The 230,686-nt window shown below is 34.6% G+C and carries 204 protein-coding genes, 5 tRNA genes, 1 pseudogene and 1 riboswitch (2 of these 211 running past the window's edge); of the genes and pseudogenes, 76 read left to right on the top strand and 134 right to left on the bottom strand.

The features are described from left to right. Positions 1-1,676, bottom strand: the 5' portion of a protein-coding gene (ycaO, locus tag A9G13_RS06605) for a 30S ribosomal protein S12 methylthiotransferase accessory factor YcaO (RefSeq protein WP_065556797.1). The gene continues 88 nt to the left of window position 1, outside the view; only the first 1,676 of its 1,764 coding nucleotides appear in the window; the start codon lies at positions 1,674-1,676; its stop codon lies off the left edge, out of view. Positions 1,677-1,801: 125 nt separating this feature from the next. Here ycaO and A9G13_RS06600 point away from each other — a divergent pair, with 125 nt between their 5' ends. Continuing rightward, positions 1,802-2,152, top strand: coding sequence for a DUF4282 domain-containing protein (locus A9G13_RS06600; protein WP_065556796.1), 351 nt, complete (start codon positions 1,802-1,804; stop codon positions 2,150-2,152). Positions 2,153-2,249: 97 nt separating this feature from the next. Here the strand turns inward: A9G13_RS06600 and tsaD are convergent, their stop codons facing one another. Genes tsaD through coaE form a run of 4 tightly spaced genes read right to left on the bottom strand, consistent with a single transcriptional unit; the run spans position 2,250 to position 4,874 of the window. Continuing rightward, positions 2,250-3,275 carry a tRNA (adenosine(37)-N6)-threonylcarbamoyltransferase complex transferase subunit TsaD gene (tsaD, locus tag A9G13_RS06595; RefSeq protein ID WP_065556795.1) on the bottom strand — a complete coding sequence of 342 codons (1,026 nt, stop codon included), beginning with the start codon at positions 3,273-3,275 and terminating at the stop codon, positions 2,250-2,252. After that, entirely contained in the window at positions 3,275-3,472 is a 198-nt protein-coding gene (gene yacG / locus A9G13_RS06590; protein ID WP_335340070.1) for a DNA gyrase inhibitor YacG, read from the bottom strand. Before yacG ends, tsaD begins: the two co-directional genes overlap by 1 nt. Before the next feature lie 50 nt (positions 3,473-3,522). After that, positions 3,523-4,260, bottom strand: coding sequence for a cell division protein ZapD (zapD, locus tag A9G13_RS06585; protein ID WP_065556793.1), 738 nt, complete (start codon positions 4,258-4,260; stop codon positions 3,523-3,525). Further along, positions 4,257-4,874 (bottom strand): dephospho-CoA kinase, encoded by a 618-nt coding sequence (coaE, locus tag A9G13_RS06580; RefSeq protein ID WP_065556792.1) that lies wholly within the window; start codon positions 4,872-4,874, stop codon positions 4,257-4,259. The genes zapD and coaE overlap by 4 nt, the downstream gene beginning before the upstream one ends. A gap of 395 nt (positions 4,875-5,269) precedes the next feature. Here coaE and lexA point away from each other — a divergent pair, with 395 nt between their 5' ends. Both lexA and A9G13_RS06570 read left to right on the top strand, forming a co-directional pair. Further along, a complete protein-coding gene (gene lexA, locus A9G13_RS06575) occupies positions 5,270-5,896 on the top strand; it encodes a transcriptional repressor LexA (protein WP_065556791.1) in 627 nt (208 codons plus the stop codon). A 51-nt stretch (positions 5,897-5,947) separates the two neighbouring features. After that, positions 5,948-6,322 carry a hypothetical protein gene (locus tag A9G13_RS06570; protein WP_065556790.1) on the top strand — a complete coding sequence of 125 codons (375 nt, stop codon included), beginning with the start codon at positions 5,948-5,950 and terminating at the stop codon, positions 6,320-6,322. Between the two features lie 79 nt (positions 6,323-6,401). On the opposite strand, the gene A9G13_RS06565 is transcribed toward A9G13_RS06570, so the two are convergent. The 13 genes from A9G13_RS06565 to rluD all read right to left on the bottom strand — a co-directional run bounded on the left by A9G13_RS06565 (position 6,402) and on the right by rluD (position 25,732). Continuing rightward, entirely contained in the window at positions 6,402-7,127 is a 726-nt protein-coding gene (locus A9G13_RS06565; protein ID WP_065556789.1) for an ABC transporter permease, read from the bottom strand. 14 nt (positions 7,128-7,141) lie between these two features. Next, the gene (locus A9G13_RS06560) at positions 7,142-7,825 is read right to left on the bottom strand and encodes an ABC transporter permease (protein WP_065556788.1); all 684 of its coding nucleotides are present in this window, start codon (positions 7,823-7,825) and stop codon (positions 7,142-7,144) included. 3 nt (positions 7,826-7,828) lie between these two features. Continuing rightward, entirely contained in the window at positions 7,829-8,617 is a 789-nt protein-coding gene (locus tag A9G13_RS06555; protein ID WP_065556787.1) for an ABC transporter substrate-binding protein, read from the bottom strand. Positions 8,618-8,782: 165 nt separating this feature from the next. Continuing rightward, the gene (glgP, locus tag A9G13_RS06550; RefSeq protein WP_065556786.1) at positions 8,783-11,233 is read right to left on the bottom strand and encodes a glycogen/starch/alpha-glucan family phosphorylase; all 2,451 of its coding nucleotides are present in this window, start codon (positions 11,231-11,233) and stop codon (positions 8,783-8,785) included. A gap of 24 nt (positions 11,234-11,257) precedes the next feature. Beyond that, positions 11,258-12,700, bottom strand: coding sequence for a glycogen synthase GlgA (gene glgA, locus A9G13_RS06545; protein WP_065556785.1), 1,443 nt, complete (start codon positions 12,698-12,700; stop codon positions 11,258-11,260). Positions 12,701-12,710: 10 nt separating this feature from the next. Then, complete coding sequence (gene glgC / locus A9G13_RS06540) at positions 12,711-14,000, bottom strand: glucose-1-phosphate adenylyltransferase (RefSeq protein WP_065556784.1); 1,290 nt, start codon at positions 13,998-14,000, stop codon at positions 12,711-12,713. A gap of 9 nt (positions 14,001-14,009) precedes the next feature. Then, a complete protein-coding gene (gene glgX / locus A9G13_RS06535) occupies positions 14,010-15,911 on the bottom strand; it encodes a glycogen debranching protein GlgX (protein WP_065556783.1) in 1,902 nt (633 codons plus the stop codon). Position 15,912: 1 nt separating this feature from the next. After that, positions 15,913-18,090 (bottom strand): 1,4-alpha-glucan branching protein GlgB, encoded by a 2,178-nt coding sequence (glgB, locus tag A9G13_RS06530; protein WP_065556782.1) that lies wholly within the window; start codon positions 18,088-18,090, stop codon positions 15,913-15,915. Between the two features lie 324 nt (positions 18,091-18,414). Continuing rightward, the gene (gene clpB, locus A9G13_RS06525) at positions 18,415-20,985 is read right to left on the bottom strand and encodes an ATP-dependent chaperone ClpB (protein ID WP_065556781.1); all 2,571 of its coding nucleotides are present in this window, start codon (positions 20,983-20,985) and stop codon (positions 18,415-18,417) included. 167 nt (positions 20,986-21,152) lie between these two features. Continuing rightward, on the bottom strand, positions 21,153-23,138 hold the full coding sequence (locus tag A9G13_RS06520; RefSeq protein WP_065556780.1) for a TonB-dependent copper receptor: 1,986 nt from the start codon (positions 23,136-23,138) through the stop codon (positions 21,153-21,155). Between the two features lie 211 nt (positions 23,139-23,349). After that, positions 23,350-23,736 carry a DUF2946 domain-containing protein gene (locus tag A9G13_RS06515; protein WP_065556779.1) on the bottom strand — a complete coding sequence of 129 codons (387 nt, stop codon included), beginning with the start codon at positions 23,734-23,736 and terminating at the stop codon, positions 23,350-23,352. A gap of 245 nt (positions 23,737-23,981) precedes the next feature. Further along, complete coding sequence (pgeF, locus tag A9G13_RS06510) at positions 23,982-24,749, bottom strand: peptidoglycan editing factor PgeF (protein ID WP_141670899.1); 768 nt, start codon at positions 24,747-24,749, stop codon at positions 23,982-23,984. An 8-nt stretch (positions 24,750-24,757) separates the two neighbouring features. After that, positions 24,758-25,732 (bottom strand): 23S rRNA pseudouridine(1911/1915/1917) synthase RluD, encoded by a 975-nt coding sequence (gene rluD, locus A9G13_RS06505; protein WP_065556777.1) that lies wholly within the window; start codon positions 25,730-25,732, stop codon positions 24,758-24,760. A gap of 93 nt (positions 25,733-25,825) precedes the next feature. Here rluD and bamD point away from each other — a divergent pair. The 6 genes and pseudogenes from bamD to infA form a co-directional block, all read left to right on the top strand. Beyond that, positions 25,826-26,548, top strand: a pseudogene (gene bamD, locus A9G13_RS06500) (outer membrane protein assembly factor BamD); the annotation flags it as partial. 291 nt (positions 26,549-26,839) lie between these two features. Then, entirely contained in the window at positions 26,840-29,422 is a 2,583-nt protein-coding gene (gene leuS, locus A9G13_RS06495) for a leucine--tRNA ligase (RefSeq protein ID WP_065556775.1), read from the top strand. Between the two features lie 36 nt (positions 29,423-29,458). Then, the gene (lptE, locus tag A9G13_RS06490; RefSeq protein WP_065556774.1) at positions 29,459-29,953 is read left to right on the top strand and encodes an LPS assembly lipoprotein LptE; all 495 of its coding nucleotides are present in this window, start codon (positions 29,459-29,461) and stop codon (positions 29,951-29,953) included. A 7-nt stretch (positions 29,954-29,960) separates the two neighbouring features. Next, positions 29,961-30,965: a DNA polymerase III subunit delta gene (gene holA, locus A9G13_RS06485; protein WP_065556773.1), complete on the top strand. Its 1,005-nt coding sequence runs from the start codon at positions 29,961-29,963 to the stop codon at positions 30,963-30,965. Further along, complete coding sequence (gene nadD / locus A9G13_RS06480) at positions 30,959-31,618, top strand: nicotinate-nucleotide adenylyltransferase (RefSeq protein WP_065556772.1); 660 nt, start codon at positions 30,959-30,961, stop codon at positions 31,616-31,618. The genes holA and nadD overlap by 7 nt, the downstream gene beginning before the upstream one ends. Before the next feature lie 267 nt (positions 31,619-31,885). Then, positions 31,886-32,104 (top strand): translation initiation factor IF-1, encoded by a 219-nt coding sequence (gene infA / locus A9G13_RS06475; protein WP_025315083.1) that lies wholly within the window; start codon positions 31,886-31,888, stop codon positions 32,102-32,104. Positions 32,105-32,235: 131 nt separating this feature from the next. Here the strand turns inward: infA and A9G13_RS06470 are convergent, their stop codons facing one another. Further along, the gene (locus A9G13_RS06470; protein WP_255307348.1) at positions 32,236-33,702 is read right to left on the bottom strand and encodes an amino acid permease; all 1,467 of its coding nucleotides are present in this window, start codon (positions 33,700-33,702) and stop codon (positions 32,236-32,238) included. Positions 33,703-33,892: 190 nt separating this feature from the next. Beyond that, a complete protein-coding gene (locus tag A9G13_RS06465) occupies positions 33,893-34,159 on the bottom strand; it encodes a YkgJ family cysteine cluster protein (protein ID WP_065556770.1) in 267 nt (88 codons plus the stop codon). Between the two features lie 116 nt (positions 34,160-34,275). On the opposite strand from A9G13_RS06465, the gene yeiP reads away from it, so the two are divergent. Together yeiP and ttcA are read left to right on the top strand one after the other, a co-directional pair. After that, positions 34,276-34,848, top strand: a complete 573-nt coding sequence (gene yeiP / locus A9G13_RS06460; RefSeq protein ID WP_065556769.1) for an elongation factor P-like protein YeiP — start codon at positions 34,276-34,278, stop codon at positions 34,846-34,848. A 13-nt stretch (positions 34,849-34,861) separates the two neighbouring features. Further along, positions 34,862-35,758, top strand: coding sequence for a tRNA 2-thiocytidine(32) synthetase TtcA (gene ttcA, locus A9G13_RS06455; RefSeq protein WP_065556768.1), 897 nt, complete (start codon positions 34,862-34,864; stop codon positions 35,756-35,758). Between the two features lie 197 nt (positions 35,759-35,955). Here the strand turns inward: ttcA and glnE are convergent, their stop codons facing one another. The 8 genes from glnE to rplM all read right to left on the bottom strand — a co-directional run bounded on the left by glnE (position 35,956) and on the right by rplM (position 46,080). Further along, positions 35,956-38,799, bottom strand: a complete 2,844-nt coding sequence (glnE, locus tag A9G13_RS06450; RefSeq protein WP_065556767.1) for a bifunctional [glutamate--ammonia ligase]-adenylyl-L-tyrosine phosphorylase/[glutamate--ammonia-ligase] adenylyltransferase — start codon at positions 38,797-38,799, stop codon at positions 35,956-35,958. A 131-nt stretch (positions 38,800-38,930) separates the two neighbouring features. After that, on the bottom strand, positions 38,931-39,869 hold the full coding sequence (locus tag A9G13_RS06445; RefSeq protein ID WP_065556766.1) for a CYTH domain-containing protein: 939 nt from the start codon (positions 39,867-39,869) through the stop codon (positions 38,931-38,933). A gap of 64 nt (positions 39,870-39,933) precedes the next feature. After that, positions 39,934-41,667 carry an ABC transporter ATP-binding protein gene (locus tag A9G13_RS06440; protein ID WP_065556765.1) on the bottom strand — a complete coding sequence of 578 codons (1,734 nt, stop codon included), beginning with the start codon at positions 41,665-41,667 and terminating at the stop codon, positions 39,934-39,936. Further along, complete coding sequence (locus A9G13_RS06435) at positions 41,660-43,573, bottom strand: ABC transporter ATP-binding protein (RefSeq protein WP_065556764.1); 1,914 nt, start codon at positions 43,571-43,573, stop codon at positions 41,660-41,662. Before A9G13_RS06435 ends, A9G13_RS06440 begins: the two co-directional genes overlap by 8 nt. Positions 43,574-43,798: 225 nt before the next feature. Beyond that, positions 43,799-44,209: a ClpXP protease specificity-enhancing factor gene (locus A9G13_RS06430; protein ID WP_065556763.1), complete on the bottom strand. Its 411-nt coding sequence runs from the start codon at positions 44,207-44,209 to the stop codon at positions 43,799-43,801. Between the two features lie 47 nt (positions 44,210-44,256). Then, the gene (locus tag A9G13_RS06425) at positions 44,257-44,889 is read right to left on the bottom strand and encodes a glutathione S-transferase N-terminal domain-containing protein (RefSeq protein ID WP_065556762.1); all 633 of its coding nucleotides are present in this window, start codon (positions 44,887-44,889) and stop codon (positions 44,257-44,259) included. A 358-nt stretch (positions 44,890-45,247) separates the two neighbouring features. Further along, on the bottom strand, positions 45,248-45,640 hold the full coding sequence (gene rpsI / locus A9G13_RS06420; RefSeq protein WP_034915459.1) for a 30S ribosomal protein S9: 393 nt from the start codon (positions 45,638-45,640) through the stop codon (positions 45,248-45,250). Between the two features lie 11 nt (positions 45,641-45,651). After that, complete coding sequence (rplM, locus tag A9G13_RS06415) at positions 45,652-46,080, bottom strand: 50S ribosomal protein L13 (RefSeq protein ID WP_034901369.1); 429 nt, start codon at positions 46,078-46,080, stop codon at positions 45,652-45,654. Between the two features lie 276 nt (positions 46,081-46,356). Between rplM and A9G13_RS06410 the strand changes: the two genes are divergently transcribed. After that, on the top strand, positions 46,357-46,977 hold the full coding sequence (locus A9G13_RS06410) for a YrbL family protein (protein WP_065556761.1): 621 nt from the start codon (positions 46,357-46,359) through the stop codon (positions 46,975-46,977). Here A9G13_RS06410 and pmrB read toward each other — a convergent pair. From pmrB to A9G13_RS06385, 5 genes are all read right to left on the bottom strand, one after another. Further along, positions 46,958-48,049, bottom strand: coding sequence for a two-component system sensor histidine kinase PmrB (gene pmrB / locus A9G13_RS06405; RefSeq protein ID WP_065556760.1), 1,092 nt, complete (start codon positions 48,047-48,049; stop codon positions 46,958-46,960). The two genes, A9G13_RS06410 and pmrB, sit on opposite strands and share 20 nt — an antisense overlap. A gap of 31 nt (positions 48,050-48,080) precedes the next feature. Then, positions 48,081-48,743 carry a two-component system response regulator PmrA gene (pmrA, locus tag A9G13_RS06400; protein ID WP_065556759.1) on the bottom strand — a complete coding sequence of 221 codons (663 nt, stop codon included), beginning with the start codon at positions 48,741-48,743 and terminating at the stop codon, positions 48,081-48,083. 15 nt (positions 48,744-48,758) lie between these two features. Continuing rightward, positions 48,759-50,414: a phosphoethanolamine transferase EptA gene (gene eptA / locus A9G13_RS06395; protein ID WP_065556758.1), complete on the bottom strand. Its 1,656-nt coding sequence runs from the start codon at positions 50,412-50,414 to the stop codon at positions 48,759-48,761. A gap of 115 nt (positions 50,415-50,529) precedes the next feature. Next, on the bottom strand, positions 50,530-51,069 hold the full coding sequence (locus tag A9G13_RS06390; RefSeq protein WP_176701955.1) for a phosphatase PAP2 family protein: 540 nt from the start codon (positions 51,067-51,069) through the stop codon (positions 50,530-50,532). A gap of 367 nt (positions 51,070-51,436) precedes the next feature. Then, complete coding sequence (locus A9G13_RS06385) at positions 51,437-52,789, bottom strand: hypothetical protein (protein WP_065556756.1); 1,353 nt, start codon at positions 52,787-52,789, stop codon at positions 51,437-51,439. 356 nt (positions 52,790-53,145) lie between these two features. On the opposite strand from A9G13_RS06385, the gene A9G13_RS11020 reads away from it, so the two are divergent. Beyond that, complete coding sequence (locus tag A9G13_RS11020) at positions 53,146-53,454, top strand: DeoR/GlpR family DNA-binding transcription regulator (RefSeq protein ID WP_081301179.1); 309 nt, start codon at positions 53,146-53,148, stop codon at positions 53,452-53,454. A gap of 17 nt (positions 53,455-53,471) precedes the next feature. Here A9G13_RS11020 and ndk read toward each other — a convergent pair whose 3' ends face one another. The 8 genes from ndk to coaA all read right to left on the bottom strand — a co-directional run bounded on the left by ndk (position 53,472) and on the right by coaA (position 65,224). Further along, positions 53,472-53,894 (bottom strand): nucleoside-diphosphate kinase, encoded by a 423-nt coding sequence (gene ndk / locus A9G13_RS06375; RefSeq protein ID WP_065556754.1) that lies wholly within the window; start codon positions 53,892-53,894, stop codon positions 53,472-53,474. A gap of 14 nt (positions 53,895-53,908) precedes the next feature. After that, on the bottom strand, positions 53,909-56,206 hold the full coding sequence (gene pbpC / locus A9G13_RS06370; protein ID WP_065557111.1) for a penicillin-binding protein 1C: 2,298 nt from the start codon (positions 56,204-56,206) through the stop codon (positions 53,909-53,911). A 122-nt stretch (positions 56,207-56,328) separates the two neighbouring features. Next, a complete protein-coding gene (locus tag A9G13_RS06365; RefSeq protein ID WP_065556753.1) occupies positions 56,329-61,440 on the bottom strand; it encodes an alpha-2-macroglobulin family protein in 5,112 nt (1,703 codons plus the stop codon). 260 nt (positions 61,441-61,700) lie between these two features. Next, positions 61,701-62,405, bottom strand: coding sequence for a 7-cyano-7-deazaguanine/7-aminomethyl-7-deazaguanine transporter (locus A9G13_RS06360; protein ID WP_065556752.1), 705 nt, complete (start codon positions 62,403-62,405; stop codon positions 61,701-61,703). Positions 62,406-62,461: 56 nt separating this feature from the next. Continuing rightward, a complete protein-coding gene (gene queC, locus A9G13_RS06355; RefSeq protein ID WP_065556751.1) occupies positions 62,462-63,118 on the bottom strand; it encodes a 7-cyano-7-deazaguanine synthase QueC in 657 nt (218 codons plus the stop codon). 26 nt (positions 63,119-63,144) lie between these two features. Then, complete coding sequence (gene queF, locus A9G13_RS06350; RefSeq protein WP_065556750.1) at positions 63,145-63,618, bottom strand: preQ(1) synthase; 474 nt, start codon at positions 63,616-63,618, stop codon at positions 63,145-63,147. Between the two features lie 4 nt (positions 63,619-63,622). Further along, positions 63,623-63,667: riboswitch (PreQ1 riboswitch) on the bottom strand. Positions 63,668-63,831: 164 nt separating this feature from the next. Further along, the gene (locus A9G13_RS06345) at positions 63,832-64,266 is read right to left on the bottom strand and encodes a DUF1090 domain-containing protein (protein ID WP_065556749.1); all 435 of its coding nucleotides are present in this window, start codon (positions 64,264-64,266) and stop codon (positions 63,832-63,834) included. A gap of 22 nt (positions 64,267-64,288) precedes the next feature. After that, positions 64,289-65,224 (bottom strand): type I pantothenate kinase, encoded by a 936-nt coding sequence (coaA, locus tag A9G13_RS06340; RefSeq protein WP_065556748.1) that lies wholly within the window; start codon positions 65,222-65,224, stop codon positions 64,289-64,291. 172 nt (positions 65,225-65,396) lie between these two features. On the opposite strand from coaA, the gene yihI reads away from it, so the two are divergent. Next, positions 65,397-65,888 carry a Der GTPase-activating protein YihI gene (gene yihI, locus A9G13_RS06335; protein WP_065556747.1) on the top strand — a complete coding sequence of 164 codons (492 nt, stop codon included), beginning with the start codon at positions 65,397-65,399 and terminating at the stop codon, positions 65,886-65,888. A 191-nt stretch (positions 65,889-66,079) separates the two neighbouring features. Then, positions 66,080-67,483 carry an oxygen-independent coproporphyrinogen III oxidase gene (hemN, locus tag A9G13_RS06330; RefSeq protein WP_065556746.1) on the top strand — a complete coding sequence of 468 codons (1,404 nt, stop codon included), beginning with the start codon at positions 66,080-66,082 and terminating at the stop codon, positions 67,481-67,483. A gap of 126 nt (positions 67,484-67,609) precedes the next feature. Here hemN and rsmC read toward each other — a convergent pair whose 3' ends face one another. Beyond that, the gene (gene rsmC, locus A9G13_RS06325) at positions 67,610-68,644 is read right to left on the bottom strand and encodes a 16S rRNA (guanine(1207)-N(2))-methyltransferase RsmC (RefSeq protein WP_065556745.1); all 1,035 of its coding nucleotides are present in this window, start codon (positions 68,642-68,644) and stop codon (positions 67,610-67,612) included. A gap of 87 nt (positions 68,645-68,731) precedes the next feature. Between rsmC and A9G13_RS06320 the strand changes: the two genes are divergently transcribed. The 6 genes from A9G13_RS06320 (at position 68,732) to cyaY (ending at position 72,016) form a co-directional block, all read left to right on the top strand. After that, complete coding sequence (locus A9G13_RS06320; protein WP_065556744.1) at positions 68,732-69,139, top strand: DNA polymerase III subunit psi; 408 nt, start codon at positions 68,732-68,734, stop codon at positions 69,137-69,139. Continuing rightward, positions 69,108-69,560 (top strand): ribosomal protein S18-alanine N-acetyltransferase, encoded by a 453-nt coding sequence (rimI, locus tag A9G13_RS06315; RefSeq protein WP_065556743.1) that lies wholly within the window; start codon positions 69,108-69,110, stop codon positions 69,558-69,560. The genes A9G13_RS06320 and rimI overlap by 32 nt, the downstream gene beginning before the upstream one ends. Before the next feature lie 13 nt (positions 69,561-69,573). Continuing rightward, entirely contained in the window at positions 69,574-70,200 is a 627-nt protein-coding gene (locus A9G13_RS06310) for a thiamine diphosphokinase (RefSeq protein WP_065556742.1), read from the top strand. 89 nt (positions 70,201-70,289) lie between these two features. Further along, a complete protein-coding gene (locus A9G13_RS06305; RefSeq protein ID WP_065556741.1) occupies positions 70,290-71,090 on the top strand; it encodes a hypothetical protein in 801 nt (266 codons plus the stop codon). Further along, a complete protein-coding gene (locus tag A9G13_RS06300; RefSeq protein ID WP_065556740.1) occupies positions 71,087-71,614 on the top strand; it encodes a surface-adhesin E family protein in 528 nt (175 codons plus the stop codon). The genes A9G13_RS06305 and A9G13_RS06300 overlap by 4 nt, the downstream gene beginning before the upstream one ends. A gap of 90 nt (positions 71,615-71,704) precedes the next feature. Then, positions 71,705-72,016: an iron donor protein CyaY gene (cyaY, locus tag A9G13_RS06295; RefSeq protein WP_065556739.1), complete on the top strand. Its 312-nt coding sequence runs from the start codon at positions 71,705-71,707 to the stop codon at positions 72,014-72,016. A 71-nt stretch (positions 72,017-72,087) separates the two neighbouring features. On the opposite strand, the gene uvrD is transcribed toward cyaY, so the two are convergent. From uvrD to A9G13_RS06240, 12 genes are all read right to left on the bottom strand, one after another. Further along, entirely contained in the window at positions 72,088-74,298 is a 2,211-nt protein-coding gene (uvrD, locus tag A9G13_RS06290) for a DNA helicase II (protein WP_218059173.1), read from the bottom strand. Positions 74,299-74,496: 198 nt separating this feature from the next. Further along, entirely contained in the window at positions 74,497-75,210 is a 714-nt protein-coding gene (gene yigB, locus A9G13_RS06285; RefSeq protein ID WP_065556737.1) for a 5-amino-6-(5-phospho-D-ribitylamino)uracil phosphatase YigB, read from the bottom strand. Positions 75,211-75,212: 2 nt separating this feature from the next. Then, entirely contained in the window at positions 75,213-76,133 is a 921-nt protein-coding gene (gene xerC / locus A9G13_RS06280; RefSeq protein WP_065556736.1) for a tyrosine recombinase XerC, read from the bottom strand. Beyond that, positions 76,133-76,879, bottom strand: a complete 747-nt coding sequence (locus tag A9G13_RS06275; RefSeq protein ID WP_065556735.1) for a DUF484 family protein — start codon at positions 76,877-76,879, stop codon at positions 76,133-76,135. The genes xerC and A9G13_RS06275 overlap by 1 nt, the downstream gene beginning before the upstream one ends. Before the next feature lie 126 nt (positions 76,880-77,005). Beyond that, complete coding sequence (dapF, locus tag A9G13_RS06270) at positions 77,006-77,830, bottom strand: diaminopimelate epimerase (RefSeq protein WP_065556734.1); 825 nt, start codon at positions 77,828-77,830, stop codon at positions 77,006-77,008. Positions 77,831-77,874: 44 nt separating this feature from the next. After that, positions 77,875-79,128, bottom strand: coding sequence for a diaminopimelate decarboxylase (gene lysA, locus A9G13_RS06265; RefSeq protein WP_065556733.1), 1,254 nt, complete (start codon positions 79,126-79,128; stop codon positions 77,875-77,877). Between the two features lie 11 nt (positions 79,129-79,139). After that, positions 79,140-79,280 carry an LPS translocon maturation chaperone LptM gene (lptM, locus tag A9G13_RS11090; RefSeq protein WP_141670879.1) on the bottom strand — a complete coding sequence of 47 codons (141 nt, stop codon included), beginning with the start codon at positions 79,278-79,280 and terminating at the stop codon, positions 79,140-79,142. A 256-nt stretch (positions 79,281-79,536) separates the two neighbouring features. Continuing rightward, entirely contained in the window at positions 79,537-80,424 is an 888-nt protein-coding gene (locus A9G13_RS06260) for an L-ribulose-5-phosphate 3-epimerase (protein ID WP_065557110.1), read from the bottom strand. A gap of 98 nt (positions 80,425-80,522) precedes the next feature. Then, positions 80,523-81,167 carry a 3-keto-L-gulonate-6-phosphate decarboxylase UlaD gene (locus A9G13_RS06255; RefSeq protein ID WP_065556732.1) on the bottom strand — a complete coding sequence of 215 codons (645 nt, stop codon included), beginning with the start codon at positions 81,165-81,167 and terminating at the stop codon, positions 80,523-80,525. Between the two features lie 19 nt (positions 81,168-81,186). After that, entirely contained in the window at positions 81,187-81,879 is a 693-nt protein-coding gene (locus tag A9G13_RS06250; RefSeq protein ID WP_065556731.1) for an L-ribulose-5-phosphate 4-epimerase, read from the bottom strand. Between the two features lie 3 nt (positions 81,880-81,882). Next, complete coding sequence (locus A9G13_RS06245; protein WP_065556730.1) at positions 81,883-82,356, bottom strand: PTS sugar transporter subunit IIA; 474 nt, start codon at positions 82,354-82,356, stop codon at positions 81,883-81,885. 25 nt (positions 82,357-82,381) lie between these two features. After that, entirely contained in the window at positions 82,382-84,103 is a 1,722-nt protein-coding gene (locus tag A9G13_RS06240) for a PTS ascorbate-specific subunit IIBC (protein ID WP_442902799.1), read from the bottom strand. A 434-nt stretch (positions 84,104-84,537) separates the two neighbouring features. On the opposite strand from A9G13_RS06240, the gene ulaR reads away from it, so the two are divergent. Together ulaR and ulaG are read left to right on the top strand one after the other, a co-directional pair. Beyond that, positions 84,538-85,299, top strand: coding sequence for an HTH-type transcriptional regulator UlaR (gene ulaR / locus A9G13_RS06235; protein WP_065556728.1), 762 nt, complete (start codon positions 84,538-84,540; stop codon positions 85,297-85,299). Positions 85,300-85,324: 25 nt separating this feature from the next. Next, entirely contained in the window at positions 85,325-86,392 is a 1,068-nt protein-coding gene (ulaG, locus tag A9G13_RS06230; protein ID WP_065556727.1) for an L-ascorbate 6-phosphate lactonase, read from the top strand. A 151-nt stretch (positions 86,393-86,543) separates the two neighbouring features. Here the strand turns inward: ulaG and recG are convergent, their stop codons facing one another. From recG to pmbA, 6 genes are all read right to left on the bottom strand, one after another. Continuing rightward, a complete protein-coding gene (gene recG / locus A9G13_RS06225) occupies positions 86,544-88,637 on the bottom strand; it encodes an ATP-dependent DNA helicase RecG (RefSeq protein WP_065556726.1) in 2,094 nt (697 codons plus the stop codon). Positions 88,638-88,642: 5 nt separating this feature from the next. Next, positions 88,643-90,751, bottom strand: a complete 2,109-nt coding sequence (gene spoT / locus A9G13_RS06220) for a bifunctional GTP diphosphokinase/guanosine-3',5'-bis pyrophosphate 3'-pyrophosphohydrolase (protein WP_065556725.1) — start codon at positions 90,749-90,751, stop codon at positions 88,643-88,645. A gap of 18 nt (positions 90,752-90,769) precedes the next feature. Continuing rightward, a complete protein-coding gene (gene rpoZ / locus A9G13_RS06215; RefSeq protein ID WP_065556724.1) occupies positions 90,770-91,060 on the bottom strand; it encodes a DNA-directed RNA polymerase subunit omega in 291 nt (96 codons plus the stop codon). A gap of 156 nt (positions 91,061-91,216) precedes the next feature. After that, positions 91,217-92,437 (bottom strand): CinA family nicotinamide mononucleotide deamidase-related protein, encoded by a 1,221-nt coding sequence (locus A9G13_RS06210; RefSeq protein ID WP_065556723.1) that lies wholly within the window; start codon positions 92,435-92,437, stop codon positions 91,217-91,219. Positions 92,438-92,474: 37 nt separating this feature from the next. After that, a complete protein-coding gene (locus tag A9G13_RS06205; RefSeq protein ID WP_218059171.1) occupies positions 92,475-94,214 on the bottom strand; it encodes a SulP family inorganic anion transporter in 1,740 nt (579 codons plus the stop codon). Positions 94,215-94,222: 8 nt separating this feature from the next. Then, complete coding sequence (gene pmbA, locus A9G13_RS06200; protein WP_065556722.1) at positions 94,223-95,575, bottom strand: metalloprotease PmbA; 1,353 nt, start codon at positions 95,573-95,575, stop codon at positions 94,223-94,225. A 77-nt stretch (positions 95,576-95,652) separates the two neighbouring features. On the opposite strand from pmbA, the gene yjgA reads away from it, so the two are divergent. The 3 genes from yjgA (at position 95,653) to cspE (ending at position 97,409) form a co-directional block, all read left to right on the top strand. After that, positions 95,653-96,189 (top strand): ribosome biogenesis factor YjgA, encoded by a 537-nt coding sequence (gene yjgA / locus A9G13_RS06195; RefSeq protein ID WP_065556721.1) that lies wholly within the window; start codon positions 95,653-95,655, stop codon positions 96,187-96,189. Positions 96,190-96,261: 72 nt separating this feature from the next. After that, positions 96,262-96,792, top strand: coding sequence for an inorganic diphosphatase (gene ppa, locus A9G13_RS06190; protein ID WP_065556720.1), 531 nt, complete (start codon positions 96,262-96,264; stop codon positions 96,790-96,792). A gap of 407 nt (positions 96,793-97,199) precedes the next feature. After that, positions 97,200-97,409, top strand: a complete 210-nt coding sequence (cspE, locus tag A9G13_RS06185; protein WP_065556719.1) for a transcription antiterminator/RNA stability regulator CspE — start codon at positions 97,200-97,202, stop codon at positions 97,407-97,409. A gap of 118 nt (positions 97,410-97,527) precedes the next feature. Here the strand turns inward: cspE and gapA are convergent, their stop codons facing one another. Next, positions 97,528-98,526 carry a glyceraldehyde-3-phosphate dehydrogenase gene (gene gapA, locus A9G13_RS06180; protein ID WP_065556718.1) on the bottom strand — a complete coding sequence of 333 codons (999 nt, stop codon included), beginning with the start codon at positions 98,524-98,526 and terminating at the stop codon, positions 97,528-97,530. Positions 98,527-98,941: 415 nt separating this feature from the next. Between gapA and A9G13_RS06175 the strand changes: the two genes are divergently transcribed. Further along, positions 98,942-99,679: a cyclase family protein gene (locus tag A9G13_RS06175; RefSeq protein ID WP_065556717.1), complete on the top strand. Its 738-nt coding sequence runs from the start codon at positions 98,942-98,944 to the stop codon at positions 99,677-99,679. Positions 99,680-99,931: 252 nt separating this feature from the next. Further along, complete coding sequence (gene mutS, locus A9G13_RS06170; RefSeq protein ID WP_065556716.1) at positions 99,932-102,490, top strand: DNA mismatch repair protein MutS; 2,559 nt, start codon at positions 99,932-99,934, stop codon at positions 102,488-102,490. 194 nt (positions 102,491-102,684) lie between these two features. Here the strand turns inward: mutS and dld are convergent, their stop codons facing one another. Beyond that, positions 102,685-104,382, bottom strand: a complete 1,698-nt coding sequence (dld, locus tag A9G13_RS06165; RefSeq protein WP_065556715.1) for a D-lactate dehydrogenase — start codon at positions 104,380-104,382, stop codon at positions 102,685-102,687. 275 nt (positions 104,383-104,657) lie between these two features. Continuing rightward, positions 104,658-105,620, bottom strand: coding sequence for a 23S rRNA (adenine(1618)-N(6))-methyltransferase RlmF (gene rlmF, locus A9G13_RS06160; RefSeq protein ID WP_065556714.1), 963 nt, complete (start codon positions 105,618-105,620; stop codon positions 104,658-104,660). Positions 105,621-105,825: 205 nt separating this feature from the next. Here rlmF and A9G13_RS06155 point away from each other — a divergent pair, with 205 nt between their 5' ends. The 3 genes from A9G13_RS06155 (at position 105,826) to A9G13_RS06145 (ending at position 109,170) form a co-directional block, all read left to right on the top strand. Continuing rightward, positions 105,826-107,253 carry a sodium:proton antiporter gene (locus A9G13_RS06155; protein ID WP_065556713.1) on the top strand — a complete coding sequence of 476 codons (1,428 nt, stop codon included), beginning with the start codon at positions 105,826-105,828 and terminating at the stop codon, positions 107,251-107,253. Between the two features lie 211 nt (positions 107,254-107,464). Beyond that, positions 107,465-108,289: an HTH-type transcriptional activator RhaS gene (rhaS, locus tag A9G13_RS06150; RefSeq protein WP_081301178.1), complete on the top strand. Its 825-nt coding sequence runs from the start codon at positions 107,465-107,467 to the stop codon at positions 108,287-108,289. Positions 108,290-108,318: 29 nt separating this feature from the next. Continuing rightward, positions 108,319-109,170 (top strand): helix-turn-helix domain-containing protein, encoded by an 852-nt coding sequence (locus A9G13_RS06145; RefSeq protein WP_065556712.1) that lies wholly within the window; start codon positions 108,319-108,321, stop codon positions 109,168-109,170. 38 nt (positions 109,171-109,208) lie between these two features. Here the strand turns inward: A9G13_RS06145 and rhaM are convergent, their stop codons facing one another. From rhaM to rhaB, 6 genes are all read right to left on the bottom strand, one after another. After that, a complete protein-coding gene (rhaM, locus tag A9G13_RS06140) occupies positions 109,209-109,523 on the bottom strand; it encodes an L-rhamnose mutarotase (protein ID WP_065556711.1) in 315 nt (104 codons plus the stop codon). Between the two features lie 98 nt (positions 109,524-109,621). Then, positions 109,622-110,773, bottom strand: a complete 1,152-nt coding sequence (fucO, locus tag A9G13_RS06135) for a lactaldehyde reductase (RefSeq protein ID WP_065556710.1) — start codon at positions 110,771-110,773, stop codon at positions 109,622-109,624. Positions 110,774-110,789: 16 nt separating this feature from the next. Then, positions 110,790-111,824 carry an L-rhamnose/proton symporter RhaT gene (gene rhaT, locus A9G13_RS06130; protein ID WP_065556709.1) on the bottom strand — a complete coding sequence of 345 codons (1,035 nt, stop codon included), beginning with the start codon at positions 111,822-111,824 and terminating at the stop codon, positions 110,790-110,792. Positions 111,825-111,880: 56 nt separating this feature from the next. Continuing rightward, positions 111,881-112,705: a rhamnulose-1-phosphate aldolase gene (gene rhaD / locus A9G13_RS06125; protein ID WP_065556708.1), complete on the bottom strand. Its 825-nt coding sequence runs from the start codon at positions 112,703-112,705 to the stop codon at positions 111,881-111,883. 13 nt (positions 112,706-112,718) lie between these two features. Then, a complete protein-coding gene (locus tag A9G13_RS06120) occupies positions 112,719-113,969 on the bottom strand; it encodes an L-rhamnose isomerase (protein WP_065556707.1) in 1,251 nt (416 codons plus the stop codon). A gap of 32 nt (positions 113,970-114,001) precedes the next feature. Continuing rightward, positions 114,002-115,435, bottom strand: a complete 1,434-nt coding sequence (gene rhaB, locus A9G13_RS06115) for a rhamnulokinase (RefSeq protein WP_065556706.1) — start codon at positions 115,433-115,435, stop codon at positions 114,002-114,004. Positions 115,436-115,647: 212 nt separating this feature from the next. Between rhaB and asd the strand changes: the two genes are divergently transcribed. Continuing rightward, entirely contained in the window at positions 115,648-116,496 is an 849-nt protein-coding gene (asd, locus tag A9G13_RS06110; RefSeq protein WP_065556705.1) for an archaetidylserine decarboxylase, read from the top strand. Positions 116,497-116,500: 4 nt separating this feature from the next. Continuing rightward, complete coding sequence (gene mscM, locus A9G13_RS06105; RefSeq protein WP_065556704.1) at positions 116,501-119,119, top strand: miniconductance mechanosensitive channel MscM; 2,619 nt, start codon at positions 116,501-116,503, stop codon at positions 119,117-119,119. Here mscM and A9G13_RS06100 read toward each other — a convergent pair. After that, positions 119,116-119,646, bottom strand: coding sequence for a DedA family protein (locus tag A9G13_RS06100; RefSeq protein WP_065556703.1), 531 nt, complete (start codon positions 119,644-119,646; stop codon positions 119,116-119,118). The genes mscM and A9G13_RS06100 overlap by 4 nt on opposite strands. Positions 119,647-119,858: 212 nt before the next feature. Here A9G13_RS06100 and fdhD point away from each other — a divergent pair, with 212 nt between their 5' ends. The 5 genes from fdhD (at position 119,859) to A9G13_RS06075 (ending at position 125,017) form a co-directional block, all read left to right on the top strand. Continuing rightward, on the top strand, positions 119,859-120,665 hold the full coding sequence (gene fdhD, locus A9G13_RS06095) for a formate dehydrogenase accessory sulfurtransferase FdhD (protein WP_065556702.1): 807 nt from the start codon (positions 119,859-119,861) through the stop codon (positions 120,663-120,665). Between the two features lie 211 nt (positions 120,666-120,876). Further along, entirely contained in the window at positions 120,877-121,695 is an 819-nt protein-coding gene (locus A9G13_RS06090) for a purine-nucleoside phosphorylase (protein ID WP_065556701.1), read from the top strand. Between the two features lie 63 nt (positions 121,696-121,758). Beyond that, complete coding sequence (locus tag A9G13_RS06085; protein WP_065556700.1) at positions 121,759-123,000, top strand: nucleoside permease; 1,242 nt, start codon at positions 121,759-121,761, stop codon at positions 122,998-123,000. Positions 123,001-123,121: 121 nt separating this feature from the next. Next, on the top strand, positions 123,122-124,036 hold the full coding sequence (locus tag A9G13_RS06080) for an EamA family transporter (protein ID WP_065556699.1): 915 nt from the start codon (positions 123,122-123,124) through the stop codon (positions 124,034-124,036). Between the two features lie 504 nt (positions 124,037-124,540). After that, positions 124,541-125,017 (top strand): hypothetical protein, encoded by a 477-nt coding sequence (locus tag A9G13_RS06075; protein WP_065556698.1) that lies wholly within the window; start codon positions 124,541-124,543, stop codon positions 125,015-125,017. Positions 125,018-125,124: 107 nt separating this feature from the next. Here A9G13_RS06075 and amtB read toward each other — a convergent pair whose 3' ends face one another. From amtB to A9G13_RS06030, 9 genes are all read right to left on the bottom strand, one after another. After that, on the bottom strand, positions 125,125-126,405 hold the full coding sequence (amtB, locus tag A9G13_RS06070) for an ammonium transporter AmtB (RefSeq protein ID WP_065556697.1): 1,281 nt from the start codon (positions 126,403-126,405) through the stop codon (positions 125,125-125,127). A 20-nt stretch (positions 126,406-126,425) separates the two neighbouring features. Then, positions 126,426-126,764 (bottom strand): P-II family nitrogen regulator, encoded by a 339-nt coding sequence (glnK, locus tag A9G13_RS06065; protein ID WP_065556696.1) that lies wholly within the window; start codon positions 126,762-126,764, stop codon positions 126,426-126,428. A 357-nt stretch (positions 126,765-127,121) separates the two neighbouring features. Then, a complete protein-coding gene (gene dgt, locus A9G13_RS06060; protein ID WP_065556695.1) occupies positions 127,122-128,609 on the bottom strand; it encodes a dGTPase in 1,488 nt (495 codons plus the stop codon). A gap of 42 nt (positions 128,610-128,651) precedes the next feature. After that, on the bottom strand, positions 128,652-129,722 hold the full coding sequence (purK, locus tag A9G13_RS06055; RefSeq protein WP_065556694.1) for a 5-(carboxyamino)imidazole ribonucleotide synthase: 1,071 nt from the start codon (positions 129,720-129,722) through the stop codon (positions 128,652-128,654). A 1-nt stretch (position 129,723) separates the two neighbouring features. Beyond that, entirely contained in the window at positions 129,724-130,224 is a 501-nt protein-coding gene (purE, locus tag A9G13_RS06050; RefSeq protein ID WP_065557107.1) for a 5-(carboxyamino)imidazole ribonucleotide mutase, read from the bottom strand. Positions 130,225-130,415: 191 nt separating this feature from the next. Next, the gene (locus A9G13_RS06045) at positions 130,416-130,766 is read right to left on the bottom strand and encodes a RidA family protein (protein ID WP_065556693.1); all 351 of its coding nucleotides are present in this window, start codon (positions 130,764-130,766) and stop codon (positions 130,416-130,418) included. A gap of 11 nt (positions 130,767-130,777) precedes the next feature. Then, on the bottom strand, positions 130,778-132,781 hold the full coding sequence (uvrB, locus tag A9G13_RS06040; protein WP_065556692.1) for an excinuclease ABC subunit UvrB: 2,004 nt from the start codon (positions 132,779-132,781) through the stop codon (positions 130,778-130,780). A gap of 405 nt (positions 132,782-133,186) precedes the next feature. Then, positions 133,187-134,653 (bottom strand): molybdate ABC transporter ATP-binding protein ModF, encoded by a 1,467-nt coding sequence (gene modF / locus A9G13_RS06035; RefSeq protein ID WP_442902798.1) that lies wholly within the window; start codon positions 134,651-134,653, stop codon positions 133,187-133,189. Between the two features lie 10 nt (positions 134,654-134,663). Beyond that, entirely contained in the window at positions 134,664-135,440 is a 777-nt protein-coding gene (locus A9G13_RS06030) for a TOBE domain-containing protein (RefSeq protein ID WP_065556690.1), read from the bottom strand. Positions 135,441-135,702: 262 nt separating this feature from the next. On the opposite strand from A9G13_RS06030, the gene modA reads away from it, so the two are divergent. The 3 genes from modA to modC are packed head-to-tail and all read left to right on the top strand — an operon-like array spanning position 135,703 to position 137,856. Beyond that, positions 135,703-136,467: a molybdate ABC transporter substrate-binding protein gene (modA, locus tag A9G13_RS06025; protein WP_442902794.1), complete on the top strand. Its 765-nt coding sequence runs from the start codon at positions 135,703-135,705 to the stop codon at positions 136,465-136,467. A 13-nt stretch (positions 136,468-136,480) separates the two neighbouring features. Then, positions 136,481-137,170, top strand: coding sequence for a molybdate ABC transporter permease subunit (gene modB, locus A9G13_RS06020; protein ID WP_065556688.1), 690 nt, complete (start codon positions 136,481-136,483; stop codon positions 137,168-137,170). Positions 137,171-137,175: 5 nt separating this feature from the next. Further along, positions 137,176-137,856: a molybdenum ABC transporter ATP-binding protein gene (gene modC / locus A9G13_RS06015; protein WP_065556687.1), complete on the top strand. Its 681-nt coding sequence runs from the start codon at positions 137,176-137,178 to the stop codon at positions 137,854-137,856. Here modC and A9G13_RS06010 read toward each other — a convergent pair. The 4 genes from A9G13_RS06010 to A9G13_RS05995 form a co-directional block, all read right to left on the bottom strand. Further along, positions 137,835-138,572: a UDP-2,3-diacylglucosamine diphosphatase gene (locus tag A9G13_RS06010; protein WP_218059170.1), complete on the bottom strand. Its 738-nt coding sequence runs from the start codon at positions 138,570-138,572 to the stop codon at positions 137,835-137,837. The two genes, modC and A9G13_RS06010, sit on opposite strands and share 22 nt — an antisense overlap. Continuing rightward, positions 138,565-139,056: a peptidylprolyl isomerase B gene (gene ppiB / locus A9G13_RS06005; protein WP_065556686.1), complete on the bottom strand. Its 492-nt coding sequence runs from the start codon at positions 139,054-139,056 to the stop codon at positions 138,565-138,567. The genes A9G13_RS06010 and ppiB overlap by 8 nt, the downstream gene beginning before the upstream one ends. 75 nt (positions 139,057-139,131) lie before the next feature. Then, complete coding sequence (folD, locus tag A9G13_RS06000) at positions 139,132-139,983, bottom strand: bifunctional methylenetetrahydrofolate dehydrogenase/methenyltetrahydrofolate cyclohydrolase FolD (RefSeq protein WP_065556685.1); 852 nt, start codon at positions 139,981-139,983, stop codon at positions 139,132-139,134. Between the two features lie 77 nt (positions 139,984-140,060). Beyond that, complete coding sequence (locus tag A9G13_RS05995) at positions 140,061-140,735, bottom strand: DUF2884 family protein (RefSeq protein ID WP_065556684.1); 675 nt, start codon at positions 140,733-140,735, stop codon at positions 140,061-140,063. 469 nt (positions 140,736-141,204) lie between these two features. Between A9G13_RS05995 and A9G13_RS05990 the strand changes: the two genes are divergently transcribed. Beyond that, positions 141,205-141,471 carry a GrxA family glutaredoxin gene (locus tag A9G13_RS05990; protein WP_065556683.1) on the top strand — a complete coding sequence of 89 codons (267 nt, stop codon included), beginning with the start codon at positions 141,205-141,207 and terminating at the stop codon, positions 141,469-141,471. A gap of 77 nt (positions 141,472-141,548) precedes the next feature. Here the strand turns inward: A9G13_RS05990 and tsaB are convergent, their stop codons facing one another. From tsaB to A9G13_RS05970, 4 genes are all read right to left on the bottom strand, one after another. Next, positions 141,549-142,229: a tRNA (adenosine(37)-N6)-threonylcarbamoyltransferase complex dimerization subunit type 1 TsaB gene (gene tsaB, locus A9G13_RS05985; RefSeq protein WP_065556682.1), complete on the bottom strand. Its 681-nt coding sequence runs from the start codon at positions 142,227-142,229 to the stop codon at positions 141,549-141,551. A 30-nt stretch (positions 142,230-142,259) separates the two neighbouring features. Further along, positions 142,260-144,164: an ATP-dependent DNA helicase gene (locus A9G13_RS05980; protein ID WP_065556681.1), complete on the bottom strand. Its 1,905-nt coding sequence runs from the start codon at positions 144,162-144,164 to the stop codon at positions 142,260-142,262. Between the two features lie 264 nt (positions 144,165-144,428). Beyond that, positions 144,429-145,403 carry a glycosyltransferase family 8 protein gene (locus A9G13_RS05975; RefSeq protein ID WP_065556680.1) on the bottom strand — a complete coding sequence of 325 codons (975 nt, stop codon included), beginning with the start codon at positions 145,401-145,403 and terminating at the stop codon, positions 144,429-144,431. 19 nt (positions 145,404-145,422) lie between these two features. Next, on the bottom strand, positions 145,423-146,391 hold the full coding sequence (locus A9G13_RS05970; protein WP_065556679.1) for a glycosyltransferase family 8 protein: 969 nt from the start codon (positions 146,389-146,391) through the stop codon (positions 145,423-145,425). Positions 146,392-146,530: 139 nt separating this feature from the next. On the opposite strand from A9G13_RS05970, the gene A9G13_RS05965 reads away from it, so the two are divergent. Then, complete coding sequence (locus A9G13_RS05965; RefSeq protein ID WP_141670878.1) at positions 146,531-147,499, top strand: glycosyltransferase family 8 protein; 969 nt, start codon at positions 146,531-146,533, stop codon at positions 147,497-147,499. Here A9G13_RS05965 and A9G13_RS05960 read toward each other — a convergent pair. From A9G13_RS05960 to msbA (A9G13_RS05945), 4 genes are all read right to left on the bottom strand, one after another. Continuing rightward, a complete protein-coding gene (locus A9G13_RS05960; RefSeq protein ID WP_065556677.1) occupies positions 147,492-148,745 on the bottom strand; it encodes a glycosyltransferase family 9 protein in 1,254 nt (417 codons plus the stop codon). The two genes, A9G13_RS05965 and A9G13_RS05960, sit on opposite strands and share 8 nt — an antisense overlap. 51 nt (positions 148,746-148,796) lie before the next feature. Next, positions 148,797-149,930, bottom strand: a complete 1,134-nt coding sequence (locus A9G13_RS05955) for a glycosyltransferase family 9 protein (RefSeq protein ID WP_065556676.1) — start codon at positions 149,928-149,930, stop codon at positions 148,797-148,799. A gap of 67 nt (positions 149,931-149,997) precedes the next feature. Further along, positions 149,998-151,770, bottom strand: coding sequence for a lipid A ABC transporter ATP-binding protein/permease MsbA (gene msbA, locus A9G13_RS05950; protein ID WP_065556675.1), 1,773 nt, complete (start codon positions 151,768-151,770; stop codon positions 149,998-150,000). A gap of 12 nt (positions 151,771-151,782) precedes the next feature. Then, on the bottom strand, positions 151,783-153,519 hold the full coding sequence (gene msbA / locus A9G13_RS05945; protein ID WP_065556674.1) for a lipid A export permease/ATP-binding protein MsbA: 1,737 nt from the start codon (positions 153,517-153,519) through the stop codon (positions 151,783-151,785). Positions 153,520-153,760: 241 nt separating this feature from the next. Between msbA (A9G13_RS05945) and A9G13_RS05940 the strand changes: the two genes are divergently transcribed. Further along, complete coding sequence (locus A9G13_RS05940; protein ID WP_065556673.1) at positions 153,761-154,816, top strand: glycosyltransferase; 1,056 nt, start codon at positions 153,761-153,763, stop codon at positions 154,814-154,816. Here the strand turns inward: A9G13_RS05940 and A9G13_RS05935 are convergent. Further along, positions 154,780-155,781 (bottom strand): glycosyltransferase family 2 protein, encoded by a 1,002-nt coding sequence (locus A9G13_RS05935; RefSeq protein ID WP_065556672.1) that lies wholly within the window; start codon positions 155,779-155,781, stop codon positions 154,780-154,782. The two genes, A9G13_RS05940 and A9G13_RS05935, sit on opposite strands and share 37 nt — an antisense overlap. Before the next feature lie 148 nt (positions 155,782-155,929). On the opposite strand from A9G13_RS05935, the gene glf reads away from it, so the two are divergent. Beyond that, positions 155,930-157,027: a UDP-galactopyranose mutase gene (gene glf, locus A9G13_RS05930; protein WP_065556671.1), complete on the top strand. Its 1,098-nt coding sequence runs from the start codon at positions 155,930-155,932 to the stop codon at positions 157,025-157,027. Positions 157,028-157,092: 65 nt separating this feature from the next. On the opposite strand, the gene A9G13_RS05925 is transcribed toward glf, so the two are convergent. The 10 genes from A9G13_RS05925 to hinT all read right to left on the bottom strand — a co-directional run bounded on the left by A9G13_RS05925 (position 157,093) and on the right by hinT (position 169,565). After that, positions 157,093-158,832 (bottom strand): glycosyltransferase, encoded by a 1,740-nt coding sequence (locus A9G13_RS05925; RefSeq protein WP_065556670.1) that lies wholly within the window; start codon positions 158,830-158,832, stop codon positions 157,093-157,095. A 424-nt stretch (positions 158,833-159,256) separates the two neighbouring features. Continuing rightward, positions 159,257-161,029, bottom strand: coding sequence for a hypothetical protein (locus tag A9G13_RS05920; protein ID WP_081301177.1), 1,773 nt, complete (start codon positions 161,027-161,029; stop codon positions 159,257-159,259). Positions 161,030-161,770: 741 nt separating this feature from the next. Continuing rightward, the gene (locus A9G13_RS05915) at positions 161,771-162,844 is read right to left on the bottom strand and encodes an acyltransferase family protein (protein WP_141670877.1); all 1,074 of its coding nucleotides are present in this window, start codon (positions 162,842-162,844) and stop codon (positions 161,771-161,773) included. 253 nt (positions 162,845-163,097) lie between these two features. Next, positions 163,098-164,171 carry an acyltransferase family protein gene (locus tag A9G13_RS05910; protein WP_141670876.1) on the bottom strand — a complete coding sequence of 358 codons (1,074 nt, stop codon included), beginning with the start codon at positions 164,169-164,171 and terminating at the stop codon, positions 163,098-163,100. A gap of 149 nt (positions 164,172-164,320) precedes the next feature. Continuing rightward, positions 164,321-165,280, bottom strand: coding sequence for a glycosyltransferase (locus A9G13_RS05905; RefSeq protein ID WP_065556667.1), 960 nt, complete (start codon positions 165,278-165,280; stop codon positions 164,321-164,323). 5 nt (positions 165,281-165,285) lie between these two features. Next, positions 165,286-166,302: a dTDP-glucose 4,6-dehydratase gene (gene rfbB / locus A9G13_RS05900; protein ID WP_065557104.1), complete on the bottom strand. Its 1,017-nt coding sequence runs from the start codon at positions 166,300-166,302 to the stop codon at positions 165,286-165,288. Between the two features lie 17 nt (positions 166,303-166,319). Next, a complete protein-coding gene (locus tag A9G13_RS05895) occupies positions 166,320-167,561 on the bottom strand; it encodes a sigma 54-interacting transcriptional regulator (RefSeq protein ID WP_065556666.1) in 1,242 nt (413 codons plus the stop codon). Then, a complete protein-coding gene (gene nagZ, locus A9G13_RS05890; RefSeq protein WP_065556665.1) occupies positions 167,542-168,585 on the bottom strand; it encodes a beta-N-acetylhexosaminidase in 1,044 nt (347 codons plus the stop codon). Before nagZ ends, A9G13_RS05895 begins: the two co-directional genes overlap by 20 nt. Beyond that, positions 168,585-169,211: a penicillin-binding protein activator LpoB gene (locus tag A9G13_RS05885; protein WP_065556664.1), complete on the bottom strand. Its 627-nt coding sequence runs from the start codon at positions 169,209-169,211 to the stop codon at positions 168,585-168,587. The genes nagZ and A9G13_RS05885 overlap by 1 nt, the downstream gene beginning before the upstream one ends. Positions 169,212-169,217: 6 nt before the next feature. Beyond that, positions 169,218-169,565: a purine nucleoside phosphoramidase gene (gene hinT / locus A9G13_RS05880; RefSeq protein ID WP_065556663.1), complete on the bottom strand. Its 348-nt coding sequence runs from the start codon at positions 169,563-169,565 to the stop codon at positions 169,218-169,220. Positions 169,566-169,890: 325 nt separating this feature from the next. Between hinT and rpsF the strand changes: the two genes are divergently transcribed. Genes rpsF through rplI form a run of 4 tightly spaced genes read left to right on the top strand, consistent with a single transcriptional unit; the run spans position 169,891 to position 171,273 of the window. Beyond that, complete coding sequence (gene rpsF, locus A9G13_RS05875; RefSeq protein ID WP_065556662.1) at positions 169,891-170,274, top strand: 30S ribosomal protein S6; 384 nt, start codon at positions 169,891-169,893, stop codon at positions 170,272-170,274. Continuing rightward, positions 170,258-170,569 (top strand): primosomal replication protein N, encoded by a 312-nt coding sequence (gene priB / locus A9G13_RS05870; RefSeq protein WP_065556661.1) that lies wholly within the window; start codon positions 170,258-170,260, stop codon positions 170,567-170,569. The genes rpsF and priB overlap by 17 nt, the downstream gene beginning before the upstream one ends. A 4-nt stretch (positions 170,570-170,573) precedes the next feature. Then, positions 170,574-170,801 (top strand): 30S ribosomal protein S18, encoded by a 228-nt coding sequence (rpsR, locus tag A9G13_RS05865; RefSeq protein WP_065556660.1) that lies wholly within the window; start codon positions 170,574-170,576, stop codon positions 170,799-170,801. Between the two features lie 22 nt (positions 170,802-170,823). After that, positions 170,824-171,273, top strand: a complete 450-nt coding sequence (gene rplI / locus A9G13_RS05860) for a 50S ribosomal protein L9 (protein ID WP_065556659.1) — start codon at positions 170,824-170,826, stop codon at positions 171,271-171,273. A 168-nt stretch (positions 171,274-171,441) separates the two neighbouring features. Here the strand turns inward: rplI and A9G13_RS05855 are convergent, their stop codons facing one another. Next, the gene (locus A9G13_RS05855) at positions 171,442-171,669 is read right to left on the bottom strand and encodes a ChaB family protein (protein ID WP_065556658.1); all 228 of its coding nucleotides are present in this window, start codon (positions 171,667-171,669) and stop codon (positions 171,442-171,444) included. 365 nt (positions 171,670-172,034) lie between these two features. On the opposite strand from A9G13_RS05855, the gene A9G13_RS05850 reads away from it, so the two are divergent. Continuing rightward, positions 172,035-173,099: a DUF3829 domain-containing protein gene (locus A9G13_RS05850; RefSeq protein ID WP_065556657.1), complete on the top strand. Its 1,065-nt coding sequence runs from the start codon at positions 172,035-172,037 to the stop codon at positions 173,097-173,099. 73 nt (positions 173,100-173,172) lie between these two features. On the opposite strand, the gene acuI is transcribed toward A9G13_RS05850, so the two are convergent. Both acuI and acuR read right to left on the bottom strand, forming a co-directional pair. Beyond that, entirely contained in the window at positions 173,173-174,168 is a 996-nt protein-coding gene (acuI, locus tag A9G13_RS05845) for an acrylyl-CoA reductase (NADPH) (RefSeq protein ID WP_065556656.1), read from the bottom strand. A gap of 194 nt (positions 174,169-174,362) precedes the next feature. Next, positions 174,363-174,986 carry an acrylate utilization transcriptional regulator AcuR gene (gene acuR, locus A9G13_RS05840; protein WP_065556655.1) on the bottom strand — a complete coding sequence of 208 codons (624 nt, stop codon included), beginning with the start codon at positions 174,984-174,986 and terminating at the stop codon, positions 174,363-174,365. A gap of 518 nt (positions 174,987-175,504) precedes the next feature. Between acuR and A9G13_RS05835 the strand changes: the two genes are divergently transcribed. After that, entirely contained in the window at positions 175,505-177,835 is a 2,331-nt protein-coding gene (locus tag A9G13_RS05835) for a membrane-bound PQQ-dependent dehydrogenase, glucose/quinate/shikimate family (protein WP_065556654.1), read from the top strand. A gap of 264 nt (positions 177,836-178,099) precedes the next feature. Here A9G13_RS05835 and A9G13_RS05830 read toward each other — a convergent pair. From A9G13_RS05830 to A9G13_RS05815, 4 genes are all read right to left on the bottom strand, one after another. Beyond that, a tRNA-Gly gene (locus tag A9G13_RS05830) sits at positions 178,100-178,175 on the bottom strand. A gap of 71 nt (positions 178,176-178,246) precedes the next feature. Next, entirely contained in the window at positions 178,247-178,504 is a 258-nt protein-coding gene (locus A9G13_RS05825) for a DUF1145 domain-containing protein (protein WP_065556653.1), read from the bottom strand. Further along, positions 178,504-179,067 carry a 16S rRNA (guanine(966)-N(2))-methyltransferase RsmD gene (rsmD, locus tag A9G13_RS05820; protein ID WP_065556652.1) on the bottom strand — a complete coding sequence of 188 codons (564 nt, stop codon included), beginning with the start codon at positions 179,065-179,067 and terminating at the stop codon, positions 178,504-178,506. Before rsmD ends, A9G13_RS05825 begins: the two co-directional genes overlap by 1 nt. A gap of 13 nt (positions 179,068-179,080) precedes the next feature. After that, positions 179,081-181,615: a PBP1A family penicillin-binding protein gene (locus tag A9G13_RS05815; protein WP_065557103.1), complete on the bottom strand. Its 2,535-nt coding sequence runs from the start codon at positions 181,613-181,615 to the stop codon at positions 179,081-179,083. 265 nt (positions 181,616-181,880) lie between these two features. On the opposite strand from A9G13_RS05815, the gene A9G13_RS05810 reads away from it, so the two are divergent. Further along, complete coding sequence (locus A9G13_RS05810; RefSeq protein ID WP_065556651.1) at positions 181,881-182,285, top strand: protein YgfX; 405 nt, start codon at positions 181,881-181,883, stop codon at positions 182,283-182,285. A 46-nt stretch (positions 182,286-182,331) separates the two neighbouring features. Here the strand turns inward: A9G13_RS05810 and tusA are convergent, their stop codons facing one another. The 6 genes from tusA to A9G13_RS05780 form a co-directional block, all read right to left on the bottom strand. Continuing rightward, positions 182,332-182,568 (bottom strand): sulfurtransferase TusA, encoded by a 237-nt coding sequence (gene tusA, locus A9G13_RS05805; RefSeq protein ID WP_065556650.1) that lies wholly within the window; start codon positions 182,566-182,568, stop codon positions 182,332-182,334. An 11-nt stretch (positions 182,569-182,579) separates the two neighbouring features. After that, positions 182,580-183,392 carry a Cof-type HAD-IIB family hydrolase gene (locus tag A9G13_RS05800; RefSeq protein ID WP_065556649.1) on the bottom strand — a complete coding sequence of 271 codons (813 nt, stop codon included), beginning with the start codon at positions 183,390-183,392 and terminating at the stop codon, positions 182,580-182,582. Positions 183,393-183,509: 117 nt separating this feature from the next. After that, entirely contained in the window at positions 183,510-184,814 is a 1,305-nt protein-coding gene (gene pilQ, locus A9G13_RS05795; protein WP_218059169.1) for a type IV pilus secretin PilQ, read from the bottom strand. A 24-nt stretch (positions 184,815-184,838) separates the two neighbouring features. Then, positions 184,839-185,207, bottom strand: a complete 369-nt coding sequence (locus A9G13_RS05790; protein ID WP_065556648.1) for a hypothetical protein — start codon at positions 185,205-185,207, stop codon at positions 184,839-184,841. After that, the gene (locus A9G13_RS05785) at positions 185,208-185,678 is read right to left on the bottom strand and encodes a hypothetical protein (protein WP_065556647.1); all 471 of its coding nucleotides are present in this window, start codon (positions 185,676-185,678) and stop codon (positions 185,208-185,210) included. After that, the gene (locus A9G13_RS05780; RefSeq protein ID WP_176701954.1) at positions 185,668-186,609 is read right to left on the bottom strand and encodes a PilN domain-containing protein; all 942 of its coding nucleotides are present in this window, start codon (positions 186,607-186,609) and stop codon (positions 185,668-185,670) included. Before A9G13_RS05780 ends, A9G13_RS05785 begins: the two co-directional genes overlap by 11 nt. A gap of 209 nt (positions 186,610-186,818) precedes the next feature. Between A9G13_RS05780 and A9G13_RS05775 the strand changes: the two genes are divergently transcribed. From A9G13_RS05775 to A9G13_RS05760, 4 genes are all read left to right on the top strand, one after another. After that, a tRNA-Val gene (locus tag A9G13_RS05775) sits at positions 186,819-186,894 on the top strand. A gap of 36 nt (positions 186,895-186,930) precedes the next feature. After that, positions 186,931-187,006 (top strand) — tRNA-Val (locus A9G13_RS05770). Positions 187,007-187,026: 20 nt separating this feature from the next. Continuing rightward, positions 187,027-187,102 (top strand) — tRNA-Lys (locus A9G13_RS05765). Between the two features lie 395 nt (positions 187,103-187,497). Next, positions 187,498-188,412, top strand: coding sequence for a tetratricopeptide repeat protein (locus A9G13_RS05760; protein ID WP_065556645.1), 915 nt, complete (start codon positions 187,498-187,500; stop codon positions 188,410-188,412). A 36-nt stretch (positions 188,413-188,448) separates the two neighbouring features. Here the strand turns inward: A9G13_RS05760 and A9G13_RS05755 are convergent, their stop codons facing one another. Further along, on the bottom strand, positions 188,449-189,075 hold the full coding sequence (locus A9G13_RS05755) for a LysE/ArgO family amino acid transporter (protein WP_065556644.1): 627 nt from the start codon (positions 189,073-189,075) through the stop codon (positions 188,449-188,451). A 227-nt stretch (positions 189,076-189,302) separates the two neighbouring features. Here A9G13_RS05755 and A9G13_RS05750 point away from each other — a divergent pair, with 227 nt between their 5' ends. Continuing rightward, entirely contained in the window at positions 189,303-190,094 is a 792-nt protein-coding gene (locus tag A9G13_RS05750; protein WP_176701953.1) for a sulfite exporter TauE/SafE family protein, read from the top strand. A gap of 121 nt (positions 190,095-190,215) precedes the next feature. Here A9G13_RS05750 and mltB read toward each other — a convergent pair whose 3' ends face one another. Further along, positions 190,216-191,289 carry a lytic murein transglycosylase B gene (gene mltB, locus A9G13_RS05745; RefSeq protein ID WP_065556642.1) on the bottom strand — a complete coding sequence of 358 codons (1,074 nt, stop codon included), beginning with the start codon at positions 191,287-191,289 and terminating at the stop codon, positions 190,216-190,218. Between the two features lie 57 nt (positions 191,290-191,346). Beyond that, positions 191,347-192,336, bottom strand: coding sequence for a 2-hydroxyacid dehydrogenase (locus A9G13_RS05740; protein ID WP_065557101.1), 990 nt, complete (start codon positions 192,334-192,336; stop codon positions 191,347-191,349). Between the two features lie 281 nt (positions 192,337-192,617). Between A9G13_RS05740 and A9G13_RS05735 the strand changes: the two genes are divergently transcribed. Together A9G13_RS05735 and A9G13_RS05730 are read left to right on the top strand one after the other, a co-directional pair. Then, positions 192,618-193,832: an AmpG family muropeptide MFS transporter gene (locus A9G13_RS05735; RefSeq protein ID WP_442902797.1), complete on the top strand. Its 1,215-nt coding sequence runs from the start codon at positions 192,618-192,620 to the stop codon at positions 193,830-193,832. Positions 193,833-193,840: 8 nt separating this feature from the next. Beyond that, positions 193,841-194,503 (top strand): NAD(P)H-dependent oxidoreductase, encoded by a 663-nt coding sequence (locus A9G13_RS05730; RefSeq protein ID WP_065556640.1) that lies wholly within the window; start codon positions 193,841-193,843, stop codon positions 194,501-194,503. Positions 194,504-194,561: 58 nt separating this feature from the next. Here A9G13_RS05730 and A9G13_RS05725 read toward each other — a convergent pair whose 3' ends face one another. Beyond that, positions 194,562-194,747 carry a hypothetical protein gene (locus A9G13_RS05725; RefSeq protein ID WP_065556639.1) on the bottom strand — a complete coding sequence of 62 codons (186 nt, stop codon included), beginning with the start codon at positions 194,745-194,747 and terminating at the stop codon, positions 194,562-194,564. 433 nt (positions 194,748-195,180) lie between these two features. On the opposite strand from A9G13_RS05725, the gene trxB reads away from it, so the two are divergent. From trxB to A9G13_RS05665, 12 genes are all read left to right on the top strand, one after another. Continuing rightward, complete coding sequence (trxB, locus tag A9G13_RS05720) at positions 195,181-196,134, top strand: thioredoxin-disulfide reductase (RefSeq protein ID WP_065556638.1); 954 nt, start codon at positions 195,181-195,183, stop codon at positions 196,132-196,134. A gap of 15 nt (positions 196,135-196,149) precedes the next feature. Continuing rightward, complete coding sequence (cydD, locus tag A9G13_RS05715) at positions 196,150-197,865, top strand: heme ABC transporter permease/ATP-binding protein CydD (RefSeq protein WP_065556637.1); 1,716 nt, start codon at positions 196,150-196,152, stop codon at positions 197,863-197,865. Then, on the top strand, positions 197,859-199,490 hold the full coding sequence (cydC, locus tag A9G13_RS05710; RefSeq protein WP_141670871.1) for a heme ABC transporter ATP-binding protein/permease CydC: 1,632 nt from the start codon (positions 197,859-197,861) through the stop codon (positions 199,488-199,490). Before cydD ends, cydC begins: the two co-directional genes overlap by 7 nt. A 138-nt stretch (positions 199,491-199,628) precedes the next feature. Further along, complete coding sequence (gene rsfS, locus A9G13_RS05705) at positions 199,629-199,943, top strand: ribosome silencing factor (protein WP_335340069.1); 315 nt, start codon at positions 199,629-199,631, stop codon at positions 199,941-199,943. A 4-nt stretch (positions 199,944-199,947) separates the two neighbouring features. Beyond that, positions 199,948-200,418, top strand: coding sequence for a 23S rRNA (pseudouridine(1915)-N(3))-methyltransferase RlmH (rlmH, locus tag A9G13_RS05700; protein WP_065556635.1), 471 nt, complete (start codon positions 199,948-199,950; stop codon positions 200,416-200,418). 17 nt (positions 200,419-200,435) lie between these two features. Continuing rightward, complete coding sequence (gene ybeY / locus A9G13_RS05695; protein ID WP_065556634.1) at positions 200,436-200,900, top strand: rRNA maturation RNase YbeY; 465 nt, start codon at positions 200,436-200,438, stop codon at positions 200,898-200,900. A 110-nt stretch (positions 200,901-201,010) separates the two neighbouring features. Beyond that, positions 201,011-201,883, top strand: coding sequence for a CNNM family magnesium/cobalt transport protein CorC (corC, locus tag A9G13_RS05690; protein ID WP_065556633.1), 873 nt, complete (start codon positions 201,011-201,013; stop codon positions 201,881-201,883). Then, a complete protein-coding gene (lnt, locus tag A9G13_RS05685; RefSeq protein ID WP_065556632.1) occupies positions 201,876-203,417 on the top strand; it encodes an apolipoprotein N-acyltransferase in 1,542 nt (513 codons plus the stop codon). Before corC ends, lnt begins: the two co-directional genes overlap by 8 nt. A gap of 227 nt (positions 203,418-203,644) precedes the next feature. Continuing rightward, on the top strand, positions 203,645-204,553 hold the full coding sequence (locus tag A9G13_RS05680) for a glutamate/aspartate ABC transporter substrate-binding protein (RefSeq protein ID WP_065556631.1): 909 nt from the start codon (positions 203,645-203,647) through the stop codon (positions 204,551-204,553). 85 nt (positions 204,554-204,638) lie between these two features. Continuing rightward, the gene (locus A9G13_RS05675; RefSeq protein WP_065556630.1) at positions 204,639-205,373 is read left to right on the top strand and encodes an amino acid ABC transporter permease; all 735 of its coding nucleotides are present in this window, start codon (positions 204,639-204,641) and stop codon (positions 205,371-205,373) included. A 1-nt stretch (position 205,374) separates the two neighbouring features. Further along, positions 205,375-206,076 carry an ABC transporter permease subunit gene (locus A9G13_RS05670; protein ID WP_065556629.1) on the top strand — a complete coding sequence of 234 codons (702 nt, stop codon included), beginning with the start codon at positions 205,375-205,377 and terminating at the stop codon, positions 206,074-206,076. Beyond that, the gene (locus tag A9G13_RS05665; protein WP_065556628.1) at positions 206,073-206,798 is read left to right on the top strand and encodes an amino acid ABC transporter ATP-binding protein; all 726 of its coding nucleotides are present in this window, start codon (positions 206,073-206,075) and stop codon (positions 206,796-206,798) included. The genes A9G13_RS05670 and A9G13_RS05665 overlap by 4 nt, the downstream gene beginning before the upstream one ends. A 106-nt stretch (positions 206,799-206,904) precedes the next feature. Here the strand turns inward: A9G13_RS05665 and recD are convergent, their stop codons facing one another. The 3 genes from recD to A9G13_RS05650 form a co-directional block, all read right to left on the bottom strand. After that, a complete protein-coding gene (recD, locus tag A9G13_RS05660; protein ID WP_065556627.1) occupies positions 206,905-208,752 on the bottom strand; it encodes an exodeoxyribonuclease V subunit alpha in 1,848 nt (615 codons plus the stop codon). A 25-nt stretch (positions 208,753-208,777) separates the two neighbouring features. After that, the gene (locus tag A9G13_RS05655) at positions 208,778-210,385 is read right to left on the bottom strand and encodes a DUF4139 domain-containing protein (RefSeq protein ID WP_065556626.1); all 1,608 of its coding nucleotides are present in this window, start codon (positions 210,383-210,385) and stop codon (positions 208,778-208,780) included. A gap of 369 nt (positions 210,386-210,754) precedes the next feature. Continuing rightward, positions 210,755-212,329, bottom strand: a complete 1,575-nt coding sequence (locus A9G13_RS05650) for a DUF4139 domain-containing protein (RefSeq protein WP_065556625.1) — start codon at positions 212,327-212,329, stop codon at positions 210,755-210,757. A gap of 239 nt (positions 212,330-212,568) precedes the next feature. Between A9G13_RS05650 and nadR the strand changes: the two genes are divergently transcribed. Beyond that, complete coding sequence (nadR, locus tag A9G13_RS05645) at positions 212,569-213,801, top strand: multifunctional transcriptional regulator/nicotinamide-nucleotide adenylyltransferase/ribosylnicotinamide kinase NadR (RefSeq protein WP_065556624.1); 1,233 nt, start codon at positions 212,569-212,571, stop codon at positions 213,799-213,801. 5 nt (positions 213,802-213,806) lie between these two features. Beyond that, positions 213,807-214,496, top strand: a complete 690-nt coding sequence (pnuC, locus tag A9G13_RS05640; protein ID WP_065556623.1) for a nicotinamide riboside transporter PnuC — start codon at positions 213,807-213,809, stop codon at positions 214,494-214,496. 156 nt (positions 214,497-214,652) lie between these two features. Here pnuC and A9G13_RS05635 read toward each other — a convergent pair whose 3' ends face one another. From A9G13_RS05635 to A9G13_RS05610, 6 genes are read right to left on the bottom strand one after another with little or no spacing between them, the layout of a single operon-like run. Further along, on the bottom strand, positions 214,653-215,279 hold the full coding sequence (locus tag A9G13_RS05635) for a protein-L-isoaspartate(D-aspartate) O-methyltransferase (RefSeq protein ID WP_065556622.1): 627 nt from the start codon (positions 215,277-215,279) through the stop codon (positions 214,653-214,655). 5 nt (positions 215,280-215,284) lie between these two features. Next, positions 215,285-216,307, bottom strand: a complete 1,023-nt coding sequence (gene truD, locus A9G13_RS05630; protein WP_065556621.1) for a tRNA pseudouridine(13) synthase TruD — start codon at positions 216,305-216,307, stop codon at positions 215,285-215,287. Between the two features lie 44 nt (positions 216,308-216,351). Then, positions 216,352-216,828, bottom strand: a complete 477-nt coding sequence (ispF, locus tag A9G13_RS05625; protein WP_065556620.1) for a 2-C-methyl-D-erythritol 2,4-cyclodiphosphate synthase — start codon at positions 216,826-216,828, stop codon at positions 216,352-216,354. A gap of 6 nt (positions 216,829-216,834) precedes the next feature. Beyond that, positions 216,835-217,539: a 2-C-methyl-D-erythritol 4-phosphate cytidylyltransferase gene (gene ispD, locus A9G13_RS05620; protein WP_255307340.1), complete on the bottom strand. Its 705-nt coding sequence runs from the start codon at positions 217,537-217,539 to the stop codon at positions 216,835-216,837. 8 nt (positions 217,540-217,547) lie between these two features. After that, positions 217,548-217,844, bottom strand: a complete 297-nt coding sequence (ftsB, locus tag A9G13_RS05615) for a cell division protein FtsB (protein WP_065556619.1) — start codon at positions 217,842-217,844, stop codon at positions 217,548-217,550. A 19-nt stretch (positions 217,845-217,863) separates the two neighbouring features. Next, on the bottom strand, positions 217,864-218,181 hold the full coding sequence (locus A9G13_RS05610; RefSeq protein ID WP_065556618.1) for a TusE/DsrC/DsvC family sulfur relay protein: 318 nt from the start codon (positions 218,179-218,181) through the stop codon (positions 217,864-217,866). 194 nt (positions 218,182-218,375) lie between these two features. Between A9G13_RS05610 and A9G13_RS05605 the strand changes: the two genes are divergently transcribed. Continuing rightward, a tRNA-Ser gene (locus A9G13_RS05605) sits at positions 218,376-218,463 on the top strand. An 857-nt stretch (positions 218,464-219,320) separates the two neighbouring features. On the opposite strand, the gene A9G13_RS05600 is transcribed toward A9G13_RS05605, so the two are convergent. The 3 genes from A9G13_RS05600 to A9G13_RS05585 form a co-directional block, all read right to left on the bottom strand. Next, on the bottom strand, positions 219,321-220,517 hold the full coding sequence (locus tag A9G13_RS05600) for an McrC family protein (protein ID WP_218059167.1): 1,197 nt from the start codon (positions 220,515-220,517) through the stop codon (positions 219,321-219,323). Between the two features lie 89 nt (positions 220,518-220,606). Further along, the gene (locus A9G13_RS05595) at positions 220,607-223,234 is read right to left on the bottom strand and encodes an AAA family ATPase (protein ID WP_065556617.1); all 2,628 of its coding nucleotides are present in this window, start codon (positions 223,232-223,234) and stop codon (positions 220,607-220,609) included. A gap of 780 nt (positions 223,235-224,014) precedes the next feature. After that, entirely contained in the window at positions 224,015-225,358 is a 1,344-nt protein-coding gene (locus tag A9G13_RS05585) for a hypothetical protein (protein ID WP_065556615.1), read from the bottom strand. Between the two features lie 59 nt (positions 225,359-225,417). On the opposite strand from A9G13_RS05585, the gene A9G13_RS11170 reads away from it, so the two are divergent. After that, positions 225,418-225,579 carry a hypothetical protein gene (locus tag A9G13_RS11170; RefSeq protein WP_176701952.1) on the top strand — a complete coding sequence of 54 codons (162 nt, stop codon included), beginning with the start codon at positions 225,418-225,420 and terminating at the stop codon, positions 225,577-225,579. A gap of 735 nt (positions 225,580-226,314) precedes the next feature. Beyond that, complete coding sequence (locus A9G13_RS05580) at positions 226,315-228,264, top strand: TonB-dependent receptor plug domain-containing protein (RefSeq protein WP_065556614.1); 1,950 nt, start codon at positions 226,315-226,317, stop codon at positions 228,262-228,264. Positions 228,265-228,374: 110 nt separating this feature from the next. Here the strand turns inward: A9G13_RS05580 and A9G13_RS05575 are convergent, their stop codons facing one another. The 3 genes in view from A9G13_RS05575 to A9G13_RS05565 are tightly spaced (at most 40 nt apart) and all read right to left on the bottom strand, a layout consistent with a single transcriptional unit that may run on beyond the window. After that, positions 228,375-229,205: a class I SAM-dependent methyltransferase gene (locus tag A9G13_RS05575; RefSeq protein ID WP_065556613.1), complete on the bottom strand. Its 831-nt coding sequence runs from the start codon at positions 229,203-229,205 to the stop codon at positions 228,375-228,377. A gap of 40 nt (positions 229,206-229,245) precedes the next feature. After that, positions 229,246-230,004, bottom strand: a complete 759-nt coding sequence (locus A9G13_RS05570) for an ABC transporter ATP-binding protein (protein ID WP_065556612.1) — start codon at positions 230,002-230,004, stop codon at positions 229,246-229,248. Beyond that, positions 230,001-230,686, bottom strand: the 3' portion of a protein-coding gene (locus A9G13_RS05565; protein WP_141670897.1) for an iron ABC transporter permease. Its footprint extends 268 nt past the window's final position; only the last 686 of its 954 coding nucleotides appear in the window; its start codon lies off the right edge, out of view — the gene reads right to left on this strand; its stop codon occupies positions 230,001-230,003. The genes A9G13_RS05570 and A9G13_RS05565 overlap by 4 nt, the downstream gene beginning before the upstream one ends.

The raw sequence follows: 230,686 nt of genomic DNA, 5'->3' as shown, positions 1-230,686 counted from the left end.
TTAGTTGTAAAATTTGATAAACCAAAAAATTTTTTTTGTGCTATCGCATATTGCCACATTTCGTCAACACAAGCAGCACCATACATTTTATTAAAAGCAGCTTGGTAATGAACCAATTGTTTACTCCCTCGTACAATAATAAAATTGACTAAAGTTTGTAAGCAACGATAAGCATGATTACGTTCAGGTGTGAATATAGATTCATTCATTTCAACTGTCCAATCAATCCATAATTTCGCTTGTTTTAAGTCTTTACCAGCAAGTGCTAACATGGCTTTTAATTCACCGATACGTAAAGTTAGCCAAGCATTATCTTTACCTGTTGCTATGCCCAACAATTCACGCACCCGAGCAAAGTCATCCAACCCATCATCATCTAATTGTTCAATTATGCTTAGATATTGTTTAGCTGAACGTTTTTTATGTGGCAAAGATAATATAAGTTCACGTAAGTGTATTGCCATGTTGTTATTAGCGATTAACAGATCTTCTGGAGGATAGATTTCCGACATACCTACAGCTAAAATTCGGCAAGCATAAACACCTAAGTGTTCATAATCCATAATTAATACTTCAGTGTTGTTGTGGGCTAATATCGCCATTAAGTTGGCAAATTCTTGTTCCGTTGTACCCGAAAAATCCCAATCAACAAAGTCATAATCATGTTGTTCGTTAAATAAATCCCACGAAATTAAACCACTTGAATCAATAAAATGTGTTTCTAAATTACTGAGATCAGCCACTTCATCATTAGCAAAACTTGGTGGTGAAAATACATCGAGATCTTTTAAACTGCGGCCTTGTAATAATTCAGTAACAGTTCGTTCAAGTGCTACACCCAAATTAGGATGTGCGCCGAATGATGCATAGCTTGTACCATTTTGTGGATTAAATAAAACCACACAAATAACCGGAAATTGCCCCCCCAAAGAAGCATCAAAACAATAAATTGGGAACCCTTCGCTTTCAAGTGCTTGAATAGCAGTTAACACTCCAGGGTAGCGATTAAGCACAGGGGTAGGAATGGTTGGCAAACTTATGGCTTCTGCAATAATTTTATTTTTTGCATAACGTTCAAAAATTTCTGACAATGCTTGTACCCGAGCCTCATTACGAGTATTACCCGCGGACATACCATTAGAAGCATAAAGATTAGCAATTAGATTAACCGGCACATAAACAGTTTTTTGATCAGATTGTTGAATAAAAGGTAAAGCACAAATCCCTCGTTCAATATTACTTGATTGCAAATCAATTAAATCACTGGCACCTAACTCTTTGTTTGGATCATAAAATTTAAGTAGTTTTTTAGACAGTAAACCTTGAGGTATGGAGTTATCTTTTGGAATTGCAAACCATTTTTCTGTAGGATAATGAACAAACTTAGCATTAGCTGCATCTTTACCTAAATAAAAATCGGCAAAGAAGTAATTGGTAGATAATCGTTCAAAATATTCACCTAAAGCTGATGCTAAAGCGGCCTTTTTACTTGCACCTTTACCATTAGCAAAACAAAGTGGACAGGTAGTATTTTGAATATGTACCGACCAGACATTGGGAACGGGATTTAGCCATGATGCTTCTTTTACATCTAATTTAAATTTGGCTAACTGGGACTGAAAGTAATTAATTGAATCTTCAAGGGCAGCATCTTTGCCAAGAATATAAGTTTTCATATCAAGTCTCAAAAAAATTGTATAATATATAGCGCCTTTAATTCATAAAGCTATTCATTTTTAATGAATATACTAACTTTAAAAAATAATTAAATAATCACAAAATTTATCAATAGGAATAAAAAATGAAAAACAATGTTAAATTTAAAGATCTTTCATTTAAGGACTTTTTCTTTTTCAACAAATTATTAACACCAGTATTTATCACTATTATTTATTGGGTTGTTATCGCTTTAGTTATCATTAGTGGTTTATCTATTATTTTAGGTAGTTTTGCGTTGTTCCACTATAGCTTTTCTATGGGTATGATTGCCTTTTTTAGCGGCATTTTCACCATTATTGGCGGACTAGTCTCCACCCGTATTGTATTTGAAATAATTTGCATCTTATTTAATATTAATCGCAATATTGAAAAAATAGCATCTGCATCAACAGATACGAAAGAAGTAAGCAATAATAACACTAATAATCAATAATTATTAATTGTTTAATTAATGTTGATAATTAAAATAATTAAGTGGGAATAAATCCCACTTTTAAAATCATTTAGCATTTTTTATTTTTGATTTTAGTTCATTGCTTAACTAATTCATTTAACGACCATCTTGGCTTAACATTTATAGTTAATTCGGTCAATGGAAGTTCTTTTAAATGGATCATCCCCGCATAAGCGATCATGGCACCATTATCAGTACAAAACTCTAATCTTGGGTAATAAATCTGCCCTTTTCGTTGTTTCATTAATTCAGCTAATTGGTTACGCAATGTTGTATTGGCACTAACACCACCAGCAATAACTAGTCGTTTAAATCCTGTATGTTCGAGTGCTCGGCGAGATTTAATCACTAAAGTATCAACGAGCGCATCTTCAAAGGCTCTAGCTATGTCGGCTTTAGTTTGCGCATCTATACCATTATTTGATGTATTTTGATGGATTATGTTAGCCGCTGCGGTTTTAAGCCCGGAAAAACTAAAATCTAATCCTGGACGATCAGTCATCGGTCGAGGGAAATGAAATCGAGATGCATCACCTTGCTCTGCTAATCTTGACAGTTTTGCACCACCCGGATAATCAAGCCCAAGTAATTTAGCGGTTTTATCAAAAGCTTCACCAGCGGCATCGTCAATTGATTCACCCATTAATTGGTATTGACCAATCCCTGTAACACTAATTAGCTGTGTATGACCACCAGAAACAAGTAAAGCAACAAAAGGAAATTCAGGCGGATTATCTTCGAGCATTGGGGCAAGTAAGTGCCCTTCCATATGGTGTACAGCTATTGCCGGCACATTCCAAGCATAAGCAAGTGAACGTCCCACCGAAGCGCCGACCATTAATGCTCCAATTAGTCCCGGACCTGCTGTATAAGCTACGCCGTTAATATCTGCAGAGGTTAAATGAGCTTCTGTTAACGCAGCTTGAATTAATGGCACTGTTTTACGAATATGATCGCGCGAAGCTAATTCGGGGACTACACCACCATAATCAGCATGTAATTTAATTTGTGAATATAGTTGATTAGCTATTAAGCCATTTTGGTCATCATATATAGCAACACCAGTTTCATCACATGATGTTTCAATACCTAATACTTTCATTAATGTCTACCTACGAAGTCTATAAGCTCATCTTCACTCCAAAGATCTTGTACGCTTATATCTTTGTCTGGTATACGGTGTTCTTCACTGGCCCAATCACCTAAATCAATAAGTTGACAGCGTTTACTACAAAATGGACGATATGGGCTTTTTTCTGACCATTCAATTTCAGTTTGACAAGTTGGACATTTTACCATTGTAACAATATGTTTATTCATGTTTACTCTTTTGTATTACTCCTACTTTATTAACAACATGCTAATTCAAATTCAATAGAATCAAGATTTATATTATCACTGGCTTCAAGCGGTAAAAAACGGATGCTGTAACGAGACATATGCCCAGATACTTGTGGGTATACGTTTTTGTCTAATGGTACCCGGATACGGATAAGATTAACGTCACCATTAGTTTCTTGAAAAAAATTATTTGTATAAATAAAAACCTTAAATTCACCTAATTGCCTAATTAATTGCAGACATGATGACAATGATTCATCAAGCAACGATAAATGTTGTAACCAATTTTGTACTTGTTGATCTCTTTTTTCTTGTGATTGTTTTAACCATAAATGAAATGAAGGTAAATCAAAACTACAACACCCTCCTGGAATCATCAACCGTTGTCGAATTGCAGTAATAAAACGATCATCTTTTAAACATTGGCCGAGCCTTAAGGTAGAATTATATTTTGTTATAAATGAATCAAGTCCGTTCACTAAATCATTTAATAACTCTTGATCTACCCCATCAATATTCATCCATGATAATAGTTTTTGTTTTTGTGATTCAAGTTCTTTGACTAAATCACCTTTAACATCATTACGTTCAATAATTTCTAATAATTCAGACAGTGCATGAAAAAATAATAAAGCATTATTTTGATTAAAGTGACAATGCATTTTGAGCTGCTTCAATAAAAATTCAATACGTAACCACGTACGTGTCTTTTCATTTAGAGGGTGTTCAAAAACAATCTTATTCATATTAATCCATTCTTATGTTTGTTGTTATTGATATACTGGTGATGTAATTTATTTACTTGTTCTGTTAATGATTGCAAATCACCATTATTCTTAATAATATCATCAGCATATAAAAGTCGCTTTAAAGAAGACACTTGCGACTGTATCATCTTTTGCGCTAATGCTTCATCAATATCGTCCCTTTGAATTAGACGTTCTAACTGTAACTCTACCGGTGAATCAATCACTAATACACGATCTACAAGACGATGTAAATTATTTTCAATCAATAAAGGCACAACCCAAATTACATAACTAGCATCCTGCTGCATTGCTATCTGATGTTGTGCTTCTTGTTGAATAATCGGGTGCAATAAGCTATTTAACCATAACCTTTCATGATCATTATTAAAAATGATATCGCGTAATTGTGAACGATCAAGTTCACCATTTGGTAATAAAATTTCTTGACTAAAATGTTTAACAATTAGATTAAACGCAGGTGTACCTGATTGTACTACTTGACGGGCAATAATATCGGCATCGATAATTGGCACACCTAACTTCGCAAAAAGGTTCGCGATAGTACTTTTACCACTGGCGATTCCACCGCTAAGTGCGACAACATAAGGCATGAGACAAATTCCAATCAGATCTAACTTCTTTAGCAGTATACCATACAATTAAGTATGATTATATATATTGAAATTAGCTTAATAGAAGTGCATAAAATCTCATTATGTCATTTTAATAATATACATTAACACCACTTAATCAACATGATAATTAGACTCTTAACTGTTTAGTAGAAATAAATCATAATGTTTTATTTATCATAAAAAAACCATTAAAAAATCATCAGCCAAAAATGATAATTTTAATATTTTATTATTTGAATAATATTAAACAAATGACCCTCATCTATGCTTATTGCGACTAAACTTTGAAAATAAATCAACAAAACAGTTGGTTTTATAAAATTAGCTGTATATAATCACATATATCTGTATATAAACACAGGACAGCCATTATGAGACCTTTAACTGAACGCCAACAACAGATTTATGATCTGATAAAAGATAACATTCAAACTACAGGAATGCCGCCTACTCGAGCTGAAATAGCTAAGAAATTAGGATTCCGCTCTGCTAATGCGGCTGAAGAACATTTAAAAGCATTAGCTAAAAAAGGCGCAATTGAAATGATTGCCGGTTCTTCAAGAGGGATTCGCCTATTACTTGAAAGTGCTAATGACCAAAATGACTATGAAGGTATTCCACTTATTGGTCAAGTTGCTGCAGGTTCCCCTATTATGGCTCAAGAACATATTGAAAGCTATTATCAAGTAGATCCATCACTGTTTAAACCCCATGCAGACTTTTTATTAAGAGTTCATGGAATGTCAATGAAAGATATTGGAATTTTAGATGGGGATTTACTGGCTGTACATAAAACTCAAGACGTTAAAAATGGGCAAGTTGTAGTGGCTCGTATTGATGATGAAGTTACTGTGAAAAGATTATCGCAAAAAGGTAAACATGTACATTTATTAGCTGAGAATGAAGAATTTGCCCCGATTAAAGTTGATCTTGAACAACAAAATTTTGCTATTGAAGGTATAGCCGTCGGTATTATTCGTAATGGGGCATGGATGTAATCAAAAAGTTGGTATAAAATAATCACTAATTATTAACTAGGGGAAAATAATATGTGGTTATTCTGGTTATTTGAATTTTTGGGTTTTATCGCAGTCCTATTACTCATTTTTGCTTATTGTCGTTTTCGTGGAGAAGGCTTTTGGTCTTTTATCTGGAAATATTTAAAATGGGTTACTTTAGCTATCGTTATTGTATGGATATTGATTGCCGTTCTTTGTCGTAACCATTTATATAATGCTACTCATTGTTATTTCCGTGGGGTAAGTATGCATTCTAATACTAAATATTCCATTTATTTAAGTGAATGCCAAATTGAAACTCGCAGCGGTAGTTATGTACCAATTGATAGAGCGAGAGCATTACCTGGTTCCAAAGATGGTGACTCAGATGACCACAACGATAATAACGATATCTTGCCGGAATAATTAACTAATATTTTAGATCAGGTAGTGAATGATTTTAGTTGCCTGATCTATTTTCTCTGTTGTTCTAAATTATCTTTCTTTACTGGTTGTTCTTCACATTTGCAACGCTAACATAAGCTAAGAAATAATTTTCTAATTTTTTGAAACCGAAAATCAATACAAAGCTTACACACAAATAAATGACAGCAGCAATACCAAAAGCATGAAATGGTTGGTAAGTTTCAGCATAAATATCTTGCGCAATTTTCATTAAGTCAGGGACGGTGGCTGTAAAAGCTAATGCGGTTGAATGTAACATAAAAATAACTTCATTACTGTAGGCCGGCAAGGCTATACGAAAAGCTCTTGGTAAAATAATATGCCGATATAATTGAAAACGATTAAAACCTAAAGCAGTTGCGGCTTCAATTTCACCATTTGGTACATTACGAATTGCACCAGCAAAAAATTCTGTAGTATAAGCGCAGGTATTTAAGGTGAAAGCTAATATAGTGCAATTTAATCCGTTCCGGAAAAATTCATCAAGAATATAATTCTCTTTTACTATACTTAAAGTATAAATACCAGTATAGATAATTAGCAACTGTACATATAAGGGCGTACCGCGAAAGACATAAGTAAACAGCCAAATTGGGAATTTAATAAATCTATTTTGTGAATTACGCCCAACTGCCAATATCAAAGATAACACCCCACCGATCGTTACACATAATATTAAAATCCAAAGTGTAATAGCTAAACCGGTAGTATTATAACCGTCAGTCCACAGCAAAGCTTTCCAATATTCTTGAAGTATTTCTATCATTGCAATAATCTTTCTTATAATTTTGCTTTGGTAATACCGATAGAATAATGTTTTTCAAACCATAATAAAACAATATTCGAAATCGTAGTAAAAAACAGATAGAACGCACCAGCAATTAATGCGAAAAAAAGTGGAGCATAGGTTGCTTCCCCAACTATTTTGGTAGCTCTAACCAAATCTGATAAACCTAATAACGATACTAAAGCAGTAGCTTTTAATACTACTAACCAATTATTAGTAATGCCAGGAAGGGCAAATCGCATCATCAATGGGAACATAACATAACGGAAAACTTGTGCTTCACTTAAACCGAGAGCAAAAGCGGCCTCTAATGTTGTTTTGGGTACTGCCAAATATGCGCCACGAAAAGTTTCAGTAAAATATGCACCGTAAATAAAACCTAAAGTAATAATTCCCGCTATTAATGGATTGATTTCGATAAAACCAATACTAAAAAAATCAGTAATACTATTAAGCAGGAATTGTAAGCCATAAAAAATTAATAGCATTAACACTAAGTCAGGCACACCACGAATTAGCGATGTATAAGCCTGGCAAAGTAACGCTGTAGGTTTAAAATTAGATAATTTGCCAATAGCACAAATTATACCTAGTATCATTGCCAATATTAATGAGGCAACCGCTAAGCTGATAGTAATTAATGCACCATGACAAATTAATGGAATATAACCTTGCATTGATTATTCATTACTATTATAGATATTAAATTCAAAATATTTGTCGTTGATCTTTTTGTAAGTGCCATCGGCTAATATTTCTGCTAACGCTTTATTAAAGGCTTCACGAAGTTCATTGTCACCTTTACGGAATCCTAGCCCAGTACCAACACCAAAATATTTTTTATCAGTCAAAGCTGCACCAGCAAAGGCAAAATCTTTACCTTGTGGTTGTTTTAGAAAAGACTCACTAGCTGTTACTTCATCTTGTAAAACCGCATCTAAACGCCCAGCAATTAAATCAGAAAAAACTTGTAATTGATTTTGATAAGGTACAATAATAACGCCATTTGGACGCCAAACTTCATTAACAAAATATTCTTGGGTAGTACCTTGTTCAACACCAACACGTTTTCCTTTCAATGATTCCACTGTCGGCAATAAATTGGCATTATTTTTAGCTACTAATCGAGAATTTACCGCAAAAGTAGGATCAGAAAATGCAATTTGTTTTTCACGTTTTTCAGTAATAGAAAATGATGAAGAAATCATATCAATTTTACGTGATAGCAGGGATGGGACTAAGGCATTAAAATCAGTTGTAGCAAAATTACATTTAATATTAATTTTGTCACAAAGCGCCTGAGTTAGCTCAATATTAAAGCCAGTAATTTGACCATTAGCATCAATATAATCAAATGGGGCATAAGAAGTATCGGAACCTATCTTTATCGATTCAGGTAATTGAGCTTGTCCAACGAAAGGCAACCATAATAAATTAATAACAAATAATGATTTTAATAGTTTTTTCATAATTAAGTCTCTAAGTAGATTGGATGTATAATATACGCTGTTCTGAATAAATTTGATAATAAAAAATAATTATGAAAATATAGAATATTATAAGAATTGCAGAATTAAATCTGCAATTCTAAATTAACTTTAACTACAAACAACTAATAAAATCGATATTTAACTTTAGAGTTTGATTGGCTTTATACCCCAAATGTCTTCAGCATACTCTTGAATGGTTCTATCAGATGAAAACTTACCCATATTAGCAATATTAAATGCAGTTTTTCGGAACCATTGATTAGGATCTCGGTACACTTCATCAACCTTTTTTTGTACTTGATAATAAGATTCAAAATCTGCCAAATTTTGATAACGGTCACCAAAATTGGCTATTGCATCAAATAATCCGCGATAGCGTTCCGGATTTAAAGGACTAAAATAACCAGTGGCTATTTGCGTCAATGCTTGATTAATACGCTGATCATGTTCATAGTAATCGCGAGGGTTATATGTTGAACGCAGTTCTTCAACTTCTTTAGCATTATGACCAAAGATAAAAATATTATCATCACCAACACTTTCTTTAATTTCAACATTAGCACCATCAAGTGTTCCTATAATTAATGAACCATTAAGTGCAAATTTCATATTACTGGTTCCGGAAGCTTCAAAACCAGCCAATGAAATTTGTTCAGATAGATCAGCCGCTGGGATCATAATTTCTGCAAGGCTAACACTATAATTGGGTACAAATATGACTTTGAGTTTACCATTAATTCGTTTATCGTTATTAATAAAGGTTGCCACTTCATTAATTAATTGGATAGTCTGTTTAGCCAGTTTGTAAGCACTTGCCGCTTTACCCGCGAAAAATACCACTCTTGGTACCCAGTCCGCCTCAGGATTCGCCAAAATTTCATTATAACGAACAATAGTATGTAATAAATTTAAACTCTGGCGTTTATACTCGTGGATACGCTTTATTTGCATATCAAATAATGCTTCTGGATGAATAACAATATCAAGTTTATCAGCAATAAATTTAGTTAATCTTTCTTTATTAGCTTTTTTAACATCTTGTAATTCTTTTAAAAACATAGGGTAATCAGTTTTATCATTTAATTCACTAAGTAAGTTCAGATTAGTGCGCCAATGTTTACTCAAGTATTTATCTAATAAATTAGCTAGGCCAGGATTAGCTACACCAACCCAACGTCGAGGAGAAATACCATTGGTTTTATTGCAGAATTTTTCTGGATATAACTTGGCAAAATCAGCAAATAATGATTTGACCATTAAATCAGAATGCAATTGCGACACCCCATTAACTTTATGACTAGCTATAACCGCCAACCACGCCATTCGCACCCGTCGCCCATTACCTTCATCGATAATTGATACTCGAGACAATAACTCATTATCATTAGGTTGCAATTTTTTGACTTCTTCCAAAAATGCATAGTTAATTTTAAAAATAATTTGTAAATGATATGGTAACACCTTACTCATCATATCAACAGTCCAAGTTTCCAGAGCTTCAGACATAAGTGTGTGATTAGTATAAGAAAATATTTTCTGAGCCATTTTCCAAGCTTTGTCGAAAGAGTAATCATAATGATCTGTTAATATTCGAATAAACTCAGGTATAGCTAATACCGGGTGAGTATCATTTAAATGAATGGCTACTTTTTCAACTAAATTATCTACAGTACCATTTACTCGATAATGTCTAGAAATAATATCTTGGATTGTTGCTGAGACTAAAAAATATTCTTGCGATAAACGTAGTGCCTTACCGTGCATAGTTGAGTCATCTGGATAAAGTACCAGTGATACATTTTCAGAAAGAGATTTATCCTGAACCGCTGCAAAATAATCACCTTGATTAAACTTGGTAAGGTCAAGTTCATCGATAGCTTTAGCTGACCATAATCGCAAAGTGTTAGTTACATCATTGTCATAACCTGGAATAATTTGATCATAAGCATAAGCCAACACTTTTTCAGTATCTAACCAGCGAGTAATATCACCTTCTTGTTGAACTCGACCACCAAATTCAACTTTATATTCAATACTATGGCGATAAAACTCCCACGCATCACCATGTTTTAACCAATTATCCGGAACTTCGACCTGTTGATTATCTACAATAGTTTGTTTAAACATTCCATATTCATAACGTAACCCATAACCCCATCCCGGGTAACTTAATGTTGCTAATGAATCTAAAAAACATGCGGCTAAACGACCTAACCCACCATTTCCCAAACCCGGATCATCTTCAAAGGAACAAAGATCTTCTAAATCAAGACCTAATTGATTTAGTGCATCTTTAACTTCAGAATAAATACCATTGGAAATCATAGAATTAGATAACGTACGCCCAATAAGAAACTCCATTGAAAGGTAATAAACTTGCTTACTATCTTGTGATAACTGTGCTCTTACTGTGCGTAACCAGTCTTCTACCATCCTATCTCTAACTGTTAAAATAACCGCATTTAACCAATCATGTTTATCAGCTATAGCTGGGTCCCGACCAATAGAAAAAAGTAGTTTATAAATTATTGACTGTTTAATTTTTTCAACTGTTACAACAGGTGAATCATAATCTAAATTAGAAACTAATGTCATTGAATATCCTCCAAATAATTCGTGCTATACAGCGTTATAAAGCTGTTGATATTGCTTAGCTGATTCTTGCCAACTAAAGCTTTGGCTCATTGCTCTTTGCTGCAAAATTCTCCAAGTTTGCTGTGATTGCCATAATTCAAAAGCACGATTAATGGCATAACGCAGTCCTTCTTGATTACTATCTATATAGGCAAAACCTGTTGCAGTTTTGTTATCTAAATTTTCATTAGTACTATCAATCACTGTATCAGATAGCCCACCAGTGCGATGAACTAAAGGTAATGTGCCATATTTAAGCGCATATAATTGTGTTAACCCACATGGTTCAAAACGGCTTGGCACCATAAGAATATCTGCACCAGCAATAATTCGATGTGAAAGTTCTTCGTTATAACCATAATAAATAGCAATATTATTTTGGTACTGAGGATTATTTGCTAGTTTAGAAAAAGCTTGATACAAATCATCGTCGCCACTACCTAATAAAATAAACTGCCCCCGTCTTGCAAGAATTTCTGGTAATAAAGACAAAACTAAATCCAAACCTTTTTGTTTCGTCAATCGGCTAATAATACAAAATAAAGGTTGTTTATTATTAGTATCTAAACCAAATTCATTTTGTAAAAAATACTTGTCAGTGTGTTTATTTCTTAAATTACGTTTATTATATCTTGATACTATTAAGGTATCTTTAGTTGAATTCCAAACATCATCATCAATACCATTTAAAATACCGGTTAATCGTTGTTGTTCGGCTCGAGTTCGCAATAGTCCATCAAAACCATTACCAAATTCAGTTGTGGTGATTTCTTTGGCATAAGTTGGGCTAACAGTTGTAATATGATCTGAATAATACAAACCTGCTTTTAGATAAGAAATTTGTCCATAATATTCAAGACCATTAACATTAAAATAAGACTGTGGAATTTGGATTTCCTGTAAATGGTAACGCTCAAAATTACCATAATAGGCTAAATTATGAATAGTGAAGATACTCTTAGCATGATGATAAGGTTGTTTTAAATTTAAATAAACACAACTTAAACCCGCATGCCAATCATGAGAATGAACAATGTCCGGCTGCCAATAATAGTCTAAACCACATGCTAGTTCACTAGCAATCCACCCTAGTAATGCAAAACGAAGATAATTATCAGCATAAGCATTTTGGTACATATCATGATATGGGCTACCTTCTCTAGCATATAAATGTGGCGCATCAATAATATAAATGCCGATATCATTACAATAACCAAATAGAATCGTTGCTTGTCCGGCAAAAGTATTTATTGTTTTCACTACTTGTGCATTACTAACTCCTGATTTGATAGCAGGATAACCTGGAATTAAAATACGACACTGTTCACCTAATTTATTTAATACCTTAGGTAAAGCACCGGTTACATCTGCTAATCCCCCCGTTTTTATTAAAGGATAGAATTCAGCGCACACATGTAATATTTTCATACTTATTTCCTTATGGTTGGGCTATACCTAATTTACGCAGCATTTCACGTGTCACCAGTGTGATCCCTGATTCGCTACGATAAAATCGTTTTGCATCTTCCTCGGGATTTTCACCAATAATCATGCCTTCAGGAATATAACAAGCTCGATCGATAATACATCTACGTAATCGACAACGTAGCTTAATAATACAGTCAGGTGAAATAATAGAAGAATCTATAGTGCAAAATGAATCTATACGAACTTTAGAAAAGATAATTGAATTAACGATCATCGAACCAGAAATAATTGAACCGGCACCTATCAACGAGTTCATTGTCATCCCTTGACCACCATCAAGGTTTTGCACAAATTTTGCGGGCGGTAATGGATCAACATAAGTACGAATCGGCCAATACGGGTCATAGATATCCAGTTCTGGCATGACTGAAGCTAAATCCAAATTTGCCCGCCAATATGCATCAACTGTTCCGACATCACGCCAATATGGAGGTGCGGAATGATCAGAAGTCACACACGAACGATTGAATGGATGAGCATACACCACTCCTTGTTTTACCCCTTTAGGAATAATATCATGACCAAAATCATGGGTAGAATTTGGATCCTCATGATCCTCTTCTAGCATTTTAACTAAATAATCAGTATTAAAAATATAAATTCCCATACTAGCTAAACAATGGTTAGGATCATCAGGTAATGAAGTTGGATTTTCAGGTTTTTCATTAAATTCAATTATTTTTTCAGATTGATCAATAGTCATCACACCTAAACCTTTGGCATTTTTTAATGGCACTTTAATACAACCGACTGAACATTTAGCCGCCTTTTTGACATGATCAAGTAACATTTTGGAATAATCCATTTTATAAATATGATCACCGGCTAAAATAACAATAAAATTAGCCCGATAACGAAGAATGATATCTAAATTTTGATAAACCGCATCACCAGTACTAACATACCAATTACTATTTTCAACTTGTTGTTGTGCTGGTAACAAATCAATAAATTCATTCATCTCTTCATTAAAGAATGACCAACCGCGTTGAATGTGCTGGATGAGTGAATGGGATTGATATTGCGTTAACACCCCAATGCGACGAATACCCGAATTAATACAATTGGATAAAGGAAAATCAATGATTCTAAATTTGCCGCCAAAATGCACCGCTGGTTTCGCTCGTTTGGAAGTAAGATCTTTTAATCGTGAACCTCGTCCGCCGGCTAAGATAAGGGCGATCGATTGAGTTGGTAACTCTTTTGCTAACATTAGGTCCTGATCTAATTTATTATCCATATGTACCTCCTATTCCGGCAAAATTAAAATTGAAAAGGTGTGGGCATTGATTTTCCAGTTATTAGGACCCTGCTGTTGTTCAACTTTCCCTAAAATACTTGTTTTAATTTTGTTTGGGGTGCAGAAATTTTGTTGTACATCTGTAGGATTAATAACGATAAGCCAATTATTTGATAGTTGTATTTGTAATAGTTTGGGTATATTTTCCTGCCAATCAGCAACAGACATTAAATTACCTTGCTGATTTAACCAACGTACATCATTTTTAGTTTCACATTGAATATTATCTTGCCACCAATGACTATGATTTAGAGCAGGAATTTGTTTCCTAATTTGGATTACACTTTTAACATAATTAAGTAGTTCTTGGTTATTATCTTTTAGTTCTGACCAATTTAACCATGTCAATTCATTATCTTGGCAATAACCATTATTATTGCCTTGTTGGCTATTACCCCATTCATCACCTGCTAGCAACATTGGCGTTCCTTGAGATAAAAGTAGTGTGGCTAATAAACTTTTTTGCACAGCTAATCGTTGCTCTGTAACTGCAACATTAGTTGTATCACCTTCTACTCCGAAGTTATTACTCCAATTATGATTATTACCATCATGGTTATTTTCACCATTTGCTAGATTGTGTTTTTGATTAAAACTAACTAAGTCTTTCAACGTAAAACCGTCATGACAAGTAATATAATTAATAGAACTGGTTGGAGTACGCCCTTGCTTATTAAACAACCAACTTGATGCAGCAAAGCGTTGGGCAAAATCACCTAAACATATATCCTGATGGAGCCAAAAACGACGCACTGTATCTCGATACTGATCATTCCATTCAGCAAATGGATAAGGGAAATTACCCAGTTGATAGCCATCATTACCAACGTCCCAAGGTTCTGCAATTAATTTTATCTTTTGTAGAACAGGATCTTGTTGAATAGCAATTAATAAGGGCGAGTTAGCATTAAATTCAGGTGTACGCCCTAGGATTGTGCCCAAATCAAATCTAAACCCGTCAATATGGCAAGTTGTGACCCAATAACGAAGACAGTCCATTACCCATTGGATCACTTTAGGATGCATTAATTTTAATGAGTTCCCACATCCGGTCCAATTAATTAAATTCCCTTGTTGATAGTGCCAATAGTAGTTTTGTGGATCGATACCTTTAAGATTGAATACTGGCCCTGATGCATCAAGTTCAGCAGTATGATTAAAAACCACATCTAAAATGACTTCAATGCCAACTTTATGAAGAGCCTTAACCATATCTTGAAACTCGGATAATGGTGTGGTATTAGGTCTTTTGGACCAATATTTTGATTCAATAGCAAAAGGTGCAATGACATTGTATCCCCAATAATTGTGAAGTTTTAATTGCTGTAGTCTTGGTTCATCTAGATGAAATTGCACTGGCATTAATTCAATACTGGTGATCCCTAATTGAGTTAAATAATCAATCATCACTGGATGGGATAACCCAGCATAAGTACCACGTAATTGCTGCGGAATATTTGGATGTAATTTAGTTAATCCTTTAACATGTGCTTCATAAATTAGCGTTTTTGGCCAAGGAATATTGGGGGTAAGATCGTCATGCCAATCATAAACATCTTCAATGACAACACCCCATAATTGGCCATTAATAACTTCTACTGCTTTAGCATAAGGATCCAGTAATAACAGTGCATTCCCATCAATTCGATAACAATAAAGAGTCCCAGCTGCGATTATATTAGTAATAGATATAAACCATACATCGCCAATTTTTTCATTAACAGGAATAACATTGATGGTACCATTTACCAATAAACAAAGTTCTACTTTGGTTGCCGATGCGGAAAACAAGGTAAAACTAACACTATTAGTTTTAGCCTGATAGTTACTACCCATTGGTAAATAATCCATATTAGGCCCTCACTAAATACAAAGTAGCTAATGGTGGCACAGTTACAATAAGTGAATATGGTTTACCGTGACTGGCAACTTTTTGGGTGACAATAGAACCTAAATTACCTACATTACTACCACCATAATAGATTGAATCAGTATTTAAAATTTCTTGATATTTACCACTCTCAGATACTCCAAATTGATAGTTATAATGAACAACAGGAGTATAATTACTAAGGACAATTATTCTGTTACCTTGATTGTCTATTCGTTCAAACACAAAGATTGAATTTTGGTTATCATCAACCACCAACCAATTAAATCCAGCTGCTTGGTAATCAAGCTCGTATAACGCAGGATTTTGTCGATAAATGTTATTTAAATCTGTTATTAGTTGCGAAACACCTTGATGTAAATTATTTTTGCCTTCAGTTACTAAATACCAATCCAACTGGCTATCATGATTCCATTCATTCCATTGACCAAATTCACTACCCATAAACAGCAATTTTTTGCCTGGATAAGCCCACATGAAAGCATAATAGGCCCGCAAATTAGCAAACTTTTGCCAAGTGTCTCCGGACATTTTATTCAAAATAGAACATTTACCATATACCACTTCATCATGCGATAGCGGTAAAATAAAATTCTCGCTATAAGCATAAGTTAGGCCAAAAGTAATTAAATTATGATGATACTTACGATAAATAGGATCGAGTTTTAAATAATTCAAAGTGTCATGCATCCAGCCCATATTCCATTTATAGTGGAAACCCAAGCCATTATTTTCTGGAGGTTTAGTGACACAAGGATAATCTGTGGATTCTTCAGCAATAGTAATACAACCCGGATAATATTGACCAATATCATGATTAACTTCTTGTAAAAACGAAATTGCTTCCAAGTTTTCCCGACCACCAAATTTATTAGGGATCCAATCACCACTTTTACGACTATAATCACGATAAATCATTGATGCAACCGCATCAAACCGGAAACCATCTACCCCATAAACATCCAACCAATACAAGGCATTGCTAATTAAATAGTTCCTTACTTCAAAGCGGCTATAGTTATAAACTAGCGTATTCCAATCTAAATGCATACCTTCTTTTGGGTTTGGATACTCATACAATGTGGTACCATCAAACTGACGTAAACCATGTTCATCTTCCGGAAAATGCCCTGGCACCCAATCCAATATAATATGGATACCTTGATCGCGAGCAGTTTGTAAAAAATAGGCAAAATCATCAGGGGAACCAAAACGACTTGTTGGTGAAAACAAACCTATTGGTTGATACCCCCAAGAACCATCAAATGGATGCTCCATAATCGGTAATAATTCAAGATGAGTAAAGCCCATATCTTTTACGTAAGGTAATAACTCATCAGCAAGTTCACGGTAGGACAACCACGAATTATCCTGATGGCGTTTCCATGAACCTAAATGCACTTCATAAATCGAGATAGGCTTATTAAAATTATTAGCAATTTTAAAAGTAGTATCACTCATTGGGGGCTTAGGGAAGGCTTCAACTCTTGAAGCCGTATTAGGGCGGATTTCGGTACCAAATGCATATGGATCGGCTTTTAAAACAGTTTTATTCTGACTAGTAATAAGTTCATATTTATAAAGTTGTTTAACTTTAACTTGTGGAATGAACAGTTCCCAAACTCCGGTTTCTTGGCGTAATCGCATTGGGTGTTGCCTACCATCCCAAAAATTAAAATCGCCTACTACGGAAACCCTTTTTGCGTTTGGTGCCCAAACTGCAAAAATCACTCCTTCAGTATCACCAATTTTAAACGGATGAGCGCCTAACTTTTCATAAGCACGTAAATGTTTACCTTGTTTTAATAACCAAACATCCAACTCTTGTAACCAAAACCAAAAGCTATAAGGATCATCACGAACTTCATGATAATTTTCCCAATAAATATCTAATTGATAGGCAAATTTTTCTTTTATACCTGATAATACGCCAATAAAAAAACCATTATTAGTAGTTGGTGATAATTCTAGAATAGGTTTGGAAGGATATTTACTTAGTAAAATAATACGTTGTGCATTAGGAATAAAGACTCTAACTTCTAGCCCTAAACTGCACTCATGCATACCTAAAATGGAAAATGGATCGCGACATTGACCATTGATAAGATTTCTGATTTCTTGAGTGAATGAGTATTGCATATAAATTCCTTATTATATTGAAATAAAGCAAACTTCACTGGCAAGATTTTTTATTCTATTTATGAATGCAAGTTACTATTCTAAAAATTAGAAATACAACTAATTTTTTTAAAAAATAACACGTGAATTGATTAATTAATAAACAAAAAGTGCGGGCTATTAGTTAATCTGTATACATAAAGTGCTAATAGAAAATGATAAATATTAAAAATTAAAATAAAACAGTTAACTATGTATAAAAAAAGCCTGAAAACATAACATTTTCAGGCTTTCCTATTCTTTAATAAGTTTAGTTATTTATCGGTTGCGAAACCAATATTAATCTTACTGTTTAGCAACAATTTGATTATCTTGTAACTCTAGCTCAATTGGTTTACCTGGGATTAATGCACCAGATAAAATTTGTTGTGCTAAAGGATTTTCGACTTCATGTTGTATTGCTCTTTTTAGAGGTCTTGCTCCATAAATTGGATCAAAGCCAACTTCCGCAAGATGCCCAAGGGCAGCATCAGAAATCGATACAGTATAACCATGTTCAGCTAGTCGTTTTTCAACTCGTTGTAACTGAATTTTAGCAATCGCTTTAATATTGTCGCGACCTAATGGATGGAATACCACAGTTTCATCTATTCGGTTGATAAATTCAGGTCTAAAGTGTTGAGTAACCACAGTCATAACTAATGATTTCATTTCATTATAAGTTAAATCAACTTTACCTTGAATTAAGTCTGAACCCAAGTTTGAAGTCATAATAATAACTGTATTTCTGAAATCAACAGTGCGACCTTGACCATCAGTTAAACGACCGTCATCAAGCACTTGTAACAGTATATTAAATACATCCGGATGCGCTTTTTCAACTTCATCAAGTAATACCACAGAATATGGACGGCGTCTTACTGCCTCAGTTAAATAACCACCTTCCTCATAACCAACGTATCCAGGAGGCGCACCAATTAAACGAGCCACTGAATGTTTTTCCATAAATTCTGACATATCAATACGAATCATGGCATCTTCACTATCAAACATAAAATTAGCTAGTGATTTACATAGTTCAGTTTTACCCACCCCTGTTGGACCTAAAAATAAGAACGAACCAATTGGTTTGTTCGGATCTGAAAGCCCAGCTCGACTACGACGAATCGCATTTGCCACTGCAACCACGGCTTCATCTTGTCCAATAACTCGTTGATGTAATGATTCTTCCATATGCAATAACTTGTCTTTTTCCCCTTCTAGCATTTTCGAAACAGGAATACCTGTTGCTTTAGAAAGGACTTCGGCAATCTCTTCATCAGTTACCTTATTACGCAGTAACTTCATGGTTTTACCTTCCAGCTGAGTAGCTTGCGCTAACTGTTTTTCCAGTTCTGGGATGCGACCATACTGCAATTCAGACATCTTATTCAAATCACCGGCACGGCGAGCTTGTTCAATTTCAATGCGCGCTTTATCTAAATCCGCTTTAATATGCTGAGTTCCTGACACTGCTGCTTTTTCAGACTTCCATTCTTCATTTAAGGAAGCAAATTCTTTTTCTTTTTCGTCTAGTTCATTATTTAGCATTTCCAAACGTTTTTTACTGGCATCATCAGACTCTTTCTTCAACGCTTGTTGTTCCAATTTTAACTGGATAATACGGCGTTCTAAGCGATCTAAAGATTCTGGTTTGGAATCCATCTGCATACGAATACTTGACGCAGCTTCATCAATCAAATCGATCGCTTTATCTGGTAACATACGATCGGAAATGTAACGATGCGATAATGTTGCAGCAGCAACTATTGCCGGGTCAGTAATCTGCACATGATGGTGGATTTCATAACGTTCTTTAAGTCCACGTAAAATCGCAATAGTGTCTTCAACTGTTGGTTCCGCAACATAGACTTTTTGGAATCGGCGTTCTAAGGCCGCGTCTTTTTCAATATATTGACGGTATTCATCAAGGGTAGTTGCCCCAACGCAGTGTAATTCACCACGAGCTAATGCTGGTTTTAACATATTACCGGCATCCATGGCGCCATCGCTTTTACCGGCACCAACCATAGTGTGAATTTCATCAATAAATAGAATGATTCGACCTTCTTCTTTAGCCAAATCTTTCAAAACTGCTTTTAAACGTTCTTCAAATTCACCACGATATTTTGCCCCAGCAATTAAGGCTCCCATATCTAATGACAAAACACGTTTATTACGTAATCCTTCCGGCACTTCACCATTGACTATACGTTGAGCTAAACCTTCGACTATCGCTGTTTTACCCACGCCTGGTTCACCAATAAGTACTGGATTGTTTTTAGTACGGCGTTGTAATACTTGTACAGTACGGCGGATTTCTTCATCACGACCAATAACAGGATCTAATTTACCCTGTTCGGCACGTTCAGTTAAATCAATGGTATATTTTTTTAATGCATCTCGTTGATCTTCTGCATTGGCATCATTCACGTTATCACTCCCCCTAACTTGATTAACAGCTTGGGTAAAACGCGCTGAAGTTACCCCCGCTTTTTTCAATAGTTCACTAAGTGCGCCTTTTTCTTCAAGGGCGGCTAAAATAAATAACTCAGACGAAATATAACTATCATTATTTTTCTGTGCTAGTTTGTCGCACAAATTCATAATACGAACAAATTGTTGTGAAGGAATAACTTCACCACCAATTCCTTGTACTTGTGGTATTTTGTTAATTGCCTGTGTTAATTCTTGTTGTAATAAAGGCAGATTAGCTCCAGAACTAGTAAGTAGCGGTTTAATGCTACTAGCATCTTGCGCTAACATAGCTGCAAGCACATGTTCAGGTTCTATATATTGATTATCTTTGCCAAGAGCCATGGACTGTGCATCAGCCAAAGCTTGTTGAAATTTATTTGTTAGTCGGTCTAACCGCATATTAATATCTCCTTAGCAATAAATTTGGCTATAATGCTTAAAACACTTAAGCCATTTGCATGGTTACTAAATGAGTGTGATTGAATAAATTTCAAGAGCTTGTCAACAAATTTTTTTGAGGCATAAAATTCCGTTGGCAATGCCAACGGATCCAAGTTAGTTTTCAGTTAAAAATCATAATGTAATTTTGCCCAAACGACTCGTCCGGGTTCCGCTATTTGCTGATTTGCTGTATAACCAAAAGTTGCTACACCACCTCGGTTCAAGTGTTCAACATAGTATTTATTGAATAAATTATCAACACCAGCTGATAACCGAAATTGTTTAGTAATACTATATTCGCCATTAAGTGAAAAAATGCCAAATCCCTTACTACTAGCAAAATCTTTACCAATAACATTACCTTGATCTTTAGCAATACGATGTTGGGAATTAACCAAACGCCACAAGCCACCCATAGACCAATTATCAGCGTGATAGTGCAAGCCCAATTTCAATTCTAACGGTGGAATTTGTGGTAATGGTTTATGATTATCACGATTTTTAGCCCATGAATAATTAAGCGCCATATCCGTCATAACATTGGATGTGATGTGATAATTAACATTCAATTCACTACCCAATGTTCTGGCATCAACATTATTTACATTGTTGAATTTGCCTAGAGTAGTATAAAGAATATAGTCATTCACCCAACCCACATAACTCGACAACTGCACATTTAATGTGTCAGTTTTATAAATTATTCCAGCATCGAGTTGCATTGTTTTTTCTGGGTTAAGTTTTTTAAACATCTGTACTTTATTACTAGCACTAAATAATTCCCAATAATCTGGGAAGCGACTAGTATAACCAAGCCCTGTATATACCGTTGCCGCATAATCAGTAAGATCATGCTCATAACGCATAAAACCACCCGGTAACACTTTATGCCGACTCTGATTTAATTGCGTAGCATCGGCACTATAACGGTCAACTCGCATACCTGAAATAATGGTGTCTATATCAGATAAATAAAGGTTTAACTCACTAAATAGCCCATAATTAGTGATCTTAGAATCTTTCTGCCAATTATGGGTGGTTAACATATTTCGTCGAGCCTTACTTTTGTGGGTATCTTGACGGCCATCTACTCCTAATTGTAATTTGAAGATATCACTTGATTGCCAAGTGGTATTAATCCGGCCGCCAACTGTTTTTCTCGAAGGATTCGATTCCATTTTATGCATGCTAACAGGGCGTAAATGGTAATTATCCATCATATGATCGATATAATTATAGTAAAGTTGCCCTTCAAGCTTGGTTAACAGTTCAGTAATATTTGCTTGTTCAAAGCGCATACCTAAAGATTCACGCAAAAAGCGCGAACCATCCATCCCCCGATCTGCGTAACTGGCTTTACCGTTACCTTTACCTGCAGTAACTTCTAACGCAGTGTCTTTATTGGGAGTAAAACCTAATGCAATATCACTATTCCAACGACTCCATTTTGAATGCACTCGATCATTGTTACCATCATGATAATCGTTGGCTTTAGCATGGTTACCAATCAATCTAATGTAGCCATCTTCATTACCGAATGCGCCATCAAAACTCTGATCAAAGCGACTATCAGTGCCAGCTAATAAATCGCCACGCATAAAACCATCAACTTTTGAAAAGCGCAAAATATCACGTTCAAATAAGATGGTAGCGGCCGATCCCATTGGCCCCCATACAACTGTTTCCGGGCCTTTTATTACCGTTATTCTGTCATAAGTTTCAGGTGAAATATATGAGGTTGGCGTATCCATTCTGCCGCCACAACCGCCTAAGATTGTGCCACCATTGGTCAAAATATTAAGCCTTGAACCAAACATGCCTCGGAACACCGGATCGCCATTAGAACCCCCTTTACGTACAAGGGAAAATCCTGAAATCGTCTTTAAATAATCAGCCCCATCACTCGCTGGCACGGGTTGTCTTGGTTTTTTAGGATCTGTGATTACGGTCAGTGGTGCGGATTGTTCCACCATGGTGACAATCATCGTATCTTGTGAAGTTCCATCTATTTTAGGATTTACTTCAATATCTGCATAGGCTAAATCACTTAAAATTAATGCAATTAACCCACTCAAATAGATGAATTTACTATTTTTTATGTCAGTAGTCATACCGACTCCTATTGTTTTTACATTCAATTAGTCTGAATTTACTAACAGTAAATGACCATTACATAAACTCGATGGTTATAAATTACACATAGCATTACAACCAACTTGTTTTATTGGTATTTATTTACTGTTATTAAGATTTTTAACCGTAATTTCACAACTTAGGCATTAGCCTATTTATTGAGTAATTACTGGTAAATTAGTAAAAAATTTAAACCAAAGGAGGGGCACGAATAAGGTGACTATTGTAATGATAAACTGCAACAAACTCAGGTATATAATTTTTAATTACCGAGATTGTTACAAAGACTTTTACAATTGGTACATTAACATTAATTAATACCGGCACATCCATAAACAGTTCACAGTAATCACACATACTGGTCCAACTATCTGGATTAGTGGTATGTTTTACTTGTGGTGTTGCCTGGTGTGTTAAATGTGGATCTGTTGGAGTAACTGAAGTTGTTTGGTGGCAATGTGATGAGGACGACTGTTGAGAAATTGCAGGTGCAGTGATTCTGGAGACAAACGGAATCAGCGTTAGTAACAAAATACTAACTATACCAAGATAACCAATGCCATTTTTACATTTCATCAGATTACTACATCAATTCGATAACCAGATATTGCCATAGTAACGTAAAAGCAAACTAATTGAAATGATAATCATTATCAATTTAATTTGATTATGATGTGTAGATATAAAAATTTAGGAATGAATACGCTCAAAAAATTAGATAAAATAATAGGTTTATTAATAATTGGCTTTACACTTAAATATTAAATTCAGGGCTTATTTTTATACTGAAACGTACCCTTCTCAGGAAACATCTTTACAATTTACTCAAACCAAATCATGGACGCCATTCTGCCGGTTTTGTGTTCGCGACGATAAGAGTAAAACTTATCTTGTTCAGTATGAGTGCAATAATCACCACCAAAAATTTGCGTGACGCCCAGCGCGGTTAAACGTTGCCGAGCAATTAAATACAAATCAGCCAAATACTTGTGTTCTTTTTCATTAATTAATGTAAATGCACTGCTAGCTTGTTTGGTAACTGCTTCAAATTGTTTTTTGACTTCAATGCCTACTTCAAACTTTTTGGCACTAATTGCTGGCCCCATCCAGGCTATGATCTCAGAGGGTAAACAACTAAATTTACTTACCGTATTTTCCAAAATACCATTACATAAACCGCGCCAACCAGCATGCGCGGCCGCGACTTCATCACCTTTAAGCGAACAAAATAATACTGGCATGCAATCTGCAGTTAATACCACACTAACTTGTTTGGCTTGGCGAGTATAGGAAGCATCGGCCTCTATAATTGTTTTTTTATTTATTTTACCAATAGGTGCATGGGGTTCGATTGATGAAATATCGAGAACAATAGTACTATGAATTTGATTAAGCCAATATGGTTCACTAGGAATTTGTTCAGCTTCAATTAAGCGCCGCCGATTTTCAGCAACATTAACACCACCATCACCCGTTTTGCTACCTAAATTTAAACTATCAAATGGTGTATTACTTACACCGCCAGCTCTGGTTGTGGTAAAAGCACGAATATTTTTAGGTGCTGACCAATAAGGATAAATGGATTTAATCATTGTGGTTACCAATCTAAGTCATCTTTATGTAACTCAGTATCTTGTTGCAGTGCTTGAATTAGCTTTTGCATATCGTCAGGAATCGGTGCATGCCATTCCATTTGTTCACCAGTTACAGGATGGAATAAGCGTAACATGGTTGCATGTAACGCTTGTCTATCAAAATCACGCAAAGTTTGCATAAAGGCTTCACTGGCACCTTTGGGTGGTTTTGGACGCCCACCATATAATGGATCACCGACTAAAGGGTGAGCAATGTGAGCCATATGCACTCGAATTTGATGTGTTCTTCCGGTTTCTAGGCGTAAGCGTAAGCGAGTATGGAGCCGATATTTTTCCATTACTCGGTAATGCGTTACCGCTGGTTTTCCGGTTGGAAACACAGCCATATGGGTGCGTTTGGTTGGGTGCCGAGTTATTGGTTGATCTACTGTGCCACCAGCAGTAATAATTCCCATAGCCACAGCCTCATATTCACGCGTAATTTCTCTTAATTGTAGCGATTCTACTAAATGGGTTTGGGCGGTAATGGTTTTGGCAACCACCATTAAACCTGTGGTATCTTTATCTAATCGGTGCACAATTCCGGCACGGGGTACATGCGCAATTTCGGGATAATAATGTAACAAGGCATTTAATACGGTACCATTTGGATTACCAGCCCCTGGGTGTACAACTAAATCACGAGGTTTATTAATCACTAATATATCATCATCTTCATAGACAATATTAAGTTTAATATCTTCAGGTTGATGATAAGTTTCTTCTTCAATTTCAGTATTAATGGTTACTTTTTCACCACCTAATACTTTTTCTTTAGGTTTGTTGATAATAACGCCGTTAACCATTACTTTATCGTTAATAATCCACTCTTTAATTCGTGATCGAGAATAATCCGGGAAAAGTTCCGATAATGCTTGATCTAATCGCATTCCTAGCTGGTTTTGTTCAATTTCAGTTGCTAACTTTAACTCGAGCATATGTAATTTATCTATTTTAAGCTGTTATGTTTTAGAGTATTATATACTAATCATGGCTTTTAATGTTTATTTAAATTTTGGATTAAAAACTGAATGAAATTACGTTTACACTATTTATTAGCTATTGCTTTAAGTGGCGCGCTAATTGGCTGTACTTCCTCAAAACCTGATGTTGAACATGTATCAGAATTGGAACTTCATACCAAAGCCCAACAAGAGCTTGAAAGTGGTAATTTAAAATCCAGTATTACTGTTTTAGAGGCGATGGATAAAAATTATCCATTCGGTCCTTATTCGCAACAAGTACAACTTGATTTAATTTATGCTTATTACAAATCTGGTGATTTACCTTTAGCAATTGCGTCAATTGACCGTTTTTTAAAGTTAAATCCAACTCATCCTAATATTGATTGGGTCATTTATATGCGTGGTTTAACTAATATGGCGCAAGACAATAATATGATCCAAGGTTGGTTTAACGTTGACCGTTCCGATCGCGATACCGACTATGCAATGGCGGCTTTCAAAGATTTTACCTATCTAGTATCAAGTTTCCCTAGCAGTAATTATGCAGCCGATGCAGAAAAACGTTTAGTTTTCCTAAAAAATAGACTCGCCCGTTATCAGTTAAAAGTAGTACAGTACTATACTGAGCGAGGTGCTTATGTCGCCGTGATTAATAGAGTTACTCAAATGTTAACTTTATTCCCTGACACCGACTCAACCAAAGAAGCATTATTATTAATGCGTAATGCCTATAATGAACTAGGTTTAGTCGACGAAACCCAAAAAGTCGATCAACTTATTCAGGCTAATCTTGAAAATATGCCTAAAGAAGAACAAAGATCCTTCTTATCACGGGTTACCAGTGTGTTTAATGGCAATTAACTATTTAATATAGCGGGGGAACTGTCCCGCTATTAATTTTTTTCTTCCATATTTCCCCTTTCTTATACCTTTCTATTTAATAAATTTCTACTTTTAAATAAAATGGTGTTACTGATAAATCCAAACATCCATTCACATAACGTTTGTAAAAAGAATCAATAACCAATACAATTAGCAGATTATTTTTATTAGCAATAATAGATAGGACATTAATTCATCATGCAAGAACAATATCGCCCCGATGAAATCGAAGCCAAAGTGCAAAAAAGTTGGCTTGAAAATAAAACATTTCATGTTACCGAAGATCCTGCCAAACCCAAATATTACTGTTTATCCATGCTACCTTATCCTTCTGGTCGCTTACATCTTGGGCATGTTCGTAACTATACCATCGGCGATACCATTTCGCGTTATCAACGCTTAAATGGCAAAAACGTATTGCAACCGATTGGTTGGGATGCTTTTGGATTACCGGCTGAAGGCGCTGCGGTAAAAAATAATACCGCACCGGCTAAATGGACCTATGAAAATATTGCTTATATGAAAAAGCAATTGCAACTTTTGGGTTTCGGTTATGATTGGGATCGAGAAATTACCACTTGCCGCCCGGAATATTATAAATGGGAACAATGGTTCTTTACTAAGTTGTATGAAAAAGGCTTAGTGTATAAAAAAACCTCTGCCGTCAACTGGTGCCCTAATGATCAAACTGTACTTGCCAACGAACAAGTGGTGGAAGGTTGTTGTTGGCGCTGTAATACACCAGTTGAGCGTAAAGAAATCCCTCAATGGTTTATAAAAATCACTGAGTATGCGGAAGAGTTACTTAACGATTTAGATACCCTTGAAAGTTGGCCAGAACAAGTTAAAACCATGCAACGTAATTGGATTGGTCGTTCAGAAGGTGTCGAATTTGATTTTACTGTTGAAAACTATACCGATAAATTACGAGTTTATACTACTCGTCCTGACACCTTAATGGGCGTGAGCTTTGTTTCTGTTGCTGCCGAACACCCGTTAGCACAATTAGCGGCTAAAACTAACCCTAAAATAGCTGAATTCATAGCTGAATGTAAAAACACCAAAACAGCCGAAGCCGATATGGCAACCATGGAAAAGAAAGGTATTGCTACCGGATTTTATGCGATTCATCCACTTAATGGCAGTAAAGTGCCGGTTTGGATCGCCAATTTCGTTTTAATCGAATATGGTACCGGTGCTGTAATGGCTGTGCCTGGCCATGATGAACGTGATTATGAATTTGCCAGCAAATATAATCTACCAATTAAACCGGTTATCTTAACTCAACAAGGTGAAGCACCAGATTTAAGCGAGCAAGCTTATACTGAGCATGGTAAATTGTTCAATTCTGGTGAATTTGATGGACTTAACTTTGAGCAAGCTTTCAATGCTATTGCCAATAAATTAATTGCTCTTGGCATTGGTCAGCGCAAAGTTAATTATCGCTTACGCGATTGGGGTGTATCTCGCCAACGTTATTGGGGTGCACCAATTCCAATGGTGACATTAGAAGATGGCACTACCATCCCAACACCAGAAGATCAAATTCCAGTAATTTTACCAGAAAATGTGGAAATGAATGGCATTACCAGTCCGATTAAGGCGGACCCTAATTGGGCTAAAACCACAGTTAACGGACAACCTGCACTACGTGAGACCGATACCTTTGATACCTTCATGGAATCGTCTTGGTATTATGCTCGTTATACTTGTCCACACTATGATAAAGGCATGTTGGACGAGAAAGCCGCTAATTATTGGTTGCCGGTCGATCAGTATGTAGGTGGTATTGAACATGCGATTATGCATTTACTTTATTTTAGATTTTTCCATAAGTTAATGCGCGATTTTGGTTTAGTGAGTTCTGACGAGCCCGCCAAACGCTTATTGTGCCAAGGCATGGTATTAGCTGATGCATTTTATTATACCAGTCCGACTAACGAGCGTATTTGGGTGTCACCTACCGAAGTTACTATTGAGCGTGATGACAAAGGCCGTATTGCTAAAGCGGTTGATAGTAAAGGCAATGAGTTAGTTCATGCCGGAATGACTAAAATGTCCAAATCCAAAAATAACGGTATTGACCCCCAAGAAATGGTTGAAAAATATGGTGCCGATACCGTACGATTGTTTATGATGTTTGCTTCACCAGCTGATATGACACTTGAATGGCAAGAGTCAGGGGTTGAGGGTGCTAATCGCTTTATTAAACGCGTTTGGCGTTTAGTCTATGAACATACCCAAAAAGGCAAAGTTAAAGCGTTGGATCTATCGCAATTAGACAGTGAACAAAAATCACTGCGCCGAGAATTACATAAAACCATTGCTAAAGTTAGCGATGATATTGGCCGCCGCCAAACCTTTAATACAGCTATTGCCGCCGTAATGGAATTTATGAATCGCTTACAAAAAGCACCACAAGAAAGCGAGCAAGATCGTGCCTTGATGGATGAAGCGTTAAATGCGATTGTACGATTGCTTTACCCAATGATGCCGCATGCTTGTTTTGTCATGTGGCAAGCTTTAGGTCATAGTGAGTCGATTGATAACACCACTTGGCCAATAGCCGACGAATCAGCAATGGTTGAAGATGAAAAACTGATTGTAGTACAAATTAATGGTAAAGTGCGGGGTAAATTTACCGTACCCGCTAATGCAGATCAGGATTTTGTAGTGAACCAGGCCAAACAAGAAAATAATATCCAAAAATACCTGAGTGACGTAACCATTCGCAAAGTCATTTATGTACCAGGTAAATTATTGAATTTGGTTGTTGGCTAATATTGTTGGATAACTAAAAATTAGGTGATTATGCTCATGAAAAAATATTTAGCACTACTTATGTTATTGGCAATATCATTAACTGGCTGTGGTTTTCATCTACAACATGAACCAGAAGTACCGGCACAATTTATGACAATGTCTTATGTAAGTTCAGACCCTTATGGCCGCTTGTCGCGCAATATCAAAGAATTATTAATCGATAATAAAGTGATATTAGTTGATAATGGTACTTCAGATAAATACCCATCATTAAGGATAGCAAGTGAAGGGCTTTCTCGTGATACCATCTCTCTTTATCAAGATGGTAAAGCAGCAGAATATCAAATAGTGTTAACGGTTCAAGCCCAAATGGTGCTTCCTGATCAGCAAATTTATCCAATTAATGTGCGTATATTCCGTAGCTTTTTCGATAATCCATCAGCTGCTTTAGCAAAAACAGCAGAAGAAAAGTTAATTGAGGATGAAATGTATAAACAAGCAGCTAAACAAATAATCCGTAAATTAAAATCTATTGATGCAGTAAAATAAAGTTGTCATGATTAAGATCAATGCCGATCAAATAAGCAATCAATTAGGATTACCTTACTATTTAATATTAGGCAGTGATCCTTATCTGCAATACTATACCCAAATCCAGTTGCAAAATGCATTTCAGCAAGCTGGATTTAATGATCAATTTAATTTTACGGTTGATAATCAAACTGACTGGATAGCTATATATGATTGCTGCCAATCCATGAATCTTTTTTCAAACAAAACCCTTATCTTCCTTGAGTTTGGTGAAGGTAGCTTAAATACTGCCATCACCAGCAAACTTAATAGCTTAAGTGAAATGTTGACCGCCGATGTGGCGTTAATTATTCACCTAAATAAAATCACTAAAGCCCAAGAAAATGCCGTTTGGTACCAAAAATTAACTGAAAAATTGGTCGTTGTTAATTGTAATACTCCTGACATTCAACAATTACCTTTATGGATCAAAAATTACTTACAACAAAAAAAAATTACTATTGAACCGCAAGCAATCGAATTACTTTGTTATTATTATGAAGGTAACCTACTAGCCTTAACACAAATTATCGAGCAATTAAATTTGCTCTATCCCAAGCATAAAATCACTTATGATCGAGTAGAAAGTAATATCAATGATTCCGCTGTATTCACACCTTATCATTGGATTGATGCCATGGTGGCTCACAAAACTAAACGGTCAATACACATTTTACAACAACTAAAAATTAATGAATTTGAACCATTAATTTTATTACGTATTGTGCAACGCGAACTAATTTTATTAATTAATTTAAAAAAAGGGTCACAACAAAAATCATTAAAACAAATTTTTGATGAATATAAAGTTTGGCAAAACAAACGAACTATTTATACTAGTTACCTTAACCGCTTCGCGATTAAAGATTTGTATAATACGCTAGCCAAACTAACAGATATAGAAATTCGTTTAAAACATGATAGCCAATTACGTGTTTGGGAAGCGCTATCATCCCTAACTATGCAATTTATGGGATTAAATCAATGTTAACAGCGTTATTTGGTGGTACTTTCGACCCTATACATTATGGTCACCTGCTTCCTGCTATTGCGTTAACAAAAGAAGTCGGGCTAAACCAAATTAGTTTATTACCTAATCACATTCCGCCCCATAAACCACAACCTGAAGCCACGACTACACAACGTTTAGCTATGTTAAAATTAGCTATTGAGGATATGCCGCCAGTATTTTCTATTGATACTCGCGAAATTTTATCCACTAAGTCAATGCGCCCTTCATACACCATTAATACTTTACAACAATGGCGCATTGAAAATGGAACTACGGCAGGACTGGCGTTTATTATGGGGCAAGACTCATTACTTAGCTTACCCACTTGGAATCACTGGCAAACACTTTTAGATTATTGTCATCTACTAATTTGCCGGCGACCTGGTTATGCTGAGAAAACCGATAACCCTGAACTACAATCATGGATTAATAAGCATCAAACTACCAATATTCAAGATTTACATAACGTACCTAATGGGTATATTTATTTCGCTCATACGCCTTTAGAAGACATTTCGGCAACTGAAATTAGAGAAAATATCAATAATCAACAAAGTTGTGCAAATTTATTACCCCCTAAAGTTTGGCAGTATATTCATGAGCAAGGACTCTATAGTGCAAAGAAAATGTAGAAAGGACTTTACATCTGCGACTTTTTTCGGCATTATTTCGCCGCTGTAGTTAGATAATACTGCTAGATAACGCCGTTAGCGGTTCTAGCTAGTTTTACTAAGTTCAGTGGTTTTGTGTTTATACTCATTATCTATAAATCAAATGGTAAAACGCTAAAATGGTTATTTACCAAAGTTGTTTAAATTTAAATTCTCATAGATATAACATCGAGAATAACATTGATAATTTGAGTATAATTAATTTGTATTTATTATTAAGAGGCCCCAATGGCAAAAGAAGATAACATTGAAATGCAAGGTACAATACTTGATACACTTCCTAACACGATGTTTCGTGTAGAACTTGAAAATGGTCATGTTGTTACAGCACATATTTCTGGCAAGATGCGTAAAAACTATATTCGTATTCTAACTGGCGATAAAGTCACTGTAGAAATGACACCTTATGATCTATCTAAAGCTCGTATCATCTTCCGTAGTCGCTAACAATATCGTTATCAAACTTAATGGTTTTTATAATGACTAACCATCTAAGTGTTTAATTCTCTCTTGCTTAATAAAACACCGTCGATATTGATCGACGGTGAAAGTGAGAATAATAATAGAATTTAACCGTATTATTTGGTTCTAGAAAAATCCATTTGCTCGTACTTAACCCATTTTGTCTTTTTCACTATTTTATACACAAAATAAATTGTTAAAAATAATGGTAGACCAATATAGGTTGCTATTACACCATTCCAATCAATAGTATCTTGTAAAAATGCTTCATAATTTTGCCCTAGGGTGATGGTTAAACATAACACAAAGGCAAAAATAGGTCCAAATGGGAAACAACTTGAACGATATGGTAACTGGCTAAGATCATGGCCTTGCGCAATATAGCCTTTTCTGAAACGATAGTGGCTGATGGCAATGCCTAGCCAAGCAATAAACCCTGTCATACCTGACATATTGAGTAACCATAAATATACTTGCTGATCTTTAAACATTGAAGTTAAAAAGCAAAGCATCGCCACAAAAGTGGTAGCAAAAAGCGCAACTCTAGGTACACCTGAAGAAGACAACTTCGCAAAAACTTGCGGCGCTTTACCTTCTTTAGCTAACGCATATAACATACGAGTAGACGCGTATAATCCTGAGTTTCCTGCTGATAGAACCGAAGTCAAAATAACTGCATTCATAATTGCTGCTGCTGATAACAGTCCGGCATGTTGAAAGACTAAAGTAAATGGACTAACACTAATATCACTCTCTTCATTACGTAATAGATTCGGATCAGTATAAGGAATAATCAAACTGATGACTAAAATAGCGAAAATATAGAACAACAAAATCCGCCAAAACACTTGGCGCATCGCTTTGGGTATATTCTTTTCCGGATCTCTGGATTCACCAGCGGCAATACCAATTAACTCCGTGCCTTGAAAAGAAAAACCAACCACCATGGCGACACCAATCATTGAAGCAAACCCACCAACAAATGGCGCTTCACCAATTTGCCAATTTTGCCAACCGGCACTCTCACCACCCCGCAAAATGCCAATTATCATTAACAAGCCAACCACAATAAAAATAACCACAGTCACAACTTTAATCAATGAAAACCAGAATTCTGCTTCACCAAAACCTTTAACAGAAATATAGTTTAACCCAAAGATAATAGTTAAGAATAACAAGCTCCATAACCAACTATAATTGCCGGCATCAAACCAATAAGAGATCACCAATTGGGCGGCTACCAGATCCACTGCTACGGTAATCGCCCAGTTGTACCAATAGTTCCAACCGATTGCAAACCCGAAAGCCTCATCAACATAACGGGCACCATAAGTGGCAAAAGTACCCGAAACCGGCAAATAAGCCGCCAGTTCACCTAAGCTGGTCATTAAAAAGTAGACCATGATACCAATAATGGCATATGAAAGTAATGCACCACCAGGGCCAGCCTGAGCAACCGTTGCCCCTGATGCCACAAATAGCCCGGTACCAATTGAACCACCAATAGCTATCATGGTTAAATGGCGTGCTTTTAAATCGCGTTTTAATTTATTCTTCATAACTATATTCTTCTTTTGTAACAGAGTAAGTTAAATGGAGTACCTAACAGTCACCTACTCCACATTTTGTCATAACAATAAATGACGAAAATTACCTTTATTATTATTGATATTTATCATTACATAATGAAATGGCTTGAAGTGTATCAAAAAAAAAACTGTGCGAGATAAATAATTTTAATAATACAGTGAGTTTGTTAAATATAAGCAATACTTAAGCGCTAGTTAACTGTTCTAATTGAGTTAAATAATCTAAAGCCTGCTGGCGATCATCTCCACACATTTCATGGCAAGGCTGTAATCGCCCACACACTAATGGCCTGGATGAATGCCCAAATAGTTGGCATTGGCAATTGGAATTTAAATGTACACAAGCAATCCCGGCTGGCTTACCGTTAGGCATATTAGGGATCGGTGATGAAATTGAAGGAGCAATACAGCAGGCACCACAATTGGCTCGGCATGGAAACGGTTCTGCCATATATTTTCCTCAAATTTTAATTGTTATCGATAAATTAGTGGTGACAATAGCAAGTTAGCGGTAAAATAGCGAGCTAATTTTTAACTCTACATTAATAATCGCGAAGAAAAAATATTATGGCTAAAGCAAATGAAATCAAACGTGGCGATGCCGTCACCTATAATGGCAAATTACTGCTAGTTAAAGATATTGATGTCCAAAGCCCAAGTGCTCGTGGCGCCAGTACCCTTTATAAAATGCGTTTTACTGACGTTAAAACCGGTGGTAAAGTTGAAGAACGCTTTAAAGGTGACGATATTATCGAAACCATCGAACTGTTCCGTCGCCCGGTCAGCTTTTCCTACATTGATGGTGATGAATATGTATTTATGGATAATGAAGATTACACACCTTTCATCTTCAAAAAAGAACAAATTGCCGATGAACTACTATTTATTCCTGAAGGGGGAATGGATGGCATTCAAGTTTTAATGGCTGATGGTGAAGTTATTGCTTTAGAGCTTCCACAAACGGTTGATCTTGAAATTGTGGAAACGTCACCAAGTATTAAAGGTGCTTCTGCCAGTGCTCGGACTAAACCAGCAACATTATCAACTGGCTTGGTGATTCAAGTCCCTGAATACATTGATAACCACGAAAAAGTCAAAATTCACATTGCTGAACGCCGTTTCATGAGCCGTGCTGAGTAACCAATAATTACTAATGAATAGTTATAATCAAAATAAATTACATAAACGTTTGCGTCGCCTAACTGGCGAAGCAATCGCTGATTTCAATATGATTGAAGACGGCGATCGCATAATGGTGTGCTTGTCAGGTGGTAAAGACAGCTATACCCTGCTGGATATTCTGATGAACTTAAAAATGAGCGCACCAATTAATTTTGAGCTCATTGCGGTTAATTTAGATCAAAAACAACCTGGCTTCCCGGAGCATGTGTTACCAGAGTATTTAAATTCGCTAGGTATTGAATATAAAATTGTGCAAGAAAATACTTACGGTATCGTTAAAGAGAAGATCCCCGAAGGTAAAACCACTTGTTCACTTTGTTCGCGCTTACGTCGAGGGATCTTATACCGCACTGCGACTGAGCTAGGTGCCACAAAAATTGCGCTAGGGCATCACCGTGATGACATTTTAGAAACCTTATTCTTAAATATGTTCTATGGTGGCAAACTCAAAGCCATGCCGCCTAAACTGGTGAATGACTCCGGCGAGCATATCATTATCCGCCCACTCGCATATTGCAAAGAAAAAGACATTACTAAATATGCCGAATTTAAACAGTTCCCCATCATCCCTTGCAACTTGTGCGGTTCACAACCTAACTTACAACGGCAAGTGATTAAAGAAATGCTAACTAGTTGGGACAAAAAATTCCCCGGACGTATTGAAACGATGTTTCGAGCAACACAAAACATCACTTTGTCACACCTTTGTGATACCAATCTATATGATTTTAAAGGTATCAAAAAAGGCGATTTGGATGCCGATGGTGGGGATACTGCATTTGATTATGAACAATTTGCACCAATGGCTGGCTTTGATGCCTCAGAATTAGAAGACCAAAATATGATCCTCTGGAAAGAAGCTAAATAACTCATGGTTCTAAATGAAACGCACTTAAATACTTCCGCCGCATCAATCGGCGGAAATTATCTGTCTAGCTAACTAAGTTATAATAACTTAATCTCAAAACTAATTTTACAAAACGTTGTTGTCAAGATGTTTCCTGAGAAGGGTACGTTTCAGTATAAAAATGAACTCATTTTATTGTAATTTTGTTATTAGTTAGCTTATTTTAGCCATTTAGACCAGCTTTGATTAACAATCAGCTTTTCTTGAGCAAACTTGCTATCATCAATAGTGCTGGGTAATAATTGCAAGGACAAACGGTGAATTTCATTGCGCATATCGATATAGGCTTTAGTTAACTGTTCTGCTTCTAAAGATGGCATAATGGCATAGTTGGCGGCTAACTCTAAAATCCGGACATTATCACTCCAAGTAGTTAATTTTGGGTGTTTATATGCATAATTAAGGACTAAATATTGCGATAAAAATTCAATATCACCTATGCCACCGGCATCAATTTTTAGATTAAATAAGCTAGCTTCGGTAGTACCTAAATGCGCTCTCATTTTTTCACGCATTTCCCGTACTTCCGATTTTAAAGTATTTTCATCCCGTACCTTACAAAGCACATTATGGCGGATTTGATTAAAGCGTTTGATTAATTCTGCTTCACCATAAATTGCCCTTGCCCGAACTAAGGCTTGATGCTCCCAAGTCCACGCTTCATTCATTTGATAATCATCAAAGGCATCTAAGCTACAAGCTAGTAATCCCGCATCCCCTTGTGGGCGTAATCTTAAGTCGATTTCATAAAGCACACCAAAACTAGTGCGCACATTAAATAGATGGGTAATACGCTGCACTAAGCGCAAATAAAATTGACGACTATCGATCTGCTTATTACCGTTAGTTACACTATTGGCTGGACAATCATGTAAGAACACTAAATCTAAATCCGAACCATAACCTAGTTCCCAGCCACCTAATTTGCCATAAGCGACCACGACTAAGCCTTTGTGCCCGTCAGCTAAATGTTCTGGGCAGCCATAACGCTCTACCATTTGATTCCAAGCCATTTGCACCACAAAATCCAACAGAGTTTCAGCCACAAAAGTAAGATGATCACTAACCTTCATAGTGGTGAGCACATGTTCAACATCGGCTGCGGCTATATGCAATAATTGCATTTGTTTAAACTGACGTAAGGCTTCCAGCTGTTGTTCTTCATCATCAATTTGGATACGCAATAAATACTGGTAAAGTTCACTTTTATAGGCATCTGGTGGGACTGTTTGATATAGCGAATTAATATCAATTAACTCATCAAGCAAAATAGGATAATGGGTCAGCTGATCACTAATCATCGGTGAAGCACTACACAAGCGGATCAATTGCTTCAATGCCGTTGGATATTCAAGTAATAACTCTAAATAGGTAGTCCGACTAACAATATTGACAATTAGAGGTAAGATCCGTGAAAGTACGGTTAATGCTGATTGTTCTTCGCTAATGACTGCTAATAATCTTGGCATTAATTGATCGAGGATTTCCCGCCCGCGGACTCCTATGGTGCGTTTACTAATATCATTACGGAACTGGACTAACATTTGCCATAACTGCTCGGCGTCGGCATCGGAATAAGTCGTTAATACAGTTTTAACATCACTAGGTTGCAAATCTGGCACCCAAAGATCAGCAAATTTGTCGTCATATTGACTTTGATTGGTTGATGAATCTGATTCATCTTCACCAATAAGTTCATTAAATATCAGACGGTTCACTTGCATTCGTGGTAATAATTGGTTTTCAAAATCAAACCAATTATCAAAACCCATACCTTTAGCTAAACGAAGCTGATCTAACTCGTTTTCGGGTAAAGTTTGTGTTTGTTGATCATCAATAGCTTGTAGTAAATTTTCACAACGTCGTAAAAAGAGATAGTTGTCACGTAATGAATGTACTTCATGAGAATTTAGTAGAGATTCTTGTTCGATAACATTTAAAGCCGATAGTAATGAACGTGTTTGTAAACCAACTACTCGCCCACCACGAATAAGCTGAAAAACCTGTACAATAAATTCAATTTCACGAATACCACCGGCACCAAGTTTTATATTGTTTTTTAATCCACGGCGACGCACTTCACGTTCAATCATGCTTTTCATATTTCGCAATGATTGCAACACACTAAAATCAATATAGCGGCGATAAATAAATGGTTTCAATAAATGATAAAGCTCTTGCGTGTATTCATTTTGCTGACCACCAAGCACTTTAGCTTTAACCATCGCATACCGTTCCCAATCGCGCCCTTGCTCTTGGTAGTAATCTTCCATTGCCGAAAAACTTAGCACCAAAGGCCCTCCGTCACCCAGAGGGCGCAGGCGCATATCAACGCGGTAAACAAAACCATCTTCGGTGATCTGATCCAGAGCTTTGATTATTCGTTGCCCCAAACGAGTAAAAAATACTGCATTATCGAGTTCCCGCCTACCACCTTGGGTTTGCCCATGTTCAGGATAAGCAAAAATTAAATCAATATCTGACGAGAAATTAAGCTCACCACCACCTAATTTACCCATACCTAAAATCAATAACGGTTGCGCTTTGCCGTGAGCATTACAAGGAGTGCCCCATTCTTGGCAACTCAAGTTATATAGCCAATCGCGAGTGGTGACAATAATCACTTCAGCCAGTTCGCTCAGTTGCAGTAATATTTGCTCATCAGTACTAGTTCGCATTAGTTGTGACCATTCTATACGCGCAAGCACCCAACGCCGAAATTGCCTTAATATTTTCATTAAAGTAAGTTCATCAGTAACAGAAGTGAGTTGTTGATTTAACCAAGTTTGATAATCGTGGCGTTCATCTGCTTGTGGCGGATTTTGAGCTATGTCAGAAAGCCATGTAGGAAAGCGATAGAATGCATCCACCAAAAAATCACTTTGAACTAAAATATCTAGGTGCGTTTGCACATGTGTTACATCACATTGAGATAATTGCACTATTACTTTTTGTTTTTGCTGTTCCAGCTGATGATTAACGGATTGTTGGGACTCTGGCATACACAAACTCACTTAGAAATCATTTTCATTAAATAAAAATCATCAAATATTAATATTCATTATAAATGACATTTGTTTTTCATAGATAGTTTTTAAAATCTAATTGCTGCTCAATAATAATGAGATTATTTTTATGCCAATTGTGAAATCAGCATTAACTTTAATCTAGTATTAATTTCACTATAAGCAAAATCTACTACTGAGTTAATTGATAATAAAGCTGATTGCCATTGGCTAAGTTCGGGTTCTAATGCAATATGTTTAGCATATAAAACTCGATTCACTTGGTTTAATACCTGCTGATAAAAAACTAAGTCATTGGTTGCTAATGCATATTCTTCGTTTTGTTGCCAAAACTGTAATAATCGGGATGAATCTTGTTCAACTATAGAATCAAAATCGCATATTGTTAAAGGCCGATTTTGTAATAGGCGATAACCCCTTGAGGCTTTACTTTGTGAAAATAGATGTAAATGAAAACGGCTTAATTCAATAGCAAAATTTAGCAAATCTTGTTTATTACCTTGTTTAATTTCTAACTCAACTTCTAAAATAGGTTGGGATTGATGATTTGATTTGATTTCGCCCTGATCTAATGCTACTTCAATTTCACTATTAGCAAACGCCACTAACCAAGCCTGACGTTTAAAATTGGTGGTAAATAATGGTTTTAGAGCTTGTTGTAACTGCTCAATGTCAGAATTTGCTGGCAAGGCTTGGTAAGGTAAAACCGTTAAATCTGGCTTAGAATTCACTAAAGCCACATTAAATTCAGCCCGTTCATGCAAACCAGCGATGGCTTTACCATCACTCTTCAGAGTCAACTCGAAATGTGAACCACGATTATCTTCACTACCTCTTACACGTAAACCATAACCATTATTACGTAGAAAATAATCAGGAGTATCATAGTATGTGTTGGTGAGTTTTAATTGGTTACAACCGCGTTTTTGGGTGGACAGCGTTGAAAATTCAATTTCATCGCAACTAGTCCATTGATTTAAAAAAAGTTGCAACTCACCAATATCTTGTGGTTTGATTTCAAACTTTAATTCGATTTCGTTACTCATTAATCTGTTTTCTATTTGTTATTTTGCTATATCTTATACTTATTAATAGCAGAAATACACTTAATCAATGAGTAACTGAAAAACTCTGTTTTTGTAGCGTATAAAGCTTGGCAAACAAACCATTATTAGCCATTAATTGCTGATAATTACCTTGTTCAACAATAGTTCCATTATCTAATACTATAATCTGATCTGCCGCAATAATCGTTTTTAATCGGTGCGCAATCACGATAACAGTTCGATCTTTGACTAATTCAGCTATTGCTTGTTGAATATATACTTCATTTTCAGGATCAAGTGAAGCAGTCGCTTCATCCAACAGAACGATTGGTGCATTTTTTAATAAAGCCCGAGCAATAGAAATTCGTTGCCTTTCACCGCCAGATAGTTTACTGCCATTTTCACCAATTAAAGTATTCCAGCCATCTGGCAAGCGTGCGATCAATTCATCACAACGTGCGGTTTGTGCGGCTTGTTTAACCTCTTCATCAGTAGCATCATAGCGACCAATACGAATATTATTGAGAATCGTATCATCAAACAATACTACTTTTTGGAAAACAAATGCCATGGAACGCATTAAGGTTTCAGGGTCAATTTGTTTAATATCATTGCCACCAATGCTTATCTTGCCAGAATTAACATCCCAAAAACGTGCAATCAATTGCAGTAAGGTACTTTTACCACTACCGGACGGTCCAACTAATGCTGTCATTTTATCCGGCGGGATAACACAACTTAAATCGGTAATTACCGGAGTTTGATTGTAAGAAAAACTAATATGATCGATATTTATTGTTAGATCATCAAAAACAATATCATCACGCCCTTCCATGATAGATTCAGTTTTTAGATTTTTCATCCGCTGTATAGATACTAGCATATAAAATAATTCAGGTAATAATGTTAATACTGAAATCAGCGGACCATATATACGTGAGCTAACAATTACAAAGGCTAAAAACACAATTGGGTCTAAACTTCCTGCTATCATTAATTTAGCACCAACTAATACCACTATACCTAAACCAACTTGTAAAACCATTACAGAAAGTGTGACAAATATGCCCCCGATTCCTTCAAACTTAATGGCTGCCCACATCATATTTTTTAATGATTTATCAAGGGCTTTGAATTTTTCACCACTAAGCCCGAATGCTTTAACAATTTTAATGCCATCCAAATACTCTTGAACTTGATCGGAAACGGCTAATTTAGCTTGCACATGTTTTTCAGCCCAATGTTTCTCTATCTGTTTACCAATAATGACAATCAGCAACGCTAAAGGTAAAGTACAAAAAATAGCACAAGCCATTCGCCAATCAAATATTGCCATTAATGCACAAGTAATTATGCTACTACAAGAATAACCGATTATTTGTGGTACTACATGACTCATCATGTTTTCAATGGTGGTACAATCACCCATGATATTCGCAGTCAATTCAGATAAATCTTTGCGATTAAAAAAACTTAGCGGTAATTTACGGATACGCTCAGCAACATCAATTCGAATATTAGCCGCTTCACTATAAGCACTTTCATATGTTTTTTTGTATTCTCTTTTATAACAAATTAAGAAGATCCAAGCAGCTAGCAATCCCAATCCTGCCATTGCCCATAAATAACCTTGATTTAAGGCTAAATTACTGGTTAATGGCGTAATAAGTATGACAATAACTTGTATTAAAATCACAAAAGGCAACATTAATGTAAGATTAGAAATAATGCAGGCAATAATTGCCTGATTAAGATTTTTACTGCCAGTTTCGGAAAGCATAAGTAAACGTTTAAACATGAGACACCTCGCCTTGATGAGTATTATCATTAGCTTCAGTTGTCGGAGCAATATTAGATTGATTCATTTGCCAATCTAATGTTTGCTGATAATATTGCCACATTCGATAATAATATCCGTTATTGTTAAGAAGTTGTTGGTGCTCACCTTTTTCAACAATCAATCCTTTATCCAACACAATAATTTGGTCAGCATCTTTTATGGTTGATAACCTATGAGCAATCATAATCACGGTTTTATCTTTGATTAAGGCTTTTAATGCCAGTTGGATTTGATATTCATTTTCCGGATCGGCAAATGAAGTTGCCTCATCGAGTACTAATATTGGCGAATTTTTCAATATCGCACGGGCAATGGCTAAACGTTGCATTTCACCACCGGATAAGTGTAAACCTTGTGAACCAATAATAGAATTATAGCCATTAGGTAATGCTTCAATAAAATCATGACATTGTGCTGCTTTAGCGGCGGCAATTACCTCATCAAGTGTAGCATCAGCTTTACCAATTTTTATATTATCTAAAATAGTTTGTTTAAACATAAATACATCTTGAAAAACAAAGCTAACTAAGGATAGCAAATAATCACTATTCATTTGCCTTATATCCACGCCACCAATAGTAATTTGTCCGTGGTTAGGATCAAAAAAGCGCGGGATAAGTAGCGACACAGTACTTTTACCGCTACCGGATAAACCAACTAATGCCGTAATAGTGTTTTGTTTAGCTGTAAATGAAATATGGCTAATGGCATTTTTTGCTTGACCGTTATTACTACCTGCATCGTCTTGATTATTCTGATTAATTGGTTCGGCGGTTGCTATTGATGTTTGCTGATAAGAAAAACTGACATCATCAAAGCAAATATCATAATTATCGGTCATTAAACCGGTTTCAGGCTCCACTAGACATGGGGTATTTAACACTTTATCCATATTTTTAACACTTTCAGCGGTTTGTTGGAGCCCCCTAGTTACATACATCAATTTCAAAAAAGGAACCGGCAAAGCCACAGAAAAAATAAGATAAAAAATTGCAGCTAACACAAAGTTGGCATAATTATCAACATTACCTGATAGTAAAATAATTACCGGAACAATAAATAGATAAATATTGTTTAAAATCAATAAAAAACAGGCCATATGATTTTTAAAACAATAAGTAAACTTTAGGCAATATACCTGATAGGCTTTAATGGCATCATAAAAACGTTTAAATGAGAAAAAAGTTTGATTAAAAGCTTTTACTACAGTAATACCACGAATATATTCGACCGAAGCATTACTCATATCCACTAATCGTTTTTGATATTCTTGCATATTGGTTTTTATTTCTTTACGGCGGTAACCACTGATTAAGACTACGTAAGCCAAAATCACTGGAATTAATGTTGCTAAACCTAATCGCCAATCAAAAACCGCTAAAATAACAAAAATAGTTATAGGTGCTACAAATGATCCAACAATATCGGGTAGCTGGTGAGCAATAAATTTTTCTATTTTTTCAATATCATCATCAACAATCTTACGTAATTCCCCTGTTGCATGATTGTTATGAAAGCCAAGTGGTAAATGCGAGACATAACGTACAAAATTATATTTAAGGCGATAAAGAGTTCTAAATGCCGCAATATGGGAAAAACATAAAGCTATAAAATCAAATAATATAGCCGAAGCCGCAGCGATAAAAGCTAACCAACCATAATTAATCACTAATTCAACATTCAATGGTACATTATTACTAATGCTTATAATCAATTCATACACAATAAAATAAACTGCAATGAAAGGTAAAAAAGTCGTGATAGCACTTATAATGGCAAAGAAACAAGCGCAGATTATTAATACTTTATGGGTAAAGGCCAATTCCCACAAACGGGAAACTGCTGTTTTATTATGTGACTTCATAAGATGACCACTAATAAATAGGAATGATTATCATTATTGATAATGTAAACTAAAATAACAATGTTTTTTACACTCAACTTGATAATTTTTAACTATTGCTGTTATGGTCAATTTTAATAATTTTAGAATTTCTTCTTGTTCATTTTACAATTAACAAAAATACTCGTTATAGCGTAGCACAAGAGTAATTAGTAGAATAAATTACTCTTTATTGTAATGGTATGATTATTTTACCACACGGAAAGGATTGCCGGATTTTGATTCAGTTTTTGTTGATTTTGATTCTATTGGTTCGCTGGCAGTTCTATATTGCGGTTCATCTTCAAAACCAATACCCATATTATTTTCACGGGCATAAATTGCTTCAATTGCGGCCATTGGTACTACTATATGTTGCGGTACGCCTGAAAATCTAGCATTAAATTCGATTTGTTGATTACTGGCAGAATATTGCCCTACTGACTGTGGTGCAATATTTAATATAATCTGATTATTTTGCACAAACTCTGGTGGAACCAATACGCCATAAATCGTAGTATTAACCACAATGTAAGGCGTTAAGTCATTATCTAAAATCCAGTCATAAAAAGCCCTAAATAAATAAGGGCGTCGTGGCGTCATTTGGTTAGGATCCATATATAGCCTTGCTTAATTAATATTATAAATTTGATAAAGTAAGAGATTTAAACTCTTATCTTTTTCTCATCTTCCGTCAGCGAACTAATAAATGCCGGACGTTCAAAAATACGTGCCATATATCCAAGATAATTTTTTTCTGCTACTTTTGGCAAATAAATATCAAGCTGAGGTAAACGCCAAAGCAAAGGAGCAAAATAACAATCACATAATGTAAAATCATCACTCATAAAATAATCTTTTTCTTTAAACATGATTGAAATAGATACTAAATCATCAAGCAGATTTTTACGCGCTTCTTTAGCTACATTACTGTCTGGATCCGCTATAATCGTTTCATAAGCACTGTACCATTCTTTCTTCATGCGATACATCGTTAAACGAGAATTAGCTCTAACAATTGGATAAACAGGCATTAATGGTGGGTGAGGGAAACGTTCATCAAGGTATTCTAACGCAATGTGTGGTTCATATAATGTCAGGTCACGATCGATTAAGGTAGGGATCGAACCATAAGGATTAAGATCTAATAATTCCTGCGGTAAATTATCTGCCGTTACAAACTCAATTTCAGCAGTTACCCCTTTCTCTGCCAACACAAAACGAATCTGATGGCCGTAAATATCTGTTGTATCACAAAATAATGTCATTACAGAACGTTTATTAACAGCAACAACCATGTTCACTCCAAATAAGCAAAATTAAAAAATAAGTTTATAGATTTTCTATTCTAACAAATTGGATAACAAAATTGTTAAAAAAAATTATTTTTCTTAATATCTTTATGTTATCAACAGCGTTTAAACAAGATATTTCAGGAGAAACCTACATTTCAGTAAAAATTAATAGGTTAAATTTTATACATCATTCATTTAACACATTAAAAGTACTATCAATTAGATTAAAAAAATATGGATACCCTATTAGTTGAAGAACCATTTACTTATATTGCTTGGTTGTTAGCAAAAAAAACCCAGCCAATGCTGGGTTTGAAACAATTTTGTAATTTTTTGGTAACGTTGTTGTAACGTTGTGCAATTAACGTTTGCTGAATTGTGGACGACGACGTGCTTTGCGTAGACCCACTTTTTTACGTTCAACTTGACGCGCATCACGAGTAACAAAGCCCGCTTGACGTAAGGCTGAACGTAAAGTTTCATCATATTCCATTAACGCACGAGTAATACCGTGACGAATTGCACCCGCTTGACCTGAAATACCACCACCTTTTACTGTGATGTAAAGATCAAGTTTGTCAGTCATTTCAACTAACTCTAATGGTTGCATTACAACCATACGAGCGGTATCACGACCAAAATATTGCTCTAACGAACGTTTGTTAATAACGATATTGCCACTACCTGGTTTGATAAAAACACGAGCAGCAGAACTTTTGCGGCGACCTGTACCGTAATATTGATTATCAGCCATCTTCTATCCCCTTAAATATCTAATACTTGCGGTTGTTGTGCCGCATGATTGTGCTCACTACCAGCATAAACTTTTAGTTTACGGTACATTGCACGACCAAGAGGACCTTTCGGTAACATGCCTTTTACAGCAATTTCAATGACTTGTTCAGGATGACGTTCAATCATTTCTTTAAAAGTCGCTTCTTTAAGTCCACCGATGTAACCAGTATGACGATAATAGATCTTATCAGTGCGTTTTTTGCCTGTTACAGCAACTTTTTCTGCATTGATAACAATAATATAGTCACCTGTATCAACATGTGGTGTATATTCTGCTTTGTGTTTACCACGCAAACGGCTTGCGATTTCAGTAGCTAAACGACCTAACGTTTTACCTGCTGCATCTACAACATACCAGTCGCGTTTAACTGTTTCTGGTTTAGCTGAAAAAGTACTCATTCGTAATTATCCAAAATTTAATTAATCTCACGTTAATAAATCATTTGATTTATTTACACTTTTTGATTGCTAATATTAAAATAACTCACCCCTTCGAGTGATTAAATTAATCCAGACAATCGAAAACAGCGTTGGGAAAAACACTGTTGTAACGTGGGTTGCAATATTATACAGAAATATAATAAAAGTGCTACAAGTTAAAATAAAAAATCATGGCGAGATAAAACACTTGCTGATAAACTCTTAAGTTAAATTTCAATTACTAATAAATTTTATATGAATAATATAATCCAACTTACAGATAAAGATTATATCAGCAAAGGCTTACACCGAAAATGTTATCATCACCCGGACGATGCCAATAAATGTATTAAAGTTAATTATAATCATGGTGCCGAAGAAGAAACCAATCGTGAAGTTGCTTATTATAAGCATCTAATCAAACGTAATATCAGCTGGAATGTACTAGCTAGGTATTATGGTCCGGTAATGACTAATTATGGTGAAGGTCAAGTTTTTGAGTTAATTCGTGATTATGACGGTAACACTTCTACTTCACTTGAAAAATACTTAGCCGATCAACAACTAACTGAGCAATACTATGTGGCATTAGTCGTTTCTCTAAAACAATTAAAAGCTTCATTATTAGAAGATCGTCTCATTACCATGACGATTAAAAGTAAAAATATTTTGTTCCAACATCTAACGCCAGAACAGAACCGCTTGATCATCATCGATAATATTGGTAATTCAACATTCATACCGGTTGCTAATTATGTTAGATTTTTTGCTACTGCCAAAATTGCACGTACTTGGCAACGCTTTTTAAAATCACTGATTCGAGAAAATCAACATAACTCGTTGATAAGCCGTTTAGTTAACGAGGTGAATCAGTAAGTCTTAATTGTGCAATTGCTCCTTTAACATTATCTTGCCTATTTTTTAGGGTAAATAATCCATGATGTAATTTAGCAATACGATTGACAATACTTAAACCCAGTCCTATACCATTATGTTTACGATCCATACGGAAAAAGGCTTGGGTTAATTTGTCACTCTTTGATTCATCAATGCCATCACCTTCATCTTCAATCGCAATAATGGTATCTTCATTATCCTTATAACAACTAATCATAATCGTCGTCCCTTCAGGACTATAACGATAGGCATTTTCAACCAAATTACGCACTAACAATCTAATTAAGGTTTGATCACCGTTGAAAACGATGTCTTCTTTAGCCAGATTCCATTCAATTAGCTGATTTTTTTGTGATGTTAATTCGGTTAATTCATCAACTAAAGGGATCATAATATCTTGATAGAAATTAATTTTCTGATATTGTCCCACAGTAAATTTTTGGCTTGCTCGCGCTAACATTAATAATTGTTCAACGGTATTAACTAACCGATCGATACGATCAATTAATTCTTTACAATCAATATTATTTTTAGTTTCTAATAATTCTAAATGTAAACGAATACCTGCTAGTGGTGTTCTCATTTCATGTGCTACATCCGCAGTAAACAAACGTTCTTGAGATAAAGTACTACTTAACCTTACAAATAAATTATTTAACACATTAGTAATAGATGTTATTTCACGCATATCACTGATTGGTTGGATGGGTTTTAAATTATCTTCAGTACGTTTATTCAAGTCTTGTTCAAGAACTTCAAGTGGTTTAGTAATTCGCTTAATAGCTTGATAGGCTAGAAATAATGTAGCTGCCATCATCGTAAAAGCTGAGCAAAATAAAGCAAAAATAGCTTCCAGTTCTTCTTCTTCAACTACTTCTTCAATCTTATGTTGACTTAAAGTAAGATTAACTAAAGCATCTATTTGCTCCTTACTTTCATGCCATAACCAAAGTACAGTAATAATCTGGCAGATAAGCATAATAGAACCTAAAGTAAAAAATAGATTCCAACGAATACTTTGGCGAATTTTTTTTAATGGAATTGCAATCATAACTTAATCATCTAATTTAGGTTTTATTACATCAACTATTTACATTAAGCTGATACCCGTAGCCACGTACTGTACGAATCAAATTTTTGCCCAATTTATTACGTAGCCCATGGATATAAACTTCAAGCACATTGGAACTTGGATCACTTTGCCAATCATATAAATCATTTTGCAATAAATCCCGATGGACTTTTTCACCAGCTTTTAACATTAAGCGAGTTAACACAATAAATTCTTTCGGCGTTAATATGACTTCATGATTATTGAGAGTTACTTTTTGTTGTTTAATATCAATAGTAATAGGACCACTACTAACCACATTATCAGCAGTCCCCTGATTACGACGGATTAATGCTCGGATTCTGGCTAACAATTCTGATAAAGCAAATGGTTTAATTAAATAATCATCGGCACCAAGATCTAAACCTTCAACTCTATCTTCAATCGTATCACGCGCTGTCAGGATTAAGACGGGAGTTTCAACATGACTTTTTCGCCAACGCGACAGTAGTTCTAAACCATCACAATCAGGTAAACCTAAATCTAAAATAATTAAACTAAACTGCCCAAATTGTAGATATTGTTCAGCTTGTTTACCATTTGCTGCCACTTCACAAACATAACCATTTGCGGTTACGCCATCATGAAGTCCTTTTTGTAATAGACTGTCATCTTCAACAATTAATATTTTCATGATCTTTCCATCCTCTCAGGGAGTGATTTTACAATCATTTAAGATATCCAATGAGCTATTATACTCTTTAGTTTGAACATCAAAAATGCTTAATAGTGTATGAAACAAGTTATCATGTGAGATAAAATCTTGTTTTGAATGCTTCTTAACACATTGAATATTTATATTACTTAATTTTATATATGAATTTGAAATCCAGATAATAAATGGAACCCGCGTTTGTTGCTCTGGAGCTATTGAATAGGGGAAGCTATGTAAATAAAGACCATTTTCCCCTAAAGACTCACCATGATCAGATAAATAAATAACCATGGAATTGAATTGTTGTTTTTGTAAAAGTTCAATAGCCTGATTAACGATAAAATCAGTGTAAACAATAGTATTATCATAAGTATTAACTAAACTTTCTAAATCGCAATTATTGATCTGATTTGTATCACATGTTGGAGTAAATTTTTTAAATTTAGCCGGGTAACGCTGATAGTAATTTGGACCATGACTGCCAAGAGGATGCAATATAATCAAAGAATCTTTATCAATATGATTTAATTTATCCGCCAACTCATTAATTAGTACTTCATCGTAACAGGTTCCATCTTGACACAATTGACTGTTACTGGCTAAATATTTTTTAGTTATGTTGTCATTTTGAACTCGTTCACAAACACCTTTACAACCAGTATTGTTATCTAACCAATCGACATCAATTTTTACTTTATTTAAAATATCGAGAACATTTTCTTGGCGCAGAGCTAAACTTTCATCATAATTTTTTCGTGTCATATTAGAAAACATACATGGGATAGAATAAGCCGTATAAGTTCCACATGATGAGGTGTTTTGGAAAGAAATAATATCATTACGCTTGGTTAAATAAGGAGTCGTGTCTTTAGAGTAACCATTTAGGGCAAAATTTTGACTACGAGCTGTTTCACCCACAATTAGCACTACTACGGTTTTATTGCTAGCATTATGAAGGTTAGTTTTTGGTCGATAAGCATCATTACCAATGGTTAAAAATGGTTGATTTTTATATTTTTCGAATTGATATTGACTGTATATGGCACTGATATAATTAGAAGGTAATAAGTATTTAATTATTTTATTATTATTCCGCATAAAACTAGCATAGCTTTCATAAAATACCAGAGCAATAAGTCCTACAAGTAAAAAAGTAATTAAAATAATAATGACTTGTTTGAATATAAAATATAAGTCAATTTTTACAGTTTTTATTTTAACAAAAATAATTAATATCGTTGGTAAAATACCTAAAAACAATATGTAATTAATTAACTCAAATGTAATCAATGAGGAAGATTCAGCAATATTAGTTTCAATGGTATTTTGTAACATGCTCCTATCAATTATTATGCCAAACTTAAGCATATAATAGGAAACAACAGAGCTAATTAAAACTAACGTGCTTGCCACTATCTTAACTAACCATTTATTTATAAATACACATAATAGGATAAAGACCACACAAAAAACAACCACAGGCATTGATAAAAAGAAACTAATATTAGCGAAAGAATCAAGCGGTAATTTAGCTAATACTTGCTTATAAAAGCTCAAGTTTAAAATAGTGGCTTGATAAAAAGCCACCAATATAATCAGCAAATTGATCGATATTGGACAGGTAGTTATTTTTTGAATTATTTTTTTCATAAAAAATGCATATTTCCAACTTATAACCATAACTAAAATAAGTTATATAATATGAAATTACAGTTATTTAAAAAAACTAATAACATATTGATATTATTTAATAATATAATTCCTATTATGGAACAAAAATGCTAATCAGAAATTTATGAATAGTTGGCCAAAGCTTTTGGGTCAAGAATGCCGACATGATGCTAACAATAAAACCGCCAATAATATCTAATGGCCAATGAATACCGAGATATACTCTGCTCCAACTGACTAAAATCGCTACAACTAGAAACAATAACAAAAATTTTTTTAATCTGTCGACATAATTTAAACCAATAACACAACAAATTGTCCACAAAAACACGGCATGCTGACTGGGAAATGAGCTAGTTTTATCATGAAATAAATAATTAGTACCAACATTTACCGCAAAAGGACGAGGGGAATAAAATAAATGACGAATAGCAAAAGTTACTAGCAATGCCATTCCCAATGCAATCAGCATTTTAATGATTAATAAGCGATAAGTTGGTTTATAAAACCAATATATGCCTATGATTATTACAGGTAGATAAGCTAAATAATTAGCACAAAAAATTGCAAAATAAATAAAAAGTCTTGAAGCTTGTTCTGAAGCATTAATTAGTAAAAACAGTTGAGTGTTCATATTGTGCCACATACAACAACTACCTAAAATTAACTATATGATTAGTCAATTTAGCTAATTAACCTTAAGAGAACCTTAATAGAAATAGTTTAATTAAATTATATGGTTATATAAAAACAATGATTAATAGTAGATAATTGAATTAATAATCATAAAAATTCAATTAATTAGCTAGCATCAAGTGTAGAAGAATTAGGAAATGCAAACTTTATCCTTGCGAAAATTTACCTATTGACCGCGTAACGCGTACATCTTTATTATTTGAATTAATAAATACTAAAACCTTAAACAATTCCATTTAATTTAGCGCTATTTTTAATAACGCTAAACCATATTAAGTAAGTTACTATATTTCTCACAATACCTTTTATTTTGCCATTATTTTGCAGACTTGATAATATTTATGTTTAGGCTTTCTATCAGAAATTTGCGCCCCATTATCAATAAATACTTCTGTCCAATCTGAAGTCCAATAATACCCTTTATCCTTTTTACCCGGTCCAAATAACCAAGCGCTATTTTCATACGCAGGTAATCTTCCCCATTCACCCTGTAAAGTACCATCTAAAGCTCGAGTAAAACGTGCGTTTGGACCTATATTATAATCTGAATTAGTCAACTCGGCAGCACTAAATAAACTACCATGCACTATGTCACAATTGCCTTTAACTTCATCAAATGTCCATAAGCCATAAACTCCATCAGGTTTCGCCCATTTCTCTATTTCAAAACTATATTCATAAACCTCATTAGTATCTTTATTTTTAGCCTCAATTGTATATTGATATGGCGGTTTAACATTATAATAGGGATCATAATCCTCCCATAGATTTGGACGAAATATAAACTCATTACCATTCCTCACCTGAAGTACATCTCCTCCTTTGGTTACAGTAAAAGTATAATGATCATTAGTTTTATCCAAATCTCGTGTTAATAACAAAAAAACCGCGCCACCAAATGCAGTTGTTGGCCATATTCGCCCCTGACTGGCTATTGTTGAGGTTTTAAAGCCAGCGTCTGGCAAAAAATCTGCTGTATGACCGCCATCGGTAACATTTTTATCATTCGTATCCATATTTAAAGGTTTAACATAACATATTGGTGTATGATACTGTACATCTATTGCAAATGTTTTAGATAATCCAGGATTTTCGTACGTTTTTGATATTGGTATTCCATACTTGGTTGTTAATTGCAAGTTTTCAGCAATAATTTCCAATTTATATGGTGCTCTACATGGGTCTAATAACTCATCACTTTTAACTTCTCGGTCAAATTTATCTTTCCAACTATAGGTATAACCAGTTATTAAAGCAACTTCATCGCCGTCATCATCTCTAAAACCATCCCCATCCATTATTTTAAAATCACTTATCTTCATGTTTTCTGGAAATCCAGTAGTTAGTGTCCCTTCCGGTAGGACAGAATTGCCGTAATATATTTTCTTATTACCTTTATCATCTATAATATAGAAATTTAATACATCATTTAAATCTGCGGGAATAACGCCATTTTCACCAACTAAATATGGTTCGGTACCATGTATCTTTTCAGCTGTAGTTTGTGTTAATGCTAATGTAGTAACTGATGGAAAAAATGATAATATTGAAACAACCGATAAAAAAACAATAATCTTATTTAACTTATCTAAGATATTACAATATTGGTAATTTTTAAGAACCAACCGAGCTATTTTAATATAATTTTTTTTTAACATTAACAAATTCTCCTTCCACTATAACTAATTTTTTAGTACTCCATATAATTAGTTAATAGTTTTTTTAAATCTAAATAAAAGCTTCGAAAATTATGTTCAGATAACTATAAATATATGGTTACAATACACTATTATCTTGATTATAATTTATTGTTTAATAATCAAAAAAATAAGTTGGTTAAATTTTTTATTTATAACCAAATGAATGATTTGAGTATAACCGTTTAAGAGTAAGTTAGAAATCAACTTCAATGTATTTTTTGTTAAGAAATGTATTAATAACAATAAGTTATATTAACTTTTATTAAGAAGTGTTAATTATAAAAACAAATTAACTTGTCGAGAGTAGCTTTTAAATTGGTGAACATGGACGTTCGCTGTTACAACAAATTAATCCGGATATTGCTTTCATTAGTTGTAATTCATGGAGCCTTAATAAAGGAGTCACAGCACCAACAGAAGATAAAGCCTTGATTAAGGCGAGTTTTGCTCAAAAAGCAGATAGAATTATTTTGGTTGCGGATAGCAGTAAATATAATTGCTATTCTTTATTTACCGCTATCCCATTAAATCGTTTTACAGATATTATTACTGACAACCATTTGGATACTGAGAATTTACAATTACTACAAGCACAGCTATTTGCTTTACACATAGCAAATTAATCATTAATCAATTACTGTTAACCAATAATTTCACTATCAACAAAAAAGTAGTCAATTTCCCGTGCTGCTGATTCCGGAGAATCCGAACCATGTACTGAATTTTCTTTTACACTATCGGCAAAATCAGCTCGCAATGTACCTGTTAAGGCTTTTGCAGGATCGGTTGCCCCCATTAATTCACGATAACGACTAATGGCATTTTCAGCTTGTAACACCTGAACAACAATTGGACCAGACATCATAAACTTAACTAAATTATCAAAAAATGGTTTACCTTGATGTTCGGCGTAAAAACCTTCAGCTTGAATTTTGCTCAGCTTTAACATTTTTAAGGCGACTATTTCAAATTTTGCCTGAATTATACGAGTTTCAATTGCACCAATTAAATGTTTCTTAACTGCATTAGGTTTAATGATGGACAGTGTACGTTCAATAGCCATATATGTTATCCTTATTAGTCTAATGTAAATTTCATTCGGAAAATTTGACCACTTTCATCTAATAATAATAAATGTTGTAGTCCCTTTTTTACAATCGTTACAACAACTTTATCATTATCCTTAGATTGTGCAATAAGTTCACCATCTAAAAACCACCATTTTTGCCCTATTCCCCCTTGTGGAATTAAATCAATGGTTACGGTCTGTTGACCGGGTAAGCGCTTAATTAATTGATTATCCAGCAATCCCGTAATTACCAACGGTGAAAATACATCTTTACCCAAAACCGGGCAATTTTTATCAATAGGAGGTAATAGCGATTGACGACGCTCTTTAGGTAATAACCAATTTTCTAAAGCCATCGGCCAAAGAGCAATGGTCTTTTTTTGAGCATTTTTACAATCAGCCGCCACTCTTTCACCTTGTTGGTTAACCCAAATATTTATCCACCCCGACCGATAGATATTATTATTGAGTACATTTAAAGTATCGAGTGTTGATGGGATGATATTATTAAATATCCACGCGTTTTTTTGACGATGGCAATTTGGATCATTGGTAGCTAACACTTGTCCTGATGGCCAACAAATTTTTGCTATTGTGACAGAATCTGGTTGATTCATAATTGGTAATGGTCGATTTAAGCGATGCTCTTTATTCAATAATAAAGCATTTACTTGTTGCAATATTGGTACCGCAGTCACGGCTCCATATTGACCTACCACTGGTGTTGCATCTGGGCGCCCTACCCAAATTCCAATTAAATACCGCGGATTAATTCCTATAGCCCAGGCATCACGATACCCATAACTAGTGCCTGTTTTATAAGCTAATTGATTATTATTAACTAACATTTGTTTAGTGATCCATGCACTACCATCAGCAATTAGTGGTTTTTCAATTAAAGGATCAGTTGGTGTAAAGCGTAGGGGGCTAACCTGACCATGGCGAGCAAAAGCACTATAACCACTGACTAAATTGTCCATTCGCAGTGATGCACCACCTAAAATATAAGAAATATTAGGATCATTACCAACTGATATCAATGGTAAACCAACACTCGCTAATTTACTGGCAAACCGTCTAGGTCCATATAATTCAATTAATTGTACCGCAGGTAAATTTAATGAATTTCTTAATGCTTCAGTAGCACTAACCGGACCATAATAGTCATCATCAAAATTAGTTGGACGGTAATCCGAATTAATTCTAGGCACATCCTGTAATAAAGATTCAGAATGAATCATACCTTCATCAATAGCCATAGCATATATAAATGGTTTTAACGTAGAGCCAGGTGAACGTAATGCACTAATCATGTCCACTTGCCCAAAGCGATCGCTGTCATTAAAATCAGCTGATCCCACATACGCTTTCACTGACATATCGGTATGATCAACTACTAATATTGCTAATGATGTTTTGGGTGGCAATTGTTTTTTACGATTAATTGCCAGATCTTCAAGTGTGCTTTGCAAAGAGAAATCAATAGTTGTATGAATAATATCCTTATCAGGATATTGATGACTTAACCTCAGTGCTAACAACGGCGCTAGTTGAGGAGCTCTACGCGGATAAACCCACACTTCATCTTGGCGAACTTGATTGATGATCTCAGGCGTCCAGACATGACTGTCAGCTAAACGATCTAATACTTTATCTCGCGCCTGTTTGGCTCGATTAGGGTACCTGTCAGGTCGCAAACGGCTAGGTGCTTGTGGTAAAACTGCCAATAAAACAGCTTCACTACGAGTCAACGCTTTAGGTTGCTTACCAAAATATGACCAACTGGCCGCACCAATACCTTCAATGGTACCTCCATAAGGAGCATGATTAATATATAAAGTTAAGATTTCTTGTTTACTATAATGCCATTCTAATTGTAAGGTTCGGAATATTTGCTTCAATTTTCCCATCATAGATCGGTCATGAGGATCGAGCAATCTAGCGACTTGCATCGAAATTGTACTACCACCAGACACAATTCGATTATTGGCGAAATTTTGCCAAGCAGCACGCAGCAAGGATAACGGATTAATCCCCATATGTTCGTAAAAGTGACGATCCTCATAATTAAGCAACACATCCAGATAGTAATCCGGAACTTCATCTAAACTCACCGAATAACGCCAAATGCCACTATTATCAGCAAAACGCCACAGCGGGGTTTCATCTTGAGCAAGTATAGTTTGCGTGGTTTTATTTTGATAAATTGTTAGTGGGTATAAATAATCAGCCACTAAGAAACTAACCAAGAGAGCGACTATGGAAACCAATAAACAAATGAGTATTTTAACAAAGCGCTGTTTAATTTTTGTCAAGGCGTTTCAGATCCACATAACGTTTAAGTGTTATATTACCGCCGACTTCGGTCGGCGGAGAAATACACCGGTGATAAATTTAACCCAATAAATCGCTTATACTCTGATTTAAGTTACTGTTGAGAAGCATTACGTTCAACAATTGACATTAAATCAAGCGATTTACCTATTGCGAATCGTTCTGGACGGTACATCGACTCAACATAAGGATAAGGAATCATATAATTACCAGCAGTAACCGCTCGCACTAAATACGCCACCCGTTTACGATATTTATTAGTGTCAACATAATCACGAATATCTACTGCGGCAACATACCTATCATCACGATATTCTTGATATTTAACATCATTACTATCTTCATCTTTGAGTAAATTTGCTAACTCAGGAATCGCTAATAAATTAACACTACTATTCATTAGATTTTGATTTTCAAGCTCTAATCCAGCCGGTAAAAAATCGACAATCAAAGCATCATGAATACTTTCACGCGCAGTTACATCTAATACAATCACCAGCAAATCACCTACTTTCAATTGGTCAGGTTTAATTGCATTGCCTTGTAAATCATAATAATTACGATTAATAGTCAAAATATTATCATTAGCGGTAGGTGCCGGTGCATTTTTACTATAACCTGAAAGTGTAAATTTAATATATAGAGGTTCAGCATTATTCTCGTTAGCAACCGTTAATCCTTTGGTCAACTCAGCAAAATCTAATGAGCGCGACAAGCTTTTAGTTACATCTTTCACTTGATGATTAATTTTAACTTTAAATTCTTGCGCATTTTTATGTTGCTCTAAAGACCAACCAGCCATAAATAAAGCATTGAGTTCTTGAGTAGAAAAATAGCGTTTATCATTTAATAAATCGGATAAATTAAACAAATAACTTGCTTGTTTATCAGCACTTAAATCATTATCAATTAATAGTGATAAAACTAAGGCTTTATCACGGACTTCACTGCCATAATCACCTAACCAAGCATTTTGATTACGGTAATTTGTGGTTAAAGCTTTAGCCATTAAATTGTTATAAATATTCTCAAAACCGGTAATCTTAGCTGATAAAGCCAACTGAACAATAGGCAATGGAGATAAAGCTAATGCATTATTATTATCTAATTGCTGCGACATACGATTAATTTCATTACGCATCGCTGGGGTAATTTTATTTTGCTGCGCCAATACCATTAATGCATAAGCTTTAGTAGCAAATTGAACATAGTCACTCGCCACCGAATCATCATAATAGTTTGGTAAACTATTAAAAGCATTAATATCATAAGTATATTGGCCTATGCGATTCATAGCAGCATTGAGTGCAGCATCGTTAACATGATAACCACGCTCTTTTGCTTGCAGTAAAAAATTGGTAGCATGCACTGAAAGCCAATGGTCTTCATCGCCCTCACTACTCCATAAACCAAAACCACCATTATTGCGTTGCATAGATAAAATACGTGAAATACCTATTTGTACTTTTTCACGACGTTTATCGTCTGATTCAGTTTTGATTCCTAAGGCGGTAAGTTGTTCTTGATTAACATATAAAGATGGATACAGTCCACTGATAGTTTGTTCTAAACAACCATAAGGATAAGCAAACAAACTTTTAATATATTGTGCAATATTAAGTGGTGGCTGATTAGATACGACTAATTTACCATCAATCGTATTATCTATTAAATTAACCATATCAGAAGCTGGAAACGTCCAACTTTGACCATCATTAATAGCTACTGCATAATTTTTAGTTGTGCCTGTATAGGCTGGCCTAACTCCTACTTGCCATGAACGTTTAATTTGATAATCAGAACCATCTTCCAATACGATATCTTTGATATTAACGGTTAATGTTCCTTCTCCATAACCATAATCAGCAGTAATAGGAACAGATATAATTTGGCGTTGCTTACTATCAATTGTAATGGTATTTAGTTTGGATATTGTTTGTTGAATCAAACCTGTAGTAGCAACATCAATTTGTAAAGTTTGCGCTTTTTCTGTCAAATTATTTAGATCTAATGCCAATACCGCCTTATCACCACCTGATAAAAACCTTGGTATTGATAACTCCGCTACTACTGGAGCAGCTACGACCATTTTTTGTTCAGTTTTACCAAAGCGGTTATCATCCCATGCCTGAGCCATCAAGCGTAATTCACCATTAAAATTAGGTAGTGTTAGATCAACAATACCTTCACCATCTTCATTTAATTGAATGGTTTTGAGTTGCTGTGCAACAATATTAACTTGAGTTAATGGTTTTTTACCACCAGCAGCGTTTTGACTAAGTAACGCGTCCCCTCCGAAACTCATATTGACATTGCGTCCGGAACCTTCGATTAATTTGCCATACACATCGTATAAATCGACATCATAGCGTTTACGTCCAAGAAATGCACTGTAAGGATCGGGAGTAACAAAATCTGTTATATTTAATACTCCTGAATCAACTGCCGATAACAATACAGTTACCTGCTGATCTTTCTGGATTAATTGTTTATCCATTTTTACTTTTATAGGAATAGTTTTTTCTGGTTCAGTTTTTAGTGGTGCTTCAATGGCAATATTTAATTGTCGGGACGAAGTATCAAGAGGTAAATAAAGCAAACCAATTGCTCGTTTGATTGTTTGCACTGAAGCATTGGTTGATGGTCGAATAATCATGGCACTAATATAAATATCATGACGACCCCAATCTTGAATCGGAATCTCGACATCTAATCCATTTTCATCAACTCTAATATCTTGTTTCCATAACATGCCATCATTAGTTTCAAGCGAAATATAACCTGAGCCAGCAACCGGAGCTTGTACATGCACTTTAGCGGTATCACCTACTGCATATAACGCTTTATCAATACTTAATTTAACCTGATCAGGGCGCACGGCATTAGTACCATTGGTATTATCGGACCAATTATAACCACTCCAAAAACGCATACTACTGATAATGTTATTTTTAGTATCCACTACTTCAAGCCGATACGAACCATAATTATCCGGATGATAACTTACTTTAGCACTACCATTTTCCGGAATTGATAATTTTTCTTCATAAAGGGTAAATTCACTTGCATTATAATTTTGTTTCCAACCTTCATCATCAGACCAAGTCCAATAATAATCACGACGTTCACAAATAATGCGCGCTTTCAAATTATTAGTCGCTAATTTTTGCCCATCAGTATTAATATAAGCCACTTCAAAATCGGCGACGGCATTTTTATCGACTGTTGGACGCTTTTCATAACGATCCGTTGACCAATCATAATACGCTTGTTCGGAAAATAATGCTCGTACAGCAGGCATTTGGTTAGCTGGCCAAATGGTTTGACTGGCATAACGAGTAATTGGTCGCCCACCAGAATCGAGTAAACTAGCTTGCATCACTAGTTTTACTGGCGAACGGAAATCCGTCCAATTATCACTATCAACATTAACTTGAGCAATGCCATTATTATCGAGCAACTGATCAATACCATCAAGCTGTCGATCGAAACCGCTATCAGTAATTGCGCCAATTTTGTAGTCAGGCAATTCCGGAAGCGAATCAACTTTTTTTAGATAAAGATTACCCGTTAAATCATTGCCAGAAGCTGGGGCCCCATATAAATACCAACCTTTAATATTAAAATCAATGGCTTGATCTGTTACTAATGGTTTAGCTGAGGGTACATTTATTTCCATCGCTAAACGTTCAGGCAAAAATTCTTCAACTTGAAAATAAGCATAACGGTAATCATCATCACCTAAATTAAAACGAAAGCTCCATTTACCAGTAGCTGCATCACTTGGTATAACAAAGTGCCATTGATATAAGCCTTTAGTATCCTGTTGTGTTTTAAGCGTAAAATTATCTACAACTCGCCCATCTGGCGAAATAACATCAACAACAATAGGCTGTTCTGGTAATGGTTTACCGTCAGCGTCACGTAATAGCGCATTATATTCAATGGTTTCTTGGGGACGATATAAATCGCGCGGACCAAATGCAAATAATTGTTTTTGATAGAAAGCACTGCCAGTCAAGTTAAATTCACTCAAATCAAGAGCATTGCGATCCAAATTTACCAACGAATTTTGTTGCCCATCACTAGCAGTAAGCACTGTATAATCTTTTCCAGAAGGCAGTGTAATCTCGGCGTAACCTTGCTTATCGGTTTGGGTATTAATATTGGTACAGTTTTTATTACTATCTTGTATATTTTTGCCACATTGCACCGTTAAATTAATATTGGCAAGCGGTTGCCCATTATCTAATGCATGGGTAATAACGGCTAATTTACCTTTGCCATAAGCATGAACGGAAATCCCAATATTACTAATTGAAAACATGGTAGCCGGATTAGAATAGTTATAACTGCCAGCTTGATTCATCACGGCAATATATACACCCGTAGGTTGAAGTTCCGTAATGGTAGATAAATTAATTAACACTGTTTCTTGAGCATTGCGTTTAGGGTTGAGATCGAAACGAGAAGAAAACACCAAATCAGCATAATTATTTAACTTTTTAGAGTTCCAAGTAGTGAAGCGATTAATTAACCCATAATCAGCCATAAAATCGGATAATTTTTCTGGTTTAATTTTGAAAAAATTGACATCTACTTTATCTACATTAAGAGTAGTAACCGGTAATCCGGTCATAGATTTACTTGGGAGTAAAAAACCGTTGCTTGCAAAGCCCACCATCGGTTTACGATCTTGAGTAGTAATTTCGACTTGGTAGACTTCTTTTAAGTGACTGTTATTTATTGCAGCTAACATTTTATCAATAGTTAATGTTAATTTACGATTTGGTTCCAAATAACGATGCCTTAATTCCAAACCATTATCTGAAAGTTCCCAAGCACCATCAACATTGCCTTTATCATGGTCAATTAAACGAAGTAAATTTGAAAAATTCAGTTTAGGATTAATAGGCACTGAAAATGTAATCACTAATGTACTTGAGCCATCAAGAATAACTTCTGAACTATCAATAACCGTGAGTTGTTTATTATGATATTCTTCAATCAATTCAGGTGTCGGTGTGAAGGTATTTTGTGGTTGGATAGTTGGATTAGTCTTCTCAATATTATTGCTACTATCTACAAGTTCAGATGTTGGCTGCGTTTTAGTCGGTGCGGATACCGAATCTTTTTTATCTTTATTATCACAACCGAGTAATACTAACAGCATACTCAATACAGCTAACTGCTTAACCAACCTCATTATTTCACCCTATTCCTATTAAACAACATTTTGATTTTATTATCAAAATAGATTCTCACTATAATGATATCAAGCGTTGATATATTATGCACTTAGGAATCAAGTTTGGCAAAAATGTTTATGCAAATTTTCACTCTGACTGGATTAACGAATACTAATATTTCAGCTAGCTAAAATTATTTAAATTTAATATGTATCTTCCAATAAAATTAAAGCCCATTTATCCATGATACATGAGCTTTATTTGCTTTGTGATGAAATTATTCAGTCACCGATTGGCTTTGATTGGTGTATTGTGGTAGTGCAACTAATTTTTTTAGTAATAGATTTAAAATCACCCCATAAAGTGGCAAGAAGAATAATCCACAAATTAAAATTTTGAAACTATAGTCTATAAGTGCTATTTCAGGCCAATTAATTGCCATAAACTCGTCACTACTATGATAAAAAGCGATAGCAAAAAATACAATAGTATCAATACCATTACCAAATACCGCTGATGCTGATGGTGCCACCCACCATTTTTTATTTTGTCTTAAATAGTTAAATACCGTAATATCCATTAATTGCCCAACTAAATAAGCCGAGAAACTGGCTAAGGCAATACGAAATACAAAGCTATTAAATTCGGTCAGCGCAGCAAAACCGAGCCAATGGGTTTCGAAAAACAACACCGAAATTGCATACGAAAATAGCAATGCCGGCATCATCACCACAAAAATGATCTTTCTTGCTAAACTCGCACCAAACACTCGAATAGTTAAATCAGTGGTTAAAAAGATGAATGGAAAAGTAAAAGCCCCCCAAGTGGTATGGAACCCCAAAATATCAAAAGGGATTTGCACTAAATAATTGCTCGAAGCAATCACTAAAATATGGAAAAAAGCTAACCAATAAAGAGCCTTGTGCCGTTGTTCACGGGTAAATTTATGTGGGATTGACCCAGCATGATCATTAACGTACATGTAATTTCCTTTTTTAATGGGGTGAGAGAACCCAGTTTGAATAAAATTAACAGAATTTATTTAATCGAATCTAAATATTCTTGCAAGCCCTTATCACGCAATAGACAACTTGGGCAAGTGCCACAACCACCTTCTACGCCGTAATAACAGGTATGGGTATGAGTTTGCACATAATCAAGGTAACCTAATTCATCGGCTAATGCCCAAGTTTGTGCTTTAGTCAAATACATTAATGGCGTGATGATATTAAAAGCATAATCCATAGCCAAATTCATGGTGACATTCATCGATTTAACAAACACATCCCGACAATCCGGATAACCACTAAAATCGGTTTCACAAACGCCGATAATAATATCCGCAATCCCTTGTTGCTTGGCATAACATCCAGCTAAAAGTAGAAATAGCATGTTACGCCCATCAACAAAGGTATTCGGATAATTGCCGTCTTGGGCAGGCTGAATCTGTTGCGAACTATCAATCAAGGCATTATTGGTGGTTTGTTTGATCACTGAAGTATCAATGATAGTTTGCTTGACACCTAGATCAGTCGCCATCCATTTAGCTTTTTCAAGTTCAATAGCATGTCGTTGACCATAATGAAAACTAATGGTTTCGACATTTTCCCGTCCATAATCAGCAATCGCTTGCAGTAAACAAGTGGTTGAGTCTTGACCACCTGAGAAGATCACTAGTGCTTTGCGCTGTTGCATTTTATTGTTCCAATAAAATTAATAGATTAACGATTATCCACTTTTTCTGGGTAAAGATCGTGATTAGCTAAACGATTAACCGCAATTTGCTCCCAACGAGTACCAACCTTGCCATAATTAGCATAAGGATCGATAGAGATTCCACCGCGCGGCGTAAATTTACCCCAGACTTCGATATATTTAGGATCCATTAATTTAATCAGATCTTGCATAATAATATTGATGCAATCTTCGTGATAATCACCATGATTACGGAAGCTGAACAGATAGAGTTTTAGGGATTTGCTTTCCACCATTTTGATATTCGGCACATATGCTATATAAATGGTGGCAAAGTCAGGTTGCCCGGTAATAGGACAAAGACTCGTAAATTCAGGGCAATTGAATTTAACAAAATAATCGTTGTCAGGATGTTTATTAGCAAAAGTCTCAAGTATTTCGGGTGCATACGTCGACGGATAGCGAACGGACTGATCGCCTAATAAGGTGATGTTGCTCATTATTAATTCCTTAGTTTTTTAGCGTGGGAGGTTCACGAACCACGTAACAAGGCGCACACCATACTCTTTTTGAGTAAAAAAGTCTAGTATGAGAAGCCTTTTCAAGCGCAATAGCTAATTTTAGTCTGTATAACCCTACCATTAATACTTACTATTAATAGTAGGGTTTGTAAAGATGTTTCCTGAGAGGTATACGTTTCAGTATAAAATTTATTATTGAACGGTAATTTGTTGATAAAATTTGGCCAATTTAGCGTTAGCTGCTGCCAATTCTGATTCAGCATCCTTTAGTTTTGCTTGTTTATCAGCAATTTTTTGTTGTTTACCTTCGACTTTGGCTTTGGCTAGTTCTTGTTGTCTTTCTGTTACTTTAGCTGTTTTTTCACTGACTTCTTTTTTATACTTATTCTCTAACTCAGCATCGGTACAATGAGTATTAACTTCATTTAAAGCGGTCTCTAGCCCTTGTACACGGTGAATATTGTTATTTTTCTTAGCAAAATTGATTTGCTCTTCAATGGCTTGTTTTTTGCCACTACAGGTTAACTGTTGATCTTCATCTTGATTGGCTGCATAGCTAGCCAATGAAAATAGGCTCACTAATGCCAATATTGATAATTTACCGATTAATTTAGTTGTAGTTTTCATAGCAATTCCTGTTAAGTTAAATTTATTTTCTTAATTGAATACTATCTACTCTGTGATCTTGACCTTTGGTTAAAATTAAACTTGCTCTTTCCCGAGTTGGCAAAATATTTTCGATTAAGTTCAATTCATTAATTTCACGCCACAAGCGGTTAGCAATCTTGATGACTTCTTCTTCTGGCAATTGTGAATAGTGATTAAAATAAGAGTTAGGGTCACTAAAAGCCCCGGCTCTAAATTTTAAGAAACGATTAACATACCAGTCATGCAATAATGGCAAATCAGCATCGACATAAATCGAAAAATCGACATAATCAGACACAAATACGCGATTATTTGCCTGCGGATAATTAAATGTTCCTTGTAACACATTTAAGCCTTCTAAAATCAGAATATCCGGGCAATCAATAGTAATTTCCTCATCTTCAACAATATCATAAACTAAATGAGAATAAACTGGTGCTTTTACTTCGGCTTGACCTGATTTAACATCGGCAACAAAGTTAATTAATTTCTTAATATCATAAGACTGTGGGAAACCTTTTTTGTTCATAATGCCACGTTCTTCAAGGCATTTATTAGGATACAAAAAACCATCGGTAGTCACTAATGCTACTTTACGGTGTTCCGGCCAGCGTGTTAATAATGCTTGTAGTACACGAGCTGTAGTACTTTTACCCACTGCCACACTACCAGCAATCCCAATCACATAAGGTATTTTTTGGCTTTTTCCTAAAAATTTCGATAACACTACCTGCCTAGTTAAACTATTACTAATATAATAATTAAGCAATCGCGACAAAGGTAAATAAATCTGACTAACTTCATCCATGGATAAATCTTCGTTAATCCCTTGTAATGAAGTTAACTCTCCAGGGGTTAAAGTCATTGGTACCGCATTACGCAAACCCGCCCATTCTTGGCGGTTAAATTGCATATACGGACTCAAATGATTTTTCATAATATATTTTTCTTTAATTACTAATTGGTTGAATTTATGTGGGTCAGATTATACATAAATTTGCTTTTTTACAATCATAAATTAGTGGCTAGTGTTATTCATAGCTATCTTAATGACTTACTGCTAAAATACTCACCATTAATTTGCCATTCAAATATTGAAATAAGTTTATATGTTAAAAACGAAATCTAACCCAAAAACTAAAAAAAGCCGTCAAGAGATCAACGAAGAATCTCGAGAACTTAAAAAAAAGCGTAAGCACAAAGGCCTACCTAGTGGTTCACGTTTTAATAATACTGATGATCAACTCAATAAAAAATCAAACAAAGCAGAAAGAGATCCTCGCTTAGGCAGTAAAAAGCCGATTGCTTTAGTAAGCAAAGATGCCGTTAATATTACCAAAGTGGCAGCAACAACCAAGGTTAGCAAACCTGCTTTATCGCCAGAGCAAGAACTAGAGCAACTAGAAAATGATCCCCAATTAGAGCAATTGCTGGATCTTGTTGAACAAAATAGTAAGCTAACGAAGGAGCAACAAACTTATCTAGATACTAAACTAAATCGTATTGATGAACTGATGCAAACGCTTGGTTATACTGATGCCGATTTTGATGAATTAGATGAAAAACCAGAAGATATAATTAGTTTATTAAAACGTAACTAATAAAGGTTTTACTCAGTAAGTTATTCTCCATAAAAAGAGAGCATAGCCAATGCCGATATTTATCATGATAGGTTTGTATTTTGGGTTATTTATTTGCACTTTGTTAATTTTAAAAAAAACTAACCGTATCAAAATGAAAACGCAAACGAGATTATCAAGAAAAAACATTTCAAAAAGTTATGGGAAACGCAATGTCAAACAAAGGGTTGAACCTAAATAAAAATCAAACAAAACCGATATTTTGGGATCAGGCATTAATCGAAAAATATAATTATTCCGGCCCTAGGTATACCTCATACCCAACAGCACTGGAATTTAACCAAGATTTTCATGAGCAGGACTTTTTAGCAGCCACTCAGCGTTACCCTGAACGCCCATTAGCTCTTTATATTCATATTCCTTTTTGCCATAAGCTTTGTTACTTTTGTGGCTGCAACAAATTGGTTACTCGTCAAACGCATAAAGTAACCAAATATCTGGATATTCTTGACATTGAAATTACACAGCGAGCCAAATTATTTAAAAACCGTACAGTTACCCAGATGCATTGGGGGGGGGGCACACCTACATTTTTAACAGATGACGAGATTACTCGCCTTATTACCTCGCTTAAACAGCATTTTAATTTTGCTGATAATGCAGAATTATCCATAGAAATAGATCCTCGGGAAATCACTCCCAAAACTATTGATCATTTAGCCGAAGTAGGTTTTAATCGTTTAAGTATGGGGATCCAAGACTTTAATCATGAGATTCAAAATTTAATTAATCGTGAGCAGGATGAAAATCTTATTCGTTCACTCATCAAACAGGCGCGCCAAAATAATTTTCAATCAATCAGTCTCGATTTAATTTATGGTTTACCTAAACAAACTGTAACAAGTTTTAGCGAAACCCTAAAAAAGGTAATTGATATTTCACCCGATCGTTTAAGTGTATTTAATTATGCTCATTTACCTAACCGTTTTGCTGCACAACGTAAAATCAAAGATAATGATTTACCTAATGCCAATCAAAAATTACAAATTTTACAAACCAGTATTGAGATATTAACTCAATCCGGTTATCAATTTATTGGTATGGATCATTTTGCCAAACCTACTGATGAATTAGCCATTGCTCAACAACAAAACAAACTGCATCGTAATTTTCAAGGTTATACCACTCATGGTGATGCTGATTTACTCGGGCTTGGCGTGTCAGCTATTAGTATGTTAGGTGACAGTTATGCCCAAAATCAGAAAGATCTAAATAGCTATCAAACTCAAGTCGAAAAAATTGGTAATGGTTTATGGAAAGGATTTAATTTGAATCGTGACGATATGATCCGTCGCAGTGTCATAAAACAACTAATCTGTCACTTTTATTTAGATAAAAAACAGATTGAACAGCAATATAATATTCAATTTGATGATTATTTTAGTGAAGATCTAAAACTATTGGAACCTTTGCAACAAGACGGTTTAGTCGTAGTTACTGCCCATACTATTGAAGTACCACCGAAAGGTCATTTATTGATTCGTAATATTTGTATGTGTTTTGATATCTATATGCGCAGAATAGCCCGCCAACAACAATTTTCGCGAGTGATTTAAGACAATAGTTTTTGGATTAACCTACCAAATTAAGAAATTAATTATTTATGTGTAATTCCTTTTAAGTTACGACCAATGCCGTAACTTAATGATCAAAAGTTATTCATTGTGGTATTATAATTTGACTCAGTGACTAGCTAAATAGACTTTAAACTTGGTCGTTTGCGCGATCACTTCTACCTTATTAAAAGTTTCATCCAATAGGGTTTGATAAGGTAAAAATGAATTTGCCACAATACATAAATAACCATTAAGTTTTAAGTGTTTTTTAGCTTCTTTAATCAATGAATTAACTGCAATATAACTAGTTTCTTTGCCATCATGAAATGGTGGATTAGAGACGATTAATTGATATTTATCTTGCAAATGTGAAAAAACATCACTAGCCGCAACTTGCCCTTCAACCTGATTACAAGCTAAAGTTGCCTTACTCGATTCAATGGCGACGCTACTCACATCAGATAAAGTCAATTTAATATCGGGATATAATTTGCCAATTACTGTTGCCAATATACCGGAACCGCAGCCAACATCTAAAACCGAACCTTTAATAATATCTGTATGTTCTAGCAATGCGTTTAATAGCAAGTCACTACCAGCATCTAATCCTTTTTGACTAAATACTCCAGGTAAGCTTTTAATTACAATTTTTTGCTTTTCGATGGTTAATTGATAACTTAACCACCACTCGGATAAAGCAAACGCTAAACGGCTATCAGCATGAAAATGGTATAATCCACAACGCCTGGCACTATCTATTTTTTGAATGTTACCAAAATCCGTTAATAACGCTTCAACACTTTTAACACCAGTGCGGTTTTCACCAACAATAAAAATATCACTATCTTTAGGCATATTATGCAATAAATAGGATAATTGAAATTGTGCTTCACTCTTGGTTTTTGGCCAATAGTAAATTAAGGTATTCATACCTGTATAAAATTCGGCATTAGGTTGAAATGAAAAAATAGTTTCTCGGGAACTATTATGCAAACGTAAATAAGTGTGAAATTGACTACAGTGAATTTTTACATGTTTTGCTGGAATAACTGCCGGATAACTATCTTGAATATCACCTGCAATAATTACATTTTTATCACAAAAAAAATCTTGGTGACGTTCAAGTACTTGACTTGCGGGAGTATAAGCGTATGCTGCCATATTGCCTCAATCAAAAAAACTTTATAAATTTAGCCCATAATTATACAATTAAGCCAACTTAATCCCTAATAAAAAAGCTATCCAATAATGAACGCACAAGATTGGTATTTAAAACAGTGTAATATTACTCAATATGTTTTACGCAACCCAGCAGTGTTAAAAGGTGAAATTGCAACACAGATAGGCGATGATATCCGTTTAATTGTTGTGGCCAAGCAACCGCCTACACAAAAAATCTATTATGATATTTTAAAAGCTATCCAATTGAGCGCAGATCAAGTAATTATATTAACGCCATCACAACTCATTATGCCAACAAACGAGATCCAAACTGTTATTTGGTTTATTGATGTTAAACCAACTGACTCATGGCTGCATCAACTTACTATTCAGACTATTAGCTTAGAACAGCTGGCTAGTAGACCACAACTAAAACGCCAACTTTGGCAACAGTTATGTCAATATGAAAACTATTTCCACCCTGAACGGACATGATTTAGCTGAGGCTTACCAGTTAGAACTGCTCTGCCATGTAATACCATGGTCAAAACAGATCTTTTATTCAAACCAAGGTGAGAGTTATTTAAATCTCAAAATATGCATTGATCAGCAAATAGTCGGTTTTTGTATTTGCCAGACAGTAGCTGATGAAGCCAACCTATTTAATATAGCCATTCACCCTCAATTCAGGCAGCAAGGGCTGGCAAAGGATCTGCTTAATGAATTAATTTCTAGATTAATGGCAAGCAATTCTCCCTCTACTATTTGGTTAGAAGTGCGCGAATCGAATCAAGCTGCAATTAAGTTGTATCATTCTTTGGGTTTTAATGAAATTACTATTCGCAAAAATTATTATCCAACCGCGACTGGTGACTACGAAAATGCCATTATCATGGCTTTTACTCTAAGATTATAATAAGGAAGCCATAATGACTAATAAAGCCCTGCTTTTTGTAAATGGTGAACCACCACAATATTATCCAACTAATTTAGACAGCTACACCTACATTGCATGTACGGATGGTGCTTATCATAATTATTTAGCTCATACTTCCATTATACCGAATTTTATTATTGGTGATTTAGACAGTTGGGATAAAACTAAAGCCATTGCCGAACAAATTCAGATTATTCACACCCCTGATCAAAGTAAAACAGATTTTGAAAAAGCACTGTTATTCTTATCATCTAAAGGGATAACTGAATTTTCCGTTTATGGTGCATCAGGTCATGCGAGTGATCATTTTTTGGGTAACCTTTCAGTAGCAAAGCATTATTACCGCCAATATAAAATCATTTTTCATGATAACTATTGCCACTTTTTTTACGCCAATCACCATGAAATAATAAACCATGTAAAACATTGTATTATTTCGCTGCTACCAATGCCAAAAGTAACGGGATTAACCATTACTGGTTTTGAATATCCTTTAACCGATAAAACACTAATATTTGGGGGATTAACTAGCTTGCGTAATAAAGCAATCATAGATCAAATAGAAATTAATTTTAAGACGGGAGATTTATTAGTTTTCGTAGAAGATTTACATAGTTAAGATTGACATTATTATTTACATTCCTTTACACTACAGCATATAAAATAATCTATAAAACTAATAAAATTAATGGAATTTAGGAATATATTATGCTTCTAAAAAAACTGCCGTTGCTTATTTATTCGTTAGTTACACCATGCATGGCTTTAGCTCAAAATAATTCTGTTGAGACTGCTACTGATAAACTTATCGACTCTTTTCTTACCTGTGATGCTCAGTTTTTTCAACAATTAGCAAAAAACCAAACCACATTTAAACAATTTTTTGATTTAGCTACTATTGATAATGTTGCCTATATTCCTGTAGAAAATGTACAAAAAAAGGATAAAAACAGTGTAGTATTTAAAGAACCAATTCATTACAAGGGATTAACTATTACAGGCTATCAAAATATTTTTATTGAGACTCCTTTTTATGGTCAATACTATTATTGGGGTTTTACTCTAAACGATAATTTAGATAAAACTAAACAAACATTTAATAAACTCAATTGGATGCCTTACACTTCCAAAACTTATGTAGCTAATACGCAAATTTATGATCGCACTAATAAAACTAATGATTGGCAAGCTAATCCTTATGCAATTGATGGGGTAATTCCAAGGCAAGGTACAGTAGAAAAATCACTTTATTTAGAACCGATAACCAATAATCAAACTCGTATCGTTTGTTCTATTCAAGGGGATATAACTAAAGAAATCTTGTATACTAACAGACCTGATATGAAACCTATATACGAAAATATAGAAGCTAAAAGACAAGAAAAGATTAACGCTTTAAAATTAAAAAAACAAAAAGAAGTTGAACAACAACAAAATCAACCATCTCAACCCAACACTGATAATAAAATAAACGAAAATGACAAAATAATGGAGAGAAAATCTAAATGAAAAAATTATGCTTATTATTGATTCTCTTTTCTTTTACCGCGTCAAGTAATAATACAGATACGAGTAATACAACTAACAATGATCTAATTACTACTAATACTAATGAAATTCTAAATGATTCTAGAGTTGGTAAACAATATATCCCCATTAAAAAAACTAAAGAAGATAATGTTTTTAGCTATTCATTCATTGATAAAAATTCAGTAGCTTTACATCCTTACAATAAAAAAATTCGCGTTTTCGCGGAAATAATTAATTTTGCACCTGAGCAAGTATCTAAAGATAATAATAGTCCCAAACAAACTTATAGATCGTTAAAAGTTATGCAATATGCTAATTGTGATCGAAAAGAAATAGCCAAAGGTACTATTCAAATATTTGAAAAATATTTTGCAGATGGTAAATTAATTGATAGTAGTGATACTCCTCACCGTTGGGTAGATGCAAAACCCAAAAATGAAGATCATCAATTTATCATTATTGCTTGTTCTTTACCACTCGCTGACCAACAAAAAACTGATTAATTCCCCGATTTATTCTGCCACCAAGCTGTGGCAGAATATAACGCTTTATGCTACTATTCTGATATTGTTTTCATTAGATAGATTATATATATGAATATCACTGAATTCCATTCAATTACTGATCAACTCTTTAATAATATTGAATTATTTTTAGATAATTATGCTGATGAACATGATTGTGATATTGACTATGAAACACATGGTAATGTGATTACTGTTACCTTCCCTAATAACAGCAAAATTATTGTTAATACTCAAGAACCTCTTTTACAAATTTGGCTGGCAACCCGTAAACAAGGGTATCATTTTGATTATGTAAATAATCAATGGCTTTGTAATCGTACCGGCTTATCATTCGATAAAATTTTTGCGGAAGCTGTGACCGAACAAGCTATATCTTAATCGTTATAACCAAGAATTTTAAAGGGAAGCCGTTTGAAACGTTACTTCCCAAGAAATAGAACTGCATATTATTAAAGTAAAGTTAGATTAGCTAGTTTTATCACTAGCCATTTTACACCTTCATCAACAAAAGCAATTTGCACACGACGATGTTCTCCTTCACCTTCTAAGTTAACAATCGTTCCTTCACCAAAGCGAAGATGTTTAACCTTACGTCCCAATTTATAACCATCATTCGGGCTTGTTTTTTTCTTATAAGTTTTTTTGCGTTCGTTTTCATTTTTTTGCCCATATTGGTATTCTAAATTAATTCCGTAGTTACTAATTTCATTTAGATTTTCGATAGGTAACTCATCTAAAAAACGAGAAGGTAAATGACGTTCCTCACGTCCATATAGTCGCCTAGATTCGCATAACGTTAGCGTAAGGTATTTACGAGCACGAGTAATACCAACATAGGCTAAACGTCTTTCTTCTTCCATTTTGTCCAATTCTTGTGCTGAACGTTGCGTCGGAAAAATACCTTCTTCTAGCCCAACTATAAAAACATTATCAAACTCTAATCCTTTAGCTGAATGTAATGTCATTAACTGCACCGAGTCTTGATCTTTAATCACATCACGACTTTCTAACGAAGTATGAGCTAAAAAAGATTCCAATAAGGTAAGAGTCTCACCGGTTTCACTAGTTTGCTCTGTTTCAATCAAGGTTGCCGAGTTAGTACTATAAAATTGTTCAGCAGCAGATACTAATTCCTCAAGATTTTCTAGCTTTGCTTGCCCTTTTATTCCCGGCTCTTGTTCATACATGTGTTGCACACCAGATAATTTAATAATTGCTCCGAGTTGTTTATAAAAAGGTAATAACTCGACTTCATTATAAATCGATTCCATTAATTCTAAGAAGCGACTAATACCTGAACACTGCCTTTCATTTAATCCATTAGTCTGAATAAGAATTAAACAAGCATCCCATAATGAAATGTTATTTTGTTTAGCTGTAAGCTTAATTTTATCTAGAGTTATGTCACCAATACCCCGTGTTGGAGTATTAATAGTAGCTTCAAAAGCCATATCATTATTATGATCATGTAGTAAACGTAAATAAGATAATGCTAATTTAACTTCTTGCCGCTCATAAAAACGAATAGAACCATAAATCTGATAAGGTAATCCTGCTTGCAACAATGTATCTTCAAAAATACGCGATTGCGAATTATTACGATACAAAATGGCACAATTGGAATAGAGGTCACCTTCAGCATGCCGTTTTATAATTTGCCCTATAACAAAGCGAGCCTCATCTATGTCATTAAAGGCAACATAAAGTGATATTTTTTCACCTATCCCAATATCAGTCCACAAATTTTTCCCTAACCGTTTTTTATTATTGGCAATTAATTTATTGGCGGCATCTAAAATAGTACTAGTCGAGCGGTAGTTTTGCTCTAGTCGAACAATTTCAGTATCGGGATAATCTTTTATAAATAATTGTAAGTTATCTGCATTGGCACCACGCCAACTATAAATGGACTGATCATCATCACCAACAATCATGACATTAGCTGTGGTACCAGCTAATTTTTTAACCAAACGATACTGGATTAAATTGGTATCTTGAAATTCATCAATTAAAATATTAGCAAACCGTCGCCGACAATAATGTAAAACTTCCTCATTACTACATAAAAGTTCATAAGTACGGAGTATTAATTCGGAAAAATCCACGTAACCAACACGGTCACAAATAACTTGATAATCGCGATAAATATTTTGCCACATCGCTTGTTTAGGATCTTCGGCAACAAAATCATCCGGCCGTAAACCTTTTTCTTTCTGAGTTGAAATAAAAGCCACACATTCTTTAGGCGAATTTTGCTTTTCATCTATTTGTAATTCACGAAAAATTCGCTTTATCAAACGATTTTGATCTTCGTTATCAATAAGTTGAAAATTTGCTGGCAAGTTAGCTTGTTCAGGAAACATACGTAACAAACGATTGGTTAAACCATGAAATGTACCAACCCACATACCAGTAGAGTACCCTTCTCCAACTAATGATTTGATGCGGCCTTGCATTTCCATTGCTGCTTTATTGGTGAAGGTCACCGCAAAAATAGAATGTGGAGAGTAATTTTTTTCAAGACATAACCAAGCAATCCGGTGAACCAAGACTCGTGTTTTACCACTACCGGCACCAGCAAGTACAATGGTATATTGACTATCCGTTACCACGGCTTGTTGTTGTTCAGTATTCAGATCTGTTAATAATAATTTATTCATTTCCATTTTGTCTTAAGCTATTTAGATAAGAATAACCATTAATCGGTTTTGTTTTTTTTGTTATTATCAATATACTCATTATCTTTCACTATGCTGCTTAGTTGATTAGCATTCAATGGGACATAAAGATAGGTAGTTAACTCAATGCAATATAAGTAAGTATATTAATTGACTGTCTATTTATACATGAGCGCTAGATTATAACAGATTATCTAATTCTGGCAATTGACTTATTTCAATATGAGGCAAACATCTAGCTTCCGAGAGGTGCAAAATATCCTGATCGAAAATATTTAACCAACAGGTTAATAAGCCAGTGTTAATTGCACCATTAACATCCGTAAAAAGATTATCACCTACATGTAATATTTGTTGACCGGGTATTGCTAATTTTTGTGCAGCTAATGCAAAGATTTCTGGAAAAGGCTTTGAACGTCCATTTACACCACCCCTTAATGAAAATTGAAAATAGTCATCTAAACCAATTTTTGCTATCTCTACATTACCATTAGTAATAACTGCTAAAGGATATTTAGCAGCTAATTTGGTTAATAAAGTATGAGTAGCTTGCGGAACTTGCATTTGATGCCGCCAAAAATTAAAAGTTGCTAGAGATTCGTCAATAATATTAGGAATTTGTATAGTTGGAATTTTAGCCTTAATTAATAGGGATTTTATTGTTTCTGTTCGCCAAACAATAACATCATGGTAAATTTCGGGATTACTGTCCAATAATGATTTTTTTTCAGCATGAAAGCTTGCTAATGTCAGGTCTTGTAATTGAGCATTTTGTTGCAGTTGTTTTATGAGCTTATCTTCGGCACGTTCAACGATCATACTATTGTTGTATAAAGTATCGTCAAGATCAAAAGTGATGGCTTTAATACTGTCAATTGCCCGATAAAAATGCATTACTATTTTCCTCTTTTAGCTCTTGGATGAGCAGAATCATAAACTTCAGATAAATGTGAAAAATCTAAGTGAGTATAAACTTGGGTGGTGGATAAGTCTGCATGACCTAATAATTCTTGTACCGCCCTTAAATCACCACTTGATTCTAGCATATGGGTTGCAAAAGAATGGCGTAATTTATGTGGATGCACGTGTACACTCAAGCCTTGTTTTACTCCCCATTGAGCAAATCTTTTTTCTACATTACGTGGCGATATTCGTTTACCTAATTTGGAAATAAACAATGCATCATCTTGAGGCACCAAAAAGTCTCGCATTGATAACCAATGATTAATCCATTTAATCGCTTCTCGCCCCAATGGTAACTTGCGTTCTTTATTACCTTTTCCCATTACGCGAATTTCACCATCAATCAAGTTTAACTCTCGACAATTAAGATTAACTAATTCAGAAAGACGGAGCCCCGATCCATACATAACTTCAAGCATAGTTCTATCGCGTACAGATAATGGATCATTATATTCTATATTAAGTAATTGATTAATCTGATCAACATCGATATTTTTAGGTAGGTGCTGCCCTTGTTTAGGATTTAATACGCCACGCGCAGGATTAGCGGAAAGTTGCTCATTTCTTACCATCCAATCACAAAAACTACGCAATGAGGAAAGCCTTAAGGCTAAACTTTTAGCTTGTAAGCCGTTACGTTTACTCCGACTGATTAATAATCTAACCGCCGATGAATCTAAATCCTGCCACCGATTGATCTCAACCTCTTTAGCCAAAACAATTAAAGCATACAGCTGACGTCGATAATTAATTTGAGTGTTTAAACTAAGCTGTTTTTCAGATTTTAGATAATTTAAAAAATGTTCTACAGGTTGAGTCAATAAACAATCATCCGGATTATGAGATTGTTCCATTACTCACTCCCTACTCGTTTACGCATTATCCATTTACCAATAAAAATTGGTAATATTTCACTGATTTTTTCTAATAATAAAGTTCCCTGACCAGCTTGATAATGTTGCGGATCAGAACTAGTAAATAGCAGAACACCTAAATCGCCAAACTGCCCCAACAGGGATAAGGCAACTGATCCTACATGACCATGTTTAGGTAACAAAAAATCTAATTCAGTCGTATTTAAAACACCCAGGAATTGATAACTATACTGTAAATGACGTACACGAATAAAATCAAAGCGTGACGAATTAAGTGCATAATGATAATAATTTGACGGCGCATTAAGTAACCATTTATCTTCAAAAAGGTATAAATAAGCACCACTTAATCCTAGTGATTTAGCCCAAACATTCAGTAATTCAGCTAAATCATCTAAAGTATTGGCTTTAATTAATTGACTTTGCAAGGCCATAAATTGATTAAATAATAATTCATTTGAACTAGCGTGTTCCATTAATAGCGTAATTTCAGACTCTAATTGATTAATTTTATTACGTTGCCTAGCCATTTGCCATTCGGGTAACGAAATACTATCTCTAATCGGGTGGGGAACTCTTATATTTTCAATAAGGCTAGCATTACGAATAAAAAAATCAGGATGATCAATTAAATATTTACTGACTATTTCATCGTCTAATTTGTTAATTGCAACACTACGTTTAGGATTTTTGGCTTTCGATGTGCGTGTAGTTTTATCGACCATAATTAATCTCTTCTGTAACTGATCTCACAATGTCCCAGACAGAATTAAAAACTGTTTTAAACATTATTATAAGCATTTATACTTCATATTTGAAATAGTGAATAACTAGCTAGTTTAATTATAAAATTAAATTGCAATATATCCATCAAATACATGTGTTGCAGGTCCAGTCATATAAAGTGGCTGATTATTACCTTGCCATTCAATAAACAATTTACCTCCAGGTAAATTAACATTTACTGCATTATTAAGTAAGCCTTGATTGATACCAATTGCAACAGCGGCACAAGCACCGGTTCCACACGCTTGGGTTTCACCTACTCCACGCTCAAAAACGCGTAAATTGATATTATCGCGATCAATAATATGCATAAAACCAATATTAGCTTTTTCCGGAAAACGTTCATGAGATTCTAACAAAGGTCCTAGCATAGCTACTTCTGCTGTTAATATATTATCTACTTGAATAACACAATGCGGGTTACCCATTGAAGCAACCCCACATAATACGGTACGTTCTTGAGCACGAATAATATAGGTTTTTTCTTCTTTAATGGCTTTAAAAGGCACTTTTGCTGGTTCAAAAATTGGTTGCCCCATATTTACCCTTACAGTTTCATCATTATTAACAGTTAATATAATATTACCTTTCATGGTACTTACTTTTAGTGTACGTTTTTTAGTTAGTCCTTTTAATCGTACAAATCTGGCAAAACAACGTGCACCATTGCCACATTGTTGCACTTCACTACCATCAGCATTGAAAATTCGATAATGAAAATCAGAATCAGGGGAATATGGGGGTTCTACTATCAATAGCTGATCAAATCCGACCCCTGTGTATCTATCAGCAAGTCGTTTTATCATTTCGGTTGAAAGATGAACATTTTGCGTTACCGCATCAATGACCATAAAATCATTACCTAGCCCATGCATTTTTGAAAAGTTCATCGTAATCTACCTTCTATCGTAACACCAGTTATCTCAATACTATGCTATAAAAATGTTTCACCACGCCATAAATCTTCTATTGACTCACGTTGACGAATAACTTGATGCTGGTTGTCTGCTACCAACATAACTTCGGCTGGGCGCGGCTGACTATTATAATTAGAAGCCATACTAAATCCATAAGCACCGGCACTACATACCACCAGCAAATCATCTTGCTGAACAGAAAGTTGACGTTGATAAGCAAGCACATCACTTGATTCACAAATAGGCCCAACTACATTATAATTATAACTTTCGTCAGTATTTTGTGGTTCTTTTTCTGGCAAAACACGCATCCAAGCTTGATAAAGCGCCGGACGAATTAAATCATTCATACCTGCATCAATTATAGCAAAATGATTATCATCTTGATGTTTTGTGTATTCAACTTTACAAATTAACAAACCTGCATTAGCAACAATTGATCTTCCAGGTTCACATAAAAGTTCAATATCAGGATAAGGTAACAATTTTTTATTTAGTTCAGTCATCAACAATGATGCACTTGGAGGTTGTTCATCGGCATAACAAACGCCTAAGCCACCACCAAAATCAATATGCTCTAGATGAATATTTTCAGCTTTAAGTTTAGCTACTAAGGCAAGTACTCGATCCGCAGCATCAAGAAACGGTGACAATTCAGTTAACTGAGAGCCAATATGGCAATCAATACCAACTACTTTAATATTAGTCAAAGATACAGCTTGACGATAAACACTCAAAGCTAATTGATAACTAATACCAAATTTATTTTCCCGTAATCCAGTTGATATATATGGATGTGTTTTAGCATCAACATCCGGATTAATACGTAAAGAAATTGCTGCTATTTTACCCATTTGCTTAGCAACGTCATTGATGCGATACAATTCAGCTTCAGATTCAACATTGAAACATTTGATACCTGCTCTTAAAGCTCGTTCAATCTCAATAACCGACTTTGCCACACCTGAAAACACAATTTTGTTAGGTTCTGCACCCGCTTTTAAAACGCGTTCTAACTCACCTAGAGAAACAATATCAAAGCCAGCCCCTAATTTGGCAAGTAAATTCAATATAGCTAAATTACTATTTGCTTTAACCGCATAACAAACTAAATGTTTCCGATTAACTAACACTTGAGAATACTCAAGAAACTGTTTAGTTATATGCGCAGCTGAATAAACGTACAGCGGGGTACCATATTGCTGAGCTAGATCAGATATAGCAATTTTATTGGCAAATAAATGGCCATTTTGATAATGTAAAAAATCCATAATTTGCCCCCTTAGGCGGTTTGATTCAATAAATCAACATGCACTGGGACATAAGTTTTTTCGGCTGGATAATAAAGCGGGCCTTTTAATCCACAACCAGCTAAAGTCAATATAACTAAAAATACCGAGAGTAATTTAATAGCGGATTTCATAACAATATTCACAATTTTTTTATTATTTTAGACGATTATACTATATTACACGATAGCTAAACACGTGCAAAGAACAAATCTTTAAAGTGATAATATCAAGTCCCTTGTTCAAAACTAATTCATAACATAGTAATTAAATAGAAATAATTAAAATTTACCTAAGGTATTCTAAAGTATAGTAATGATATATGGTTATTGGAATAAAATAATACTCCACCTTTTGTAAAAAGATGGAGTAAATAACAGGTACATAGTGTTAATCAAATAATGAGGTAAATATTGGGAAATTAGTTTCTTTTCCAATTGCATTTAATCTTTTTTGTGCAGTGATAATATTTTGTTTCCATTTCTTATCTTTCGCCCACATTTCAATGACTAACGGTGCGGAATAATTCATATTGTTCAGTGTTTTAAAAATATCCGCAAAATTAACTTCACCCTCGCCAATAACTAAGTCTCTAAATTGTCCAGGATAATTAGTTTTAACTTTGTAAGTATCTTTTAAATGAATTTGCACAATATGCTCACGACTAAGCATTAATTCAGTACAAACATCATAGTTCCAACCAGTAATATTCCCTACATCAGGGTAAGCCATAAAATATGGAGAACTTACCTCTTTTTTCAAAATCTCAAATTTACTAAGAGAATTAAGATAATTGGTATCCATAATTTCAACAGCTAACATCACTCCTGCTTTTTCTGCTTGTTTTGCTGACCATTGCATACCTTCAATAAAACGTAAGTGAGTGTCTGAGTTAGCATCTTCATAATAAACATCATAACCAGCTAATTGAATTACTCTTATACCTAATTTATAGGCAAGACTAATAGCCTTGTCCATAATCACTCTGGCTTCTTTCCTTATATGTTTGTCCGCTGAACCAAATGGATATTTGCGATGGGCACTTAAGCACATTGAATGTAAAGGAATGCCTGTTTGTTCACATAAATGCCTTAATGAGTAGATTTCATCATCAGACCAGTTAAGTCTGGCTCGGCGTTCATCTGATTCATCAATTGAAATTTCAACAAAATCAAATCCTAACTTTTTTGCTTCAAGTAGTTTCTCTTGCCATGCAAGTTCATTAGGTAATGCTTTTTCATAAATACCAACGCGTGGAGTTTGCTTTGTTTGATACATGGTATTTTTAGACATTGTTCTTTTTGTCATTGTAACAACCTGATAATAATTACATAAAAAGATAAAATGCAGTCGATGTAACGACTGCAATATGAAAATTACCAATATTTAGCAATTTGATCTCTTAATGCTTGTGCAGTCTTTTTCCCATTCTCATTAGCCAATGCTCGACCAGCAATAAAAGCTTTAGTTTTAATGCCTGCAAACAAGTGTATATCTTCTGGAACAATACCTCCAGTAATAGATAGTTCAAGGCCTAAATCAGAAAGTTGACGCATCTTAACTAAATCAGCTTCAGTCCAGCCTACACCAGCTAATTCAGCATCACGTGAACGGTGGTAGATTGCTTGTTTAATGCCTAAATTACGCCAAGCTTTGGCATCATCTAGTGTCCAATGACCATATAACTCAATCTGGATCTCACCATTATATTCATCAGCTACTTTCTTGCATGCTTCAATTGTAGCTATGTGTGCAGCAGCTGATACAGTTAACCAATTAGCCCCAGCTGAGAAAGCCATTTTAGCCAAAATTGCTCCACCATCAGTAGTTTTAAGATCACAAGCTAAAATATGTTTAGGATGAAGTTCTCTTAATGTTTTAACACCAACGATACCTGCTCCAAACGCTAAAATAGTACCAACTTCGATAATATCTACAAATCCAGCTACATTATTAGCAACTTCCACTGCTGGTTTTAATTCTGTTTGATCTAGAGCAATTTGTAACATAGGTTTTGACATTTCATTCTCCTTAAAAATTCTATTTTTGGCCATAATAAGCATTTTTTCCATGTTTACGAAAATAATGCTTGTCAGATAATTCTTGCTGAATTTTGATCGTTGAGTTAAGTTGTCGAGTTGCCAACGCCATCATAGCAACCTCTTCAAGGACGACAGCATTATGTACTGCATCAAAAGCATCTTTACCCCAACAGAAAGGAGCGTGGCCAGAAACTAATACTCCAGGCATGGCGACTGGATCAACTCCTCGACGTTTAAACTCTTCAATAATCACTAATCCTGTATTCTTTTCATAATCAGTAGCAATCTCACTATCAGTCAACCTACGAGCACAAGGTACATCACCATAAAAATAATCAGCATGTGTAGTTCCTAGAGCTGGAATATCTTGTTCTGCTTGAGCCCAAACAGTGGCATAACGTGAATGAGTATGCACAATACCACCAATATCTCTAAAAGCTTTATAAAGTTCAAGATGAGTTGCAGTATCACTTGAAGGATTTAGTTTACCTTCTACTTTTTCTCCAGTTAATGCAACCACCACTATATCATCGACTTTCATATCACTATATTCTACACCTGAAGGCTTTATCGCAATGACACCTTTTTCTCGGTCAACCTCAGACACATTACCCCAAGTAAAAGTGACTAGACCATATTTTGGTAACATTAGATTAGCTCGCAAAACTCTCTCTTTTAAAGCCTGATACATAACTCAGCCTCCATTTAAAGCTTTATCAATAACAGCATAAACATCTTCTTTAGTATTACACTGTCTTATTTTATCTAGATTAACTCCGGTTTCACTATTTTCATCATCTAAAACTTGTGTCACTTCCATTAATCCTTCCATATGTTGATCTGAGGTGCTACCTGCTAAAGTAACAAGTACATCAACGGGTTCTTCTTCACCGTCAAAATAGACAGGTTTTTTTAAAGTGACTAACGCAAAAGCTGTTCGATTCACGCCATCCTCAGGTCTAGCATGCGGCATTGCTAAATTTGGAGCAATAATGATATAAGGTCCCATACTTTTAACACATTTAATAATTGCATCATAATATGAAGGTTTAATAGCATTAGATGCCACTAACATATCCGTGCCTAATTTAATTGCTTCTTCCCAATTGGCTGCTTCTGCTTTGAGTATAATAGAATTATTTTCAATTAATGATTCTTTTAAAGCCATGTTGAACTCCTAGTGATTAAACAGATTATTTATTCAAAACCTTGTTAATAAGATCGATTAGTTCATCTCCAAATGTCTGTGGATTCAACATGTTTTGTACACCTAAAGCATGTTGACCTTCATTTACTTCAATTTCATGAATTAAGTGTTTAGAAGCTACAATAATATCCACATTAGGTAATCGAGATTTATAATCAGTTACGGCACAAGAATCCATTATATTTGGGATACCTTTTTTATCCAAGTAATTAGCGATTTTCATTTTCATCATCATTGATGAACCTTGACCACTACCACACACGGCAAGAATTCTAATTGGACGACCTTCACTAATAGCAACTTCATCCATTTTCTCAACGACTTCTTCATTAAAATCTTGATGAATATTATTACATTCGGTTTGATTCTTTTGTTGTGCTTCTTCAGCTCGTAGCTGCTTAGCAGCGAAGAACATATAAACCAGTGATAACGCAATAAGCACATAAATAAATAAATGAGTAAATGACAAACCTTGTAAAATTGGCGGGAATAAAATTGCCCAGTCAGCCATCCCCATCCAAGAATCGATAGGAGTATTATTTTGTGCGAAGATATGAATTACCCAAGCAGATCCGAATACTTCAATCATTCCCATTACAAAACAGATTTTCATTACTGCTTTCCAGCCACCAAAATGATTAGCAAATACACCAATGGTTGCATTAGAGAAAAACATAGGTATAAAACCTGGAATAATCATTATAGGTGATTTAAAGATCAGTAATAATGCAATAGCTAAAAACTGACCTAATGCACCCCAAATAAAACCAAATACCATTGCATTAGGTGAAAATGCATAAATAGCCGCACAGTCAATAGCAAGCACTGCATTTGGAATAAGTTTTTCGGAAATACCTTTAAAAGCTTCAGATAATTCAGCAACAAACATTCTTACGCCACCAACAATTACTTGTATAGCAACCGCAAATTTGAGCCCTGTTTCAAAAATATAAATAGTCCAATGAGTTTTACCTGCCATAGTTTGTAAATTATCCAATCCAAATGACAGTAGAATAATACCAAAGAAGAAGGTCATCACTATGGTGGTTGCGGCAATACTATCATGGAAAATATGTAACCATTTAGGTAATTTTAGGTTATCAACGGAATCATTTTTATCACCTAATTTAGGTGCTAACTTAACTGCAATCCAAGAACCTAGTTGTTGTTGATGACCGATAGAAAAACCAGCACCTCCAGTTACTGCTTCGGTAGGTTTAAACATCATATTAGAGAATATACCCCAATATAATGCGGTAATAATGGCAGAATAAATAACTGTTTCCCACATACCATAACCAAATAGGAAATAAAATAGTGTAATTAATCCTACCTGTTGGAACATAATATGACCAGTCAACATAATAGTACGAATACCAGTTATGCGTCGAAAAATAACTAAAATGATATTAATTGATAATGCTAATAATACTGCATATCCTACCCATGAATAATTTTCGCCCATCCCGTTTTCAACGGCAACCATTGATGCATAAGTATCAATAATTGAACCTTTAATATTATGATACTCTGCCAACTTGGATATTACAGGTTTAAATGTTGAAACCAATACTCCTGAACCTACTTGTAATAACATAAAACCGACGATCGTTTTAATGGTTCCTTTCAATACTGTTGTTATATCTTTACGTAAAAGGCAATAGCCTAAAAGAGTTACTAGCCCCAATAACAAAGGTGCCTTTGTCATTACCTGACTATAAAAAATATAAAATATATTATAGATTACTTCCATAAGCCCCTCTCATTAATTATCGACATCGCAAACACTAATAAAATATTGTTTCTCTATATTAGTGCCTTTCATTTGGTTTTATTCACTAAATAAAGTGAATTAAAGCTGTTAATTGATATGCGCTATATTCTATAATCATAATCAATCAATCAATGATTATTTATGATTAATTTGACCAAGATCACCTTTTTTATTTTAAAAGAACGAATAACTGTGACAGATATCACATTATTATAGTAAATATAATTTTTTAAAATAATATATTATTATATTTCATATAGTTACAAAAATTACCACTAAATATTACTTTAAAGCAATTGACAATACTAAAAATGAAAATTATCATCAAAAATAATCAAATATAATCATTTTCAACCTAGAGGCAGTTAATGAATGAGATATCGCGGCATAATCAGATAGTTGCATTAGTTGATGAAAAAGGTTCACTGACGGTTATGGATTTAGTTACCTACTTTTCCATTTCGCCTGCAACTGCAAGACGTGATATTACTAAACTAGATCAAAAAGGTAGGGTAAAAAAAGTACGTAATGGCATAATGCGAGTAGAAGAAAAGAAAACTATTTGGGCGCCAATTGGTATTAATAATACTGATCATTATCATGAAAAAGCTCGCATTGCTATACGGGCGGCCAAATTATGTGGCAATGATGAAAATATTGTTATTAACTGTGGTTCTACGGCTTTTTTATTAGGCCGAGAATTATGTGGAAAAAATGTCTCAATTATTACCAATTATTTTCCATTAGCTTGTTACCTTATTGAAAATGATCATGAAAATGTCATCATTATGGGTGGCTTATATAATAAAACTCAAAATATTATTCTTAACCCTATTGCTAGCATAACAGAAACTTATGCTGAAAAATGGATGTTTACCAGTGGTAAAACCTTAACACCAACTGGTCTTTATAAAAATGAAATATTAAGTGCCGTAGCCGAACAACAAATTTTAGAAAAAGCTGAAAAGTTGGTCGTTGTTGTCGATAGCTCAAAAATCGATAGTAAAGCAAATTCAGGAATGCTTTTTTGCCCAGTAAACAAAATTGATATCTTAATTACTGGCAAACAAGCCAATAAAGAAGTAATCGAATCTATCAAAAAGCAAGGCGTTGAAGTGATTTTAGTCTAACAAATAAATTTAGAAGGAAAAAAATATGAGTAAAGTTAATGAAATTACCCGTGAATCGTGGATTTTAAATACATTTCCTGAATGGGGAACATGGTTGAATGAAGAAATAGAAAACACTGTGGTTCAACCTAATACCTTCACTATGTGGTGGCTTGCTTGTACAGGTATATGGCTAAAATCAGCGGGTAATACTAATATTTCTGTCGATTTTTGGTGTGGAACAGGTAAAAAAACTCATGCCAATCCACTAATGAAAAAACAACACCAAATGATGCGTATGGGCGGAGTTCGTGAATTACAACCAAATTTAAGAACTAGCCCTTTTGTTCTAGATCCATTTGCGATTAAAAAAATTGATGCAGTAATGGCCACCCACGATCATGCTGATCATATTGACGTTAACGTAGCTGCTGCAGTAATTCAAAACTGTTCACCAGATGTTAAATTTATTGGTCCTAAAGCATGTGTTGAATTGTGGAAAAGTTGGGGAGTCCCAGCAGAACGCTGCATAGTGGCAAAAGTTGGCGAAACTATCAAAGTTGGGGATATAACCATTCGAGTATTAGATTCATTTGACAGAACATCATTAGTTACCTTACCTGAAGGTGTTTCTTCGACTGATAAATCTATTTTAGATGGTATGAACGATCGTGCTGTTAGTTATTTATTTGAAACTTCTGGTGGTTCTATTTACCATTCAGGTGATTCTCACTATTCAAATTATTATGCAAAACATGGTAATGATTATAAAATTGATGTTGCATTACTTTCTTATGGCGAAAACCCTCGCGGTGTGACGGATAAAATGACATCATCTGATATTCTTCGTGCTGCTGAATCTCTTAACACTAAAGTAGTTATTCCATTCCATCATGATATTTGGTCTAACTTCCAGAGTGATCCGCGTGAAATTGAAGTACTTTGGAGAATGAAAAAAGATCGCCTAGAATATAAATTTACACCATTTTTCTGGCAAGTTGGTGGTAAATATACGTATCCAACAGATAAAAATAAAATGCATTACCAACACTATCGTGGCTTCAGAGATATCTTTACTGATGAGCCTGAATTACCTTATCGCTCATTCTTATAAAATTAAGAATATCAAGTGGACTGCGGAAATATTCCAAAGTCCACAATTTATTTAAATATATCAAACTGCTTATATAAATAAATTTATTATCTAATTTCAATAATTCTAATTATAAAATATCATCCTAAGCTCTAATTAATTTTAAATATTTTTAAGCATTTATATATTTTTGTCTATCAGGAAGCCAGCACTCAATTAATTGTTTGGCACTGTCAGGGTAGCTTTGTTGTATATAATAAGAAACTTTTTGGACTTCACTAATCAGATGTTGATCACGGATTAAATTGACAACTTTAAAATTAGCTATACCCATTTGTCGAGTACCTAAAATTTCCCCACTACCGCGAATTTCTAAATCTTTTTGTGCAATAATAAATCCATCATTACTATCACGCATCACTTGCATACGTGCTTGTGCTATTTTACTTAATGGTGGTTGATACATCAGTACACAATGTGAAGCAACGGTACCGCGGCCTACACGCCCACGTAATTGATGTAATTGTGCCAGTCCTAAACGCTCGGCATTTTCTATGATCATTAAACTGGCATTAGGAACATCTACACCTACTTCAATTACTGTTGTAGCGACTAAAAGTTGAATATTACCTTGTTTAAAATCTTGCATTACTGTTTGTTTTTGATCCGACTTCATCTTACCATGTATCAGAGCAATTTTTAGGTGTGGTAGCCTTTCACATAACTCAGTAACTAACATTTCTGCCGCTTGAGCATCTAGCGTTTCTGACTCTTCAACTAAAGTACATACCCAATAAACTTGACGATGTTCTAGACAAGCTTGATTTACTCGTTCAATAATCTCATCGCGACGAGTATTAGGAATAACCACAGTAGTTATAGGTGTTCTACCTGGCGGTAATTCATCGATAATAGATACATCTAAATCAGCATAAACCGTCATAGCTAACGTTCGTGGAATTGGCGTAGCAGTCATAATTAATTGATGAGGGAAATTATGATTTTTAATACCTTTTTCCCATAAGCTTAATCGTTGATTAACCCCAAAACGATGTTGTTCATCTATGATAACTAGTCCTAAAGAAGCAAATTCAACTTTATCAACAAACACTGCATGGGTACCAATTAACATTGTTATTGCACCATTTTTAACCCGTTCATAGCGTTGCAGTTTATTCTTAGTTGTTAGACGCCCTGATAACCAATCAACCTCAATATTAAAAGGCTCAAACCATTGTTTAAAATTATGATAATGTTGTTCAGCTAATATTTCGGTAGGTGCCATTAACACCACTTGACTACCATTTTCAATAGCATTTAAAGCAGCTAATGCCGCAACCAAAGTCTTACCAGAACCGACATCCCCTTGAATTAACCGCATCATAGGAACAGGTTTTGCCATGTCTTGATAAATATCTTTTATTACCCGCTGTTGAGCATTAGTTAGCTTGAAAGGTAAACTAGCTAAAAAAGGCTGTATAACTTTTTGATTTGGATGAAAGATATATGCTTGTTGTTGTTGATTATCTATTTTTATCATTAACATACTTAAATGATAAGCTAACAATTCTTCAAAAATAAATCGTTTAATTGCTGGATGCTCACCGAATGATAATAAATTAATATCAGTATCGATTGGTGGATTATGGATAATCTGTATAGCTTGTAAAGCATCTAAATAGTGATCTGCTATCTGCTGTGGTAAAACTTCTGGAGGAGGATTACGTTTCAATAATAATAACGCTGAATGAATTGCTTTACGAATCACATTTTGTGATAACCCATAAGTTGAAGAATATATAGGCGTATATTTTTCAGTTTCTTCATCAAAACTAACCAATTTATCATCACGATTGGTTCTAATTTTAAATTGAGGATGAATAATCTCAGGATAAATTTTGCCCTGTTTTACTTCGCCATAAGCACTAACCCATTTACCCGTTATTAGAACATTTTTCATACCTGTATTGAAATGCAAAAATCTTAAAATAGCGATTCCGGTATCATCCTGAATATGACAAACTAACATCTTTCTTTTACCAAAAGTTATTTCACTTTTGATAATGCAACCATCAATAGTGGTATATGCACCCGGTGAAATATCAGCTATAGCTGAAAATGTAGTACGATCTTCATAACGTAAAGGGAAATGAAATAACAGATCTTTGGCGGTATAAATTCCTAATGAATGAAATTTGTTTTCAAGTGTAGGACCAAGGCCAGTTAATTGTATTATCGGTATTTGGCTGAAAAATCGACTAGACATAGTAATTAATTAATATTACGCAGCACACTAACAACATCAGGTTGTAATGACATTTTACGCATTAATTCATTAAGTTGCTGAGTATTTTTTACTTCAATTTGTAAAATAATGGTATAAATCTGTTGATCTTTTTCTTCAGTATTCAACCATTGCAAATGAGTATTTTCTTCATTAATGATCGAAAGAAGATGCGCTAATGATCCCTGATTACTTAAAATATCAACCCAAATTTCTGCGACAAAAAGCTGTTTGATATTTGCTGCCCATTTTAAAGAAATATATTTTTCAGGGTTATTTTGATAACCAGAAATATTCCGACATGATTCATGATGGACGGTCAAACCTTTTTCTGTACTAACATGACCAACAATAGGATCGTTGGGAATTGGATGGCAACATTTAGCAAATGTTACTAATACCCCTTCACTACCTGTTATTACCAAGGTTTTATTCGGTTCTGATTGATTAGATAATAACTCTTTATGCTCTAAACCTTTAGCAATAAAATGACTCATAATATTACCTAAACCAATTTCTGCTAATACATCATCGAAAGATGACTGTTTAGATAACTCAACAATTCTGGCTATTTTCTCTGGCGAAAGTGCCTCAATACCACCTATTTTAGCTAGAGATAGATTTAATAACCGTCTACCTAACTCAATAGCATCTTCACGTTTAAGTGTCTTAAGTGCTTGGCGAATACGCGATCTAGCTTTAGCACTTACCACAAAATTTAGCCAATTGGCATTAGGCCGGCCTTCTGGTGAGGTGATTATTTCGACTGTCTGACCATTACTCAACGGTTGTGAGATTGGGTAAGGTTTACGATCAACAATTGCGCCTATGCATTGATAACCAATATCTGAATGCACGGCATAAGCCAAATCGACTGCAGTGGCACCTTCAGGTAATTGAACAATACGGCCTTTAGGTGTGAATACATAAATTTCTTTAGGAAACAAATCTGATTTGACATTTTCGATAAATTCAAAAGAGTTACCCACACTTTGTTGCAGTTCTAATAAACTTTGCATCCAACGTTGTGCTTTAATTTGAGCGGTAGTATGGCTTAACTCATCGTTTTCATTATATACCCAATGTGCAGCCACTCCCATTTCAGCCATCTGTTCCATGTCTTCAGTTCGGATTTGGACTTCAACTGGAGTACCATGAGGGCCAATTAATGATGAATGTAAAGATTGATAACCATTCGCTTTAGGGATCGCAATATAATCCTTAAAACGATTTAAACGCGGTTTATACAAATTATGAACCAAACCAAGCACGCGGTAACAGGTATCCACATCTTTAACCACAATTCGGAAAATATAAATATCCATAATTGAATGAAAGTGTTGTTCACGCAATTGCATTTTTTGATAAATCACATAGATATTTTTTTCAATTCCTTCGACTTCTGCATCAATTTTAGCTTCAGCTAGACGTTCACGAATTTCAGATAAAATTTGTTGAATTAATTCTTTTCTGGTACCTCGTGCAGCTTCAATTACTTTCTCGATCACTTTAGCACGATTAGGGTACATTGCTGTAAAGCCTAAAATCTCAAGCTCAGTTTTAATATGGTGGATACCTAAACGGTGGGCCAGAGGGGCATAAATCTCAAGAGTTTCTTTGGCAATACGTCGACGCTTATCCGGCCTAAGAGCTCCCAGCGTGCGCATATTATGCGTACGATCGGCGAGTTTAATGAGAATAACACGCACATCTTCGGTCATGGCCAGTACCATTTTCCGAAAATTTTCAGCTTGGGCCTCTTGTCGATTGCGGAACTTTAATTTATCTAGTTTAGAAACACCTTCAACTAAAGTTGCTACATGTTTTCCAAAATTGTCGGTAATGTCTTGAAAAGTGATCGCGGTATCTTCAATCGTATCATGCAAAAGCGCCGCGATAATTGTTTCATAATCTAGTCGCATATCCGCCAAAATAGTGGCGACTGCGACAGGATGAGTTACATATGGTTCACCACTACAACGGAATTGCCCTTCATGCGCCTTTTGAGCAAAAAGGTAAGCATCTTGGATAAGTTCAACTTGTTTTACCGGAAGATAAGATGCGACAACCTTTTTTAAGCTATCAAAATATTGCATAGGCAATTCTCGTTAAGCTTATTCATACGAAGGTGTATTTTCAAGAAGAATTGATTCGTGCAAAGTTGAACGTACTTCTGCTTCTTCATCTTGACGAGCTTGGAAATCAGCAGTATCAAGAATTTGTTTATTGACTAAACCTTCTTCAATTTCACGCAATGCAACGACTGTTTCTTTATCATTTTCTTCAGGAAGTAAAGGTGATTTATTTTCAACTTGTAATTGACGAGCACGTCTTGCTGCCACTAATACAAGATCAAAACGATTACCAATTTTTTCTACTGCGTCTTGAACGGTTACGCGAGCCATTTTTACCCCTAATTTTTATACTTAATTGAATATTCTACAAGATCTGTTATTCTACTTAATTTTGTAGGGAATTGTCTACAGCTATCTGTTTATATTTATGCTCAAAAAATAAAGTCAAAAATAAATAGTGACCAGAAAATTAATTGCTATTTTTAATTATTCTAAAACTTCTAACCAAACATTAGGAGCGATAATAGGCTGATTTAATAAATAACGGCGTAATGCATCCAACGCAATTGTTGCTAAAATTCGCTGCTCAGTTAGCCGATTTTGTTTGCGACCAATATACTTAAGATTGAACTGTAACACATGCTTTCTCGTCATAATAATTAGCATAAATTGGCTATTCTTTTCTTTAAAATTAACTAATCCCAACGCAATATCTGCTTTAGTTTTAGCTAATGCATTTAACAAATAATCTTTGGGTTCATTCGTTAATAAAGGGATTACTTCGGATTTAACTACCGGGGCATCACAATCATACAATTGATAACTAATCATCCCCACGGATTGCTGTTCAATAACAGTCATTGTCAGATTTTTTTCATTTAATAGACCAGAAACTACCTTAGCCAATCCATTTTCGTTATGATAAGTGATAACCCCTTCGTAAAGTAAATTATCTTTTACTAATTCTTTAAGTTGTAACCAAAGTTGATCCATGGCATTTTTTTTGTGCTGTGGCGCGGTTAATTTTAACTCAATAATCGGCATTGCAGCACGATAACCAATTACTATATCATCTGGAATCTCAAGTTTAGCTTCTATTTCCGTAGCTAAATCACTTTCAGTACGCCCCATTGTAGTTAACCGATAACATAATGACTTTTCAACTTTAGGAAAATTCATCTTAATTTCGGGCATAATTGAAGTTCTGATCATCTCTTTGAACTCAGAGGGTACCCCTGGTGTAAAAAACAACATACAATCATTAAGCTGCATCTTAAACCCACAGGCTGTACCAATCGGATTGTTAATCACAGTTGCACTTTGCGGTAACATAGCTTGTTTTTGGTTACTTGCTGGCATAGTTAGACCCCGGCTAGAAAAATAGCGTTCAATCTCCAGTAACCATTGTTGATTTAATACCAGCGTTTCATTATTAGCTAGTGCAGCTGCTTGGGCACATAAATCATCACTTGTTGGTCCTAAACCACCATTAACAATTAATATGTCATTAACAAGACTACGTTCTTGTAGGATTGCAACTAATTGTTGAAGATTATCACCCGTGGTAAAACGAGAAGTGATCAAAAACCCTTCTTGGAAAAGAAACTCAGATAACCATGCCGCATTGGTGTCCACAATTTGACCATAAAGAACTTCATCACCAGTGCTTAGCATTTCAATCTTGATATTGCTATTGCTACAAGTCATATTTCGCCTTAGGTTATTTATAAAATAATTATTAAAGTCAATTTTTAATTAACTTGTTGTTTTCTTTACTATCCATGTGTTCTCTACTTTGTACTAATCTGACTGCAAAATAAAGATCATAAGCAAATTCAATAAACTCATCATCTAACTTGATATTCATCTGCTTAAACCAGTTTTTAAGCGTTTTTCGCCGACCAGATAATATTAAAACCACATCTCGAGCTTTTAATGATTTAACTAGTTCTTCGATACCTGATAATACGCTCACATCTTTATAAGTAAAACATGGGATGGCATCAACAATTACATAATTGATTGGTTCATCAGCTTCGTCAATATAGCTAACGATTCTACGTTTAAAGTAAGCAATATTAAAATAAGTAAGTGGCGAATTAAAACGATAAATTAAAGTATTTTTAATTGGTTGTACATCTTGACTTAGTGAATGTATTCTACCACTTTCATCAATTCCCAAAAGTTGATCTTTGGGCCTAAATACTCGGCGTAAAAAAAGGAATAACCCCAACAATACTGCCAAGGCCATTCCCGGAATAATACCAATAATTAATACTGCAACTAAAGTTGATAAACTAAGGTAAAAAGCATCCCGATCAAATTTAAAAAAGCGCCATATAGTTTGAAAGTTAATCAGTGATAAAGAAGAATAAATTAAAATAACGCCTAAAACACTCGTGGGAATATATTGCAAAGGAGCTAGAAAAAATAGCACAACTAAGCCAATTAATAAGGCGGCAATAATAGAAACTAACTGTGTTTTTCCCCCATTAGCATCATTAACTGCCGTCCGTGAAGAAGTGCCACTAACCACAAATCCTTGTGATAACCCAGCCACAATATTTGCCATACCCAGTGCTTTAAACTCTACATCAGCATTAGTTTCATAATTATTTTTGCTAGCAAAACTGCGCACAGTTATCATCATACTAACAAAGCAGATAATTGCTATATTTAGGGATGGCACCACTAAGTCACGCATTAATCCTTTATCAAAATTAAGCCAAGATTCGACAGGAATAAAATCACTACTTACTTGACCAATAATATGGATATTGTATTGTTCAAAGTTAAATAACCAAGAAAAAAAAGTCAAAATTATTACCGCAAAAAGCGGTGCCGGATAACGTGGTTTGAACTTTTTTAAAGCGATTAAAATACTTAAAGTAACCAATGATACCAGTGCTGTGCCAATATGGATTTGTGATAATTTAAACGGCAAATAAACAATCCGTTCTATTAAATAGGAATAGTCATAACTAAAGCCTAATGTTTTTGCCAACTGATCAACCATGATAGTAATTGAAATACCATTTAATAAACCAATCAAAATGGGTTGGCTAAGTAAATCAGCTAAAGCACCAAGGTGAAGTTTTCCGGCAATAATGCACCATATTCCGATCATAATGGTCAACAACACTACCAATTGCCAGCGTAAAATGGGATCATTGGCAGCTAAAGGTAATACCACAGCTGCCACTACCGCACAAGTAGCAGTGTCAGGCCCAACAATAAGTTGCCTTGAAGACCCCAAAAGTGCATACACAATCAATGGTAAAATAGTAGAATATAAGCCAGCAATAGCGCCAACTCCAGTTAATTCTGCATAAGCAATCGACACAGGTAAAGAAACAGCAGCCACCGATAATCCCGCTTTGATATCAAAACTTAAATACTCACGTTTATAGATCAATAAAGCACTTAGCCCTGGCATCCAAGCAGTTATTTTTTGGAACAATCTACTGTTTTTAAATTTACTCATTATAATAGTTATTTCCCTGCTATACTCATATTCTCAATGAGAATTGAACCACACTGGATGTTACCTCTTGTATCAACATCATTTCCTATCGCCACAATGTTTTTATACATATCTTTTAAATTACCAGCAACAGTAATTTCATTAACAGGGTATTGAATTTGACCATTTTCGACCCAAAAACCGGTAGCTCCACGCGAGTAATCCCCAGTCACAGTATTAACCCCCTGCCCCATCAATGAAGTTATTACTAAACCTTTATGTAATTTTTTTAGCATAGTATCAAAATCAGCATTAATTTGACCGGTTGAAACTAACCAATTATAAATACCACCTGCATGACCGGTAGTGGTTAATCCTAGCTTTCTAGCCGAATAATTACCTAACAAATACGTTTGTAATACACCTTGTTCAACAATATTACGCTTAATTGTTTGTGTACCTTCACTATCAAAAGGTGACGACCCTACACCTTTTAATATATGAGGATCTTCGTAAATAGTCAGCCAAGAAGGGAAAATAGGTTGGCCAACACTGTCTAATAAAAATGAAGATTTACGGTAAATAGAACCACCACTGATTGCGCTAATCAAATGCCCCATTAATCCAACTGCTACATCGGCACAAAAGAGCACTGGTACTTGCATAGTGGCTATTTGTCTGGCACCTAATTGAGCGATTGTTCTTTCAGCAGCCTGTTGACCAACCCAAGTTGGACTAGATAATTGACTAATATCACGTGACGAGGTATAAGCATAATTACGTTCCATTTGCCCGTTTTGCTCCGCAATAACCGAACAAGAAAGAGAATGTGAACTGGCACAATAACCTTGTAACATGCCTAAACTATTGCCATAAACATAAATACCATAGCGACTACTGAAATAACCTCCATCACTACTACTAATTTTAGGTTGTGCTAAAGCTATTTGCTCTGCTTGCTTTGCTTGTTCAATAGCCTCATCTACATTTAAATCACTCGGATAAAATAAATCTAAATCTGGAGGATTAAAGGCCATCAAACTGGCGTCACCCAAACCCGAATAAGGATCGGGTGAAGTATATTGCATAATATTAATTGCCATATCAATGGTTTGAGAAATAGCTGATGGTGACAAATCATTGGTAGAAGCACTACCCTTGCGTTGATTTTGATAGACAGTAATAGCTAAAGCACCGTCGCTATTAAATTCAACATTTTCAGTTTCCTCCAAGCGAGTACTAACACTTATACCAGTTGATTGGTTAATAGATACTTGAACTGAATCCACCCGACGTTTTGCTTCCTCAATAGCATTTGCCACAATGGTTGATAAAGTTACTTGTTGCTGTAAAGCATCTTTTTTTATTTGTGCAATAGTCATCTTATTATTTTCTACAATTCTGCTAGTGATACGTTATAATAAGCTAGATTTACATTTAAGTTAACAAAAGAAATCATATGAATAACCATAATGAAATTTTTATAGAACCAAACGTCAACACCGATAATAGTAATGATGAAATTATTTATGTCAGTAAAAGTGAAATTAAACGCGATGCCGAAGCTCTAAAAAAATTAGGTATTGAATTAGTTAATCTCAGTAAAAATGAAATCGTAAAAATTCCGCTTGATGAAGATTTACTTTATGCCATTGAATTAGCACAAAAAATAAAAAAAGAAGGCTACCGCAGACAAATTCAATATATTGGTAAATTGCTCCGCAGTCGTGATATAGAACCAATTACCCAAGCACTTGATAAACTCAAAAACCGTCATAATCAGCAAGTGGCTTTATTCCATAAGTTAGAGAAACTACGTGATGAACTAATCGAAACTGGCAATGCTGAAGCTATTATTGAAATTTACCCTAATGCCGATCGACAACAGTTACGCACCTTAGCGCGTCTAGCAAAAAAGGAATTAGACACCAATAAAGCGCCTAAAACTGCTCGACAGATTTTTCAATATTTAAAACAATTGAGTGATACCGAATAATCTTTATAATGTTAACGGCTATTGCTTATCATTAATCAATTAATATTATTAACCAAGATAGAGGATATAAAAATGGGACTATTAAATGTACCAGCCGGTAAAGAATTACCAGATGATATTTATGTTGTGATTGAAATTCCAGCTAATGCCGATCCAATTAAATATGAAGTAGATAAAGAAACTGGTGCGGTATTTGTTGATCGCTTTATGGCAACAGCAATGTTTTACCCATGTAATTACGGTTATATCAATCATACTTTATCTCTTGATGGCGATCCGGTTGATGTATTAGTACCAACCCCATATCCATTACAACCAGGTTCAGTAATTCGTTGCCGCCCGGTTGGAGTATTAAAAATGACTGATGAGTCAGGTGTTGACGCTAAATTGGTTGCAGTGCCTCATACCAAACTTTCTAAAGAATATGATCACATTAAAGATGTAAACGATTTACCTGAATTACTAAAATCACAAATCAAACACTTTTTTGAACAATATAAAGCGCTTGAAAAAGGTAAATGGGTTAAAGTTGATGGTTGGGAAAATGTAGATGCGGCTCGCAAAGAAATTATGGAATCCTTCGCCAGAGCTAAAAATAAATAAAATTACCAATTTGTTAATTACTGTTCTAGAAAACCGTCAGTAACTGTCAATTAAAGAGTCATAATATGTCAATTTATGGCTCTTTATTTTCACTTTCGAAATTAATTTAATATGGTTAACTAGCAATAACTTGCTTTATATCAAATTAAACCCTTATATATAAAAATTTTAAAAAAAACTGTACTCTAAGATAAAAAAATTGTCATTAATAGCTTGCTTTCGATTATGATTTATGCGGTAATAGTAACAGACTTCTGAACGACGTATATTTTTATAAAAACGGTTAACTTTATAGTGTATTTTTCAACTACATTTTTAGTTTATGTTCTTATAATTAGAATATTAAGTTATAGAGTCTACTCACGCCACAAAGGCAAAATATTAATTATTGTTAGGATGTTTAGTAAATGAATAAAAAAACTGGCCAAGTAAAATGGTTTAATGAGAGTAAAGGTTTTGGTTTTATTACGCCAAGCGATGGAAGCAAAGACGTTTTTGTACATTTTTCAGCTATTTCCGGTGACGGATTCAAAACTTTAGCTGAAGGTCAACAAGTTGAGTTTTCTATCCAAGATAGCCCTCGTGGACCAGCAGCGGCCGAAGTTGTAGTTATCTAATTGATAATTACATAATTGATATAATTTAAAAACGCTCATTTTTAATGAGCGTTTTTTTATTACACATAAAAAAACGACCATAAGGCCGTTTTTTAAAATAACAATAATTTAATGCAGATTATTTTTTAGACACAACTGCGATTAAATCTAAAACTTTGTTAGAATAACCGACTTCATTATCATACCAAGCAACAAGTTTAACAAATTTGTCACTTAATTGAATACCCGCTTTAGCGTCGAATACTGAAGTACAAACTTCACCTACAAAGTCGGTAGATACAACATCATCTTCAGTATAGCCAAGCACACCTTTCATTGGGCCTTCAGCTGCTGCTTTAACTACTTTACAAATATCTTCATATTTTGTAGGTTTTTCTAGACGTGCAGTTAAATCAACTACAGAAACATCAGGAGTTGGTACTCGGAAAGCCATACCGGTTAATTTACCGTTTAATTCAGGAATCACTTTACCTACAGCTTTAGCAGCACCTGTAGATGAAGGAATGATGTTTTGAGCAGCACCACGACCACCACGCCAATCTTTGTGAGATGGACCATCAACAGTTTTTTGAGTAGCAGTTGTTGCGTGAACAGTTGTCATTAAACCTTCAACAATACCAAAATTATCGTTGATAACTTTAGCTAAAGGCGCTAAACAGTTAGTAGTACATGATGCGTTTGATACGATATCTTGACCTGCATAATCTTTATCGTTAACACCAATAACAAACATTGGAGTTGCATCTTTTGAAGGACCAGTTAAAACAACTTTCTTGGCACCAGCTTGAATGTGTTTACGTGCAGTTTCATCAGTTAAAAATAAACCAGTCGCCTCAGCAACAACGTCAACACCCACTTCGTTCCATCTTAAGTTTGCAGGATCTCTTTCAGCAGTAACACGGATTGTTTTACCGTTAACGATTAGTTTACCATCTTTAACTTCAACAGTACCGTCGAAACGACCATGAGTTGAATCATATTTAAGCATGTAAGCCATATAATCAACATCTAATAAATCATTAATAGCTACAATTTCAATGTCTGAACGTTTTTGTGCAGCACGGAAAACAATACGACCAATACGTCCAAAACCATTAATACCTACTTTGATTGTCATAACAATTACCTTCTTTTTTTGTGTTTTAAATATAAAAAATCTTTACGCTAAGCTATCAAATTTTTAGGATTTATTCAAGAATATTCGAATAATTGTACAATAATAAATTAAATTCAAAATGTATCTTATTAAGACAACAATAATGAATTTTTCATATAGATAATATCGAAAATAGTTAATTTAATACAGAAACTACTTTTAGATGAAAATTAAATAAAATGCAAATATAAATTTAACCGATCAGTTATCACGTCTATTGACGAGAAACACAATTATAATTAGTTTATTATTTTAATTATTTCTTATTTTGTTTAGAAAAAATAGTTATAACAATATAAATTAAAATTATTGGCTTAATAAACTCAACACCCTTACTATATATCAATAATTCACTAATAAAATGTAAGGAATAATTTTGACTAGCGACGTATTACAAGCCCTAAATTTATTAAAATCAAAAAAATGGATTGATTTAACCCACACTTTTGATCATAATTCGCCCCATTTTTTTATGTTTAAAAGTGCTCAAATAAAAACATTGTTTAGTCATGCAGATGGTTTTCTGGCACAAGAATTTTGTTTTCCTAGCCAGTATGGGACCCATATTGATGCCCCTATCCACTTTGTACCCAATACCCGTTATCTACACGAGCTTGAACTTCATGAATTGGTGTTACCGTTAATTGTGATTGACCAATCTCAGCGAGCTCAACGCGATCCTAATTTCTCATTATCAAAAGAAGATGTCATCGCATTTGAACAGGAACATGGACAAATCGAAGCCGGATCTTTTGTCGCTTTGCGAACGGATTGGAGTAAGCGTTGGCCTTCACAAAGTGCGATGGAAAATAAAGATGTTGACGGCAATAATCAGATTCCTGGTTGGGGAATGGATGCGTTACAATTTTTATTCGAAGATCGCAAAATTAAAGCTATTGGTCATGAAACATTTGATACTGATTCAGCTAAAGAGTTCCGCAAAAATCAGGCTTTAAAAGGTGAGTATTATGTATTAGAGCAAGATACTTACCAAATTGAATTAATGACTAATTTAGATAAACTACCGACTAAAGGCGCGGTTATTTTTAATATCGTTGCCAAACCAAATCAAGCTTCTGGCTTTCCTGTAAGATCATTTGCCATACTGCCATAATATAAGCATAAATAAACTCAACTATGTTGCTACTTAAGCACATATTTGGGTTTATTACATTAATGCTAATACTATCTAATTAGCAAATTAAATTTTTATTTTTTTATACCAAAATCGCATCATGTTAGGATAATGACATTCTCTTTCATAGTTTCATGTATAATGACACCAAACAAGAAAATTGTATAATTACAACTTGTAACCATAAAAACATAACCAATTGAATGTGATAAACCGATAAGAAACAATGCCATGATTAATGAAGACTATTTAACCGACCACACACCAATGATGCGGCAATACCTAAAGTTAAAAGCTGAAAATCCGGATATTTTGTTATTTTATCGGATGGGTGATTTTTATGAAATGTTCTACGATGATGCTAAGCGTGGTTCGCAACTACTAGATATTTCATTAACCAAGCGTGGATCTTCCAATGGTGAGCCGATTCCTATGGCTGGCGTGCCTTATCATGCTGTTGAAACCTATTTAGCCAAATTAATTTCACAGGGGGAATCAGTCGCGATTTGTGAACAAATTGGCGATCCGGCTACTAGCAAAGGGCCTGTCGAACGCAAAATTGTTCGTATAGTTACACCAGGTACTGTCAGTGACGAACTATTATTAGAAGATCGGAAGGACAATTTATTAGCCGCCATTTGGCAAGCTAAAAATCACTATGGTTATGCAACTTTAGATATTAGCTCTGGGCGATTTTTTGTGTTTGAGTGTGATAATATTGAAGAAATTCAAGCCGAATTACAACGAACTAATCCGGTTGAATTACTCTACCCGGAAGACTTTCAAACTATGCAGTTGATTGAAAGTCGGCAAGGGTTACGCCGCCGTCCGTTTTGGGACTTCGATCTAGAAACCGCCAAACAACAACTTAATTTGCAATTTGGTACCAACGACTTAGTAGGATTTGGCGTAGAAGATTGCAATTACGCACTTTGTGCCGCCGGTTGTTTATTACAATATGTCAAAGATACTCAACGCACTGCTTTACCGCATATTCGCGCGATTATTAAAGAATCATCTTATGATTTTGTGGTACTCGATGCTGCCACTCGTCGCAATTTAGAGATCACCGAAAACTTATCAGGCGGTACTCAAAATACTGTAGCAGAAATATTGGATAAAACCCAAACCCCAATGGGTAGCCGTATGTTAAAACGTTGGCTGCATTCGCCAATTCGTAATCTGACTACCTTACAAAATCGTCAAGATGCTATTAACGAATTGCACCAGTATGTTACCGAAGTGCAGCCATTATTAAAACAGATTGGCGATATTGAGCGTATTTTAGCTAGATTGGCATTACATAGTGCTCGCCCACGCGATTTTGCGCGTTTACGTGACGCCTATAATTTATTACCACAACTGCAACAATTATTAACTAATTTTACTTTACCTTACCTAACCAGTTTAAGCACCAAAATTAACCAATTCGATCATATTGCTGAGTTGCTCAATAGTGCTATTGTCGAAGCGCCGCCGGTGATTATTCGCGATGGTGGGGTAATTGCTACTGGTTATAATGCTGATTTAGATGAACTACGTAACTTGGCGGATGGCGCAACCAATTATCTTGAACAATTAGAAATAAGGGAGCGTGAAACCCTAGGCATTGACACATTGAAAGTTGGATTTAATGCAGTGCACGGTTACTATATTCAAATCAGTCGTGGTCAAAGCCATTTAGCGCCAATTCATTATACTCGCCGGCAAACGCTTAAAAATGTTGAACGTTATATTATTCCCGAATTGAAAGAGTATGAAGACAAAGTACTGACCGCAAAAAGCCGAGCCTTAGCCTTAGAAAAACAACTTTATGAACAATTATTTGAGCAGTTATTACCCGATCTTGCCGCCATGCAAACCAGTGCTGAGGCGATAGCTGAATTAGATGTACTAACTAATTTGGCTGAGAGGGCATTAACCTTGAACTATCAGCGCCCAACACTAACCACTAAAGCGGGCATTGAAATTCAGGGCGGCCGTCATATCGTTATTGAACAAGTGTTAGCCACGCCTTTTATTGCTAATTCGTTACGCTTATCACCTGAACGACGTATGCTGATTATTACAGGCCCCAATATGGGGGGAAAAAGCACCTATATGCGCCAAACCGCCTTAATTGTGTTACTGGCTTATATTGGTAGTTTTGTGCCAGCAACTAAAGCAATTATTGGTCCGGTCGATCGCATTTTTACTCGTATAGGGGCTTCTGATGATTTAGCATCCGGCCGTTCCACCTTTATGGTAGAAATGACAGAAACCGCCAATATTATGCACAACGCTACCGCACAGAGTTTGGTGTTAATGGATGAAGTCGGTCGTGGCACCTCCACCTATGACGGACTGTCACTAGCTTGGGCTTGTGCTGAAAACTTAGCTAATGAAATCAAAGCAATGACACTTTTTGCCACTCACTACTTTGAACTAACCCAATTACCGGAACATATGCAAGGAGTATACAATATCCACTTTGATGCGGTTGAGCATAATAATACCGTGGCGTTTATTCATGAAGTGGCCGAAGGTGCAGCCAGTAAGAGTTATGGTATTGCTGTTGCCGGGCTTGCCGGAGTACCTAAAACGATTTTAAAACGCGCTAAACAAAAACTCAAAGAGTTGGAGGTTATATCCAAACAATCAGCCAATAGCCATGTTGATACTTCTCAACTTTCGTTTGTCACTGAGCCAGAACCATCTGAAGTGGAACAAACTTTAAGGCAAATAGATCCTGATTCACTAACAGCCAAGCAAGCTTTAGACGTGCTGTATCAATTGAAAAAATTATTATAATGATTTGATGATATTATCCCACTCTACTAACAAGTGGGATAATATTAGTTGATTAATATCTATACGCAAACGTATAGTAGACAGGAAACATCTTTACAAAGTTAATTAGCGCTATCAATAATGTTATTGCTAAACCTAAAAGCCACCTAATAGGACTAAATCACTAGCTAACCTACTAGTTAACATTATCAAAATTAATGCCAGAATTTCTTCTTAGATGTTTTACCAATACCCGGATTAAAACTATTAGTCGGATCAAGTTGATGATAGAAGTTTTTCAAATCGTCATTGGCATGGTACAAATGCCCAACATTATGCTCTGCCGGATACTGTGCCCCGCGTTGGTCCAAGATTTTCAACATTTCTTCTTCAACTTTGGCGCAATCAGTACCTTTTTTAGCAATATAATCCTGATGGAACACCGAACAGAAAAAATGACCATAATACAATTTATGAATAAAATGTTGGCTAATGCTCTCTGGTAAGGTTTCAAACCATTGTTTGTCATTACGCCTTAAAGCAATATCTAAGGCAACTAAATCTTCCACGGTTTTACTATGTACACTACGGTAAACAGTGGCAGCTCCTGCAGTTGCAAAACGATGTAACATGGCGGCCTCGGCTTCTTTTGGATTACAGCAAAAATAACTACCATTCCTGTTTTGAAAATATTCTTGTAAAAATGCAGCTGCTTCAGCAATACCATTATCGGCCATTTTTAAAATCAAATGATGTTGGTAACGATCACGATAATCACGAATAGACTTAGGTAAATGGTGCGGCAAAATTTTACAGACGGTTACTGCAAAGCGATCCGAAAAATTATTCGGGAATAATGGGATTTTGCTAGCAATGCGATCAACCCAATTTTTAAAAGCATATAAGCGAGGAATAGTATCAGTACCTAATTTTTGAATGGCTAAAAACAAGTGCTTACCATAAACTGCGGCAATATCAAAGGCATCACGATGAATATATTCACCAGAAACCGGCAAATTATCAAACTTACCTAAAATGTGACGACGAATATCATCAAGTTCATTGGTATCATTAGTGCCAATGTAAAATACAGCCGTATCGCCTTCAAGTGGAAAGGTATCCAAACGTACTGCAAATACCATTAACCGACCAGCACTACCTGAGGCTTCGTAATGCAATTCAGGATCCGCATTGAAACGCGCCGGAGTATCGGCGTCAATTTTTCGTACATGATCACGATAATTATGGTCATGCCCTAAACCAGCATCGCGTTTAATATCTTTGTCTGTATAAGTGTGATTTTGTAAATTATTTAAAATAGTTTCAGGATCTTCACCAAGCTCTATTCCTAAGTGATTAACTAAATGTAACTCACCTTTTTCATCTAGCTGAGCAAAAACCGCCATTTGAGTATAAGCCGGACCATGTTGGATTAAAGCGCCACCCGAGTTATTACACACTCCCCCCATAACCGAAGCGCCAATACAAGACGAACCGATCACCGAATGTGGCCCACGTTGGTATTTTTTTAACTCTTTTTCTAATCGGAACAAAGTACTACCCGGCAAACACACTACCTGTTCACCATTTTCAATGACTTGAATACCATCTAAACGACGAGTACTAACAATTACAATAGGACGATCATAGTCATTGCCATCAGGGGTTGAACCACCAGTTAACCCGGTATTAGAAGACTGGGTTATCACAATTACATCTGCTTCAACGCAGGCTTTTAAAACTTGCCATTGCTCGACTAATGTGCCTGGCAAAACCACGGCTATAGCATCACCCTCACCAAAACGAATACCTTTACGGTAAGGTAGCGTACGGGCAGAATCGGTTAATGTATGTTTGTGCCCTACAATAGCATGTAACTTTTGAATAAGTGCAGCTGTTTCATTCCCGTTCATATCAATCATTCCTATGCAATTTTGAAAATATCAGGCTGATATAGATTATTTTATAACCGAGATATCTTAATCAAAACATATACAATATGCTATCCAATTTTTAGGAAACCCTTCTGTCTATCGGTTTGATTTATTAAAAATAAATAACAAAACACAATTAATTTATTGATATTTATCAATAAAAAATCGATATAGATTTATACTATTAATCACAATGGAAAATCCGTTAATACAAGTTACTCTAGTGAATATTTTTATACTTAAACGTAGTGTTCTCAGGAAACATCTTGACAGAACTGCTGGCGCTCATCTGGCCTGAAAAAAGTCCACGCTACGAATCGGCTTATTTTTTGCCCTTGAGCCATCGGGATAATTCTGCTTTCAACTGCGGCAATTCGCTTTAATTGTTGTTTAATTACGGCTAGTGACTCTTTTTTTGAAACTAGTGAGGTAAACCATAAACATTGCCGTTTGTAAGTAACACTTTCGGCAAGCATATTAGTAATAAAAGCACTTTCACCACCTTGACACCATAACTCTGCTTGTTGCCCACCAAAGTTGAGTATAGCTTTTTGATTGGGATGGTGTAATTTCCCCAAATTTTTTAATTTTTTATGCGCACTGGCTAGAGCTTGTTGCGCTGAAGCATGAAATGGTGGATTACATAGTGTCAGCATATAAAACTCGCGTGGTTTAATAATATGCCGAAAAATAGCTGCACTATCAGGTTGCAATCGGCACTGTAAAGAGCCTTTCAATAAGCTATTGGCTTGAGTGATTAACCTTGCCACTTTGAGCGCCTTAGGATTAACATCACTGCCGACAAATGACCAACCGTATTCAGTACTGCCAATAATTGGGTAGATCACATTCGCCCCTACGCCAATATCTAAAACTTTAACTTGCTTACCAGTAGGAATAAAGTTGTGATGATCTTGAGCCAATAAATCAGCTAAATAGTGAATATAATCTGCGCGCCCGGGAATGGGCGGACACAAATAATCATTGGGTATATCCCAATAAATAAGTTGATAATAGTGTAACAACAAGGCTTTATTGAGCATTTTAACCGCGATTGGATCTGCAAAATCAATCGACCAATTGCCATACTGATTTTGTTTCACCAGCGGAGATAACTCGGGTAAGGTTTGTATGAGCTCAGCAAAATGATAACCAGCGCGATGTTTATTACGTGGATGTAAAGGGGATTTAATAACTGAATTTGACGGCTGTTGCATAATTTATCCAAAAATAATATTTAGATTTATTATAAAGGCATTACAGTCAATATGCGAAGCAGCAACTCCGGAATTGGACTAATTACATTATACTTATTTATGATTGCTAAGACTTAATAAGCTATATTGAATCTCTGTTAACAGAATTAGCCATCTATTTTCGGATTTGCTATAATTTTGCATCTTTTATCAACTAGATAGCACTATGAACAATCGCTTTACATTATCACTCGCTTCGTTGTTAGCTTTATTGTTATTACCATTTGACTTGTTGGCACGCGATTTTAGTGGTCATGATCTTTCGCTGTTGTGGGCATCACCTTTCGCCGGGACTTTGCTATCTATTGCGTTATTACCACTATGGTTGCCCCGACTTTGGCACTATCACTATGGCAAAATCATCTCATTGTGGATGCTACTGTTATTAGTATCTATGTTCGTCTCATTTGGTTGGCAAACCACCGTTCATTTCACCACACACGCTATTTTAGAAGAATACATTCCTTTTATTTTACTATTACTGGCACTATTCACCACTTCCGGCGGCATTTTAATTAAAAGTGATGCCATCAGCACCCCAAAACTCAATGTTGGCTTATTAGCAATAGGTACTTTATTGGCTTCTATTATGGGGACTACCGGCGCGGCAATGCTGATGATTCGCCCATTAATTCGAGCTAATCGGGAACGACAACAGCGTGTGCATATTATTATCTTTTTTATCTTTTTAGTCGCCAATATTGGCGGTGGATTAACGCCGTTAGGTGATCCGCCTTTATTTATTGGCTTTTTAAAAGGGGTAGATTTTTTCTGGACTATCAAACATATGTTAGCCCCAGTTTTATTAACCACAATTTTGCTGTTAGGGATATTTTATTGCCTTGATTGCTATTATTATCGGCAACAATATTCTGGTTTAACCGTAACCACACCAATAAAAACCAATAAAACGATTAAAATCTATGGTTACTACAACATTTTATTATTAATTGCCATTATTATTAGTGTGTTAGGTTCTGGCATTTGGCAATCATCGATTAGTATTAGCATACTCGGCTCACATATCAGCTTGCCTCATTTAGTACGTAACGGCGTGTTTATTGTCATTACTTTAGTTTCTATTTTAATCACTCCTAAACAAGTACGAGCCGGTAATGAATTTAACTGGCAACCTATCATTGAAGTGGCAAAATTGTTTATAGGTATTTTTATTACCATTGTACCGGCGCTGGCAATTTTACGTGCTGGTACTGATGGTGCTTTAGCATCGGTAGTCACGTTGGTTACCGACGATCAAGGACAAGCAATTAATAGCATGTATTTTTGGCTGTCTGGTTTACTCTCAGGATTTTTAGATAATGCACCAACCTATCTGGTGTTTTTTAATCTAGCCGCTGGCGATGCCACCACCTTAATGACTACTTTAGAAAAGACTTTACTGGCAATTTCCATGGGCTCAGTATTTATGGGAGCACTGAGTTACATAGGTAACGCGCCAAACTTTATGGTTAAGAGTATCGCTAACCAACATCAGATCAACATGCCTAGCTTTTTTGGTTATATGAAGTGGTCAATCGGTATATTAATTCCAGTATTTGTGGTCAATAACCTAGTATTTTTTTTGGGATTTTAAACTGTATTTTTGCCAAGATGTTTCCTGAGAACCCTACGTTTGCGTATAAATATTTTTTATAAAAGTGTGAGTTTTCGCACACTTTTACAAAAAAGTTCTGCGTTCCTATAAATTACAGCCAAAAATATATTTTCCATGTCCAAATCTTAATGGTCAGATTAGCATTTCCTACATAGAATATTCTCATTATCATTGAAGCGAGGATTATTTCATGGTACAGATGCTTTTTGATAAAGATTATTTTGCCTGTAATGAGCAAAATATTACTATTGAACCAAGAAACCCTCAACCGGTTTATCCTGAGCATACACATAACTTTAATGAAATTGTGATAGTAACTGGCGGGCATGGCAAACATATTTTGAATGGTCATTTGTTTGATTTATACCCAGGCATGATGTTTTATATTCATGCCTCAGACTGCCATTTATACGAAAATGTGGATAATTTACATTTGACCAATATTTTATTTAGAGATCCGGATAGATTCAATTTCATCAATGGGATTAGCGATTTGATCCCGCAACAAGATCCTTTTCAAGCCCATTATTTTTTTGATAAAAAATGTGATCACAATATTCAAACTATTTTGACAGAATTAAATCATAGCGACACAGGATCTACCGCGTATCAAGAAAGTTTATTTTTACAATTGTTAATTTTATTTAAACAAAATCAGTATGTTGAAACTGGAACTGGTACTAACGATAATCGCGTTAGGCAACTGTTACGCTGGGTTCAAGTCCATTTTAAAGAAGATATCGATTGGAGCCATGTTACCCAACAATTTTCATTATCTTTGCGTTCATTCCACCGCCATGTAAAAAGTGAAATAGGTATTTCGCCACAAAAATATTTAATAAAACTGCGGCTAGCTGATGCTTATTCACAATTAATTTATACCGGTAAATCCGTTACTACTATCGCTCAAGAATGTGGTTTTAATGATAGTGCATATTTTGCAACATGTTTTAAACAAGAATTTAATCTTACGCCACAAACATTACGCAATAACCCGGATAAAAGGTATCATTAATGTTGTGGTTATATTAACAGGGATCGGTTATGCATAAATATTTACATTTATATAAGCAGGATTATTTTATTTCTGATTTAAATACCGTTACTGTTGAAAAAAGAGAACATCAAGACCCTTTTCCATTACATGACCATGATTTTGATGAGTTAGTTGTGGTGTCATCCGGTAATGGTGTGCATGTGTGGAATGATTATATTTATCCCATCACTAGTGGCGATATTTTGTATATTAATCACGATGATATTCATGGCTTTGAATCTGTTAATAATCTTAAATTATACAATATATTATATATTAGAGAAATTCTGTTTTTATCATCTATCATTGAGCCGTATTTGCCGAAAATTAATGCCAAGCACACCGAGCGACTGTGGCGTATCCAGCCTTCATTTTTAAAGCAGTTATCACCCTTGATTGAACAATTGTCTATTGAATCTAAAAAGAATAATTTAGCCTCAGTACACTTGTCTGAAGCATTATTTTTACAACTTATTATTTTACTCGATAGGATTAAGCAGCAACCTAATGATATTGCTCCTACCGCAACTCATCAGTTGGACATTTTGTTTACCGTACTGCATAACAGCATTGCTGGCCCATTTAATTTTGAAATGTTTTGCAAAGATTACAATATTGCCAGCCGTTCACTTAGTCGCTTGTTTAAACATCAAACTGGTATGACAATCAATGGCTATTTACACAAACTACGTTTATGTAAAGCGATGTCATTACTGCGTAATACCCCAACTGCTATTAGTACCATTTCCGCTGAATGCGGTTATGATGATAGTAATTATTTTTCAGCGGTATTTAAAAAGGAAACCAATCAAACCCCTTCACAATATCGTGCGCAATTCCATAATACCAAAATGGACTAATTACTCTCTTGTTTATACTTAAAGAGAGTAACTATTAGTTATTTCAGGTAGAAAACTGGTAATAGTTCTTCACTTATAGGGCTGTTATCGGCATTGCTTGGCATAATATCCCGCATAAATGCCCACCATTTTTGACAAGCAGCTGTTTTAGAAACTGCGTCCCAACGTTCTTCGGATTCAATTTCCACATAAGCAAATAATAGATTGCGTTTGCTATCTAAAAAAATAGAGTAATTGTGTGCGCCATGAGCCTTTAATTCTGCAACTAATTCCGGGAAAATTTCGTCATGGCGTTTTTTATATTCGGCGTGTTTATCTGGGTTAACTTGCATTATGGATGCTTTTCTTAGCATATTGATTCCCTCTTTTATTTTGGCTTGTTTATGCCTTATAGGAATGGGTTATATTGTTATATATACCCATTCCTGCGACAAGCGTGTCGTTTGATCAATTAATACACAGAACGGTACAATTCCTCAATTTCTTTGACATTGGTGTCGCGAGGGTTACCGCCAGTACAAACATCATCAAAAGCAGCTTGAGCTAGTGCTGCGATGTCCTCTTGTTTAACGCCAATCTCTTTTAATGTTGCCGGAATTCCTACATCTTTATTGAGCTGTTTAACTGCATCAACCGCGGCTTTACGAGCTGCTTGTGTGCTCATGGTTTCTGTGCCCTGCACACCCATGGCTTTGGCGATATCCCGATACTTATCTGCCGTAAATTCAGCATTATAGGCCATAATATGCGGCAATAAGACTGCATTAGCCACACCATGTGGCGTACCATAAAAAGCACCTAGTGGATGTGCCATACCATGTACTAAACCTAAACCAACATTAGAGAATCCCATTCCGGCAATATATTGCCCTAAAGCCATATCTTCACCACCTTTGGCTATGCCTTTAACTGAATCTCGTAACGAACGTGAAATCACTTCGATAGCTTTGAGGTGGAACATATCCGACAATTCCCAAGCACCTTTAGTAATATAACCTTCAATGGCATGAGTTAAGGCATCTACCCCGGTTGCTGCTTTTAAGCTAGCTGGCATACTAGCCATCATGTCGGAATCAATAATGGCAACGGCCGGAATGTCATGAGGATCAACACATACAAATTTGCGTTTCTTTTCTTCGTCAGTGATCACATAATTGATGGTTACTTCAGCCGCAGTACCTGCTGTGGTTGGAATAGCGATAGTTGGCACCGCTGGTTTTTTAGTCGGTGCTACCCCCTCTAAGCTACGTACATCAGCAAACTCTGGATTATTGATAATAATACCTATTGCTTTGGCGGTGTCTTGCGGAGAACCGCCACCAATAGCAATTAGATAATCAGCGCCAGATTGTTTGAAAACTTCAACACCTTTTTTCACCACACCAATAGTTGGGTTAGGCATGACTTCATCAAAAATCTGATACTTTAAGCCATTTTTATCTAATAAATCGGTAACTTTAGTGGCTACTTTAAATTTAATTAAATCTTTATCGGTTACCACTAATGCTTTTTTAAAACCACGTTTTTTAACTTCATCTACAATGTGGCTAATTGAACCAGCCCCAAAATAAGATGTTTCATTTAAGATCATACGAAATGTCATATATTATTCCTTTTAATTAATTAGCCATACCTAGTCCAACAATATTGGCAGCGACAATAATTACTAAACAACCAATACAAAGAATGCGTACTGGTTTTTTACCGGTGCCAAGCCATTCTTTTAACACTAAACCGACAATACCACCACATAACACATAGAAGCTCATGTGTAACATCCAACTCATAAAGCCATATTCAGTTGGGATGTTGGCGTGCCCCCAAGCATAAAAGAAGAATTGGAAATACCACATCGCGCCACCAAGGATGGCAAATAGTGCATTACTAATAAGTAGTGATTTAGCCACGGACATGTCCCGTTTGAAAGAAAGATCTTTTTTTGCACATAATCTAATAATGCAAAAACCAAGGTTAACAATGGCACCACCACCCATAATTACCACATAACTAGGTAATGCGACATAAAGGTGATCGACACCTAATTCCGCAGCTTTAGTATGCATTGGTACTGCGTAGCTCATAGCAAATGACATACCGGCAGAAAAGATACCACACATAATTGCTAACAATAAACCTTTTTTAAGATTAAAATCCTCAACTTGTACACCCAGTGTTTTTTCTTTTAATAACCCAGCATAAGAAACAATTGCCACTCCAACCACAGCAACAATAACACCTAAAATAGTCATTTTGCCACCGGTAGACGCGATCAATTCACCAAATTTTCCTTGTAAGATTGGTGTCATTAAGGTACCAACTATTAAGGTTATACCAATAGCAATACCGATCCCCATTGACATACCTAAATAACGCATGGTTAAACCATAACCAACATTACCAACACCCCACATGGCGCCAAATAGGAATACCGGAATGAGTATATCTGAACTAAATGAACCATAATAAGCCCAGAAGTCAGGCAGTAAGAAATAGCTAATTGACCATGGTAAAATAATCCATGAAAAAATACCTGCTACTGACCACATGGTTTCCCATGACCAATGTTGTACTTTTTTCAAAGGAGCATAAAAACATGCCGCTGAAGTGGCACCAACAAAGTGCCAAAAGATACCTAATATAATTGAACTACCCATATATTTTCCCTTATATTTTTAGTTATAACTTTAAATTTGGTTTGTTAGTCCACTAATTACTCTTTTAAAGCATCTGCCATCGGATTAACACCAAAACGTTCAGCCAAATGTTTAAATTGCTCAGTAGATATTGTTTGGCGTTTGCCACCCATGGATAAAACTTTAACCAATACTTCTGCTGATTTTTCAGCAGTATCAATCAAACCAAAGGTTTCATCTAATGTTGCTCCGGTACCAAACACACCATGGAAAGCCCATAACACTAGAGTATGTTTAACCATTTGTTTAGCTGTGGCATAACCAATTTCATCTTTACCGGGAACCATCCACGGCACCACGCCTACGCCATCAGGAAAAACAACCAAACATTCAGTACTCATTTCCCATAACAATCTGGTTATGACTGCGCTTTCTAGCTCTAATACATAAGTTAAGGCTATTAAGTTAGTGGCATGGCAATGCATGATGACGCGATCTTTACCTTGACTCTTTTCAATACGGACAATATGAGATTGTAAATGTGCTGCTAATTCAGAGGTTGGTAATCCCCCATTGATTAATCCCCACATTATGTAATAACCTTTACCTTGTTCATCGATCTTAACCACAGCTAAGGTATCGGCTGGATCTAATATTACATTACGGAAAAACTTGCCTGAACCAGTAACAATAAAGTATTGATTAGCAAGTTTACTCACATCTTGAGTTAATGATTCATGGCGAGGATTTGCATAAAAATCACTTTTAAATGAAGCTACATCACTATCGAGCAAGCGTAAGCTAACATTACCACCATTACGTTCATCCCAGCCTTTTAGCCACATATCATATGTGGCTTTGATCATACCTTGTACAAACCATGAAGATAGAATCTGTTGCATAGTCCTCACCTTATTAACGTTGACTTAATACTGTTTTTTCGTATTGACGAACAACATCTAACCAAGCACTACCAATTGGTGCCTCATTTTGTTGACAATATTTGTCCCAAACGGCTTGCCATGGTAATGATTTTTGTTCTTCTAATAATGCTAATCGGGAAGTAAAGTCGCGATCATGTTCCATTTTTTTAAGTTTCGCAGTTGGTTCTAGTAACGCTTTTAATAAACATTTTTTCATATTGCGAGTACCAATAACCCAAGCTGCAATACGGTTAATAGAAGCATCAAAGAAATCTAAACCAATATGGACTCGATTAAATAAATTGTTACGGACGATTTCGCTAGCTATGTTTTGAGTTTCATCGTCAAACAGTACCACATGGTCACTATCCCAACGTACCGGGCGGCTAACGTGTAATAACAAATGTTCAACAAATGGCATAACTGCTGAAATTTTGTCGGAGATAACTTCAGTTGGATGGAAGTGACCAGCATCTAAACAAAGTGCAGTTTTACGTGAAGTAGCATAGGCAAGATAAAATTCGTTTGAACCAGCAGTATAGGATTCTAAACCAATACCAAATAATTTACTTTCTACGGCATCAATATGATATTTAGGATTGATTTTTTCACTGATAATTTCATCCAAAGATTCTAATAAACGTTGTCTTGGACCAAATTTATCAACGGTAATGTCCTTCATACCATCCGGTAACCAGATATTCATTACTGATGCAGTACCTAATTCCTTACCAAAATATTCGGACACTTTACGGCAAGCTTTACCATGATCGATCCAAAATTGACGTATTTTTTTGTTAGTATGTGTTAACGTACCATCATTGCTCAAAGGATGTGAAAAATAAGTAGGATTAAAATCTAGACCAATTTTTTGTTTTTTAGCCCATTTTACCCAGTTAGCATAATGCTCTGGTTTGATTTCATTTCGTTCTACTTTGTGATCTGCTTCTAAATAGGATGCATGTAAATTGAGGCGTTTAGGGCCTGGTATAAGCTTAAATGCAGTATCTAAGTCTGATCTAAGTTCGTCAGCAGTACGTGCTTTGCCTGGGTAGTTACCAGTTGCTTGTATTCCACCGGTTAAATCACCGGCTTGTTTTTCAAAGCCAGCCACATCATCACCTTGCCAGCAATGAACTGAGATAGGTAATTTAGCCATTGCAGTAATAGCTGCATCTGTATCTACACCAATTTCAGCAAATCTTGCTTTGGCAATTTGGTAGGCATTATCAATTCCACTCATCGGATACTCCTTAATAAAATATATAAATTGTTTTAATTAGTTAATCGTTTATTTAGATCGTAATTAGTCGTCGGACGGTAATATTTAGTGTCAAAATTTTGCGCAATAATTGCACGCAAGTTGGATACATTAGGAACATCTCCTAATGAAATAAGTTGGTAACCTATGTTGCCTAAGGCGGAAGATTCAATTGGGCCAGCAGTTACATCAATTTTGCATAAATCGGCACATAACTGATTTAAAAAAGCATTTTGACAACCTCCACCAACAATATGTAAGGTTTTTATTGGTTGTTTAGTTAAGGTTGATAATTCTTCTATCACTGTTTTATAAAGCACTGCTAAACTATCAAAGATACAACGCACTAGCTGTGGTAAGGTTTGCGGTTCCTGATGGTTAGTTTCCAATGACACTTGTTTGATGGCCTCGGTCATTGATTCCGGATTTAAAAATCTGGCATCATTAGGATTAACTAAATAGCGGAATGGTTGTTGTTGCTTAGCTTGTTCGATCAGAGTAGTAATGTCAGATACATTGTGTTCGGCGCACACTCTTTGAAACAACCATAAACCCATTATGTTTTTTAATACTCGATAATTGCCATTAACACCACCTTCATTAGTGATATTAGCCTTTAGAGCTTGGGGGCCGGTAACCGGTGTTTTCGATTCAATCCCCATTAACGACCAAGTTCCGGAACATAAATAAGCACAACTTTGATTTTTGAGTGGCGCAGCAATAACGGCACTGGCAGTATCATGACTTGCCACTGCAATAACTGGAATTATGTCTCCACACGCATTATGCCAATAACCTACAGTATTACCAGGTGCTTGGATTTTGCCAAACCATTGACGAGGCACGCCAAGATAATTCAGTAAATCATCATCCCAATCATTAGTTGCCACATTAACTAATTGAGTAGTAGTCGCATTGGTATATTCACGGTTGAGTTTACCGGTTAGTCTGTATATAAGATAATCGGGGATCATCACTAAATCAGTGACTTGTGCTAACCAATCAGGTTGTTCTTGCATCATGGCTTTGAGTTGATACAAGGTATTGAAAGTCAGAAATTGTATGCCAGTTTTTTGATAAATATTTTCTATGCCTAATTCTGATTGTACTTTGGTCATTAGATTATCTGTACGGTGATCTCGGTAAGCATAAGTCGGACCGACTACGGTACCATTTTTATCTAGCAAAACATAATCTACGCCCCAAGTGTCAATACCAATACTGTCGAGTTTGATATTTTGTTCACTAATTTTGTTAAGTCCGGTTAGAATTTGTTGTTCTAAATAAACTAGATCCCAACAGAAATTTTGGGCTATCGGTTTAAATCCATTACTAAAACGATGAACCTCTTCCAGAGTTAGATGTTGGGTTTGTGATTGATAACGTGCCAACATTACTCTGCCACTTGAAGCCCCTAAATCTATAGCTGCTATATATCTATCTGCCATCCTAACTATCCTGATTATTGATTTGATGGTGACAGTCTAGATAGGATTCAGTTTTACAACATTTGAATGTTTGCCATTGTTGTTATTTTGTTGGCAAGATATTGAAAGTGGATGTGATCTATGCCACAAATTTACAATTAAACCAGCTTTATACATTCCCAATAATTCTTGTTATAATGGCGCATTTCCACCCATTATATAGAGAGCAATTTATGTTAAACCAATTTAAAGCAATCATTCAGTACCTTTTGCCTAAGCAATTATTAACCAGTATTTTTGGTTGGTTAGCTAAAAAACGTTTAGGTAAAGTGACTACTTGGATGATCATAGGTTTTAGCAAACTATATAAAGTCAATTTAGATGAAGCAAAATTAGATAATGTCAAAGATTACCAAACCTTTAATGACTTTTTTGCGCGTGAATTAAAAGATGATGCTCGCCCAATTGATGACGCAGCTAATGTGATAGTAATGCCTGCTGATGGTGTGTTAAGTCAATTTGGTACTATTCAAACTAACCAATTATTACAAGCTAAGGGGCACTTTTATTCTTTAGAGTCTTTACTTGCCTGCCATCCTGAAATGATTAAGTTTTTTACCAATGGTTCATATGCAACCACTTACTTGTCACCTAAAAATTATCATCGTTTTCATATGCCATGTGACGCTATTTTGCGGGAAATGATTTATGTGCCAGGATCATTATTTTCAGTAAGCCAAGCTACAACTGAGAGTATTCCCAATATTTTTGCTCGAAATGAGCGAGTAATTTGCTTATTTGAAACTGAATTTGGTCCTATGGCGCAAGTTTTAGTTGGGGCGACCATTGTTGGCAGTATTGAAGTTGAGTGGGAAGGCGTGATCACTCCACCACGTGATGGCATTATGAAACGTTGGACCTATGCTGGTGAAGTGAAATTAACTAAAGGTCAAGATATGGGTTGTTTTAAATTAGGTTCAACCGTAATTACTTTATTCGCTTCTCATGCAATTGAATTTGATAGTGACTTAAAAGTTGGCGATGTAACTCGAGTTGGTCAAAAACTAGCTGAAAGGATATAACTTTATGTGGCTACGTGGGGTTTTAATTTGGTTATTATTACTATTATCACCAATAGTATGGGCTGAAGAGACCGCGATAGTCATTAATGATGAAGAACAGTTGGCGCAAATTGTCACGCAGTTAAGCAAACAAAATGACGATTTACATCAAAATATGGATTTGCAGAAGAATCACTTATCCAGTATTGTTAATGAACAAAACAATATTTCCACGCAAATTTCCCATGTACAAAATACCCTTGCAACCCTTGATGAACAGGGAGAATGGCTAAGTTTTTCAACTGCACTAGGCGAAACCCTGCGGCAACAATTATTACGACTACCAGAAAAGCCAAAATCACAGGCGCTAGATGCCGAAATAGCTGAAGCCAAAGCTCAACAACTTAATTATAGTAATAATTTAGCTGAGTTAGAAAACTACCCGATATTAACTAACCCACTCAATACCACCAAACTGGCAACACCATACCGCCGGTTATTACGTGAACAAAGTGAATTGCTGAAAACGTTAATTTCGGGAACCGATACTACTATTCTGGAACTAACTAAATTAAAAATTGCCAATAAACAATTAACTAATGCTATTGATGAAGTTAATGATGCCGCTCACCGTTATTTTTTCTGGGTAGCGGATGTCAATCCGATATCGCTAAAATTCCCGTTAAACTTAGCTAAAGATGTTGTATATGTTATCTTTTCTATAGATACTGTGGCGCAACTTTATAATGCCAGTAAAGAAGTATTAACCTCACCTAAACCGCTTTTTTTATTAATATTGTCGCTGTTATTTGTGGCGGTACATTTTAAAATGCGTTCTAAGTATTATGCATTTTTAAGTAAGTCAGCGTCACGAGTAGGTAAAGTTACTCAAGATAGTTACTCATTAACTTTAAAAGTGATTATATATTCCTTAATTATGGCATTACCAATACCTATTTTATGGGCTGTATTTGGTTATGCGTTGCAAATTAATTGGGACTATCCGGTAGCGGTTGCCTTAGGATATGGGGTTAATGCAGCAGCGCCAATTTTGTGGGTATTTATTATTTCTGCCCATTTTGCCTTACGTAATGGGTTGTTTATTACTCACTTTGGTTGGTCGGAAAAAAGCGTTCGAGCAGCAATGAAATACTATCAACTTTCGGTATGGGTTGTAATTCCGCTAGTTATGATTGTAATGAGCTTTGATCAATTTAATAATCGTCAATTTGCAGCCACGATAGGTCGTGGTGCGTTTATTGTTTTGTGTTTTGCTTTAGTTTTCATGACTAATTCAATTCACCGTGCAGGTGTGCCCCTATATATTGATAAAAAAGGCTCTGGTGACAACCTACTAAGTCATATTTTATGGTTTATTTTATTAAGTGCCCCGTGGCTGGCAATTATTGCTGCTTGCTTGGGGTATTTGTCGACAGCACAAGTTTTATTAGGACGCCTTGAAGCATCGGTAATTATCTGGTTTGCCTTATTAGTGATCTATTTTATGACTCGCCGCTGGATGTGGATCCAAAAACGACGCATTGAATTTGACCGAGCCAAACAGCACCGATTAGAACGGATGCAACGTGCTAAAGTACATGAGGAGGAACTCGCTTCAATCAATGAGGGCGTAGATGAACCCGTTATTGACTTAGATGTAATAAGCGCCCAATCATTACAACTAGTTAGGTCAATTATTATGTTAGTTGCCTTAATCAGTATGATTTTGCTGTGGTCTGAATTACACTCTGCGTTTGCCTTTATGAATAATATTAAACTATGGGGAACAAGTGCCATCGTAAAAGGGGTGGAAATAGAACAATATATTACCTTGGGTGCTGTTTGTATTGCGATCTTAGTAATGACTATTACGGTACAACTAGTTAAAAATCTACCGGCGCTGCTTGAATTGGGGATTTTACAACATTTAGATTTAGCCCCTGGCACCGGTTATGCAATTTCAACTGTCTCTAAATATATTATTCTTATGATTGGTTGTATGGTAGCTTTTTCATTTATTGGTATCGATTGGTCGAAAATCCAATGGTTGATTGCTGCTTTAGGGGTCGGTTTAGGATTCGGTTTACAAGAAATTTTTGCTAATTTTGTTTCCGGCTTAATCATCCTATTTGAAAAACCAGTACGTATTGGTGATACGGTTACCATTCGCGATCTCACTGGTAATATCACCAAAATCAATACGCGCGCAATAACGATTGTTGATTGGGATCGTAAAGAAATTGTGATGCCAAATAAAGCCTTTATTACCGAACAATTAGTTAACTGGTCATTGTCAGATTCAATTACCCGAATTGTGTTAACCATTCCTGCCACAATTGATGCCGACAGTGAATTAGTAATCAGTTTGTTACAACAAGCCTCGGCTGAATGTGAATATGTACTCAATGAACCGGAACCCCAGGTATTTTTAGTGGATATTCAAGAAGGTATTCAATTATTTGAATTACGCGTGTTTGCTGCCGAAATGGGGCACCGTATGTTGTTACGTAGCGAAATTCAAAAGTTAATTATTGAGGCTTACCGTAAACATGGTCTGCAATTACCATTTCCTCCTTTACAAACCAATCTGGAAGCACTTGGTCGCAAAAGTGGCCGGCGCAGTTATACTGCGGGTTCCATTTAACCGAATAAAGTTTCCAGCCATGGTACCCCAAAGGCTCCAGGAGCAAGTAATACAAAAGCCCAAACTGGTGCTGAACTAATATTAGCTAAATTAAATTTGCTAGTTGGCATTTGCATGGTACCGGCAATTAACGGCACAATGGCGCGTAAAGGCCCAAAAAATCTACCAATAAAAACCCCAAAGGTACCGTAACGATGGAAAAATTGCTCAGCACGAAAAACTAATTTAGGGTGGCGATTAAGTGGCCAAGAGGCAATGACTGCTTGATGATAGTGTTTACCTAACCAATAAGAAACCGAATCACCAATAATCGCCCCTAATGAAGCGGCAATTAACACCGGCACAAACGAAATTGCCCCAGCACCGATTAAGGCACCGGCACCCAATAAAATGGCAGTTGCCGGTACCAATAATGAAATAATGGCTAATGATTCACCAAAGGCTAATAAAAAGATAATAGGTAATGCCCACATTTGATTGTTTTGTATAAACTGCATTATTACATGGGTAATTTGCTGTAATGACATACTTTTGCTTCGTAAATTATAAATTGATTATATTTCGACATTTTAACATAATAATCAAATGTAGGTTTAAGTTAGCTATTGAGCAGTAGCATCTTTTGACTATATTTAATCATTATTAATAATTGGTTAATTTATTTTTAATTGATTACTAATAACAACTGTCAAATTTTATTAACATTAGATAATGTAAAGCTAAAAACCACGAGATAAACATGACTATTGGAATCAAAACGATTGCAGTAAATAAATTTAACCACAGTCAATTACAGCACCCTGAACAAGATGTGTTAGCTATAGAAAAACCGGTAGCATTAGTTTACAACGGTATTTCACATGTGGTAATGATGGCAACCCCTAAGGATCTTGACTATTTTGCTATTGGTTTTTCATTAACTGAAAGAATTATTGAATCAGTTAATGAAATTTATGGTATTGATATCATTGAGACCCCAAAAGGGATTGAAGTTCACATTGAGTTATCATCCAGACGATTTGTAGAATTAAAAGCGAAACGCCGTAATTTAACCGGTAGGACGGGTTGTGGTATTTGCGGTACCGAGCAAATTGATCAAGTCTGTCAAATCATCCCTTCATTACCTTTTACTACTAACATTAAGTTAACTAATTTTAGTAATGTACTTGCATATTTAAAGCAAGTACAAATAGTTGGTGCCAAAACCGGTTGTACTCATGCAGCAGTATGGCTTGATGATCAAGGTAAGTTTATTGCTGGTTTTGAAGATATTGGTCGCCATGTTGCCTTAGATAAATTATTAGGTTTTCGGGCGAAACAATTACAAATTCATAGCGACTTAGCCAAAGGATTAGTATTGGTTTCTAGCCGAGCTAGTTATGAAATGGTGCAAAAAACTGCTATCTGTGGTATTGAAATTTTACTAGCTGTTTCAGCGGCAACATCGATGGCTGTTGATATGGCGAAGCAATGTAATTTAACTCTAGTTGGATTTTTTCGCGGGGATAAAGGCGTAATTTATACAGGTGAATCTCGTATTAGTTAATTTAAATAACATATTGATTAATATAATTAAAATACCTAAAGCAATCTTTTTGTAGTAACATAACTGCACAAGTACCTTTCTTTATTGTAAGAAGATCATCATAATATACGCCTTTTTATATAAGAAATGCTTTGATTTTCTTATATATTATTTTTATCATTAATGAAAAATTTTATTGATTAGTAGTTACAAAAGACTAAGGGATACCGTCATGCATCAAACAGCAGATATTCAACAAGCAGTTAATTATATTCAGCAACAAACCGATAAAAAACCGACCATAGGTATTATTCTTGGTTCAGGGCTAGGACCTTTTGCCGATACACTTACTGATGCGGTTCATATTCCTTACCATACTATTCCTCATTTTGCTAAATCTGCCGCCGTAGGCCATGCTAATGAATTAGTAATTGGTAAAAGTGGCGATAAGACAGTTGTAGCTATGAAGGGTCGCTTCCATTACTACGAAGGCTTTACTTTAGATCAGGTTACTTTCCCTGTGCGGGTAATGAAAATGCTTGGTGTTGAAAAACTGATTATTACCAATGCCTGTGGTGCGGTGAATACAAGCTTTCAACCAGGTGATTTAATGCTGATCACCGATCATATTAATCTCACAGCTAATAATCCGTTAATGGGACCAAATAATGATGAATTAGGGGTGAGATTTTTAGATGTTAGTGAAGTGTATAACAAACAACTACGCGCAACAGTGGTTGATGTAGCCAAAGAACTGAATATTACACTTCGTCATGGTGTATATGCATGGTGGACTGGCCCGACTTATGAAACGCCTGCCGAAGTTAGAATGATTCGAGTGTTAGGTGCTGATGCGGTTGGCATGTCAACAGTACCTGAAGCAATTATTGCTCACCATTCAGGTATCAAAACTATTGGTATATCCTGCTTAACTAATATGGCCTGTGGCATTTTAGATCAACCTCTAGGCCATGAAGAAGTAATTGAAACCGCCGAACGGGTTAAATCAACCTTTTTACAATTGATAACCCAAACGATAACTCGCTTCTAACTGAGCCTTTTATAAGGTTAAAAAGGTTGGTTACAATTCACTTTATGATACTAGGCATAAATTATGGATATAAAAAATAGATTAAAAATCATGATGTTCCTTCAATATTTTATTTGGGGGAGTTGGTTAACAACATTTGGCGCTTACATGAATAACACCCTGCATTTTTCAGGGGTTGAAGTTGGCATTGTTTTTAGTTCTAAAGGCCTTGCGGCACTAATTATGCCAGCCATTCTTGGCATTATTGCAGATAAATTTATACCCGCTAAATATCTATATATGCTTTGCCATTTAGTAGGCGCGATTGCCCTGTTTTATGCGGCTCCTATTAATGATTCAACAGCTATGTTTTGGATTATGGCGTGCAATGCATTTGCGTTTATGCCAACTATCTCCTTGTCTAATTCAATTAGTTATTATTGTTTGGATAAAGGTGATTTAGATACTGTTACCGTGTTCCCTAAAGTGCGAGTGTTTGGAACCATAGGTTTTATCGTAGCGATGTGGACAATTAGTTTACTTGGTTATGAATTGAGTAATATGCAACTTTATGTGGCCTCGGCGGCATCAGTTTTATTAGTGCTATATACAGCAACGTTACCTAATATTCCTATTATTAAACAACAAAATCAATCTTGGTTTTCACGTTTAGGATTAGATGCATTTGTGTTATTCAAAAAACCTATAATGGCAGTATTTTTCCTGTTTGCCATGTTACTAGGAGCTATATTACAAATCACTAACGTTTTTGGTGGTGCTTTCTTGCATGATTTTGCTAATTACCCGCAATATAAAGATAGCTTAGTTGTTAGCCATGCGGCAATTTTACTCTCCGTTTCACAAATGGCCGAGGTGGGCTTTATTTTAACCATTCCATTTTTCCTTAAGAAATTGGGTATTAAAAAAGTTATGATCATCAGCATGATCGCTTGGACATTACGCTTTGGCTTATTTGCCTTTGGCGACCCATCACCATTTGGCTTTGTTTTACTAATGTTATCCATGATTGTTTATGGTTGCGCTTTTGATTTCTTCAATATTTCGGGTTCTATTTTCATCGAAAAAGAAGTCAATTCAACCATTAGAGCTAGTGCTCAAGGTCTGTATATGACTATGGTAAACGGCATTGGTGCTTATATTGGTTCGATTCTAAGTGGTTTAGTCGTTGATATGTGTACTCATGATGGTATCAAGGATTGGCAAACTATTTGGTTAATTTTTGCGTCTTATGCGTTATTACTTTGCATCATTTTCTACTTTACGTTTAATTATGATCATAAAAATGATCCAGTAACCAACCAATAATTTAGTTAACTAAACGAAAAAAAATCATAATAAAGTAACAGGATCACCGCCTGTTACTTTTGTGTGCCTTGTCATCGTCAAAAAACGATGTACCGATATATAAAAGTAATGAGATTTAAATATGAAACAGCAGTTTATAGGTGGTTGGTTAGTTTTTTTAGGGGCTTGCAGCTTCGGAGTGTTATCCTCTATTGTTAAAACCGCTTATCATGCCGGTTATACCCTAGGTGAAGTCACTGGGGTGCAATGTATGTTTGGCATGTTAATTTTGTGGGGACTTCATGTCATTTTTACTACCTTCCGTCGTCCTCCCAACAAAGTAAGTAACAATGATAACAATAAACCATTCACACCACGATGGAAAGTTGTCGCTACCGGGATTTTTCCTGGACTTGTGGGAATATGTTATTACCAATGTGTCCAATTAATCCCTGCTTCAATTGCAATTATTTTATTAATGCAATATTTGTGGATGAGTGTAATGATTGATTATGTGGTCTTTAAAAATAAACCAACAAGCATGCAATTATTGGCAGTAATTGTAATTATTGTGGGTAGTTGTTTGGCGGCAGGTATTACTAATCAAAGTATTCATTTAAATTTAACCGGTTGTTTATTTGGATTGTTAGCCGCATTAATGTATTCATTATTCATTAGCACCAGCAGTAATATTGGTAATCATTTACCTAAATTAGAAAAGAGTGCTTTGATGATTACCGGTGCATGTATTATCACTTTTTTGATATTCCCGCCGTTTTTTTTGTTTAAATTGAGTTTTAATGATCTAATTTATCAATTAGGTTTATTATTAGCATTGTTGGGGACCGTCTTGCCACCATTTTTATTTGCCATCGGGATGCCCAAGATTGGGATTTCATTAAGTGCTATTTTGTCAACCGCGGAACTTCCGGTTGCGGTGACTTGCTCATATTGGTATTTACAAGAATCAGTTTACTTTAGTCAATGGCTTGGAGTGTTGATGATTTTATTAGCAATGGTCTTACCTAATTTAATACACCTCCGCAAAAAACGTTAATTTTATCAATTTTAGGAACGAGTTTTATCGTTCCTTCTTAAATCGTATCCTATTTTACGGTATAGCTACTTCAAGTTTAGTTGTTAATAAAAATTATCAACGGGATTGAATATTGATAAAACACCCCCATTGTAATAAATTCGGAATGTAATAGTAATAATACTGAGACTGATAGTTTAACTGTCGGCAGTTTTCTGTTTTTTTTAGGTAACTGGTTGAAAATGGACTTAAAGTGCCTAAGTAAAAATGATAAATATTCGGTCTGGCAAAATAGTGCTATTATTTAATACCTAGTCCTAAAGTATAGCAATCCATGGGGTTCTTCAATAACGAAGAAATAACCATGAATTATGATTTACCAAATAAATGATCCAAAGTAGTTTAGTTGTTAATTTATATATTAATATTTGCGTACTTGTCCGAAATAACTTTACCAAATAAGCAGCAGTTTTTTTCATTGTTAGACACATGGTTTTATTATTATCCTACAAAAGGAGTTATAGTATGACAATACATAAAAAACCTTTATTTACCTTGATCCCCAGCAATGAAGCCATACTTTCCCAAAAAACATTAAATCAATGGGATGCAAATTCAAATAACCAAAATCTAGCAGATGAAGTTTTTGCACTACGGATTAAAAAACATAAACTTCACCATACAACGTATACGGAAAAAGAGTACACCAACGAGGCTACGACTAATAATCGTGAATTTCGTTTTATTTTTAATGAAATTTTTGAATCCGAGCACCATGCAAAACAAATAAGAATGTTAAAAGATGAAATCGCTCTTGACGAAGAATCCAATAAAATAAAGGAATTACTGGCTAATCGTTTAAAAGAGATCATCCAAATTTACCCTAAGCTAAAATTTGATTTGCATAATTGTTGTTTGTTACCTAAAAAAATTAAAGATTATCTATTTGCACCACCATTAATCCTCACTGCAGATAATTCCATTATGCTGTGGGATGATTAACTTGGATTTAGCATTTAGGTTTAGCAAAATTAGGTTATCATCAACCATTAATTATTTTTTACAGGGCAATATGCCCTGTTTTTATCATAGTTAATGATTAACTACAGTTAATTATTAAATGCACTTTCGCCATGGTAGTTAATATCCAAACCTTCACGTTCGTGTTCTTCACAAACCCGTAACCCCACACACAGATCAGCAATTTTATAGGCAATAAATGCGACTACTGACGTCCAAATAACACAGGTCACTACACTCATAGCTTGAATACCAACTTGAGTTGCCATGGTGATACCTTCTTGGTAGCCAACTCCACCTAAAGCTTCTGATGTAAATACTCCGGTGAGTAGACAACCAACAATACCACATACACCATGCACACCAAATACATCGCAAGTATCATCAACTTTTAAAATTCGTTTAAGTGTGGATACGCCCCAAACTCCAGCGAAACCACAGATGATACCAATTAATAATGCGCCCCCTACTCCCACAAAACCTGCTGCCGGGGTTACACCAACTAATCCGGCAATAACACCCGATGCTGCGCCTAAACATGATGGTTTACCGCGTAAAACCCATTCAGCTAATGACCACGATAATACTGCTGCAGCAGTTGCCGCAACTGTGTTGATAAAAGCTAGCCCAGCTATTTCATCGGCGTGAGTTGAAGAACCAGCATTAAAACCAAACCAACCTATATAAAGGATCGCCGCCCCTAAGTAAACTAAAGGTAAGTTGAAAGGTTTTAGTGGTTCACGGTTAAAACCAATACGGTTTTTAAGTAAATAAGCCCCCATTAAACCAGCTACAGCGGCATTAATATGTACAACGGTGCCGCCAGCAAAATCTAATGATCCTTCATCACCTAAAATACCGCCCCCCCAAACCATATGCGCCATAGGGATGTAGGAGAATGTGAACCAGATCACCATAAAAATTAGCACCGCTGAAAATCGGATTCGTTCTGCAAAAGCACCCGGGATTAAGCAACAGGTGATGCAAGCAAATGATCCTTGGAAGGCAATCCAAATTAATTCATAAATCGTGCCGGATACATCAGTAATACCAATACCTACCAATAATAAATGGTTAAAGTTGCCAAAAAACCAGTTACCTTCACCAAATGCTAAGGAATAACCATACACAATCCATAAAACAGCGATAAGGGAAAAGCTCACCAGTACTTGAGATAACATCGACAACACATTTTTAGCTCGTAATAAGCCACCATAAAAAAGCGCTATTCCCGGAACCGACATGAATAATACTAGCGCGGTACAGATCATCATAAAGCCATTATCGGCTTTATCGGCTACCGCAACTTCATCGGCAAACACAGGGCTTGCTAGCAAAAACATCAAAGATAAAGTTAATTTTTTAAACATAATTATATCCTTAACAATGGTTATAATGCTGAATCATCGGTTTCACCGGTACGAATACGTACGACATGCTCTAATGAAGTCACAAAAATTTTGCCATCACCAATTTTGCCGGTATAGGCGGCTTTAGTGATAGTACTGATAACTTCATCGACAAGATCGTCGCTAATGGCTAAATCAATTTTTACTTTAGGCAGGAAGTTGACATTATATTCAGCACCACGGTATAACTCGGCATGGCCTTTTTGCCGACCAAAACCTTTAACTTCAGTAACGGTTAAACCGGTAATACCAATATTAGATAACGCTTCTCGAACTTCTTCTAACTTAAATGGTTTGATAACTACTGTGACTAATTTCATCAATAATTCCTCATCTATGTGCAAGACGTTGGTATTAATGCAAAGCTTGTGCCACATTTTTAATCTTGTTATCTAGATAGTTATTAAAGGAGTTTTTAAGAGGAATGAATTTAAACCGTAATAGGATTAAACATATTGATATATATGGAAATAAACCACTTATAATTTAGGATTGATTAACATTTTAGTTGCTAACTGTTAATTATTTGCATAACGCTAATTGTTATTAAAAACATTAGACTTGCTTGTCAAGATGTTTCCTGAGAACTATACGTTTAAGTATAAAAATAGGGTTTGCGCACTTCGTTGGTGCGGATGCTTATTTTTAGTGCTGCAATTTTTAGCAAAAAAACGGTATTACACGGTGACCATTAATTTGCGATATTCATCATAAGCAAAATGATCGGTCATACCACTAATATAATCTTGTAATAAACGACAACGGTAATAAAACTCCATACAAGCAAAACTTGCATCTGAGGTTTTGAGTTTAGTTACCGCTTGTTGATAAGCATCACAATGTTTGGCTGATAGTTTATGATATAAGCGAGTTTCAATTGGGTAACGTTTATTATTATCGGTTTTAACTAATTTAAGAAAATCAGCAGTTGGCATATCTAAAAGTGGGCTATAAATATCGAGTAAACCACTAATAATGCGATACCCCTGTAGTTCAATATTTTCAACCGATTCATGATTAAAAATATGCTCAAAGCCCACCGCTTTAAAAATATTGAGTAATTTATATTCGGCATCATGATCTTCAAGTAAAGCATGATTGAAGCTGCCATGATAAATAGTCTCGATATTTTCAATAAAACGTTCGGCCGCATGTGGAACCAGTTTGCCAATAGTGTTTACGCGTAAATACATAAAAAACTGATCCACACCAATTGGTTCAAACTCATTTTGCATCAAATTATCATAAGGACGATTGACGACTTCATCAAATAGATCACCTGTTTTAACCGGTCCCCATGCATTTTTTAAATAATTATACAGTTGTTTTACTGTAAGTATTTTCTTTTCAACAGCATCTTCAAGATCGGCAATACAATAGGAAATATCATCGGCCGCTTCCATTATATAAGTTAGCGGATAACGGTGAAATGGTTGGATATCAAGTTGTTTGGATAATTCTTTAACAAATGCTTCTTCAGATAAATAATAACCTGGTTTTTTCATTAAATAGTCATATTCACTTGGTATTGGTTGTGACCAATAGGCTGGTTTAGAATATTTAAAGATGGCAGCAATTTGTGAATAAGTTAAGTTAAGCCGTAAAATAGTATGCACTAAGCGAATAGCTTGTGCATTACCTTCAAAATTAGATAAGTCTTGGCGAATCTTACATTTTAAGTCTCGTAATTTATCACTATCATTCGCTTGTAATTCAATGGCTGGATAGTTAGTAGTTTTGCCAATTCCTAAGTGTTTAACAAACCATTTATTGATTGCCGCCTCACCAAAATGACCAAAAGGCGGATTGCCAATATCATGCATTAAACACGCCATTTCCACCAGACTTTCAATCGCCATAATTGATTTATCTAATCCATAGGTTTTTAATTGCCCGGATTTACCTAAACGATGAACAATCTCTTTGACAATATAGCGCCCGACTTGTTGCACTTCCATTGAGTGTGTAAGGCGAGTCCTAACCACTGAATTACGCTCTAAAGGAAAGACTTGGGTTTTTTGTTGTAATCGCCTAATGGCGGCTGAATTAATAATGCGCCCCCGATCGCTTTCAAAACAGCGGACAATTGAATATTCGTCTGATAAGGCTTCACGTTGCTTACTTGCGTAACGTTGATAATTAATTTTGTTACTAAAGTTTATCATGACTCAATCCTTGATGTTTAAAAGCGCTGACTGTTTATGTAATTACAACTTTTGTTTTGCCCATGTAATAGCAAATTGATAATCCGTTGGCAGTAACGGTAATAATGCATCTAATGAGGTGCGTAATTTTTCAGGTTGATTATGCGTTAGGTTTAAATGCCCTACTTTACGCCCGGCACGTACTTCTTTGGCATACCAATGCAGATGCACTAAATCGACGGCTAACCAATGTTGATTTAACTCAGTACCAATTAAATTGACCATTACTGATGGTGCAAATACATCTGGTTTAGGTAAGGGTAAGCCAAGAATAGCACGTAAGTGGAGTTCAAATTGGCTAATTGACGCGCCATTTTGAGTCCAGTGACCACTATTGTGCACCCGTGGTGCCAATTCATTTATTAACAGTTTATCGCCCATTACAAAGCATTCCATTGCCATAACACCTACATACTTAAGCTTATGCATGATAGCCGAGAGCATTTGTTCGGCTTGTTGCTGCAATGCCCGATTTTCATTAGGCAAGGCAACACTCATTTTGAGAATGCCATCTTGATGTAAATTATTGGTGAGTGGGTAAAAAACCGTCTGACCTTTGGCATTCCGAGCCCCAACTAAAGACATTTCTTTATCAAAAGCAATGGCTTGTTCCACAATAGCATGCTGATAGGCATCTTCCGGTACATTAATCTCACTATTGCTAGCAATGCGCCATTGCCCTCGCCCGTCATAACCGCCAGTGCGACGTTTAATAATTAATAAATCACCTAATTTTTCAAATAATTGCGGCCAATCTTGTGAATGATTAAGTGGTAACCACTTTGCCGTAGCCTGACCAAGTTCATCGAGTAATTGTTTTTGAGTTAAACGATCAGCAATAATCGGAAAAATAGCGCGGTTAATAAAATGCGGGTGTTTAGCGAGTTGTTGAGTAAATGGAGTATCCGGCCAACGCTCAATCTCGGCAGTGATCACTGAATGCTGATAAGGAATGCTATTAGGATCAACATCAGCACCTACCGGATAAACATCAATGCCTAGTGGTTCGCCAGCTTGCCTTAGCATTCGCCCTAACTGACCATTACCAAGTACACAAACAGTTGGTGTTATCATATTAAACTTCTACTCTGGGATCTGGATTATTTAATACTTCATCGGTCTGACTAAGTCGCCAGAGTGATAAACGTTGATAAATAGTATTATCGTGTAACGCTAAGATTTGTGCAGCTAGCAAGGCGGCATTGGCCGCGCCAGCTTTACCAATGGCTAAGGTACCAACTGGGATACCTTTTGGCATCTGCACAATCGAATAAAGGCTATCCACACCATTTAAGGCTGCAGTTTGGACAGGCACTCCCAACACCGGAAGCAATGTTTTAGCTGCTAACATACCCGGTAAATGTGCAGCACCACCAGCTCCGGCAATAATGACATCAAAACCGCTTGATTTAGCATCTTCTGCAAAGCGAAATAATTTATCTGGTGTACGGTGCGCCGAAACAATTTCGACATGATAGGGAATAGTTAATGTGTCAAGCACATCAGCAGCATGTTGCATGGTTGCCCAATCACTTTTTGAGCCCATTACAATGGCAATTTTAGGTTGAGTATGCATAGGATTGCTATCAATATTTACAAAAATGATATGCAATAAGTATACACTAAATTTTAATAGATGGGCATAGTTGGTAACTTGATTACTAATTAAACGGCTAACCACAACCGAATATTAAGTTGTATGAACCAGATCTCTTCCTCATCATTACAGATGGGGAAGATTAATCATAGGTTAGTAAATAGAATAATTTATGATTTTACTGCCGCAATAATTTTAATTTCTACCAAATATTCTGGTTTCATTAATCCGGCTTGCACAGTACAACGCACCGGAGCCTTGCCCTTAGCAACCCACTCATCCCATGCTTTATTCATCGCCGCAAAATCACTTTTATTCACTAAAAACAGTGTAACATCTAAAATGCGCGTTTTATCGCTGTTAGCGCGTTCCAAAATTTTATCAATTTCAGCTAAAGCACTTTGAGTTTGTTGATAGGCATCATTAACCAGATTAGTTGGCACGCTAGTATAATAAATTACATTATTGTGGATCACTGCTTCAGACCAGCGATCTTCGGGATCTATTCGCATTATTGTCATCTTGTTTCCTTTTAAGATACTTTAATAAAATCTGCACGTAGTTTTTTTATCTCATCACGTAACACACCAGCTTTTTCAAATTCAAGATTTTGTGCTGCTTCATACATCATGGCTTCAAGTTCCTTGACTCTAGCTTGTACTTCTTTTACTGACACATAATGATACGGTTTACCAGGTTCAAATGCTTGCACTTTAGCGGTTGCTTTTTTAGTACTTAATCCCGCATCTAAAATGTCTTTAATTTCTTTGCGTACTGATTTAGGTGTAATACCATGTGCAGTATTAAAATCTTGCTGTTTTTTACGACGACGAGCGGTTTCATCAATAGTTTTTTGCATTGCCGGAGTGATTTTATCTGCATATAAAATGGCTTTACCATTTACATTACGAGCTGCTCGACCTACGGTTTGAATTAATGAACTTTCCGAACGTAAAAAACCTTCACGATCAGCATCTAAAATTGCTATCAATGAAACTTCCGGTATATCTAACCCTTCACGCAATAAGTTAATGCCAACCAGTACATCAACTTTACCTAATCGTAAATCCCGAATGATTTCCATACGTTCTACGGTGTTGATGTCCGAGTGTAAATATTTAACATTAATATTATGTTCTGACAAATAATCGGTTAAGTTTTCTGCCATACGTTTTGTTAGCGTAGTGACCAGCACACGCTCGTTATCATTAATACGAATTTTAATTTCAGACAACAGATCATCTACTTGCGAAGCTACCGGACGCACTTCTAAAATTGGATCTAATAAACCGGTTGGTCGAACCACTTGTTCAATGATTTCGCCACCTGATTTATCAATTTCATATTTAGCTGGGGTTGCCGAAACATAGATTGTTTGCGGCATAATATTTTCAAATTCAGCAAATTTTAATGGGCGGTTATCCAATGCCGACGGCAACCGGAATCCATATTCAACTAAATTTAATTTACGAGATCGGTCACCATTATACATTGCGCCGATTTGCGGAATTGCCACATGTGATTCGTCAATAAACAATAAACCATCTGCAGGCAAGTAATCAAACAAAGTTGCCGGCGGTTCGCCTGGATTACGTTGGGCTAAAAAGCGTGAATAATTTTCAATACCCGAACAATAACCCAATTCGGTCATCATCTCAATATCAAATAAAGTCCGTTGAGTGAGTCGTTGTTCTTCAAGTAGACGATTATTGTCTAGTAATACTTTTTGACGCTCTTTAAGCTCCTGCTTTATTTGTGCAATCGCATTTTCCATAATGTTTCTTGGCGTTACATAGTGGGTTTTTGGGTAAATGGTAATACGTGATACCTCATTAACACTACTTCCAGTTAATGGATCAAACAGACCTATCCGTTCAACTTCATCATCAAATAATTCAACCCGCACGGCTAATTCATCAGAATCAGCAGGGAAAATATCGATTACATCGCCACGTACCCTAAAAGTACCACGACTAAAACCTATCTCATTACGGGTATATTGCATTTCAGCTAAACGCGTTAAGATTGATCGTTGATCGGTAATAGTACCTTTAGTTAGATGCAAAATCATTGACATATACGTTTCTGGTGCCCCCAAACCATAAATGGCGGATACCGATGCTACTATCACTACGTCACGGCGTTCTAATAGCGATTTAGTAGCTGATAGGCGCATCTGTTCAATATGTTCATTAATGGATGCATCTTTTTCAATAAACGTATCGGTTGACGGTACATAGGATTCCGGTTGGTAGTAATCGTAATAAGAAACAAAATACTCCACCGCATTTTCTGGAAAAAAGGCTTTCATTTCACCATACAACTGCGCCGCCAATGTTTTATTCGGTGCTAAAATAATTGTTGGGCGATTATGTTTGGCAATTACGTTGGCCATGGTAAAGGTTTTACCCGATCCAGTTACACCTAATAGCGTTTGATGCGCTATTCCATCTTCAAGATTTTGGTTGATCTTTTTGATTGCTTCTGGTTGATCGCCCGCAGGTTTAAACTCGGAACACAATTTAAATTTTTTCATTACATCGCAACCTAATATTTTACCTATTAATAAAAATTATCCCCAAAAAGACTTGACCTTTAAAAATCTTATATTTTTTGTTCTGTTAACGTAAAAACCTATAATTATGACATTAAAATGACAACTTGATTTATGCTAACATATTGATATAAAACAAAATATAAAATCATGCTTAAGTTGTAACCAAATCAAGTTAAAACCTGATAGCAACTGTAATTATAGCTTTTTTCAATAAACAATTCACAGAGTTATCCACAGGCATCGGGGATAACTCTATAAGTATAGTTGTTATCTCTCTTTTTCAATGGTCAAGCTAAATTTTCATGAAAAAAATAATTTATTTTCATTGATTGTTTCTATTTTTAAATGGTTATTAATAGCTGATAACTAACAATCTAATTAACTCTAATTAACCTGTTCCAATTGGTATTGATAGTTATGATCTAAATCAGGCTCAAAAGTTAATCGATGAGTGATGCATTTAGGCGCATCTTCTGCATGATGAGAAATAAACAGTAGTTGGGTATAGCCGTTATTAATTAACCGATCTATCCAACGTTTAACCAATTCCCGATTTAGTTGATCGAGTCCTTGCAATGGTTCATCCAAAATCAGTAATGTTGGATGTTTTACTAAAGCTCTAGCGATCAAAACTAAACGTTGCTGCCCCCAAGAAAGCGATTGAAAAGGATCATTTGCTTGCTTTTGCAACCCAAGTAATTGTAACCATTGATCAGCTAATTTATTTTGTTTATCACTGGTTGCTTGATAAATACCTATTGAATCAAAATACCCTGATAGTAATACATTTTTAACACTGGCACTAACACGATAATCTAAATGTAAACTACTACTGACATAACCGATATGCCGTTTAATGTCCCAAATAGTTTCTCCAGAACCTCGTTTGCGACCAAATAAGGTTAAATCATTACTGTAGCCTTGTGGATGATCACCGGTAATCAGACTTAATAAAGTAGATTTACCCGCACCATTCGGCCCAACAATTTGCCAATTTTGTTTCGCTTTGACTTGCCAAGTTAAACCATTAATTATGATTTTATCAGCATATTTAACATAACCATTGTTTAAGATGACTCTATCGATGTCATCAGCTAACTTGACTGGTGGTTCATCGGCTTCAGGTAATGAAACATTTTGCATTGATTCCAACTCAGCCAGTTGTTTAACAGTAGCGTCGTCTAATATGGCGGCTTTACTACCAATTTTCAATAGTTGACAATCAGCTAGTACACCAATATTTTCAATAAAAGATGGAATTTCATTAAATCGATTCAATACCAGTACGATTGTTATGCCTTGCTCGGCCAATCCGGCAAGTTTTACCGCTAAATTTTCTCGAGATGCAACATCTAAACCGTCAAAAGGTTCATCCAATATTAGTAAATCAGGTTGGTTCATTAAGACTCGGCACAGTAATGTTTTACGAGTTTCTCCAGTTGAGAGATATTTAAACCGCCTAGATAATAAATGCTCAATGCCAAATTGTGAAGCTAATTGCCGACAACGAGCTTCATCGATTTTATGCTCTTGCATAATTTGCGCAGTAGTTAATCCGGTATCAGTTTCCCCTTCGCTAAGCATATCGGTGTTATTACGCTTCCATTCATCATCAATAAGTTTTTGTAATTGTTCAAACGAAATGTGCGCGATCGATTTAAATTCATTAATGACATTTCCGAATAATAAGGTTTGTTCACCCGCTAGTATATTGACTAAAATTGATTTACCGCTACCATTACGCCCAACAAAAGCAACACTACTCGCTGATTTGATCGTTAATGACTCGATTAGAAAAACCTTATAATCGCTAATTTTATAGCGAGCATTTGCTATTGTTAACATGACGATCCTCGTTGTACTAAACCAATGTAGCCACAATTATATGTTCTGGGTGAATAGACAATCTAGTTTGCTTACCTTCCGTCAAGGCTAATTGTTTAACTATGTTGCTAGGTTGACTAGCATACAGGGTTATGCCTGAGGCTAAGGTCAAAACAATTTCGCTCCACTGACCATCACTAGTAATTTTATTCACTGTCACCGGTAAACTATTTTCACCATCATCATTTAGATTAATCAATGGTGCTTTAATTAATAATAATACCGTTTTTTCAGCGCTTAATTGCAAACGCTCTACGCTGCTTTGGGTGATATAAACTTTTAATTCAGTTTGTTCATCACTTAATTTAACTGTAATAAAACCGGCTATACCATTGGTCTGGATCTGTTTAACACAGCCATATAATTGATTACGAGCGCTGGTTTGCAAAGATAATTTAGCAGTGGTTTTTAAAATATCATCAAGTGGAACTTGGTCATCACTCAAGATTTTAAAGGCATTATGTTGTATTTGAGTTAATAAGTCATAAAGCTGAATAAACCTCACTGCATAGGCACTGAGTTTGGTCCCACCACCATTTTTACCACCAGTAATAGTGATCAAAAATGGTTTCGGTGCTAACCGATTAATTTCATTAATTGCATCCCAGGTAGTTTTATAACTAATATTAATTAATTTTGCTGCTTGGCTTAACGATCCCGTTTGTTCAATTGCTTTTAGTAAAGCTATACGCCGAGGATCAGTAAAAAGTTGTTGATTTAATTTTAATGTTAATAAAATTTCTGGAGAAAACATTAGTGAAATACCATTTTAAGCGAAACATAGACAGCTTTACGAATACATCATTGTAGACGTTTTTTATCCTTTCATCAAAATTTGTCACTGATTTTAAGTTTAGTTGTACTTTATGGATTAATTTTGATAGCATCGATATATATTATTTTATATAACGAATGTTGTGTTGTTAATATTCGCCATTATCAATGTTGATGATATCAATATGTAGATAAGCCATATATTAATTACCTTACTAATAACTAACTTATTAACTTTGTGAGTGAGGAATCAGATGAAAAAGATTATTGGATTATTGTTTGCTATCTCAGCTTTAGCAAGTTCTTATACTGCAATTGCTGCTGAAAAGGTTACAGTATTTGCAGCTGCATCATTAACAAATGCTATGCAAGATATTAGTGCAGCTTATAAAACAGAACATAAAGATGCAGATATCGTATTCTCATTTGCCTCTTCATCTGTATTAGCAAAACAGATTGAACAAGGAGCTCCGGCCGATATTTTTATGTCTGCCGATCAAAAATGGATGACTTATCTTATTGACCATAAATTGGCTAAAGATAAAGAAGATCTACTAAAAAATGCTTTGGTATTAATCGCGCCGAAACAATCTAAATTAGATAAAGTTGAAATTAATACCAGTACTAATTGGGATGCCATTTTACCTAAAGGTGAACGAATCGCCGTGGGTGATCCTGAACATGTACCTGCTGGGCTTTATGCGAAAGAATCATTAACTAATTTAGGGGTATATGATAAATTATCACCACAATTTGCACCGGCAAGTAATGTCCGTGATGCTTTAATGTTAGTTGAACGTAATGAAGCGGTATTAGGTATTGTTTATAGTACCGATGCCAAAGTTAGTGATAAGGTAAAAATTATTGGTACTTTTCCGGCAGATACCTTTAAACCAATTGAGTACCCAATTACTTTATTGAAACCTGAAGCCAAAGACTTTTATCAATATCTTAAATCACCACAGGCTAAAACTATTTTTGAAAAATACGGATTTGTAACCAAGTAATATAATAAGTAATATGCTACTAACAGAATTTGAATGGCAAACATTGCTACTTAGCTTAAAAATTGCTGGAGTAGCAATTATTTTTAGCCTACCAGTTGGAATTTTAACTGCTTGGATTTTGGCACGTTGTCAATTTTTGGGTAAATCATTATTTGATAGTTTTGTACATCTTCCATTAGTATTGCCACCAGTAGTGTTAGGTTATTTATTACTGTTAACTATGGGTAAACGCGGCATTTGGGGTGAGTGGCTGAATCAATATTTTAATATTAGTTTTAGTTTTAATTGGCAAGGTGCCGCGTTGGCTTCGGCGGTGGTGGCCTTCCCATTAATGGTACGGTCGATCCGTTTAGCCATTGAGTCAATTGACACTCGTCTTGAAAATGTTGCGCGCACACTTGGTGCGCATAAATTCCGAGTATTTATTACTATAACCTTACCGTTAGCATTTCCGGGTATTTTGATGGGAATTGTGCTAGGATTTGCTCGTTGTTTGGGGGAATTTGGAGCAACCATTACTTTTGTTTCCAATATTCAAGGAGAAACTCGCACACTACCTCTAGCAATGTATACGTTATTACAAATGCCTGATGGTGAACATTCGGCTATGCGTCTATGTATTATTTCTATTGTTTTATCTTTAGTTGCATTGTTCCTATCAGAAATGTTAAATCGTTGGCATAAACGCAAACTAGCTGGATAAAAAATATGCTAAAATTACATATCAGCAAACAGCTGGCTTCATTTTCATTTTCTTTTAACCAAGACATAGAATGCCAAGGTGTCACCGCTATTTTAGGTGTTTCTGGATCAGGAAAATCGACGTTAATCAATCTTATAAATGGTTTAATTAAACCTGATACTGGTAGTATTATTCTTAATAAACACACTTTGGTTGATACTCAGCAAAATATTTTTATTCCTCCGGAAAAACGACATATTGGTACTGTTTTTCAAGATGCATTGTTGTTTCCTCATTATAAAGTTATTAAAAATCTTACTTATGGTACTAACCATAAATTGCCAGATAGATTTAATGAAATTGTGGATGTTCTCAATATTCGTCCATTATTAAATCGTTACCCCGCGATGCTTTCCGGCGGTGAAAAACAGCGCGTAGCGATTGGGCGGGCATTACTAACTAATCCCAAATTATTATTAATGGATGAACCATTATCAGCTTTAGATATGCCGCGTAAAAAAGAACTATTATCTTATATTGATAGCTTAGTCAATGAACTGAAAATACCGATTATTTATGTTACTCATAATATTAATGAGGTAAGGTGTATAGCGGATGAAGTAGCAATTTTAGATCAAGGTAAACTTTACGATTATGGCAAAACCGAGGTTATTTTACAAAGTGATTATTTAAAACAATGGTTATAAAGCTGAATATTGTCACTATTACTTTGTTGCTTAATATATGAAACTCCGTCATGCCATGCACCAAGCACAATTCTTTTTACTGGCTCTGCATTGATTAAAAAAGCATGAGTTGCTGGTTTATGAGTGTGCCCATGGATCATGGTATCCGCGTGATATTTAACCATCATCTCTACCACTGCTTGTTGATTAACATCCATAATGGTTTCTGATTTCATTTGATTATGTTGGCTACTTTTTTGACGTAATTTTGCGGCTATTTTTAATCTAATAAACAAAGGCAAACATAGAAATAGCTTTTGCAACCAGCTACAGTGCATGATTTTGCGAAATCTTTGATAGTGAGGATCATCGGTACAAAGCAAATCACCATGTAAAAAAACAATACTTTTTCCTGACTTCGCCAAGCAATTAATATCGGTTAATAATGTCATATCACAAGCTTTGGCATATTGTTTACCCAATAAAAAATCACGATTGCCACAAACAAAATATTTTTTGATATGCCGATTAGATAAGGACTGTAATGCACAAGCAATTTGTTTATGCAAGCTAGAATTAACATCATCACCGACCCAATAATCAAACAGATCACCTAAAATATAGAGTTCACAATTATCAGGTATCGTATCCAAAAAAGATAAGAAGCCCGCCGTAATGACGGGTTCATCATCAGTTAAATGGATATCGGCAATAAAGTAACGGATTGGATTATTCAACCGTAACACTCGAAATTAAAACATCTTCAACCGGAACGTCGGAATGCATACCATTACGACCTGTTTTTACTGCTTTAATTTTGTCAATAACATCAAGGCCATCAACTACTTCAGCAAAAACACAATAACCATAGCCATTGGCATCCGCAGAACGATAATTTAAATAGTCGTTATCAACCACATTAATAAAAAATTGAGCCGTAGCCGAATGCGGATCTGAAGTACGCGCCATGGCTAAAGTACCACGATTATTTTTTAATCCGTTAGCGGCTTCATTTTGAATTGGAGCTTTAGTCTTTTTCTGTTTCATGCCAGGTTCAAAACCACCACCTTGGATCATGAAATTATTAATTACTCGATGAAAAATAGTGTTGTTGTAAAAACCTTCTTTACAATAATCAATAAAGTTTTTGACCGTTTCAGGAGCTTGATCATCAAATGTTTTGATTTTAATATCACCAAACGTAGTGTGAAATGTAATCATAAAATGTTCCTTATTTTAATTTCTATTCATAATAATTCTATAAAACGTAAATTCATGCGTTTAAACAGCGATTATTCACTTACCAAACTTTTCACAAGCTTCAAGAGTATTACTCATTAGCATGGCAACAGTCATTGGCCCAACCCCACCAGGAACTGGAGTGATCCATCCGGCTCTTTGGACTGCTGTAGCAAAATCAATATCACCCGCAAGTTTACCATCAGGCAAGCGATTAATGCCAACATCAATGACTATTGAACCTGGTTTTATCCACTCACCTTTTACATAATTAGGCATACCTACACCCGCAACTACAATATCCGCATTACTAACATGCTCGGCTAAATCAACGGTGCGGCTATGGGTTATAGTTGTGGTACAACCTAATAATAATAGTTCCAATGCCATTGGGCGACCAACAATACTGGATGCACCAACCACGGTGGCATTTAACCCTGAAAGTTGTACTCCAGTTGACTGTAACATTTTGACCACCCCATATGGAGTACAAGGGCGTAAAATAGGATCGCGTTGTAATAAGTGACCAATATTATAAGGATGGAAACCATCCACATCTTTACTAGGGTTAATTCGTTCTAAAACTTTGGTTTTATCAATATTATCTGGCAAAGGTAGTTGTACTAAGATTCCATGTACATCATTACGTTGATTTAATTCGTCAATAAGTGCTAATAATTCTTGAGTCGTAGCAGTAGAAAAGTCATAAGCAAATGAGGTAAATCCAACATCATCACAGGCTTTCTGTTTATTTTTAACGTAGATTTTTGAAGCAGGGTCTGAACCAACTTGTATTACTGCAAGCCCCGGAACAGCTAATCCCGCTACAATTCGTTGTTTTACTTTAGTAGCAATTTCATTTCGCACTTGTTGTGCTAATGCTTTTCCATCAATTATTTTTGCTGTCATCGGCTCGCCTATCCTCGTTAAATTAATGTGCTATTCTCGCAAAAGATTTTATTAATGTCTATTCGCAAGTAAATCGTTTATTGCAGTTCAGTTAAGATTTGTTGATATTGCCCGTCAATACTAGTAATAACTGCACAAATATGAGCATCAAAAGCTTTTAACTTTGGTTTTTGAGTTTTCCATTCATTTTTAGAAATTTGCTTAATGGCACCATAATTTTTTAATAAATCGAATTGTAAAATACTACTGCCAATTACGTTATAAAAAATATGTTGCCCAATGTCCTCACCTTCTTGCCTAATATTATTATAATTTTGATAATAGAATCGGGTTTCACCATTATCAGTTATGATTGAACGATGTAATAATTTAACAAGTCTTTTATACAATTTATTCAATTGACCATGCAATTCATTATCATCACCTAATTTGTTTTTTATTGCTTGATCAAATGTTTGTTTTACTTCCCCCAAAAGAATATATGCTTGTTGTTCTAGCTGTGGTAATTGTTGCCGTAAATCTTGTTGAAATTGTTTGGTTTCTTTTATTAATTGAGGATCAAGGGGTATAGATTTATTATTCAAGACGACGTTACCCTTAGGGTTAATTATCAAGTCAGTTGTTTTATTAAAAATATGGACATTTTCTTTATTTATGACGATGTCATAACTTGGTTTAACTTTACATTCCTTATGCGCTGCAAGTAGTGACATAGGTATTAATAATGAAATAAATAACATTTTTTTTAACATAACTACTTCCTAGCGGTTCACAAATGAGATTAAAACTACTCACCAACTAAAATAATATAACTTTCAATAGTGTTTTAGCGTTCATATAACATCCTCGCTTGTCTTATATTAGATAATTAAGGAATGATTCACTTTATATATGACAAAAGAACTGGTTAGTGCCTTTATGAAGATATTCACTATTATTTATTAATTTAGGAAATTAATTTAATAATTTTTCACTTCTGTTGATCGTTTTAATTTGGTACTCAATATACTTTAGATTAACACCTAAATTTAGGTTTACCAATTAATAAAGTTTAAAAAAGTTGCAGTTAAATCTAAGTTATTAAATATAATTGTTCTCTAGCATTATAATAGTATGATCGATAGATATAATCTATTTAACTAAATATGAATATCTGTTTTTTTTTCTATAAAAGTTAAGTATAGTAATTGCAATTACAAAATAAACAATTAGAGGTGATAAATGTATACTGTAATTTTTGGACGTGCTGGTTGTCCTTATTGTGCCCGAGCAAAAGAATTAGCCGAAAAATTATCCCAAGAACGTGATGATTTTTCTTATCGTTATGTAGATATTAATGCCGAAGGTATTACTAAAGAAGATCTATCCAAAAGCGTGGGTAAAACTGTTGAAACAGTGCCACAAATTTTCATTGATGAAAAACCAATTGGTGGATGCACTGATTTTGAAGCTTATGCTAAGGAACATCTGGGACTTTATAAAGATTAGACACAATTCTAATTTAATAGTTATGTCACGAATATGCCACCGATCAGTGGCATTTTTTTATGCAAATATATAGCTAGTTACCGACCGGGTAGTTTTTTCCATGTTACTTCATTGCGCAAATACGTCGGTTCCACATCTTCGACAGCAATTGTTTGATTATTTTCCCATTTATGACTTGCTATCACAATTAGATCTTGTGCCTGTGGCAATAAAATACCACTTGGTTGGATATCAGTAAGCATATTGGGATAAGTTTGCCAACCAGTTCCAGCACTATAGTAATCGTCAGAAACTTGTTTAACTTGTTTTTCCACCTTTTCTGGAGCTATGACACATTCGGAAATGACTGCTTGCCACTGATGGTTAAGCAACTGATATTGGCCTAGATAAACTTCATTCATTCTGGCATCAATTGCAGCTATGACATTGGTTGCCTGTTGAGTTCGGTACGCTCCTTCAGCTAAAGTCATTAATGTTGACACGCCTATCATGGGTCTATCAATTCCTAATGCTAAACCTTGAGCAACACCAATACCAATCCGAACCCCAGTGAAACTACCTGGACCTTGTCCAAAGGCAATTGCATCAATTTGGGAAAGAACACAGTTTGATTGTTTTAATAGTTTATCAATCATTGGTAAAATCTGTTGCGTATGATCACGGGCAGATATAATAAAATCATGAGTGATCTCATTACAATATAATAAAGCGACTGAACAAGCTTCGGTCGAGGTATCAATGGCTAAAATAGTACTCATCGTTTATCCAAAATATTTAACATATGTATATTATTTTTTAGTTAATAAAAAATTAATTACGTTATTTATATCTCTCGTTCGTGGTGAAGGCGGTAAGCTATTAATAAATGTTGCCCCATAAGGCCTCATAACCAAGCGATTATCACAAATAATAACGGCTCCACGATCATTATGGTGACGAATTAATCTCCCTACACCTTGCTTTAAGGTAATAACTGCCTCTGGTAATTGTACCTCATTAAATGGGTCACCACCTTGCATTTGACAATCTTCCATACGAGCTTTAATTAAAGGGTCATCAGGCGAAGTAAATGGTAATTTATCTATAATAACACATGACAAGGTATCCCCTCTAACATCAATCCCTTCCCAAAAACTACTGGTGGCAATTAATAAAGCATTACCATTGTGAATAAATTGTTCTAGTAATTTAACTTTACTGGTTTCGCCTTGGACTAAAACTAATAATTTAGTTACTTCTCGAAATTGCTTAGCCAAAGCATTCATCATGGCATACGAAGTACATAAAAAGAAACAGCGTCCATTATTAGCTTCAATAACAGGCAACAAAATTTCGACCAACTTTTCAGCATTTCCTTGTTCATTAGGAGAAGGAATATAACGTGGAACACACATTATTGTTTGATGCACATAATCAAATGGGCTTTCTAATATAAGTGATTCTGCATTGGTTAATCCTAAGCGTTTAGTGAAGTAATCAAGATGATTATTGACTGATAACGTAGCTGAGGTAAAGATCCAACTACCTTTACGCTCACTTAGTAGCTCTGTGAATTTGTCAGCAACTGATAAAGGTGTTAGTGCAAAAACAAAATAGTTATAAGAGCTTTCATACCAATAACTAAAACCAGGGACTTGAGTATCGGTTAATCTTTTCAACAATATGTTATATTGATTAACCCGTTCGAAACAGTTATCTAATGTTGTTGAGCGCCCTACCGCCAGTAATAAAACTTCCTGACAGAACTTTAAGGCATCGAAAAGAAAAGATAGCTCTTGTTTTACCGTTGGTTGTTTAAATAAATTATGTAAATTCCCTTTAGCATTTTGTTGATTAATAGCTAGTCTTAAATCTTGAGTACATTTTTGTAATTTATCTGCACATTGTTGTAACTGTGACATGTCTTTAACCTCAGTGCGATAACTGAGATTAATTTCTTTAGCTAAGTCAAATAGTTGACGACTAGTTAACTGTTGACCGAAATAATGACAGGCTAAATCGGGAAGTTGGTGTGCTTCATCAAAAATCATCACTTCTGCTTTGGGAATTAACTCACCAAAACCGGTGTCTTTGACTACCACATCAGCTAAAAACAAATGATGATTCACCACCACAACATCAGCATTTAATGCGCGTTTACGGGCTTTAACTACGTAACAATCATTATAATGTTCACACTCGCTACCAAGACAATTATCATTGGTGCTAGTCAATATTGGCCAAATCGTATTATCTTCAGTCACAGTAGTACACTTGCTGATATCTCCATCTTTGGTTTTAATTGACCAATTTTTAACTCTAACTAAATCGACTCGTAAGTCTTTATCAAGATCGCCTGCGGCTGCATATTGATGATGCAATCTTTCTAAACATAGGTAATTAGCACGCCCTTTAAGCAGAGAAATTTTGCCAGTATAATTTAGTGCTTTTTTGATGATTGGTAGATCTTTACTAAAGAGTTGTTCTTGAAGATTTTTAGAACCCGTTGAAATAATAACTTTTTTGTCACTACGTAAAGCAGGCACTAAATATGCAAACGTTTTACCTGTACCGGTTCCTGCTTCAACAACTAGTGATTGCTGTTTTTTTATTGACTCAGAAACTTTACTTGCCATGTTCCGTTGTGGTTCTCTAGCCACAAACCCATCGATAGTTTGAGCCAGTAAACCATTATCAGCAAAATCATCAATCACTTAAAAAGTACCTAGTTAACCAAGAAGAAGTTAGCAAAATCAATTAAAAATAGAAAATCTACTTACGACATTATACAGCATTATAAATACATATAAGCCTATATGTTTAATGGGGATAGCATCTTACACCAAACTCACAAATTATACTATTGGCATTTCTTAATGCAGCTATAGTATTTAGTAAGTAGAAATATAGAAAAAAATAATTAATTTATAGTTAATTAGATTGCTAATTAGTATCACATAGAGTCACTTTAATAGTTTTTATTTGATAAACTTAGTTTTTAAATAAATCATGTATTGTATTACTGCTGATAAGTATTTTTTTTCTTTAAACATTAATTTTGAATAAGCGCGAATTGATGAAGTTTTTTTACTATTATATAAAGGTAAAATATCATTTTTCCAAGGAGATTTAGCTAAATAATAATCAAATAAATTAGTTTTATAAGGCTGATGCCAAGGTTTATTTTTGGTGATGTAATGGATAAATACGGTATCTTCAGGCACATTAGAATCTTCATTTCCATAAGGTGATAATCCTAATAAATTATTATACTTTCTTTCTAAGATTTTTCTTTGGTTACCGACAACAATATTTAATACATCTTGATCCGGATAATTAAACTTCTCTCCACTATTTAGTATTTGTAAAGTTTTTGAGGTGACATCTTTTTGACACCAAAGGTTGATATTAATTAACATAACTCCAGAATTAAAATAGGCTCCTTTGACTATACCATATTTACTACATTGAGACTCCTGCATATAAGGCGCATCAGCCACTGCAGCAACTACAATATTATCTAATGGAATGTCAAGAAGAATGTCTAAATGTTTGAGGCAAAGTGTATCACTATCGATATATAGCAATCTTTCCGCAGTATTTTTTAAAACAATAGGGGCTATCAATCTTACACAAGCTGCTATAGGAAATTGTTCAGTATTTTTATGATCAATTTGAAATTGATCATTAATAATGTATTCCGTTATTGCTATTTTATCTGCTGAAATTAAAGCAAACTTTTGTCTATTCTCTTCAGAAATATTATGTGTAAATAAATGAAAATGGATTTCAAGATGTTTATTATTCTCAATAATAGAAATTACGTCTACTCCGGCCGATAAGGCATAATTATTATCAAAACAAAGTAAAATATGTAAAACTTGTTTGCTATTTGTAAAATCATAATTTAATAACTTTTTTCTTTTATTAATAAACTTGTCAACATTAATCACAACATGTTCCTTAACACTTTTAAAATAATTTATGTTTTAAATAAAGTAAATAATATCTAAATGCTAGAACATACTTATGTTGGCTGGCTAGTAGCTTTGCATATCGTCTTGTAGTTGATGGAGCATTTTCATTGGCCAATAATAATTTATCATTTGCCCATGGTGAAGAAGCTATGTATTGCTGGTAAGTTGGAGTTAAATATAACCTATACCATGGTTTATTACCGGTGACATAATGAATAATCACTGCATCTTTATCAACTTGACTGTCTTCATTACCCGCAACAGTAAGAGAAGTAAGGTTATTAAAACGTCGGGGTAAAAACACTGTTTTACCTTGCATTAAAATATTAAGAACATCTTGATCAGCAAATTTATATACTTTGCCACTATTAATCATAGTAAATGCTTTATCGGTCAGGTTATTTTCAACCCACATATCAGTGTTAATATATATCATTCCTGCATTAAAATATTCACCAAAAGGAATACCACAGGCAGCACATTGTTTTTCTTGGGTCTTATCTACATCCGGAACTACCGCTGAATATTTATTATCTAAATTAATATTAATTAACTCATTAAGATTGTTAGTACATAAAATATCACAATCTAAATATAATACTCGCGAAGTAATTTTATTTAAAAGTTGAGGCACAATAAACCGTAAGCAAGTAGACGCTGAAACATGTAATATTAAAGTATCCGGATTAACTGAAAAGTTTTCACTAATTTCATAACAAATAATAGTGATATTTTTTTTATTTAATTCATTGAAGCGTGCAATTTTCTCATTTGAGACTTTATTAGCAAATAAATGGAAAACTAGATTTTTATCTAGATTATTAACAATAACAGAAGACATAGCAATACCTGCAGGCATTGCATAATTATCATCAAAACATAAAGCAATATGCAAAGTTGATTGCGATATAACTGAATTCTCAAATATTGTTGATATTTTACTTATAAAAATATTTTCTTGCATATAAAATGTTTAATAATGGTTTGAAATCTAGATATATTGTAACATATATAAAATTAAACAAAGAACTAATAAACTTTTTTAAGTTGACATATTTAACAGCAAATGACTAAATATTAAGGTTAGAGATATAAGAGCATTAATGATGAACAATAATATTATTAACATAGCATATTGCACTGATTCCAATTATTTGGAGCATGTAGGGGTATCTATTACCTCTATTATTTTAAATAATATGCATAATAATATTCATTTTCATGTTTTTTTATATGATGTTACTCTCGAAGAACAACAAAAATTACAAAAAATAAGCTCATCAATAAGTATTTATTCAATTCCTCCAAATGAACTAACTAAATACATTGATAATCTAAATAATAAAGTTAAACACATTAATCGTTCAATGTATATTCGCTTATGCGTACCTCGATTATTACATGGAAATATTGATAAATTTATTTATCTTGATGCTGACACTTTATGTTTTAGTGATATTTCAGAGATTAATAATATAAATATAGATTCGGTAGTTTGTGCTGTGACACCTGATTCATTAAATAATGATAATATGTTGAAAAATAAAAACCGATTAAAACTAACTTCTAAATATTATTTTAATTCAGGTTTTTTATATATTAACATCAATAATTGGATAAACTTTGATACTGAGGAAAAAGTTAACCAAATATTATTATCATCACCGCAATCAAAAGAACTGATCTATCCGGATCAAGATGCTCTTAATATTGTTTTGCAAAATCAAGTGCTATTGATTGAAAATAAATGGAATTATCTATTTACTTGGATGAATGACGACCAAAGAGATAACTTTTTCTACGATAAAACAACTTTGCCCTATATTATTCATTTTACTGGTGCAAGAAAAATATGGTATCAAGAACATAAAGGGTTAGCCCAAGAAATTTATTGTTTTTATAAACATTTTACTCCCTGGGCAACAACACCACTTGCCAGTTACAAATCCAAAATGCGTATTCATGACTATCGGATTTATGCAAATAATTATTTAAAGAAAAGAAATTTAATTAATTGGTTCAAATATTACAGTATTTATCTAATTAATAAATTAAGTAGTAAATTTAATTAACTTCAATGCATTGGTTTATTGAATTTACTAAATTACTAGTCTCAATTGCCTCAATGCTATTAACATAAAATACAATTTGTTTAGCATTTTCGTTATTGGGAGCCCAAAGATCTTTATTTATTTGCATGGAAAGATCCGGTTTATGCTTTTTTATATATTTTTTATCCAAAAGCAAATCTTGTTGTAAATATTTATAGTCACTTAATGCTCGGCTGTATACAGATTTTAAATTATCTAGACTTGGAGAAAGTGGCTCCATGTAAATAGATATACATTTGATTGAAAAAGCAGAAGCTATATGAACAATGGACGTATCAACACTAATAACTAAATCTGCCTTTTTTATCAATGGGATAACATCTCTAATTGATTGAGATTGAAATTTAATAATTTCATCTATGCATAGTGTATTTAATCTATTAGGTTGCCCTATTATAATAATTTTATATTGAGGATAAGAACACTTAAAAAGATCACATATTTTTTCTATTTGAACATTAGACAAGCAACGATAGTGGGAACCACCATATGGATTAATTACTACAAATTTTTTTTTTAAATTAATAAGGTTATCTATAAAACTTTGAACATAATTATCCTTTCCATAATCAATAAAAATATCATAATTAAATAAATCATAATTTATATTTAAATTATCTAAATAATACTTTAGTTGATTTGTAACATGACTGTTTGCTTTATAATAAGGAAGGGAAATATTAAATGATTTAATATTACTTTTGTTATAACTTAATAAATTTGAAGTTTTCACGAAACAACAAAAGTATAAATGAGTCAAATCTAATCGTCGATGAAACCTAGCGTCAATAGCTAAATCAAAATGTTGCTTTCTAATATTTTTAAGTGATCTTATTAATGTGCGAAAATTTTTGTCATCATATAAAAAACATCCTTTAATGTAAGGATTCCCCATTAAAATCTCTAAACTATTTTTTCTTGATGATACATAAACTTCATAACCTGCATGAAATAAATATCGGATGAATGGGGTCGTGACAATCATATCACCTATACAATCATTTCTTAATATAAGAACTTTATTAATCTCATTAGAATTAAAAGAGCCTTTTTTTCTAAGAAAAAAAATAAGAAAAGTCAATATTTTTATATAGATAAAATATTTAATTTTTTTTGTTATAAAATTACGTTTCCAATTTAACCGCCTAACTTTTTCTTTAAAACTTTTCAAAATAAATCCTGTTAATTTTTTAATAAGTAATAACATTTAAAATTCTAAAATTTATTAGAGTTCACTGTTATCTAAAATGTCAAAAATTTAATTAGTGCTTAGTTTTTCTAAATTACTTTTCAAATGTTGTAAAATGATATTAGGATCTAGATTAGCAATCTGATCTCCTAATCCTGTACCAAGATTATCATTAGTAAACAACTGCACCGCATTAGAATAATTAGGCCCCCAAACAAGATTATTGATAAATTTATTATCAATAATACGGTTATTATAAACACAAGCCATTTTTTTATTATAAATAGATGCAATATGCACGATAGAAGTATCTACTGTGATTACAAAAGCTGATAATTTAATTAACGCCACGGTAGAGAAAAAAGAACTAAATGGATTGATTAGAATATTCTGTTTATCATTTACTTTTAGACGGCCTATTTTATTTTGTTCTCCTACTACCATTGTTAAATAGTTTTTATACTGTGACAGAAAAAATAAAATAGTATCAATTTGGGCATCAGAAAAACTTCTAGCTTCATTTGAACCATAAGGATTGAAAATAATAATTTTCTTATCATTTCCAATTTCCTTGTTAATAAAATCCTGTACAGACATTTCAATTTCTTTTGGTATATTAACATAGTACTTAACTACATCAGTTTTAATTTTCATAATATCAAGCACTTTTATACTACGAACAGAAATATGGGAAGAATATTCAAAATAAGGTATAGAAGTGTCGTAAAGTTTATACTGTTCTTGATTAAAACCAATTGTGTGTATAGGTTTAATAGTTGAAAGTATTTGTGAACGTCTTACACTATTATCACCTTTATCAACGAGATCAATAGCAACATCAATTTTTAGGTTATCTAATTGCTTAGATAAGTATTTAATATTCTTCTTTTTATCATATAAGAAAGTGCCATCAACTCTAATAAACTCATCAAATAAAAAAGCTATTCTTTTTTCTACAATAACATATACAGTATAACCTTTATCGCGAAGAGTTCTAATTAGATAAGATGTAACTATTGCGTCACCGATACCTTGATCATTCATAAGAATCGCAACAGTTTTATATTTTTCTGGCGATAAAACAGTTCTTATTTTTTTTTTATGATTCAATAAAGCTAATTTAATCGCTATTTTTAATGGTTTAACTTTTAAATTACGCTGTCTATTTAAATATTTAATAAATCTCAATAATTTATTTATCATATTTGCTTATCTATTCTATTCAGTTAAATCATTAAGATTTGTGTTTTTTAATTATTTTTATAGCTTATTAATAAGCTAATTTTCCTTTATATAATTTAGCATATAAACCATCTTTCAAAAGTAATTCTTGATGATTACCATGTTCAACAATATGACCATTATCAATGACCAATATCTCATCGGCATTTTCAATAGTTGATAATCTATGCGCAATGACTATTGATGTTCGCCCTTTTTGTAATTCATCTAAAGCTTTTTGTATTGCTTTCTCCGATTCAGTATCTAAAGCTGAAGTCGCTTCATCAAGAATTAAGATTGGAGTATCACGTAATAAAGCTCTAGCTATGGCAATACGTTGGCGTTGACCACCAGATAATAATATACCACTTTCACCAACCACTGTATCAAAACCTTTTTCCATTTTCATAATAAAATCATACGCGTTGGCTTCTTTAGCTGCTTTATCTATTTGTTTTTGAGAGTATTTCCCGATATTTCCATAAGCTATATTATTGGCTATCGTATCATTAAACAAATGAACATTTTGTGACACTAAACCAATTTGGTCACGTAAACAATGTAAAGTTAAATCTTTTATATTATAGTTATCAATTAAAATTTCTCCTTGAATAATATCATAAAATCGGGGTAACAAACTAGCTATAGTCGTTTTACCTGATCCAGAACGCCCCACTAAAGCAACAGTTTTACCTGATTCTACGGAAAAGCTAATATCTTGCAATGCCGGTTCTTGTCTAGTCTCATAAGTAAAAGTAACATGTTTAAAGTCAATTTTACCGTTAACGCGATCAATATTTAGTTTACCATTGTCTTCCTCAATTGGTTGTTCAAAAATAGCAAATAATGTTTGGCAAGCAGCCATACCCTTTTGAAAATCAGCATTTACGCTGGTTAAACTTTTGATTGGTTGCATTAATGCAACCAGAGAAGAGAAAACAACAGTAAACTGTCCTGGAGTAATATTTAAGTCAGGATTACTAGCCATTAATAATACAAAAGCAATGGCAAATGAGATTATAAGTTGAACAATAGGAGTTGATAATGCAGAAATAGAAACTAATCGCATACCATCCCGACGAAATTTATTATTTACTTTATCAAAGTTTTTAGACTCTTCATCTTGAGCACCAAAAAGGATAATTTCTCGGTGACCTTTTAACATCTGTTCTACGGACATCGTAACACTACCCATTGAATTTTGCATTCTTTTAGCTAATTTTCGAAACTTTATAGAAATAAAAGTAATTAAACCAATTACAATTGGGGTGATGATAAGTAAAGATAAAGACAACTGCCAGCTATTGACAAACATTGTGTAAAACAATCCGCAAATAAAAGCTGATTCACGTACTATAGTGATTAAAGCATCCGATGAAGAAGAGGCAACTTGGTCAGTATCATAAGTAATTCGAGATAATAATCTACCAGTAGAATTTTGGTCAAAAAAACTAACAGGAGCATCAACAAAGTGATTAAAAAGTCTTTGCCGAATTTTTAAAACAATTTCAGTAGAAACTAATGACAAAAAGAACGAATATCCATAATTAGCAATGCTTCTAAGTAAAACTAAACCAAAAATATAAAAAGGAGCCATCATTAAAAAATTTTGATCATTTTCAACAAAACCTTTATCTAATAGTGGTTGCAATAATCCAATGAGTGAAGTATCTGCAAATGCACTTAGAATAAGCAATAATATGGATAAAAGAAGAGTAAATTTATGTTTTGATATATACGGCCACAACTTAGAAAAAGTTTTCCAAGTGGATGAATCCCGATCTAAGTCGTTATCTATTAATTGGTTATCATTTTTTTTCATAGTATTTTTTTATTAAGAATTAAACTGCATCTGATACATTTTGGCATAAACACCATTTTGGCATAACAATGTTTTATGAGTACCTATTTCTATTATTTTGCCATCATCAATAACTAATATATGATCGGCTTTTTCAATAGTTGATAAACGATGAGCAATAATAATAGACGTTCGATATTTTTGTAAATGCTCGATTGCTTGCTGAATTAATCGTTCTGATTCATTATCTAAAGCAGCTGTCGCTTCATCAAGAATGAGAATAGGATTATCACGTAATAATACTCTTGCAATAGCAATTCGCTGACGTTGTCCTCCAGATAATAAAACTCCGTTATCTCCAATTTCAGTATCCAAACCATACTCTAATTTCTCTATAAATTCCATAGCATTAGCTTGTTTAGCTGCTTTTACAATATCTTCCCGACTATACTTATACTTTGCCCCAAAAATAATATTTTCTGCTATTGTTCCATTAAATAAATGAACTTTTTGTGAAACCAAACCTATTTGATCACGCAATGAAGCCAAAGTATAACTATTAATATTTAAACCATCTAAAAGTATATTCCCTTTTTGGATATCATAAAATCTAGGAATTAAACTCGCTATTGTAGATTTACCTGCACCAGATCTACCAACTAAAGCAACAGTTTCACCCGCTTTGATTTTAAAACTGATTTTATTTAAAGCCGGATTAGTTCTTGTTGGATAAGTATAAGTAACTTCATGAAATTCAATATTACCTTTCGCTCTTTTCAATTCAATTTTTCCATTATCTTTTTCAAGTGGTGAATTTAATAGGTTAAACAATGTTTCACAAGCTACAGACCCTTTTTGTAATTCAAGCTGAACACTAGTAAGTTCTCTAAGAGGACGCATAACTGCAACCATAGCGGAAAAAACTACAGTAAATGAACCAGGAGTAATATCTAAATCATGACTAGCAACTAAAAATAAAATTAATCCTAAAGCCAATGTCGCAATTAATTGTATTATTGGTGTTGATAAACTAGAAACAAGTACAATTTTTAAAAGACTTCGCCTAAAAATTTTATTAATGGAATAGAAATTATTTTTTTCATATTTCTGTGCATTAAAAATTAAAATTTCTTTATGGCCTTTTAACATTTCATCTGTAGCTATTGCAATATTCCCTATACCTTTTTGCATTGTAACAAGCGCGTTGCGGAATTTTTTTGCTATAAATTGAGCAACAAAAATAACTATAGGTACCACAATAATTAAAACAAGTGCTAATCGCCAATTCCCATAAAACATCACTATACATAAACCGATAGCATAAGCTATTTCTCTTACTAATATAATAAGCGCATCTGATGAAGCCTTGGATAAAAGTTGAGTATTATATGTAATAATTGTAACAAGCTCGCCTACAGGATTCTTATCTAAGTAACTAATAGGACTTCTGACTAAATGTTCAAAAATCAGTTGCCTAAATTTAGTTATCACTTTACCGGACAACCAAGAAAGACAATATGTAGAACCATAATTTGATAATCCTCGGATTGCAATTAACCCAATAATACCGATAGAGAAATAAATTAACAAATCATAATTTTTATTCATTAAACCATCATCCAATAATGGTTTAGTTAATGATATTAATGTTGCATCAGTTGCTGCATTTAGTAAAAGAGCAATAATAGCAACAACTAAAGCTTTTTTATGTGGATTAATGAAGGGCCACAATTGTTTGATAGTATTATATGAGCTATATTTATTTGACATACAGGAAAAATTAAATTTAAAGTTACTAAATTATACTATATAACCAAAGAATTTAAATTCTAATTACAATTCTTTTTCACTAGAATATAATTTTTTTATCTATATACTATTATAACTGTATACCGTTTATAACATTATATTTCTATTGTTCCATACTTTTTAAATTAGTTAACTCAATAATGAATCCGTATTATATATAACTATTAATTTTTATAAAAAATGATTTAACAGGATATAAATAATGTATTTTGATTTAAGCGAGGTCATTAAAAAAAAATTAACATTAGCAGTTAATCCTAATAGCAAAAAGGTTAATCAACTAAATATTGCATATGGAATTGATAAAAACTTCTTTTTAGGTTGTGGAGTTTCTATTACGTCAATCTTATTGAATAATCTTAATTGTAATATTAGTTTTCATATATTCACAAGTTATATAAGTGAAGATTTTCAAAATAAATTAAAACAAATAACTGATGAATATAGAACTTGTATAACTATCTATCTAGTGGATGACAATTTTATATCAAATCTACCTACAACTAAAAACTGGACAATTGCAACCTATTTTCGATTTATTATTGCTGATTATTTTTATAATAAAATAGATAAAATTCTTTATCTTGATGCGGATATTATATGCAAGGGCTCTTTACAAAAATTATTTACGTTATCGTTTGATAATAATATAATTTATGCAGTTGAAGATAAAGATCCTATATGGTGGAAAAAATGTGCTATACGACTTAATGAAAAGAAATTATTATCCGGTTACTTCAATGCCGGTTTTTTACTAATTGATCTTAAGAAATGGGAAAATTTTAAAGTAAATGACAAAGCATTAAAGCTACTCGTCGATGAAAACCTATCAAAAAGTTTTACACATTTGGATCAAGATGTATTAAATTTAATTTTGCATGGAGAAGTTAAATATCTGGATAAAAAATATAATCAACAAGTTAATATTAATTATGAATTAAAATATAAAGCTAACTCTAGTTGTTACTTTCCCGTTACTGACGAAACCATTCTAATCCATTACATAGGTCCGACTAAACCTTGGCATAAATGGGCTAAAGATTATAAATGTGCTAATTACTTTTTGGACTCAAAATATCATTCACCTTGGAAATCTTCACCTTTACAAGTAGCCAAAAATTCCCCCCAACTAAGATATTGTTCTAAACATAAGTTACATCAAAAGAAATTTTTTTCTAGTATTTATTACTTTATAAAGTACTCTATTTATAAAATTTATTTTCAAAAAATTTTTAGATTAAATCTTAAAAATCGATAGTATAAGGTATAAAAAAACCAAATAATTCTGTTATTCTTTTTTATAATTTCATATTTTTTCCAATCTTTATTGTTAAGTTTAGAATTTTCACAAAGTTTAGTTTGTTTATTGAAAGTTATATTATCTAAATAACATTTAATTTTCTGATATTTCATTTTTTTTATGCAATCAATTAAATAAGATATTTCACGTTGAAAAATCCATGCTGAAGCAAGCGCTAATATTTCTTGTTTATCACTTTTATGATAATTCTCAATCAAATAATCTAATATTTGTTTATGCCCTCTGATATCAGAAAGCCACTTACTATCTGACCAAGAAGAAAGCATAACCGAACCTGAACGCTGAACATAATTAAATAAATACTCTTTAACGCAAGAACAATCTGCACTATTGAGTAATTTTACTGTAAATAATAGATCTTCAGATATATGAACCCCTTCTTCAAAATAAATACAATTTTCCACTAACATACTTTTTTTAATTAAAAATCCAGAAAAATGAAAATACCCGTTTCGTTGCAAATAAGACTTTAAAATATTTTCTTCATTAAATAAACAAGGAATTATTATAATTTTTCCTGAAGAGTTAATTCTATTGTATCCACAAAAAACTAAATTAGTATTTTTTTCCTTTTGCTTTGATACCATTTTTTCTAAAAAAATTGGTGAATAAATATCATCACTATCCAAAAATGTTATAAACTCTCCATTTGCTAATTCTATTCCCTTATTTCTGGCAGCTGACACACCTGAATTCTGTTGACTATATACAATAACATTATTTTTTTTTCTTTGATATTTTTCTATAATCTCCAAAGAATTATCTATAGAGCCGTCATTAATCATAATAACTTCATAATTTTTATAAGATTGAGCTTCTATAGAAGCTAAAGTATTTAGTATAGAAGTGCTAGAGTTATAAATCGGTATTATAATTGATACTAATGGCATCTTATCTTTCATCTAATCGCCTATTGTTTATAATAATCTCATGGATAATGATATAACAATTTAACTGTTCAAAATACAATTAATATTTGCTTTTTTAGACTAAAAATATAATATAATAAATATCTAATTATTTGTTTTAACTGTTATAAAAGAGAATACTATGAAATATGACTATTTGATTGTTGGTAGTGGCTTATTTGGTTCCATATGTGCTTATGAATTAAAGAAAAAGGGATATAAAATACTTTTAATTGAAAAACGTAATCATATTGCTGGGAATATATATACTGAAGATAATAATGGTATAAAAGTTCATAAGTATGGAGCTCATATTTTTCATACTGATAAAAAAATAGTATGGGATTACATTAATAGTTTTGCTGAATTTAACCGTTTTACTAACTCCCCTATAGCAAATTATAAAGGTAAATTATACAACCTACCATTTAATATGAATACTTTTTATCAATTATGGGGAGTAAAAACTCCAAAGGAAGCTCATGCAAAAATTGAAGAGCAAAAACAACTATATCATATTGAAAATCCCAAGAATCTTGAAGAACAAGCCATATCTCTAATAGGCAAAGATATTTATGAAATATTAATCAAAGGGTATACTGAAAAACAATGGGGGAGAAAGGCAACTGAACTTCCTCCATTTATTATTAATCGATTACCAGTTAGATTTACTTTTGATAATAATTACTTTAATGATAAATACCAAGGTATTCCTATTGGTGGATATACTCAGATAATTGAAAAAATGCTTGATGGTGTTGAGGTAAAATTAAATACTAATTTTTTTGGTGATAAACAAAGTTATCTAAACATTGCAGATAAAATTATATATACAGGCCCAATAGATCAATTTTATGATTACCAATATGGAACTTTAGAATATAGGTCTTTGCATTTTGATAATGAGACAGTTAATGAGCCTAATTTTCAGGGAAATGCGGTAGTTAACTATACGGAATTTGATATTCCATATACCCGTATTATAGAACATAAACATTTTGATTATATTGATACCGAACATACTATTATTACTAAGGAATACCCCAAAGATTGGAAGATCGGAGATGAAGCATATTATCCAATCAATAATGATAAAAATGCTAATCTATACAAAAGATATAAAGAACTTGCAGATAGTGAAAAACATGTCTATTTTGGTGGTAGATTAGCTGAATATAAATATTATGATATGCATCACGTAATCGAAAAAGCTTTAAATTTTTTAGAAATTTTACTGTAAATAAAAAGCTGTCATTTAAGTGACAGCTTTTTAAGCAATTTATAATTTTATCAACTCTACCAAATTCATAGTTTCAACACTTTTGTCCAAAAATCTCTAGAAGTTAGTTTGCCAAAATTATTTTTATATTTTTTTATATTAGTCTTATAGTTTAATCGCATCTTAAAAAGATCAACATAAAGACAAAATATCAATTTAAAAAATTTAACTCTTGAAACTTTAACGATAAAACCAGTTTTATTATTTGGTTTGTAATAAAGTATTTTTTTAAATCCAAAGATATGATCATAATTAGCACAAAAACTGAACTCTTGATAAGCAATCTTATTTTTCATTGGAAACAATAGACCATTTAATGATAATTTTTTTATAATTTTTGTTCTATGTTTATATTCATAAACAGGAGCTAGCTTATCTATATCAATATTTGAAAATTTTTCAACTTTGACTAATTCAGTAAAGGATTTTCTTACATCACTTAAATCATAATTATTAAACCAAAAATCAATATCACCCCATACTTGCTTAAAAGATAATCTAATTGCAGCAACGGTTTCATATTTATGCGAGTATAGTGCGGACAGATATAAACGCTTATAAGTTCTTGCAATCTTATTTATTGGTCTTTTTAAATAAAGAGAATTAACAATATTATTTCTTGTATCCAAATAAAGGGTTAGAGGTGAAGTTTTTGTTCCAAAGCTTTCCCCATAACAAGCAATACCGATAGGCGCAATAAAATTAAAATCATTAAAAAGACTAAAAAATATATCATCACCTCTAACAAAAAATGGAAATGTATAATTTTTAACATGCTTAATAGGAAAAGCAAAAAACCACCATGCTCCATAGGTAATTTTAGGTTGGTTTCCTAATTCGGATTCTAATAAGTTTTGTCTGATAGTCATGTTAAAATTATGACAATTCGGTCGCCCATAAGTATAAAATGTAGCTCCTTTTTCAATTAAAAAATCCGGTCTATCATCAATAAACAATGAACCACAAACAGCAGAATTATTTTCAATAACATAAGATAGAATCCAATAAGCTCTTGTAATACTTTCTGTTTCGCAAGATGCATCATCATCCATAAATAAAACATGGGTGGCATTTGTGTCATTCTCATAATAGAGTAAACCTCGCATAAAACCACCTGAACCACCAGTATTTTCATTAGGAATAACATTAACACCATTAGCTTCATCTTTTGAGATATTTTTAGAATTATCAACAACCGTAAAAAGTATCTTATCTTTATATGTTGGATTATCTAATATTTTTTCTTTAACTCTTTGAATGGCAGGTAACACATAGTTTTTACGATTAAAATGGGTAATACTAATACCAAGAATAACATCTCTTTTCGGTCTTTCTCGGGTATACCATCCTCCACCACTAAAAATCACTTTATCTTCCATTGGAGAAATGGTTATATAAAGTAAACCTCTATGTTCTAATTTTGACAAATCATATTCAAAAATAGATTGTAAGTTTTCGTTTAATTCTACTGTTTCGTTGGCTAGTTCATAGTCAGCATTTAAAGTAGCAATAAACAATTTAATAGCGGCCCTACCCCTTCCTTTTGCGAAGAATTCTAAACATTTTAAACCACACTGTTCTTTCCAAACTGGCGTAGATAAAGCATTATAATACGAATCAAAAGACGCAATTCCACCAGCAAAAATTACAATTTCATCTCTAGAGTAACTGATTAAATGAGAAACCAAATATTTTAACGGATTAGAACCAAATGTTTTATTCGGAATAAGAATATTTTGAATACATGTTAAATTTTCTAAAGTCATTTTAAAAATAAAAGTTAAATTAATAAGGTAGCTAGATATTATATCACTTTTACTATAATTTCACACAAAATTAACATAAATTTATAATTACTCATTATATATGACTATATCATTCATTTTTTACATAAATATCGAGTAATATATTCTATATAAAGCTTTTTCTATTTATACATCATTTTAATAAATCATCAATTAATTCTACGATTAGATTATTACAGTTAAGATCGAGCAATATAGCTGAAATTTTTTTCTTAATATATAAACAATCCAAATTAAATTATCTTTTTATCTATATGATAATTAAGATTAAATTTCAAATATTTTCAAATAGAATTTAGAATAATAGATAATATACTATTTTGATAGCATAACAAGATGGCAGCCATTTTATGAAATACTAATCTATTTGATTTGGTAAAATTAGCTATAAATCTTCAAGTATCAGTTCAACAATATTGTCTGCTGCATTTTCAAGTAATAATAGTTCATTTACAACAATATCTTGTTTATCTCGTTTAGGATCTTGTTCACCATTTTTAAACCTATACGCTAATTCTTTAGCTTGATGAAAAGCAGAAACTCTATTTGTACCTGTTGCAATTAACTCTCCATTGATAGTGAATGGTGAGTGATCTTCCCTTTCTATAAAAATTAAAGGTTTTTTCATCAATTGATATTCTAATAACCAACTTATACCATCCATTATTAAAATATCAGAAGCTTGAAATAAAGGGCCATAAGGGCCTTCTCTATAAAAATAAGTATTATCTAATTTATTCCATTCAATAAAAAACTCATCTATGCTATGTTTCAATTTTTCATCAGTGATAGCTTCTAAAACAGTAACTAATGCTGGATGAGGGCTAAATACAAACTCTATTGAATTATCCTCTTTTGCCCAACTAAGCATATCATTATAGATATTTAAGAAAACACTAAAATTGCTCCAATTTTTATCAATACTATGGTGTGAAGCCCATAATATTCTAAATTTTTTATCCTCAGAATTTGAAATGATCGGCCAGGCTGGTTTAGCATTTTTAAGCGCTTTCACTTTTGGGTGACCTGTTACAAACACATTGAGTCCATTCAATTTATCATGCTGTTCTTGTTCAATTTTTGTTTGTTGATTCGCAACAAAGAGTTTCCAACAAGATGTATGGTAGTAACTTGATAAATGATTAAATCCTAACTGGACAAAATTCATGATCTCATATGGAATCAAACATAATTTAGCAAATCTTAAATTATCTGTACTAAAGGCCGGTGGAATATCATAATCCCATTGAGATTGTCTAAAAATAACATTAGGAGCCAACGACTTAATAATATTTAAATCATCATAAGAATTACTATTATTTAGCCTTAAATGAGGAACATCTAATCTTGAAAGGATATTATGAACATACTCTTCATCTTTAAAAATTTTACTTCCTGGATAACGTCTGGGTATTGATGCTATAATAACTTTGAATCGCTCATGTATAATCATTTTTTTATAAACAGAGTAAATACTATCCCATGATTCAATATTATGTATCAAAAATAAGCATGTAATTTTTTGAAATTCATTAATCAATCTATTTGCCGAAATAAGATTAACAGTTTGTTCTGAATTAACAATTTTGTCTTGTAATAATGCATTTTTTTCAGCCAACATAGTTATCGATGAATTTATATTCTCAATTAATTGTATCTTATTGTTTGTTGAATCTAATATTGGTCTAAAATCAGAGATTTCTTTCTCTACACATAAGTTTTTTTCTAACAAAACCCTAATAGTTTCTTGTATATTCTCAATTAATTGTGTTTGTCTATTAGTGAAATCTAATTTATCTTTTAAATTAGCGATTTCTGATTCTAAATTAGAATTTCTTTCTAACAAATTCTTTGCGGATTCTTGTATATTCTCAATTAATTGTGTTTGTCTATTAGTGAAATCTAATTTATCTTTTAAATTGGTGATTTCTATTTCTAAATTAGAATTTCTTTCTAGCAAATTCTTAGTCGATTTTTGTATATCATTTATTTTTTGTACTTTCTCATTCCCTTGTTTAATAATATTACGCATAAATTCATCAAATGAATACAATTGAACATTAACTCGTTCTAGCTTATTACTTAAATTGATAATTTCATTTTTAAATTTTTTATTATCTCTATAAAGTTTTGAAAAAAACCAATTTCTAAATCCCATAATTAATCCCTAATAAATAAACAATATCACTTTCTATATATAATAAATAATTAATATAATTGCATTAAAAAACACAAGTGATCTAGGTATTTTTATATGTATTGTATTAGAATTCATAGCATTCCTTTATTAAGGCTTCATGATAGCTAGTTCAATTTTAAATTAAAAGCTCAAACTTGAAAAAGCAAAATAATTGGATAATAAAAAAGAACGTAATTCAAGTTTCAATTTAATAAAATTATATTATTACATAGAGTTCAAAATCAAATAGTTAAATTTGCGAATTATCTATACACTCAATCAATAATAGGATGAACTTGACATTCAAAAATTATTTTATATATATAAAATAAAAAAAGATATTTTTGTAATACTCCTAAAAAGGAGGTTATATGTTTATATTAAAGAATGTAACATGTAGAAATATTAATATGGAATTTAATCTATTGTAATTTCATTAAATTCATTACAGATGCAATATACATTATATCTACATGGCACTGAATATTACATATCCTCCTATAAATCAATGAGATACTAATATGCTTTGATCATTTTTGTAAAAAATAACCATTAGAAATAACTCAATCCAGTAGATAATTATTTACTTTATAATTGACATCCGCAAGTAAAAAATCATTTAATTATTTTTAAACTACTAATCAGAATATCATTTTATTTAAATTAGAACGATATTCTGTATAACAAATAAATAATTTAATTTTAAAAATCAGCCATAAATTATGTTGATTTCTTATTAAAATACAATATAAATTTTTCTTCTATATATTTATGAACTAGTATTGAAGCAATTAACAGATAGACAATATAAAATAATATCGCGATGACGCTAAACATATCTAAAAAAATAACATTTTTTTTATTAATCAAAATAAACACTGGATGTAGTAAGAATAATGGATAAGAAATCCTACCAAACCAATCTCCTACAATATTATTAGTCCATTTAAAAACGACTCCCTTATTGAAGGAAAGCGATGTTATTAAAATAGAAAATATAAAAACTGAATAATACTCATTGCTTCTTTTATAACCATTGTGAGCATATAAATAAATAATTAAAAATATAGTTATAATTTGCACAACTGATAATACATTTTCATTTATAATTCTACTATTCTTTTGGAGATATTGAACAATATAATAAATAAATGCACCTAAAGCATATCCCAATAAACCTCTTATCAAACCAAAGGGAATTAATTGACTGAACTTATGATAGTGAAGATTCATATATTCAGTAGGATAATCGCTAGTAGAATAGTTATTGATAGTGAAAAAGCAAATCAAAATAGTTAAAATTAAAAAAGGAAATATAAGTTGCATTAATTTTTTATTTAATACATACAAAATTGGGAAAAATATGATACCAATCCATAACCCAGAAGAAATACCCCAAGCTACACCTAAAGGTTCAAATAATACAAAATTAGATGATTTTACGAAAGGTAATATTTCTCCTATAGATAAAATTTTAACAATATCTCCTAAATCAGGCTCCCCTAAATCAACATGCAACAATATAGACATAACATAAGTTAGTAAAACTGCAAAAATATAGACAGGATATAACCTTAATAACCTAGATTTAGCAAAATCAAATGAGTCAAACTCATTTTTTTTTAGCACAGACCAACTTAAAACAAATCCACTTAATATAAAAAAATAATCAAAAGATAAAATAAACGATAAAGGAATAACATCAAATTTATCATTCCAATAAAAATAATGACCAATAGCAACACATAATGCCATTACACCACGAAAAAAATCAAAAGAATAATTTCTTGTCACAATCCGCTCGACTATTTTGTCTAAAAATAACTAGTGCAACAATATACACTAATTTAATAGCGTTGAAAATGACTTTCCAAGCCACACCGAATAGATAAAAGACTATTAATCAGTTAACATAATGAAAAATTTATATTTTAGTAAAATTACATCATTTGTTATTATTTTAATCTACTAATCAGAATATCGTTTTATTTAAAATAGGATGATATTCTATACAACTAATGAATAATTTAATTTTAAAATTCTGCCATTAATTATGTCGATTTTTTTTAAAATATAATATAAATTTTTCTTCTACATATTTATGGACTAGCATTGAAGCAATTAAAAGACAAACAGTGTAAAATAAAATAGCAATGACACTAAACATGTTTGAGAAAATAACAATTTTTTTATTGATCAAAATAAACACTGGATGAAGTAAATATAATGGATATGAAATCCTACCAAACCAATCCCCTGCAATATTATTAGTCCATTTAAAAACGACTCCTTTATTGAAGGACAGAGATGTTATCAAAATTGAAAATATAAAAACAGAATAATACTCATTAATTCTCTTATAATCATTGTAAGCATATAAATAAATAATCAAAAATATAATTATAATTTGCATAAAAGATAATGCGTTTTCATTTATAATTCTATTATTCTTTTGGATATATTCAACAATATAATAAATAAATGCACCTAAAGCATATCCCAATAATCCTCTAATCAAACCAAAGGGAATTAATTGACTAAACTTATGATAGTGAAGATTCATATATTCATCAGGATATTCGATAGAGGAATTATTAATATTGAAAAAACAAATTAGAATAATTAAAATTAAAAAAGGAAATATAAGTTGCCTTAATTTTTTATTTAATACATACAAAATTGGAAAAAATATAATACCAATCAATAGCTCAGAAGAAATACTCCAAGCTATACCTAATGGCTGAAAGAATACAAAATTAGACGATTTTACAAAAGGTAACATTTCCCCTATTGATATAGTTTCAATAATATCTCCTAAATTAGGCGTTCCCAAATCAACATGCAACAATTTTGACACCACATAAGTAAGTATGGCTGTAAAAATATAGACAGGATATAACCTTAATAATCTGGATTTTGCAAAATCAAATGAGTCAAACTTATTTTTTCTTAGCACTGACCAACTTAAAACAAATCCACTTAATATAAAAAAATAATCAACAGCTAAAATAAACGATAAAGGAATAACATCAAATTTATCATTCCAATAAAAATAATGACCAATAGCAACACATAATGCCATTACACCACGAAAAAAATCAAAAGAATAATTTCTTGTCACAATTCGCTCAGTTTTACCATCTAATAATATTTATTGCGGCAATATACACTAATATAGTCGTGTTGAAAATGACTTTTCAAGCCACATCAAATAGATAAAAAAAACAAAAATTAATTAACCAAAAGAAAAATATATAAATTTCACTGAATTCACAATTTATTTCTTTTTTTATATAACCAAGGAATCATTTTAATAATTAATATTTTTTTTAAATCTTTAAAAGTAAAAAAAGGATTTTTTTTAGAGTATATTTCACGATTTTTTCCTATTTCTTTTGACCAAAACAAAAGAAATGAATATCGATAAGGCATTTCTAATCTATTATGATTCCATTTATAACTTTTATATTGCAAATAACAAATTAAATATTTTAGTTTTTCATATATAAGTTTATCTTTAGAATATCTAATAATTTCATTAAATTCATCACATATACAATATACTTTATCTTTACTTTTTATTGAAGATTGCTCATGTATTCGATAATAAATTAATGAACTATCAATAAGCATTAATCTTGTTGCACAAGCCACTACTTTAAAACTAAAAGCTGTATCTTGATATGATGCCCCTGGAGTTTCTAAAAAACTTAATTTATTTTCTTCAATAAATGTTCTTTTATATATATTAGCCCACACTGCTGGCCACTGTAAAAAAGGTGATAAATCATTTTTCGGATTAATTAAAGTATTACTTTTCATTTCATAAGAATCAATTTTTTCTATTAAACCATTTCTTTGTTTAAAAGTATAAAAGTGGCATCTGACAATATCTAAATCATTTTCTATAGCTACTTTAAAAAGTGTTTCAAACATTTCAGGTTTAGCAAAATCATCTGATTCAACAATGCCTATATATCGCCCTGTACATTGTTGAAATCCAATATTCATTGAATGACCATAACCACTATTAGGTTTATCAATAACATGTATTCTTGAATCTTTGCTAGCGTATTCTTGCAAAATAGATAATGAACTATCAGTAGAACCATCATTTACACAAATAATTTCTATATTAGTTAATGATTGGCTAATAATACTATCTAGACATTGACGTAAATATTTTTCCACGTTATAAACAGGAATCACAATTGATACATCTGGTATCATAAAAATTATTCCTTATTTTTAATATAATTTAAATACCATTTAACCGTTTTTCTTAAACCATTTGTGAAGTTTTCTTCTTTCTTCCAACCTAATTCCTTTTCAATTTTTGATGAATCAATGGCATATCGATAATCATGGCCTAAACGATCTGGTACAAACTGAATAAGATTTTTGTATTGCTTAACACCTATTGGATGATTAGGAACTAATTCATCTAGAATTTCACATATTGCATATACTAAATCAATATTTTTGTATTCATTATTACTGCCAATATTGTATGTTTCACCAATTTTACCTTTTTTTAGTACTTGATATAATGCCTTAGCATGATCTTCAACGTAAAGCCAATCACGAATTTGTGAACCATCAGCATAAATAGGCAATGGCTGACCTTTAATTGCTTTATATATAATTAATGGAATCAATTTCTCGGCATGCTGAAACGGTCCATAATTATTAGTACTGTGAGTTATAATAGTTGGTAAACCATAAGTTCGAAACCATGCGTTAACTAAATGATCGCTTGATGCTTTAGAAGCGGAATAAGGATTACTTGGTGCATACGGCGTTGACTCAGTAAAAAATAATTCAGTATTTTCTAAATTACCATAAACTTCATCTGTTGAGACATGAATAAAACGAAATGCTTTTTTCGTCTTTATAGTTAAAGAATTCCAATAATATCTACTTGCTTCAAGAAGAGCATAAGTTCCTATAATATTAGTTTCAATAAAATTTGCTGAATGGTTAATTGAATTATCTACATGGCTTTCTGCTGCTATATGGATTACAGAATCAGGTTGATATTGTTGAAAAATACGATTTAATTCTTGCCGGTTACAAATATCGATTTGTTCGAAATAATATCTATCACAGTTTAAAACTGTCTGTAGCGATTGTAAATTTGCAGCATAGGTCAATTTATCAATATTAATTACATAATTTTGAGTAGTATTAATCAGATAACGAATAACAGCTGAGCCTATAAAACCAGCTCCACCAGTTACTAGAATTTTCATAACTTTTTCTGACAAAACTACCGTCCTATCCCATAATCTCTTAACTTATTAGCAATAGCTGTATGCGAAACTCCTAGCCTTTTGGCTAGTTTTCGGGAACTCGGGTATTTGTCATATAAACGTAATAAGATCTCTTTTTCAAATTGTTTGGTCATTTCGTCAAGGGTTTTATTTTCAATATTTTCTACCCATAATAATTGTGATACAGCAGGCATTGGCAACACGATATCTTTTACAGTTAATACTTTAGTAGTCAATTGTGCTAGTGCCGAATAAAGTACATTTTTGAGCTGCCTTACATTGCCTGGCCATGAATAACGTGATAAGTAATCAAGCACTTCATTATCAATTGTTGGTGGGGTAATTCCTTGTTTGTTAGCAAATTCATTAACAAAAATATTAGTGAGAGTAGTAATATCGTCTTTACGTTCTTGCAGTGAAGGTAAATTAAGTGATAATACATTGAGGCGATAATATAGATCTTTTCTGAATTTACCTTGTTCAACCAGTAGTGCTAAATCGACTTTAGTTGCACAAATAATGCGTACATCAACATAAACCTCATCGTCATCACCCACTCGGCGAAAATAACCATCATTTATAAAGCGTAGTAGTTTAGTTTGCATTTGGAAGGACATTTCATCAATACCATCCAGTAAAACCGAACCACCATTAGCCTGTTCAAAAAAACCTTTTTTACTTTCAACAGCACCGGGATAAGCTCCAGCTGCATGTCCATATAATTCACTTTCAACAACATCATCAGGCATAGCGGCACAATTTAAACCTAAAAAGGTTTGATCACCTCTGGGGCTGTATTGATGGCAAGCATTAGCAAGCAAATCCTTACCTGTCCCGGTTTCACCGGAAATCAATAACGGTTCTCGTTGTATTGAAAACGCTTTTGCTTGAGCGATTAATTTTTGCATTGCTTGGCTTTGAGTGGCAAAAATATCAAATGCATGACTGCCGACTACACTGATTTTCGACAAACGTTTTTTTAAGTACTCAATTGGCTGCAAAATAAAAATCGTTTTTGATGATTCAGTAATTTGTTGTAATAAAAAATACTGAGCATTTAGGACAATGATGGTATCATCTTGTTTTACAAAATCATCATTAACATCCAAATTAAAAATATGATGATAATCAAATGGTTGATTTAACTTTAAGAAATCAGGAGAGAACAACTTACTAGCGGTGTCATTATATGCAACCAGTTGTTTGTTAAGATTAATTTCAATGATTGCTGCTTGCATATTTAATCCACTTTTCATTGAGTTTAGTTAAATTGTCATGACGGCGCTGCCAATCATGATTTTTAGTTAATTCGGTATAAGTGATGTGTTTATTACTAAGTAATCGCTTAGCTTTATCCGATACTAAAGAATGCTGTTTAGCTAAAATAGCTAACTGTTCTAATATGGCTAAAGTACCTTGCCTATTATTACAAGCTAACAGCAAATCACACCCTGCAGCTAATGCCGCCTGTGCTCTTTGGGCATGATCACCTAATACGGCTGCACCTTCCATGGATAAATCATCAGAGAATATAATACCATCAAACTGTAGCTGCTGACGCAGTATAGTTTTAAGCCAATATGGGGAAGCACTAGCCGGTTTATCATCAAAAGCAGGATAAATAACGTGAGCAGGCATTATGGCATCAAGTTTTTTAGCTGTAATTAACTTGGCAAAAATTTGCATATCTTGCTCAATTAGCGATTTATCGCGCTGGTCAATAGGTGTTTCTTTGTGAGAATCAGCAATAACATGTCCATGACCAGGGAAATGTTTACCGGTAGTTTTCATTCCTGCAGCGTGCATACCGTCTATCATTGCTGTAGCAACTTGCAAAGCAATATCGGCATTTTCATGAAAGGAACGCGTACCAATTGCTAAACATCCATGGCCTAAATCTAACACTGGGGCATAACTCAGATCGATATCAAAGGCAATAAGTTCCATCGCTAATAGCCAACCAGCATCAAAAGCCAAAGCTTTGGCTTGCTCAAGTTGATTAAGTGCTGCAAATGATTGTGCGGGTGGTATAGCAGTAAATCCTTGTTTAAAACGCTGCACTCGACCACCTTCATGATCCACTGAAATCAATAATCGTTCAGTTGATGCCGAACGAATCTCTTTAATTAGTTCGCTTAGTTGGGCTTGATCCTCAAAATTACGACTAAATAAAATGACTCCAGCAACGAGTGAATTTTGCAGTAGTTTTCTATCATCATTAGTTAAGGATGTACCTTCGACATCAATCAATAATGGCCCCATTATTCAGTAGCCTCTTTGACACTATCTGCATTTGGATTAGATGTTTTAGCCAACTCTTGCGAAGTTACTCGTTGTAAAATTTCGCCGGATTGGGTAGAAAGTAGCTCCATCGCCAAATTGGCCTCATTACTATCACTTGGTAATTTGTAAATCGTGGTAAAAAGTACATAACCAGCATTCATCGATTTGGCTATACCAATCATCTTACCGCGTGACACTAACTTATCATCGGGGGAAATACCTAATGCTTGCTTAGCTTGGTTTATGGATTGCCTATCAGCCACGGAAAAGGTATTTTGCTGCGCCATTAATTGATGTAATACGTCATCAACTTGACTGGTGACAATATAGTCACCACTGCGGTTTTGAATATCACTTATCAAAATAACTTTATTAGCATCAGATGTAGAAGATGACTGCAACAATTTGTTTACAAACGGTGATAGGATTGAATTCCAATCGGTTTTTTTGACTATTTCTGGTGGTGTTTCAACTACATCATCAGGTGGTTTAATTATATCAACTGGTTGGTTAACTTGTTTATTTTCAGGTTTAGGAAACAATTGACAACCTGCTAATAAAAAGATCATCACTATAGTAATTAATATTCTTTTTTGCTGTTTCATAATTGATCAACCTAATAACCGACCCAAATTTTTACCACCCAATAAATGCATATGAATATGAAAGACTTCTTGTCCTGCGTCTTTATTGCAATTCATTATTAAACGATAGCCATTGGCATCGATGCCCTCTTGTTTGGCTATTTTGGCGGCCACAGTTATCATGTGTCCAAGCATGGCTTCATCTTGTACAGTCACATCATTAAGGGTTGGAATTAATTTATTAGGAATAATTAAAATATGAGTTGGTGCTTGGGGAGAGATGTCACGAAATGCAGTAACCGTATCATCTTGGAAAACAATATCAGCGGGAATTTCATGTCGAATAATCTTACTAAAAATAGTTTCCTCAGCCATTAAATTTCTCCTTCATTATTCTATTTTCTTATGAAAAATTATGTTACCGCAAGCATAGCATATTTTTAGAATAAAAATGTATAGAATTCGTTACATTTTACAGATGTTAATTTATTTTTGTAAAGATGTTTCCTGAGAGGTATACGTTTCAGTATAAAAACTGATCATGTAAATAGCCCACCAACTTAATATATTCATTTGTCAATGATATCGAGTTGGTATATAATGCCCCGTCGATTTTCAACCGCCTATTTTTCATGTTCCTTGCTTTCGATGGGTTGCGGTTGCCCCCGACAGAAAGCTGATTAATCCGTAGGGAGCGATAATGCGTCATTACGAAATAGTATTTATGGTTCACCCAGATCAGAGTGAACAAGTACCTGGTATGATTGAACGTTATACTGGTACGTTAACCACTGATGGTGGAAAAATCCATCGTTTAGAAGATTGGGGTCGTCGTCAATTAGCCTATCCTATCGAAAAATTGCACAAAGCACATTATGTGTTAATGAATGTTGAAGCTACTCAAGAAGCTGTTAATGAACTTGAAGATAACTTCCGTTTCAATGATGCAATAATTCGCAGTTTAATTATGCGCACTAAACATGCTGTAACTGAAACTTCACCTATGTTAAAAGCGAAGGATGAACGTCGTAATCCTGAAGAAGATTTTAACGAAGTAAACTTGGACGATGATTCCGACGAATAATCGTTTAGTATTATCGGGAGTAGTGTCAAAAAACCCGATACGTAAAGTCAGTCCCAGTGGGATTTCGCACTGTCAATTTTATTTAGAACATGTTTCTGAACAAATTGAAGCCGAACTCACTAGACAAGCATGGTGCATAATGCCGGTGATTGTCAGTGGACAAAAAGAATTAAGTTACAGTATAAAAAAAGGCAGCAAAGTTTTAGTTAGTGGTTTTATTAGTACCCATACTAAACGCAATCACACAAGCCAACTTGTGTTACATGCTGACCAAATTAAACTATTAGGAGAATAGCCAAATGGCACGTTATTTCCGTCGTCGCAAATTCTGCCGTTTTACTGCAGAAGGCGTTAAAGAAATTGATTATAAAGATGTTTCTTTATTAAAAAGTTATATCACTGAAAGTGGTAAAATTGTACCAAGCCGCATTACCGGTACTTGTGCAAAATATCAACGTCAACTAGCTCGCGCAATCAAACGCGCTCGTTATTTGGCATTATTACCATATACTGACAACCATCAGTAATTAGCAACAGAGGGAACATATAATGCAAATTATTCTACTCGATAAAGTTGCTAATTTAGGCAGCTTAGGCGATCAAGTTAATGTTAAAGCGGGTTATGCGCGTAACTTTTTGATCCCACAAGGTAAAGCAGTACCTGCTACTAAAAAGAATATTGAATTCTTTGAAGCTCGTCGTGCTGAATTAGAAGCTAAACTTGCTGAGACATTAAAAGCCGCTGAAGAACGCGTTGCTGAAATTAATGCACTTGGTAAAGTAACCATTACTTCTAAAGCGGGTGACGAAGGTAGATTGTTTGGTTCAATCGGTACTCGTGACATTGCTGATGCAGTTAAAGCTCGCGGTGTTCAAGTATCGAAAAGCGAAGTTCGTTTACCAAACGGTGTATTACGTACAACTGGCGAACACGAAGTGTTATTCCAAGTACACAGTGAAGCTTTTGCTAAAGTTATTGTTGATATTATTCCAGAGTAATAAACACACAATTACAAAAAACCCGTCCATGTTGACGGGTTTTTTATTTTCTATCTATACTAAATGAATTTTTATAATATTAAATTAATATAATTGATCTCATCAAAAATACTGTTATGTAGCAAATCAAGTTGACTTTGGCAATAACTACAATCTTAAATACGTGATTTATTTCCGTTGCCATTTACCATTAGCATCTTTGTGATAAACCTTTTCTACCGCAGACCACGCAACTCTAAAAGCAATTTGTTCTGGCGAACTATTATCACGGCGTTTTTGAGGATCTTGATACTCTTTGATGGCATTATTAAAAGCTTCTTTAAAAATATCTTGAGCATGTTCCGGTAAAACATGACGAACTGACTCGGGTAAATCATCACGTGTTTGATAAGGCATATAACATTTCCTCTATAAATTAATCATGCATTGCTGAAAATTTAAAACGGTGAAAGTTAAAACTGCTATAACATCATAATTACATTTTTGAATTTATGCTTTTTTGAAGAAGAACTCAAGTTTTTGTTTCTTTGTATAATAGCTAACCAATTATTTTAGTGATATTAGTAATAATATCGAACCATAGATATAAGGGTTAATATATGAATATAAAACTAAATTTAAACCTTAATAGAAGTTCTAACTACCAAATTATTAATGAATTTATTTAATATACAAGTTATTATTTCAATAAATTCGCATTTTTTATATTGTATAAATAACATCACTCAAATTTAGTAGAATATAAATATAAGGAAATAAAGATGAATCGAAAAAAATTTCTTGCCATTTTAATTACTAGTTTATTAATCATTGGTTGTAACGAAAAATCAAGCGAAAACAAAGCAGAATCTACCGTATCTGAATCCACACCGACAAAGCAATCCAACGTGGATCAATCAGAATTATTAGGCTTAAAAGCCAAGAAAGCAAATTTATGGCTCGATGTTCTCGAACTACAATATACCACTCCTGGGTTAGTATTAGAAAATCGACTTGCTACAACTCATATGATTGAAGCAATAGAGCAATATTTCGAAAAATATACGGATAAAGATGGTCACTTAATTTTAAATAACCTTCGTAAAGCGAAAGGTGAAATAGATATAACATTCTTAATGATTCATGGTACACCAAGATTAGATTACTTGGAAAAGTATAGTAATTTAATCACTAAACTAGTCGCTTATTCCCCTGAATTACCAGCTCTAGATGCAACTGGTAAAGTATATGGTGACCAGTTTATTGAATTAGGAAAAGTATATATAGATTTTTATAATTATTATAAAGTTGATAAGGAATATAAATTAGATGATTTCGCTAAATCGGAAGAACTTAATAATAGACTTTTAGCTGCTTATAAAAACTATTTACAAGCCAGAGATAATGCGCTTATAGCTTACAATAATTTATACGATGAGTTACACCAAGCTCAAAAAATGCAACTTAAGAAAGAAGGATTATTAATTAGCTTTAATATCTATGAAGCTTTAGATTTATCAGAAGAATTTGTTAGTATAATCAACGAGAAAACTAAAGATGGCTCTGCTAATTTTGATAAATCCATCCCGGAACAAAAACTAACCGCTTTAGAAGCAATAGTTAACGAATTAAAATCTAGCAAGATAACCAAAAATGAGCTAGAAAAAGAAGGTATTATTCATATTAATGATTTTTATAGATATAGAGATGCTCTTTCAGGTTTTGTAGTGCAAGCTAAAGTAGTATTACGTGATATTAATGAAAAAAATATAAATAATCAAATCGATCATCTTAATAATGTTGAGCTTAACAGCGTAATTGAAAAATATAATTCCTTAATCAGGTAATATATTACCATCAATTTGGTTGCAATTAGGAACACACAGACTAGCTTTTTTTATTGGCTAGTCTGAATTTAATTTATTGATTCACATCCACCACAAAGCGCCCTTTTATTTGTCCTGCCATCATTTTATTGGCGGTTTCGACACACTCGGTTAAAGTGATAGTTTTGCCAATATGATCGAAAACTTTCCCATCTAAATGTTGCGCTAATAACTCCCATGCAGCTATACGTTTAGCATAACTTGCCATGACACTATCAACTCCGGCCAAAGTTACTCCTCGTAAAATAAACGGTGCCACTGTAGCTGGAAAATCCATACCTTGCGCAAGTCCACAACAAGTAACTATTCCACCATATTGAGTTTGGGCACACACATTAGCTAAAGTATGCGACCCCACCACATCTACCACTGCTAACCATTGTTCTTTTTGGAGTGGTTTACCTGCTTGTTTTAATGTTTGACCATCAATAATATTAATAGCACCTAATCCCTTTAAATAATCGCCATCATCGGTTTTACTGGTTGAGGCAGTTACTTGATAGCCAAGTTTAGCTAGTAAAGCGATCGCTATTGAGCCGACTCCGCCACTAGCGCCTGTAACCAATACCTTACCCTGCTCAGGTTTAACCCCAAAATCAATAATACGTTTTACACATAATGCAGCCGTGTAACCAGCTGTACCAATAACCATAGATTGATAAGGTGTAAGATGATTAGGCAAAGGAATCAACCAGTCAGATTTTAAATAAGCATATTGAGCTAAACATCCCCAATGAGTTTCACCACACCCCCAACCATTCAAAATTACCATATCACCTTGTTGATAACGACCGCTAGCACATTCCACCACCTTACCAACTCCATCTATTCCTGGCACCATAGGCCATTGCCTAACTATTGGGCTTTTATTGGTTAATGCTAATGCATCTTTATAGTTAATACTTGAGTACTCAACCTGAACTAAAGTATCACCTTCTTGGGCTAATAGTTGCTGTTTATTAATGTTCTTTAATGAAGGTGAAAAACCAGTAGTAGCATCTTTTTCTAACAAAATGGCATTGAATAACATGAAAACTCCTTATTACTTGCAGTAACCTAAATTAAGTTAATAAATAATGAAGAGATCTAAAAAATTATGTATTAACTGTTTGTAGACGATCGGTCTAAAAATTATAGACCGATCGTCTAGTTAATTGCAATATATAAAAATATAATCATGAAAAATTACGCGACCAAGAAAAGAAAAAGTTAAATCTAAAAAGATTACTTAATGATTTTTTTTAAGAAAAGTTGAATAAAAATATCTAGTGGATCAGATTTTTTGATTAATTTACTTCGAGTGACCGCCCCTTCCCAACCAATCCAAAAAAATTCTGCCAATTCTTGGCAATTCGTATCAGCAGCAATTTCTCCCAATTGCTGTGCTAACAATAAACACTGTGCTATTTTAGACTGCCAGCTGTTTATGATCTGTTCCAAAATTTGGTTATAGCCATCGGGTAATAATGATTCTTCTTGGATTAATTCACCAATTAAGCAACCACGATTAAAACTATATTTTGCCATACCTTGTTTGGCATCTTCGTAAAAAGCTGAAATTCTTGATAATGGTGAAGCAATTGACGCATTAGTCAAATGTTTATCTATTTTGTAGGCAAAAAAACTATCATAACTAGCAATAATTGCTCGCCCAAAATCTTCTTTACTCTTAAAGTAATAATAAAAAGATCCTTTAGGTACACCAACTTTTTGCAAAATACTTTCAATATTGCAGGAAATATAACCATAAGTTGTCATCATTTCCACACCACTACGAATTAGCGCAGCTCTAGTTTCATGGCCTTTTTTAGAAAGATTGTTAGTTAAAATATTGTTACTAGCAAGCATATTATTTATGACCCAGTTATTGCTGGTAATATAAGGTAAAATCAAACTACAAATAATAAATAGTCATACTATTAAATGCAATTATATTCTTAACTTGTTTGATAATGAGAACTTAAACATGATTTATTTGCTTTCAAATTTATTTACAATTATTATCTCTAAAAATGGTAACAAGATTTGTTAAATAGTTATTAATTTTAAAATATAGGTTGATAAAAATATAAAAAATATAATTCAATTTATAATTTTGAAATATAGCTTTTATTGCATTAATTCGTAAAGAAGAACGGGAAAAACTTAGAATGTTTTAGGAAGCAATACAATCTAATTACCATATCCGAATGAAAAAAGTAATAAAACCTATAAGTAAGCTTAATGCTAATACTTGTCAACGGCATTTTTTTATTAATCCCTTGGCAATAAAGTTGCATTTTTGAAAGTAGGCAAACTAAATAACTTAATAAAACTATCGTCTACTAAAATAAATAGTAGGTCATTTTTTCATGAGGAGAAGCTCTGTGCGTGTTTTGCAATATATATATGCTACTATTTTAGTAATAGCTGCTATGTTTTTAGTCTTTATGGGCGCAAAGCTCGCTTTTAATGGCGGGTCTTTTTATTATATCATTGTTGGTCTATGTTACGCCCTTTCTGCGTGGTGGATGTTTAAAAAAGAGATAAAATCTCTATATTTAATCACGTTGGTCTTGTTTGCAACAATTATTTGGACTGTGTGGGAAGTTGGCTTTGATTACTGGGCATGGTTTCCTAGATTTCTTGCTCCCTTAGGTTTTTTTATTGTCGCATGTTTCGTTTTTGCTTCATTTAATAATAAAAAAGGCATTTCTGCAGTAATAGCTTGTGCTCTTGGTATTATTGTTTTTGGATGCTTCTTTAGTCGTGGTTTTATGAATAAACCGCTGGTTGCTAATATTGATAGCCATGATTATAAAATTGTTGCCTCAGATAATAAACCAATAGATTGGACCGGTTATAGTCGAGATACTATGGGTATTCGTTATTCACCTTTTACTCAGATTAACCGTGATAATGTTGATAAACTGACATTAGCTTGGACCTACCATACTGGGCGTGATCTGACTAATCCGAACAAAGTTGATCAGAATACACCATTACAAATTGATAATACGCTATATGCCTGTACTCCAGAAAATACCATTCATGCCATTAATGCAACCACTGGTGAACGCAAATGGATTTTTGAAAGTAAGGCATCAGCAATTTCTTGGCAAAGATGCCGTGGTCTTGGTTATTACAAAGATGTTTCAACAATAAAAGGGGCGGCGTGTCATGAAAGGATTATTGCTAATACAGTTGATGGTCGTCTATTTGCACTAGATAGCGAAACCGGAAAGCCTTGTAGTGATTTTGGTGATCATGGTGTTGTTAATCTACGCGATAATATGGGCGATAATGGTCCTGGTTATTATTACCAAACATCGGCACCACTTGTTGCTAAAGATAAAATTGTGATTGGTGGTTGGGTTGCTGATAATCAACAATTAGGTGAACCAGCAGGTGCAATACGTGCTTTTGATGTAAAAAGTGGCCAATTGCTGTGGGCATGGGATCCTGCTGACCCTAATGTTAAACGTGATCCTATATCCAGTAATCATTATACGTTAGGTACGCCAAATATGTGGACTCATGCCGCTTATGATCCTGATCTTGATCTAATTTACGCCCCAATGGGAAGCGCTGGTACCGATTATTATAATGTCGATCGGCCTAAAAATTCTGTGCCTTATAATGCCGCACTGGTTGCACTCGATGGTCAAACCGGACAGCCGAAATGGGCATTTCAAACCACACATGATGATCTTTGGGATTATGACCTTCCTTCACAACCTGCATTAATTGATATGAAAAATGAAGCAGGTGAAGTGGTACCAACAATCATCCAGCTTACTAAGCGTGGACAAATTTTTGCACTAGATCGTCGTAATGGTACACCTGTAACCAAAGTTGAAGAACGACCTGTTCCACAAACAGGATCAATCCCTGAAAACACGATATCACCTACACAACCATACTCTGTAGGCATGCCACAAATTGGTGCGACGCCATTAAGTGAAGAAAAAACGTGGGGAACAACCATGTTTGATCAGCTTTTATGTCGCATTAGTTTTCGAGATATACGTTATGATGGTGATTTTACTTTAGTTGGTGTTGGTAAATGGGGATTAATGTACCCTGGTGCCTTAGGTGGTTTTAACTGGGGTAGTGCTTCTTATGATCCTGAAAATCATCTACTATTTGTCAATGATATTCGCATACCTAATGTAAAACGCCTTATTACCCGTGAACAATATAAAGAAGTGACCAAAACACAAACTCCTACACCTGATGGGCATGGCCTTGCTCCGATGGATGGAACGCCTTATGGCATTGAAACTAACGTATGGTTTTCACCAATTGGTGTTCCTTGTTTACAACCTCCTTTTGGTACAATTACTGCTATCAATCTTGATACAAAAAAAATTGCTTGGCAAATACCAGCAGGTACTGCCGAGGAGTTAGGTCCATTGGGTATTAAGGCAGGTATGCCATTAACGATGGGCATGCCAACTTATGCTGGTACATCAGTTACAGCTGGAGGTATCGTATTTTTTGCGGGTACTCAGGATAACTATTTACGTGGCTATGATGCACAAACTGGTCATGAATTAGTTAAATTAACTTTACCTGTTGGAGCAAGTGCAACACCAATGGTGTTTATTTCACCTGAAAATGGCAAGGAATATGTCGTGATTTCTGTTGGTGGAGCCGCACATTCAAAAAATACCGGTGACTATATCATGGCTTTTACATTACCAGATAATAAGTGACCTAGTAGTGTACCCTCACTTTAGTGATACATATTCTTAATATTATTTCGCCCATTTATTTTAAACTAAATGGGCGAAATAGAATTTAAATAAAAATATTAGCCCAAAAAGTGAATAAAGGCTAGTGTTACCTTGATTAGCTCCAATGTTTATCGTCTTGTAATTGTCAAATAAATAAACCAACCTCACAGCCAACAATATCAATATGCTAAAACTAAAATAAAACTAGATTGTAGTAGTGATTTATAATAATTGATTAAGAATTGGAGCGGGAAACGAGGTTCGAACTCGCGACCTCAACCTTGGCAAGGTTGCGCTCTACCAACTGAGCTATTCCCGCATATTTGGAGGCTTCAAAAGAAGTGCTGAGCATTATACAAAAATATTTGTATCTGGCAACTGTTTTTACCGTTATTTTCTATTTTTCCAACTGAGTGATTCAAAAACACCAAATAAAAACAAACGAAGGACTTTAAATTTGTCTTGTTGTTTCTCTTGGTTAGTCATGGTTGAATGTAAAATCCACGCTTGCAAACCATGCATAACCACAAAAGCAATAAGGCCAATATTAGCCACAATATTGGCAGGTCTTGGATAAGGATGAATAAGGTTAAATAATAAAAATAACCAGATAAAGGAATATAAAATTTTACCAATTAATACAAACATTAATTATTTTCTCTTATAAAAAGATGGCTATGCACTTGTCCGGCGGTTTTTTCTCGATGTAAGTGCCAGTTAGTAGGAATATATGCCATCACATTATGTTCAATTTCGGATTCAATATAAATATAAGCAGATGGCTTAAGCCAATTATTATCTTCAAGTTGGTTAACCGTTTTGGCAACTAAAGACTGGTGAAATGGCGGATCTATAAACACAATATCAAATTGCTTTAATACTGATTTATTAAGCCAAACTAAGGTATCTGTTTGATAAATACTAATAGCTTCACTCGCCAACAATTGCTTATTTTTAGTGAGTTGTTGAGTTACTTGTTTATCCTTTTCAAGTAGTGTTACATTTTTTGCTCCTCGCGATGCTGCTTCAAAGCCTAGAGAACCACTACCAGAAAAACAATCCAAACAAATACTATCCGGTAAAACTGGCATTAACCAATTAAATAACGTTTCTTTAATTCGATCTGTTGTTGGCCGCAAACCTTGCTTTTCTAGCACCGACAATTTACGACCACGCCATTTACCACCAATTATTCTAATTGTACCGCTCATTATCAATCCAAAATTAAAATAATTCTGAAGTATTACCTTCGGAATCCGTTACTTTAGTACCGATTTCTTGGGTTGCATATTGGGTCGGTTCAGTACCTTTAATAAAATATTCCGACATAGTTTGCGAACCAGGTTGAGGTAATAAACCAGTCCTTTGGTCAATGGTTACGGTAACAACATTTTCTGGTTGAGGATCTTCTTTTTCAGGCACATTTTTTAGCGCTACTTTCATATAATCAACCCAGACTGGATTGGCAGTATTAGCACCAGCTTCAGCACGAAAAGTTCGCCCTAACTCGCGACGATGATCATCAAATCCCATCCAAACTGTGGTTACTATATTGCCACCAAACCCCGAAAACCAAACATCTTTGGACGCGTTAGTGGTTCCAGTTTTACCTCCAACATCTTTTCGACCTAACGCCTTAACTCTCCAAGCAGTACCTTGCCAACCCGAGCCACCAAAAACAGTGGTTCGTAAAGCATCCTTCATAATATATGCTATGCCACTGTTTAAAGTATGCGGAGCATATTTTGGTGTCAAATCGGTAGCTTTATCATCATTTATATTAGGTAAAATCAGATGATCATCAGCTTTTAAATTTGCTTGTTCTGGTTCTTCATTACCGGATTGATTAGCTACATCTTCAACATTATTCAATACTGCTGGTTTGGCTTCATCGGTATTAATATCATCGGAACAAGTATGACAAGCAATAACTGGTTGATGCTGATAAATAACCCCGTTAGCATTATTGTACTCAATCCTTTCAATTAAATAAGGAGTAATTAAATAGCCACCATTAACTATTACCGAATAAGCCCGAGCAACTTGTAATGGTGTAAATGATGCTGAACCTAACGCTAATGACTCATTATGCGAAATATTTTCCTTAGGAAAACCAAAACGTTCCAAATAAGTTGCAACCCAATCAATACCGACAGCTCTCAGTGCCCTAACCATCATTACATTTTTGGACATACCTAAACCAATTCTCAATCTCAATGGCCCGGCATAATTAGGTGGTGAGTTTTTAGGACTCCAAGTTTCACTACCACTGGTTCGCACAATAGGAGCATCATTAAGCAGAGTTGCCATAGTTAGGCCTTTTTCTAATGTAGAAGTGTAAATAAAAGGCTTAATATTGGAACCTAACTGACGCAATGCCTGAGTAGCTCGATTAAATTTGCTTAAGTTAAAATCATAACCACCAACAATAGCCTTAATAGCACCATTGTCTGAATCAAGTGAAACCAAGGCAGCATTTACTGCTGGAATCTGTGTTAACTCCCAATTATCACCAGATTTTTTAACCCAAATAAGTTGCCCAACTTTTATGGTATCAGTCACTTTTTTAGGGAAGGCTCCTTGCTGAGTATCACTAATAAATGGGCGCGCCCATTTCATGCCTTGAAAAGAAATAGCAACATTACTTTTATCGGATAAAACCACTACCGCTTCTTTATCTGTGGCTTTAGTCACCACTGCCGGGCACATACCACTGTAACAGATATACTTATCTAATGTTTTTTGAATTTGTTCATCATTCCAAGGGGATTCATTATTTTTCCATAAAACTTTTTCAGCACCACGATAACCATGCCGAATATCATATTCAATAATATTTTTTTGCACCGCGTCAGTGGCCGCTATCTGATCTTGCTTAGATATAGTCGTGTATACTTTATAACCATCTGTATAAGCATTTTCACCAAATTTATCGTACATAAATTGGCGTGCCATTTCCGCTACATACGGCGCTGAAAATTCAATTTGTGGTGAATGATAACTTGCATTTAATGGTCTTTTCACAGCTTCGTCATACTGTGCTTGAGTAATATAAGATTGATCTAACATCCGGCTCAATACCCAATTTCGTCTGGTTAATGCTCGATCAGGGTGAGCTATAGGATTAAAAGCAGAAGGAGCATTAGGTAATCCAGCTAGCAAGGCTGCTTCATCTACCGTTAATTGCTCAGGAGTTTTACCAAAAAATGTATATGAAGCTGCCGCCACACCATATGCCCTAGATCCAAAGTTAATCATATTAAGATATAAGGCCATAATCTCTTCTTTAGACAGTTCTTTTTCCATACGAATAGCCAAAATCATCTCTTTAACTTTACGGGAAATACTTTTTTCCGGCGTTAAAAAGAAGTTTTTAGCCACTTGCTGAGTAATGGTACTACCACCTTGCGAAAAACCTTTTTGTTTCAATCCAACATACATCGCCCGGACAATACCAATTGGATCAATACCATAATGTTCAAAAAATCTAGCATCTTCAGTAGCAATGATAGCATTCACCACTAATGGGGGAATTTCATCATATTTTAAAGGGGTACGCCGGCGTTCTCCAAAAATCGCAATTAATTCGCCATCTTTGCTTAGTACTTGTAAAGGTGTTTGTAAGCGCACTTCTTTTAAAGTTGCTACATTGGGTAAGTCTTTTGAATAATAAGCATAACCAGCAATACCAATGGCAAGACCACAAAGTAAGCAACCAATTAAAAATTTCAGAAGAAACTTTAACACTCTAACTAATATCACAAATCATTCCTATCTAATTTCTTGAAGGCAAAAAGCAAGGGCAACAGATAATTTCTGTTCCCCTTGCTTTAGATGTTTTAACATATATTCCATCATAATGAATAATAAGCCAATTAATTATAATTAAGAAAATACTTAACTATTCATCTTCAAAATCTGTACTAATCAAATGTGGGTATTATCTCCCATCTTTGTCATTATTTTAAGTAATTTTTAACAAAATCATGAGATAATTCGCTTTTACTCAATTTAAGCTAAAATTATGTGGAGTACTCAACTCACGGTTTCATACCTACTATTAGTCATTTCCAGTATTTTTTACTTAACCTTAATTATTCTATGCCTAGTGTTATTAGCTGACACCTATTTAAATGCTTTCACAATGATATTGGTGTTAGTATTGATAATAGAATGGTGGCGTAGCTTTCACTATTTACATACTATCAAAGGAGAATTAGCGCTATTTCATTATATCCATCAAATTTATTGGCATAAACAGCGCTGGTATATCATGCGTAAACCATTATTATTTCGTTATTTAATTATTTTAAATTTAAAATCTCGCCGTAATGGTAATCGACAAACATTGTTAATAATGATTGACAGTATGCAACCTGATAACTGGCGCACATTACATTATTATTTAAAACAACTTGAATTAATTTGACCAGAAATATAATGGTGCTAAAACTTTTTGTTCAACAGTAATCAGACTAATGTGACTTTTGAATCCAATATTGATAAGGCTTACTATCAACATTAGACGCCACTAATTTGTGATCCATATGTCGGCAAAAACTTGGAATATCCCTCACCGTAGCAGAATCATCCGCTATAATATAAAGCACTTGACCTACAGCAAGTTCACGTATAGTTTTACGGACTAACATAATTGGTTCCGGGCAACGTAAGCCAAGGGTATTAAGTTGTTTATCAAAATTAATATTCATTGCCTATTTACTTATTTATTAAAAAATAATTTATGCAAATAGTGGGGCACTGCATCATCAACATTTGAGCCAATCACTTCATTATTAGGTAATCGAGCTAGCAAATCGGAACTCGAATTTTGCATTAAACAACCTTTACCAGCCATACTTAGCATCTCTAAATCATTCATACCATCACCAAAAGCGATAACATCTTGTAAATCAAGCCCCAATCTTTCAACGATTTTTTGCAAAGCACTGCCTTTTGAAACATTTTCAGCCATAACTTCAAGACAATTAAGAGTGGAAAATGCCACACTGATTTTATTACCAAATTGTTGTTGTAAACGATTTTTTAACTTAACTAAATGCGAATGCAGCGCCAGATCGGTGGTGGTAAAAAATATTTTAGCGATATTATCAGTTTCAAAATTGAAAGGGTTAAATAGTTGGTACGAAAAAAGCGTATGTTTATGGAATGCAAGCGAAAAGCTATCTTCTTTATTAACTAACCATTCATCACCACGGTAAAGATGGGTATAAACCTTAGGATCATCAATGCACATCTGCGCGATTGGAACCACTAATTTAGGATCGATACTTTGGCTAAAGATTAACTCGCCGGTACTATCATGTACTCTAGCTCCATTGGAAGTTATCATAAAAGCATCAATTTCCATATTTTCTCGCATTTGGGCCACATCAATATGGTGTCGTCCGGTTGCAAAAGCAAACTGAATGCCTTTTTGTCGTAATGCTTGTAGAACTTGTTTGGTAAAAGACGATAGCTTATGGTCTGCATTTAATAAAGTACCATCTAAATCTGAAGCTACAACACGAAACATAATTTTCTCTATTTATAATTAATTATAATAACAATTTATCATCACTTTGAATGATCCAGCTTAAGTATCAAACCAAAGGCTAAATCAAGAAACAGTATAATACAACTCCATTGCTATTTACTCAACTAGTTGCGGCGTAATAAAAATCACTAATTCGCGTTTTTGTAACCTTTTACTCGAGTTTTTAAATAAGTTACCAATAATTGGCACGTCGCTCATTCCTGGCACTTTACTATTACCGTTGCCTTTAACTTGTTGAAAAATACCACCGAGTACCACTGTTTCCCCACTTTTTACTTGTACTTGAGTTTTTATTTCCTGAGTATCAATGGCTAGTGCTTCGCCACCATCACTTCGTTTTATTGAACGTCCGGTAGTATTTTGGGTGATGTATAGATCTAAAATCATCTGCTTATCAGTAAGTATTTGAGGAGTGACTTCCAACCCTAAAACGGCTTGCTTAAACTCAATGGATGTAGCTCCATTACTGCCACTAGAAACTTCATAAGGGATTTCAGTACCCTGCTTTATGGATGCCATATTTTGATTCGAGGTTAATAAGTTTGGACTGGCAATAATTTCAAGTTGATTTTCTGATTCTAATGCCGATAACTCAAGATTTAATAAACTTGTCGACAACTTTGCTAAATTAAATCCAACCGTAGTAGTAGGGTTAGCTGCACCCAAGCCAACATCAAATTTATCTAGTAGTTGTGAAGAACGACCTGAATACCCCCATTTAATACCAAGCTCAGACATACTCTCATCACTCATAGTCACAATATGAGCTGATATATGTACTTGTGGCATTGGCTTATCCATTACTTTAACTAACTTTTTAATGCCATCAAATTGTTGATTTAAATCAGTAATAATAAGTGAATTAGTCCGTTTATCTATAACTGCCTTACCCCGTTCTGACAACAATCCTTGCTGTTGAATTGTTTCCTGTAATGTTGTTAAATCAACATGACTAACTGTTAATGATAAAGAATCTAGAGGTTGTTTCAGTTCCTGTTCTTTTTTGGCCAACAACTGTTTTTGATAGGCAATCTCAGGATCGATAGCTTTAGAAACGAATAAAATATTATCTTCAATTTCGGCTTGTAAATTAGCCGAACTCAAAATGATATTGAGGGCTTTATGCCATTCAACTTGTTGTAGTTTAATCGTCTGCTTAATGGATAAATCATCAGTCATGATTAAATTCATCTGTTTACTATCCGCTAAAGCTTGTAAAATAATAGCTATATCAGTTTGATAAAATGCCATTGAAATAAACTGCTTAGGTTCAGTGGTATTGTGTGTTTTTTCTTGGTCGGCTAAACCAATACTGCTATTACCAAAGAAGCTCCCCAAAAATAGTATTACTAAATATTTAGTGACCATAGTTGTTGTAAATTTTTGCAGTCTATTTCGCATGTTAAGCCCTAATATAGGAAAATATTACTTATTTAATGGCATAGTCCATAGAACCGATTCTTCACAAGAATCTGCCAAATTGGCATGCCATACAATTTTGTCAGTAAATAAAGTCTGGATTTGCCATGGAAATAAAACATTGGGAATAACTCCTGCTGTTATCGCTAACCATTGATTATCTGAAAATAACCAAAGCTGCTCATAACTAGCATCACTATTTTTTATCAACCCCTTGAACTGCCAAACTTGTATTTGTTTCAATAAATTAGTTGCTTGTTCATCACATGACATCTGATAAAATGGTGTAAAAGGGTCTCTAACTAAACCCAGCCCGGTATTAATGTACAATCCATTAAAAATCAATAGCAATACCATCACCAATAGCAATTTCACTTATTCCCCTTTTTTAAATAATAAGGTAAAGGCTATTTGTAACTCTGACTCATGTTTACTGATCATTAAATGCTGGAAATCGAGATAATAATAATCATCATTAAACGATGACATCAAAGCCATGAAATCAGCAAATTGACCATTAAGTTCAATGTCCCAATTCACGATATTATCAATTTCATTATGCTTAAAAGTACGTAAAATCAAGTGGTGTTGTGTTAAAGCTTGCGCTAACTCTTTTTCAGAAATCGTAGTTAATAAATGGTTTTTACTAGACTTATAGCGATTTATTTTTGCTTGTAATTGGTCAATTTTAGTCAGGTTTTCATCATATTGTTGTATTAGCTGATCTGCTTGGTGTTTAATATCGTCAATAACCAGTAAATAACCGACTCCAAATAATAATAAAAGAACCAGACAACAACAGGAATATTGCTGCCATAAAGGACGATTAAAAAAATCACTGTTCATTAAGTTTAATATCCATTTCAAATAACAACTGATTAGCATTAGTAGCAACAGAATTAACTTGGCTACGATTAATACTAATGTGTTGTGATAATTGTTCATTGAAATTAGTAATCTCAACATAACTAAAACTATGACCGGTTAAAGTTATAGTGTGTAAAGCATAAGTAAATGACTGCAACCAAATGGCGTCGGGTAATTGGTCAGATATTAATTCTAACGACTGTTGAATTTGTACTTGACTTAGCGATGGATTAGGTAAATAGTTCGATAACTTCTGGATAAGTTTTTGCTGCAAATTTTGCTGTTGAGACACTTGAGAAGAATAATAATCCAGCTTATTTTGTGCTTGGATCCACCAATAGCAAAACAAACAACAAAAAATACCTATAAAGCTGACAACAATTATAGTCAACTGTAATCGTTGTTTTTTTTGCTGCTGTACCCGCCAAGGTAAAAAATTTACTTTACCAGAACCAACATCACTACCAATAAAAGTAACTGCCACATTATATTTTGCAAATATGTCAAGCCAATCATTAACATATTGATGATCACATATTGCTACCATAATCTGTTTCGGTTTCTCCAAACAATCGACATAATCGAAACACACATTTTTCACAGATAATTGAAATAATTTATAGATAGAAGCTTCTACATATAAAATCACCTCATGTAATTTCAATTTTTCATCAGGTAAATCTAATGATTTAATTTGCAAATAGCTTGAGTCTAAATGTAATTCAAACTGGGTGTACCGAGGAATATTCTGCAATAAATCACTCATCAACAAATCGATATCAGTCATATTTTGATAACTATATTCATTCCAGACTGGCTGATTAGTATTAGATAGGTGCCGCACAGACTTAATTACTTTATAACGCAAAATCGTTGGTGCAATATAAATTATAACTAGACTTTTATTCATTAACATCATGAGTGATTGTATTATTAAACAAAAAATATTTATCAAGCTTAATGACTATTGGATAAATAAAAATCAGAAAAAAAACGTTTTGTGCAGTAGCATCCAAAAAAACGTTTAAAATTACACCGAACAAGGCCAATTTCACAGAAATTGTAAAAAAAAGGTTGACTGAAATAAGGCGTGCCTTATAATGCACATCCACACGGTAAGGGTGATTAGCTCAGTTGGGAGAGCACCTCCCTTACAAGGAGGGGGTCACTGGTTCGAACCCGGTATCACCCACCAATCTTTACCGTGACGTTTCAGTAATGAAACATTTTGGGGTGATTAGCTCAGTTGGGAGAGCACCTCCCTTACAAGGAGGGGGTCACTGGTTCGAACCCGGTATCACCCACCAATTTTAGTTGTTTTCTATATGGGTTGTTAGCTCAGTCGGTAGAGCAGCGGACTTTTAATCCGTTTGTCGAGCGTTCGAATCGCTCACGACCCACCACTTTTTTCAGCCAACTATAATCAATTGAATCTAATGCACCCGCAATAAAAATAAGATAAAAGCACCCACGTGTGGGCAAATTCACCCGTAAATATTTCACACAATCTTAAAACTTGATTTCGAGTAACTAAATCACATTAATGGCCAAATAGTTGTTTACAACCTTTATCTAAACCTTTATCACTACTAATCCCTACCCCTTAAACCAGTATACATAACAAATTTTTGCTACGCTTAATTTATATCATTATGATAATAATGATATTATTAACTTATAAAAACCAACAACTAAATTTGTTATTAAGTAAATAACACAAAAAGTTAATTAATTCATCTATACAAAATAAATAAATAGATGCAATATTATGCGATAATAAAATATTACAAGGAATATAATGAAAAAGTTACTTACTACAATTACGCTATGTTTATGTTTTAGCTATCCGGTTTTAGCCGAAGAAGCAGCTAATTCATTATTTTTTGAAAAAATTTATCAAGATGCCATCGAACAAAACACAGCCATTGCTCAACATAAATTAGCTATAGCCTATAATGAAGGTCAAGGTGTAAAACAAAATTATGAGCAAGCAAAAGAATGGTTTGAAAAAGCTGCCAAACAAGGGCTAGTAGAAGCACAATACCGTTTAGCCATGTTATATGATTATGGCCATGGCGTTGAACAAAACTTTGTTACTGCGGCACTTTGGTTTGAAAAAGCCGCTAAACAAGATTATGCCCCTGCTCAATATAAACTTGGCACTATGTATTATGAAGGTCATGGTGTTAAACAGAATTTTTCCGATGCCAAAAAATGGTTTAAAAAAGCCGCAGAGCATGGCGAAGTCGATGCCTTATATAATTTAGGACTAATGAGTGAACAAGGTCAAGGGAGCAAAAAAAATTACCGCAATGCTTTTGAATATTATCAACAAGCAGCCAACAATAATGTTGCTGCCGCTCAATATAGACTGGCTTTCTTATATCAAAATGGCAAAGGCACAACTAAAGATTTAATTCAAGCTGCGACCTGGTATGAAAAAGCGGCCTTACAAGATTATACTAATGCACAATATAATTTAGCGATAATGTTTGCTAATGGTAATGGTGTTAATCAAGATTTAAATCAAGCTAAAACCTGGTTTGAAAAAGCAGCCGATCGCGGCTCTGCTGCCGCTCAATATGATCTTGGCATAATGTATTATGAAGGCGATGCTATTGAAAAAAGTGATGACAAAGCCAAAGAATACTTCAAATCGGCTTGTGACAAAAATATGCGCCAAGCGTGTGAGGCATACAAAAAAATAAATTAAATCAATATAACAGTAACATCAACCAAAAGGTTGATGTTAACTACCCCATAACACAAATGCAACTAATCGGTAAGCAATGTAGAACATAACTATACCAACTAAACCGTCTAAAATTACCCACATTCTTTTTTGTTTAAACAGTGGTGTTAATAACCGCGCACCATAACCAATACCAAAAAACCAAATAAATGAAACACAAATAGCGCCAATCAAAAAAGCTAACTTTTGTTGACTAGTTAAAGTGCCGGCAATACCACCGACAATAACTACGGTGTCCAAATATACATGCGGATTGAGCAAAGTAACCGCCAAGGTTGATAAAACTACATTGATCAAGCGTTTATTTTGAGGATCTTGAGAATCAACTTGCAAACTACTGGTGCCTTGAATAGCACTCTTAAAAGCACCAATTCCATACCATATTAAAAACAGTGCACCTAATATTGCCAATATATTAGTAATTATAGGATTATTACTGATAAAGGTACCTATACCTAATACCCCAATGGTCATTAAAATGAAATCACAAATAAAACAGATAGCTGATACAAAAAAGATATGATTTTTTAAAAGTCCTTGTTTCAACACAAATAGATTTTGTGCGCCAATGGCTATAATTAAACTTCCTGAAATCATGGCTCCACTGAGTATTTCTGCAAACATATTAGGCTAACTCGTAATGTAAAAAATTCGCCATAATATAAAATATTTTAATTATGGTGTCACGTATAACAGTTTTTTTTACATTAAAACATAAAGTTAAATGTAAAAGGCTTAAAAAATTCACATAATTAAAAATTACTATTAATACGTAGCTTATTTAATGTTTCAGTTGTACAATCAAAGTAACATTTCTTAAAAATCTAACTTAGTCGATGCTCCTTGAACTTTTGCTTTTGATTTGTGTAGGTGTAGGTGCCGGTCTTTTAGCCGGTATGTTTGGTATTGGTGGTGGTGCCTTAATTGTCCCAGCTTTGATATTTACATTAGATCATTTTCATCCCGGTGGTCATTGGACTAATCATATTGCCGTTGCTTCATCTTTAGCTACGATCATTGGTACTAGCCTATCATCAAGTTGGGTGCAGAATAAAAATCATAATATAGAATGGTCGATCTTAAAAAAAATGGTGTTAGGGTGCATTATCGGTACTATCGGTGGTTCTTACATTACCCCATATATTCCGGGAGTATGGTTAAAATGGATTTTTATTGTGTTTCTTATTTATACTGGTAGTAAATTTATTTTTAAAACTGACAAAGTCTCTAAAGAACAACCCTCTATTCCCCCTTCATTGAACAACAGTATTTATGTTTTAGTTGGAGCTCTAATTGGAGTTTTTGCGGCATTAGTTGGCGTTGGTGGTGGTGTTCTGGTAGTGCCATTTTTAAAAAAATGCGGAATTAACATGCGTAAAGCAATTGGTACCTCAGCGGCCTTTACCTTACCTGTGGCGGTTGGTGGCACAATTGGCTATATTATTGCGGGTTGGAATATTAAAGGTTTGCCTGAATATAGCCTTGGTTTTGTTTATTTACCAGCAATATTTGCCATCATGTTAGCAAGCATACCAATGGCTAAAGTAGGGGTGCAAATTGCACAAAGGTTGTCGATCAACAAATTGATTAAATTTTTCGGCGTCTTTTTATTATTTATAGCATTAAAACTAATAATCTCTTAGTCATTCATAGAATAATTGCTTAATTTATGAGTAGCTTGTAATTACTGATTTTAAACTACAAAGGTCACAACCAGTGTGACCTTTGTAGTTGATTCCATACAATTAGCTATTTCACTAATAATTATCGGGCATCTTTTACTGATAAGCCCAACTGCCAAACCGCCATCGCATAATGAGTACTGTGATTATAGCGCGTGATCACATAAAAATTTGGTAATCCATACCAAAATTGATAACGATCGCCCATATCTAGTCGCAACAAACTTGCCTCATGATAGCCATCTAAAGAGCTTTGAGGTTTTAAACCAGCTTTGGCTAACGTTTCTACAGAATATTTAGTACTAAAGCCATTATCCAACGTTGGTGCTTGACCATCAGCCATAACGGCGACTTTTTTGTCTCGTTGCCAACCATGTGCTTTAAAATAATTGGCTACGCTACCAATTGCATCCACTGGATCCCATAAATCGACATGACCATCATGATTAAAATCCACCGCATAATTTCTGAATGCAGAAGGCATAAATTGACCATAACCCATGGCACCGGCAAACGATCCTGATAAATCAAATGGATCCACCCCTTCATCACGAGCCATTACTAAAAAGTCTTCTAGCTCGTTAGAAAAATATTCTGCTCGTCTTGGGTAATAAAAAGCCAAGGTTGATAAGGCATCAATAATCTTAGTTTTACCCATGACACGCCCCCAGCCAGTTTCCACACCAATAATGCCAACAATGATTTCTGGCGGTACACCATATTCCTGATAGGCACGTTGTAATTCACTTTGATATCTGTTCCAGAAATCAACCCCTTTAGGTAGATTGCTTGGAGTAATAAATTTATTTTTATAACGGATCCACGCTCCATTAGGTACTGTTGAGGTACCCGTTTTAGGTGCTTGTTTATCCATCAAGTTAATTACCCAATCGAGTTTATTGGTTTGTGCCAACACTTCACGTAATTGCGGACGATTAAAACCATGTTTACTGACCATTCTATCAATGAATTTTTCTTTATCTACCGCCAAAGGAACTTTACTAGCTTCAGTTTGGTCATGATCATGTTCAAGATAAACACCACCTTTAATATTAGTGTGCCCACGATGCTTTTCCATAGGAGTATATGAAGGGCGATCACTACTACAGGCTGTCAATAACATTAACAAACTAATAAAAATAACAATACGCTGCATAAAAAATATCCATATTATAATTAATTAAAAAACACGCATTTTATTAAAAATTTCATACTATTTCACAATATTTGGACATGCTTGTCCTTCAGCTATTTGCTTAATATTAGTTAAAGTCGTTTCCGAAATATTTAATAAAGCTTCTTGGGTTAAAAAGGCTTGATGACCGGTAAAAATCACATTATGACAAGATGACAACCGGCGAAAAACATCATCTAAAATGACATCATTGGATTTATCTTCAAAAAATAAGTCACGTTCGTTTTCGTAAACATCCATGCCTAACGAACCAATTTTAGTCTGTTTTAATGCTTCAATTGCTGCCGTTGCATCGAGTAAAGCACCTCGGCTAGTATTAATAATCATCACACCATTTTTCATTTTGCTAAATGAATCTTTATTAAGTAAGTGATAATTTTCTGGGCTCATTGGGCAATGCAATGTAATCACATCTGCTTTAGCATAAAGTTCATCTAATTCTACATATCGACCACCGAGTTCAACCACTGTATCATTTGGATAAGGATCATAGGCCAGAATATGCATACCAAAACCTTTTAAAATACGAATCACTGCTTGACCGATTCTTCCGGTACCAATTACTCCGGCGGTGCGGTTATGCATATTAAAACCAGTCAAACCATCGAGTGAAAAGTTAGCATCGCGGGTACGTTGATAAGCCTTATGAGTACGGCGGTTTAAAGTCATCATTAATGCAACTGCATGTTCAGCAACGGCTTCAGGCGAATAAGCAGGTACACGTACCACAGTTATACCTAATTTTTTAGCTTCAGCCAAATCAACATTATCAAAGCCGGCACAACGTAAAGCTAAAATTTTGATATTATAATTAGCTAATATTTTGAGAACCTTTTTATCAACTTCATCATTAACAAACACACAAACCGCATCAAAACCTTGTGCAGTTACTGCCGTTTTATGACTGAGTTTATGTTCATAATATTCAATATCGAAGCCAAATTTTTTATTGGCGATTTGTAGATGTTCTTTGTCGTAATGTTTACTACTAAATACAGCAATTTTCATAGAACCTTTCATTCTGCAACACCCCTTTTGCTTGTTTATTAATAGCTAATTAATTGCAACTAAACGTTATTGCTTAGTAATATTATTAAAAATTTTGACATGAATTAACATCTATGATCAATAGACAAATCATTGATGTTTTTTACTAAAAGGTATACTGGTTTTAACGATTATTTTTTTTCTGATGTGCTATGATAGCACTTTGCTAAAAAACTGACCAATATTGTTAACTAATGAATTACGTGCAAAACTCAATAATTAAAACAATTTTCACAACTAAAATGCTAATTTGCATTTTTACTGGTTTTGCTTCTGGTTTACCCTTTTATCTGTTATTACAACTGTTACCGGCATGGTTACAAAGTGAAGGGATTAATATTAAAACTATTGGTGTATTTTCCTTAACTCAGATTCCATATATTTTGAAATTTGTCTGGGCACCGTTTATGGACAATATTTCTCTCTTTAGATTAGGAAGACGACGTGGTTGGATGCTTGCATCGCAAATAGTTTTACTTTTTAGCATAGCAATCTTGGGATTTTTTTCACCTTCTCTAGACATTTGGTTGATTGCCGCACTTTGTTTTATCATTGCCCTATTCTCTGCTACTCAAGATGTCGCTCTTGATGCATTTAGACGAGAATTATTGTTAGATAAAGAATTAGGATTAGGTAATAGTATCCATACCAATGCTTACCGAGTGGCGGGTTTGGTACCTGGTTCACTATCGCTAATATTATCTAACTACTTACCTTGGGATAGTGTTTTTATAATTACTGCCTTATTTATGCTACCAGCAATTTTAATGACACTTGTGGTCAAAGAACCCATGAATCAGGTTCCTAAAACACACCATCTTGAAGATATTATTATAAACCCATTCCGTGAATTTATTACGCGCAATGGCATTAATACTGCCATAATTATTTTAGCTTTTATATTTTTATATAAGTTGGGTGATAGCATGGCGACCTCACTTGCCACTCCATTTTATTTACAAATGGGTTATAGTCGCTTGGATATTGGATGGATTGCCAAAAATGCTTCTTTGTGGCCCAGTGTCTTTGGTGCTCTGCTTGGTGGTATTTTGATGATTAAAATTGGCATTAATCGTGCACTTTGGTCATTTGGTATAGTACAAGTTGTCTCTATTCTTGGCTTTGTTTGGCTTTCTATTGAAGGACCTTTTAGCCAAATTGGTGGTTATCAGCAAATTTTATTAGCAATAGTGATAGGATTTGAAGCTCTGGGGGTTGGTCTCGGTTCTGCTGCTTTTGTGGCATTTATTGCTAAAACAACTAACCCTTTGTATACCGCAACTCAATTTGCTTTATTTACTAGTATTGCATCCGTACCAAGGACATTAATTAATGCTACTACCGGTATTATGGTTGAATATTTAGGATGGACAAACTTTTTTAGTTTATGTTTTATTTTAGCTATTCCTGGTATGTTATTACTCATTAAAGTTGCCCCATGGAATGTAAAATCTTAGGAGAAAGTATGGATAAATTAGCCCAAGCATTCAATTTTAGACATGCATGTAAAAAATTCGACGACACTCAAAAAATTAATCAGCAAGATATAGAATATATATTAGAAGCTGGTCGACTATCGCCATCCTCTTTTGGTATGGAACCTTGGCATTTTATTGTGGTTAATAATAACGAGTTAAAAAAACAATTACGTGCTGTTTGCTACAATCAAGAGCAAGTAACCAGCTGTTCTCATTTTGTGATAGTTCTTTATCGTAAAGCCAATAATTTCACTTTGCAAAGTGACTACTTACGCCGCACTATTGCACGCACTTTACCTGATGCTACGGATCAAACCGCTATTGATATTGCCTGCCAAGCATTTATTAATTTTTACCAACAAGGTTTAGCCGATGGCCTAAGCATCAATCATTGGTCGGAAATGCAAGGTTACATTGCCTGTACCAATATGATGACAGCTGCAGCTTACCGAGGTATTGATTCTTGTGCCATTGGTGGCTTTGAGCATGATAAACTTATTCAGATATTAGAAAATAATATTGCGTTATTTAGTAAGGAAACATTTGGGGTGGGTCTGTGCTTAGCTTTTGGTTATCGAGCTAATGAGCCTGATTCTCACATCCGCTGGCCACTCGCTGATATCACTACTTACTTAACTGAAACAAATTAATCAATAATATTCCGTCGCCCATGGGTGACGGAACTTATTGATAAAAAAGGATATCCCTTTACTTAATCAATTGATATAACGCTTCAGCATCTATTGAAGCTGAATTCATAATAAATGCAATGCCGGAAAGCACATTGCCGATTTGGGGATCATTCACATTCTGTTGTACGGAATTTAAGATCTCTTGCGCCCAATTGATTTTTCGAAGTACTTCCTCTACTTTTTCTTTTGAAGGATTGTTCATCTTATCTCTCTTTTGTTAGGATGTCGCATAAACGATAATCTAAACACCATTTTCAACTAAAGAAATAATTCTTCAGTAATTCAAAAAAAGCGTATTCTATAGATCTACCAACAAAAATAAAACTTAAAAATAAGTAAAAAAGTAAAAATAGAATTAAAGAAATTGAAAATAAAAAGATAAACAACATAAAACCGTATAAATAAATTATTATCGTGATCACCTATTACTACAATAATCAATTCTTTTGCACGATTAAGATTGATAATGTTAGACTTATGCAAAACAAAATTAGCGATTTTGATTAATATTAGTTTTTGAATATTTCTTTTAATTTATTGTTTAAAAAATTGTTTTTAGGCAATGGGTTATCTAATTAAACGCAAACAGATAACCACTAAATAGCCAGTATGTAAAAACAAGGAAGAATTTAATTATGAAAAACAAACATGCACGTTTAATGATACTAGGTTCCGGCCCTGCAGGTTATACCGCAGCCGTTTATGCAGCTCGAGCCAACCTTTCACCAGTACTTATTACCGGTATGCAAGAAGGTGGGCAACTTACCACCACTACAGATCTAGAAAATTGGCCAGCTGGTGCGCCGGACTTAACCGGTCCCGAACTGATGATCAAAATGAAACAGCATGCGGAAAGATTTAATACTGAGATTATTTTAGATCAAATTGATCGCGTTGATTTCCGCCAAAAACCTTTTAAACTCTTTGGTAGTGAAACTGAATATAGTTGCGATGCCTTAATCATTGCTACTGGTGCTTCGGCTCAATATTTGGGATTACCTTCGGAACAAGCATTTAAAAGTAAAGGGGTATCGGCGTGTGCAACTTGTGATGGCTTCTTTTACCGCAACCAAAAAGTTGCCGTAGTTGGTGGTGGCAATACTGCGGTTGAAGAGACACTTTATTTAGCCAATATTGCCAGTGAAGTGCATCTAATTCATCGCCGCGATGGCTTTCGAGCCGAAAAAATACTAATGGATCGCTTAGCAGAAAAAGTCGCACAAGGTAAAGTGATCCTGCACACTCACCGTATTGTCGATGAAGTACTAGGTGACAATATGGGCGTAACCGGTGTTCGCTTACGCAGCACTCAAGATCAAAATCTCACCGAAGAAATTGGCGTGTTAGGCGTATTTATAGCTATTGGTCATAAACCTAATACGACTATTTTTGAAGGCCAACTCGAATTAAGCGGTGGTTACATCAAAGTACAATCAGGCACTCAAGGTAATGCTACCCAAACCAGTATTGCCGGTATTTTTGCCGCCGGCGATGTTATGGATCATGTTTATCGACAAGCTATTACCTCTGCTGGTACTGGTTGTATGGCCGCATTGGATGCTGAGCATTATTTGGATAATCTAAAATAAGTAGCTACTATATCCATGTCATTAGATAAAAATCGGCAAACCTATTTACTTGGTTGGTTAAAGCAATACGCAAAGCTATATAAAACTGATTTACGTATTTCCACTTTAACCGGCTTTGTCTTAACCATTTTAGTGATCTTACAAGCGGCATTATTAGCCATCATTTTACAAGAATTAATCATTGAACAGCACAAATTTACTGATGTTGTTGCTTACTTCTTAGCATTAATTGCAGTATTAATAGCTCGGGCTGGCTTAATTTACATCCGCGAAAAAATTAACTTTGCTATGGGTAATAAAGTCCGCCAGCAAATTCGCCATCAATTAATTAATCAATTAGAATCATTGGGGCCAGCGGCTTTAAATCAAAGCACCATTGGGGCATGGAGCACCTTACTAATTGAGCAAGTTGATAATTTGCAAAATTTTTATGCTCACTATTTACCGCAAATGCGTTTGGCAAGTATGGTGCCGATTTTGATTTGTATAGCAATTTTACCATTTAACTGGACTGCGGCATTAATTTTACTCTGCACTGCCCCACTAATTCCTATTTTTATGATTTTAGTCGGCATGGGAGCGGCTGATATTAATCGTCGTAATTTTAAAGCACTGGCTTATTTAAGTGGTCATTTTTTGGATCGCTTAAAAGGTCTCAATACTATCCGCTTATTTAATCAAGGCGAACAACAAGCCCAAGAGATCCAACAAGCTGCCGAAGATTTTCGGATTAAAACTATGCAAGTATTACGAATGGCGTTTCTATCTTCAGCAGTATTAGAATTTTTTACTTCAATCTCTATTGCCGTGGTAGCGGTGTATTTTGGCTTTTCATATTTAGGTGAATTTCATTTTGGATCTTATAACGGCGTAGTTACTCTTTTTGCCGGTTTTTTTGCCTTAATACTTGCGCCAGAATTTTTTCAGCCACTACGTGATTTAGGTACCTACTATCATGCCAAGGCCGAAGCCATTGCCGCCGCCGATAATATCGAAGCTTTTTTAAATAAACAATCACCATTCTCGAATATCGAACAAGCTAACACTGGCTGTCAACTTAACACACCATTACAAACAATTGAGGCTCAGGATTTAATGGTGATGTCAATTGAACAACAGCCTATAGTCGGTCCTTTGTCTTTTACTTTACAGGCTCCGTTTCAATTAGCACTGATTGGCACCAGTGGTGAAGGTAAAACCTCTTTAATGAATGTGTTATTGGGTTTTTTACCCTATCAAGGCTCACTCAAAATCAATGGTATTGAATTTAATCAATTAGATCTAACTCATTGGCAACAACAAGTTAGTTGGATTGGGCAAACACCTTACCTTATTAACAGTACAATTCGGGAAAATATATTATTAGGAAAACCCAATGCCACTCATGACGAACTTGGGTCAGTGATCGCCAAAGCACAATTAACTGAAGTCATTGCCAAATTACCGCAAGGCCTTGATACTCAAGTAGGTGAAGATGCGGTACGCTTATCCGTAGGGCAAGCGCAACGGGTAGCATTAGCCCGAGCCATGTTAAAATCTTGTCAGTTATTAATTCTTGATGAACCCACTGCCAGCTTAGATAAACAAACCATCGAAAATATAGAGCAATACCATATTGCCGCTAATAGCATCACTATCACGCATCAACTTGATAATATGCAGCAATTTGACCAAGTATGGCAACTGGCTAATGGTCAACTACATTGTAACGTCAAGGGGGATTTATGCTAACAATATTGCGACCTTATATTGCACTGTATAAACACTATTTTTGGCAAATTGTACTTGGTTTATCCTTATCAATTCTTACCCTTCTTGCCAGTTTATTTCTATTATCATTATCTGGCTGGTTCCTGGCTTCTACTGCTTTTGTTGGTGTGGCTGGATTATTTACCTTTAATTACATGTTACCCGCGGCTGGCGTTCGTGGTGCCGCTATTACCCGAACCGCAGCGCGCTATTTAGAACGCTTGGTCGATCATGATGCCACTTTTAAAATTCTTGCTTACTTAAGAACTTCAGCATTTAGAAAAATTCTGCCTCTCAGCGCTAAGCAACTAGCTCAATATCAACGCGCTGATCTACTTAATCGTTTTATTGTTGACATTGATGCACTTGATCACCTGTATTTGAAGCTATTTTCGCCAATTGTGACGGCATTAATCATCATCGTGCTGCTATTTATCGGTTTAAGTAATATTAATTTACCCGTAGCTTTAGTCATCACCATTGTGCTTACCGTCAGCTTACTGGCGGTACCGATTATTTTTTATCAAGCAGGCAAACAATTAGGTATTACCTTAGCGCAACAACAAAGTGAATATCGTCTACAATTAATTAACTATCTTCAAGGTCAAGCCGAACTAACTCTATTTATGGCACAAGTACGTTATCGTACTAAATTAGATGAACTTGAAAGTAAGTGGTTACATAACCAACAACGGCAATCAACATTAATGGCATTATCGAGTGCATTGGTGGTTTTAATTGTTGGCTTATTAACATTATTGGTTTTATGGTTGATTACTCAATACACCTTATCACCTATAGTGGCGTTATTTGTATTTGTTTGCTTGGCCAGTGCTGAAATTTTAGCTCCGCTACCTGGCGCATTTATTTTTTTAGGGCAAGTGTTAACCTCGGCAACGCGGATCACAGCTATTTTTGTTCAAAAACCGGATATTAAATTTGTGGCAAAAGGTCAAGCTATTGATTTAAGCTCAGCTAAATTGCAATTTGAACAAGTTAATTTCAGTTATCCTAAGCAACCATTTGCCGTAATTACCGATTTTTCGTTGACTATTGCTCCCGGTGAACATATTGGCATAATTGGTAAAACCGGTTGTGGCAAATCGACATTATTAAGCTTGATTAATCGTGCTTGGGAACCCAGTTCTGGCAGTATTTACCTTAACGATACCCCAATAAATCAACTTGACGAAGCGACCTTACGCCAAGCCATTGCTGTGGTCCCACAAATTATCACCATATTTAGTGCTAGTTTACGGCAAAATTTACGCATTGGTAATCAACAAGCCAGTGATCAGCAATTAATCGACGTTTTACATCAAGTTGAACTGGACAAGTTACTCACCACGCCAGAAGGATTGGATTTACCACTCGGGCAAGGCGGACGCCAACTATCTGGGGGCGAAATTCGTCGCATTGGTATTGCCAGAGCTTTACTACATAACTCACCCTTAATACTCATGGATGAACCAACCGAAAGCCTTGATCAGCAAACCGAGCAGCAAATCATCAATTTAATTAAACAATCTTGTAAAGGAAAAACGCTGCTGATGGTTACTCACCGTTTAACCAATAATCCCCTGTTTGATCGAATTATTTCGTTGTAATTTTTAGCGGTTTTTATACTGAAACGTACCCTTCTCAGGAAACATCTTTACAGCCAATTACTCGTCGCCGGTTAGCATAGTCGAGATTTTGGAAACATGTTATAATAGAATTTTATTGTTAGTAATAGAGAGATTATTTTGCAGCAGTCGTTACAAGATTTTATTTGCGATAAAATTGATGATTTAAAAGGTACAGATATTGTCACACTTGATGTTCGGGGCAAATCCAGTATTACCGATTATATGATAATTTGCACCGGTACATCTAATCGCCATGTAGCCTCAATTGCCAGCCATTTATTAGATGAAGCTAAAAAACAAGGGCACCTAGTTTTAGGCAGTGAGGGGCAAAATGATGCTGATTGGGTTGTGGTTGATATGGATTCAGTTATTGTGCACATCATGCAGGCTGAAAGCCGTCAACTTTATGAACTTGAGAAGCTGTGGAGTTAATTAAGTGAAGATACAGCTTATTGCTGTTGGCACCAAAATGCCAAACTGGGTAACCACCGCTTTTGACGATTACCGTACGCGTTTCCCCAAAGATATGCCGTTAGAATTAATAGAAATCCCCGCTGGCAAACGCACTAAAAATGCTGATATTCCGCGAATTCTAGACAAAGAAGGCGAATTAATGCTAGCGGCTTGTGGTAAAGGCAACCGTATTGTTACCTTAGATATTCCTGGCAAGCCCTACACCACCCATGATTTAGCCGAGCAACTTGAACGCTGGAAGACTGATGGTCGTGACGTCAGTTTGTTGATTGGCGGCCCAGAAGGACTCGCCCCCGCTTGTAAAGCTAGCGCCGAGCAAAGTTGGTCATTGTCACCATTAACTTTACCCCATCCTTTAGTGCGAGTGATTGTTGCTGAAAGCCTGTACCGAGCATGGAGTTTAACCACCAATCATCCTTATCATCGTGAATAAATAGCGAGTCACCTACCATGAGCGAAATTATATTAGACTTACAAATTGCTACCAATGACCATGAAAACCTGCCAAGTGAATCACAAATTATGCAGTGGCTAGAGGTTATTTTGCCACAATTTATGGATAAAGCTGAAATCACGATCCGCATTGTCGATGCTGCTGAGAGCCAACAATTAAATAATACCTATCGGCATAAAGACAAACCTACCAATGTGCTGTCATTCCCTTTTGAATCGCCGATTGAAATTGAAGTACCATTGCTAGGTGATCTAATTATTTGTAAACAAATCGTTGAAGCCGAAGCCCAAGAACAGCATAAATCATTAACCTCACATTGGGCGCATATGATCGTCCACGGTTGTTTGCATCTACTGGGTTACGATCATATTCTTGACGAAGAAGCGGAAGAAATGGAAAATATCGAAATAGACATTATGCAACAATTAGGATTTGCAGATCCTTATCAAGCAATTGACTAACAAAAGTATCGATTACATTATTTATGCATGTGGTAAGATTAATCATGAAATGTAATGGCAAAGTTATAAAGAAATATAAGTAAATTAACAACAAGAAAGGATGAGAGCAAATGAGTGATGATAATCACCGGAGACCCAAAAAAGGCTTCGCCTTATGGTTGGATCAATTATTTAATTCGGAACCAAAAGACAAAGAAGAATTGATCGAAGTTATCCGTGAAGCCGAAGAAAATGACCTGATAGATCCTGACACTTTGGACATGATTGAAGGTGTAATGGAAATTGCTGAGCAACGCGTTCGTGATATCATGATCCCTCGCTCGCAAATTGTAACCATCAAAGACAATTACACTCTCGATGAATGTTTAGATATTATCTCCGAACATGGTCACTCTCGTTACCCGGTTATTAGTGAAAATCGCGATCATATTGAAGGCATCTTGTTAGCTAAAGATCTACTTATTTTTATTCGCCAAGGCATAAATAATTTTGATCTCAAAAAAATCTTACGCCCAACTGTAGTCGTGCCTGAAAGTAAACGCGTCGATCACATGTTAAAAGAATTCCGTTTACAGCGTTACCATATGGCAATTGCTATTGACGAATTTGGTGGAGTTTCTGGTTTAGTCACTATTGAAGATATTTTAGAACTTATTGTTGGTGACATAGAAGATGAATATGATGAAGTAGAAGATCGTGATATTCGCCGATTATCACAAACCGTTTATTCAGTCCGGGCACTAACGCCTGTTGAAGATTTTAATGAAACCTTTGGCACCAACTTTAGTGATGATGAGATGGATACCATTGGTGGGCTAGTCATGCAACACTTTGGCCGTTTGCCAGTACGCGGTGAAAGCATTACCATTGATGGTTACACCTTTAAAGTCATCATTGCCGATCGCCGGCGGATCATCCAACTGCATGTAACTATTCCTGAAGGGGCCACCGTGCCTAATTTAGAGTTAGCCGAGAATGCTTAAACATGTAATATTTAGTTTAATCGCTGGTGGCATCGCTGTTTTTTGCTATGCCCCATTTCATATTTGGCCGTTGTCATTTATCTCATTTGCGGCTCTACTGTGGCTAATTGCGGATAAATCTAAAAAACAAGCCCTATTTATAGGTCTTGGTTGGGGTATTGGTTATTTTGCTACTGGTATCCATTGGGTTTATATCAGCATTAAACAATATGGTGAATTACCAACCGCTGTTGCCATAATCATATTAGGCTTATTAGTTGTTTATATGGCCTTATACCCCATGCTATTTAGCCTGTTACTTAGGCTAATCGACCGCTTTGCGCCCAAGTTTTCCTTTAAGCAATTAGTCCTGGCTGCACCGATCATTTGGCAATTAACCGAGTTTTTACGCGGTTACATTTTAACCGGCTTTGCTTGGTTACAATTAGGCTATAGTCAACTAGATAGTCCTTTACGCGCCTATTTTCCAATTATTGGTATTGATGGAGTTAATCTACTCACCACTATTGTTTGTGGATTAGTCGTTTACAGCCTATACCATTTAAAAACGATCGCGCAAAAAAAGCACATATTTGGTGCTATTATTGCACTATTGCTGATCGTAATTGCACCATTTTCATTCAATAATATTAATTGGACTACCGTAGATACGCAACGCTCGGCTAATTTTGCCCTAATTCAAGGGAATATTAGCCAATCGTTACGTTGGAATAGTGAACAATTAAATAACACGCTAAATACTTATGCTCAACTTACTAATGCCAACTTTAGTAAAGGTAAGATTATTATCTGGTCTGAAGCCAGTATTACCGATTATGAATTAAATCAACAACCTTTTTTACAGTATCTAGATAATGAAGCCCGAGCCAATGAAAGTGAAATTGCGGTAGGGATTATTGACTTCCGCCCGGCTGATAATTTGTTGGCAACTAACAGTAGCATTTACAACACTCTATTAGTGCTAGGTGAAGAAACGCCCTATCAATACCCAACCACTAATCGTTATCAAAAACACCATTTAGTACCCTTTGGGGAATTTACGCCGTTAGAATCGGTACTAGAGCCGATTGCGGAACTCCTTGACATCCCAATGTCGGCAATGAAAGCGGGTGACGAAAAACAGCCGCCACTAACCATTAAGGGATTTAAATTCACTACCGCTATTTGTTATGAAGTGATTTTATCGAATTTAGTGTGGCAAAACTTTACTCCCGACACTGATTTTTTACTCACCGTATCCAATGATGCTTGGTTTGGAGACAGTATTGGTCCTTGGCAACACTTACAAATGGCTCAAGCTCGAGCGATAGAATTTGGTCGCCCATTAATCCGTAGTACCAACAATGGCATCACGGCTATCATTGATCAGCATGGCCATATTATTCAGCAACTTCCGCAATTCCAAACCGCAGTGTTAACGCAAACACTTTCCCCAACAACTGGTATGACCCCTTATGCTAAATGGGGCTATATTCCTTATTTCACGTTGCTACTATTACTATTTGTTCTGCTTTGCTTCAAAAAAACTAAATAATAAATGATACTGGCATAAATATTGCTTAAATATATTTGGTTACTAACTAAAGGGGTGTATCCAATCTGGTACTAAACCATAAGCTACCATGGATTCACTAGGCTCTAATGATATATAAATAAACAGTAAAAAGTACTTTTATGCAGAAAAATAAGTTATAATATACCCCCTTTGTAAAAATATTAAATAAATTTAATATGATACAAATTAAACAGTAGGAGATTAGTATGAACAAAAAGACAAAATTAACCAAATTAGTATTATCATTTGCAATGTTAGGCCTAATGACTGGTTCAGCGATTGCAGAAGAACTAAGTGGTACATTAGCCAAAATCAAAGAAAGTGGTGTTATTGTTGTTGGTCATCGTGAATCTTCTATTCCATTTTCTTATTATGGTGATAATCAAGAAGTAATTGGTTACTCACAAGATTATTCTAATTTAATTGTGGATGCCGTTAAAAAAGAATTAAATTTACCTAATCTTAAAGTGAAATATTTACCAGTTACCTCAAAAACTCGTATTCAATTATTGAATAACTATACCTATGATTTTGAATGTGGCTCTACTACTAATAATTTAGAACGCCAAAAAACTGTTGGTTTTTCCGATAGTATTTTTATTGTGGGTACCCGCTTTTTAGTTAAAGCAGACAGCAATATCAATAGTATTGAAGATCTTAAAGGAAAAAATGTGGTAACCACAGCGGGAACCACTTCGGAAATCCGTTTAAATCAAATCAATAGTAACGAAAATCTCGGTATTCGTATTATCACCCCTAAAGATCATGGAGATGCATTTAATGCTTTAGAAACTGGTCGTGCGGTTGCCTTTTTGATGGATGATGCTTTACTTGCGGGTGAACGTTCACGAGCCATTAATCCGGCAGACTGGAAAATTGTTGGTGAACCACTTTCTTACGAAGCTTATGGCTGTATGTTAAGAAAAGATGATGTTCAATTTAAACAATTAATGGACAAAACCATTGCCGATGCCCAAAAATCAGGAAAAGCATTACAATCATATAACAAATGGTTTACTCAACCGGTGCCGCCAAAAGGTGCAAATATGGCTCTAGAAATTTCGCCTAAGATGGTTGAGCTTTTTGCCAATCCTAATGATAAAGCATTAGATTAATACTTTTCTTATCTTTCTAATCTTATGTACTAAATATGTAACAGTATTTAGTACATAATCTAATTTAATAAAATAAAAATATATTATGAGTTTTAATTGGACATTATTTTTTGATTCTACCCCCTACGGTGATGGAATTTACTTAAACTGGTTATTAGACGGTGTGTTGGTAACAGCTTCTTTAGCGGTTACTGCCTGGATCATCGCCTTTATACTAGGATCGCTAGTAGGGATTTGCAGAACCTTAGACAGCAAGTTGCTACAAAACTTTGCCGCTAGCTATATTCAGCTATTCAGGAATATTCCTTTATTAGTGCAAATGTTTTTGTGGTATATGCTGTTACCGGAACTATTAACCGGCAGCTTAAAAACCTGGTTTATTTCCGGATTATCACCTAACGTAAGTTCGTTCATCACAGCGGCACTTGCTTTAGGGCTATTTACCTCCGCACGTATTGCTGAACAAGTTCGTACCGGTATCCAAACCCTACCCAAAGGGCAAAAATATGCTGGAGTGGCACTTGGTTTAACTAATCGGCAAACTTACCAATACATTTTATTACCTAACGCGTACAGGCGTATAATCCCGCCATTAACGTCGGAAATGACCAATATTATTAAAAACTCTTCAGTGGCTTCGACCATTGGTTTAATCGATTTAATTGGGCAAATTGATCGTATTAACGAATCTACAAATAGCATTGTAGAAATTTTATGTGGCGTTACTATCGCCTTTATGCTGATTAACTATGCGGTGTTATTTATTATGCGCGTGGTCGAAAAGCATACCCGCTTACCTAATATGAGTCATGGAGGATAAAATGCAGTTAATTGATTGGATTGCAAATATACCTTCATTGGTATTCGATAATTATCATTTATTATTAAGTGGATTATGGCTCACCACGAAAATCACCTTAAATGCCGTAATTTTCGGGATTGTTTGGGGTACGGTTCTGGCATTAATGCGCTTATCAAATAATCAGCTTCTTAATATTTTTGCTAAATTTTATGTTAACTTGTTCCGTTCCATTCCATTATTATTGGTATTGTTATGGTTCTACTTGGCATTGCCGCAAGTTATTAAGTATGTATTTAATCTTCCCCCTTATGCCGATGTGCGTGTAGTTTCGGCGATGATTGCGTTTGCGCTATTTGAAGCAGCCTATTACTCGGAAATCATCCGTGCTGGTATTAATGCGGTAGCCAAAGGTCAATACCATGCTGCTTATGCATTAGGCATGACCAAAAGCCAAACTATGCGCTTAATTATTTTACCGCAAGCATTTAGATCAATGGTGCCATTATTATTAACTCAGGGTATCATCCTATTCCAGGATACCTCGTTAGTGTATGTAATGAGCTTAATCGACCTATTTGGCGCCAGTGTGACTCAAATCGGTAATGTACAAGGTGGCACGGTTAAATATTCAATGATTATTTTTGCAGCAGCGAGTTATTTTATAATTTGTTTTACTGCTTCACGTTTAGTTAATTATTTTAAGAAAGGGATAAATAGATGATCTCCTTAGAAAATGTATCAAAATGGTATGGACAATTTCAAGTATTAAAAAACTGCTCAACTAGAGTTGGTAAAGGCGAGGTTGTGGTTGTTTGTGGACCTTCAGGTTCAGGAAAATCAACATTAATTAAAACTGTTAATGGTTTGGAACCAGTTCAAAAGGGAAAAATTATTATTGATGGCACTGAAATAACTAGCAAAGCAACTAATTTAGCCAAATTACGTTCTAAAGTGGGTATGGTGTTCCAACATTTTGAATTGTTTCCACATTTAACAATTTTAAAAAACCTAACTTTAGCGCAAATCAAAGTATTGGGTCGTTCTGATGACGAAGCTCGTGAAAAGGCACTTAGTCTACTTGAACGAGTAGGATTATTAGCTCATGCTGACAAATACCCAGCGCAACTTTCTGGTGGTCAACAACAACGTGTGGCGATTGCCCGCGCACTCTGTATGGACCCAATTGTCATGCTCTTTGATGAACCTACTTCGGCGCTAGACCCGGAAATGGTTAATGAAGTGTTAGATGTTATGGTGGAACTGGCTTACGAAGGCATGACCATGATGGTAGTGACCCACGAAATGGGCTTTGCGCGTAAGGTGGCGCACCGCGTAATCTTTATGGATGCAGGTGAAATTATTGAAGATACCTCTAAAGAACAATTCTTCACTAACCCACAATCAGATCGTGCTAAAGACTTTTTAGCCAAGATTATTCACTAACATCATCCACTAAGTTAAAATCACAGGGCTGCAAAGCCCTGTTTTTGATCGTCTTAAGAACGTTTTATAAACTCTAACCACATTACTGACTAACCTACCAAATAAATTAATTATTTTGCAATAAATTAACTAAACCACTATGGCGCTCAGTTTGCGATTTAACTGCTTGGGATAAAACTGACTCGGTCGCATAAATTGCCACGTTTTTTTTAGCACGAGTGATGGCGGTGTAAAGTAAAGATCGATTTAATAATGGCGAATAATCGCTCGGTAAGATAATATCAATATTATCAAACTCAGAACCTTGTGACTTATGAATGGTCATAGCATAAGCGGTTTCATGTTCCGGTAATCGAAATGGCGAAAAACCCTTAATCGAACCATCAGCAAATGGAAAGTAAACCCGTAGTTTAGAACTATCATGTTCTGCCGCTAGGGTAATGCCAATATCACCATTATATAGTCCTAGAGCTGTGCTATTGCGTAAAATCATAATTGGTCGACCAATATACCAAGCGTCTTGGTGTTTATGGCGAATCAAATTGTGTTTGGCTAATAACGCTTCTATTTGCCGATTTAAACCTTCAACCCCAAACCAGCCATCGCGTACGGCACACAATAACCGGTATTGGGCAAAAGCTGCTAAGATAGCCCCTATATTAGCTGAGTGCTGTTGTTTTATGATGTTTAAATAGTGCTTATAGTGTTCAACACATTGTTCAAGCACCGCTTGATAAGTCTGTTGTGCCACTAATGGATGGTATTGAACATCAGTAAGGGTTGCATCAGCAAGTAGCTTATTGACTGTCGAATAACGCCCTTCTTTAACTGCATTAGCCAATAAACCAATGCCAGATGACTCGTTAAAACGGTAACTTTTTTGTAATAAACAAATACTATCGGTAATAGTTGCCGCTTGTGGCTGCACTGGAATTTGATAACCGGTTAATTGGCTTAACTCATTAGCTCTATTTTTACTATAACCACTGGCAATAAAGGCACACAAATCACCAAATACGGCTCCGGCTTCAACTGACGAGAGTTGATCTTTATCGCCTAACAAAATGAGCCGAGCTGATGGTGGTAACGCCTCAATAACTCGTGCCATCATATTCAAATCAACCATGGAAGCTTCATCAATCACTAACACATCAACATGCAGCTGATTATTCTTATTATAACTAAAGGTGCGGTTATCAGCTTTGGCTCCCAATAATCGGTGTAAAGTAACAGCTTCGGCTTTAATATTCAGTATAGCTAACTCTAGCTGTTCAATCGCTCGGCTTAGGGACTCAGTCAATCTGGAAGCCGCTTTACCGGTTGGGGCAGCCGTTACAATTCTCGCCTTAGGACTAGTTAAACGGATTCCGGCTAAAATCTTAGCCACAGTGGTAGTTTTCCCAGTACCGGGACCACCTGAAATAATGGCGACTTTGCGCGTCAAAGCCACCGCCACCGCTACTTTTTGCCAATCAATATCTCTGTCATTATTGGTAAACAGTTGCTCGAGGATCTGTTTTAGATCAGCTTGCTTAACTGTGAGCTCATCCAACATTGTGTGATTAAAGTAGCTAGCAACTTGCTGTTCATCTAACCACATGCGCTGAAAATACAGTTTATTTTGGGTAAAAATCAGTGGCGCTAATTCACCGCCATCACTCACCACTTGCTGAGCTTTAGCTTGTGCTAACGCATTTAACCAATCATTTGTAGTTGGTGACAATAAATCTAAGTAAACTTGCGCTTCAATATTAGTTGGATTTAGGCGAGTAAGATCCAAGCACACATGCCCGGCTCTTACTTCCATACTCAGTGACAACACCATAAAGCTAAATCGCTTAGCGATGATCACATCGGTAAACTGCGCTTTATTAGTTAAAAAGTTGGCTAAATGAATATCTAGCAAACTTACTTGACTATCTTTTTTAAACTGATTTAGCCATTCGGATAACATGCGATTTTCTTTCTGTTAATTATGTCTATAAGCCAATTACTTCATCAACTTTGTCTTTAGGGTAAGACACCTTAAAACTAAGATTAAGATTTTTAGCTTCACTCGGCTGTAATGACAGTGTCCAAGTTAATAATCCGGTTTCTTTATTTAAATCAGCCCCATCATATTTAGTATCTTCAAGAGTTATGGCTTTATTTAAAATCACTGGTAACTGATCATAAATAGCAATGTCGATTGGCAACGGTTTAGTATTTTTCACATCAATAGTATAGGCATATTTTTGTGAAATATCATTACCAAGGAATGAAGGCTTGGAAGTTTCTTTAATATTTCGTTTGCGCGAGATTAAAATATTTTTGTCGCGACCTAATGATAGTTTCAGCGTATCCTGCACATCCTTAGTGGTAATAAAACTCTCACCGATATAATTACCATTAAAAAATACCGTTGCTTTACCGGGTAACAAGTTAAGTTTATCCCAATCAGCAATTTGTGCTTGCAAGTACACATTGCTATCGAGTTTAGGGGTTGAAATATAACGGTATTTAGCCTCAACCGGTTTTTCTTGTAAGATTAATACATTATCTTCACTACCAGATTTAATAGTAAAAGGTAACTTAACATCAAAACGAGTATCAATACCACTATTATTGATTAACACGTTATTATTGGGTAGTGGAGAAACAGCACTTACCATTGGCCCATTTTCAGAGGCCTTACCACTAATACCAACATCATACATTTGGCCTTGTTTATTTTTTTGAGGTGCAAAACGGTATTTTTCGACGTTATACAAATCAATATGCCATGGAGCCGTAAAGATAGGTGCGGTGATACCTTCGCTTGGATTAGCAGTAGACAAACTAAAATCAACATTTTGCCAATCGATGCCACTTTGCTGGTAAACATTAGCTTTATAAGTTAATTGTACTGGCGAGTTAATATCCGCTACCCGCACATCATAAACTGGTTGCCAACCAGCCTCAGTGATCACATAAGAGACCATCACCGGCACGGTCACATTTTTATCGGCAAGCACTTTTACTACAATAGCATTATTCAAATTATGCGTAGCCGCCTGTTGTTGATCTATTTTTTGTTGGCAATCATCAAGCTGTTTTTTTAGGTTATCCAATTCTGTTTGCAACGCATATTGTTCATTCAAGGCGTTAACTAAATTGGTTTTGATAAAATCGACTGCATCTTGCATATCTGTGGTTTTAGTTAAACCTTCTAAACGATTGCCTTGCAACAGCGCCACGGTTTCCGAAGCTGCTTGATATTGAATATTAGTGGTGGTGTGCTTTTCTTGTATTTGTTTTAATTGCGTTAATAATGGCTGCAGATCGCTATTGTCAGGCTTATCTACTTCAGTATTATTCTGCAAACTGGTTGATAAAATCTTCACTTTACTGTCAGCCCCAAAGCCCACAGTAATAGAATCCGGATTAATATTATCGGCAATACCCGTTAATACAATTTCACTCTCTCCCTTAGTCAAAGTAACCTTGGCTTCTCCTTGTAATTCAGCCCCATTTAAAAACAACGTCACTTTATTTAAGGTGACATTATTATTGGCAAAAGCCGAGCCCGAAATAAAGGCAATTAATAGTGCTAACTTCTGAATCTTCATTGTTTTATCCTTTTATTAGTCTAGCTATGACTCCAAGCATAAGCATACAATAACCCTAAGCACACACTAACTAGTGTGTGCTACTAAACACTTATGGTAACAAGCTCATGTTGATTTTCATTATATTAAATAGTCCTAATAAAAACACATTAATTTTTGTTTAATATATGAGTCTAATTTAAAGCTAGATACTTTTAGTTAAGGATAGGAAACGCCCCTAATAAGCAACGTTATTATTTGTTTCAGCTAGACCAATGACTTAAATTAATAAGTCATTGGTTAAATGATAACATGCAACCGCCACACCATTAGTCAAAACTAATGATTTGGCCATTCAAATAATATGCACAATTCTGGTTTAATATTTTCCTATAAACCAATTATGGCATCCACTTTCTCTTTAGGGTAAGTTAACTTAAAACTGAGATTAAGATTTTTACTTTCACTTGGTTGTAACGCCAACGTCCAGGTTAATAAGCCAGTTTCTTTATTGAAATCGGCAGCATCATATTTGGCATCTTCTAAGGTTATAGCTTTGTTATGGATCACTGGTAACTGATCATAAACAGCAAGGTCAATTGGCAATGGTTTGCTATTTTTAATATCAATGGTATAAGCATATTTTTGTGAAATATTATCGCCAAAGAAAGTAGGTTTTGACGTTTCCTTGAGATTACGTTGACGGGTAATAAAAATATTTTTATCCCGACCTAATGACAGATTAAGCGTATCTTGCACACCTTTAGTGGTAATAAAACTTTCACCAATATAATTGCCATTGAAAAATACTGTTGATTTACCCGGTAATAAATTCAGTTTATCCCAACCAGCAATTTGTGCTTGCAAGTATACATTGCTATCGAGTTTTGGGGTTGAAACATAACGGTATTTAGCTTCAACTTGTTGGTCTTGCAGGGTTAATACATTGTCTTGAGTATTAGTCTTAATAGTATACGGCAACTTAACCACAAACCGAGTATCAATACCGGTGGCATTAATCAAGACATTATCCGCCATCGGATTGACCGATTTAGACACTCTAGCACTTATGCCATCATAGTCTTTTTCACTCTTAGAAAAAAAGAAACCACTTTTCTCGTTGGTATACATATCAATTTGCCATGGTGACAATACCGGTGCGGTAATGCCTTCACTTGGATTGGCTGTAGACAAACTAAAATCAACATTTTGCCAATCGATGCCACTTTGTTGGTAAACATTAGCTTTATATGTTAATTGTAACGGCGAATTAATATCGGTCACGCGCACATCATAACTCGGTTGCCAACCGGCACCTGTGATCACATAAGAGACCATCACCGGCACGGTCACATCTTTATCGGCAAGCACTTTTACCGCAATTGCATTATTCAAACTATGCGTAGCTGCCTGTTGCTGATCTATTTTTTGTTGGCAATCATCGATCTGTTGTTTCAAATTATCCAAGTCTGTTTGTAACGCATATTGTTCATTCAAGGCGTTAACTAAATTGGTTTTGATAAAATCGACCGCATCTTGCATCGCCGTGGTTTTAGTTAAGCCTTCTAAACGATTACCTTGCAACAGTGCCACGGTTTCCGCCGCTGCTTGATATTGAATATTAGTGGTGGTGTACTGTTGTTGTAATTGTTTGAATTGTGCTAATAACGGCTCAATATCACTATTGGCGGGCTTATTGGCCTCAGTATTATTTTGCAAACTGGTTGATAAAATCTTCACTTTACTATCGGCAGCAAAACCCACCGCAATAGAATCCGGATTTACGCCATTGGCAATGCCCGTTAATATAATTTCACTTTCGCCCTTAGTTAGTGCAACCTTGGCTTGCCCTTGTAATTCGGCACCCTTTAAAAATAATGTCACTTTATTTAAGGTGACATTATTATTGGCAAAAGCCGAGCCCGATATAAGGGCAACTAATAGTGCTAACTTTTGAAGTTTCATTGTTTTATCCTTTTATTAATCTAATTATGATTCCTATCATACCTATAACATAATACTTGGCACATCTTAACTCGGTGCACCACTCAATACCGATGCTGAAAGTTCATGTTGGTGTTAATTTTTATTATATTAAATAGTTTAACCAATAACACATTAATTTATGTTTAATATATTGAACAATTATATAAATTAATGTATATTTAGTTAAAAATATAAAACGATATGACTAAGGAGTCATTATGAGTAGCTTCAGTTATTTAAAAAAAATCATCAAGCGCAAAAACTTATCCTTACAAACCGTTGCCGATGCTTGTCAAATGACTAAAGGTTATTTAAGCCAATTGCTTAACGATAAAATCAAAAATCCCAGTGCGCAAAAATTACATTCATTACATCAGTATTTACAAATTGAAGCTGCGGATAACAACAAAAAAATTGGCGTAATTTTTGGAAAATTCTATCCATTACATACCGGGCACATCTACTTAATTCAACGGGCTATTAGTCAAGTTGATGAACTATTCATCATCCTGTGTTCTGACACTAAGCGCGACATGCAATTATTTGAACAAAGCGCCATGTCACGGCAACCAACTATTAATGATCGCATGCGTTGGTTATTACAAACATTTAAATACCAAAAAAACATTCATATTGAATTATTGGAAGAGGACGGCCTTCCAAGCTACCCTAATGGTTGGCAACAATGGAGTGAACGCGTAAAAAAACTATTTAAACTCAAAGGGATTCAACCTAATTGGGTGTATTCCAGCGAACCGCAAGACGTGAGCATGTACCAAGATTTATTGGACTTAAAAACAGTTTTAATCGATCCAACGCGACAATTTATGCCTGTGAGTGGTAGCCAAATTCGTAAGGCTCCACTAAAAAACTGGCAATATATCCCTACCGAAGTCAGACCGTTTTTTGTACGTACTGTAGCTATTCTAGGTGGTGAATCTAGTGGCAAATCAACTTTAGTTAATAAACTGGCTAATGTATTTAATACCACCAGTGCTTGGGAATATGGTCGCGATTATGTATTTTCCCATCTTGGTGGTGATGAACGTGCATTACAATTTGCCGATTACGATAAAATCGCCTTAGGGCACGCGCAATATATCGATTTTGCGATCAAGCATGCCAACAAGGTTTCCTTTATTGACACCGATTTTGTGACTACCCAAGCATTTTGTAAAAAATATGAAGGCAAAGAACACCCATTTTTACAAGCTATGATTAATAACTACCGTTTTGATCTGGTGATTTTACTTGGTAATAATACTCCATGGGTCGCTGATGGTTTGCGCCATCTAGGTAATCCAAAGCAACGTAAAGACTTTCAACAATTACTGATTTCACTGTTGCAAAAAAATAATATCGACTATATTCAAATTGATTCACCGGATTATGAGCAACGGTATTTGCGCTGTATTGATTTGGTTAACCAACTTATTAACCACGAGGAATAGTCGCTATGAATAAATTAAGCGCTGGCATTATCCTAATTGGTCGTAACAAATTTTATCCACTGTTGTGTATAATTTGCGTGACTTTAGCCTTTCTATACACCGATCCGTTCACTACGTTGAATCTGCGCTACGCGGTGTCCTATTTTGGAGCGTTTTGTGGTTTGCTGTGTGTGATTTTACTGGCCAAGCGTAAAAATAGCGGTAATTTACTGGGCATGGTGGCAGTAACCGGGGAATGTATTGCCAATTTTTTAGGTGGCAATATTGGTGCCAGCCTACCCACTTTCTACTATTTTTGTTCGCATATTTATGGGATGATCACCTGGCACCAAAACCAAGATGATAATAAAAGTGTCAAAGTGCGCGCCCTTAATGAACAAGCATTTTTATATACCATAGTCTTCCTTATCTGCGCGGTGTTTTTTAACATCTATCTAACCAATGCCATTGGGGTTGATAATACTATTTACCAATTGATTACTAACTGTTTTATTTTTGGCTTAGGGGTGGTGGCACAACTATTGTTAATGCTACGGTATTCATTTAATTGGTATTTATGGGTGATTTTAAACGTGCTGGTGATTGGCCTAAATATTTATACTGATAATCTTATTATTGCAACCCAATACCTAATCTACTTGTTTAATGCTATCTATGGGATTTGTGAATGGAAACAATCAGAAAGTAAAAATTAAATAGCCGACATCTTGTCAAGATGTTTCCTGAGAACTATACGTTTGAGTATAAAAAATAGCCAATATGCAATTTATTGGCTATTGTACTATCTATATTTACCTACCTAAATCGGCAGAGCTATGAATAAATTAACAACCAGCCGGGGTAGAAACTTGCTATTCAATATCACCTTTAATTAATGGCACAAATTTAACTTCTTCCATCTCTTGAGTGATAAAGTGATCGCCATTACGTTCAATCAATTGTAAAACTTGGGTATTTTCACCAACCGGGATCACCAAGCGGCCTTTATCAGCCAATTGCTCCAGTAAACTCTGCGGCACTTCCGACGCCGCCGCCGTAACAATAATGCCATCAAAGGGCGCGCGTTCCGGCCAACCTAACCAACCATTACCATGGCGGGTGGCAATGTTGTGCAGATCAAGTTGCTTCAAGCGCCTTTTAGTATTCCACTGTAAACTCTTGATCCTTTCTACCGAACACACATAATTAACTAGCTTAGCCAAAACCGCAGTTTGGTAGCCAGAGCCAGTACCAATTTCTAGCACTTTAGAATCAGGCTCTAAGTGCAACAATTCGGTCATTCTAGCCACCATGTAGGGTTGCGAAATAGTTTGCCCATTACCAATTGGTAATGAACGATTACTATATGCTTGGTGCGAAAGTGCTTCATCGATAAAAAGTTCGCGCGGAATTGCAGCAATCGCCGTTAACACCCGCTCATCTTTGATTCCTTGCTGGCGCAATAATTTAATTAAAGACTGCATTTTTGGAGTTAGCATATCCCTTACTCATTCCCTATTATCAATTCACGTATTACACTGGTTGCATAACTGCCCGCGGGTAAATAAAAGCCGATGTCAATATTACTATTATCCAACCATTGCCAAACTAGTTGCTGTGGGCGTAATAACAATGATCGTCTGGCGGTTGCCAGCCGTTCTTGCTTAAACAGCGCATTGAATTGAGACCAATGGTGTAAACAATTTTGCTCAAATTCCAGTGCCGCTGCTTCGGTGCCCAGTGGCGAATCACCTACCATGGGCGCGGTAATATTAAGCTCACCTTGCTGCAATCGCTGTTGTAATTCGGCCAGCTCTGCTGCTGGCGCTACAAACCAACTACTCCGCTGCGCTAATTGTAAAATATCACCAACCAACACTTGTTGGTGTAGATTTTGTTCAATGCGTTGGCTTACTATAGCATTAAAAATGGCACTACGGGCAGCCGATAAATAAAAGCTACGTTTATGCCTATCTTTAACAGTAATCTCACCATTAGCCCATTTTAAAGCTTGGGTTAAGTTATTGCCATCGCGGCCAAACCGCTGTTCACCGAAATAATTAGGCACACCGTGTTGGCGGATTAATGTTAGTTTAGCATCAAGCTCGGTTTTTGCGGATAATTCTCTAAGAATTATCTTAAAATAATTACCTTTTAAGGCCCCAATTTTCAATTTTTTATTATGCCGAGTCACCTGCAATATTTGGCAACCATCAACCTGGAAATCGGCAAAATCTGGGGTAGCCTGCCCGGGCATGTGTAAACTAAACCATTGTTGTGTCACCGCTTGGCGATCCTTCAAACCAGCATAACTAACTAAGCGCGGCGAAATTCCCACATATTTAGCCAACTGCTCCGCTACATAAATGGTATTACAATCACACTTTTGTAGATAGACCAAAACATGCTCACCGTCGCCGGTCAACTCAAAACCTAGATCTTCTTTAACCACAAAATCGCTATATTGTTGTTTATATTGCCCGGTGGTAGTTGGCTTTCCATATAAATAATTTACATCTGCTAGCACTGCTTTGCCTATCGTTTATCTTTAGTTAGATTTTAATATATCGGTTAACCTTTACGGGTTAACAATACTACTGCTTCGCAAGCGATCCCTTCTTTGCGGCCAGTAAAGCCTAATTGCTCGGTAGTGGTCGCTTTTACACTAATTTGATCAAAGTGGACCTTAAGATCCTCAGCTATATTCACTCGCATCTGATCAACATGCGGGCGCATTTTGGGCTCTTGGGCAATAATCGTAACATCCAGATTTGCCAACTCATAACCTTTAGCTTGAATAATACTATAGGTTTGCTTCAATAACAGCCGGCTATCAATGCCTTTATATTTAGGATCAGTATCCGGAAATAACTTGCCAATGTCCCCTAATGCTAACGCACCGATTAAGGCATCAGTGATCGCATGCAACACCACATCACCATCAGAATGGGCTAGCAACCCATATTGATAAGGGATCTTTACGCCACCAAGGGTGATTGGGCCTGCACCAGCAAATTTATGTACATCAAATCCATGCCCTATTCTCATAACGGCTTACCTTTCAAGATTATGCTCGGTTAAATAAAATGTAGCTAAGGCGACATCCTCCGGACGAGTGATTTTTATATTATCGCGGCGGCATTCAACTAATAACGGGTGCCCACCACAATACTCAATAGCGGAGGCTTCATCCGTAATGGCAACATGATTTTGCAATGCTTGCTGCAAACATGAGGTTAATTCAGCCACATTAAATAATTGTGGCGTAGCCGCCGCCCATAAATAACTGCGATCTAATGATTTTGCAATCTGGTTATCATCATCTGGATAAGCCTGCTTAATCGTATCGCTAATACGCGTTGCCAAAATGCCACCACGTTGCGTATTAATTACCGTTGTAATCAAACGGCTAATATCTTCCATAGCCACACACGGCCTGGCAGCATCATGCACCAATGCCCAGTCATTAGCATCAAGCAAGGTTAAGCCGGCTAATACCGAATCCGCTCGAGTTGCGCCACCATAAGTAACCTTGATTTTAGGGTGACGGGCAATAGTAAGCGTATTGAATAACTCATCATTCGGGTTAATAACTACCACCACGGAATCGATTTGCGGGTGGTTGATTAATTTGGTTAAGGTATGTTCTAAAATCGTCAATGAACCAATCTTAATATACTGTTTGGGGATTTGACTATTCATGCGGAAGCCAACCCCGGCAGCCGGCACGATTGCACTAATTTTACGAGTAGTATTCACGTGGCGCCTTATTGTTTTTGTGCATTAGAATCAATAATAATGCGGTAAAAATATTCGTTAGGTTTAACCATACCTAAATGGCTACGTGCACGTTCTTCTATTGCGTCTGATCCTCGTTGTAAGTCATTAATTTCAGCAAACATCTGCTCATTACGGGCTTTTAATTTATCATTTTCTGCATGCAGATCGGCTAGTACTTGCATATTGTCTTGGTAATCGTAGACATTATTTTTGCCATACCACAAAGAGTATTGTAAAAAACCGAGTATTGCCAGTAGTAATAAAGGTAACTTCCATCTGATCATGAATTAATATCTTCTTTATCTATATACATTTAACCGGTTTTGGCAAACCGGCAAGTTTAGTTGCTTGCTTAGCCGGGCCTTCCGGGAATAATCGGTATAAATAACGACTATTGCCTTTTTCAGCACCAAACTTATTTGCCATCGCTTTTACTAATGCCCGAATAGCCGGCGAGGTTTTATATTGCAAATAGAAATCACGCACCAACAAAATTACTTCCCAATGTTCATCGGTTAAGGTAATCGACTCGGTTAACGCCAGTTCCGGCACTAACTCCACCGACCAGTCCTGCCAATTTTTTAAATAACCATTATCATCAGTTGCTATCTGAGCTAACATTTTGCTTAATACCTAATTTCAGTTGTAGCGTATTATACTCAATTAAATCAATTGCAACACTAGTTTTCAGGTTAAAAGTCAGCAAATCCCACTATCCACGCCCAAATTTGATGAAATTTAAAGCAAACTCACTTTTTTTTTGCAATTAGCTATTTACAAAAGGGCGTCACTACTTTAATATTCTGCGGCATTGCGGAAGTGTGGCTGAGCGGTTGAAAGCACCGGTCTTGAAAACCGGCGAGGGGCGACCCTCCCAGAGTTCGAATCTCTGCGCTTCCGCCATCTTTCCTAAATACCTCTTAAAAACCAACAAGATAAAATAAAGATATTATTCAGTATACCATTCAGCATACCATTTAATTTTGAATAATATTTTACAAATTACCCACATTACTGGTTATTAAACTTAGTTTATTACATTATAGCCAACTGAAATAAGTGTCAAAACCGCTAAAGTAGCAAAATTAGCAACACTATTAGTGATAAGTAGTTGTTGTTGATGAAGCCGGCAGCGGTATAATTGTTCATGTTGCCCGTTTTTGCACCTTAATCTTAAAACTACCAGCTTACTGCGTTTCCGCATTCGCCCTTAAATAACGTAAAAAGTAGTTAACTACTTTCCCCGTGAAAGGTGCTGACCTTATTTGTAGCCTTTTTTCTAACACCCGATTTTATGATTAAAATCTGTGCGCTAGCGCCATCAGGCACAGTGTGCTCTGCTATTGAATGGTCGGTTTTTATGGTTATTGTTTTTATTCCCCCCGCTTAAGTGGTGCCGAGGGAGGTAATTGGCATAAAAAAATCTGCTGGAAGCAGATCTTAAAATTTGGTTGATAATCATCTCGTTACGTAGACATTGTTAATTTCTCAGACTTCAGTATCTTTGCGTCAATGAGATTATTAGTTTAATGATAGCAATCATTGTTCATCTATTTATCAATTTCATAACAAACTTTGGCTAGATTTCTAAACCTGTATTATTTTAAACATTCATTGCTTCATTTAAACTTTTAACAAAAGTATTTTGTATCAACTCTACTAGTAAATTCACTACCATTGCTATAAGCAATATATTGGCGGATAACTCATAACCTCTGCATTTGAATTTTATATTTACTTAGTTTTTAATTAGTAAATATTTAAGTTAAACAATTCTCACCAACCAAACAACCTTTTTCTATATCAAATGGAATTACTTTTAAATTAATCCTATCAGAGAAATAAAAACATGGTAAAGGCGCTTTAAAATTTGAATGTTTTGGATAAATTAATATAAGCTGTCCTTCTGCATCAAAATATTTGTGTCCATAAGCAAACATCTGATATAAATCTGATTGGTTTATATCATACTTTTTCAAAGAATTATTTTTTCGTTCATCAATTAATTTCCATTTGGTGTCCAATATACATACATTTTTTCTATTTTCTGTAATCAAAAGATCTGGTTTTAAACGAAACCATTTTTCTGTTTTTTTACCCAACGGTGTATGTTCGGCAAGTGAAGTTCGACTGGGCTGTATATGCAATTTTTTCGGAGAATCAATATGTAAACATTTTGCAACATATTTTTCAAAAAGCTGAGGCATTGAAAATAGCAGGGAGATTCCTTTATGTGAGCCATGTTGAAAAGATGGACGTATATTTAATAAAATTATTTCAATCCATTTTTTTATATCACCATAACTTTCATATAATCGATTTTCTCGCCAAAAACCTAACATCTCAACAGGGTTCAAAATTGGTTGTATCTCTTCTAGTAATAAAGATAAGTCGTAAGCCATAAGAATAGAATCAGAATTACATGTGAATTCCGACACAAAATTTAGCGTGGTTTTAATTAAACGGTTTTCTACTCCATTAAAGTTAAAATCATCATATTCCAGTTCAAAATTAATATCTTGCCCAGGTGCTTTACGTATCTGTTTAGAAACTAACAATCTACCTCTGAGATAAGATTGGTTGTCTTCTACTAATTGATAATCACTTCTGAGTCCTCCATGTAATAACTTTTGTAAAGATAAAAGAAATTGTTTTATTATCCATTCATGTAAAGGTAAATCATGATGATGATCTAAATCCGCTATACTAATGCTTTTAGGATTTAATTCATAAACAACAGACAACATTTTTTTTAAAATTGCATATGATTTTTCAGAAGAATTGTTTCCGATATCAATTTTTGGTAAGACATGAATCCTCTCATTATTAAACGGGCTTTGAATATAACCAATATATGACCCCAATTTAAAACTATTTCTTTTTAAATCCGTAATAACTGGGTTTTCAACATCTTCACTGAAAGCATTTGACTGATACTGACTAACTAGCCATTCCAATGTTTCCTTTGTAACATAAGCTCGTTTAGATGATTGCAGACTCTTATTGTATGATTGTAATTCCGCGTACTCAAATACAGTGATCATATTCATGATTGATAAATTTCTTTAAAACGCTGAATAGAATCTAAAGCAACCAAATTCAATTCAATTAGGTTATTAGGATTGAATTTTGAAAAATCTTCATAAAAAAGATCTGATTGTTCTTCCATGATATTTGTTACAATTCTTTTTTCATCACCAGAATCTGGATTATCATTTAAAATTAAGGAAATATTTTGTAAATTACCATAAAAATATTCTTGTAATAATGGAATAATTTTAGTAATAAAAATACGTTTTAGACATTCCAAATAACTACCTTCATCAATAAATTTTTCACGTAATGGCATAAAATAACTATGTCCTATCTGATAATCTTTTCCTTTTAAAACTTGAATACGCTTATTGATAATTGTTAACATTTTCCCAACATCTAAACCATATTGATTGGCTTCTTCTAATATTTTGTAATTAGGTGGATATTCCTTAAAGTCAAAACGCCTACGTAATGCCAAGTCTATCTGTGCAAGAGATTTATCTGCTGTATTCATTGTGCCAATAAGATACAAATTAGCGGGGATACTAAAAGGATCCTTTGAGTAAGGTAAGATGATTTCACGAGCGTCACAACAACCGCTTCGTTTATCTTCTTCGATTAATGTTATCAGTTCTCCAAAGATTTTTGAAATATTTCCACGATTAATTTCATCAATTATTAATACATAATTCTGAGTCATTTGAGATTTAGAATTAGCCATAAAATTATCATTCAATTCTATTTTTTGATTATGTAACTCTTCTACTATTTTTGCCCAAGTCATTCTGGATAATTCATAAACAGCTTTCTGGACTAATTTTTTATTATTATTTAAATTCAAAATATTAAAGTCAATATTAGTTAGAAGCCATTTTACTTTACGTACATGTGCATAATCGTTTTTTGAGGTGGATTTTTTATCAAATTGATAATCAGATTCAATAACACCTATTGCTTGAACACTTTTATGATCTTTAAGACAAAGTACTACATCACCACGATTCATTTCTTCGTAAAATGCATTTAGTGATGATTTTGCATTGGAACCAAGTTGATCATAATATTCCGCTTGTTCTTCTGTGCGTTCATCATTAAGATTCCCTACTTTATTCCATCCTATTCGAATCTCACCCGCCTTAATATATTTATTTCTTCGTTCTTTATCCCAAACTTCTCCAACTGATATTTTCCAAATTTTAGGTTCATTATTTAAACCAAGATTTGATGTTATATTATTTAAACCTATCGATTTGCTAGCTAATAAGGCTAATTGTTTAAAAACTCCATTTTCAACTGAGTAGACAACTTTATCTTCTCCTTCTGGAATATCTGCTTTCAATCCTTCAATAAAATCTTCATAAGAAAAGCTTTGATGAAATGTAGTGAACGCGATTCGTTTTTGTTGAACTAATTCATCATATTTCTTTTTAATTAAAATACGTATCTCATTTTGATTTTTAGCCATTATTTCTTTATACCCAGAAGGATCTGCTATTTTTACAGAAAGCTCTGTTGTAGCATAAGTTTTCCCTGTTCCCGGAGGGCCAAATAAGATTTGATTTAATGGTTCATTGATTTCTGTAGCGTTACTAGCATTATTGGATAGCGTAATTCTACTTTCTTGATCCTCATCCATTTTATCTACTCCATCATAATAATCTAAAATATCTAGAATATTATTCCAATTATAACTTTTATCAATCCTAATCACGCATACTTTTTTATTCGTAAGTTTATTTGCATTATTGCGAAGATTACTATTTTTAACTTCTCGATATTGAAATTGAAAATTCAAAGTGTTGGGAATTTTATGCTCTAAAATTAGATTAAAATTTGCAGTTGAATTAACTTCTAATGCTAATTGTTTATTGACTTTATTTGTAAAACCTTTTATATACTTTGTACCTGGAGTAATTCTTTCATATAAAACAGACAATAATTGTTCTAAATTTTCAGCATTTAGTTTACTATTTGTTGATGTAAACCAGCAAAAATATGATAATTGTGCAAAGGTTGTATTTAATTTATATAACGCATGTAAAATATTCTCATAATCATCCCATCGTAATGATTCAGCTTGTTTTTTGTTCTTGATCAATTTTTGTTTTATTAAAAAAGGAATTGTTTGTGTGTCAACTGGAAAAAATTTATCTGGAAATAAAATAAAAAGCTTCTGTGTTAATTTGCTAACACCAGTATATTTTATCTTTATTAATGCTGAATCAAATAATTCCCCTATCTGAGGACTATTATTATGAATTGCTTTAAATAATGCCCACAAAGTAGGTATATCTTGTTTTTTCCTTTCTTTTTTATAAGGAAACAACCACGCCCCTAGAGGTTGTACGCTTGGCATCCCATAACTATCCGGAATGGGTAATTCTAATTTAAATTTATCACTGAGTTTATTTATTATCTCTTGCCTCTTACCCTCTTTAAATTTGATGAGTAATGCAGTAAAACTAAATGGGTCAATTTCTTGAAGAGGTATATTTTTGTCATTTACATCTTTGTCTATTAACCCGTTATTTATTCCAATCTCTTTTAAAATATTAATTAGCTCGGCTTGATTATTTTCATAACCTAGCAGCCATACTGAGATTTTTTTAAATGTTTCCACCCAAATAAATTTACTCATATCAAGCCCTTCTAAATTTAGTCATTAGAAATATCTAAAATTCTACTTGCTCTTCAAACTGTGAAATATCAATACTTAAGAATTTGAACAAATTGTTGAAGTTAACTATTTGCAACACTGCTCTAAACTAGTAACTCAATTAAGTGTAAACCATCAACCAATATTATCAACTTCCTCTTGGAAAAAAATCATAACCGCCAAACAACTTTAATTATACGGGGATACCTAACTTTTACATTATCTATTCAATTTCAATTATACTTACATCTAAATATTTAACTAAGTATTTATTTAATTCATGGTGTTAACCTTCAAGGTTCATCCATGATAAATAAAAGGAGATTTAAATCTAATTTAAAGATACACACCATTATTGAGTTTAAACATATACGGTTTTATATCATATTTGTCGCTTAATTTGAATTGATTTGAACAAAAGTTGGTCAAGTATTAAAACCTACAACAAGGTTGATATAAAAAATCTTTAGGCAAACCCCAACCATAACCAATATCAACCTGTTTTTATACCCAAACATACCCCTCTCAGGAAACGTCTTAACAAGCATAAAAATGCCAGTGGCGTGGCTGGCATTGGTTGGTGTGGTGTGCGTTGGCGTTGTCGGTCGTTAGCGGTTGTCGCTAAAGCAACTACCGCTCTTTTCTCGCCAACTCTGTCGGCTCGGGTTGCCCCTGCCGCTGCAACCGTCCTATTGTTGCTTAAACTTTATTACTCCTTATTAAACACCCGCGACTTAAGGATTAAGGACTAAGAACTAAGGACTAAGGATAGGCGCAAACCCCGCCGCTGCGGCTGTAGCTCGGGTTGTCGCTGTCAACGATGCCGTAGCCCGAGTGGACAATGAACTGGTTCGAACCGTAGCTGTCGCTTGTCCAGTAGTAGTAGTCGACGAAGCCGGCAGCGGTATAATCGTTCATGATGCCCCATTCGGTGAACAAACCCGCACCAATATTACGTTGGTAATTATTCATAGTTGATGACGGCGTGGCGCCCACTGCTCCTGTTCTCACAGCATTAGTTAAGTCTTTGACCTGGGGCAGACGGTAACCGCCGCCTAAACTACTACACCAGGATGAGGTGTTAGCATAATTAGCATATTTCTCTCCGCGGTTGACGAACCACTGCCTTAACTGAAAACCATATTTTAATACCTCGTTATTACTACTATCTTTACCTACTAACTCGAATGTCTGTGGCAAGGTGGGCGTAGCAATTCTACCCGGTGAATCTGAACTCCATTGGGATGATGTCGCCGCCGGACCAGTGAAGGTGACGCGGATGCCATTAGGATAATAGGGTGATGGCGTCATGGTAGCGGTAATACCACCTCGGCTGACTGTTGGCCATGTCAATGCTGAACCTTTAACACCACCTATTTCTAACTCAAAATACAGATTATTAGCACCGGTAGTCGGGAAGTTACGATTGTAACCTGATGGTGTAGTTGATTGCACTAGGAAGCCTTTATATGGTTCCCAGATAGTAGCGGGGCCGGCGTAGTCGCCGGTGCCATAGGCCCCCCGATTTGGTCTGGCGTAACAGATTTTAGGTGGCGCTTTAGGGCTGATATAATAAGTAGCAGTACCTCCGCTGAAACTACTACTATTAGGCAGCCCATACTGGGTGGTTAAACTACCAGCTGTACTGGTTAATGCCACTTTATAAGGCGCTTGACAGATATCTAAGCTGGCACTACGACTCACGGCTTGATTGTCTTTATCGGTAATACTCACACTTAAATCACCGCTAGCAGTAACACCATTAGCACCCTGACCATCACCATCATCATCACCCCAATAATTATACGGGGCACCAAGGAATGTGCTTATGGGAATGGAGTTAGCTGTTGTAGGCACCAACATCTGTACATCAGCTAAGGTTTCTCCTACATTAGGTAACACTATAGGTGTTGTCGCTGAAGTATTGATTGCCGGAGTAATGTGAGTACCGTCAGATAAGGTAATCCATAACAGACCATTCGTAGTAGTATACTTAGTTGCCCCATTATCAAAAGTAAAATACGGCTGAGTACCATGGATTACCTGGGCCGTAGTAGCCGACAATGCTTGGGTAGTAGTAGCATACGGCAACAATAGCAATGGCATTAAGGCTAAACCACGCTTTAAGCTAAAACTTAAACGTGGTGGGCGCTTAATTAGTGATAATGGCGGTAACTGCCGATTTGGCGGTAATGGTGTTAATGATTGTAGTAGCCGTAATGGTATTATTGAAGATAATTGCTGATTTTGGTAACCAGGTTGCCGATTATGCCGACGGCACGGGACTAAATCGGGGGCTAAATTATCACTTTGGTGAAATGAGTTAACTACAGTGTGTGGTGATAGATTTTGGACGTAAAGCTGCCAGTGCTTGTGTCTTGTGTCTTGTGTCTTCCAGTATAAGCCATGATGAGGATTCCGTCAAGTAATTTTATGTTTTATTTACACTTTTTCCATTCGAGTGCGCGAAAAATAACCTCCGCACTACTCATCGCTAAAAGTATATCGCCTTGATAAATTTTAACTACTATTTTGTTAAGTTTATTTGTAAAGAATAGTAAAGATGAAGGGATTATTACTAAATTAATAACCTTATAATCTCTACTTAAAAGTGTGGTTACCTATAGGTTAATAGTCAGTAAGTTAATCGGCTAATGTGGCTAACCTTTGCCAGCGATTGTTGTTAACCCTTGCCAATAAAGGCTTTAAAGCCAATTTATGGATATACGCCTTTATCGAACCAAATGTATCCGGTTTTGCACTTGATTTGAAAAAGTCGGTCGCGTTTTGTTGCTCTGTTTCTTTTAGTAGCAAATCCCAGCACTATTCAAAAAATCTATTTCAATCTCCAATATTTTGAGCTAGCGCAGTTTTTTGTTTTTATTTTTTTATTAATTGCATACTTATCCAAACTCGTCCATTCAAATCTACGTTTATAGCTTCTACCCTAGTGTTTTATGGCTAAATAAAATACAGCTTATTTGCATATTTATAGTTGATAATTCGTTATTTTGATGGTTTAATTTATTACCGCTATATAAATAATTACATAACGAATAACTATGAAAAAAACATCTATTTATATCATGATACTATGTGTTGCCCCTGTTATTGTTTTTGCTGATGATGACAAAAAAGTGAAAAATATTGAGGTGATGAATATTTGGGCTAGTACCGCAGCGACGAATCCAGACGTTATCACACAATCCCAAATACAATCCCGTAATAAAACCAATGCAGCAACAGCAATTAGCACTATGCCAGGCGCGATTCTTGATAAATCAGGGAATAGGAATGAGTTAACGATTAGATTACGGGGTTTTGATAGTCGACAAGTACCTATTTTTCTTGATGGTATTCCTATCTACGTTCCTTACGATGGTAATTTAGATCTTGGTCGATTTATGACGAGTGAACTGGCTAACATTGAAGTTAGTAAAGGGTATGTTTCCTTATTACAAGGCCCTAACTTAATGGGTGGGGCAATTAATTTATCAACAATATTACCAACGAAACCCTTTGAAGCTAAAATCGCTTATAGCGAAGGCTTGGCGCGTAGTGCCGACAATGCCTATAACGGCAGTGCGCGAATGAGTGTTAGTAATGATATTGGTTTTTTACAATTTAGCGGTAGTCAATACAAGCAACGTTTTTTGGGATTGCCAACTGATTATGATAACAACAAAAACGCTGGCTCTGATGGTCGGCGTTACAACTCGGCATCCGATGATAAACAAGGCATGATTAAAATCGGATTTACCCCGCGCGAACTTGATCAATATATTTTTACCTATTCTAAACAAGACAGCAATAAGGATAGTCCGCCAACTGTGGGGGTAAGCAAAGGTAAATATCGTTATTGGAAATGGCCTGATTATAACAAAGAAAGTTTTTATTATAATGGTATTACACAATTAACCGATAAAGTGAATTTACAAAGCCGGTTTTTCCACGATAAGTTTATCAATACCTTATTAATGTATAAAAAGAATTCTGTTTTAGCGCCAGATTATAGTCATTACGATGATTACAGCAATGGTGCGTCACTGCAATTAGGTATTGATATGCGAGAAACTGACGTATTATCTTTTTCTGCACATTGGAAAGACGATGTACATCAAGCGCAAAGTAACCGCGGTGGTAGCTGGTTACATTATAAAGATCGTACTTATTCAGTAGCAACTGAATATCAATGGTCAGTTACAGCTCCTTTAGAGGTGGTCGCAGCAATAGGCTATGATTGGCGCGATAGCAAAAAAACTAATGAAAAATCACAAGATAACGATCAACAGGCTTTCAATTGGGAAATGTTAGTAAAATATAAATTTGATAATGATGATTTGTTACGTTTTTCAGTTTCTGATCGTAGTCGCTTTCCTACCCAGAAAGAACGTTATACAACCCAAAAACCAAAAGATAATTCGCTTGGAATAGTGAACCCTGATTTAAAATCTGAACGAGCTTTAACCTTTGATTTAACCTATGACGGCAATCTTAATAAACAATGGGGATATCAAGCCAGTATTTATTACAACCACGTTAATGATGCTATTTTTGCGCATACAGTAATAAAAAATGGGCAACCTTTTTTCCAAAATCAAAACAGTGGCATTGTTGACTCTTATGGCGTGGATTTAAGTGTTAAAGGTAATGTTACTTCATGGATGAAAGTGGGTACTAATTATGGTTATATTTATAGTGACCCGAAAAAAATAGATCATGTTGAAGGCTTGCCAAAACATAAATTATATTCTTGGGTAGATTTCAGCCCAACTGATTCGACGGATATAACTATCATGCAAGATCTACGTTATTCAAGTTATAATTATAGTGATAGTAATGAAAAAGTAGCTGGATTTGGTAAAACAGATCTACGCATGGAATATCGCTTCAATAAGGAACTTGCTACCCATATTGCCGTTAATAACATTTTTGATAAATCTTACCAATTTACAAATGGTTACATAGAAGAAGGCCGCAATTTTTGGTTAGGTTTTGAGTATAATTATTAAAAAATAGCGACACAGTCGCTATGAGTTTATTTCATCATGAGATATTGATCATGATGAAATAAATCCGTAAAGGTTAATCATATCTTTTTATAGTGGTAAAAAATGGTTTTCTATCTCTTTTGTGAGGGATTCCAGGCTAAAAATGCCCAAGTCCGATTTTTATTACTACCTGATATTAAATGATCTTTATTTTTTTGGTAGTAATACTTTAAGCGTTCAAGTTCATGTTCATTCAAGTTGCCAATAGACCAAATCACTGAATCAATGAAGCTTTTTTCATCATCTACTGGCATTGGATTGATTAATGGCTCAGTATTAAGGAAATCGACCGAAACTTGATACCCTTGCTGATAGAGTAAGTTAACCGCATAAATATAAGTTGGAAAGCCAATACCATCACGACCAATTGCTGCGAGTATATCTCGTTGAATAAAGTCCTTATCAACAGTCATCGTCATATAGACAGCTTTTTTTGCTTTAGCGTTTAATTTTGCTAAGGCTGGTTCAAGATCTGCCACCATAGATGACCGCGATGACACACAAATATCACATTCGGGAATGTCGTCCCATGAATCCTCCCAAGCTCGTAATATATTGGTATTATTATGAATATTTAATTGTTGAGCGCGTTCTGTTACCACGTCCAGCATTTTCGGGCTAAAATCTAAGGAGTATACGTGTTGAAGTTTTGGCGCCACAGTTAACGAAATTGCACCACCACCACAGCCAACATCCAATAATGTTGTCGCAGCGGTCAGGTCCATTCTAGCCACAAAATCATGAATGTAATTACTATTTAAACAGCTGCCACCATTTTCCCTCGTCCTAGGTGCGCGCGCATCCCAATCAGACTGCTTTTTATTTTGTCTTAATGTTAAACTAGCATGAGTTCGATATAAGGATGCAAAATCAATATCGTAAATAGATTGTATATCTCTCATAGTTAATCATTTCCCTGTTGTTATTTATTACCGATTACTCTCATTTTATAAACCGCAAATTTTTGCTAATAATACTTTTATCCAAAGAATATATTTGTGCTAAATTATCGATGGTCAAGCTGGTAGCAGGGGTATCATCAGCTAAAATTTTTCCTTGATCAAATAATATCACTCTGTCAGATATATCAAAAGCATGCTCCGGCTGATGCATTGTCAGCAATATAGTCAAACCTTGTTGTCGAAATGATTTAATCAATTCTAATACACGGATTTGATTGCCATAATCTAAACTGGACGTTGGTTCATCCATAATTAATATTGTCGGTTGTTGTGCTAATGCCCGAGCAATTAATACTAATTGCTTTTCCCCACCACTTAAACGATTATATGTTCTACTTTGCAAATGGCTTATTCCTACTCTGACCATGCATTGTTGAGCTATTTCAAGATCTTTTTTACTGGGCACACTATACCAATTAAGATGCATTGATCGCCCCATTAATATCATTTCTTGCGTTGTAAAGGGAAACACAAAATTATGTGTTTGCGGAACATAAGCGATAAACTGGGCTAACGCCTTTTTAGACCATTGTGCTAATGGGATTTGATTAATAAAAATTTGCCCAGCCTTGAGGGGCAAAATAGCTAGAATCGTTTTTAATAGTGTTGTTTTACCACAACCATTGGCACCAAGTAGACAAACAATCTGCTGATCTTGTAAACAAAGATTTAAGTGAGTAGCTATTAACCGATCAGTATAACCAATGGTCACATTTTTTAGTTCGATAAGGTTACTCATACCTTTGTTTTTCCTTTAATTAATAACCCTAAAAAGAAAGGTGCACCAATAAAAGCGGTTAATATTCCTAATGGCAATTCAATTGGAAATGCTGACCTTGCAATGGTATCAGTAACTAATAGAAAACCTGCACCTAAGCATATTGAAGTAGGCAATAAATGACGAAAATCAGGCCCTTGCCATAAACGTGCTAAATGAGGAATAACCAACCCTATCCAACCAATAATACCCGTGATTGAAACGGTAGCTGAGGTAATCAAAGTAGCAATAAAAATAAAAATAATGCGCAAATAGCGAATATTTATGCCTAGCGTTGATATCTCTTCATCATCTAGACTCATTAAATTCATTCGCCAACGCAGTAAAAATAGAGGCACTAAGCAGATTAGAATAATTGGAGCCACAACATATAAATCACTCATTGTTGCCATGGTTAAAGACCCCATCATCCAAAATGTGATTGTGGTTAATTGGCTATAAGGATCAGCCAATAATTTAATTAATGATATGGCTGAGGCTAATACTGCAGATATCGATATACCAGCAAGTACCATCGCCAAAATAGGTTCAAGTCGCTTAGTTAGTTGCGCAATGACATAGACTAATAGTACGGTAATAAAACCAAATAAAAATGCACAAATTTGGATGCCAAAGATAGATAGATTAAAATAGATGGCTATTA

Origin of the sequence: Gilliamella sp. wkB178 (assembly GCF_001690705.1) — a bacterium.
Taxonomy (GTDB): Bacteria; Pseudomonadota; Gammaproteobacteria; order Enterobacterales; family Orbaceae; genus Gilliamella; species Gilliamella apicola_K.
Note: the sequence above shows the minus strand (reverse complement) of the source record. Positions and strands in the feature narration are given on the sequence as shown.

What these genes read in the sequence shown, in the direction of transcription:
- nadD (WP_065556772.1), top strand. Translation starts at nt 30,959, where the DNA reads ATGTTAACAGCGTTATTTGGTGGTACTTTCGACCCTATACATTATGGT.
- uvrD (WP_218059173.1), bottom strand. Translation starts at nt 74,298, where the DNA reads ATGAATAAATTATTATTAACAGATCTGAATACTGAACAACAACAAGCC.
- glgP (WP_065556786.1), bottom strand. Translation starts at nt 11,233, where the DNA reads ATGACATTAGTTTCTAATTTAGATTATGATTCACCTGTTGTAACAGTT.
- lptM (WP_141670879.1), bottom strand. Translation starts at nt 79,280, where the DNA reads ATGAAATCCGCTATTAAATTACTCTCGGTATTTTTAGTTATATTGACT.
- rhaD (WP_065556708.1), bottom strand. Translation starts at nt 112,705, where the DNA reads ATGCAACAGATTCTATCTTCATGGTTTGTACAAGGTATGATCAAAGCC.
- acuI (WP_065556656.1), bottom strand. Translation starts at nt 174,168, where the DNA reads ATGTTATTCAATGCCATTTTGTTAGAAAAAGATGCTACTACTGGTTTT.
- A9G13_RS06120 (WP_065556707.1), bottom strand. Translation starts at nt 113,969, where the DNA reads ATGAGTGGAATTGATAATGCCTACCAAATTGCCAAAGCAAGATTTGCT.
- A9G13_RS05665 (WP_065556628.1), top strand. Translation starts at nt 206,073, where the DNA reads ATGATCTCCTTAGAAAATGTATCAAAATGGTATGGACAATTTCAAGTA.
- rpsF (WP_065556662.1), top strand. Translation starts at nt 169,891, where the DNA reads ATGCGTCATTACGAAATAGTATTTATGGTTCACCCAGATCAGAGTGAA.
- nagZ (WP_065556665.1), bottom strand. Translation starts at nt 168,585, where the DNA reads ATGGGGCCATTATTGATTGATGTCGAAGGTACATCCTTAACTAATGAT.
- A9G13_RS06075 (WP_065556698.1), top strand. Translation starts at nt 124,541, where the DNA reads ATGACAATACATAAAAAACCTTTATTTACCTTGATCCCCAGCAATGAA.
- dgt (WP_065556695.1), bottom strand. Translation starts at nt 128,609, where the DNA reads ATGATAAACTTTAGTAACAAAATTAATTATCAACGTTACGCAAGTAAG.
- queC (WP_065556751.1), bottom strand. Translation starts at nt 63,118, where the DNA reads ATGCAACAGCGCAAAGCACTAGTGATCTTCTCAGGTGGTCAAGACTCA.
- A9G13_RS11170 (WP_176701952.1), top strand. Translation starts at nt 225,418, where the DNA reads ATGGCGGTAACTGCCGATTTGGCGGTAATGGTGTTAATGATTGTAGTA.
- ybeY (WP_065556634.1), top strand. Translation starts at nt 200,436, where the DNA reads ATGAGCGAAATTATATTAGACTTACAAATTGCTACCAATGACCATGAA.
- A9G13_RS05855 (WP_065556658.1), bottom strand. Translation starts at nt 171,669, where the DNA reads ATGCCTTATCAAACACGTGATGATTTACCCGAGTCAGTTCGTCATGTT.
- A9G13_RS05740 (WP_065557101.1), bottom strand. Translation starts at nt 192,336, where the DNA reads ATGAAAATTGCTGTATTTAGTAGTAAACATTACGACAAAGAACATCTA.
- A9G13_RS05905 (WP_065556667.1), bottom strand. Translation starts at nt 165,280, where the DNA reads ATGATACCAGATGTATCAATTGTGATTCCTGTTTATAACGTGGAAAAA.
- A9G13_RS06445 (WP_065556766.1), bottom strand. Translation starts at nt 39,869, where the DNA reads ATGAGTAACGAAATCGAATTAAAGTTTGAAATCAAACCACAAGATATT.
- pmbA (WP_065556722.1), bottom strand. Translation starts at nt 95,575, where the DNA reads ATGACTATTGCACAAATAAAAAAAGATGCTTTACAGCAACAAGTAACT.
- ftsB (WP_065556619.1), bottom strand. Translation starts at nt 217,844, where the DNA reads ATGATCAGATGGAAGTTACCTTTATTACTACTGGCAATACTCGGTTTT.
- ndk (WP_065556754.1), bottom strand. Translation starts at nt 53,894, where the DNA reads ATGGCTATTGAACGTACACTGTCCATCATTAAACCTAATGCAGTTAAG.
- A9G13_RS05635 (WP_065556622.1), bottom strand. Translation starts at nt 215,279, where the DNA reads ATGCTAACTCCAAAAATGCAGTCTTTAATTAAATTATTGCGCCAGCAA.
- A9G13_RS05735 (WP_442902797.1), top strand. Translation starts at nt 192,618, where the DNA reads ATGCTAATTTGCATTTTTACTGGTTTTGCTTCTGGTTTACCCTTTTAT.
- A9G13_RS06210 (WP_065556723.1), bottom strand. Translation starts at nt 92,437, where the DNA reads ATGACTTGTAGCAATAGCAATATCAAGATTGAAATGCTAAGCACTGGT.
- yigB (WP_065556737.1), bottom strand. Translation starts at nt 75,210, where the DNA reads ATGCATTTTTATCGGGCAATTGACAGTATTAAAGCCATCACTTTTGAT.
- A9G13_RS05670 (WP_065556629.1), top strand. Translation starts at nt 205,375, where the DNA reads ATGCAGTTAATTGATTGGATTGCAAATATACCTTCATTGGTATTCGAT.
- A9G13_RS06275 (WP_065556735.1), bottom strand. Translation starts at nt 76,879, where the DNA reads ATGGTCGATAAAACTACACGCACATCGAAAGCCAAAAATCCTAAACGT.
- purK (WP_065556694.1), bottom strand. Translation starts at nt 129,722, where the DNA reads ATGATAACACCAACTGTTTGTGTACTTGGTAATGGTCAGTTAGGGCGA.
- uvrB (WP_065556692.1), bottom strand. Translation starts at nt 132,781, where the DNA reads ATGAAAAAATTTAAATTGTGTTCCGAGTTTAAACCTGCGGGCGATCAA.
- A9G13_RS06080 (WP_065556699.1), top strand. Translation starts at nt 123,122, where the DNA reads ATGAAACAGCAGTTTATAGGTGGTTGGTTAGTTTTTTTAGGGGCTTGC.
- rpoZ (WP_065556724.1), bottom strand. Translation starts at nt 91,060, where the DNA reads ATGGCTCGCGTAACCGTTCAAGACGCAGTAGAAAAAATTGGTAATCGT.
- fucO (WP_065556710.1), bottom strand. Translation starts at nt 110,773, where the DNA reads ATGACATTTCGTATGATCTTAAATGAAACATCTTATTTTGGGGCTGGT.
- A9G13_RS06515 (WP_065556779.1), bottom strand. Translation starts at nt 23,736, where the DNA reads ATGAAATGTAAAAATGGCATTGGTTATCTTGGTATAGTTAGTATTTTG.
- A9G13_RS06390 (WP_176701955.1), bottom strand. Translation starts at nt 51,069, where the DNA reads ATGAACACTCAACTGTTTTTACTAATTAATGCTTCAGAACAAGCTTCA.
- A9G13_RS05885 (WP_065556664.1), bottom strand. Translation starts at nt 169,211, where the DNA reads ATGAAACAGCAAAAAAGAATATTAATTACTATAGTGATGATCTTTTTA.
- ttcA (WP_065556768.1), top strand. Translation starts at nt 34,862, where the DNA reads ATGAATAGTTATAATCAAAATAAATTACATAAACGTTTGCGTCGCCTA.
- A9G13_RS06570 (WP_065556790.1), top strand. Translation starts at nt 5,948, where the DNA reads ATGTGGTTATTCTGGTTATTTGAATTTTTGGGTTTTATCGCAGTCCTA.
- A9G13_RS06260 (WP_065557110.1), bottom strand. Translation starts at nt 80,424, where the DNA reads ATGTATCAAACAAAGCAAACTCCACGCGTTGGTATTTATGAAAAAGCA.
- A9G13_RS06435 (WP_065556764.1), bottom strand. Translation starts at nt 43,573, where the DNA reads ATGAAGTCACATAATAAAACAGCAGTTTCCCGTTTGTGGGAATTGGCC.
- spoT (WP_065556725.1), bottom strand. Translation starts at nt 90,751, where the DNA reads ATGCAATATTTTGATAGCTTAAAAAAGGTTGTCGCATCTTATCTTCCG.
- fdhD (WP_065556702.1), top strand. Translation starts at nt 119,859, where the DNA reads ATGACTATTGGAATCAAAACGATTGCAGTAAATAAATTTAACCACAGT.
- lnt (WP_065556632.1), top strand. Translation starts at nt 201,876, where the DNA reads ATGCTTAAACATGTAATATTTAGTTTAATCGCTGGTGGCATCGCTGTT.
- A9G13_RS06245 (WP_065556730.1), bottom strand. Translation starts at nt 82,356, where the DNA reads ATGGCTTTAAAAGAATCATTAATTGAAAATAATTCTATTATACTCAAA.
- recD (WP_065556627.1), bottom strand. Translation starts at nt 208,752, where the DNA reads ATGTTATCCGAATGGCTAAATCAGTTTAAAAAAGATAGTCAAGTAAGT.
- lptE (WP_065556774.1), top strand. Translation starts at nt 29,459, where the DNA reads ATGAAAAAATATTTAGCACTACTTATGTTATTGGCAATATCATTAACT.
- glgB (WP_065556782.1), bottom strand. Translation starts at nt 18,090, where the DNA reads ATGCAATACTCATTCACTCAAGAAATCAGAAATCTTATCAATGGTCAA.
- A9G13_RS05970 (WP_065556679.1), bottom strand. Translation starts at nt 146,391, where the DNA reads ATGCAAGAAAATATTTTTATAAGTAAAATATCAACAATATTTGAGAAT.
- A9G13_RS06085 (WP_065556700.1), top strand. Translation starts at nt 121,759, where the DNA reads ATGGATATAAAAAATAGATTAAAAATCATGATGTTCCTTCAATATTTT.
- A9G13_RS05960 (WP_065556677.1), bottom strand. Translation starts at nt 148,745, where the DNA reads ATGTTATTACTTATTAAAAAATTAACAGGATTTATTTTGAAAAGTTTT.
- lexA (WP_065556791.1), top strand. Translation starts at nt 5,270, where the DNA reads ATGAGACCTTTAACTGAACGCCAACAACAGATTTATGATCTGATAAAA.
- A9G13_RS06310 (WP_065556742.1), top strand. Translation starts at nt 69,574, where the DNA reads ATGACTAATAAAGCCCTGCTTTTTGTAAATGGTGAACCACCACAATAT.
- A9G13_RS06300 (WP_065556740.1), top strand. Translation starts at nt 71,087, where the DNA reads ATGAAAAAATTATGCTTATTATTGATTCTCTTTTCTTTTACCGCGTCA.
- A9G13_RS05995 (WP_065556684.1), bottom strand. Translation starts at nt 140,735, where the DNA reads ATGTTAAAAAAAATGTTATTTATTTCATTATTAATACCTATGTCACTA.
- A9G13_RS05965 (WP_141670878.1), top strand. Translation starts at nt 146,531, where the DNA reads ATGATGAACAATAATATTATTAACATAGCATATTGCACTGATTCCAAT.
- ppa (WP_065556720.1), top strand. Translation starts at nt 96,262, where the DNA reads ATGGGACTATTAAATGTACCAGCCGGTAAAGAATTACCAGATGATATT.
- A9G13_RS05955 (WP_065556676.1), bottom strand. Translation starts at nt 149,930, where the DNA reads ATGATAAATAAATTATTGAGATTTATTAAATATTTAAATAGACAGCGT.
- coaE (WP_065556792.1), bottom strand. Translation starts at nt 4,874, where the DNA reads ATGCCTTATGTTGTCGCACTTAGCGGTGGAATCGCCAGTGGTAAAAGT.
- glnK (WP_065556696.1), bottom strand. Translation starts at nt 126,764, where the DNA reads ATGAAATTAGTCACAGTAGTTATCAAACCATTTAAGTTAGAAGAAGTT.
- msbA (WP_065556675.1), bottom strand. Translation starts at nt 151,770, where the DNA reads ATGAAAAAAAATGATAACCAATTAATAGATAACGACTTAGATCGGGAT.
- A9G13_RS05785 (WP_065556647.1), bottom strand. Translation starts at nt 185,678, where the DNA reads ATGAACAGTGATTTTTTTAATCGTCCTTTATGGCAGCAATATTCCTGT.
- A9G13_RS05825 (WP_065556653.1), bottom strand. Translation starts at nt 178,504, where the DNA reads ATGTTTGTATTAATTGGTAAAATTTTATATTCCTTTATCTGGTTATTT.
- A9G13_RS06045 (WP_065556693.1), bottom strand. Translation starts at nt 130,766, where the DNA reads ATGACAATAATGCGAATAGATCCCGAAGATCGCTGGTCTGAAGCAGTG.
- lysA (WP_065556733.1), bottom strand. Translation starts at nt 79,128, where the DNA reads ATGGATTTTTTACATTATCAAAATGGCCATTTATTTGCCAATAAAATT.
- A9G13_RS05925 (WP_065556670.1), bottom strand. Translation starts at nt 158,832, where the DNA reads ATGACTTTAGAAAATTTAACATGTATTCAAAATATTCTTATTCCGAAT.
- nadR (WP_065556624.1), top strand. Translation starts at nt 212,569, where the DNA reads ATGAGTAGCTTCAGTTATTTAAAAAAAATCATCAAGCGCAAAAACTTA.
- A9G13_RS06100 (WP_065556703.1), bottom strand. Translation starts at nt 119,646, where the DNA reads ATGTCATTACAGCAAATTACCCATGTAATAATGCAGTTTATACAAAAC.
- holA (WP_065556773.1), top strand. Translation starts at nt 29,961, where the DNA reads ATGATTAAGATCAATGCCGATCAAATAAGCAATCAATTAGGATTACCT.
- A9G13_RS05595 (WP_065556617.1), bottom strand. Translation starts at nt 223,234, where the DNA reads ATGAGTAAATTTATTTGGGTGGAAACATTTAAAAAAATCTCAGTATGG.
- rpsI (WP_034915459.1), bottom strand. Translation starts at nt 45,640, where the DNA reads ATGGCTGATAATCAATATTACGGTACAGGTCGCCGCAAAAGTTCTGCT.
- purE (WP_065557107.1), bottom strand. Translation starts at nt 130,224, where the DNA reads ATGCATACTCAACCTAAAATTGCCATTGTAATGGGCTCAAAAAGTGAT.
- tsaD (WP_065556795.1), bottom strand. Translation starts at nt 3,275, where the DNA reads ATGAAAGTATTAGGTATTGAAACATCATGTGATGAAACTGGTGTTGCT.
- modC (WP_065556687.1), top strand. Translation starts at nt 137,176, where the DNA reads ATGCTAAAATTACATATCAGCAAACAGCTGGCTTCATTTTCATTTTCT.
- A9G13_RS05755 (WP_065556644.1), bottom strand. Translation starts at nt 189,075, where the DNA reads ATGTTTGCAGAAATACTCAGTGGAGCCATGATTTCAGGAAGTTTAATT.
- A9G13_RS06305 (WP_065556741.1), top strand. Translation starts at nt 70,290, where the DNA reads ATGCTTCTAAAAAAACTGCCGTTGCTTATTTATTCGTTAGTTACACCA.
- A9G13_RS06430 (WP_065556763.1), bottom strand. Translation starts at nt 44,209, where the DNA reads ATGGATCCTAACCAAATGACGCCACGACGCCCTTATTTATTTAGGGCT.
- A9G13_RS06410 (WP_065556761.1), top strand. Translation starts at nt 46,357, where the DNA reads ATGAATAATATAATCCAACTTACAGATAAAGATTATATCAGCAAAGGC.
- A9G13_RS06090 (WP_065556701.1), top strand. Translation starts at nt 120,877, where the DNA reads ATGCATCAAACAGCAGATATTCAACAAGCAGTTAATTATATTCAGCAA.
- tusA (WP_065556650.1), bottom strand. Translation starts at nt 182,568, where the DNA reads ATGAATATTAATTTTGATAAACAACTTAATACCCTTGGCTTACGTTGC.
- asd (WP_065556705.1), top strand. Translation starts at nt 115,648, where the DNA reads ATGTTAAACCAATTTAAAGCAATCATTCAGTACCTTTTGCCTAAGCAA.
- A9G13_RS06205 (WP_218059171.1), bottom strand. Translation starts at nt 94,214, where the DNA reads ATGAGTAAATTTAAAAACAGTAGATTGTTCCAAAAAATAACTGCTTGG.
- A9G13_RS05675 (WP_065556630.1), top strand. Translation starts at nt 204,639, where the DNA reads ATGAGTTTTAATTGGACATTATTTTTTGATTCTACCCCCTACGGTGAT.
- coaA (WP_065556748.1), bottom strand. Translation starts at nt 65,224, where the DNA reads ATGAAAAATCATTTGAGTCCGTATATGCAATTTAACCGCCAAGAATGG.
- amtB (WP_065556697.1), bottom strand. Translation starts at nt 126,405, where the DNA reads ATGTTTAAAAAATTAACTTTATCTTTGATGTTTTTGCTAGCAAGCCCT.
- A9G13_RS06365 (WP_065556753.1), bottom strand. Translation starts at nt 61,440, where the DNA reads ATGAGGTTGGTTAAGCAGTTAGCTGTATTGAGTATGCTGTTAGTATTA.
- ppiB (WP_065556686.1), bottom strand. Translation starts at nt 139,056, where the DNA reads ATGATTACATTTCACACTACGTTTGGTGATATTAAAATCAAAACATTT.
- ulaG (WP_065556727.1), top strand. Translation starts at nt 85,325, where the DNA reads ATGAGTAAAGTTAATGAAATTACCCGTGAATCGTGGATTTTAAATACA.
- rimI (WP_065556743.1), top strand. Translation starts at nt 69,108, where the DNA reads ATGAAAACTATTTCCACCCTGAACGGACATGATTTAGCTGAGGCTTAC.
- rlmF (WP_065556714.1), bottom strand. Translation starts at nt 105,620, where the DNA reads ATGCAACAGCCGTCAAATTCAGTTATTAAATCCCCTTTACATCCACGT.
- A9G13_RS05935 (WP_065556672.1), bottom strand. Translation starts at nt 155,781, where the DNA reads ATGAAAGATAAGATGCCATTAGTATCAATTATAATACCGATTTATAAC.
- A9G13_RS06145 (WP_065556712.1), top strand. Translation starts at nt 108,319, where the DNA reads ATGCATAAATATTTACATTTATATAAGCAGGATTATTTTATTTCTGAT.
- recG (WP_065556726.1), bottom strand. Translation starts at nt 88,637, where the DNA reads ATGTCTAGTCGATTTTTCAGCCAAATACCGATAATACAATTAACTGGC.
- A9G13_RS06520 (WP_065556780.1), bottom strand. Translation starts at nt 23,138, where the DNA reads ATGACTACTGACATAAAAAATAGTAAATTCATCTATTTGAGTGGGTTA.
- A9G13_RS05680 (WP_065556631.1), top strand. Translation starts at nt 203,645, where the DNA reads ATGAACAAAAAGACAAAATTAACCAAATTAGTATTATCATTTGCAATG.
- A9G13_RS05940 (WP_065556673.1), top strand. Translation starts at nt 153,761, where the DNA reads ATGTATTTTGATTTAAGCGAGGTCATTAAAAAAAAATTAACATTAGCA.
- dld (WP_065556715.1), bottom strand. Translation starts at nt 104,382, where the DNA reads ATGAACGGGAATGAAACAGCTGCACTTATTCAAAAGTTACATGCTATT.
- glgC (WP_065556784.1), bottom strand. Translation starts at nt 14,000, where the DNA reads ATGGATAATAAATTAGATCAGGACCTAATGTTAGCAAAAGAGTTACCA.
- A9G13_RS05800 (WP_065556649.1), bottom strand. Translation starts at nt 183,392, where the DNA reads ATGTTTCGTGTTGTAGCTTCAGATTTAGATGGTACTTTATTAAATGCA.
- ispF (WP_065556620.1), bottom strand. Translation starts at nt 216,828, where the DNA reads ATGAGAATAGGGCATGGATTTGATGTACATAAATTTGCTGGTGCAGGC.
- A9G13_RS05895 (WP_065556666.1), bottom strand. Translation starts at nt 167,561, where the DNA reads ATGCAAGCAGCAATCATTGAAATTAATCTTAACAAACAACTGGTTGCA.
- A9G13_RS05760 (WP_065556645.1), top strand. Translation starts at nt 187,498, where the DNA reads ATGAAAAAGTTACTTACTACAATTACGCTATGTTTATGTTTTAGCTAT.
- pilQ (WP_218059169.1), bottom strand. Translation starts at nt 184,814, where the DNA reads ATGCGAAATAGACTGCAAAAATTTACAACAACTATGGTCACTAAATAT.
- cspE (WP_065556719.1), top strand. Translation starts at nt 97,200, where the DNA reads ATGAATAAAAAAACTGGCCAAGTAAAATGGTTTAATGAGAGTAAAGGT.
- rhaS (WP_081301178.1), top strand. Translation starts at nt 107,465, where the DNA reads ATGGTACAGATGCTTTTTGATAAAGATTATTTTGCCTGTAATGAGCAA.
- rfbB (WP_065557104.1), bottom strand. Translation starts at nt 166,302, where the DNA reads ATGAAAATTCTAGTAACTGGTGGAGCTGGTTTTATAGGCTCAGCTGTT.
- rplM (WP_034901369.1), bottom strand. Translation starts at nt 46,080, where the DNA reads ATGAGTACTTTTTCAGCTAAACCAGAAACAGTTAAACGCGACTGGTAT.
- rplI (WP_065556659.1), top strand. Translation starts at nt 170,824, where the DNA reads ATGCAAATTATTCTACTCGATAAAGTTGCTAATTTAGGCAGCTTAGGC.
- glf (WP_065556671.1), top strand. Translation starts at nt 155,930, where the DNA reads ATGAAATATGACTATTTGATTGTTGGTAGTGGCTTATTTGGTTCCATA.
- pmrB (WP_065556760.1), bottom strand. Translation starts at nt 48,049, where the DNA reads ATGATTGCAATTCCATTAAAAAAAATTCGCCAAAGTATTCGTTGGAAT.
- A9G13_RS05725 (WP_065556639.1), bottom strand. Translation starts at nt 194,747, where the DNA reads ATGAACAATCCTTCAAAAGAAAAAGTAGAGGAAGTACTTCGAAAAATC.
- cyaY (WP_065556739.1), top strand. Translation starts at nt 71,705, where the DNA reads ATGAATATCACTGAATTCCATTCAATTACTGATCAACTCTTTAATAAT.
- A9G13_RS06425 (WP_065556762.1), bottom strand. Translation starts at nt 44,889, where the DNA reads ATGGTTGTTGCTGTTAATAAACGTTCTGTAATGACATTATTTTGTGAT.
- tsaB (WP_065556682.1), bottom strand. Translation starts at nt 142,229, where the DNA reads ATGAGTACTATTTTAGCCATTGATACCTCGACCGAAGCTTGTTCAGTC.
- A9G13_RS06555 (WP_065556787.1), bottom strand. Translation starts at nt 8,617, where the DNA reads ATGAAAAAACTATTAAAATCATTATTTGTTATTAATTTATTATGGTTG.
- rpsR (WP_065556660.1), top strand. Translation starts at nt 170,574, where the DNA reads ATGGCACGTTATTTCCGTCGTCGCAAATTCTGCCGTTTTACTGCAGAA.
- A9G13_RS05610 (WP_065556618.1), bottom strand. Translation starts at nt 218,181, where the DNA reads ATGTTAGCTCAGATAGCAACTGATGATAATGGTTATTTAAAAAATTGG.
- priB (WP_065556661.1), top strand. Translation starts at nt 170,258, where the DNA reads ATGATTCCGACGAATAATCGTTTAGTATTATCGGGAGTAGTGTCAAAA.
- A9G13_RS06560 (WP_065556788.1), bottom strand. Translation starts at nt 7,825, where the DNA reads ATGCAAGGTTATATTCCATTAATTTGTCATGGTGCATTAATTACTATC.
- modB (WP_065556688.1), top strand. Translation starts at nt 136,481, where the DNA reads ATGCTACTAACAGAATTTGAATGGCAAACATTGCTACTTAGCTTAAAA.
- A9G13_RS06565 (WP_065556789.1), bottom strand. Translation starts at nt 7,127, where the DNA reads ATGATAGAAATACTTCAAGAATATTGGAAAGCTTTGCTGTGGACTGAC.
- A9G13_RS06240 (WP_442902799.1), bottom strand. Translation starts at nt 84,103, where the DNA reads ATGACAAAGGCACCTTTGTTATTGGGGCTAGTAACTCTTTTAGGCTAT.
- queF (WP_065556750.1), bottom strand. Translation starts at nt 63,618, where the DNA reads ATGAGCAACATCACCTTATTAGGCGATCAGTCCGTTCGCTATCCGTCG.
- A9G13_RS06255 (WP_065556732.1), bottom strand. Translation starts at nt 81,167, where the DNA reads ATGTCAAAACCTATGTTACAAATTGCTCTAGATCAAACAGAATTAAAA.
- folD (WP_065556685.1), bottom strand. Translation starts at nt 139,983, where the DNA reads ATGACAGCAAAAATAATTGATGGAAAAGCATTAGCACAACAAGTGCGA.
- yihI (WP_065556747.1), top strand. Translation starts at nt 65,397, where the DNA reads ATGTTAAAAACGAAATCTAACCCAAAAACTAAAAAAAGCCGTCAAGAG.
- A9G13_RS06155 (WP_065556713.1), top strand. Translation starts at nt 105,826, where the DNA reads ATGAACAATCGCTTTACATTATCACTCGCTTCGTTGTTAGCTTTATTG.
- dapF (WP_065556734.1), bottom strand. Translation starts at nt 77,830, where the DNA reads ATGAACTTTTCAAAAATGCATGGGCTAGGTAATGATTTTATGGTCATT.
- eptA (WP_065556758.1), bottom strand. Translation starts at nt 50,414, where the DNA reads ATGAAAAAAATAATTCAAAAAATAACTACCTGTCCAATATCGATCAAT.
- A9G13_RS06465 (WP_065556770.1), bottom strand. Translation starts at nt 34,159, where the DNA reads ATGGCAGAACCGTTTCCATGCCGAGCCAATTGTGGTGCCTGCTGTATT.
- ulaR (WP_065556728.1), top strand. Translation starts at nt 84,538, where the DNA reads ATGAATGAGATATCGCGGCATAATCAGATAGTTGCATTAGTTGATGAA.
- msbA (WP_065556674.1), bottom strand. Translation starts at nt 153,519, where the DNA reads ATGTCAAATAAATATAGCTCATATAATACTATCAAACAATTGTGGCCC.
- infA (WP_025315083.1), top strand. Translation starts at nt 31,886, where the DNA reads ATGGCAAAAGAAGATAACATTGAAATGCAAGGTACAATACTTGATACA.
- A9G13_RS06600 (WP_065556796.1), top strand. Translation starts at nt 1,802, where the DNA reads ATGAAAAACAATGTTAAATTTAAAGATCTTTCATTTAAGGACTTTTTC.
- xerC (WP_065556736.1), bottom strand. Translation starts at nt 76,133, where the DNA reads ATGGAACAATCTCATAATCCGGATGATTGTTTATTGACTCAACCTGTA.
- A9G13_RS05650 (WP_065556625.1), bottom strand. Translation starts at nt 212,329, where the DNA reads ATGAAACTTCAAAAGTTAGCACTATTAGTTGCCCTTATATCGGGCTCG.
- mltB (WP_065556642.1), bottom strand. Translation starts at nt 191,289, where the DNA reads ATGCAGCGTATTGTTATTTTTATTAGTTTGTTAATGTTATTGACAGCC.
- corC (WP_065556633.1), top strand. Translation starts at nt 201,011, where the DNA reads ATGAGTGATGATAATCACCGGAGACCCAAAAAAGGCTTCGCCTTATGG.
- A9G13_RS05570 (WP_065556612.1), bottom strand. Translation starts at nt 230,004, where the DNA reads ATGAGTAACCTTATCGAACTAAAAAATGTGACCATTGGTTATACTGAT.
- yjgA (WP_065556721.1), top strand. Translation starts at nt 95,653, where the DNA reads ATGAATAACCATAATGAAATTTTTATAGAACCAAACGTCAACACCGAT.
- glgA (WP_065556785.1), bottom strand. Translation starts at nt 12,700, where the DNA reads ATGAAAATATTACATGTGTGCGCTGAATTCTATCCTTTAATAAAAACG.
- A9G13_RS05810 (WP_065556651.1), top strand. Translation starts at nt 181,881, where the DNA reads ATGTGGAGTACTCAACTCACGGTTTCATACCTACTATTAGTCATTTCC.
- A9G13_RS06385 (WP_065556756.1), bottom strand. Translation starts at nt 52,789, where the DNA reads ATGTTAAAAAAAAATTATATTAAAATAGCTCGGTTGGTTCTTAAAAAT.
- gapA (WP_065556718.1), bottom strand. Translation starts at nt 98,526, where the DNA reads ATGACAATCAAAGTAGGTATTAATGGTTTTGGACGTATTGGTCGTATT.
- cydC (WP_141670871.1), top strand. Translation starts at nt 197,859, where the DNA reads ATGCTAACAATATTGCGACCTTATATTGCACTGTATAAACACTATTTT.
- rhaT (WP_065556709.1), bottom strand. Translation starts at nt 111,824, where the DNA reads ATGGGTAGTTCAATTATATTAGGTATCTTTTGGCACTTTGTTGGTGCC.
- glnE (WP_065556767.1), bottom strand. Translation starts at nt 38,799, where the DNA reads ATGCCAGAGTCCCAACAATCCGTTAATCATCAGCTGGAACAGCAAAAA.
- cydD (WP_065556637.1), top strand. Translation starts at nt 196,150, where the DNA reads ATGTCATTAGATAAAAATCGGCAAACCTATTTACTTGGTTGGTTAAAG.
- A9G13_RS05580 (WP_065556614.1), top strand. Translation starts at nt 226,315, where the DNA reads ATGAAAAAAACATCTATTTATATCATGATACTATGTGTTGCCCCTGTT.
- rluD (WP_065556777.1), bottom strand. Translation starts at nt 25,732, where the DNA reads ATGCTCGAGTTAAAGTTAGCAACTGAAATTGAACAAAACCAGCTAGGA.
- leuS (WP_065556775.1), top strand. Translation starts at nt 26,840, where the DNA reads ATGCAAGAACAATATCGCCCCGATGAAATCGAAGCCAAAGTGCAAAAA.
- A9G13_RS05780 (WP_176701954.1), bottom strand. Translation starts at nt 186,609, where the DNA reads ATGAATAAAAGTCTAGTTATAATTTATATTGCACCAACGATTTTGCGT.
- hemN (WP_065556746.1), top strand. Translation starts at nt 66,080, where the DNA reads ATGTCAAACAAAGGGTTGAACCTAAATAAAAATCAAACAAAACCGATA.
- A9G13_RS06440 (WP_065556765.1), bottom strand. Translation starts at nt 41,667, where the DNA reads ATGTTTAAACGTTTACTTATGCTTTCCGAAACTGGCAGTAAAAATCTT.
- glgX (WP_065556783.1), bottom strand. Translation starts at nt 15,911, where the DNA reads ATGGATTATTTACCAATGGGTAGTAACTATCAGGCTAAAACTAATAGT.
- yacG (WP_335340070.1), bottom strand. Translation starts at nt 3,472, where the DNA reads ATGGTAAAATGTCCAACTTGTCAAACTGAAATTGAATGGTCAGAAAAA.
- A9G13_RS06250 (WP_065556731.1), bottom strand. Translation starts at nt 81,879, where the DNA reads ATGTATCAGGCTTTAAAAGAGAGAGTTTTGCGAGCTAATCTAATGTTA.
- A9G13_RS05850 (WP_065556657.1), top strand. Translation starts at nt 172,035, where the DNA reads ATGAATCGAAAAAAATTTCTTGCCATTTTAATTACTAGTTTATTAATC.
- A9G13_RS06320 (WP_065556744.1), top strand. Translation starts at nt 68,732, where the DNA reads ATGAACGCACAAGATTGGTATTTAAAACAGTGTAATATTACTCAATAT.
- pnuC (WP_065556623.1), top strand. Translation starts at nt 213,807, where the DNA reads ATGAATAAATTAAGCGCTGGCATTATCCTAATTGGTCGTAACAAATTT.
- A9G13_RS05730 (WP_065556640.1), top strand. Translation starts at nt 193,841, where the DNA reads ATGGATAAATTAGCCCAAGCATTCAATTTTAGACATGCATGTAAAAAA.
- clpB (WP_065556781.1), bottom strand. Translation starts at nt 20,985, where the DNA reads ATGCGGTTAGACCGACTAACAAATAAATTTCAACAAGCTTTGGCTGAT.
- yeiP (WP_065556769.1), top strand. Translation starts at nt 34,276, where the DNA reads ATGGCTAAAGCAAATGAAATCAAACGTGGCGATGCCGTCACCTATAAT.
- rhaM (WP_065556711.1), bottom strand. Translation starts at nt 109,523, where the DNA reads ATGCTAAGAAAAGCATCCATAATGCAAGTTAACCCAGATAAACACGCC.
- A9G13_RS05920 (WP_081301177.1), bottom strand. Translation starts at nt 161,029, where the DNA reads ATGGGATTTAGAAATTGGTTTTTTTCAAAACTTTATAGAGATAATAAA.
- A9G13_RS06030 (WP_065556690.1), bottom strand. Translation starts at nt 135,440, where the DNA reads ATGTTTTCTCCAGAAATTTTATTAACATTAAAATTAAATCAACAACTT.
- rhaB (WP_065556706.1), bottom strand. Translation starts at nt 115,435, where the DNA reads ATGGCAGATAGATATATAGCAGCTATAGATTTAGGGGCTTCAAGTGGC.
- A9G13_RS05575 (WP_065556613.1), bottom strand. Translation starts at nt 229,205, where the DNA reads ATGAGAGATATACAATCTATTTACGATATTGATTTTGCATCCTTATAT.
- zapD (WP_065556793.1), bottom strand. Translation starts at nt 4,260, where the DNA reads ATGAATAAGATTGTTTTTGAACACCCTCTAAATGAAAAGACACGTACG.
- trxB (WP_065556638.1), top strand. Translation starts at nt 195,181, where the DNA reads ATGAAAAACAAACATGCACGTTTAATGATACTAGGTTCCGGCCCTGCA.
- A9G13_RS06345 (WP_065556749.1), bottom strand. Translation starts at nt 64,266, where the DNA reads ATGAAAACTACAACTAAATTAATCGGTAAATTATCAATATTGGCATTA.
- A9G13_RS05990 (WP_065556683.1), top strand. Translation starts at nt 141,205, where the DNA reads ATGTATACTGTAATTTTTGGACGTGCTGGTTGTCCTTATTGTGCCCGA.
- A9G13_RS06360 (WP_065556752.1), bottom strand. Translation starts at nt 62,405, where the DNA reads ATGTACGTTAATGATCATGCTGGGTCAATCCCACATAAATTTACCCGT.
- A9G13_RS05655 (WP_065556626.1), bottom strand. Translation starts at nt 210,385, where the DNA reads ATGAAGATTCAGAAGTTAGCACTATTAATTGCCTTTATTTCGGGCTCG.
- mutS (WP_065556716.1), top strand. Translation starts at nt 99,932, where the DNA reads ATGATTAATGAAGACTATTTAACCGACCACACACCAATGATGCGGCAA.
- rsmC (WP_065556745.1), bottom strand. Translation starts at nt 68,644, where the DNA reads ATGGCAGCATACGCTTATACTCCCGCAAGTCAAGTACTTGAACGTCAC.
- pmrA (WP_065556759.1), bottom strand. Translation starts at nt 48,743, where the DNA reads ATGAAAATATTAATTGTTGAAGATGACAGTCTATTACAAAAAGGACTT.
- hinT (WP_065556663.1), bottom strand. Translation starts at nt 169,565, where the DNA reads ATGGCTGAGGAAACTATTTTTAGTAAGATTATTCGACATGAAATTCCC.
- mscM (WP_065556704.1), top strand. Translation starts at nt 116,501, where the DNA reads ATGTGGCTACGTGGGGTTTTAATTTGGTTATTATTACTATTATCACCA.
- acuR (WP_065556655.1), bottom strand. Translation starts at nt 174,986, where the DNA reads ATGCTTGCTAGTAACAATATTTTAACTAACAATCTTTCTAAAAAAGGC.
- A9G13_RS05585 (WP_065556615.1), bottom strand. Translation starts at nt 225,358, where the DNA reads ATGCCATTGCTATTGTTGCCGTATGCTACTACTACCCAAGCATTGTCG.
- rsmD (WP_065556652.1), bottom strand. Translation starts at nt 179,067, where the DNA reads ATGAGCGGTACAATTAGAATAATTGGTGGTAAATGGCGTGGTCGTAAA.